Annotated in this window: 235 protein-coding genes and 5 tRNA genes (1 of these 240 only partly in view); 109 read left to right on the top strand and 131 right to left on the bottom strand. The window is 65.9% G+C overall.

Annotated features, from left to right (window positions below; genetic code table 11):
* Positions 1-705: the 3' portion of a D-xylose 1-dehydrogenase Gfo6 gene (gene gfo6 / locus V0Z78_RS03415; RefSeq protein WP_409338664.1), read on the top strand. The gene continues 372 nt to the left of window position 1, outside the view; only the last 705 of its 1,077 coding nucleotides appear in the window; its start codon lies off the left edge, out of view; the stop codon is at positions 703-705.
* A gap of 81 nt (positions 706-786) precedes the next feature.
* Positions 787-921 carry a hypothetical protein gene (locus V0Z78_RS03410; RefSeq protein WP_336343218.1) on the top strand — a complete coding sequence of 45 codons (135 nt, stop codon included), beginning with the start codon at positions 787-789 and terminating at the stop codon, positions 919-921.
* Positions 922-1,430: 509 nt separating this feature from the next.
* Here the strand turns inward: V0Z78_RS03410 and V0Z78_RS03405 are convergent.
* Positions 1,431-2,327 carry a bile acid:sodium symporter gene (locus V0Z78_RS03405; protein WP_336343217.1) on the bottom strand — a complete coding sequence of 299 codons (897 nt, stop codon included), beginning with the start codon at positions 2,325-2,327 and terminating at the stop codon, positions 1,431-1,433.
* 386 nt (positions 2,328-2,713) lie between these two features.
* On the opposite strand from V0Z78_RS03405, the gene V0Z78_RS03400 reads away from it, so the two are divergent.
* Complete coding sequence (locus V0Z78_RS03400) at positions 2,714-4,216, top strand: O-antigen ligase family protein (RefSeq protein WP_336343216.1); 1,503 nt, start codon at positions 2,714-2,716, stop codon at positions 4,214-4,216.
* Positions 4,217-4,414: 198 nt separating this feature from the next.
* A complete protein-coding gene (locus tag V0Z78_RS03395) occupies positions 4,415-4,981 on the top strand; it encodes a hypothetical protein (protein WP_336343215.1) in 567 nt (188 codons plus the stop codon).
* A 988-nt stretch (positions 4,982-5,969) separates the two neighbouring features.
* Here the strand turns inward: V0Z78_RS03395 and V0Z78_RS19205 are convergent.
* The 3 genes from V0Z78_RS19205 to V0Z78_RS03385 all read right to left on the bottom strand — a co-directional run bounded on the left by V0Z78_RS19205 (position 5,970) and on the right by V0Z78_RS03385 (position 10,127).
* Positions 5,970-6,650 carry a DUF7504 family protein gene (locus V0Z78_RS19205; RefSeq protein ID WP_457852008.1) on the bottom strand — a complete coding sequence of 227 codons (681 nt, stop codon included), beginning with the start codon at positions 6,648-6,650 and terminating at the stop codon, positions 5,970-5,972.
* Positions 6,651-7,790: 1,140 nt separating this feature from the next.
* Positions 7,791-8,138: a helix-turn-helix transcriptional regulator gene (locus tag V0Z78_RS03390; RefSeq protein ID WP_336343214.1), complete on the bottom strand. Its 348-nt coding sequence runs from the start codon at positions 8,136-8,138 to the stop codon at positions 7,791-7,793.
* A 1,770-nt stretch (positions 8,139-9,908) separates the two neighbouring features.
* Positions 9,909-10,127 carry a heavy-metal-associated domain-containing protein gene (locus V0Z78_RS03385; RefSeq protein ID WP_336343213.1) on the bottom strand — a complete coding sequence of 73 codons (219 nt, stop codon included), beginning with the start codon at positions 10,125-10,127 and terminating at the stop codon, positions 9,909-9,911.
* 772 nt (positions 10,128-10,899) lie between these two features.
* Here V0Z78_RS03385 and V0Z78_RS03380 point away from each other — a divergent pair.
* The 14 genes from V0Z78_RS03380 to V0Z78_RS03315 all read left to right on the top strand — a co-directional run bounded on the left by V0Z78_RS03380 (position 10,900) and on the right by V0Z78_RS03315 (position 26,166).
* Positions 10,900-12,009 (top strand): TIGR00341 family protein, encoded by a 1,110-nt coding sequence (locus V0Z78_RS03380; RefSeq protein WP_336343212.1) that lies wholly within the window; start codon positions 10,900-10,902, stop codon positions 12,007-12,009.
* The gene (locus V0Z78_RS03375; protein WP_336343211.1) at positions 12,006-13,190 is read left to right on the top strand and encodes a hypothetical protein; all 1,185 of its coding nucleotides are present in this window, start codon (positions 12,006-12,008) and stop codon (positions 13,188-13,190) included. The genes V0Z78_RS03380 and V0Z78_RS03375 overlap by 4 nt, the downstream gene beginning before the upstream one ends.
* A gap of 144 nt (positions 13,191-13,334) precedes the next feature.
* On the top strand, positions 13,335-14,255 hold the full coding sequence (locus V0Z78_RS03370; protein ID WP_336343210.1) for a beta propeller repeat protein: 921 nt from the start codon (positions 13,335-13,337) through the stop codon (positions 14,253-14,255).
* Between the two features lie 354 nt (positions 14,256-14,609).
* Entirely contained in the window at positions 14,610-16,094 is a 1,485-nt protein-coding gene (locus tag V0Z78_RS03365; RefSeq protein ID WP_336343209.1) for a permease, read from the top strand.
* 133 nt (positions 16,095-16,227) lie between these two features.
* Positions 16,228-17,415, top strand: a complete 1,188-nt coding sequence (locus tag V0Z78_RS03360) for an MFS transporter (RefSeq protein WP_336343208.1) — start codon at positions 16,228-16,230, stop codon at positions 17,413-17,415.
* A 62-nt stretch (positions 17,416-17,477) separates the two neighbouring features.
* Positions 17,478-19,040, top strand: coding sequence for a cbb3-type cytochrome c oxidase subunit I (locus tag V0Z78_RS03355; protein WP_336343207.1), 1,563 nt, complete (start codon positions 17,478-17,480; stop codon positions 19,038-19,040).
* Positions 19,041-19,492: 452 nt separating this feature from the next.
* Positions 19,493-19,846 (top strand): hypothetical protein, encoded by a 354-nt coding sequence (locus V0Z78_RS03350; protein WP_336343206.1) that lies wholly within the window; start codon positions 19,493-19,495, stop codon positions 19,844-19,846.
* Positions 19,847-19,937: 91 nt separating this feature from the next.
* Positions 19,938-20,891, top strand: coding sequence for a hypothetical protein (locus tag V0Z78_RS03345; RefSeq protein WP_336343205.1), 954 nt, complete (start codon positions 19,938-19,940; stop codon positions 20,889-20,891).
* A 44-nt stretch (positions 20,892-20,935) separates the two neighbouring features.
* The gene (locus V0Z78_RS03340; protein ID WP_336343204.1) at positions 20,936-22,075 is read left to right on the top strand and encodes a Gfo/Idh/MocA family protein; all 1,140 of its coding nucleotides are present in this window, start codon (positions 20,936-20,938) and stop codon (positions 22,073-22,075) included.
* A gap of 196 nt (positions 22,076-22,271) precedes the next feature.
* Complete coding sequence (locus V0Z78_RS03335; protein ID WP_336343203.1) at positions 22,272-22,637, top strand: hypothetical protein; 366 nt, start codon at positions 22,272-22,274, stop codon at positions 22,635-22,637.
* A 736-nt stretch (positions 22,638-23,373) separates the two neighbouring features.
* Positions 23,374-23,589 carry a heavy-metal-associated domain-containing protein gene (locus V0Z78_RS03330; RefSeq protein ID WP_336343202.1) on the top strand — a complete coding sequence of 72 codons (216 nt, stop codon included), beginning with the start codon at positions 23,374-23,376 and terminating at the stop codon, positions 23,587-23,589.
* Between the two features lie 116 nt (positions 23,590-23,705).
* Positions 23,706-24,494 carry a DUF2182 domain-containing protein gene (locus V0Z78_RS03325; protein WP_336343201.1) on the top strand — a complete coding sequence of 263 codons (789 nt, stop codon included), beginning with the start codon at positions 23,706-23,708 and terminating at the stop codon, positions 24,492-24,494.
* A 200-nt stretch (positions 24,495-24,694) separates the two neighbouring features.
* Positions 24,695-25,450 carry an ion transporter gene (locus V0Z78_RS03320; protein ID WP_336343200.1) on the top strand — a complete coding sequence of 252 codons (756 nt, stop codon included), beginning with the start codon at positions 24,695-24,697 and terminating at the stop codon, positions 25,448-25,450.
* Positions 25,451-25,818: 368 nt separating this feature from the next.
* Positions 25,819-26,166, top strand: a complete 348-nt coding sequence (locus V0Z78_RS03315) for a hypothetical protein (RefSeq protein ID WP_336343199.1) — start codon at positions 25,819-25,821, stop codon at positions 26,164-26,166.
* A 102-nt stretch (positions 26,167-26,268) separates the two neighbouring features.
* On the opposite strand, the gene V0Z78_RS03310 is transcribed toward V0Z78_RS03315, so the two are convergent.
* Positions 26,269-26,829: a PH domain-containing protein gene (locus tag V0Z78_RS03310; RefSeq protein ID WP_336343198.1), complete on the bottom strand. Its 561-nt coding sequence runs from the start codon at positions 26,827-26,829 to the stop codon at positions 26,269-26,271.
* A gap of 190 nt (positions 26,830-27,019) precedes the next feature.
* On the opposite strand from V0Z78_RS03310, the gene V0Z78_RS03305 reads away from it, so the two are divergent.
* Positions 27,020-27,289 carry a hypothetical protein gene (locus tag V0Z78_RS03305; protein WP_336343197.1) on the top strand — a complete coding sequence of 90 codons (270 nt, stop codon included), beginning with the start codon at positions 27,020-27,022 and terminating at the stop codon, positions 27,287-27,289.
* Positions 27,290-27,518: 229 nt separating this feature from the next.
* Here the strand turns inward: V0Z78_RS03305 and gvpA are convergent, their stop codons facing one another.
* Together gvpA and V0Z78_RS03295 are read right to left on the bottom strand one after the other, a co-directional pair.
* A complete protein-coding gene (gene gvpA / locus V0Z78_RS03300; protein WP_332099299.1) occupies positions 27,519-27,782 on the bottom strand; it encodes a gas vesicle protein GvpA in 264 nt (87 codons plus the stop codon).
* A gap of 137 nt (positions 27,783-27,919) precedes the next feature.
* Entirely contained in the window at positions 27,920-28,687 is a 768-nt protein-coding gene (locus tag V0Z78_RS03295; RefSeq protein WP_336343196.1) for a creatininase family protein, read from the bottom strand.
* Positions 28,688-28,911: 224 nt separating this feature from the next.
* Here V0Z78_RS03295 and V0Z78_RS03290 point away from each other — a divergent pair, with 224 nt between their 5' ends.
* Positions 28,912-29,106, top strand: a complete 195-nt coding sequence (locus tag V0Z78_RS03290) for a DUF1328 domain-containing protein (RefSeq protein ID WP_336343195.1) — start codon at positions 28,912-28,914, stop codon at positions 29,104-29,106.
* A 471-nt stretch (positions 29,107-29,577) separates the two neighbouring features.
* On the top strand, positions 29,578-29,829 hold the full coding sequence (locus V0Z78_RS03285; protein ID WP_336343194.1) for a hypothetical protein: 252 nt from the start codon (positions 29,578-29,580) through the stop codon (positions 29,827-29,829).
* A gap of 39 nt (positions 29,830-29,868) precedes the next feature.
* On the opposite strand, the gene V0Z78_RS03280 is transcribed toward V0Z78_RS03285, so the two are convergent.
* The 3 genes from V0Z78_RS03280 to V0Z78_RS03270 are packed head-to-tail and all read right to left on the bottom strand — an operon-like array spanning position 29,869 to position 32,524.
* A complete protein-coding gene (locus V0Z78_RS03280; protein ID WP_336343193.1) occupies positions 29,869-31,365 on the bottom strand; it encodes a Mur ligase in 1,497 nt (498 codons plus the stop codon).
* Positions 31,365-31,889 carry a poly-gamma-glutamate biosynthesis protein PgsC/CapC gene (locus tag V0Z78_RS03275; RefSeq protein ID WP_336343192.1) on the bottom strand — a complete coding sequence of 175 codons (525 nt, stop codon included), beginning with the start codon at positions 31,887-31,889 and terminating at the stop codon, positions 31,365-31,367. The genes V0Z78_RS03280 and V0Z78_RS03275 overlap by 1 nt, the downstream gene beginning before the upstream one ends.
* On the bottom strand, positions 31,865-32,524 hold the full coding sequence (locus V0Z78_RS03270) for a poly-gamma-glutamate biosynthesis protein PgsC/CapC (protein ID WP_336343191.1): 660 nt from the start codon (positions 32,522-32,524) through the stop codon (positions 31,865-31,867). The genes V0Z78_RS03275 and V0Z78_RS03270 overlap by 25 nt, the downstream gene beginning before the upstream one ends.
* Before the next feature lie 420 nt (positions 32,525-32,944).
* Between V0Z78_RS03270 and V0Z78_RS03265 the strand changes: the two genes are divergently transcribed.
* Positions 32,945-33,181 carry a hypothetical protein gene (locus V0Z78_RS03265; RefSeq protein WP_336343190.1) on the top strand — a complete coding sequence of 79 codons (237 nt, stop codon included), beginning with the start codon at positions 32,945-32,947 and terminating at the stop codon, positions 33,179-33,181.
* Positions 33,182-33,522: 341 nt separating this feature from the next.
* Here V0Z78_RS03265 and V0Z78_RS03260 read toward each other — a convergent pair whose 3' ends face one another.
* The 3 genes from V0Z78_RS03260 to V0Z78_RS03250 all read right to left on the bottom strand — a co-directional run bounded on the left by V0Z78_RS03260 (position 33,523) and on the right by V0Z78_RS03250 (position 34,969).
* Entirely contained in the window at positions 33,523-34,008 is a 486-nt protein-coding gene (locus V0Z78_RS03260) for a CBS domain-containing protein (RefSeq protein WP_336343189.1), read from the bottom strand.
* Between the two features lie 339 nt (positions 34,009-34,347).
* Positions 34,348-34,421: transfer RNA gene (locus V0Z78_RS03255), tRNA-Ile, on the bottom strand.
* A gap of 47 nt (positions 34,422-34,468) precedes the next feature.
* Positions 34,469-34,969, bottom strand: coding sequence for an FxsA family protein (locus V0Z78_RS03250; RefSeq protein ID WP_336343188.1), 501 nt, complete (start codon positions 34,967-34,969; stop codon positions 34,469-34,471).
* Between the two features lie 86 nt (positions 34,970-35,055).
* Between V0Z78_RS03250 and V0Z78_RS03245 the strand changes: the two genes are divergently transcribed.
* On the top strand, positions 35,056-36,675 hold the full coding sequence (locus tag V0Z78_RS03245) for a DUF255 domain-containing protein (protein ID WP_336343187.1): 1,620 nt from the start codon (positions 35,056-35,058) through the stop codon (positions 36,673-36,675).
* A 47-nt stretch (positions 36,676-36,722) separates the two neighbouring features.
* Entirely contained in the window at positions 36,723-37,526 is an 804-nt protein-coding gene (locus V0Z78_RS03240) for a TrmB family transcriptional regulator (RefSeq protein ID WP_336343186.1), read from the top strand.
* Positions 37,527-37,666: 140 nt separating this feature from the next.
* On the opposite strand, the gene mptA is transcribed toward V0Z78_RS03240, so the two are convergent.
* Entirely contained in the window at positions 37,667-38,596 is a 930-nt protein-coding gene (gene mptA / locus V0Z78_RS03235; protein ID WP_336343185.1) for a GTP cyclohydrolase MptA, read from the bottom strand.
* Between the two features lie 45 nt (positions 38,597-38,641).
* Positions 38,642-39,475 carry an NAD(+)/NADH kinase gene (locus V0Z78_RS03230; RefSeq protein WP_336343184.1) on the bottom strand — a complete coding sequence of 278 codons (834 nt, stop codon included), beginning with the start codon at positions 39,473-39,475 and terminating at the stop codon, positions 38,642-38,644.
* Between the two features lie 608 nt (positions 39,476-40,083).
* On the opposite strand from V0Z78_RS03230, the gene V0Z78_RS03225 reads away from it, so the two are divergent.
* Positions 40,084-41,280, top strand: coding sequence for an AGE family epimerase/isomerase (locus V0Z78_RS03225; RefSeq protein WP_336343183.1), 1,197 nt, complete (start codon positions 40,084-40,086; stop codon positions 41,278-41,280).
* Between the two features lie 145 nt (positions 41,281-41,425).
* Here V0Z78_RS03225 and V0Z78_RS03220 read toward each other — a convergent pair whose 3' ends face one another.
* Together V0Z78_RS03220 and V0Z78_RS03215 are read right to left on the bottom strand one after the other, a co-directional pair.
* Complete coding sequence (locus V0Z78_RS03220; RefSeq protein WP_336343182.1) at positions 41,426-41,815, bottom strand: PIN domain-containing protein; 390 nt, start codon at positions 41,813-41,815, stop codon at positions 41,426-41,428.
* On the bottom strand, positions 41,812-42,072 hold the full coding sequence (locus V0Z78_RS03215) for an antitoxin VapB family protein (protein ID WP_336343181.1): 261 nt from the start codon (positions 42,070-42,072) through the stop codon (positions 41,812-41,814). The genes V0Z78_RS03220 and V0Z78_RS03215 overlap by 4 nt, the downstream gene beginning before the upstream one ends.
* A gap of 511 nt (positions 42,073-42,583) precedes the next feature.
* On the opposite strand from V0Z78_RS03215, the gene V0Z78_RS03210 reads away from it, so the two are divergent.
* Complete coding sequence (locus V0Z78_RS03210; protein ID WP_336343180.1) at positions 42,584-42,880, top strand: hypothetical protein; 297 nt, start codon at positions 42,584-42,586, stop codon at positions 42,878-42,880.
* 247 nt (positions 42,881-43,127) lie between these two features.
* Here V0Z78_RS03210 and V0Z78_RS03205 read toward each other — a convergent pair whose 3' ends face one another.
* From V0Z78_RS03205 to V0Z78_RS03195, 3 genes are all read right to left on the bottom strand, one after another.
* Complete coding sequence (locus tag V0Z78_RS03205; protein WP_336343179.1) at positions 43,128-44,060, bottom strand: NAD-dependent epimerase/dehydratase family protein; 933 nt, start codon at positions 44,058-44,060, stop codon at positions 43,128-43,130.
* 169 nt (positions 44,061-44,229) lie between these two features.
* Entirely contained in the window at positions 44,230-44,718 is a 489-nt protein-coding gene (locus tag V0Z78_RS03200; RefSeq protein WP_336343178.1) for a hypothetical protein, read from the bottom strand.
* Between the two features lie 260 nt (positions 44,719-44,978).
* Positions 44,979-45,129, bottom strand: a tRNA-Met gene (locus V0Z78_RS03195).
* 94 nt (positions 45,130-45,223) lie between these two features.
* Here V0Z78_RS03195 and V0Z78_RS03190 point away from each other — a divergent pair.
* Positions 45,224-46,135 carry a DUF7115 domain-containing protein gene (locus V0Z78_RS03190; RefSeq protein WP_336343177.1) on the top strand — a complete coding sequence of 304 codons (912 nt, stop codon included), beginning with the start codon at positions 45,224-45,226 and terminating at the stop codon, positions 46,133-46,135.
* On the opposite strand, the gene V0Z78_RS03185 is transcribed toward V0Z78_RS03190, so the two are convergent.
* The 3 genes from V0Z78_RS03185 to ilvA all read right to left on the bottom strand — a co-directional run bounded on the left by V0Z78_RS03185 (position 46,113) and on the right by ilvA (position 48,192).
* Positions 46,113-46,475 (bottom strand): DUF5830 family protein, encoded by a 363-nt coding sequence (locus tag V0Z78_RS03185; protein ID WP_336343176.1) that lies wholly within the window; start codon positions 46,473-46,475, stop codon positions 46,113-46,115. The two genes, V0Z78_RS03190 and V0Z78_RS03185, sit on opposite strands and share 23 nt — an antisense overlap.
* Positions 46,476-46,710: 235 nt before the next feature.
* Positions 46,711-46,830, bottom strand: coding sequence for an HVO_2523 family zinc finger protein (locus tag V0Z78_RS03180; protein ID WP_336343175.1), 120 nt, complete (start codon positions 46,828-46,830; stop codon positions 46,711-46,713).
* 99 nt (positions 46,831-46,929) lie between these two features.
* Complete coding sequence (gene ilvA / locus V0Z78_RS03175; protein ID WP_336343174.1) at positions 46,930-48,192, bottom strand: threonine ammonia-lyase; 1,263 nt, start codon at positions 48,190-48,192, stop codon at positions 46,930-46,932.
* A gap of 272 nt (positions 48,193-48,464) precedes the next feature.
* Between ilvA and V0Z78_RS03170 the strand changes: the two genes are divergently transcribed.
* From V0Z78_RS03170 to V0Z78_RS03155, 4 genes are all read left to right on the top strand, one after another.
* Positions 48,465-49,835: an aspartate aminotransferase family protein gene (locus V0Z78_RS03170; protein ID WP_336343173.1), complete on the top strand. Its 1,371-nt coding sequence runs from the start codon at positions 48,465-48,467 to the stop codon at positions 49,833-49,835.
* Positions 49,836-49,950: 115 nt separating this feature from the next.
* Complete coding sequence (locus V0Z78_RS03165; protein ID WP_336343172.1) at positions 49,951-50,076, top strand: hypothetical protein; 126 nt, start codon at positions 49,951-49,953, stop codon at positions 50,074-50,076.
* Positions 50,077-50,078: 2 nt separating this feature from the next.
* The gene (locus V0Z78_RS03160) at positions 50,079-51,707 is read left to right on the top strand and encodes a BCCT family transporter (protein ID WP_336343171.1); all 1,629 of its coding nucleotides are present in this window, start codon (positions 50,079-50,081) and stop codon (positions 51,705-51,707) included.
* Between the two features lie 73 nt (positions 51,708-51,780).
* Positions 51,781-52,431, top strand: a complete 651-nt coding sequence (locus V0Z78_RS03155; RefSeq protein ID WP_336343170.1) for a hypothetical protein — start codon at positions 51,781-51,783, stop codon at positions 52,429-52,431.
* On the opposite strand, the gene V0Z78_RS03150 is transcribed toward V0Z78_RS03155, so the two are convergent.
* Positions 52,428-53,714, bottom strand: a complete 1,287-nt coding sequence (locus V0Z78_RS03150; protein ID WP_336343169.1) for an amidohydrolase — start codon at positions 53,712-53,714, stop codon at positions 52,428-52,430. The two genes, V0Z78_RS03155 and V0Z78_RS03150, sit on opposite strands and share 4 nt — an antisense overlap.
* A 105-nt stretch (positions 53,715-53,819) precedes the next feature.
* Here V0Z78_RS03150 and V0Z78_RS03145 point away from each other — a divergent pair, with 105 nt between their 5' ends.
* Complete coding sequence (locus V0Z78_RS03145; RefSeq protein WP_336343168.1) at positions 53,820-54,797, top strand: D-2-hydroxyacid dehydrogenase; 978 nt, start codon at positions 53,820-53,822, stop codon at positions 54,795-54,797.
* Between the two features lie 2 nt (positions 54,798-54,799).
* Here V0Z78_RS03145 and V0Z78_RS03140 read toward each other — a convergent pair whose 3' ends face one another.
* The 4 genes from V0Z78_RS03140 to V0Z78_RS03125 all read right to left on the bottom strand — a co-directional run bounded on the left by V0Z78_RS03140 (position 54,800) and on the right by V0Z78_RS03125 (position 62,072).
* Positions 54,800-56,161, bottom strand: a complete 1,362-nt coding sequence (locus V0Z78_RS03140) for an FAD-dependent oxidoreductase (protein WP_336343167.1) — start codon at positions 56,159-56,161, stop codon at positions 54,800-54,802.
* A gap of 123 nt (positions 56,162-56,284) precedes the next feature.
* Positions 56,285-57,457 (bottom strand): M24 family metallopeptidase, encoded by a 1,173-nt coding sequence (locus V0Z78_RS03135; RefSeq protein ID WP_409338720.1) that lies wholly within the window; start codon positions 57,455-57,457, stop codon positions 56,285-56,287.
* A gap of 77 nt (positions 57,458-57,534) precedes the next feature.
* Entirely contained in the window at positions 57,535-58,875 is a 1,341-nt protein-coding gene (locus V0Z78_RS03130) for a class-III pyridoxal-phosphate-dependent aminotransferase (RefSeq protein ID WP_336343165.1), read from the bottom strand.
* Between the two features lie 119 nt (positions 58,876-58,994).
* Positions 58,995-62,072 (bottom strand): adenosylcobalamin-dependent ribonucleoside-diphosphate reductase, encoded by a 3,078-nt coding sequence (locus tag V0Z78_RS03125; RefSeq protein ID WP_336343164.1) that lies wholly within the window; start codon positions 62,070-62,072, stop codon positions 58,995-58,997.
* 1,148 nt (positions 62,073-63,220) lie between these two features.
* On the opposite strand from V0Z78_RS03125, the gene V0Z78_RS03120 reads away from it, so the two are divergent.
* Positions 63,221-64,093 carry a succinylglutamate desuccinylase/aspartoacylase family protein gene (locus tag V0Z78_RS03120; protein ID WP_336343163.1) on the top strand — a complete coding sequence of 291 codons (873 nt, stop codon included), beginning with the start codon at positions 63,221-63,223 and terminating at the stop codon, positions 64,091-64,093.
* A 140-nt stretch (positions 64,094-64,233) separates the two neighbouring features.
* A complete protein-coding gene (locus V0Z78_RS03115) occupies positions 64,234-64,437 on the top strand; it encodes a hypothetical protein (RefSeq protein WP_336343162.1) in 204 nt (67 codons plus the stop codon).
* Here the strand turns inward: V0Z78_RS03115 and V0Z78_RS03110 are convergent.
* Genes V0Z78_RS03110 through trpD form a run of 4 tightly spaced genes read right to left on the bottom strand, consistent with a single transcriptional unit; the run spans position 64,423 to position 68,316 of the window.
* Positions 64,423-65,127, bottom strand: a complete 705-nt coding sequence (locus tag V0Z78_RS03110; RefSeq protein WP_336343161.1) for an aminodeoxychorismate/anthranilate synthase component II — start codon at positions 65,125-65,127, stop codon at positions 64,423-64,425. The genes V0Z78_RS03115 and V0Z78_RS03110 overlap by 15 nt on opposite strands.
* The gene (gene trpE / locus V0Z78_RS03105; RefSeq protein ID WP_336343160.1) at positions 65,124-66,671 is read right to left on the bottom strand and encodes an anthranilate synthase component I; all 1,548 of its coding nucleotides are present in this window, start codon (positions 66,669-66,671) and stop codon (positions 65,124-65,126) included. Before trpE ends, V0Z78_RS03110 begins: the two co-directional genes overlap by 4 nt.
* Positions 66,668-67,315, bottom strand: coding sequence for a phosphoribosylanthranilate isomerase (locus tag V0Z78_RS03100; RefSeq protein WP_336343159.1), 648 nt, complete (start codon positions 67,313-67,315; stop codon positions 66,668-66,670). Before V0Z78_RS03100 ends, trpE begins: the two co-directional genes overlap by 4 nt.
* On the bottom strand, positions 67,312-68,316 hold the full coding sequence (gene trpD, locus V0Z78_RS03095; protein WP_336343158.1) for an anthranilate phosphoribosyltransferase: 1,005 nt from the start codon (positions 68,314-68,316) through the stop codon (positions 67,312-67,314). Before trpD ends, V0Z78_RS03100 begins: the two co-directional genes overlap by 4 nt.
* Before the next feature lie 134 nt (positions 68,317-68,450).
* On the opposite strand from trpD, the gene V0Z78_RS03090 reads away from it, so the two are divergent.
* Positions 68,451-68,525, top strand: a tRNA-Val gene (locus V0Z78_RS03090).
* Positions 68,526-68,987: 462 nt separating this feature from the next.
* Here the strand turns inward: V0Z78_RS03090 and V0Z78_RS03085 are convergent.
* On the bottom strand, positions 68,988-69,413 hold the full coding sequence (locus tag V0Z78_RS03085) for a hypothetical protein (protein WP_336343157.1): 426 nt from the start codon (positions 69,411-69,413) through the stop codon (positions 68,988-68,990).
* 130 nt (positions 69,414-69,543) lie between these two features.
* On the opposite strand from V0Z78_RS03085, the gene V0Z78_RS03080 reads away from it, so the two are divergent.
* From V0Z78_RS03080 to V0Z78_RS03070, 3 genes are read left to right on the top strand one after another with little or no spacing between them, the layout of a single operon-like run.
* Positions 69,544-69,843 (top strand): hypothetical protein, encoded by a 300-nt coding sequence (locus tag V0Z78_RS03080; protein ID WP_336343156.1) that lies wholly within the window; start codon positions 69,544-69,546, stop codon positions 69,841-69,843.
* A 47-nt stretch (positions 69,844-69,890) separates the two neighbouring features.
* Entirely contained in the window at positions 69,891-71,234 is a 1,344-nt protein-coding gene (locus V0Z78_RS03075) for an APC family permease (RefSeq protein ID WP_336343155.1), read from the top strand.
* Between the two features lie 46 nt (positions 71,235-71,280).
* Complete coding sequence (locus V0Z78_RS03070; RefSeq protein WP_336343154.1) at positions 71,281-72,015, top strand: universal stress protein; 735 nt, start codon at positions 71,281-71,283, stop codon at positions 72,013-72,015.
* Here the strand turns inward: V0Z78_RS03070 and V0Z78_RS03065 are convergent.
* The gene (locus tag V0Z78_RS03065) at positions 71,985-72,302 is read right to left on the bottom strand and encodes a lycopene cyclase domain-containing protein (RefSeq protein WP_336343153.1); all 318 of its coding nucleotides are present in this window, start codon (positions 72,300-72,302) and stop codon (positions 71,985-71,987) included. The genes V0Z78_RS03070 and V0Z78_RS03065 overlap by 31 nt on opposite strands.
* Positions 72,303-72,398: 96 nt before the next feature.
* Here V0Z78_RS03065 and V0Z78_RS03060 point away from each other — a divergent pair, with 96 nt between their 5' ends.
* Positions 72,399-73,541: a CBS domain-containing protein gene (locus tag V0Z78_RS03060; RefSeq protein ID WP_336343152.1), complete on the top strand. Its 1,143-nt coding sequence runs from the start codon at positions 72,399-72,401 to the stop codon at positions 73,539-73,541.
* 84 nt (positions 73,542-73,625) lie between these two features.
* Here the strand turns inward: V0Z78_RS03060 and V0Z78_RS03055 are convergent, their stop codons facing one another.
* The 12 genes from V0Z78_RS03055 to V0Z78_RS03000 form a co-directional block, all read right to left on the bottom strand.
* Positions 73,626-73,940 carry an AzlD family protein gene (locus V0Z78_RS03055; RefSeq protein ID WP_336343151.1) on the bottom strand — a complete coding sequence of 105 codons (315 nt, stop codon included), beginning with the start codon at positions 73,938-73,940 and terminating at the stop codon, positions 73,626-73,628.
* A complete protein-coding gene (locus V0Z78_RS03050; RefSeq protein WP_336343150.1) occupies positions 73,933-74,682 on the bottom strand; it encodes an AzlC family ABC transporter permease in 750 nt (249 codons plus the stop codon). Before V0Z78_RS03050 ends, V0Z78_RS03055 begins: the two co-directional genes overlap by 8 nt.
* Before the next feature lie 82 nt (positions 74,683-74,764).
* Entirely contained in the window at positions 74,765-75,343 is a 579-nt protein-coding gene (locus V0Z78_RS03045; protein ID WP_336343149.1) for a GTP-dependent dephospho-CoA kinase family protein, read from the bottom strand.
* Complete coding sequence (gene spt4, locus V0Z78_RS03040) at positions 75,343-75,540, bottom strand: transcription elongation factor subunit Spt4 (protein WP_336343148.1); 198 nt, start codon at positions 75,538-75,540, stop codon at positions 75,343-75,345. The genes V0Z78_RS03045 and spt4 overlap by 1 nt, the downstream gene beginning before the upstream one ends.
* The gene (locus tag V0Z78_RS03035; protein ID WP_336343147.1) at positions 75,541-76,113 is read right to left on the bottom strand and encodes a DNA-directed RNA polymerase; all 573 of its coding nucleotides are present in this window, start codon (positions 76,111-76,113) and stop codon (positions 75,541-75,543) included. It abuts the gene before it with no gap.
* Between the two features lies 1 nt (position 76,114).
* A complete protein-coding gene (locus tag V0Z78_RS03030) occupies positions 76,115-76,498 on the bottom strand; it encodes a twitching motility protein PilT (RefSeq protein ID WP_336343146.1) in 384 nt (127 codons plus the stop codon).
* Positions 76,499-77,746 carry a translation initiation factor IF-2 subunit gamma gene (locus V0Z78_RS03025; protein WP_409338663.1) on the bottom strand — a complete coding sequence of 416 codons (1,248 nt, stop codon included), beginning with the start codon at positions 77,744-77,746 and terminating at the stop codon, positions 76,499-76,501.
* A gap of 204 nt (positions 77,747-77,950) precedes the next feature.
* Positions 77,951-78,493, bottom strand: coding sequence for a carboxypeptidase-like regulatory domain-containing protein (locus tag V0Z78_RS03020; RefSeq protein WP_336343144.1), 543 nt, complete (start codon positions 78,491-78,493; stop codon positions 77,951-77,953).
* A gap of 211 nt (positions 78,494-78,704) precedes the next feature.
* Positions 78,705-79,379: a cytochrome c biogenesis CcdA family protein gene (locus tag V0Z78_RS03015; protein WP_336343143.1), complete on the bottom strand. Its 675-nt coding sequence runs from the start codon at positions 79,377-79,379 to the stop codon at positions 78,705-78,707.
* A gap of 4 nt (positions 79,380-79,383) precedes the next feature.
* Entirely contained in the window at positions 79,384-79,902 is a 519-nt protein-coding gene (locus V0Z78_RS03010; protein ID WP_336343142.1) for a TlpA family protein disulfide reductase, read from the bottom strand.
* Entirely contained in the window at positions 79,902-80,597 is a 696-nt protein-coding gene (locus V0Z78_RS03005) for an SCO family protein (protein WP_336343141.1), read from the bottom strand. The genes V0Z78_RS03010 and V0Z78_RS03005 overlap by 1 nt, the downstream gene beginning before the upstream one ends.
* Positions 80,598-80,647: 50 nt before the next feature.
* Positions 80,648-81,286 carry a DsbA family protein gene (locus V0Z78_RS03000; protein ID WP_336343140.1) on the bottom strand — a complete coding sequence of 213 codons (639 nt, stop codon included), beginning with the start codon at positions 81,284-81,286 and terminating at the stop codon, positions 80,648-80,650.
* Positions 81,287-81,363: 77 nt separating this feature from the next.
* On the opposite strand from V0Z78_RS03000, the gene V0Z78_RS02995 reads away from it, so the two are divergent.
* Positions 81,364-82,314 (top strand): DUF5787 family protein, encoded by a 951-nt coding sequence (locus tag V0Z78_RS02995; protein ID WP_336343139.1) that lies wholly within the window; start codon positions 81,364-81,366, stop codon positions 82,312-82,314.
* Here V0Z78_RS02995 and V0Z78_RS02990 read toward each other — a convergent pair.
* From V0Z78_RS02990 to V0Z78_RS02960, 7 genes are all read right to left on the bottom strand, one after another.
* Positions 82,311-83,189 carry an ABC transporter ATP-binding protein gene (locus V0Z78_RS02990; protein ID WP_336343138.1) on the bottom strand — a complete coding sequence of 293 codons (879 nt, stop codon included), beginning with the start codon at positions 83,187-83,189 and terminating at the stop codon, positions 82,311-82,313. The two genes, V0Z78_RS02995 and V0Z78_RS02990, sit on opposite strands and share 4 nt — an antisense overlap.
* Complete coding sequence (locus V0Z78_RS02985) at positions 83,189-84,325, bottom strand: FecCD family ABC transporter permease (RefSeq protein ID WP_336343137.1); 1,137 nt, start codon at positions 84,323-84,325, stop codon at positions 83,189-83,191. Before V0Z78_RS02985 ends, V0Z78_RS02990 begins: the two co-directional genes overlap by 1 nt.
* 245 nt (positions 84,326-84,570) lie before the next feature.
* Entirely contained in the window at positions 84,571-85,305 is a 735-nt protein-coding gene (locus V0Z78_RS02980) for a DUF7260 family protein (RefSeq protein ID WP_336343136.1), read from the bottom strand.
* A complete protein-coding gene (locus V0Z78_RS02975) occupies positions 85,302-86,459 on the bottom strand; it encodes an ABC transporter substrate-binding protein (RefSeq protein WP_336343135.1) in 1,158 nt (385 codons plus the stop codon). The genes V0Z78_RS02980 and V0Z78_RS02975 overlap by 4 nt, the downstream gene beginning before the upstream one ends.
* A gap of 62 nt (positions 86,460-86,521) precedes the next feature.
* Complete coding sequence (locus tag V0Z78_RS02970) at positions 86,522-86,644, bottom strand: hypothetical protein (protein ID WP_336343134.1); 123 nt, start codon at positions 86,642-86,644, stop codon at positions 86,522-86,524.
* Positions 86,645-86,756: 112 nt separating this feature from the next.
* Entirely contained in the window at positions 86,757-87,437 is a 681-nt protein-coding gene (locus tag V0Z78_RS02965; RefSeq protein WP_336343133.1) for a twin-arginine translocation signal domain-containing protein, read from the bottom strand.
* A gap of 175 nt (positions 87,438-87,612) precedes the next feature.
* Complete coding sequence (locus V0Z78_RS02960) at positions 87,613-88,437, bottom strand: MBL fold metallo-hydrolase (RefSeq protein ID WP_336343132.1); 825 nt, start codon at positions 88,435-88,437, stop codon at positions 87,613-87,615.
* 87 nt (positions 88,438-88,524) lie between these two features.
* Between V0Z78_RS02960 and V0Z78_RS02955 the strand changes: the two genes are divergently transcribed.
* On the top strand, positions 88,525-89,331 hold the full coding sequence (locus tag V0Z78_RS02955) for a methyltransferase domain-containing protein (protein ID WP_336343131.1): 807 nt from the start codon (positions 88,525-88,527) through the stop codon (positions 89,329-89,331).
* 19 nt (positions 89,332-89,350) lie between these two features.
* Here the strand turns inward: V0Z78_RS02955 and V0Z78_RS02950 are convergent, their stop codons facing one another.
* Positions 89,351-90,694 carry an ATP-binding protein gene (locus V0Z78_RS02950; protein ID WP_336343130.1) on the bottom strand — a complete coding sequence of 448 codons (1,344 nt, stop codon included), beginning with the start codon at positions 90,692-90,694 and terminating at the stop codon, positions 89,351-89,353.
* A 253-nt stretch (positions 90,695-90,947) separates the two neighbouring features.
* Here V0Z78_RS02950 and V0Z78_RS02945 point away from each other — a divergent pair, with 253 nt between their 5' ends.
* Positions 90,948-91,727, top strand: coding sequence for a helix-turn-helix transcriptional regulator (locus tag V0Z78_RS02945; protein WP_336343129.1), 780 nt, complete (start codon positions 90,948-90,950; stop codon positions 91,725-91,727).
* Positions 91,728-91,926: 199 nt separating this feature from the next.
* Here the strand turns inward: V0Z78_RS02945 and V0Z78_RS02940 are convergent, their stop codons facing one another.
* From V0Z78_RS02940 to V0Z78_RS02900, 9 genes are all read right to left on the bottom strand, one after another.
* Entirely contained in the window at positions 91,927-92,877 is a 951-nt protein-coding gene (locus V0Z78_RS02940; protein WP_336343128.1) for a C-terminal binding protein, read from the bottom strand.
* Positions 92,878-92,928: 51 nt separating this feature from the next.
* Positions 92,929-94,356 (bottom strand): tripartite tricarboxylate transporter permease, encoded by a 1,428-nt coding sequence (locus tag V0Z78_RS02935; protein ID WP_409338719.1) that lies wholly within the window; start codon positions 94,354-94,356, stop codon positions 92,929-92,931.
* Positions 94,357-94,420: 64 nt separating this feature from the next.
* A complete protein-coding gene (locus V0Z78_RS02930; protein WP_336343126.1) occupies positions 94,421-94,918 on the bottom strand; it encodes a tripartite tricarboxylate transporter TctB family protein in 498 nt (165 codons plus the stop codon).
* A 9-nt stretch (positions 94,919-94,927) separates the two neighbouring features.
* Entirely contained in the window at positions 94,928-95,950 is a 1,023-nt protein-coding gene (locus V0Z78_RS02925) for a Bug family tripartite tricarboxylate transporter substrate binding protein (RefSeq protein WP_336343125.1), read from the bottom strand.
* Positions 95,951-96,046: 96 nt separating this feature from the next.
* Positions 96,047-97,474 carry an ethanolamine ammonia-lyase reactivating factor EutA gene (locus tag V0Z78_RS02920; protein WP_336343124.1) on the bottom strand — a complete coding sequence of 476 codons (1,428 nt, stop codon included), beginning with the start codon at positions 97,472-97,474 and terminating at the stop codon, positions 96,047-96,049.
* Entirely contained in the window at positions 97,458-98,204 is a 747-nt protein-coding gene (gene eutC / locus V0Z78_RS02915) for an ethanolamine ammonia-lyase subunit EutC (RefSeq protein WP_336343123.1), read from the bottom strand. Before eutC ends, V0Z78_RS02920 begins: the two co-directional genes overlap by 17 nt.
* Positions 98,201-99,559, bottom strand: coding sequence for an ethanolamine ammonia-lyase subunit EutB (locus tag V0Z78_RS02910; protein ID WP_336343122.1), 1,359 nt, complete (start codon positions 99,557-99,559; stop codon positions 98,201-98,203). Before V0Z78_RS02910 ends, eutC begins: the two co-directional genes overlap by 4 nt.
* A gap of 110 nt (positions 99,560-99,669) precedes the next feature.
* Complete coding sequence (locus V0Z78_RS02905) at positions 99,670-101,391, bottom strand: aldehyde ferredoxin oxidoreductase family protein (protein WP_336343121.1); 1,722 nt, start codon at positions 101,389-101,391, stop codon at positions 99,670-99,672.
* A gap of 5 nt (positions 101,392-101,396) precedes the next feature.
* Positions 101,397-101,546: a hypothetical protein gene (locus V0Z78_RS02900; RefSeq protein ID WP_336343120.1), complete on the bottom strand. Its 150-nt coding sequence runs from the start codon at positions 101,544-101,546 to the stop codon at positions 101,397-101,399.
* Between the two features lie 254 nt (positions 101,547-101,800).
* Here V0Z78_RS02900 and V0Z78_RS02895 point away from each other — a divergent pair, with 254 nt between their 5' ends.
* Entirely contained in the window at positions 101,801-102,802 is a 1,002-nt protein-coding gene (locus V0Z78_RS02895) for an agmatinase family protein (protein WP_336343119.1), read from the top strand.
* A gap of 221 nt (positions 102,803-103,023) precedes the next feature.
* Here V0Z78_RS02895 and V0Z78_RS02890 read toward each other — a convergent pair whose 3' ends face one another.
* The 5 genes from V0Z78_RS02890 to V0Z78_RS02870 all read right to left on the bottom strand — a co-directional run bounded on the left by V0Z78_RS02890 (position 103,024) and on the right by V0Z78_RS02870 (position 107,582).
* Positions 103,024-103,593, bottom strand: coding sequence for a hypothetical protein (locus tag V0Z78_RS02890; RefSeq protein ID WP_336343118.1), 570 nt, complete (start codon positions 103,591-103,593; stop codon positions 103,024-103,026).
* A gap of 63 nt (positions 103,594-103,656) precedes the next feature.
* Positions 103,657-103,869 carry a hypothetical protein gene (locus tag V0Z78_RS02885; protein WP_336343117.1) on the bottom strand — a complete coding sequence of 71 codons (213 nt, stop codon included), beginning with the start codon at positions 103,867-103,869 and terminating at the stop codon, positions 103,657-103,659.
* Between the two features lie 209 nt (positions 103,870-104,078).
* Entirely contained in the window at positions 104,079-106,100 is a 2,022-nt protein-coding gene (locus V0Z78_RS02880; protein ID WP_336343116.1) for an AMP-dependent synthetase/ligase, read from the bottom strand.
* A 91-nt stretch (positions 106,101-106,191) separates the two neighbouring features.
* Positions 106,192-107,103: an MBL fold metallo-hydrolase gene (locus V0Z78_RS02875; RefSeq protein ID WP_336343115.1), complete on the bottom strand. Its 912-nt coding sequence runs from the start codon at positions 107,101-107,103 to the stop codon at positions 106,192-106,194.
* 50 nt (positions 107,104-107,153) lie between these two features.
* Complete coding sequence (locus tag V0Z78_RS02870; protein ID WP_336343114.1) at positions 107,154-107,582, bottom strand: CBS domain-containing protein; 429 nt, start codon at positions 107,580-107,582, stop codon at positions 107,154-107,156.
* A 131-nt stretch (positions 107,583-107,713) separates the two neighbouring features.
* On the opposite strand from V0Z78_RS02870, the gene serS reads away from it, so the two are divergent.
* From serS to V0Z78_RS02855, 3 genes are all read left to right on the top strand, one after another.
* A complete protein-coding gene (gene serS, locus V0Z78_RS02865; RefSeq protein ID WP_336343113.1) occupies positions 107,714-109,072 on the top strand; it encodes a serine--tRNA ligase in 1,359 nt (452 codons plus the stop codon).
* Positions 109,073-109,163: 91 nt separating this feature from the next.
* Positions 109,164-110,303 (top strand): MFS transporter, encoded by a 1,140-nt coding sequence (locus V0Z78_RS02860; protein ID WP_336343112.1) that lies wholly within the window; start codon positions 109,164-109,166, stop codon positions 110,301-110,303.
* 190 nt (positions 110,304-110,493) lie between these two features.
* Complete coding sequence (locus V0Z78_RS02855; protein ID WP_336343111.1) at positions 110,494-110,958, top strand: hypothetical protein; 465 nt, start codon at positions 110,494-110,496, stop codon at positions 110,956-110,958.
* An 82-nt stretch (positions 110,959-111,040) separates the two neighbouring features.
* Here V0Z78_RS02855 and V0Z78_RS02850 read toward each other — a convergent pair whose 3' ends face one another.
* On the bottom strand, positions 111,041-111,373 hold the full coding sequence (locus tag V0Z78_RS02850) for a nuclear transport factor 2 family protein (protein ID WP_336343110.1): 333 nt from the start codon (positions 111,371-111,373) through the stop codon (positions 111,041-111,043).
* A 98-nt stretch (positions 111,374-111,471) separates the two neighbouring features.
* Between V0Z78_RS02850 and V0Z78_RS02845 the strand changes: the two genes are divergently transcribed.
* The 4 genes from V0Z78_RS02845 (at position 111,472) to V0Z78_RS02830 (ending at position 113,955) form a co-directional block, all read left to right on the top strand.
* Entirely contained in the window at positions 111,472-111,978 is a 507-nt protein-coding gene (locus V0Z78_RS02845; protein WP_336343109.1) for a DUF367 family protein, read from the top strand.
* Between the two features lie 96 nt (positions 111,979-112,074).
* Positions 112,075-112,290 (top strand): DUF3311 domain-containing protein, encoded by a 216-nt coding sequence (locus tag V0Z78_RS02840; protein WP_336343108.1) that lies wholly within the window; start codon positions 112,075-112,077, stop codon positions 112,288-112,290.
* Positions 112,287-113,771: a sodium:solute symporter family protein gene (locus V0Z78_RS02835; RefSeq protein WP_336343107.1), complete on the top strand. Its 1,485-nt coding sequence runs from the start codon at positions 112,287-112,289 to the stop codon at positions 113,769-113,771. Before V0Z78_RS02840 ends, V0Z78_RS02835 begins: the two co-directional genes overlap by 4 nt.
* Positions 113,772-113,805: 34 nt before the next feature.
* Positions 113,806-113,955 carry a 50S ribosomal protein L40e gene (locus tag V0Z78_RS02830; RefSeq protein ID WP_336343106.1) on the top strand — a complete coding sequence of 50 codons (150 nt, stop codon included), beginning with the start codon at positions 113,806-113,808 and terminating at the stop codon, positions 113,953-113,955.
* 81 nt (positions 113,956-114,036) lie between these two features.
* Here V0Z78_RS02830 and V0Z78_RS02825 read toward each other — a convergent pair whose 3' ends face one another.
* The gene (locus V0Z78_RS02825) at positions 114,037-114,798 is read right to left on the bottom strand and encodes a GNAT family N-acetyltransferase (protein ID WP_336343105.1); all 762 of its coding nucleotides are present in this window, start codon (positions 114,796-114,798) and stop codon (positions 114,037-114,039) included.
* A gap of 184 nt (positions 114,799-114,982) precedes the next feature.
* Between V0Z78_RS02825 and V0Z78_RS02820 the strand changes: the two genes are divergently transcribed.
* Positions 114,983-116,104 carry a DegT/DnrJ/EryC1/StrS family aminotransferase gene (locus tag V0Z78_RS02820; RefSeq protein ID WP_336343104.1) on the top strand — a complete coding sequence of 374 codons (1,122 nt, stop codon included), beginning with the start codon at positions 114,983-114,985 and terminating at the stop codon, positions 116,102-116,104.
* Between the two features lies 1 nt (position 116,105).
* Here the strand turns inward: V0Z78_RS02820 and V0Z78_RS02815 are convergent, their stop codons facing one another.
* Positions 116,106-116,714, bottom strand: coding sequence for an MBL fold metallo-hydrolase (locus V0Z78_RS02815; RefSeq protein ID WP_336343103.1), 609 nt, complete (start codon positions 116,712-116,714; stop codon positions 116,106-116,108).
* A gap of 84 nt (positions 116,715-116,798) precedes the next feature.
* Between V0Z78_RS02815 and V0Z78_RS02810 the strand changes: the two genes are divergently transcribed.
* From V0Z78_RS02810 to hisH, 5 genes are all read left to right on the top strand, one after another.
* On the top strand, positions 116,799-116,981 hold the full coding sequence (locus tag V0Z78_RS02810; protein WP_336343102.1) for a DUF5786 family protein: 183 nt from the start codon (positions 116,799-116,801) through the stop codon (positions 116,979-116,981).
* A gap of 16 nt (positions 116,982-116,997) precedes the next feature.
* Positions 116,998-117,558 carry an endonuclease dU gene (locus V0Z78_RS02805; protein ID WP_336343101.1) on the top strand — a complete coding sequence of 187 codons (561 nt, stop codon included), beginning with the start codon at positions 116,998-117,000 and terminating at the stop codon, positions 117,556-117,558.
* Positions 117,559-117,595: 37 nt separating this feature from the next.
* On the top strand, positions 117,596-118,201 hold the full coding sequence (locus V0Z78_RS02800; protein WP_336343100.1) for a uracil-DNA glycosylase: 606 nt from the start codon (positions 117,596-117,598) through the stop codon (positions 118,199-118,201).
* A 159-nt stretch (positions 118,202-118,360) separates the two neighbouring features.
* On the top strand, positions 118,361-118,744 hold the full coding sequence (locus tag V0Z78_RS02795) for a hypothetical protein (RefSeq protein WP_336343099.1): 384 nt from the start codon (positions 118,361-118,363) through the stop codon (positions 118,742-118,744).
* 234 nt (positions 118,745-118,978) lie between these two features.
* A complete protein-coding gene (gene hisH / locus V0Z78_RS02790; RefSeq protein WP_336343098.1) occupies positions 118,979-119,647 on the top strand; it encodes an imidazole glycerol phosphate synthase subunit HisH in 669 nt (222 codons plus the stop codon).
* A gap of 259 nt (positions 119,648-119,906) precedes the next feature.
* Here hisH and V0Z78_RS02785 read toward each other — a convergent pair whose 3' ends face one another.
* Complete coding sequence (locus V0Z78_RS02785; RefSeq protein ID WP_336343097.1) at positions 119,907-120,695, bottom strand: MOSC domain-containing protein; 789 nt, start codon at positions 120,693-120,695, stop codon at positions 119,907-119,909.
* Between the two features lie 67 nt (positions 120,696-120,762).
* Here V0Z78_RS02785 and V0Z78_RS02780 point away from each other — a divergent pair, with 67 nt between their 5' ends.
* Positions 120,763-121,101 (top strand): DUF4260 family protein, encoded by a 339-nt coding sequence (locus V0Z78_RS02780; protein ID WP_336343096.1) that lies wholly within the window; start codon positions 120,763-120,765, stop codon positions 121,099-121,101.
* Positions 121,102-121,344: 243 nt separating this feature from the next.
* On the opposite strand, the gene V0Z78_RS02775 is transcribed toward V0Z78_RS02780, so the two are convergent.
* A complete protein-coding gene (locus tag V0Z78_RS02775; RefSeq protein WP_336343095.1) occupies positions 121,345-121,695 on the bottom strand; it encodes a hypothetical protein in 351 nt (116 codons plus the stop codon).
* A 183-nt stretch (positions 121,696-121,878) separates the two neighbouring features.
* Between V0Z78_RS02775 and V0Z78_RS02770 the strand changes: the two genes are divergently transcribed.
* Both V0Z78_RS02770 and V0Z78_RS02765 read left to right on the top strand, forming a co-directional pair.
* Positions 121,879-122,964 carry a tRNA (guanine(26)-N(2))-dimethyltransferase gene (locus V0Z78_RS02770; protein WP_336343094.1) on the top strand — a complete coding sequence of 362 codons (1,086 nt, stop codon included), beginning with the start codon at positions 121,879-121,881 and terminating at the stop codon, positions 122,962-122,964.
* Between the two features lie 50 nt (positions 122,965-123,014).
* On the top strand, positions 123,015-124,406 hold the full coding sequence (locus tag V0Z78_RS02765; RefSeq protein WP_336343093.1) for a YihY/virulence factor BrkB family protein: 1,392 nt from the start codon (positions 123,015-123,017) through the stop codon (positions 124,404-124,406).
* 60 nt (positions 124,407-124,466) lie between these two features.
* Here V0Z78_RS02765 and V0Z78_RS02760 read toward each other — a convergent pair whose 3' ends face one another.
* A complete protein-coding gene (locus tag V0Z78_RS02760) occupies positions 124,467-124,751 on the bottom strand; it encodes a hypothetical protein (RefSeq protein ID WP_336343092.1) in 285 nt (94 codons plus the stop codon).
* Between the two features lie 281 nt (positions 124,752-125,032).
* Positions 125,033-126,385, bottom strand: a complete 1,353-nt coding sequence (glnA, locus tag V0Z78_RS02755) for a type I glutamate--ammonia ligase (protein ID WP_336343091.1) — start codon at positions 126,383-126,385, stop codon at positions 125,033-125,035.
* 125 nt (positions 126,386-126,510) lie between these two features.
* On the opposite strand from glnA, the gene lrp reads away from it, so the two are divergent.
* The gene (lrp, locus tag V0Z78_RS02750) at positions 126,511-126,969 is read left to right on the top strand and encodes an HTH-type transcriptional regulator Lrp (RefSeq protein WP_336343090.1); all 459 of its coding nucleotides are present in this window, start codon (positions 126,511-126,513) and stop codon (positions 126,967-126,969) included.
* Positions 126,970-127,011: 42 nt separating this feature from the next.
* Positions 127,012-127,299, top strand: a complete 288-nt coding sequence (locus V0Z78_RS02745) for a hypothetical protein (protein WP_336343089.1) — start codon at positions 127,012-127,014, stop codon at positions 127,297-127,299.
* A 127-nt stretch (positions 127,300-127,426) separates the two neighbouring features.
* On the opposite strand, the gene thsA is transcribed toward V0Z78_RS02745, so the two are convergent.
* The 5 genes from thsA to eif1A all read right to left on the bottom strand — a co-directional run bounded on the left by thsA (position 127,427) and on the right by eif1A (position 132,326).
* Positions 127,427-129,115 carry a thermosome subunit alpha gene (gene thsA, locus V0Z78_RS02740; RefSeq protein WP_336345158.1) on the bottom strand — a complete coding sequence of 563 codons (1,689 nt, stop codon included), beginning with the start codon at positions 129,113-129,115 and terminating at the stop codon, positions 127,427-127,429.
* A gap of 130 nt (positions 129,116-129,245) precedes the next feature.
* Entirely contained in the window at positions 129,246-129,806 is a 561-nt protein-coding gene (locus tag V0Z78_RS02735) for a KH domain-containing protein (RefSeq protein WP_336343088.1), read from the bottom strand.
* A 51-nt stretch (positions 129,807-129,857) separates the two neighbouring features.
* On the bottom strand, positions 129,858-130,916 hold the full coding sequence (locus V0Z78_RS02730; RefSeq protein ID WP_336343087.1) for a phosphotransferase family protein: 1,059 nt from the start codon (positions 130,914-130,916) through the stop codon (positions 129,858-129,860).
* Between the two features lie 120 nt (positions 130,917-131,036).
* Positions 131,037-131,900, bottom strand: coding sequence for a serine/threonine-protein kinase Rio1 (rio1, locus tag V0Z78_RS02725; RefSeq protein WP_336343086.1), 864 nt, complete (start codon positions 131,898-131,900; stop codon positions 131,037-131,039).
* Between the two features lie 135 nt (positions 131,901-132,035).
* Entirely contained in the window at positions 132,036-132,326 is a 291-nt protein-coding gene (gene eif1A, locus V0Z78_RS02720; RefSeq protein WP_336343085.1) for a translation initiation factor eIF-1A, read from the bottom strand.
* A 103-nt stretch (positions 132,327-132,429) separates the two neighbouring features.
* On the opposite strand from eif1A, the gene V0Z78_RS02715 reads away from it, so the two are divergent.
* Complete coding sequence (locus V0Z78_RS02715; RefSeq protein WP_409338718.1) at positions 132,430-132,624, top strand: DUF7470 family protein; 195 nt, start codon at positions 132,430-132,432, stop codon at positions 132,622-132,624.
* On the opposite strand, the gene V0Z78_RS02710 is transcribed toward V0Z78_RS02715, so the two are convergent.
* On the bottom strand, positions 132,621-134,591 hold the full coding sequence (locus V0Z78_RS02710; RefSeq protein ID WP_336343083.1) for a DUF460 domain-containing protein: 1,971 nt from the start codon (positions 134,589-134,591) through the stop codon (positions 132,621-132,623). The genes V0Z78_RS02715 and V0Z78_RS02710 overlap by 4 nt on opposite strands.
* 54 nt (positions 134,592-134,645) lie before the next feature.
* Positions 134,646-135,563 (bottom strand): ribonuclease Z, encoded by a 918-nt coding sequence (gene rnz, locus V0Z78_RS02705; protein ID WP_336343082.1) that lies wholly within the window; start codon positions 135,561-135,563, stop codon positions 134,646-134,648.
* Between the two features lie 99 nt (positions 135,564-135,662).
* On the opposite strand from rnz, the gene V0Z78_RS02700 reads away from it, so the two are divergent.
* Positions 135,663-135,800: a hypothetical protein gene (locus V0Z78_RS02700; RefSeq protein ID WP_336343081.1), complete on the top strand. Its 138-nt coding sequence runs from the start codon at positions 135,663-135,665 to the stop codon at positions 135,798-135,800.
* A gap of 146 nt (positions 135,801-135,946) precedes the next feature.
* Here the strand turns inward: V0Z78_RS02700 and V0Z78_RS02695 are convergent, their stop codons facing one another.
* Both V0Z78_RS02695 and V0Z78_RS02690 read right to left on the bottom strand, forming a co-directional pair.
* Positions 135,947-137,113: a zinc-dependent alcohol dehydrogenase gene (locus V0Z78_RS02695; protein ID WP_336343080.1), complete on the bottom strand. Its 1,167-nt coding sequence runs from the start codon at positions 137,111-137,113 to the stop codon at positions 135,947-135,949.
* Positions 137,110-137,259, bottom strand: coding sequence for a hypothetical protein (locus tag V0Z78_RS02690; protein ID WP_336343079.1), 150 nt, complete (start codon positions 137,257-137,259; stop codon positions 137,110-137,112). The genes V0Z78_RS02695 and V0Z78_RS02690 overlap by 4 nt, the downstream gene beginning before the upstream one ends.
* A 168-nt stretch (positions 137,260-137,427) precedes the next feature.
* Between V0Z78_RS02690 and V0Z78_RS02685 the strand changes: the two genes are divergently transcribed.
* Positions 137,428-138,432, top strand: a complete 1,005-nt coding sequence (locus V0Z78_RS02685; RefSeq protein ID WP_336343078.1) for an AAA family ATPase — start codon at positions 137,428-137,430, stop codon at positions 138,430-138,432.
* A gap of 37 nt (positions 138,433-138,469) precedes the next feature.
* Entirely contained in the window at positions 138,470-138,907 is a 438-nt protein-coding gene (locus tag V0Z78_RS02680) for an acyl-CoA thioesterase (protein ID WP_336343077.1), read from the top strand.
* Here V0Z78_RS02680 and V0Z78_RS02675 read toward each other — a convergent pair.
* The 5 genes from V0Z78_RS02675 to V0Z78_RS02655 all read right to left on the bottom strand — a co-directional run bounded on the left by V0Z78_RS02675 (position 138,904) and on the right by V0Z78_RS02655 (position 143,641).
* Entirely contained in the window at positions 138,904-139,866 is a 963-nt protein-coding gene (locus V0Z78_RS02675) for a methyltransferase domain-containing protein (protein ID WP_336343076.1), read from the bottom strand. The genes V0Z78_RS02680 and V0Z78_RS02675 overlap by 4 nt on opposite strands.
* 74 nt (positions 139,867-139,940) lie before the next feature.
* Entirely contained in the window at positions 139,941-141,242 is a 1,302-nt protein-coding gene (hisD, locus tag V0Z78_RS02670) for a histidinol dehydrogenase (protein ID WP_336343075.1), read from the bottom strand.
* Between the two features lie 110 nt (positions 141,243-141,352).
* The gene (locus V0Z78_RS02665; RefSeq protein ID WP_336343074.1) at positions 141,353-141,919 is read right to left on the bottom strand and encodes a hypothetical protein; all 567 of its coding nucleotides are present in this window, start codon (positions 141,917-141,919) and stop codon (positions 141,353-141,355) included.
* A 30-nt stretch (positions 141,920-141,949) separates the two neighbouring features.
* The gene (locus V0Z78_RS02660) at positions 141,950-143,506 is read right to left on the bottom strand and encodes a sodium:solute symporter family protein (RefSeq protein WP_336343073.1); all 1,557 of its coding nucleotides are present in this window, start codon (positions 143,504-143,506) and stop codon (positions 141,950-141,952) included.
* The gene (locus tag V0Z78_RS02655; protein WP_336343072.1) at positions 143,507-143,641 is read right to left on the bottom strand and encodes a hypothetical protein; all 135 of its coding nucleotides are present in this window, start codon (positions 143,639-143,641) and stop codon (positions 143,507-143,509) included.
* A gap of 317 nt (positions 143,642-143,958) precedes the next feature.
* Here V0Z78_RS02655 and V0Z78_RS02650 point away from each other — a divergent pair, with 317 nt between their 5' ends.
* From V0Z78_RS02650 to V0Z78_RS02635, 4 genes are all read left to right on the top strand, one after another.
* Positions 143,959-144,516 (top strand): TATA-box-binding protein, encoded by a 558-nt coding sequence (locus V0Z78_RS02650; protein WP_336343071.1) that lies wholly within the window; start codon positions 143,959-143,961, stop codon positions 144,514-144,516.
* Positions 144,517-144,540: 24 nt separating this feature from the next.
* Entirely contained in the window at positions 144,541-144,867 is a 327-nt protein-coding gene (locus V0Z78_RS02645) for a DUF7473 family protein (RefSeq protein WP_336343070.1), read from the top strand.
* Positions 144,864-145,823 carry a CPBP family intramembrane glutamic endopeptidase gene (locus tag V0Z78_RS02640; protein ID WP_336343069.1) on the top strand — a complete coding sequence of 320 codons (960 nt, stop codon included), beginning with the start codon at positions 144,864-144,866 and terminating at the stop codon, positions 145,821-145,823. The genes V0Z78_RS02645 and V0Z78_RS02640 overlap by 4 nt, the downstream gene beginning before the upstream one ends.
* A 133-nt stretch (positions 145,824-145,956) precedes the next feature.
* On the top strand, positions 145,957-147,105 hold the full coding sequence (locus tag V0Z78_RS02635; protein WP_336343068.1) for a M14 family zinc carboxypeptidase: 1,149 nt from the start codon (positions 145,957-145,959) through the stop codon (positions 147,103-147,105).
* A gap of 60 nt (positions 147,106-147,165) precedes the next feature.
* On the opposite strand, the gene hisG is transcribed toward V0Z78_RS02635, so the two are convergent.
* Complete coding sequence (gene hisG / locus V0Z78_RS02630) at positions 147,166-148,011, bottom strand: ATP phosphoribosyltransferase (RefSeq protein ID WP_336343067.1); 846 nt, start codon at positions 148,009-148,011, stop codon at positions 147,166-147,168.
* 81 nt (positions 148,012-148,092) lie between these two features.
* Here hisG and V0Z78_RS02625 point away from each other — a divergent pair, with 81 nt between their 5' ends.
* Positions 148,093-149,394 (top strand): amidohydrolase, encoded by a 1,302-nt coding sequence (locus tag V0Z78_RS02625; protein WP_336343066.1) that lies wholly within the window; start codon positions 148,093-148,095, stop codon positions 149,392-149,394.
* Position 149,395: 1 nt separating this feature from the next.
* On the opposite strand, the gene V0Z78_RS02620 is transcribed toward V0Z78_RS02625, so the two are convergent.
* Positions 149,396-149,551 carry a hypothetical protein gene (locus V0Z78_RS02620; protein WP_336343065.1) on the bottom strand — a complete coding sequence of 52 codons (156 nt, stop codon included), beginning with the start codon at positions 149,549-149,551 and terminating at the stop codon, positions 149,396-149,398.
* An 86-nt stretch (positions 149,552-149,637) separates the two neighbouring features.
* On the opposite strand from V0Z78_RS02620, the gene V0Z78_RS02615 reads away from it, so the two are divergent.
* The 4 genes from V0Z78_RS02615 to hjc all read left to right on the top strand — a co-directional run bounded on the left by V0Z78_RS02615 (position 149,638) and on the right by hjc (position 154,230).
* Positions 149,638-149,796 (top strand): hypothetical protein, encoded by a 159-nt coding sequence (locus V0Z78_RS02615; protein WP_336343064.1) that lies wholly within the window; start codon positions 149,638-149,640, stop codon positions 149,794-149,796.
* A gap of 31 nt (positions 149,797-149,827) precedes the next feature.
* Positions 149,828-151,117 (top strand): adenosylhomocysteinase, encoded by a 1,290-nt coding sequence (locus tag V0Z78_RS02610; protein ID WP_336343063.1) that lies wholly within the window; start codon positions 149,828-149,830, stop codon positions 151,115-151,117.
* Between the two features lie 133 nt (positions 151,118-151,250).
* The gene (locus tag V0Z78_RS02605; RefSeq protein ID WP_336343062.1) at positions 151,251-153,767 is read left to right on the top strand and encodes a beta-glucosidase family protein; all 2,517 of its coding nucleotides are present in this window, start codon (positions 151,251-151,253) and stop codon (positions 153,765-153,767) included.
* 49 nt (positions 153,768-153,816) lie between these two features.
* On the top strand, positions 153,817-154,230 hold the full coding sequence (hjc, locus tag V0Z78_RS02600) for a Holliday junction resolvase Hjc (protein WP_336343061.1): 414 nt from the start codon (positions 153,817-153,819) through the stop codon (positions 154,228-154,230).
* A gap of 18 nt (positions 154,231-154,248) precedes the next feature.
* Here hjc and V0Z78_RS02595 read toward each other — a convergent pair whose 3' ends face one another.
* On the bottom strand, positions 154,249-154,887 hold the full coding sequence (locus V0Z78_RS02595) for an SWIM zinc finger family protein (protein ID WP_336343060.1): 639 nt from the start codon (positions 154,885-154,887) through the stop codon (positions 154,249-154,251).
* A 143-nt stretch (positions 154,888-155,030) separates the two neighbouring features.
* Between V0Z78_RS02595 and V0Z78_RS02590 the strand changes: the two genes are divergently transcribed.
* Positions 155,031-155,240 (top strand): DUF7472 family protein, encoded by a 210-nt coding sequence (locus tag V0Z78_RS02590; protein WP_336343059.1) that lies wholly within the window; start codon positions 155,031-155,033, stop codon positions 155,238-155,240.
* On the opposite strand, the gene priL is transcribed toward V0Z78_RS02590, so the two are convergent.
* Positions 155,237-156,319 (bottom strand): DNA primase regulatory subunit PriL, encoded by a 1,083-nt coding sequence (gene priL / locus V0Z78_RS02585; protein ID WP_336343058.1) that lies wholly within the window; start codon positions 156,317-156,319, stop codon positions 155,237-155,239. The two genes, V0Z78_RS02590 and priL, sit on opposite strands and share 4 nt — an antisense overlap.
* An 85-nt stretch (positions 156,320-156,404) precedes the next feature.
* Between priL and V0Z78_RS02580 the strand changes: the two genes are divergently transcribed.
* Positions 156,405-156,890 (top strand): GNAT family N-acetyltransferase, encoded by a 486-nt coding sequence (locus tag V0Z78_RS02580; RefSeq protein ID WP_336343057.1) that lies wholly within the window; start codon positions 156,405-156,407, stop codon positions 156,888-156,890.
* Here the strand turns inward: V0Z78_RS02580 and V0Z78_RS02575 are convergent.
* Complete coding sequence (locus V0Z78_RS02575) at positions 156,887-157,630, bottom strand: DNA polymerase sliding clamp (protein WP_336343056.1); 744 nt, start codon at positions 157,628-157,630, stop codon at positions 156,887-156,889. The two genes, V0Z78_RS02580 and V0Z78_RS02575, sit on opposite strands and share 4 nt — an antisense overlap.
* 132 nt (positions 157,631-157,762) lie before the next feature.
* Here V0Z78_RS02575 and V0Z78_RS02570 point away from each other — a divergent pair, with 132 nt between their 5' ends.
* From V0Z78_RS02570 to V0Z78_RS02560, 3 genes are all read left to right on the top strand, one after another.
* The gene (locus V0Z78_RS02570) at positions 157,763-159,139 is read left to right on the top strand and encodes an MmgE/PrpD family protein (RefSeq protein WP_336343055.1); all 1,377 of its coding nucleotides are present in this window, start codon (positions 157,763-157,765) and stop codon (positions 159,137-159,139) included.
* Between the two features lie 60 nt (positions 159,140-159,199).
* A complete protein-coding gene (locus V0Z78_RS02565; protein ID WP_336343054.1) occupies positions 159,200-160,405 on the top strand; it encodes an acyl-CoA dehydrogenase family protein in 1,206 nt (401 codons plus the stop codon).
* A 77-nt stretch (positions 160,406-160,482) separates the two neighbouring features.
* Positions 160,483-161,238 carry a 23S rRNA (uridine(2552)-2'-O)-methyltransferase gene (locus tag V0Z78_RS02560; protein WP_336343053.1) on the top strand — a complete coding sequence of 252 codons (756 nt, stop codon included), beginning with the start codon at positions 160,483-160,485 and terminating at the stop codon, positions 161,236-161,238.
* Between the two features lie 7 nt (positions 161,239-161,245).
* Here the strand turns inward: V0Z78_RS02560 and V0Z78_RS02555 are convergent, their stop codons facing one another.
* Both V0Z78_RS02555 and V0Z78_RS02550 read right to left on the bottom strand, forming a co-directional pair.
* Positions 161,246-161,956 (bottom strand): queuosine precursor transporter, encoded by a 711-nt coding sequence (locus V0Z78_RS02555; protein ID WP_336343052.1) that lies wholly within the window; start codon positions 161,954-161,956, stop codon positions 161,246-161,248.
* Complete coding sequence (locus V0Z78_RS02550; RefSeq protein WP_336343051.1) at positions 161,946-162,122, bottom strand: ribbon-helix-helix domain-containing protein; 177 nt, start codon at positions 162,120-162,122, stop codon at positions 161,946-161,948. The genes V0Z78_RS02555 and V0Z78_RS02550 overlap by 11 nt, the downstream gene beginning before the upstream one ends.
* 83 nt (positions 162,123-162,205) lie before the next feature.
* On the opposite strand from V0Z78_RS02550, the gene V0Z78_RS02545 reads away from it, so the two are divergent.
* Positions 162,206-162,940 (top strand): DUF4397 domain-containing protein, encoded by a 735-nt coding sequence (locus tag V0Z78_RS02545; protein WP_336343050.1) that lies wholly within the window; start codon positions 162,206-162,208, stop codon positions 162,938-162,940.
* Positions 162,941-162,950: 10 nt separating this feature from the next.
* Here V0Z78_RS02545 and tatC (V0Z78_RS02540) read toward each other — a convergent pair whose 3' ends face one another.
* Positions 162,951-165,659, bottom strand: a complete 2,709-nt coding sequence (gene tatC, locus V0Z78_RS02540; protein WP_336343049.1) for a twin-arginine translocase subunit TatC — start codon at positions 165,657-165,659, stop codon at positions 162,951-162,953.
* A gap of 160 nt (positions 165,660-165,819) precedes the next feature.
* Between tatC (V0Z78_RS02540) and tatC (V0Z78_RS02535) the strand changes: the two genes are divergently transcribed.
* Both tatC (V0Z78_RS02535) and V0Z78_RS02530 read left to right on the top strand, forming a co-directional pair.
* On the top strand, positions 165,820-166,659 hold the full coding sequence (gene tatC, locus V0Z78_RS02535) for a twin-arginine translocase subunit TatC (protein ID WP_336343048.1): 840 nt from the start codon (positions 165,820-165,822) through the stop codon (positions 166,657-166,659).
* Entirely contained in the window at positions 166,656-167,294 is a 639-nt protein-coding gene (locus tag V0Z78_RS02530; RefSeq protein ID WP_336343047.1) for a histidine phosphatase family protein, read from the top strand. Before tatC (V0Z78_RS02535) ends, V0Z78_RS02530 begins: the two co-directional genes overlap by 4 nt.
* Here V0Z78_RS02530 and V0Z78_RS02525 read toward each other — a convergent pair.
* The 5 genes from V0Z78_RS02525 to twy1 all read right to left on the bottom strand — a co-directional run bounded on the left by V0Z78_RS02525 (position 167,276) and on the right by twy1 (position 171,365).
* Positions 167,276-167,887 carry a hypothetical protein gene (locus tag V0Z78_RS02525; RefSeq protein WP_336343046.1) on the bottom strand — a complete coding sequence of 204 codons (612 nt, stop codon included), beginning with the start codon at positions 167,885-167,887 and terminating at the stop codon, positions 167,276-167,278. The genes V0Z78_RS02530 and V0Z78_RS02525 overlap by 19 nt on opposite strands.
* Before the next feature lie 52 nt (positions 167,888-167,939).
* Complete coding sequence (locus V0Z78_RS02520) at positions 167,940-168,863, bottom strand: branched-chain amino acid transaminase (RefSeq protein WP_336343045.1); 924 nt, start codon at positions 168,861-168,863, stop codon at positions 167,940-167,942.
* 51 nt (positions 168,864-168,914) lie between these two features.
* Positions 168,915-169,595 (bottom strand): 3,4-dihydroxy-2-butanone-4-phosphate synthase, encoded by a 681-nt coding sequence (gene ribB / locus V0Z78_RS02515; RefSeq protein ID WP_336343044.1) that lies wholly within the window; start codon positions 169,593-169,595, stop codon positions 168,915-168,917.
* 2 nt (positions 169,596-169,597) lie between these two features.
* Positions 169,598-170,299, bottom strand: coding sequence for a DUF120 domain-containing protein (locus V0Z78_RS02510; protein ID WP_336343043.1), 702 nt, complete (start codon positions 170,297-170,299; stop codon positions 169,598-169,600).
* Positions 170,300-170,396: 97 nt separating this feature from the next.
* Positions 170,397-171,365 (bottom strand): 4-demethylwyosine synthase TYW1, encoded by a 969-nt coding sequence (twy1, locus tag V0Z78_RS02505; protein ID WP_336343042.1) that lies wholly within the window; start codon positions 171,363-171,365, stop codon positions 170,397-170,399.
* A 178-nt stretch (positions 171,366-171,543) separates the two neighbouring features.
* Here twy1 and V0Z78_RS02500 point away from each other — a divergent pair, with 178 nt between their 5' ends.
* The 3 genes from V0Z78_RS02500 to argS all read left to right on the top strand — a co-directional run bounded on the left by V0Z78_RS02500 (position 171,544) and on the right by argS (position 174,497).
* The gene (locus V0Z78_RS02500; protein WP_336343041.1) at positions 171,544-172,182 is read left to right on the top strand and encodes a MaoC family dehydratase; all 639 of its coding nucleotides are present in this window, start codon (positions 171,544-171,546) and stop codon (positions 172,180-172,182) included.
* An 81-nt stretch (positions 172,183-172,263) separates the two neighbouring features.
* Positions 172,264-172,716 (top strand): HTH domain-containing protein, encoded by a 453-nt coding sequence (locus V0Z78_RS02495; protein ID WP_336343040.1) that lies wholly within the window; start codon positions 172,264-172,266, stop codon positions 172,714-172,716.
* 35 nt (positions 172,717-172,751) lie between these two features.
* Positions 172,752-174,497 carry an arginine--tRNA ligase gene (argS, locus tag V0Z78_RS02490; protein ID WP_336343039.1) on the top strand — a complete coding sequence of 582 codons (1,746 nt, stop codon included), beginning with the start codon at positions 172,752-172,754 and terminating at the stop codon, positions 174,495-174,497.
* A gap of 13 nt (positions 174,498-174,510) precedes the next feature.
* Here argS and V0Z78_RS02485 read toward each other — a convergent pair whose 3' ends face one another.
* Positions 174,511-174,678 (bottom strand): hypothetical protein, encoded by a 168-nt coding sequence (locus V0Z78_RS02485; protein ID WP_336343038.1) that lies wholly within the window; start codon positions 174,676-174,678, stop codon positions 174,511-174,513.
* A gap of 82 nt (positions 174,679-174,760) precedes the next feature.
* Here V0Z78_RS02485 and prf1 point away from each other — a divergent pair, with 82 nt between their 5' ends.
* Positions 174,761-176,002: a peptide chain release factor aRF-1 gene (prf1, locus tag V0Z78_RS02480; protein WP_336343037.1), complete on the top strand. Its 1,242-nt coding sequence runs from the start codon at positions 174,761-174,763 to the stop codon at positions 176,000-176,002.
* Between the two features lie 84 nt (positions 176,003-176,086).
* Here prf1 and V0Z78_RS02475 read toward each other — a convergent pair whose 3' ends face one another.
* The 5 genes from V0Z78_RS02475 to V0Z78_RS02455 all read right to left on the bottom strand — a co-directional run bounded on the left by V0Z78_RS02475 (position 176,087) and on the right by V0Z78_RS02455 (position 179,967).
* Positions 176,087-176,650 (bottom strand): DUF302 domain-containing protein, encoded by a 564-nt coding sequence (locus V0Z78_RS02475; protein ID WP_336343036.1) that lies wholly within the window; start codon positions 176,648-176,650, stop codon positions 176,087-176,089.
* A 42-nt stretch (positions 176,651-176,692) separates the two neighbouring features.
* Entirely contained in the window at positions 176,693-177,091 is a 399-nt protein-coding gene (locus V0Z78_RS02470; protein WP_336343035.1) for a DUF6276 family protein, read from the bottom strand.
* Between the two features lie 36 nt (positions 177,092-177,127).
* Entirely contained in the window at positions 177,128-178,237 is a 1,110-nt protein-coding gene (locus V0Z78_RS02465) for an NADH:flavin oxidoreductase (protein ID WP_336343034.1), read from the bottom strand.
* Positions 178,238-178,381: 144 nt separating this feature from the next.
* Entirely contained in the window at positions 178,382-179,083 is a 702-nt protein-coding gene (locus V0Z78_RS02460; RefSeq protein WP_336343033.1) for a V-type ATP synthase subunit D, read from the bottom strand.
* Between the two features lie 95 nt (positions 179,084-179,178).
* Complete coding sequence (locus tag V0Z78_RS02455) at positions 179,179-179,967, bottom strand: helix-turn-helix transcriptional regulator (RefSeq protein ID WP_336343032.1); 789 nt, start codon at positions 179,965-179,967, stop codon at positions 179,179-179,181.
* 180 nt (positions 179,968-180,147) lie between these two features.
* Between V0Z78_RS02455 and V0Z78_RS02450 the strand changes: the two genes are divergently transcribed.
* Positions 180,148-181,143 (top strand): DMT family transporter, encoded by a 996-nt coding sequence (locus V0Z78_RS02450; protein ID WP_409338662.1) that lies wholly within the window; start codon positions 180,148-180,150, stop codon positions 181,141-181,143.
* 58 nt (positions 181,144-181,201) lie between these two features.
* Entirely contained in the window at positions 181,202-182,254 is a 1,053-nt protein-coding gene (locus tag V0Z78_RS02445; protein ID WP_336343031.1) for a hypothetical protein, read from the top strand.
* Between the two features lie 54 nt (positions 182,255-182,308).
* On the opposite strand, the gene V0Z78_RS02440 is transcribed toward V0Z78_RS02445, so the two are convergent.
* From V0Z78_RS02440 to V0Z78_RS02400, 9 genes are all read right to left on the bottom strand, one after another.
* Entirely contained in the window at positions 182,309-183,796 is a 1,488-nt protein-coding gene (locus tag V0Z78_RS02440; protein ID WP_336343030.1) for a V-type ATP synthase subunit B, read from the bottom strand.
* Positions 183,796-185,559: an ATP synthase subunit A gene (locus tag V0Z78_RS02435; protein ID WP_336343029.1), complete on the bottom strand. Its 1,764-nt coding sequence runs from the start codon at positions 185,557-185,559 to the stop codon at positions 183,796-183,798. Before V0Z78_RS02435 ends, V0Z78_RS02440 begins: the two co-directional genes overlap by 1 nt.
* A gap of 38 nt (positions 185,560-185,597) precedes the next feature.
* A complete protein-coding gene (locus V0Z78_RS02430) occupies positions 185,598-185,924 on the bottom strand; it encodes a V-type ATP synthase subunit F (RefSeq protein WP_336343028.1) in 327 nt (108 codons plus the stop codon).
* Positions 185,921-186,994 (bottom strand): V-type ATP synthase subunit C, encoded by a 1,074-nt coding sequence (locus V0Z78_RS02425; RefSeq protein ID WP_336343027.1) that lies wholly within the window; start codon positions 186,992-186,994, stop codon positions 185,921-185,923. The genes V0Z78_RS02430 and V0Z78_RS02425 overlap by 4 nt, the downstream gene beginning before the upstream one ends.
* Positions 186,991-187,572, bottom strand: a complete 582-nt coding sequence (locus V0Z78_RS02420; RefSeq protein WP_336343026.1) for a V-type ATP synthase subunit E — start codon at positions 187,570-187,572, stop codon at positions 186,991-186,993. Before V0Z78_RS02420 ends, V0Z78_RS02425 begins: the two co-directional genes overlap by 4 nt.
* Before the next feature lie 24 nt (positions 187,573-187,596).
* Complete coding sequence (locus V0Z78_RS02415; protein ID WP_336343025.1) at positions 187,597-187,812, bottom strand: F0F1 ATP synthase subunit C; 216 nt, start codon at positions 187,810-187,812, stop codon at positions 187,597-187,599.
* Between the two features lie 62 nt (positions 187,813-187,874).
* Positions 187,875-190,112: a V-type ATP synthase subunit I gene (locus V0Z78_RS02410; protein ID WP_336343024.1), complete on the bottom strand. Its 2,238-nt coding sequence runs from the start codon at positions 190,110-190,112 to the stop codon at positions 187,875-187,877.
* Positions 190,099-190,431, bottom strand: coding sequence for an ATP synthase archaeal subunit H (gene ahaH, locus V0Z78_RS02405; protein ID WP_336343023.1), 333 nt, complete (start codon positions 190,429-190,431; stop codon positions 190,099-190,101). Before ahaH ends, V0Z78_RS02410 begins: the two co-directional genes overlap by 14 nt.
* 122 nt (positions 190,432-190,553) lie before the next feature.
* Positions 190,554-191,405: an SDR family oxidoreductase gene (locus tag V0Z78_RS02400; RefSeq protein WP_336343022.1), complete on the bottom strand. Its 852-nt coding sequence runs from the start codon at positions 191,403-191,405 to the stop codon at positions 190,554-190,556.
* Between the two features lie 97 nt (positions 191,406-191,502).
* Between V0Z78_RS02400 and V0Z78_RS02395 the strand changes: the two genes are divergently transcribed.
* Positions 191,503-192,123, top strand: a complete 621-nt coding sequence (locus tag V0Z78_RS02395; RefSeq protein WP_336343021.1) for a methyltransferase domain-containing protein — start codon at positions 191,503-191,505, stop codon at positions 192,121-192,123.
* Between the two features lie 21 nt (positions 192,124-192,144).
* On the opposite strand, the gene V0Z78_RS02390 is transcribed toward V0Z78_RS02395, so the two are convergent.
* Together V0Z78_RS02390 and V0Z78_RS02385 are read right to left on the bottom strand one after the other, a co-directional pair.
* The gene (locus V0Z78_RS02390) at positions 192,145-192,603 is read right to left on the bottom strand and encodes a type IV pilin (RefSeq protein ID WP_336343020.1); all 459 of its coding nucleotides are present in this window, start codon (positions 192,601-192,603) and stop codon (positions 192,145-192,147) included.
* A 22-nt stretch (positions 192,604-192,625) separates the two neighbouring features.
* Positions 192,626-193,864 carry a DUF7096 domain-containing protein gene (locus tag V0Z78_RS02385; protein WP_336343019.1) on the bottom strand — a complete coding sequence of 413 codons (1,239 nt, stop codon included), beginning with the start codon at positions 193,862-193,864 and terminating at the stop codon, positions 192,626-192,628.
* 135 nt (positions 193,865-193,999) lie between these two features.
* On the opposite strand from V0Z78_RS02385, the gene V0Z78_RS02380 reads away from it, so the two are divergent.
* From V0Z78_RS02380 to V0Z78_RS02360, 5 genes are all read left to right on the top strand, one after another.
* Positions 194,000-195,097 (top strand): helix-turn-helix transcriptional regulator, encoded by a 1,098-nt coding sequence (locus V0Z78_RS02380; protein WP_336343018.1) that lies wholly within the window; start codon positions 194,000-194,002, stop codon positions 195,095-195,097.
* 42 nt (positions 195,098-195,139) lie between these two features.
* Complete coding sequence (locus tag V0Z78_RS02375) at positions 195,140-195,931, top strand: electron transfer flavoprotein subunit beta/FixA family protein (RefSeq protein ID WP_336343017.1); 792 nt, start codon at positions 195,140-195,142, stop codon at positions 195,929-195,931.
* Entirely contained in the window at positions 195,928-196,887 is a 960-nt protein-coding gene (locus V0Z78_RS02370; RefSeq protein ID WP_336343016.1) for an electron transfer flavoprotein subunit alpha/FixB family protein, read from the top strand. The genes V0Z78_RS02375 and V0Z78_RS02370 overlap by 4 nt, the downstream gene beginning before the upstream one ends.
* Before the next feature lie 151 nt (positions 196,888-197,038).
* On the top strand, positions 197,039-197,668 hold the full coding sequence (locus V0Z78_RS02365; RefSeq protein WP_336343015.1) for a hypothetical protein: 630 nt from the start codon (positions 197,039-197,041) through the stop codon (positions 197,666-197,668).
* Positions 197,669-197,786: 118 nt separating this feature from the next.
* On the top strand, positions 197,787-198,599 hold the full coding sequence (locus tag V0Z78_RS02360) for an alpha/beta fold hydrolase (RefSeq protein WP_336343014.1): 813 nt from the start codon (positions 197,787-197,789) through the stop codon (positions 198,597-198,599).
* A 3-nt stretch (positions 198,600-198,602) separates the two neighbouring features.
* Here the strand turns inward: V0Z78_RS02360 and V0Z78_RS02355 are convergent, their stop codons facing one another.
* Both V0Z78_RS02355 and V0Z78_RS02350 read right to left on the bottom strand, forming a co-directional pair.
* Complete coding sequence (locus V0Z78_RS02355) at positions 198,603-198,932, bottom strand: hypothetical protein (protein WP_336343013.1); 330 nt, start codon at positions 198,930-198,932, stop codon at positions 198,603-198,605.
* Positions 198,933-199,132: 200 nt separating this feature from the next.
* Entirely contained in the window at positions 199,133-199,891 is a 759-nt protein-coding gene (locus V0Z78_RS02350; protein ID WP_336343012.1) for a YqjF family protein, read from the bottom strand.
* Positions 199,892-199,987: 96 nt separating this feature from the next.
* Here V0Z78_RS02350 and V0Z78_RS02345 point away from each other — a divergent pair, with 96 nt between their 5' ends.
* Positions 199,988-200,830 (top strand): polyprenyl synthetase family protein, encoded by an 843-nt coding sequence (locus V0Z78_RS02345; protein WP_336343011.1) that lies wholly within the window; start codon positions 199,988-199,990, stop codon positions 200,828-200,830.
* 474 nt (positions 200,831-201,304) lie between these two features.
* Here V0Z78_RS02345 and V0Z78_RS02340 read toward each other — a convergent pair whose 3' ends face one another.
* The 3 genes from V0Z78_RS02340 to V0Z78_RS02330 form a co-directional block, all read right to left on the bottom strand.
* The gene (locus tag V0Z78_RS02340) at positions 201,305-201,586 is read right to left on the bottom strand and encodes a hypothetical protein (RefSeq protein WP_336343010.1); all 282 of its coding nucleotides are present in this window, start codon (positions 201,584-201,586) and stop codon (positions 201,305-201,307) included.
* Positions 201,583-201,849, bottom strand: coding sequence for a hypothetical protein (locus tag V0Z78_RS02335; RefSeq protein WP_336343009.1), 267 nt, complete (start codon positions 201,847-201,849; stop codon positions 201,583-201,585). Before V0Z78_RS02335 ends, V0Z78_RS02340 begins: the two co-directional genes overlap by 4 nt.
* A gap of 180 nt (positions 201,850-202,029) precedes the next feature.
* Positions 202,030-203,115, bottom strand: coding sequence for a DUF373 family protein (locus tag V0Z78_RS02330; protein WP_336343008.1), 1,086 nt, complete (start codon positions 203,113-203,115; stop codon positions 202,030-202,032).
* Between the two features lie 157 nt (positions 203,116-203,272).
* On the opposite strand from V0Z78_RS02330, the gene V0Z78_RS02325 reads away from it, so the two are divergent.
* From V0Z78_RS02325 to V0Z78_RS02315, 3 genes are all read left to right on the top strand, one after another.
* Entirely contained in the window at positions 203,273-204,265 is a 993-nt protein-coding gene (locus V0Z78_RS02325) for a radical SAM protein (protein WP_336343007.1), read from the top strand.
* A 247-nt stretch (positions 204,266-204,512) separates the two neighbouring features.
* Entirely contained in the window at positions 204,513-204,980 is a 468-nt protein-coding gene (locus V0Z78_RS02320) for a TRAM domain-containing protein (protein WP_336343006.1), read from the top strand.
* A 53-nt stretch (positions 204,981-205,033) separates the two neighbouring features.
* Positions 205,034-205,516, top strand: coding sequence for a Tfx family DNA-binding protein (locus V0Z78_RS02315; RefSeq protein WP_336343005.1), 483 nt, complete (start codon positions 205,034-205,036; stop codon positions 205,514-205,516).
* A 97-nt stretch (positions 205,517-205,613) separates the two neighbouring features.
* Here V0Z78_RS02315 and V0Z78_RS02310 read toward each other — a convergent pair whose 3' ends face one another.
* On the bottom strand, positions 205,614-205,898 hold the full coding sequence (locus V0Z78_RS02310; protein WP_336343004.1) for a DUF7091 family protein: 285 nt from the start codon (positions 205,896-205,898) through the stop codon (positions 205,614-205,616).
* A gap of 106 nt (positions 205,899-206,004) precedes the next feature.
* On the opposite strand from V0Z78_RS02310, the gene V0Z78_RS02305 reads away from it, so the two are divergent.
* The 6 genes from V0Z78_RS02305 to V0Z78_RS02280 all read left to right on the top strand — a co-directional run bounded on the left by V0Z78_RS02305 (position 206,005) and on the right by V0Z78_RS02280 (position 209,842).
* A complete protein-coding gene (locus V0Z78_RS02305) occupies positions 206,005-206,643 on the top strand; it encodes a superoxide dismutase (protein ID WP_336343003.1) in 639 nt (212 codons plus the stop codon).
* A gap of 1 nt (position 206,644) precedes the next feature.
* Positions 206,645-207,415, top strand: a complete 771-nt coding sequence (locus V0Z78_RS02300) for a superoxide dismutase (protein ID WP_336343002.1) — start codon at positions 206,645-206,647, stop codon at positions 207,413-207,415.
* A gap of 103 nt (positions 207,416-207,518) precedes the next feature.
* The gene (locus V0Z78_RS02295) at positions 207,519-208,448 is read left to right on the top strand and encodes a replication factor A (protein WP_336343001.1); all 930 of its coding nucleotides are present in this window, start codon (positions 207,519-207,521) and stop codon (positions 208,446-208,448) included.
* Positions 208,449-209,042, top strand: coding sequence for an RPA family protein (locus V0Z78_RS02290; protein WP_336343000.1), 594 nt, complete (start codon positions 208,449-208,451; stop codon positions 209,040-209,042).
* A 95-nt stretch (positions 209,043-209,137) separates the two neighbouring features.
* Positions 209,138-209,380 carry a hypothetical protein gene (locus tag V0Z78_RS02285; protein WP_336342999.1) on the top strand — a complete coding sequence of 81 codons (243 nt, stop codon included), beginning with the start codon at positions 209,138-209,140 and terminating at the stop codon, positions 209,378-209,380.
* 51 nt (positions 209,381-209,431) lie between these two features.
* Positions 209,432-209,842 (top strand): ribbon-helix-helix protein, CopG family, encoded by a 411-nt coding sequence (locus V0Z78_RS02280; protein WP_336342998.1) that lies wholly within the window; start codon positions 209,432-209,434, stop codon positions 209,840-209,842.
* On the opposite strand, the gene V0Z78_RS02275 is transcribed toward V0Z78_RS02280, so the two are convergent.
* Both V0Z78_RS02275 and V0Z78_RS02270 read right to left on the bottom strand, forming a co-directional pair.
* Positions 209,839-210,294 carry a DUF5814 domain-containing protein gene (locus V0Z78_RS02275; protein WP_336342997.1) on the bottom strand — a complete coding sequence of 152 codons (456 nt, stop codon included), beginning with the start codon at positions 210,292-210,294 and terminating at the stop codon, positions 209,839-209,841. The two genes, V0Z78_RS02280 and V0Z78_RS02275, sit on opposite strands and share 4 nt — an antisense overlap.
* 45 nt (positions 210,295-210,339) lie before the next feature.
* The gene (locus V0Z78_RS02270; RefSeq protein ID WP_336342996.1) at positions 210,340-210,915 is read right to left on the bottom strand and encodes a cupredoxin domain-containing protein; all 576 of its coding nucleotides are present in this window, start codon (positions 210,913-210,915) and stop codon (positions 210,340-210,342) included.
* Between the two features lie 227 nt (positions 210,916-211,142).
* On the opposite strand from V0Z78_RS02270, the gene V0Z78_RS02265 reads away from it, so the two are divergent.
* Positions 211,143-211,215 (top strand) — tRNA-His (locus V0Z78_RS02265).
* Between the two features lie 261 nt (positions 211,216-211,476).
* Here V0Z78_RS02265 and V0Z78_RS02260 read toward each other — a convergent pair.
* Complete coding sequence (locus V0Z78_RS02260; RefSeq protein WP_336342995.1) at positions 211,477-211,602, bottom strand: phosphohydrolase; 126 nt, start codon at positions 211,600-211,602, stop codon at positions 211,477-211,479.
* A gap of 135 nt (positions 211,603-211,737) precedes the next feature.
* Between V0Z78_RS02260 and V0Z78_RS02255 the strand changes: the two genes are divergently transcribed.
* Positions 211,738-212,160 (top strand): Hsp20/alpha crystallin family protein, encoded by a 423-nt coding sequence (locus tag V0Z78_RS02255; RefSeq protein WP_336342994.1) that lies wholly within the window; start codon positions 211,738-211,740, stop codon positions 212,158-212,160.
* Between the two features lie 11 nt (positions 212,161-212,171).
* Here the strand turns inward: V0Z78_RS02255 and V0Z78_RS02250 are convergent, their stop codons facing one another.
* Both V0Z78_RS02250 and V0Z78_RS02245 read right to left on the bottom strand, forming a co-directional pair.
* Complete coding sequence (locus V0Z78_RS02250) at positions 212,172-213,386, bottom strand: M50 family metallopeptidase (protein ID WP_336342993.1); 1,215 nt, start codon at positions 213,384-213,386, stop codon at positions 212,172-212,174.
* A gap of 125 nt (positions 213,387-213,511) precedes the next feature.
* Complete coding sequence (locus V0Z78_RS02245; RefSeq protein WP_336342992.1) at positions 213,512-214,414, bottom strand: universal stress protein; 903 nt, start codon at positions 214,412-214,414, stop codon at positions 213,512-213,514.
* An 84-nt stretch (positions 214,415-214,498) separates the two neighbouring features.
* Between V0Z78_RS02245 and V0Z78_RS02240 the strand changes: the two genes are divergently transcribed.
* Both V0Z78_RS02240 and V0Z78_RS02235 read left to right on the top strand, forming a co-directional pair.
* Entirely contained in the window at positions 214,499-214,984 is a 486-nt protein-coding gene (locus tag V0Z78_RS02240; RefSeq protein ID WP_336342991.1) for a cupin domain-containing protein, read from the top strand.
* A 29-nt stretch (positions 214,985-215,013) separates the two neighbouring features.
* The gene (locus tag V0Z78_RS02235) at positions 215,014-217,068 is read left to right on the top strand and encodes a DEAD/DEAH box helicase (RefSeq protein WP_336342990.1); all 2,055 of its coding nucleotides are present in this window, start codon (positions 215,014-215,016) and stop codon (positions 217,066-217,068) included.
* Between the two features lie 248 nt (positions 217,069-217,316).
* Here the strand turns inward: V0Z78_RS02235 and V0Z78_RS02230 are convergent, their stop codons facing one another.
* Complete coding sequence (locus V0Z78_RS02230) at positions 217,317-217,580, bottom strand: pro-sigmaK processing inhibitor BofA family protein (protein WP_336342989.1); 264 nt, start codon at positions 217,578-217,580, stop codon at positions 217,317-217,319.
* A gap of 82 nt (positions 217,581-217,662) precedes the next feature.
* Between V0Z78_RS02230 and V0Z78_RS02225 the strand changes: the two genes are divergently transcribed.
* Positions 217,663-217,735, top strand: a tRNA-Pro gene (locus tag V0Z78_RS02225).
* Positions 217,736-217,834: the final 99 nt, after the last annotated feature.

Genomic DNA, 217,834 nt, shown 5'->3' with positions numbered 1-217,834 from the left:
GAGCGCGCCGAACGCCTGGTCGAGAGCGCCGAGGAGGCGGACGTCCCCCTGATGACCGCCTACCGAATGCAGACCGAACCCGCGGTGCGCCGCGCGAAGGAGCTGGTCGAGGCCGGGTTCATCGGCGAGCCCGTGCAGGCCTACGGCGCCAACAGCCAGCCGCTGCTGGAGATGATTCCCGACCCCGACCAGTGGCGCCTGGACCCGGAGCTGAGCGGCTACGGCACCAGCGTGATGGACCTCGGCATCTACCCGATCAACACCGCGCGCTTCATCCTCGATCGCGATCCGGTGTCGACGACGGCGCGGATGTCCTCGCCGAGCGAGGAGTTCTCGGACGTGCCCGACGAGTACGCCTCGTTCACGCTCACCCTCGAGGGCGATCTTCCCCTGCTCTGTACGACGAGCCAGAACGCCCAGAGCGACACACAGCTCAAGCTGATCGGCACCGAGGGGCAGATAGAGCTCGACCCGGCGTTCCACGGCGAGGCGACGCTGCACCTCTCGAAGGGCGAGGTGCGCGCCGAGATCGACGCCACGGAGTTCACGGCCACCGAGGAGATGCGCGAGGAGTTCGATTACTTCGCCGATCGCGTGCTCTCGGGCGAGGGGATCGTCCCCGACGGACGCCACGCCCTCACGGACATGTACACGATCCGGGCGATCCACGAGTCCGCCGAGAACGACGAGTCCGTGGAGATCTAGCGCCGATCCGGGAGCGAAGCCGCCCTCGGTCGGCGCCGCGACGAAAAGGATTAATAGTGAAGAATACGTTGGTGGAAGCGCATGTACGACATACAGTGCGAGGACTGCGGTCAGATCGGATTCCACCCGTCGCGTATCGGTGCGGAGTCGCGGGCCGAACACCACAACCACGACACCGGGCATACGTGTACGATCGAAGCCATGGAACTCACCTGATCGTCCCGTTGCGACGCGACACGTACACCTGATTCTGCGTCCGTCGAGGTCACGAGTGACGTCTCCGGTGTACTCGCGATCACGTCCACGCTACCCGAGGAGGTGGCGACGTCGCGACCTGGGGACCCCTCGTTCGGCCGATCCGTAGACCGGAAAGTCCGGTTCCGGGTCGTTCCGGAGCCCCGGGAACGGGCGCGTGACCCAGCAGGGGTCGCCAGCCAGCGCCTCCTGCTAGTTGATGGCCGACGCGGAAATGCCGAGCGTACGCGCTGCGTCGGCCGATTGGACGCCTCTATGGACCGATGCGGCGGGTTCGTGGGTTTCGGTAGCGAACGTGGTGTCGACGGGATCGTGCGGATCGGACGAGGTCTCGATCCACGCTGTTTTCGGGGGAACGCGCGTGAAAACGCGGACATGATCCCAGGACGGGTGAAGGAACACGCAACCCGCGGTCCGCTCAGTTCGAGCCGTCCCTCGTCACGGAAATCACATCGAGCCCGGTTCGTCGTTCACGCGAGGTCCGCGACGACCGCGCCGACGACCTGTTGGAGGACGTAGTACGTGACGACCACCACGACGACCGTCGCCGACGCGTAGGCGAACGCGATCACCAGCGCGATGCCGAGGTTCTTCAGACCGCCGGTGAAAAAGAGCGGGAGATACGTCGAGCGATCGACGCCCGCGACGTGGCCGGCGAACCGGACGAGAGCAAACCCGCCGCCGAGCAGGAGGAGCACGACGGCGGAGACGGCCCCGAAGCCCGCGGCGTCGATCGCCCCGACCTCGACGCTCGCGATGCTCGAGTAGATCAACACCAGGATCGTGACGCCCGAACCCCGATCGACGGCGGTCTCGCTCACCAGGCGATCGGGGATCACGACCAGGAGCCCGACGCCGCCGACGACGATCACCAGCAAATCGAACGCCATCGACTCGACCGGGACGACGGCGCGCCGATCGAGGAGGGCCGAGAGTACCGCCGGGGTGAGCAGGGGTGCGACCCCGAGCGAGCCGATCGAGGCCAGCGCGGCCAGCTTCGAATCGCCGCCCACGAGCCGGGTCCAGACGATCGCGCTTCCGGCGGTCGTCGGCGCGGCGAGGACGATCGCCATCCCCGTCAGGGCGTCCCCGGCGAGCAGCGCGTCCGCCGCGCGGATTCCGCCGAACGGCAGAAGGACGTACGAGATACCCAGCGAGCAGAGGATTGCGAGCCCGTAGGAACGGCTCTCGACGTCGGCGACGCTGACGCCGCGAAGCGAGCCGTAGATCAGGAAGACCACCAGCGGCGTGACGAGCACGTCCGCGTACCGTCCCGGCCCCGGAACGACGACGCCGAGGGCGACCGCAGCGAGCACTATCCCGACGTTCTCGAACCGTCGCAGTCCGGCGACGAGTCGCGCCTGCATACCGTTCATCCGGCCCCCGGTGCCATCCGTGCCATCGTTGAACGGGATCGGTCCTGTATCCGTTGATCCGCCCGACTCGGCGACCTCGTCGTCACCGCCGGCCAGCTAACTTATTACTGGAGGTACTGTTCGTGCATCTGGATTCGTCGCCCATCCGGCGGCGAACCCCGTATCGCGCGCCAATCAATCAGCCTGATCGTGGATACCACCCCCGTATCCCGACTCTCAGCACTCAACTCCTGCTTTCGCGACGTTATCATCGAGTTCGCGCCTCGCACGTCGGTCCGACGTCCGCCCGTCGAGATCGAACGTCCGTTCGACGGCACGCGAGCGGATTCACCAGTTGATGCGAAGTTACTTTGTGGATGTATACGAAACGATAGATGATGGATCGGGTCGTCAATGGTCTCTTCGTGCTCGCCCTCGGCCTCGCAGCGCTGACCTGGGCGACCGAGCCGTTCAGGACCATCCACCTCGTTCTCGTCTACCTCCTCGTCGCGGTCGTCGCGTGCAACCAGTACGACCAGCGCGCGAACGAGGGGATCTCGATGCTCTTCTCGATCCAGGTCGCCATCGCCTTCGGGCTCGGGATCGTCCTCCTCGCGCTCTCGCTCGGCGGGCTGGGGGTTCGTGTCCTTGAGGGCGTCCTCGTCTTCTCGCTCGTCCTCGCGTTCGTCCTCGTGCGCGACGACCTCCTCGCGTTCGCCCGGACGAACCTTGCCTACCTGCTCGCGTTCTCGGTCGTGTTCGGGATCTTCCTCGGTCACTCCCTCGGGTTCGTGGCCGACTCGTCACTCGGACTGTTTCCCGTCTACGCGGGGTTCGTCCTCGCGTTCAACCTCTTCTGCCTCCCCCGCTACGTCGACGACGACGCGGTGCTGTGGAGCGTCGCGAGCGTCGCGGGCTTCTTCGCGCTGCTCGGCCTGCTCGTGATCGTTCGCGGGGAGTTCACGTGGTGGCTGTTCGAGGTACGGATCTGGGATGGGGACGCCTCGCCCTGGTTCGTTGACCGCGAACTCCCGGTCATCCGATCGGTGTTCGCGAACCCTAACACCCTCGGCGTGCTCCTGTTCGCCGGTGCGGTCACGGCCGTCGCCGCCACTCTCAGGACGCTCCGATCGGGGTGGCCGCTACTGGCGATCCTCCCGGCGGGACTGCTCGCGCTGAACGGCCTGGGTCTCTACTTCACGGACAGCCGGGCGAGCATACTCGCGGCCGCCGTCGCGGTCGGTGTCTACGTCGCCGCGGCGTTGGATCGGCGGCTCCTCCCGGTCGCCGGAATCTCGACGGCCGTCATAGTGCCGGTCCTGCTGCTGGGCATCTACGTCGGTGTCATCCCCATCGACCCCGCCAACCGGTTCGAGCTCTGGCGCGCCGGCATTGAGGCGGTCCGGACGGAGGGTTCGTGGCTCGGAGAGGGAATCGTGGGCACCCGCGGCGTGATCGAACCCTATCTCGCTGACGGCGTCGGCAGCTACAGCGTCCACAACTCCTACCTCTCGATCTTTATCCGCATCGGACTCCTCGGCGGAATCGCGTATCTCGTGCTCGTTCTCGGTCCGCTGGTCCACGGGCTGGTTCGCTACGATCGGGTGAACGTCGCGATGTTCACCCTCGCCGTCGGTTTCGCGATCCACCAGCTGTTCGAGGGCTACACGTTCTACCAGTTCGGCCCCGGTTCGATCGTCGGCGCGCTCGCCGTAGGCTACGTGATCTCGAGCCTCACCCCCGACGGCGGACTGCCCGTCGGAACGACGGCCGAAACCGAGACGAACGCACCGACCGAGGAGCAGTCGGATTCGAACGCTGGGTGGCCGGACGCCGAGCCGTTCGGCCATCTGCGAAACCAGTACAGAAGGGACGCGGACCGCCACGACGACCGTCCATGACGACGCGCCGTCCTCGATACTCGTCGGAACGGACGAGTACGGGCCGTTCGAACGCAGCCCTCGGCCCGCTCTCCGCGTCGGGTCCCCGGACGTAACCGACAGCGCTTACACGCCGATTAGCGCCGACTTATCTCTGGGAACTCCGAGGCGTAGCCGTGAACACCCGTGGTTGACCACCACCCAAGGTCACCAACACGGATGAGGCCCGCGATCGTCGACTCGGTGTCGATCATCGAGGTGCGTCCGATCGAGTCGAAGGGCGAGTCGCCCGCTGACCTCGCTCGGTTCGAGATCCGCGACGAAGACGCCCTGATCTGGTCGATCGCCTACGGCCCACAGGCCCGAACTCGTGACGAGGCACGGCGCATGGTGGTTCGGATCGCCGGGACGTACTCGCTCGGAAAACGATCTCCGGGAGCTAAGCACTCATTCATGGAAAACGACACCAAAGAGTTCGTACTCCGGCCTGAGATGGCTGTTCGCTCGAACGCTGTTGGCACCCGGAATACTCAGTCTAGTAGCAGGAAGCGGTTGTCTGCTTCCAGGAATCGTGAACGGGCGTACTCAGTAGCGGTTTCGAGCAGAAGGGATATGTATTGGAAAACAATACGATTGGTTGATTTTAATATTATACAATATGTAGTGTATTTATTACCATCCCTTCTCTACAAATACATGTCGGCGAAAGCCGACACGCAGAGGTGTAGCAGAGGGAGGGATGTCCGCTTTCGGAAACCAAGCGGTTGTCCCGGATCCCACCACTAAATAGTCAGCCCCGTCTCGTGTGGTGTCCGTGTCATTGGTAGTGTGGTAAACACTTCCGAAACCAAGTGGTGGACGGTCCCTTTTCTCCCCTCTGTTCTGACTCCTGGAGGGCGTACACGCAAGGCGTTACTGGTTATCCCGGTGAGACTTGGGGATCCTCTGATCCATAGAAGTGGCTCCTGAGAGTGGCTCTCAGGTGGGGTCCAGCAAACAGGCACATAACGATGCAAGCAGACAAGGAGATAGAGCCAAGTCACTACGGGTGGGCGAATCCGGGACTACTAGTTGCAGACCAAGGGCCGCCACGCTGTGAGATCAGAATCACCGTTCGACTCGACAGAGTGACTTGACCGTCTCATCGTTGGATGTTCGCGTCATGTGGGCTAGGATCCTGTGTATGGTCCCTATTCCGCTTTCCTTCTTCCTTGGTAGGATCATTACAGATCTGCTTAGATAGTCCGTAGATGTACAGAATATAATGATAGGTTCTAGGGGTTATAATAACCACAGCCCATAATTGTCTAGTGGGAGCCCAAGTAGATACCGCGGCGAAGCAACTGAAAACACATGCACTACTGTACTGAATGCGGCTGGTCTGCGACTATAGCTCATGAGGCCTCTACGCGCAGCTCCGACGAACAAGCAATCAATCACCACGTCACCACTGGGCATAAAGTGATTCATCACTCATATGCCGGTGAACTTCAGAATGAAACTACATCTTCTCAACTACCCTACCAAGTCCAGAAAACAGACTGAGGCAGTCGTTTGACAGGTATAGAGAGACAAAGGACAGCACTAATCACGGCCAAGCGATCATGAGTCGATCGGTTTTCTGGAGTGAGCACGAAACCGGTCACGACAGCGTTCGTATCGTCACTTCCAGTGAGTCCTGAGGAATCTGGAACATCACAGATGTGATTATTTATCTGCCTTATTACACTTCTCTCTTCTTCACTTGTGTGATCGATGGCTGCTACCTACTATCTCAGCAATCGAATCGGGTTGCTATTCGTGGGTCTCGGCTGAGATCATGAGACGAGTTGAGAGGAAGCCAATCCGTTTGATGACCTGAGAGCGGCAACTTCCATCGCTGCTGCACGCTAACTCCGTTACGTTTCCGGAGATCAATATTCACATCAAAATACGGTGCAAGGTAATCGGTTAAAGAAGAAGTATGTTCTGTATTGATCATAACACAGATGACGGCTTTTGTGCCAATCGCTATCTGATTGAGTAAATCAAGAAAAGTCTCTATATGTTGTGTTTCATATCGTTTCAACACTGGCCAAAATGAATCAACAAACACGTGGAGTCTGGGAAGGGTATGATCGTTGTGAGCACACCTTATTCTTGTTATGCTTTGGCAGATTGTGTCCTGAAAGGCGGGTAGCTCGTCGCGTACACGACTTGTTTGATCAAAAAGCTCTTTTGGAATAGTTGATTCCATAGCGGAGTCGGTCATAATCGCATGAATCGATCCGTATGTTTCCCTAATGGAAGTTAAACAGATATATTTCGACCAGTCACGTTGGTCTAACGATCCGACTACTAGTATCGGTTCAGGTTCCGTTGTCACTCCCTCACGCGTCCAAAGTCTCAGAGATTCTCTCCCAAATCCGGGAACCGATCCAGTAATCAGGACGGTGCAGCCACGGTTTCTAAGCATTTGGGTCGTTTCAGTGAACCCTTCACCATCGCTTTTTAACACGAGACTCTCACCAACGGTATCCATTCAAATGCTAGTCGACATGAGCCTGCTTACAACTTTTGAGTCAAGAAACCGAAAGTAATCGTTTCGCAGCGAGCAAATCGAATTTTGTCTTGACCTCGTCTGGAGAGGATATCAGCAGAACGTTACGGAGCAAACTGAAGAAACTCTGTTTCATCAATTACATCGTCGTAAGTTCGAGAATAAAGTTCGGCCAATAACTCACGAATTTCGATGAGCCGATCGCGGTTGTCATTAGTGCAGTTGGTACTACAGTGAGCGACTACGTCACCTGGGATGAGTTCCCGAAATTTAAGGAGTCCACTGCACCGTGGACATCGGAGTTTCGCATGACTGTGCATCCACTGTGTGTCGTATCCCGCGATATCAAGTCGCATCTCCAAGACATACCAAATATGAATATCCCACTGCTGATTTCCCGTTGCCGTTCGTTTGAGCCGTCTCAGTTCTAACAGTGCTTTTCGGTATAGCGACTGGTTTTGGGCGTAGTGTTGCTGATGGCAACGGCGGAAATAATTGAATAGAGCTATTTTGGAGGATCGAAGCTTACCGGTGGTTAGCTCTCCTTCGATCCCAGGTCCTGTGGAGGCCTCGTCATTTAACACGGCGCGCTTAGAGAACCCAGTATCAGTGTAGTGGCGCTCTTCAGAGAGCGGTGCACCCGTTTTTGGGCAGAAAGCATCGGAACCTTTCATCGTATTGTTTGTTATGCGCATCGGTGATCACTCACCGTTCAGGGTCGGTTGACGCTACTGATCGAATTAGTGTAGCAACGGGATTAAAAATGAAGCATCGTGATATTTTTTATAATACTGCTACCTAGATAAAATAACAGGCCTCAGTATATATAGAAGCGTTAGATCGGCGTAGTTACACTCCGTAAAAGAAGATCATCCCATAGAGCGAGAATATTTATCAAGAGGTTTATGATATCGGCGACCAATTGCCCAATCATGAGAAGTTAGTCGAGTAGTAGTGGTTCAAAAGTGCCATTTTTAGCACCAATATGACGAGAAATCGTAGATTATTCTATCGGCTATATATTATTATTAACATTTTCTGTTACTCTCGTAGCTATCAATATTCTAGACATATTCTCATCCATTTATAATGGTTCTCGAGGCATCTTTGTCCCTCACTGGATAGGTGGTAGGATTTTGTCCGACCATCGATTGGATATGTTTCGATGAAACCATTCTCAGTGAGCTCTCGGAGATTTTGATACAGTCGTCCAGTATTAATTTCACTAGAATAATAATCTTCAAGTTGATATTTTATGGTCTTACCGTGCGGTTTTTTCCCCTCCAACCTGGCGATCGTGAATAGCAAATCCCTCTGAAAACCCGTCAATTCTACAGATGGTTGTGGATTGTTCGACTCTTCTGTTCCTCTCGGTTGTTTGTCTGGGATCTGACTGTCGCTCATAGTACTCCTTGAGGCGGTGGGTACCGCCAGCTCACGGACGGGCCTTGAACCCGAATGGCGGCCTGGATACCAATCGTGATTTACTGCGGATTATTGTAACTTAGATGGTGTATCTTCAGAAGAATAGCTACTAGGATGGGCTACTGTATCGTTCTGCGCCGGTATATTCGAGTGTGTCTCTGGAATTCGGTCTTTAATGAATAGTATTCATTATGGGGGTTATTAATGGAGATTATTTGAAAGAATGCCTTAACGTAAAGCATTCCAAGTCTACTATACCACTAGTTACGAAACGGCAAACTCATTCTACCAGCCAGACTACTTGGTGTCGCCTCGTTTTGTCATACTATTTATAATCCTAGCCGTTCTCCGATATTTCTCTATGAGGATTGCCGGAACGCCACATTGAGGACAACGGATCCGGTCGAACGATTCGCGTACACGCGTTGAAATATGGTCGACTTGTCGCTTCATACAGTCGCTGATCAGAGCAGAATCCACCGGCGGATTCCTTTAGTTAGTACACCGTGTTTATCATTTCACACGAGAGTGTAACCGATCAAGGTATCATCCGTATCATATGGATTGATACGTCACCTGGATCAGGCGTACCTATGATAGGACGAGTTGAGAGTGTAAAAAGACACTAAACTATGTAGTTCAGTAGACTCTCTCGGTCCAAGATACAATATCGTTCGACGCGAATCCAAACTACCAGAACCTATGGATGATAGCTTATCGCACATTCGTAGAGCGAACCCTGAAATCCAGCGTCTAGCAGTACGGAACGATGTTTCCAATTTGTTAGTTCCCAGTCGGTTTTGTAGAGAGAGTTATAATCGCCAGAATCAACAGATGCATGAAATGAGTACTATATTTCATTATGTGGCATATTTTTTAATATAGCCAATTAATACGGGAGTGGATAGCTAAACGGATGATACGCTACATAGTTGGCGTAGATGAGTCCCTGACTCTGAATAGCTACTGTTTCACTATTCTCATGATTGGCATTGATGCGTTCTGTCCGAAAAGCGGCGCACCGTTATCAGATGAACGACATTATGGGGAGCGAGGATCCGGGAAACGAGCAGTCCTTCCCGAGGATCGGATCAAAGAGAGAGTACCGACCGGTGAACTCACTAACGGTGCGATCCGATCGTCGAAAATGGCACTGCTGAATTACTTTCAGCGGTGTCACCAACGTCACCACAGGCCGAACGATGATCTCTACCAGAAAGCATCCTTGGCGTTCACTCGTCTCAAGCGCACCGCGACAGGAAAACAAACGTGGGACGTTCACATTTGGTATGCCGCTCAGGAGCGCCTCCGCTTAGCCGGGTACGAGACGAGTTGGATGGATGCGCACAGCATTCCTCGCTGTCCCCACTGTCACGGACGCCTCAAGTATGAGCAGATCGCCCCCGGTAGTGTGATCGGTCGCTGTGGTACGAACTGCACCGATAGGCGAATCGACCATCATGAGGAGATAAGGAATATCATAGCAGACCTGTACAAGCAAGCCTTTCCCGTCAACGATAACACCATCTCCGCGGACTCGTTCCTGCAGTTCTAGTGCGTGGGGCAACTAGTTACCAAAACGGGATAGATATCGACGTCGCGATGACTTATGAGACTCACGGCCATAAGCTCCAATAGAGAGCCAGATGTCGTGAAGTGCACTCAAGCAGGACATCCTTCCTAGCGATTTACCGCATTCTAATCCTCGACCAGAAACGACGAACTGTCTGTGACAGTCTGTCAGGCTCGTTAGGCTCTATTCACCCTCTTCACCTCGTATCCTAGATTATTGATTATATGTTCAACATAGCTGCCTGTTTCCGGATCAGGAACAGCGAACTCAATAGTCCCCGTTTCATGATCAGCGTCACTCCAACGGACTCCGTCTATGACATCAATCTCGTTCTGCACGATTCGTTCACACCCTACGCAACTCATACCGTTGACGCGGAATTTGTACCGGACCACAGCTTAATTATCGTTCTGTATGGTGTTAATACCTGAATATAGATTAGAATAATTCACTTTTGGTTTATATACAAATTTGATGCAGAAGCTTATTGATTTACATGTCTGGTACCGAGGCTGGTAGTCCCGGCCCTGTTAAGATATTTCGTTGGCGGCGCTCAGAAGACACATCTTACTTGTCATACGAGGCTAGCCTCTATACGAAACAGCAAGAAATAAAGAGAATTCCAACAGCACCCAGATCCCCTAGTCCTGTAGAAGTAAGGTTAGAGGGAATTGCGGAAATTCCTTGCTGCAAAGGATATTGTTGTGGAATCAAAACGTACGTAGTCGGATGCTGGCCGTCTGAAACGTTCAAATACAGCAACGATCGAAGAAATCTCACGCTACATAGCGTTTTGCTACAGAGTCTATACTGCTTTTAACCTTGGAAGCACAACAGGATACGCGTACCTGATCAAGGCGACGTACCGACCGTCTCGGTACGAATGACTCCTTGATTTGAGCAGCGATGTCTCTATCAATCGGGACATATCGGTGTCGACTGGATACAACACATTGGTTTCTCACGCTCTAAGTCAATGAGTTAGAGAGATGTAGCTCCAAACAACCTTCATCTATTGAATAGATCCTTGTGTAGAGAGGAATGTATCGAAAGATTTGACAGAAAACACCGTCCATTCCTCGTCGACTGAACGATTTCACGAATGGATACTTCGTTCCGAAATGCTCTATCTGAGATAGATGTGAGTATAATTACCTATATTTTCTGATGAAAATAAAGGACATGCGGGTATTGAAGATTCTAGTCACGGGCGAAGAGATGCCTAGTACGATCCTTGAGGTACTAGATGGCAATGATTTGGATTATGTAATCTCCGATTCCAGTACTGACGCTAGTGCCGCTGCGATGATCTCCTGCCCAGTACCGGCCCCTAGCGTTGAAGCGGTTCGCGAAGATCTCAATGAACTCGGACTGGAGGATCGTGTCTATATAGTTCTAGTGGACCCGGAAGCCGTTGTACCCACCGGAACCGAAAGCGAAGATCCCTATAGCCAGGTCGAAGGACTCGGATATCAGGGTATTTCGCGGGGAGAACTCCACTCCAAAGCGGCCGATCTAATTCCGGACTTCACCATCTACGGTCTGATGACGGTCATCAGTGCTATCATTGCTACGGCTGGTGTTCTACTCGAATCGATGGCCGTATTGGTCGGTTCGATGGTGATTGCACCGCTCATAGGGCCTCCGATGGCCACCAGTGTGGCAACAGTTATCGATGACAACGTACTCTTCAACGAGAGTATACGATATCAGCTTACTGGGAGCGCGCTCGGGATGGTTAGCGCGACCGTCTTCGCTCTCCTCCTTCGATTTACGTCGTTCGTTTCCTCTGAAGTGTCCATCGAAGCCGTTCACCAGCTCAGTACCCACACCGCACCGGGTGCCCTGTTGATCATCGTTGCACTCAGTGCAGGAGTTGCAGGAGCTCTTAGTCTCTCGACAGGTGCCGAGGTCGGTCTCGTTGGTGTGATGATCGCCGCTGCGCTCGTACCGCCGCTTGGAGTTATGGGCGTCGGGATCGCCTGGTTTGAACCGGTCATCGCAGTTGGATCGGGCTTAGTGGTTCTAATCAACGTACTCTCGATCAACCTTGCAGCTATTATCAGTTTCTGGTATCTGGGGTATCACCCCGAAAGTTGGTTGGAACTACGCAAGGCTCGAAGCAAGATGCTCGTTCGAGTGATCAGCCTTACCGTTTCGATTCTCGTTCTCGCGACCTTGCTCACCAACCTCACCGGTGCGGCCGAAGTCATTTCAGTGATATTCCAAGGCAACGGTCCATCCCTTCGGACGATTCTCTACACAATATATACATGATAGACGAAAACAACGGTGATGGCGAAGAAAACGCTACGACACCACCAGGAGAAGGTCCAGAAATAAGCACTAATCTCATACCGGATCTCGGTTCGAAAGGATCCATTCTCCTACGTATATCCATCATCAGCACGAAGATCCTCTGGATAACCGGACGTGCGCTGGTGGTTGGACTGCTAATCGTTGGTACCCTCATCACCGATAAGGAACGGCAGAATCGATTCCGCCGGTGGGCTTTGCTGGAGGGTGATAGGTGGATCATCGTCGGTCTCTTAGTAGGAGCGGTGTTCGTTCTGTCGCTTCTACTCACCCTCACGAACGTGATCGGGGTCAGAGAGAGTCGGTTCGTTACGACGATGTTCAGCACTATAATCGCGGGGTTGTTCTCGTTCGTCCCGATCGTGATCTCAGTGAACCAACTCACCGTTTCCCGTTTGTTCGAGACTCCTGCTGGCCTTCGCGAACGCATTGATAGCGTCCATGAGTTTCGCGTCGACCTCCAGAAGATGATCGCAGATGAACCAGTTGCACCGACCGATCCGGCCCTGTTTCTCGCACAGGTCGTCGAACTGGTTTCCGACCGGGCAATTGCGCTACGACAAGTTGTCTCTGATTCCCACACCGGAGAAGGAGAGCTGCTCGAGGACATCTGCAGATATACCCGCATGACCCGTTCGCATGTCGAGGAGATGGATGATCAGTTGGCCGACGCCAATCTCTCGTTAATTGAGGTTCTCCTCCCGATGATCGGGGACACGTACTCGAAAAACGTCAACGTCGCCCGAAGACTGCAGAAGAAGTATGACGATACGTTATCGGACAGCGCCATCGATCTGCTTGACGACCTCCAAGAGCTGTCCCTTTCGCTGGACGTTCTGCGACAGTACTTCAAAGCCATATATATTCAACAGGAACTGTCGAATCTATCACGCCTGATCGCTGTGAGTGGAACGGTCGCGTTCGTAGTCTCGATGTTTCTGGTAATGCTGTTCGCTACAGGCGATCCGTCGCCTCATCACCCTCTGGTGCTCCAGATCGGTGTGAGCTTTGGACTGTCGGTGGCGTTTGCTCCCCTGGCGATTCTACTCTCCTTCATGCTTCGTGTCGCAACGATCGCGAAACAGACCGCTGCTCCGGGTGCGTTCCTTCCGAAACGGGAGACACCCGAGTACGTACGATAAGTACGTCGTTACGTCGTCAGACCACAGATACGACCGAACCGGATCAGATGCTGATCATCCGCTAACATTCACAAAAATTATATGAATAACACACCACATAGCAGCCAGACCCGGCGTCAGTTTCTGGCTCTAACAGGAACCTCTATGGTTCTAACCGGACTCGGCGGCTGTCTCGGAGACGGAGACGACGCTGAATACGGCTGGAACGAAATCGACTCGCCGATTGAAGAAACCCTATACGATGTCGTTGTGACTTTCGAAGGACCGTATGCTGTCGGCGAGGCGGGCAAAATCGTAGCCCGTCGCTCGGATGAGTGGGAGGTCGTCTCTGAGGACGGTCCAGCTAGTGCGGCGAATCGGTTGTCCGGAGCGGCCGTCACCGACGACGGTCGACATGTCTGGTTTGCCGGCAGTAGTGGGGCGGTTGGCCAACGTGACGTACTCAACGGGGAGGGGACGGATCGCTCGGCACCGAAGGAAAAAACGAGTAGTTGGGAAGACATCGCTGTCGTCGGACGAGCAGGGGAGGAACGGATTCATCTGATCAACGGATCGGGTGAACTGTTGTCTGGAACGAATCGAAACGGAGACATCGACTGGAGAGAGGTCACTAAACCCGGAAACGGAACGGAGCCGACTGCCGTCGAATTCACTGACGGCGCCGGGTTCATTACCGATGGAAACGGTGGCGTCTACGGAACCGCCGGAGGCGACGAGTGGCAGCGGATCGGCATCCGGAGCTCGGATTCGGCGCTCAATGACGTCGTAGCACTGAACGCACAGACAATCAACGTCGTGACGGGGGAGGGATCGATCTTCCTCTACAACGGATTCGACTGGCTCCGGTTGGAGGTCGGTAGGAACGGACTCAACGCCATAGATCGCTCGAGGGACCGGGGATTCGTCGTCGGTGCAAGTGGGGCCGTCTATGAGTTCACAGATTCCAAGTGGAAATCACAGAACACGCCCACCTCGAAGACCTTACGCGGGGTCACGCTCGGCACGACCGATTACGCTGATGTCGCGGTCGGTGATGGGGGCCTAATCCTCGAACGGTTCCGGTAACCTTGCCGTTTCGACGGTTACGAATCGCGGTCATTTCGGTCATTACAACGAGACTGGACGCTACACAGTGTAACGTTCTGCACGCTCGAACGCGTTTTATGGCTGCGCCTTGTATCGAGGCTCGTACGTCGGATCCGGGGGACATGCAGTAGTGTCGGCATGGGTGATCCCTGATCGGATCAGCCTAGCGTCCGTATCTTCCGCGGGAGGAGCGCCCGTTCGTAACACCAGTCAGTCGTATAGTCGGGGAATACGACCATCAGCTCAGCAGCCATCACGTTGTTAATTGAGAGCGATCGTTGGTAGCCAGATAACCGCATTCAGCGTCGATTCGAGCCACATCAGCATCCTACAATGGATCAAGTAACTGTATTCCTGTCTCTCGGAACGACCTTACTAGAGGCTCTCGAGCTCACGGTTCGGATGGCTTGGGAGACCTGGTGGGCGCTCGTTCTCGGCTTCACGCTTGCCGGAGCCATCGAAGCGTTCGTGAGCGAGAAACAAATGACGCGCACGCTAGGAGGACGAGGGTGGAAAGAGGTCGGTTTGGGGACGCTCTTCGGAGCAGCCTCGTCGAGTTGCTCATATTCCGCCGTCAGCACCAGCAAGACCCTGTTCAAGAAGGGAGCATCGGGCGTCGCCAGCCTGGGCGCCTTCATGTTCGCCAGTACCAACCTCGTCATCGAGCTCGGATTGGTGATATGGGTACTGCTCGGCTGGCAGTTCGTGGTCGGCGAGTACATCGGTGGCATCATCGTTGTCATCCTGTTGATCATATCGTTCAAACACGTCGTCCCTATGCGGTGGTTCGAGGATGCCCGCGCGCACCTCCATAAGAGGGAGGAGGCCGAATGTGCAGCCTGCGGGATGACGGTCGATACGCCGGCTGACGAGGGTATTACACAGCATTTCGACGGTGATCTTGAGCAGTTCTGCTGTACAGGGTGTCTCAGCGCGTACGAATCACAGGTGGAACGTTCGGAGGACCGCTCGTGGTTGGAGACGATATCGTCCGTTCAGGGCTGGAAGACGGCGGCAAGAACGACGATCAAAGAGTGGGATATGCTCTGGGTGGACATCGCCATCGGTTTCGTTCTTGCTGGCTTCGTTGGTGCGTTCGTTCCCGCTTCTTGGTGGGAAGCACTATTCAGCGCGGAAGGGACGTTCTCGCTGGTAGTTCTCAACACCGCAATAGCGGTTCTCATCGGAGTTCTCACGTTCATGTGTTCCATCGGGAACGTTCCCTTTGCACTCGTGCTCTGGACGAACGGGCTACCGTTTGGGAGCGTTCTTGCGTTCGTCTATGCCGACATGATCATCCCTCCCCTGACCAATTTATATCGGAAATATTACGGTTGGCGTCTGGCCACAGTGCTGTTCAGTGCATTGTTTCTCGCTGCGGTACTCGCCGGTGTCGTCGTTCACTATCTCATGGGCGGTTTGGGATTGATTCCAGTCCAGGGTGAGGTTGGCGGACACGTCTCCGGAGAGTACACTACGGCGTTGAATCTACTCTTCACACCGGTTTTTCTCGGACAGGTATACCTGGCGTATGGGCCGAACCGACTCGAACAGTGGATCTGGAACGTCCCGACACGGCTCGAACGTGTACTCAATCAGGTCAAGGAATCCGGTGAGATTGTCGATGCTGGCGTTCGGGAACTGCTGCGTTCGTTCGACGAGGCTAGCGACCAAACCGACGAAGCGTTGGCGTCGTTTCGGTCGGGATTCGATGAATTGGGAGTCGCCCTGCGGCTGCTTTGGCAGGGTATTAGAAAACTCAAGCGGCGACTATGGGAGTCATATCGGACGATCAGAGACGGATCGCGGATGGAGTGATGAGGTACGCTCGTGAAGTTATCTTCGAGTGATCTAGCCACAGTATCTGACTATGTTAGATAAAATTAGACGACTTATCGAACGTGTTGATGGATGTGAATCGAATTTCTCTTCAATATCGGCGATAGCGGTCATGTTTACCGTCCTGATCTACGTGATAAGCCGGTACATACCGGAGTATCTACGACTACTGGGGGCTCATCCCGCTATCATTGGATTGTTCGGTAGCGTGGTTATGCTGCTAGCCGTTTCGTATCCCTATCTCTGGCGGTACTTTCAAAAGACGTCAAATAGCGTCGATAGCTTGGCTCTGATGGGGACGATAGCCTCATCGGGCCTACTCCTCTGGCTTATCGCACCACAGTTAGGGCGACTCGAACCGATACCAGCGTGGGTCTACGTCCTCCTCGGAGTCGTTCTCATCGGATCATGGCGACCCATTGGGCTCGAGACCATTGGTATAACGGGCAACAGCTGGCTTCGCGAGCACATGCCCGAGTCCCGCCTCAGGACCAAGCTGGTTCAGCTGGGTGGTCTGGTAGCCGGGATACTGCTCGTGACCGCCTTACTCGCTGCCGTCCCCGGATTCGTTATCGGGTTTCAAGTGATTCTCGCCGTTACCGCTGCTGCCGGCGTAACCGCAGCGGTCATCTACTATCACGCCGATACGGAACCTAGAACCGTATCGACGCGACAATTCAGGGGGTGGACAGCGATCCTCTCGGAGGTACGGTCGCTTCCCGATGGACTTCGACCACTGTTGATCGGCGATACGCTGGTTCAGTTCGCTCTCGGAATGGTCTCTGTTTTCATCGTCGTCACCGTCACCAGTGTTCTGGAGTTCAACGCCCACCTGTTCGGATATCAACTCAGTGCCAGCGCGTTCTTCGGTGTGCTAATATTCCTAGAAGTCTCTACCGGGTTAATAGCAACCGTACCCGTAAGTTACTTCACCTCACGAAACGGCCGCTGCGGAACCGTGTTTGCGAGTTTTTTCATCTCTGCGCTGTTTCCCCTGGTGCTCATCGGTATGGCGACGACGCCACTCTCGCTCGGCATTCTGTTCGCGATTTTCGGGCTTCGTTTCGCTGGACGTCCAGCGCGGGAGGCGTTAATCGCTGCCGAAACAGGTCGCGGGGGTGGCGATAAAGGTACCGAGTCATACCGTCTGGTCCGAGACGTCCTCACGATTCCCAGCGCGCTAATCGGAGGGGCGATCTACGCGATCAGTCCGATATTCGCCTTCGTGCTCGCAACCGTCATCGGAATACTGGGCGTCCGCGAGTTCATGGAGTTCACGGTACAGCCCCTAACCGGATAGCCGCTTCTCTCGAATGGCCCTGGTATCAAGACTGAAGCTGATCCGATCCACTGAGGCGTGAGATGGAGGAAAATAGCTCGTACTCGAAGCCGAATGGTCTACAGCGGTGGATGACGACCGTCGATCACAAGGACATCGGCTACCTCTATCTCGTTTTCGGCGGTTTCGTCGGACTGTGGGGCGCTACGGACGCGATCATGGTACGGACTGAGCTCCTCACACCGACCGCGGGCATTTGGGGGGTGGAGACGTACAACGCGTTGTTTACGACCCATGGACTGTCGATGTTGTTTCTCTTTGCAACGCCGGTCGCCTTCGGACTTAGTAATCACTTGGTACCGTTGCTGGTAGGGGCCGATGACATGGCGTTTCCCCGCGTGAATGCCGTCGCGTTCTGGCTTCTTCCGATGGCGCTCCTGTTGATGCGATCGGGAATTCTGGCGAACACGCTCGGGATCGTCGCAATCAGACCCCCGATGACCGGCTGGACGTTTTATCCGCCGCTCTCCATTCGAGAGCTAAACCTCACGATCGATCTGGTTCTGCTGGGACTGCACTTGAGCGGAGTGAGCACGATCCTAAGCGCGATTAATTTCATCGTCACAATCATGATCCAGCGCGATGAGGACGTCGGCTGGGAACGTCTCGACATTTTCTCCTGGACGATACTGACCACAAGTGGGATTGTGGTCTTCGCCTTTCCCATACTGGGCGCCGTGCTCCTGATGATACTCCTGGATCGCAACGTGGGAACGACCTTCTTTACGGTTGAGGGGGGCGGATACATCCTCTATCAGCATCTGTTCTGGTTCTTCGGCCATCCGGAGGTGTACATTCTCACGCTTCCCGCCATGGGCCTTATTAGTCTGATTCTCCCCAAGTTTACGGGTCGGACACTGTTCGGCTTCAAGTTCGTCGTCTATTCGACGCTCGCAATCGGCGTCCTCTCGTTTGGTGTGTGGGGCCACCACATGTTCACGACCGGCGTCGATCCTCGGATTCGTTCCTCCTTCATGGCCGTAACTCTCGCTATCGCACTACCGAGTGCGGTGAAAGTGTTCAACTGGATTGCGACGCTGTGGGACGGACGGGTTCAGGTGACACCGCCACTGCTGTTCTGTACGGGAGCGATCTTCAACTTCAATCTCGGCGGTATTACCGGGGTGTTTCTCGCGGCATTGCCCGTCAATCTCCGCTACCACGGCACCTACTATGTCGTCGGTCACTTTCATTTCATTCTAGTGGGGATGATCGTTTTCGCTCTCTTTGGTGCATGCTATTACTGGTTCCCGCTGCTCACCGGTCAGCACTATGATCGTAACCTAGCGATGGCTCACTTCTGGTTGACGATGATCGGCGCTCTCGTTACGTTCGGCATTCTACTCCTGCTAGGAATGCAGGGGTTGCCGCGCCGATCAGCAACGTACCCCCTCCAGTTCGCGCCACTCCAACAGCTCGCAACGGTCGGTGCATACGTCATGGGGTTCGGACAGATACTCTGGCTCTTGAACATGGTCAAATCCCTCCGAACCGGCGAGAGGATTACGGACGCCGATGTCTGGAATCTCAAGCAGAACGGTATGTTCACTCGTGAATGGCAGTGGTTCGAGAGGCGTCTCAGGTAACCGACTCCTTTCAAGGTCCGGGAAACGCTCGTTCGAGATCAGCCATGTACACGCAGTTCAATACCGCGTTCGGTAATCAGGCCGACGTACGGGATCAAGCCCCGAGCGCGGCTTTGGCGGCAGCCGCCGCCAGTCGCCGTTGCGGATGTTGTGACGAATTCTCACGGAGGTGATCGTGAAGGATGGGCGTCAGCGGCCTCTCACCTCGTTGTTATTGCGTTCGGCGAGACAGTGGCCGCATCGGAAGCGTCGAGCCGATTCTAACAGTATAGGACGGGAAACGTAAGTATGTGTCAATGTATGCATCAGAATATCAACTTGGCAGCTAAACCTAAAAACGACTGGAAAGTCGCAGAGAGGACCGTAAAACAGGTGAGAGAGGACAGCCACACAAAGGCGTTTGCCGTTCATCCGTCCGGTTCGACTTCGACCGGATATGAGGGAGGACGAGGATGAGTCTCCTGCTGGCTGCGGTTCTCGGCGTCGTTGCGGTGTTGGTCGTGACGGCGCCAGGAATCTACTTCGGACTCTCCTATTTGGCCGTTGAGCAGGTAACGTCCCACGAACAGGCGGTAACACCATACCGAGCGATCGCCATAGCAGTTCTAGGAACGTTCGTATGGGCAATCATCCACGTCTTTTTCGGTTGGGTTCCTGTCATAGGATTAGTTCTACCGCCGTTGGCATGGATCGTAATCGTCAAGCGGTATACACCCACTGACTGGCCGGCTGCGGTCGTAGTCGGCCTGCTGGCATGGATTCCATCCGGTCTTGCGTATCGTGGCGTCGGAATCATCGCCTTCTAACGCTCAAGAGGGAGGTGATCCCTCGTCGGGAGAACGGTCGATCGTTCGATTAGTGACGGATGTATATCTACTAATGAGTCTAAAGGAATCAGTGTCCTCGTTCGTGCATCGAATTCGCGGAGGAAATTCGCAGCAAGAGACCGACTCGGACTCCGAGAATCAGGCGCCAGATGACGACGGAGACGGTGAATGGAGCATTGTAGAAACCCCCACCTCGAAATCGCTTCACGACGTCGTCCAAACCGTTGAGGGACCCTACGTCGTTGGTGCGGAAGGGAACGTATTTCGACGGAACGAGGGATCATGGGATCTGCGCATCGATTCCGGTCCCGCGACGAAACACAACACCCTTACCGCAATCGACGTCACGAGCGACGGCAAGCGGGTTTGGTTCGCCGGCTCGAGCGGTGCGTTGGGCATGTACGACATAGAAACCGGGCGAAAATACGATTACTCCGCACCTGAAGAGCGGACGAGCACCTGGGAGGCGATTGCCGTCACGGACGCGGATGATGATGAGCGACTCCGAGTAGCCAACGGCTCGGGAGAGGTGTTCCCTATCACGATCGATGGGGACGGATGTTCCCAGTACGGCGAGGCGGTAAAACCGGGCAGTGGATCGACCATTCCGGCGCTCGATTTCGGTGGCGGGACGCCCTATGCCATCGACACCAGCGGTAACGTCTTCGTGGAAGCAGAGGAGGACTGGGAGGACATCGGCATCCAGAACGCACAGGTCAACTTCTTCGACCTGTACGCGGACGAGGAGACCCTGTTGGTCGCAGGCGGTAATGGTCGGATCTATCGTTATGATCGTCCCTGCGAGAACTGGACCCCGGTTAGTGCGGGCTCCGTCGCTCTTCACGGCATTGATCAGTCTACTGATGAGACCATCGCGGTCGGAGCGGAGGGACGGATCTATCACCGGGTCCCCTCGGCTGGATGGGAACCGATATCGTCTCCTACCGAAGCGGATCTGCGGGCCGTTGCCCTGGGAGAGGTCGACGTTGCCATTGGTGCTGGCGGTATCGTGCTCGAGCGTTGAAGGAATCGTGAATCGACGCATCGGACTCGAACCGTCAACCAACTATGGACCGATCGGACCGGCTGAGTGGCGGAACCAACGTAATCTACGCTGCCATGAAAAACGCTATCAAGGAATCCATCGATGTCGTGCGAATCGGATTCGTAGGATTGGGAAACATGGGTTGGAGCCATGCAAGGCAGTTCTCTCGGTTAGGTCACGAGGTTGCAGCGGGCGCGGACATTGATCCGAAGGCTCGTACACGCTTTGCGAACGCCTTCGCCGCGAAGCCTTACGAGGACCCGGAGCGGTTGCTCGAGACCACCCTCGATGCCGTCGTCGTCACGACCCCGCCGAGGTTCCACGAATCCGTAGCCGTTCCTGCGCTCAGGAGCGGCCTCGACGTGTTCATAGAGAAACCGTTAGCTCACGATCTGGACAGCGCGGAGCGAATCGCGAACGCCGGACGGCGATCGAAGGGCACCTGTACAGTCGGGTTCCACAACCGGTTTCGGAACGCTGTGCGAACGGTGGCGTCGTATCGAGATAAGGGCTGGTTCGGACGTCTCACTCACGTCGAAGCGAACTACGTTCGCCAGCAGGGGACTCCCGTCGGATCCTGGATGACTGACGAGGAACTCGCGGGGGGCGGCGCACTCACCGACATCGGACCTCACACCATTGATCTCGCACTTCATCTCCTGAACTCTTTCGACGTCGTCGAAGCCACGGGAACGACTCGGCCTCAACGATCAACGGACCTGGAGAACAGTTCCGAGAATACGACACGTACCGGCTCGAATTCACCGAACGGTTCGGGCGTCGAGCTGTCGGCAAGCGCGTTTCTACGCCTTGCTGGTGGACGAACCGTTTCGACAGAGGTAGCGTGGACGGCGAATCGGGATCCGAGCATGGAGTTCATCGTTCGCGGTACCGACGGAGGTGCTCACTTCCAGCTAAACGATGAGACGGTAACGCTATACGGCGGCCGGAACGCCGAGAGCGACGTCACTAACCGGCCGTCATTAGAACCAAACGATCCATATCGAGATCAGGCGCGAGCGTTCGTCGATAGAGCGTTAGGAAGGAGATCCGCTCCGGTCGGTACCCTGGAACAGGCGCTTACGGTACAGCGAGTCATCGAAGCGGTCTACGCCTCCGGTAGGAACGGACGTGCGGTCCGACTAAACGAGGTCTCACGTTGACACCAGAGCCCGTGGATTAGGGATCGGTCGACCGGTAGTGATAGTCATCCGTATCAGTTTCCTGGCTCGTCGATTCCCTGTATTACCACCAACGCGAAGCCGTCGTCCCATTTCTCGGCGCATAACCCTGTAAGGGCGTCTCTCAAGCAGGAACCGTTTCAGCCGTTCCGGAGTCCAAAGCCATATTAGACCATCAATGTTAAAGACGTTCTTCTTCAACGGTACAGCGCTCGTTTCACCAGAGAGCATCGTTCTCAGTGGTTACATAGTCGCTATACTCGTACGAACATACGTTTCCGATCGAGACGTGTTCGATTTCGACATCGAACTGCTCGGGACGGATATCGATGTCGACATCGATTCCGAACACGGGGTCCCGATCCTAATGGAGTTTACGTTCACCGAACAATTCGTAATTCTCCTTTCACTCTACTACCAGTATGCGGTCATTAGACCGCAGACGGGATTGCAGTCCCTGTTGGCGAGTGTTAGTTCACTCATCCTCTTCGGAATCTTCGTTGACCACCTCGTAAACCAGTATCTGGTTGACCGGGAGGATTAGCATTGAAACCCACCAGCAGTAGGCATTACCGATCGAAACGGACTTCAGGTGCACGCGCTGCATGTGATCCACTCGCATCTTCGGAGTGGTACCCGGCTTTGATCGGATCCGTTTCTCAAGTACAGGCATTGGAACAACCGCTTGTGCCGATCGTAGCTCGATAAGTAGACGAGCGTATCGAGACGACCGGAGGGAGCGGATCATGTCGAGATATCGCTTCAGGAGAGAGAAGGGAGGGTGCCGCTCGTTGTTGGTGGGTGGTACTATCGAGGGGCGTAGGACATCGAATCGACTTCGGAACGACAGGAACAGTTGAGGCAGGGTCGTAGCAACAGCCGTTCCCCACAGTTCTGGCAGTGGTGTTTTGGGTGATAGCGTTTGGTCATACTGCTTCGCCATCTTCGCTTGTGGACGCACGCTATTCAATTGTTGTCACAGTGTAGATATATTGAGGATCCGTTTGGCACGCGCTCTGACAAATGGTCGCTTCCGGGGAAGTTCATATCTGATCGCGATATCGACCGATCCGCGATCCGGCTTGCTCCTCGAGGACAGAGGTACTCTCCGTTCGATGACTTGCTTCTCTACAGGTAGGAATAGTGAGATCGTAAACGGAGGTCTTCGCTCTCCGCTACCGTCACCTCGAGACGCGTTTCATTGCGCGAATTAGTTCATCTATACATAGTGTCTTTGTATTAGTTGTTTGGAATTTTTTAATTATGGAGATGACTTGAGAATGCAGATGATAGAGTACACGATCGAGGTCTACGACATGAGTTGCGAGGGATGTGAAACGCTTCTCGAGCGTGAGCTCACTCGTCTCAGCGGCGTAATGGAGGTCAATGCAGATGCGATCACGGGTGAAGTAGCGGTAATGGGTGAACCGAAGACGCGGGATCGGGTTCGAAGGACAGTCGCCGAAATCGGATATGAACCTGGCCGAGTAGAGTAAAGCCGTCGCCGAACCGTCGTCTGACGAGTATTTTACACGAGTTTGTTATGATAGCAAGTTTTTTGCGAAAGCACGATCTGAAGAATCGAGCCGTATTCAGCCTCTTCGAGGTTTCAGTGACTCGCACGAGCGGAGTCGTCATCGGCCTGATCGTCCTCGATCTGATCTGGTGGACAGCTCTGTACACCAATCACGTGCCGATGCCAGGTATGGCATGGCTCATGGATCAGGGCCTTCCCATGATCGCTCCAGGGGCGATGGAGCTCGCAACTCTGCGGCTCGATGGCTTCCAACCCATCGTTGACTACCTCGTGATGTGGGGAGTGATGATGGGGGCGATGATGTATCCAGCAATGATGCGGTTCACTCGTGACTACGCTGACGCCCATGAGGGCTCCCCAGCGGCCGTTGGGAGGGCTGTAGCGGCGTTTCTCGCCAGTTATAGCGTCATCTGGGGAATCACCGGAGTCGTTCCGCTAACCGTTCAATGGTTGCTCCCTGGTGGAATCTACGATCTCACGCGGACGTATCCCCATCTCGTCATCGGCGGTGTGCTCGTGCTCACTGGTCTCTACCAGCTGTCGTCGTTCAAACAGCGACGACTGCGAACCTGCTGTTCGCGCATCGAGCCCCATAATGACAGGATAATGAAAGCGCTTCGGAGAGGTGTGAACCACGGAGGAAACTGTGTTCTCGTCTGTTTCGGATTCTTCTTCCTTTTGATGCCGTTCTTCGGCAGTATGAACTTTCTGTGGATGATCGCGCTGGCTGCCATCGCTACCGTCGAGCGCATCCCAGCTACGTGGGGTAAGGAAGTCGCCGTTGCTGCCGGAACCGCCGCAATGCTTGCAGGTCTCGTCGTGCTACTCCTCCAGCCACCGCTGCCGATAACCTTTGGTATGTAGTACCCCCACCGCGCCGATATCCACCCGTCGATCGGAACCAACCGTCTTGAGGCGGTGGCGCTCCTCTAAGGAGGGTCGAAGCGGTCGTTTCAGGTCTATGACTCGTGGCTACGCTCAGTAGCACGAGAACGCCCCCTCTGCAGTCACACAGGGCCATCTCATCGGGATCTCTCGATCCGCGAACCCCGAGATCATCTTCAATGGAACACTACAGCACGAAAGAGTACGTCCATACGCTCCTGACCGTAGACGAAGGCGGGAAGCTCAGCCGAATGGTCGACTGGCTGATCGCAGGGCTGATAGTTCTTAACACCATTACCGTCGCCCTCGCCACGGTGGACGGGGTTTTCCAGCAGTACCACCGCGCGTTCTACGTCATCGAGGTCACGTCAGTTGCCCTCTTCACGGTCGAATACGGGCTCCGACTCTGGTCCGCGTCGGTACTCGAGGGATACTCACGACCCATTATCGACCGTCTGCGGTACGCGTGTCGTCCGTATCTGCTGGTTGATCTGTTCGCGATCCTCCCGTTCTATCTCGGCGCCGCCGTCTTCGTCTCCGATCTCCGGTTTTTGCGTGCACTTCAGCTGTTCCGGTTCCTCCGGTTATTCAAGCTCGTACGGTACTCCGAGGCGATGCAGCGCTTCATTCGCGTGATCCGGAAGAAGCGCGATGACCTGTTGCTGGCAGCGGCCGGTTCGTCGCTTCTGATAACCGTCGCCTCCCACCTGATGTACTTTCTAGAGAAGGACGCACAACCGGAGACATTTTCGAGCGTGCCGGCGACGCTCTGGTGGGCAGTAATAACGTTAACGACGGTCGGATACGGCGATGTCTACCCGATTACGCCCGCCGGTAAGTTCCTCGGTGCGATCATCGCCGTGATCGGCGTCGGTTTGGTCGCACTACCCGCGAGTATCCTCGCCTCCGGATATCTCGAGGAAGAATCGTCCTGATCTCGGCACGTGCATCGCATCCCGTGCGATCGGAGCGATCCTGTCCTGCGTCTCCTGAAACCCGATCCGGCTGACATAAGCACCCTTGATCAAGAGTTTCTCCTCCCGGCGCGGCGTATCCGTTCGTATCGCTCCGTCCCGCCACCACAAGCGGCAGGACTCACAAACCGACTACTGGCGTGCGAATCTCCGTTACAGACACGGAGTAACCATCGATGGTAACCTGAAGTGGCTACCGATTTCGGCTTCTCTCGAGAGCTATGATACCGAAACGGATTTTTCACATACTGAACAAAACGAATGATCGAGCATGGATCGCTGGTACGATCGGTGGTATCAGTGGACAGATCATATTCGAATTGGGACGGATGAGTCGACAAGCCTATCAGACCGGAGAACTCCTCCCGAGTCACCAGATCGCGGGATGGGCACCCGATCTCGCTAGCGGTCTCGCGCTGGGGCTTCTCTTCGCGGTCATCGTATCCAACTCCTCAGTGACTATTGACAGTCTGATGATGGGTACGGTGATCGGTTTCGGTTACGGGCTGCTGACGTGGTTCATCCCCCTTCCAGTGGTCGCGTCAATCGGCCTAGAACTGATCGGTGTTTCGAGCGTACCGGCCGTCCGGTTCCTCGTAGTAGACGGTTTGATCAGACACGTCGTGTATGGCATGGTACTCGGAGCCGTCTACGCTCTGTTTCAGGACAAATTCTGAAGACGTTCTTCACGACGAACAATGGGTTCGGATGACGATCGCGTTCAGTATCAATAGATCGACGGAAAGCATCACACTCTTGACGATCGCATCCATGAGGATCTAGCGAAGGCCGTCGCCGTGGTCCCATTCGCCCAACACCGTCGTGAGGATCTCCGTGACCCGTACCGGATGGGGGACGGTCTCGAAGACGATGTCCTGGGTGCCCGTCCCAGCGGTGAAGATCTCGACGTCCCCATAGGAGAGCAGGCGCTCGACGGTCGACTGCGAGTAGGCCGTGTTCTGGACGCGGCTCAGGCGTACCTGCGTGACGTCACGCGAGACGAGACCGTGTTTCACGTAGATCTCCTCGTCGGTGATGACGTAGAGGAGGCGAACCCAGTCGAGGTAGGTGCGCACGGCCCAGACGAGACCGACCGTCGTGAGGACGAGCGGGAGGTAGCCGACCCAGACGGGGGCGTCGCCCTCGTCCACGACCGAGACCAGCCAGACGGTGAGCACGATGCCGGCGATCGCGAGCAGGAGTGCGGTCCCGAGCGCCATCGCGATGGTGTATCGCGACGGCCGCCCGATCCACCGGATCGTCTCGTCATCGCCCAGATGGAGCCAGTCGGCGTCCTCGGGGTTCTCGTGGATTCCGGGGAGACGGGTGCGAATTGACATACGTCGTACCCCATCTACGTGACGACGGTACGAGAGGGTACCGCCGTCACCGCTCGCGACCGGCGGCGTCATTCGGCGAGAGCGCGACCGAGACGGGGTGGACTCGACGGAGACGCGGGATCGAATCGAGGGTTTCGATAGCTTAATGTCGTCGTAGTGACCAGACGAACGTAGCGAGCCACTCCCCTCGATGAACCCCATCGCCGACGACGGCCCCGCGGTCGACGACGCCTACCCACGCGACGCGCAGGGTCGCCCCTACGATCCGAGACGCGTCCCGGCCTCGCTGCTCGCACCGGCCGGCAACGCCGAACGGTCCCGTTTGGAACACGAACTCCACCGACCGCTCCGGGTGTACCACCGGAAGACGCCGGCGAGACACGAGTTCTACTCCGCGGGCGACACCGGGAGCGAGGTCATCGTCACGGACCTGGCCGTCGCGCTGTGCGCCTGGCGCTGAGTCCGGCCGATCGACCGGTCTCTCCCTCGGCGTCGGCTCGTGCCGGGAGCGTACGGACCAGTCGCACTGAGTACACCGACGGCGGACGACCCGAGAGCTACACGCTTCGCTTCGGACGCGCCTTCGAGAAAAACGTACGGCTGTCGTGGTCGACGGTCGGCCCGACGGCGCAGCAGCCGACGAACCGCGCACCGGTCTCCCTACCGAATCGCAGCGGTCACCCGAGGGGCTACTGGGCTTCGGCGGAGGCCTCGATCTCGATGTCCTCGAGGTCGTCGAGGTCGCCCTCCTCCTCGGCGGCCTCGATCTTCGAGATCTCCCTCGCGTAGTGGAGGAAGGTGTCGACCGACGCGATCACGACACGGGCTTCGACGGTGAGGATCTCGATCCCCACCAGCGAGACGCGTACCCAGATGTCGATGACCGCACCCTTGTCCAGGATCCGGTCGAGCACTTCCGCCAGACTTGAGGTGCTGGGTCTTGCTTGACTCATGGTGTCTTCGCGAGTAGACATCCGCGTCTCCTACACCTTATCCTTTGGCATGCGCTGGCAAGTCCTCGGAGAGGGAAGAAGAGTGCATCCCGGCCACATCACTCCTACGAGAGTTCTACGACCGTATTTGGCGGCTCTCAGACGTGTGGTTCGGCCATGAGATCGTCGAACTCCCGCTCTGCGAGCCACTCACAGAGCTCGCAGAGCTGTTCGGTGGCGGCCTCGAACAACTGCTCGCCCTTCTCGGCGGTCGCGTCGGTCTGGTCGCCGAAGACGCCGTTGGGGGAGTTGTCGATCGCGTCGTAGAAGGTGCGTGCGCCGTTCTGGTGGGAGTCGTCGGTCGGGAACGTCGCTCCGCCCTCGTGGGCCTCCGCCAGTCGGTCCCCCCGGACGAGGTCGCCGGCGAGGTGCTGGATCATCGCCGTCTCCTTCGGACCGCCGTGGGGGCCGTTCTGCTCGAAGAGCTCGGAGACGAGCGTCGGGATGCTCTCGTCCCACATCCATTCGATCGCGTAGGCGTCACCGACGTCGCGCAGGCGGCGTCCGACCTCGCGCAGGTGTTCGACGTTGCCGCCGTGGGCGTTGACGAAGACGATCCGGTCGATGCCGTGGTACGTGAGGTTTCGGGCGAGGCTCTCGACGTAATCGCGAAAGACCGGCGCATCGACCCACATCGTCCCGTGGAACTGGCGGTGGTGGACGCTCACGCCGACGTTCACCGTCGGCGTGCAGAGATAGCCCGTCCGATCGGCGGCCTCGCGGGCCAGCGCCTCAGCGATGAGGTGGTCGGTCCCTTCGGGGAGGTGGGGACCGTGCTGTTCGGTCGAGCCGAGCGGGACGAGCGCGAGCGATTCCTCGTCGAAGTACGCACCGAGATCGGGCCAGGTCTTCGCGGCGAGCTCCATGTCTCCCGTTGTGAGGACGACGCCTTAACTCCTCGAGGGATCGACCGCTCGACGGAGTCGCCGGCATCGAACCCCCGACGCCCGTGACTCGACGGACGCTCAGGCGTCCGATCGGATCCGAGAGGGGACGTTCGAGCGACGGGACGACGGGTCCGACCCCTCACGCCGTCGCATCGCCGAGCCCTCGTCGTTTTTATATTTCCCTCGTCGGCGTAGCCGGGGCCATGCTCCAGCCGTCCGACCTGCTCGTTCCGGCACAGTTCAGCGGGGAGTTTCTTCAGTACGCGATCGTCTTCTTCGTCCTCGCGATCGTCGCCGCGGCCGTCGGCGCCCGCGACGTGGCGGGGATCTCGATGGAGATCGCGCGGATCTTCGTGCTCGTCTTCCTCGTCCTGGCGGTAATCACGCTGATCCTCTAAGCGACAGGCGCGTCGTATCGCTCCGAACGTCCGGAGCCGGGAACTACGAACGCGTCCCGTCTCGAACGGATCGGGGCTACGCCTTGGGGATCGTGTTTCGGGCCGTCACCAGCGAATCGCCAGCCGAGCGAATCTCCAGCCGAGCGAATCTCCAGGTCCGCGACGGGGCTCGAGAACGGAAAAGCGTCGGTTCGGCGGATCCACGTCCGATCCCGGACAGCGCCCTCGAGTCGCGTTCGCGATCCGACGCGACTCCTCGAGCCGCTCGGTGCTGACGGGATGTTCGGGCGTCGTCGATCTCGACCGCCGGCGTTCGATCCCGAACGCCGTGTCTCCTCGACGGCCGGGTCGGTGGGCCGGTCGCCGTGACGAGCGTCGTGGCGCCGTCGTCCGTTTCGGCCGGAGGGGGTGGCTGATCGGCTCGAATCGCGAGAGACTCTTTAAGCGAGTGCGACGAATACGTACATGGGGATGAACGACGCAGTACTGCGCGAGCGGGTCGCCCAGGGGGTCGTCCTATTCACGGTGTTGGGGTTGACGATCTGGATCGTCCGTCCGATGCTGGAGCCGATCGATCGTGCGGACGCCGTGGCGCCGTGGACGTTCTACGCCGGTCTGATCTGCTTCGCGGTCGCGCTGGTCGCGCTGGTGACGGTCGTCTACCTCGACGAAACGCGGGGGTTCGGGGAGGAGGGGCGTGAGTCGGAGCGCGAGCCCGGCTGAGTCGCGTAGCTGAAGGCGGGACGCCGGCTCCGGGACACCTCACGCGATCGCGGTAGGGTCGGAGAACGGGACGTCCCGACTCCTCTCGAGGGGTGGCTTCTTCGATCCGCCTCGTCCGTTAGCTCTCAGAGACGGGTGCGGAGCACGTCGGCGACCGCATCCGCGATCTCGTCGCCGTAGGACTCCCGTACCGATCGATTCTGACCGATACAGACCCCACAACGCGTCGACAATCGGTTGACGCCGTAGTGGTGGTACCTCGTCGTCAGTCCCGCTCGAGTCGATCGGCGTCGCCTCCGCCAGTTCCTTGGCTCTCGAGTCCGCCAGCGCCTCGGTGGGGATCCGGTCGGAGTCGTGTTCCTCGTCGATCTCGTCCGGTCGGATCTCGCGCTCGTCGATCTCGTCAGCCAGTTCCCGCATGAACGACGCGACCGTGTTCCCCATCAGGACGACGGGATGCCCCGACTCGAAGAGGGAGTCCAAGACCGCCGCCGCGGACTCCTCCTCGACGTCATGCACTCGAACGGGGAACTCGGCCTTGCGCGCGAACACGTCCGCCATCGGCCCGGCGACGTGGACCTCCTCGAAGATCTCCTCGTCGCGTTCGTAGAGATCGGTCAGGTAGTGGAGGAACGAGACCGTTCGGCCCCGCCGATCGCCTCGGAGGTAGAGGAACGGCTGGATCGGGCCGTCGTACCCCTGGGTGAGCGACTCGCGCATCATCTCCGTGCTCTGAACGTCGTTGACCTCTGCGGCGTTGTAGATCAGGCCCTCGGGAAGCAGCGTCCACTCGACGCGCATCTCGTCGCGGTAGGCCTTGAGCGAGTCGTCGTCGAGCGGCTCCTCGCCGATCGTGGCCAGAACGTGGTTGAGGGCGTAGATCGACTCGATGCCGGGGATGTGTGACTCCTCCGGCGGGACGGTGACGTGCGAGACGGTCGTCTCGAGGCGGTCGATCTCCTGGTCGATGTACTTCCGGAGGGCGGGATCGCGCTCGCCGTTGACGACGTGCGTCCCATCGGGGATCGCCCGGACGAGCCCGCGGGCGACCTTGTGTCGGTCCCCGCCGAGGGTCGAGAGGTGGTCCTCGCGGACGTTGCTGAGGACGATGACGTCCGGGTCGGTGAAGACGTCGTTGACCATCCGGGTCGTGTAGGCGGAGATCGCCTGGTTCTCGACGATCATCGCGTCCTCCGGCGTGTGTTTCCGGATCTCCGTCTCGTTCTCGTAGAGGGTGACCCGGCTGTAGTCGCGCTCGATGGGGTGTTCCTCGCCCGAGTGGAGCGAGACGGGGTGGTTGCCGGTGATCTTGGCGAGCGTGTCGTGATCCCGCGAGTGGAGGATCTCGTACAGCCAGCGCGTGAGGCTGGATTTGCCCCTCGTCCCCGAGACGACGATCTTGTTGTCGATCCCGTCCAGACGGCGCTGGTGGAACCAGCCTCGAAGCCCGATCCGAACGACCGACCTCGCAGTATCCTTGATCGATTCACCGACCGCATCCAGTCGATCCGGCAGTCGAACGTGTGATTGACTCATCAGAGACTCACCCCTCGTGCGTAGCGATCTGCGGCAGTGCTACGGCGTCGTTCGAGATCGTATCCGGAGTAGACCGTGGCGGCGAGGATCGCGACGAACAGCACGCCGTGGATCGGGGTGACCGAGCCGAGCACGCCCGCGCTCGTCGGCTCGAACACCAGGCGCGTCCCGGCGAGGAGGACGGTGAACAGCCCCACCGAGACGGCGACCGATTCGAGGCGTTCGGGCGGAGAGACGCGATGGAAGTTGTACGCTCCCACGCCGGCGAGGATCGCGACGAAGTAGAGCAGGAATCCGGAGATCACCGGTATCACCACCGCGACGAGGCTCGCATAGAGCATCGAGACGACGAGCGCCAGGCTCAGCAGGACGCGGCCGTAGACCAGCGCGAGTCGGTTGGTCGCCGTCGCCGCGGCGTAGGCCGTGAGGATGCCGACGACGTAGACCGGGACGGTGGCCGAGTTCGTGAGCGCGAAGACGACCAGCAACGGGATGGCGATCAGCCCCCCATCCGGATCCCCCACCGGCCTTGTGCCGCTTCGGAGAGGGCGACGCCCAGCCCGATGAGCGCCAGTAGGACACTGCGCGAGAGGTGCGTCGTCATGACGACCTCGCCCTGGACCGCGCCACGAACGGCCGCGATGTCGGAGCCGGGCGTGAACAGGACGCTCGCGGCGCCCGGGCTCAGGCGGGTCGCGAGCGTCGGGTTGACGAGCGCGGCGCCGAGGACGATCAGTCCGGCGAGTGCGCCGAGGCTGATCGCGATGTCCGTCGTCTTCTGGTCCTCGTCGAGTTTGTGGTAGTTGTAGACCGCGATGCCGGGAAGGATCGTCCCGACGAAGGCGATCTCTACTACGGAGTCGACGGCAGTCCAGAGATCGAACGTGAGGGTCGCGAGGACGGGCACGATCGCGCCGACGCCGAGGCTCGCGATGAGCAGCTGGCGTCCGTATATGAGCGTCCGCTGTCGGATGAGCCCGACGAGGACGTACGCGATGGCAGCGCTGAGCAGGAACAGCGGCAGCGCGGTGAACGTGTACAGGGAGTAAACCGCGAGAACCGGAACCACGATGACGCCCCCCATTCGAAGTCCCGTCTTCTCCACGATCGCGATGCCGAGAACTATCCCGATGATCGAGATGAGCGCTGCGACCAGCACGATTCAGCTCTCCTCGCGTCGCGTGCGAACCCCCCTACTAACGATACCCCTGTACCCAGTGATGTTCGGATTCATCCTTGAAGTCCCCCCCATCGCTATCAAACTAAATAAGAGGGGTCAGTTTGTTAAGTCTCATTCTTGCATATCTCCCGGTAACGATATACCGAAATAATCATTCGGTACATCGAAGCGAACGGTCTCGGGCGTCGCGTTAAGATATGAGTAAGGCCACAGTAGCCGCCCTGACGGCGACTGTCCAGAATGGTGGTTGGACGGTCTGGCCGGGTGCCCATCGATCGCGAGTCAGCCGATCGGTCGGAGACGGGAAGCCGAGAACACGGTTCGGAGAACCGATCTCGATCGGGAGGGGGTCGATGGAACCGATTAAGCCGTGGCAGGTGGTAACACGAGAGTAGGCCCATGACGAACGTGGACGAGGGTCGAGACGAACGGCAACCCGAGACCGCGATGCGACAGTTCGTGGCCCTCCGTCGGCGGGAGGGAACGAACATGCTGAACCGATCGAAGGTCGGCCGACTGGCCCGCGAGGCCGGACTGGACGAACTCGCCGCCGCCGTCGAGGAGCGCCGATACTACGAGCTGGTCGAGCGGTATCGAGCGGAGAGCCGGTTCGACGACGAGAACGTCGAGGGGTAATCGAGACCGCCGTCTCGCACAGGCCCTCTACGCGGTGAAATGAGGGGACGACCGATGGGTGCCGTCGTTCTTCGGCGTCTCGCTGCTCGTGCTCGAATCGTCGAAGGCGTCGCTCCTCGTCCAAGGTGCGATCCAGGCGAACCGGCTCGGAGAACGGTTCACGCGGACTAACACGTGAGTCGTCCAGCGTTGGATGCAGAATCGGACGAACGGACTCGCAACCGTCTTCGCGAGAGGTAGCCGACTTCGGCGATGAGAGCGACGCGACCGGCGGCCGCGTTCGAGAACTCATCGAGCGACTGAGAAACCGAACTGGGGGGCTCGAAGCCACGTCGACGGTGCTACGGCCGCAACGTCGTTTCCATTCGAGTGCGTCGCTCCCCGGGAGGGATCCGGCGCTCGTCCGTCGATTCGAGGCGCGACGGCTCGCGCTGCCGGTCGATCTCGAGGCGGTGGGGAGACAGGTACGGACGCAGCGTGGTCGCCGAGACGAGCCCGCAGTAGGTCCCGTCGTCGACGACGGGGAGGTGCTTCACGCCCGTTTCACGCATCCGTTTCGCGGCCGCCGTGATCGAAGCGGTGGACGGGATGGCGACCACGGGCGTCGACATGACGACGTCCGTGGAGTAATCGCCCGAGCCTTCGGCGACGAGCGCGACGAAGTCGGACTCGGTCACGATGCCGACGACGGTCTCGTCGTCCTCGAGGACGACGAGCGCCGAAACGTTCGGGTCCCGGAGGACCCGGGCCGCCTCGGTCGCCGGCGTCTCGAGAGCCAGACTGGGAGCGGAGTCGATCGGCAGGTCTCCGACGGTCAGTTCGATCATGGTAGGTACTCTCTCTCATTCGTATTAAAAGTATTGTGGATACGAGCTAGTTATCCTATTATCACTAGGACAGTGTAGAACTCGCTCTCGCTAACTATGGACGTTCGTCGTATTTTTGTCCAATGTTGTGTAGATCAGGAACTCCGAATCGTCGAACGTCGTTACTGGCGAGCGCTACAGGGTCGTCGAGTGACCGACGTTGAACGCCGCTTACGCGGAAGTCGGGTAGAATGAGCCTTCCGGAAGGCGCCGCTGGTGGGTTCAGTGAAACCGCAGAGATTGGTTGGCTGGGGAGGTATGATCCCGAATTCCTCTCGGCCAACGGCCTAGGTATCGGGATGGGCCGACACGGATTTGAACCGCGGACCTCCCGGTTATCAGCCGAGCGCTCAACCTGACTGAGCTATCGGCCCCCGCACTCAATCGTTCTTCGGTGTGCCGTTTAAGGGTTTCTCTTCGCTCACGACCGGCCGTCGTCGACGTCGTAGCTGTCGGAGCCGAGGTCGACGGTCCCCCCGCCGTCGGAGTCGCTCTCGCTCGGGTCGGGAAAGCCGAACGTATAGACGTCGCCGCTGACGAACCCGTCGGTCCTGCGCTCGAGGTAAGGGGTGATCACCCACCGTTTGAGCACGCCCCGGAAGACGTAGCGCGACGGCGGCAACACGAACAGGAAGCCGATCGCGTCGGTGAGCAGCCCCGGCGTGAGCAACAGCGCGCCCGCCGCGATCAGGAAGCCGCCGTCGAGCAGTTCGTCGGCCGGCAGGCGGCCCTCGCCGATCGCCCCCTGGAACCGCCGAACCGTGTGGCGGCCCTCCGCCCGGACGAACAGCGTCCCCAGCAGCGCGGTCAAGACGACCAGAAGCACCGTCGCCGGCCAGGACAGCCAGTCGGCGACGACGATCAGGAAGATCGCGTCGAGCAGGGGAACGAGCAGCAGTACCGCCAGCAGCCGTTTCCACATGACCGCTTCTACTGGGTCCGCGCTCAAAACCCTTTACCTTGACCGCGACCGGTGGGGCTTAACCGGTCGCTCCCCCAAACGGGCACATGGACGATCCAGCCGCCGAGAGCCCGGTCGACTGGCGCGAGTGGGGCGAACCCGCGTTCGCGGCCGCCAGCGAGGCCGGGCGACCGGTGTTGCTCTCGCTGTCGGCGACGTGGTGTGAGGACTGCCACGAGATGGACGAGGAGACGTACGCGAACCCCCAGATCGTCGCGAACGTCAACGACGGGTTCGTCCCCGTCCGCGTCGACGTCGACCGACACCCGCGCGTGCGCGATCGGTACAACATGGGCGGGTTCCCCTCGACGGTGTTCTGTACGCCCGACGGCCGGATCCTCACCGGCGCGACCGCGCTCGGTCCGGAGGGGATGCGCCAGGTGCTCAAGCGCGTCCTCGAGGTGTGGGCCGACCGGGGAGAGGAGGCCGGCCGCGTCCCCCGGGCGCTTCGCGACGGGACGCCGCCGGCCGGCGAGCTCCGTCCCGACGTCGAGGGCCGGCTGGTCGGCCGGCTCGAGGAGTCGTTCGACGCCGAACACGGCGGCTGGGGCGACGACCCGAAGTTCCCGCTTCCCCGAACCGTCGAGTTCGCGCTCAAACGCGAGCGCGAGCAGGCCACCCGGACGCTCGACGCGATCCGCAGACATCTCTTCGACGACTACGATGGAGGGTTCTTCCGGTACGCCGCGGGCCGCGACTGGAGCGACGTCGCCCGCGAGAAGCTGCTCGACACCAACGCCGCGCTGTGTCGGACGTTCGCCAACGCCTACCTCGCGACCGGCGAGGAGTACTACCGAGAACCCGCGGCCCGGACCGTCGGCTACCTCACGACGACGCTCTGGACCGGCGACGCCTTCGCCGCGAGCCAGGCACCGGGAGCCGGGGACTCGTACGGCTCGCCCGGCACGCGCGAGGGGTCGGCCCCGCCGGTCGACGACCTCGTGCTCGCCGACCGAAACGCGATGGCGATCGACGCGCTGCTCACGTATCACGCCTACACCGACGACGAGACCGCCCGGCGGTTCGCCGAACGCGCCCTCGAGGGACTCTCGGCGCTGATCGAGGACGGGAGCGTCGCCCACTACGACGGCGGCGAACGGGACGTGCTCGCCGATCAGGCCCGGACGATCGAGGCGCTGACGACCGCACGCGAGGTGCTGGGCGACGAGGAGGCGCTCACGACCGCGCGCGCGGTCGCCGACCACACGATCGAGACGCTCCACGACGGGACGGCGTTTCACGACGGTCCGGCGTCGGGCCCCGGCCTCTGCTCGCGGCCGCTCTACCCGCTCGACACCACGATCGAACTCGCCGACGCATTGATCGACCTCGCGGTGCTCGCGGACGAACCCCGCTACCGCGAGCACGCTCGCGGTGCCGTCTCGGCGTTCGCGGCCGCGAGCGGGCGGTTCGGCGCCGAGGTAGCTAGTTATGGAACGGTCGCCTCGCGTCTCAACGACCACCTCGTCGTTCGGGTCGGCACGCCCGCCGGCTCGGACCTCCACCGGGCGGCGCTACGCATCGCGGACCACGAGGCCGTCGTCGTTCCCGAGGCCCCGGAGCTCGACGGCGTCGCGCTCGCTCGCGTCGGCGAGCGCGAGTCGGGAACGGCGAGAACGCCGGCGGCGCTCGAACGGCAGATCTCACAGCTCTTCGCCGAGGGGTGAGTGACAACGGTCGGTGCGTTTATGCGTGTCAATCCTCAGAACGTTACATGGCGAACCTCAGGGATCTCGGCCTCTCAGAGTACGAATCACGAGTCTACCGCACGCTTCTCCGAACCGGCCCGACAACCGCGAAGGAGTTGTCTCGGGCGAGCGACGTTCCGATGGGACGCATCTACGACGTGCTCGGCAGCATCGAGGGGGACGACCTCGTGCGCAGCCAGGCGGCGAGCCGACCGAAGAAGTACGCCGCCGTCGAGCCCGAGACCGCACTCGACCGGCTGCTCGAGGACAGGCGCCGCGAGGCTCGCGAGACGGTCGAGCGCTACGAGGAGATCGTCGACACGCTCTCCGAGGAGCTCGGCTCGGCCGGCCCCGTCGAGGAGGAGTTCTGGACCGCCGCGGTCGGCGAGGAGGGGACGATCGACCTCCTGCTCGAACGGCTCGCCGCGGCCGACGAGGAGATCGTGGTCGTCGCGGACAACCGCACGCCGCAGTTCGACCTCGGTCGCGTCGGCGACGCCGTCACCGAGCGCCTCGAGGCGGCCGTCGAGCGTGGCGTCGACGTCTCGGTCCTGATGACTCCGACGGTGGTCGCGGAGCTCCCCGAGAGCGTCGGCGAGCGCTATCGCTCGCGGCTCTCGGACCACTCCTCGTTCGCCGTTCGTACCACCGAGGACCTCGACGGGACGTTCAACCTGATCGATGGCGTCGAGATCGTCCTGCAGGTGTCGAACCCGCTCCGTCCCGGCGAGGCGTTCGCCGCCATCGACCTGAAGGACCACGCCTTCGTGGACGACGTTCACGAGGCGTTTCGTCCGCGCTGGGAGGACGCGGAGCCGCTGTCGTTCTGAGGGAAGCGGGACCGCGGAACTCACCGCTCCAGCGAGCCGCCGCGGTAGTCGGTGGCCGGGCTCTCGAAGGCGTTCTTCATCCCGTCGAGGTCGACCCACGGCGGGTCGGGTCTACCAGCGGCGACGCCGTGTGTCGCCGCTCACTCGCCGTTGAACTCCTCGCGGATCGTCCCGAGCTCGGCGGCCCGCTCCGCATGAGCGTTGTGCTGGTGGATCGACTCGTCGTTCGACTGCTTCATCGTCACGACCGCGTCGTCGGGCAGGTCGGGGAAGCGGTCGATGACGCCCTCGGCCATCGCGCGGACGCAGTCCTCGACGAACTTCGCGTCCGAGTGACCCTCGAAGGTCATGTGGTCCTCGTCGGGTCGCTTCGCGAGGTTGTAGATGCGCGCGCTCATCGAGTCGCGGGCGACGTCGATCAGCTCGATCAGGTCGACCTCGGGGGCGCCCTCGCTCTCGATCGTGACGGTGGCGTGACCGCGCTGGGAGTGGCCCGGCTGGGGGACGCGATCGAGGAACTCGGTGATCGTCCCCTCGTCAACGTCCAGATCCGCGAGCGTCTCGCGGGCGCGGGCGGCCGACATCCCCTGCGAGCAGGGACAGACCGTCATCCCCGTGACGCGGGTGCCGATCTTCTCGCGGGTGCCCTCCCCGGTCGCCGTCGCGCCGGCGATGATGTCGACGGTGCCCTGGGTCTCGCGGTCGCTCGCGGGCGTCCGATCGCGGGTCATGAACTCCGCTTCCATCTCCACCTCGGCGCGGGTGGTGTAGTCGTGACGCTCCAGCAGCCGCTCGGCGACGTCGCCGCAGACGTCCTCGACGCGGTAGGTCGGCTGGTCGACGGCCTCCTCGAGGATCTCGTTGATGACCTCCATGTTCCGGCTCATATCGGCGCCCTTGCGCCAACCGGGGAGGTCGACGAACACCGAGAAATCGGCCATCAGCACGATCGGTCGGTCGTCGGCGCGGGCGATCTTGACCAGCTTCTCGACGCCGGTGACGCCGACCTGATTCAGGCCCACGGTGACGTCGGGCCGATCCGCCTGTACGTCCGGAAGTTGCCTACTCATTGGCCGTGGTTGGGCTCGGAGCCGTTCAACGCTTTCCATTCCGCCTCAGTCGAGCTTGCCGAGCGCCTCGAAGAAGTCGACCGGCGGGCCGGCGAGTCGGGCCGGTTCGTCCGCGACGCCGATCTCGATCCGCGTGGGCGGCTTGACGGTCCGCGTTCCCTTGCCGTCGCTGATGACGTAGCACCGAGCCGCGTCGTCGACCCGAACCGAGAGCGTCCGGTCGCTCCCGACGACAATCGAGGGCATCGACTCGGTCGCACACATCTCGGTGACGACCAGCCCGTCGACGGCGGGGTGGACCAGCGGCCCGCCCTCGCTCAGGTTGTACGCCGTGCTGCCGGTCGGCGTCGAGACCAGGACGCCGTCGGCGTGCCCGCCCGTATAGAGCGTGCCGTCGACGCGCACCTCCACCGTACAGCCCTGGCCGTGACCCCGCTGTGGTCCCTGGACGACGATCTCGTTGACCGCGGGCGTGAGCGTCCAGCCGTCCCCACGGGCCTCGAGTCGGGGCACCGGGTGCGAGCGGACGCTGCCGGTTCGCCGGGCGTGTTCGAGCTCCTCGCGGACCGCGCTCTCGGCGTCGGCGGGCGAGACGGCGTTCAGAAAGCCGACCTCGCCCAGGTTGACCCCGAGGATCGGCGTCGAGCCGACGCCCCGCGCGGTGAAGAGAAAGGTGCCGTCGCCGCCGATGCTCACGACGAGATCGCAGTCCGCCATCGCGGTCGGATCGACCCCGCTCCCCTCGTCGAGCGGGAGTTCGCTCGCGGTCGCGCAGTCGACGAGGACGTCGACTCCCTCGTCTCGAAGCGTTCCGCGTAGCTCGTCGGCCAGGTTCGCCGCACGGGCGTTGTCCTTCTGGGCGACGATGCCGACTTGCATACCGGACGGTCGCCCCCACGCCTCAAAAACGCCTCGCCCCACGGAAGGCGGGCGAGTAGCGAAACGGGTCTCGAGGTGACCGAGGCCGTTACCGGAGGGTGTCCGAACGCTTTTACTCGCCGTCCCGGAACCCGACATCGGAGGTGAATCGATGGTTCCCGTAGGAACGGTGGCGTTGTTGTTCCCCCTCGTGGCCGGCCTGATGGTCACGGAGTGGGTCGCAGCGCAGTATCTACGGTTCCGACGAAGTCGACTCTGGTGAAGAACTCGGACCGTCGACGGAGAGCGTCGACGCTCTCGAGGTCGATCGTCCGAAGAACGTGCGCTTCGAAAGGGGTACTGTCAGAGACACCCGGACACCGGACCCGATCGGAGTTCGTCCACTCTCCCGGTCGTCGGCACCCGATCGTCGATAGACGGTGCTCGACCGAAGCGTCTCGGGTTGGATCGTCAACGGGTTTTCGTAGGCGGGTCTACAGGACGTCCGAACTCCATCAGGGGGATCACGACCGCGTCCTCGATCCCGTATCGACCTCGCCGTCGAGGAGCTCGCCGCCCGTCGGTCGTGGACCTGAACCTCTATGTCGCCCGCGATACCCACCACCACCGTGAACGTCTACCGAACCGAGACGGGGCTTCGCCACCAGTTCCGCGACGTCCTGAACTTCTACTACCCGAGATGTATCGACACGGACGTCGGCGGTTACGTCGCACAGCTCGACGAGCGCGACGGCCACGTCTACGACACCCGAACCAGACACCTCGTCGCGACGGCCCGCGGGGTGGCGAACTTCGGCCTCGGCGTGCTCGCCGACGGCCCCGACTGGTGTCGGTTCGCGGCCGAACACGGACTGAGCTTCCTCTCGAACGCCCACTGGGACGCCGAGAACGAGGGCTACGACTGGCTGCTCGACGGCCGGGAGACGGCCGACGCCACTCGTCACTGCTACGGCCACGCGTTCGTGCTGCTGGCGGGCGCGCGCGCCCACCAGGCTGGCGTCCGGGGCGGGCTCGGAACGCTCGAGCGGGCCTACGGGGTGATGGACGAGCGGTTCTTCGAGCCCGAACACGGCCTCTACGCCGACGAGGCGAACGCGGACTGGAGCGAGCACTCGTCCTACCGGGGCCAGAACGCGAATATGCACGCCTGTGAGGCGCTGATCGCCGCCCACGAGGCCACCGATCGCGAGGAGTATCTCGACCGGGCGTTCACGGTCGCCGAGACGTTCACCCGCGAGGTCACCCGGGCGACCGACGGTCTGCTCTGGGAACACTACACCGAGGAGTGGGAGCCCGATCTGGAGTACAATCGTGAGAGCCCGCGCCACCAGTTCCGACCGTGGGGCTACCAGCCGGGCCACCACGTCGAGTGGGCGAAGCTGCTATTGCTCCTCCACGAGCACCGACCGCGGGAGTGGCTGCTCGAGCGCGCCCGGGAGCTGTTCGAGAGCGCGGTGGAGCGCGGCTGGGACGAGGAGCACGACGGCTTCTACTACACCGTCACTGACGACGGCGAGCCGGTCGTCGCCGACAAGTACGGCTGGGTCCACGCGGAGGCGATCGGCGCGAGCGCGCTGCTCTCGGCACACGACGAGGCGTATATCGAGTGGTACGACCGGCTGTGGTCGTACGCCCGTGAGCACCTGATCAACCCGAAGTACGGCAACTGGTACGAACGACTCGCCCGCGACCACGACCGGGACGATCCGAACCGCGGCGTGGCGGTCGAGCCCGGCTACCACCCGCTGACGAACGTCTGGCTGGCGATGGAGGCGCTACCGGAGTCCCGGTCATGGGATCCGTGATCCGTACGTCATGCCGTAAATCGGGCCGGATGTAACCTGGATACGACGTTTACCGCACCCGAGCGACGAGTTCTCGATCCACGGTGCATCGGACGAAGAGCCGGTAATCAGACGTACCGATGGTAGCTTCGGGAGCGCGTGCCGTTCAGTACGTTTCGATAGTCAGGTCCTCGAGTCGGTCGAAGTGATCGACGTTGCGCGTCAGGATCGACTCGTCGTTCTTCGCTGCCGTCGCCCCGATCAGCACGTCCTCGGCCTCGACCCGCTCGCCGCGACCGATCGATTCCGCGCTCAGTTCACCCGCTAACAGCGCGATCTCCCCGTCGACGGGCAGAACGCGCAGACGGGAGAGAAATTCGAGGATCGCCGCCAACTCGTCGTCAGTTCGGTTCGAGAGATACGCACCTTCGACTAACTCGAAGACGGAGACCGCCGAAACCGCCGCGTCTCCCCGTTCGTCGAGCTCGATCCGCCGTCGTTCGGCACCGGGGTCGCCGTTCAGGACGTCGATGACGAACGTCGTATCGAGGATCACTGCTCGGCGTCGTCGGAAAGTTCGCTCGTGATCCGCTCGCGGCGCTCCGACCGTACGGCTCCTCGGCGATCTCTCCCTTCCGCGACCGTCTCACGTAGTTCGTCGGCAGCGTCGTCGTCGAGGACACCCCAGTACTCCTCGAGACGGACGCCGGGCGAGATCCGATTGACGACGTCGGAGAAGCTCTCACCCTCTTTTTTGGCCGCCTTGAGCCGTTCGTAGGCTTCCTCGGTGAGGGAGATCGTTTTGGTCCCCATACTATGTACATACACATACACGATATTAGGCGTACCGTTCTCGCCGTTCGGTGAAACGGTCTACGAAACACGTGTGAAGCGTCGAGCCCGGGATCGATGACGAAAGGCCGACGGAAACGCTCGAATCGATCGCCTCGTTCCGGAGGCGGCGGCCGACCTCGCCGGTTCGGAAGTCGGGCTACTAGCGGAGATCGATTCGTCGCCACGGTGGATCGAATACGCGACGGATACGCCAGCGTCGATCACGTGGAGCGCCCGCTCGAAGACGTCCCGCCGTCGCATTTCGCCCGCTAAGTCACGAACTCCACGAGCGACGAGTACGGGATCGACGCCGGAGCGTCGAGTGGTTCCTCGGGGACGCGTCGCTCCGATCCTTCGACCGCTCGGTCGCGGACGGCGACGCCATCAACGGGCTCTCGGCCAGGGCGCGTCGACGGAGCGGCTACGATCGGAGCACGACCCTCGTGACCTGGACCCACGGCTACATCAGCCGCCGGGCCCAGGCGAGGGTATGCACACCGACCCGGACGACGTTCGCGATCGGGCCTGGGTGGAGCAGAGGCGCCCGCCGATCGACGACATAGAGGAGCCGATGTGGTTCGCGGAGGACCCCGCGACGGAGTGTGCCGGGGTCGGGCGGGTCGAGGAGGAGGCGGTCGGCAACCTCGTGGCCGTCGTCGCCGAGTACGAACGTCGAGACGGGTCGGGTCCGCCGCTGTTGAAGCTCCCCGGGAGCGTCGTCACCCGACCGTCGTTCCGCTCCGGCTCCTCGAGCTCCGTGGTCGACCGGCTCCGGTCACTGTTCTGAGTCGCCCGCTCCGAGGCGGTCGACCAGTGGCGAATCGAGCGCGTCAGTTGCTCGCTGGAACCGGCGGGTCGTCGCTCTGAGAGAGCATCGGATCGTCGGTAGTTGATACGCCGGTTTCCGAACGCCTTGAGCGCTAAGGCGATGTAGAGCACGCGATCCGTATAGGGTCGAACGTACACTGGGATCGCCGTGGCCGGTGCCATCGACCGTTCAACCGAGCGATCCGGACCGTCTCAGACAGCGCCGCTCAGTCCGCCTCGGCTACGAGATCGCGTGCGGTCTCCCGTACCGCCCGATCGCTCTCGAACTCGGGGTCCCATCCCAGTCCGGAGAGCTTCTCGATCGAGAGGCGCATCCTCGGGACGTCGCCGGTCCAGCCGCGCTCGCCGCCCGTGTACTCGTACTCGGGCTCCAGCCCGAGTTCGTCGCTGACGATGTCGGCGATCCGATCGACGGACGTCGTCGTCCGCGTCCCGAGGTTGAATGTGTTCATCGGCCTGTCGGCGTGTTCGATCACGTGGAACATCGCGTCGAGGCAGTCCTCGAGATACATGTAGGACTTCTCCTGGAGCCCGTTGCCGAGGATGGTCAGCGTCTCGGGATCCGCGCGGAGCTTCTCGACGAAGTCGGGAATCACCGCGCCGCGAAGCCGCGGCCCGACGATGTTGGCGAAGCGGAAGTTCCACACCGTCATCCCGTGGGTGTGGGCGTACGTCGAGAGCAGGCTCTCGACGGCGAGTTTGCTCGCGCCGTAGACGCTGATCGGCTCGAGCGGCGCGTAGTCCTCGGGCGTGGGGCGGGGCGCCTCCCCGTAGATCGTCGACGAGGAGGTGAACGCGATCTCGGAGACGCCGGCGTCGTCCATCGCCTCCAGAACGTTGTAGGTCATCGCGGTGTTGGCCTCGAACTGCCGGCGCGGGTTCGCGTCCTTCACGGACTTGCGCGCGGCGAGGTGGAACACGCCGTCGATCTCGCCATCGATCGCGGCGTCGATCGTCTCGGGATCGGTGAGATCGCCCTCGATCAGTTCCGCGCCGTCGGGAACCCACGACTCGCGGCCGTTCGAGAGGTCGTCCACGACGACGACGTCGTTTCCGTTCGCGAGTAGTCGTTCGGTGAGATGGGTACCGATGAAGCCGGCACCCCCGGTGATGAGTAATCGACCGTCCGTCAGGTCCATAGTTCTACGTCGAGCGACTCGCCTATCCGTGTTTTCATCGTTTTATTTGGGAGAGCGATCTTCGCCGACCCGGCCGTCGTGCTGACTGTACCTCCACGTTCGATGACGATGTCCCCGTCGGAGTCATGGGATGCAGAACCGCATCGTCCCGATGGGGGAGGACGTTGGATCAGGTCCTGATCGTCGCGTCCTTGCCGCTGACTCCCCACTTGCCATACAGGTTGCAGTTGGTGTGGAACGTGATATTGCCCTCAGTGATCGTACCATAGGGTAAGAAGACGTCACCACCGCCGTGTTCACCACATCTGTCAAGCGCGGTTTGAACGGGCGATTCATTGTTCATATCAAACGAGTCAACGCCACCGTTGTAGACAGCAACGACGTTACCGTCGGCACGAAGTTGCTGAACACTATCCCCACTCCCTTCACCACTCGTGCCGCTGAATGTGCCGATCTGTTCCCAGGCAGTCCCGTTTCCGATATATACGTTGCCCGTATCCGTCGCTAGGTATTTAGCTCCGGTTTGGGGGACAATATCTGATCGATCATCGTCAGAACCGCGATGTTCGACGTCGATATCGAGGCGTTCGAAATTTTCGTTTATCGGTACGTCCCAGTCAGAGCTACCTTTCGAAGGTGTGGTGTATCGGTCTGGCATGAATGTGAGGATGAGTGTTATACGTCGGCGGCGTTTGCAGGTCGGTGTAGCTCAGTATCACGGCCGTCAGCATAACGGATAGTGATTCTGTAGCACATCATCATAGATGGATTAACTAATAATTTATGGTATTTTCTATATGGATAAATTTCTGCCAGTTCGAAGTCGCTGAACTCGTCGAAAGCGTCGAACCCTCGAAGCCGCTCGATCGGCTCGCGAGAGACCGTTTAGGGAAATGATCCGCTACCAGCCAGGAGTAGTGCCCGGGGAGGGCTCCGAACCCTCGATCTCCGCATGTCCCAGGTTCGAGGCTCGGCGGGCCCCGTGGGAACGGGAGGCTTCCAAGGCGTACCGCACCGAATCTCAGTAACCCTATGAGTGCGGCGCTATGTCCAGCTAAGCCACCCGGGCTCGGTTCGAGGTTGTCGGCTGGCTACCTTGAAGGTTCTCATCTCCACCCACTAAACACCAATTAACTTATGTTTTCTAAGAGATGTATTCGGATATGACCCTCCCCGACGTCGTTCGAACGAACCTCGATGGCGAGCCGGTGGTCGATCGCATCCCGCTGGGCGGCGAGGACCGGCTGTTCGTCACGCCAACCCGCCTCCTCCGGTATCGAGGTGAGAGCCTGCTCAGCGACGAATCGGTCGAGGAGGTCCCCCGCAGCGCCGACCGGATCTCGGTCTCGGAGAGGCGTCGGACGACCGCGATCACCCTCGAGTACGCCGGCGACGAACGAGTGCTCTCGGTGCCGCCGGACCGACTCGAGACCGTCCTCGGTCCGCTTCTCGCAGGGATCCTCTCGGCCGACGACGTCATCGGCGCCGACGAGCGGCTCATCGAGGCGTTCCGGTTCGACGAGCTCACCGCCGTGGTGACCGACCGCCGGCTGATCGAGCACGTGGGTGCGGCCGTCTGGGACGGCGAGTACGAGGAACTCCCGTTCGAGGACGTCACCGGGCTCGAGGTCGAACGAGGGCGCGTCGCAACCGGAATCGTCCTCTCCACGGGCGATCGCCGCAAGCGGATCAAGATCCACAACGATCGGGCACGCCCGTTTGAGGAGCGTCTCCGCGAGGCGATCCGCGCATACCACGGCGTCGAGTCGATCGACGATCTGGCGGACGAGGAGGAGAGGGAGAACCACGTCGGAAAAGAGAACGAGAGCGGCGTCGACGCGTCCCCGCTCGCGAGCGTCGATCCGCTCGCTGTCGTCTATTCCGAGACGGACGACCGCGGGGAACGCCCGACCGAACCCGGCGAAAACGGTCAGTTGACCCCCGAGCCGGAATCGATCGAGGGCGAACTCGAGGCGCTCTCGGAGGCCCTCGAGAGACAGGAGGCGTTGCTCGAGAAACAGCGCAGAACGATCGAGCGAATCCGGGAGACCGTCACTCGCGATCGCGACCGGTGACCTTCCGAATACACGAGGATCCGAAGGGGCCGAGCTCGCCCGCCTCGAGTCGGATGAAGTGACCCGTCGAGAGCCCTGCGCCACAGCGACGACAGGTGAACTCCCCCTCCTTGGTGACGACCTCGCTCTCGAAGCGAACGAACGCGCCGCCTCGGGGACGGACGAGCCCGTCCTCTCGTTCGATGATCCCACGCGTCTCGGCGGTATCGAGGATCTCACGGGTGAGGTGCGGATCGGCCGTGATCGTCTCGATCCGGTCGACCGCCTCGGCGACCGAGAGCTCCTGGACCTCGAGCTTCTCGAGGAGTTCACAGCCCAGCTCGATCGGATCCTCCGCCATCGTTCAGTCTTTCCGATCCGGCATCAAAGCGCTTCCCCTCGCCGGACCAGCCGTTCGACCGACGCGAGCAGGGCAGTGGCGATCAGCGCCGCGGCACCGAGCGCGATCCAGGCGGAGCCGTAGCCGGCGAGGTCCGTGAGAAGGCCGAACGCGGGCGGGCCGAGCAGCGCACCGCCGTTGAGCGTGAGCCGTCCGCCGTCGGCGAGACATCCGGACCTCCGCTCCGGGGTGGCTCTCAGTAGAAGGTGTCCGAACAGTCGTAGACCACGCCGTGGTTCGGACAGACGTACTTACAGTGGCGACTGTACATGGGCGCCTCGCAGACCGGACAGGGACGACCGGCGGTCTCGGCCATACCGGGTGGAAGTGACCCGACGTGCTAAGCGTTCGGACGGCGATGCTCGCTCGACGACCACCGGTAGGCTACCCCGCTGACGGGCCGGATCGCGTGGGTTCACGTCCGCTCAGGGCGACCGGACGGCCCGTCCGTCCGCAGATCGTGGTCGACGACCGAGACGCCGTCCAGGTCGCCGAGCGCATCGATCACGTCCCGGAGATGGTCGGGGCTGCTCCCCTCGAGGCCGAGTTCGAGCGTCCGTCGATTGGGATCGTCCCCGCCGGCGCGCCGGCCGCGCCGAACGTCATCGAGGTCCGCGCCGTGATCGGCGAGGCGGTTCGTGATCGACGGCACTCGTTTCGAGAGCCCGTCGACCGCCAGCCGGACGGTCGCGTACCGACCGAGTTCGATCAATCCGGTCCGGACGAGGTCGGCGTGGTCGGTGAGGTCGGCGTTGCCGCCCGAGATCACCACGCCGACGTGTTCGTCTCCGACGTCGAGCGTTCCCGAGAGCAACGCCGCGAGCGACGCCGCGCCCGCCGCCTCCACGACCACCTTCTCCCGCTCGGCGAGCAGCGCCATCGCGGCGGCGATCTCCCCGTCGTTCACCGATACGACGTCGTCGACGCGTTCGCGCATCACCGCGAACGTCGTCTCCAGCAGTCGGGTGTCGGCGATCCCGTCGGCGACGGTGTCGACGTCGGCGAGTTCGTGGATCTCGCCCTTCTCGAGCGAGGGGGCGGCGTGGGCGGCGCCAGTAGGTTGAACGCCGATCACCCGCACGTCCTCGTTCAGCGCGGTGGCGATCCCCGAGATCAGCCCGCCGCCGCCGATCGGGACGAGCACGGTGTCGAGTTCGGGGTACTGCTCGCGCAGTTCGAGCCCGATCGTCCCCTGACCGGCGATGACGTGCTCGTCGTCGAACGGGTGGACGAACGCCAGGTCGTCGCGCTCCGCGAGTTCGAGCGCGCGTTCGTAGGATCGCTCGTAGATCTCGCCCTCGACGACGACCTCCGCCCCGTAGCCGCGCGTGGCGGCGATCTTCGCCGCCGGCGTGATTTCGGGGACGACGATCGTCGTCGGGACGTCGAGCAGCCGTCCCGCGAGCGCGACCCCCTGTGCGTGGTTGCCCGCGCTCGCCGCGATCACGCCGCGCTTTCGCTGTTCGGGAGAGAGCCGTGCCATGCAGTTGTACGCCCCGCGGATCTTGAACGAGCCCGTCCGCTGGAACGTCTCCAGTTTCAGTCCGACCGAGGCCGCACCGCTCGCCTCGGCGAACGTCCGCGATCGATCGAGCGGCGTCCGCTTCACGACGTCCGTGATCCGTTCGTGGGCGGACTCGACGTCGGCCAGCGACACCGGCGGGACGTCCTCGCTCATCGGTCGTCGGTCGTCCCGAACGTCGGAACGTGCACTCGTGTCATCGGCACGCGTACGGCGATCCCTCCGTTCCCGTTCCGGAACAAGCGGGCGAGAAGTGACAGTGACATACGTGTCCGATCTCCGCCGACCCACTTAACTGCACACAGATACCGATGTGGCGGCTACGGGAACGGAAACCGAGTCGAATCGGGAGGAGAGGTTATCGCAATCTGTGTATGACGATTGCGATAATCGTTAACTTATTTATCGATGGTGGGCATCGTCGTCGTATGGCAGGACCACCGATCGAGGAGCTCCACTTCACGGACGCCCCGGACGTCGGCGACGTGCCGGGACCCGAATCGAGGCGACTGGTCGAGAAGCAACGGCGGATCGACAGCAGCGCCGTCGCCTACCCCAACGACGTCCCGTTGGCGTTCGAGGAGGGGAGGGGAGCGACGCTTCGCGACGCCGACGGCAACACGTTCATCGATCTCTTTGCAGGTATCGGCGTGCTCAACGTCGGCCACGCGAACCCCTACGTGATGGAGGCGGTCCACGAGCAGGCCGACAAGCTCGTCCACACCGTCGACTTCCCCACCGAGGCACGCCTCGAGCTCATCGAGACGCTCGATCGGATCGCGCCGGGCGAGCTGGCGGGTGACAACCGGGTGGTGTTCGGCGGGCCGACCGGCAGCGACGCGATCGAGGCGGCGATCAAGCTCGCGAAGTACAACACCGGCGGCGACGGCCTGATCGCCTTCCGCGGGGCGTACCACGGCCCGACCAGCGGCGCGATGAGCCTCACCTCCAACAGGAAGTTCAAGGGCCACTACACGCCGCTGCTCCCCGAGGTCGTCCACGCGCCCTACCCCTACGCGTTCCGACAGGGAAAGAGCGAGGACGAGGCGACCAAGGACGCCCTCGAGGAGGTCCGGGCGATCGTCGAGGACCCCTACGGCGGGCTCGCGAACCCCGCGGGCATCTTCGTCGAGCCGATCCAGGGCGAGGGCGGCGTCGTCGTCCCCCCTGAGGGTTTCCTTCCGGGACTTCGCGAGATCGCCGACGACAACGCCCTGCCGCTGGTGTTCGACGAGATCCAGTCGGGGCTCGGGCGCTCGGGCGAGTGGTTCGCCTGCGAGCACTTCGACGTCACGCCCGACGCGATGACGATGGCGAAGGCTCTGGGGGGAGCCGGCTTTCCCCTCTCGGCGACGATGTATCGCGAGGAGCTCGACACGTGGGGACCGGGCGACCACGCCGGTACCTACCGGGGCCACGTCGTCGCGATGCGCGCGGGTACGCGGGCGATCGAGTACGTCGAGGAGCACGACCTGCTGGCCCACGCCCGCGAGCTCGGCGAGTACCTCCGCGAGAGGCTGCGCGAGGCCGGCGAGGCGAACCCGCTTCTGGCCGAGGTCCGCGGGAGGGGGCTGTTCATCGGCGCGGAGTTCTCGCTCGACGGCGAGCCCGCCGATTGGGTCGTCGACGCGATCCAGCGCTACTGTTACGAGCACGGGGTGCTGGTCTGGACGGCCGGCAGACACGGGAGCGTCCTGCGCCTGCTGCCGCCGCTCGTGCTCACCCACGAACTAGCCGAGACCGCGATGGACGTCGTCTGCGACGCGATCGAACACGTCGCCCCGACGCGGGCGGTCTGAGGGGTCTCGACGTTCGTCGCGTTTTCCTCGTCCCGAGAGCGAATATACGTAATATGTGTGTGCCATCTACAGTAAGCGGAACTCTTATGCACGCTCCTGTCAGTGTGATCGGTAGATGACACCACGCACCACACGAAAGGAGGTACTGAGTGACAGTCGAGCGGAGACGGACGACGTCCCGGTCGGGGCGGGGGAGAAGAGCGTGCGTCGTCGGGTCGACGGCCGTCACGGGGGGAGCTAACCGTGTCCGACGGCGACGACCTCGGGGCGGTCGGACGCTTCCGAGAGGAGATCGATCCGATCGTCTTCCTCTTCGGTGCCGGCCTGACGGTAGGCGTCATCGCGCTCTACTTCATCAGTCCCACCACCGTCGAGAACGGTATCGCGTACCTCAACCAGGGGATGCTCCAGTACCTGAACTGGGCGCTTCTCGTGATCGTCTTCCTGGTCGTCCTCTTTCTGATCTTCCTGATCCTCGGTCCGTGGGGGAAGATCAAGTTCGGCGACGACCCGCCCGAGTACAGCTTCGTCTCCTTCTTCACAATGCTGTACTCAGCGGGCTTCGCGGCGGGCGTCGTGTTCTGGGGGCCGACGGAGGCGCTGTTCTACTACGCCGAGCCCTCGCCGCTGTTCGACGTCTCGGGGGGATCGGCCGAGGCGATAACCATCGCCATCCAGCAGACGCTGTTCCACTGGGCGCTCCCCCAACTCGCGGTGTTCACGATCATGGGGCTCGCGATCGGCTACTTCACGTACAACTACGACGTCCCTCTCAGGGTCTCCTCGGCGCTCACGCCGATCCTCGGGGCCGATAACCTCGACGGGCCGATCGCCAAGACGGTCGACGTCCTCGCGGTGTTCGCCACCATCGGCGGCGTGGCGACGTCGCTCGGGTTCATCGGGAGCCAGTTCATCAGCGGGCTGAGCTACCAGTGGGGGATCGACCTCGGCAACACGGGCATCCTGCTCGTGGTGACGATGATGACGCTGCTGTTCACCATCTCGATGGTGCTCGGCGTCGACAAGGGGATCCGGCGACTCTCGAACTTCAACATGATCCTCTTCGTGGCCCTGATGATCGCGACCTTCATCGTCGGTCCATCGGCCTTCCTGCTGCTGATCGGGACGCAGGCGGTCGGGGGGATGATCACCGACTTCGTCTCGATGAGCCTCTTCACCGGCGCGGGCGTCGAGGGCGGTACGGAGTGGGCGAACGCGTGGACGGTCTTCTACTGGGCGTGGGCGCTCTCGTGGTCGCCCTTCGCCGGCGTGTTCATCGCGCGGATCTCCCGTGGCCGAACCGTGCGAGAGGTCGCCTTTACCGGCATCGCCGCGACGTCGGGAGCGACCATCCCGTGGTTCACGTTCGTCGGCGGGACCGCGGTCTGGGCCCAGCACAACGGCGTCGCCGACTTCGGTGCGGTGATCGCGGGCGAGGCCGGTGCGGAGGTCTCCGGCTTCATCCTCTTCGAGGCGTTCCCGCTCGGGACGGCGTTCATGATCGCGTTCATGATCCTCGTCACGACCTTCTTCGTCACCTCGGCGGACTCCTCGACGCTCGCCGTCTCGATGATGACCACCGGCGGCAAGGCCCAGCCGTCGAACATCAACCGCATCTTCTGGGGCGTCGTGCTGGGGATGACCGCGGCGATCCTCATGATCATCGGCGGCATCGAGGCGCTGCAGTCGGCGGCGATCATCACGGGTGCTCCGTTCGCCTTCGTCTGCTTCCTGGCGATGCTCGGGCTCGCGAAGCACTTCAGCGCGACCCACGGCCGCGTGATCCTCCAGGACGACGCCTGGGTGATCGGCTCGCGGCCCGAACGACGCACGCCAGCGGACACGCCGCCCGTCGCCGACGACGACGACTGAACCCCGTGTTCGCGTCGTCGTCCCGATACAAGCAAGCATAAGGGTTATCCAAGGTCGTACACGGAATCTGTGTATGGAAGACGCCGATAGCGCCGCATCGACCGGCGAACTCGCGCTCGATCCGAACCGGGACCGGGGTGTTCTAACGCCCAGCGACCGGGAGTTCCTGCTCGGTCGCAAGACCGACTACACCGAGCACTCGAAGAAGCAGAAACGAAACCGGATTCGACGCCGGGTCAGAAACGCCATCCTCGACTTCACCATCCTCTTCGACCACCTCGACGACCGCGACCGCGAGACGGTGTTCGATCCGGACGACGCCGAGCGTGACGCCTACACCCGGGGGATCGTCGACATGCTCGCCTTCCTCCACTTGGGGACGATGGGCTACTCGACGCCCTTTAAGGACATGCTGGCCCAGGGCGTCTCGAAGGGCGAGCAGGCCCTCGCCGGTTCGGACTACCGGATGGTGAACGTGGAGTTCAACGTCGACCCGGTGGGCCGGATCGACGTCGACGAGGTGGTCGAGAAGCTCGACCAGGGCCGATTCGACGAGATCACCGACGGGGAGCTCCGCGCGTTCGCCCGGCTGCTCGCGGAGTCAGAGGACTTCTCGCCGGTTCCGCTGCGCGACGAGATCAAGGGACAGATGGACACGTTCGTCGAGCGGGCGGCCGAGGCCGCCGTCCAACGCGACCGGCACGTCGAGGAGCTGACCGACTAGGACCGCACGGGTCGGTCGGCCGCGATCCGGTCGATGGATCCCGAGAGCACGGAGACGGCGGTTTCCATGCTCTCCTCGTCGACGTCGAAGTGGGGCGTGTGGTGGCTGTCGGGGTGGTCCGTACCGACGATGACGTAGGAGGCGAGTCCCCCCGCCTCCTGAACCGCCCGCATCAGGAAGGTCGCGTCCTCGCTCGCGCCGAAGTCGGCGCTCCGGATCGGGCTGTCGACCCCCTCTACCCCTTGGGCGACCCCGTGGACGACGTCGCGGAGTTCGGGATCGCTATCGGCCCGGGGCGACTCGCTATGGACGTGGAGATCGACCTCGCAGTCGTGCATCCGGGCGGCCGCTTCGAAGGTCCGTTCGAGGCGCTCGCGCATGTACTCCATCAGCGCGGTCGTCTCGCCGCGCACCTCCGCGGCGACCGTCGCACCCTCGGCGATCACGTTGCTCGCGGTACCGGCCTCGACCCGGCCGACGTTCACGCGCGTCATGCCCTCCGCGTGGCGCGGGATCCCGTAGACGTTCCCGACCGCCGTCGCCATCGCCTGGATCGCGTTCGCCCCCTCGTTCGGCGCCTTACCGGCGTGGGCCGACCGTCCTCGGAACTCGGCGTTCAGGTGGCTCATCGCGAGCGGCTTCTCCATGCCCGCGACCACCTCGCCCGAGGGGTGATCGAGCCCGACGTGGACGCAGAGCAGGTACTCGATTCCTGCCATGTAGGGGCCCTCGGCCATCGGCCGTCCGCCGCCACCCTCCTCCTCGGCGGGCTGGAAGAACACCGTCAGCCGCCCCTCGAAGTCGCTCTCCTTCACCGCCTCGAGGGTCCCCAGACCGATCGCCATGTGGGCGTCGTGGCCGCAGGCGTGCATCAGCCCCTCGTGCTCGGATCGAAACCCCTCCCGGGCCGGCCGGTGGTCGTCGGTCTCCTCCTCGATGAACAGCGCGTCGACGTCCACGCGGAGGCCGATCGAGGGTCCCTCGCCGCGGTCGAGGACGGCCACACAGCCGGTGTAGCCACCCTCGCAGGCCTCGAGCACGTCCCCGCGGGCACCCTTCTCCCGCGCTCGCTCGAACCACCGCCGGAGCTCCTCGTCGGCGGGAACGGCCATCCGTCTCTCGGGATCCATCGCCTCGCGGCCCACCGCGAGCTCATCGACCCCGATCCGCTCGAGCTCGTCGACCAGCAGGCTCGTCGTGTAGAACTCCCGCCAGGCCGGCTCCGGATACCGATGAAGGGTGCGGCGGCGGTCGATCGTCCGCTCCCGTGCGCTCCGTGACATTCTCACGCGTCCTCGTCGCCCCATCTACTTAAAACATACACGGGAATCGTTGAAGCCGAACACGAAGACTTTAGCGGCGAGCCAGCGATCGAGCCAAGCGTTACCATGACCGACGACGCATACGACGTCCTGGTCCTCCGCGAGGGGACCGAAGGCCTGTCCACGGAGCCGTACGCCGCGGAGCTACGCGAACGCCTGCCCGACCACGAGGTTCGGCGTGCACGCACGCCGGGCGAGGAGCGCGACCTGATCACGGACGCGCGGGTCGTCACGGGCGTCCGGATCGACGAGGGGCTGCTCTCGCACGCCGACCGTCTCGAGCTGTTCGCCTGTGCGTTCGCCGGGACCGAGCATCTGCCGATGGACGCGCTCCGCGAACGGGGAATCACGGTGACGAACGCCGGCGGGATCCACGCGCCGGGGATCGCGGAGGGGGCGCTCGGCAACGTGCTCGTCTTCGCCCGCCGGCTCCACGAGGGCTGGCGGCGCAAGGGGAACCGGGAGTGGCGTCACTTCCAGTCCGGCGAGCTGACGGGAAGTACGGTGACGGTCGTCGGCCTCGGCTCGATCGGCCGGGCGCTCGTCCAGCGGCTAGAGGGCATGGAGGTCGAGACGATCGGGGTCCGATACTCCCCCGAGAAGGGCGGGCCCACCGACGAGGTGATCGGCTTCGAGGAAGAGGCGCTGCACGACGCGCTCGCACGAACCGAGTATCTCGTGATCGCCTGCCCGCTGACCGACACCACTAGGGGGCTGATCGGCGAGGCGGAGTTCGCGACCCTCCCCCCGGAGGCGGTGGTGATCAACGTCGCGCGCGGGCCCATCGTCGACACCGACGCGCTCGTGAACGCGATCCAGTTCAACGGCATCAGGGGAGCGGCGCTCGACGTCACCGATCCCGAGCCGCTTCCCCCGAACCACGTGCTGTGGGGGTTCGAGAACGTGTTGATCACGCCGCACACCGGCGGCCACACGCCGAGACACTGGGATCGGCTCGCGGAGATCGTCGCCGACAACGTCGAACGTTTCGAGGAGACCGACTCGTTCGAGGGGTTGGAGAACGTGGTGTTCGCGCCGGAGTAACCTCAGTCGTCCCCGACGGCCGCCATCTCCTCTCGGGGGAAGTTCTCGATCGTCTCCGCCCTGAAGTCCGCCTCGTCGAACTCGTACTCCCCGTCGAGGAACTCGATCAGGGTCCTGGTATCGCGCATGGCGTTCTTCAGACACGTCGATGCGCCCGGCGAGGGGGTGACGTTGAAGATGACGTCCTCGCCGACGATCTTGGCCTCCCCCATGTCGAGGGTCTTCCCCTCGGTGTCGACGATCTGCGGTCGCACGCCGCCGTAGCCCGTGGCCCGTTCGATGTCGTCGAGTTCGACGCTCGGGACGACCTTCCGGACGTGGGGGAGGAACGCCCGCTTTCCGACCACGGGGACGTCGTAGACCAGGTTCCTGAGCACGTACGGCAACAGGATCCGATCCGCGAGGACGTTGCCGTAGCTCAGGAACGAATCGGCGTTCAGCCCGAACACGTCGAGGAAGTCCTCGACGGTCGAGAGCCGCCCCCGTTCGAGCGTCGGAACGAGTTTGGCCGTCGGTCCGAAGCGGGTGACGCTATCGTCGTGGACGTCCGCGTCGCCGTGGATCGCGGCGAACGGGAGCTTCTGCATCTGGAGCGTGTAGACCTTGCCGTTCAGGAGGTCGTCGCCCAGGAAGAAGCTTCCGGCGATGGGGAGCAGGGACATGTCCTCGCCGTAGCCCATCTCCCTTGCGACCTGGAGGCTGTGAGATCCCGCGGCGACCACGGTCGTCTCCGCCTCGAACCACCCCGCGTCGGACTCGATGACGAATCCGTCGTCGGTCTCGTCGATCCGCTTCACCTCTGCGCCCGTGTAGACGTCGACCCCGGCCTCCGCGCACGCGTTCTCGATGAACGACTTCGCGGTCTCGCCGTAGTCGACGACGTAGCCGTCGGACGTCTGGAGGGCCATCATCTCCGTCTCCGGGTCCCGTCCCTCGACGACCTTCGGCTCGATCTCCGCGATCTCCTCGCGCCCGATCGGCCTGAGCTTCGGATAGAGGTCCGAAAAGCCCTCGTCGTGGTATCTCGTCTCGAGCTCCCGGACCTCCTCCTCGCCGACCGCCAGCACCATCTTGCTTCGCTTGCTGTGGATCTCCCGGTCGGGATCCTCCTCCTCGAGATAGCCGGCGAGCAGTTGGGCCCCCTCGTTCACCTCCTCCGCCTTCTCGCGGGAGTAGTTGGTCTCGATGTCGCCGAAGTGAAGCGTCTGGGAGTTGTTGGTGTGGTGGGAGTTGATCGCCGCGATCTCCTCCTCCTTCTCCAGGAGCGCCACCCGTTCGATGTCGGTGAACTTCGACACCGTATAGAGCAGCGATGCGCCGCTGATTCCTCCGCCGACGATGACGAGGTCGTATTGGTCTACCATGAGTAAATCCTCCGAGTCCGGGACCGCTCTCATGGGTCGGTTGGGAACTGGACTACTTTTTCATGTCGGTATCCGGCGATGGAAACGGTACCATGTCACACCTCGGGCGGCCCGGCCCGCCGGTCAGACCGAGAACACCCGCTGGGGGAACGAGGAGAAGCGTTCGGCGCCGGTCGCGGTCACGCGAAAGGACTCGCTGATCTCGACGCCGAGCTCGTCGGTCCAGATCCCGGGGATCATGTGGAACGTCATGTTCTCCTCGAGCACCGTCTCGTCGCCGGGGCGCAGGCTCGCGGTGTGCTCGCCCCAGTCCGGCGGGTAGCCCAGCCCCATCGAGTAGCCGATCCGATCGGCCTTCTCGATGCCGTGTCTCGCGATCGTCTCGCGCCAGGCCCGTTCGACCGCCTCGCACGTTACTCCGGGTTCCGCGGCGTCGAGCGCCGCGTTCAGCCCCTCGACGACGACCTCGCCGACCCGTCCCATCTCCTCGGGGACGTCGCCGACCACGGCGGTCCGCGCGAGCGGCGAGTGGTACCGGTGGCGACAGCCCGCGAGTTCGATGATCACGGGATCGCCCTCCTCGAACGGCTCGTCGGACCAGGTGAGATGTGGCGTCCCCGTGTGCTCGCCCGAGGGCATCAGCGGGACGATCGCGGGGTAGTCGCCGCCGAACTCGTCGGTCCCCTCGATCAGGGTGTGATAGATCTCCGCGGCGACGGTCGATTCGGGTACTCCGGCGCCGATCGCGTCGATGCCCGCCTGCATCGCCGCCTCCGAGAGCTCGGTGGCCTGTTGGATCAGCTCGAGCTCTGCGTCCGATTTCTTGATGCGGACCCAGCCCACCAGCAGCGTCGCGTCGGAGAAGGTCGCCTCGGGGAGTCTCTCCTGGAGACGCTGGTGGGACTTCGCGGTGTAGTAGGAGGCGTCCATCTCGACGCCGATCCGGGTGTCGTCCCGATCCATCTCCTCGAGAACGCGCGCGACGAAGTCCATCGGGTGTTTGTCGACCGGCGAGTGGACGTGATCGTCGCTGTACGACCGGAGGTTCTCGTGGTCGATCCAGACCGTGGCTTTCGCGCCGTTCTCGTCCATCCTTCGGCCGATCCAGACGGGCTGGTCGTGGTCCAGCGAGACCACTAACCCTTGATGAACGTAGAACGACCAGCCGTCGTAGCCCGAGAGGTAGTTCATGTTCGCCGGATCGGCGAGGAAGAGCGTCTCGAGGCCCTCCTCACGCATTCGGTCCTTCGTCCGCTCCAGTCGTCGCTCGTACTCCGATCGCTCGAACGGGTGCACGGTAATCACTAACGAGAAGGGACTCTCCACCCCGCCACTTATGGTTTTCGTGTATCGTGAGAACGAAATCCGTTAATTTACGCCGCCTCGATCGCGTCGAGAAACAGCGAGACGCCGAGATCGATCTCTCGTTCGGTGACGTCGAGCGGCGGTAACAGTCGGACGGTCTTGTAGCCACACCCGAGCGTGAGCAGGCCGCGTTCGAGTCCCCCCTTCACGACGGTGTTGCGCCGCTCCTTCGAGTCGAACTCGACGGCGAGCATCAGCCCTTTCCCCCTGACCTCCTCCACGCCGTCGGTATCGGCGTCCCGGATCAGCTCCTTCACCTGCCGTCCCCGCTCGATGGCGTTCTCGAGCAGGTCGTAGTCGTCGATCGCGTCGAGCGTGAACACCCCCTGGGCCGCCGCGACGAGGTCGCCGCCGCCCCAGGTCGAGCCCAGTCGGTTCTTCTCCTCGGGGAATATCTCGGATCGGGAGATCGTCGCCCCCGACCGCAGCGCCTTCGCGCTACAGATCACGTCGGGTTCGATGGCGTAGTGGTCCGCCGCCCACATCTCCCCGGTCCGGCCCATCCCGGACTGGATCTCGTCGACGATCAGGTGGACGTCGTGGGTCTCACAGACCCGCTGGACCTCCTCCATGAACGCATCGCTCGGGAACCGATAGCCGCCGACGCCCTGAACGGGTTCGAGGATCAGGAAGGCGACTTCCCGGGGATCGAGATAGCCCCGCTCGGGGTCGAGCATCCGTTCGAGCTGGGAGCGTCCACCCGCGAAGAAGCCACACGAACAGGTCGACCGCTCGCAGTTGCGGTCCTCACAGAACGGCACCGTCCGGGTGCCGGCGACCTCGGGGTACGCCCGCGTGTAGACGTCGCCCGAGCGCGTCATCGAGAGCGTTCCGAGGGTTCGACCGTGGAAGGCCCCGAGGAAGGTGATCCCGTACTTGCGCTCGGGCGTGTTCGCATACGATATCTTCATCGCGTTCTCGATCGCCTCGGCGCCGGAGTTCGAGAGGAAGACGGTGTCCATGTCGTACTGGGAGCTGCTCTCCACGAGGCGCTCCATGAGCTGGGCGGCCCCCGGTATGTCGGGGTTCTCGGGGCCGCCGCGGGAGCCGGCGTAGAAGTCCTGGCCGGCGATCTTCAGCGGGTCGACGAGGTCGAACTCGGCCATCCGCTCGGTGAGCTTCGGGTTGTTGTAGCCGAGCGGCGCGGCGCCGATGTGACAGGTGAAATCGAGGAAGACGTTGCCGTCGAGATCGGTACAGAAGGGGCCCTCGGCCTCCCCGGAGACGTCCCAGGCGAACTCGTGGGCGTGCTCGCTCGGGGCGGAGTAGCGATGGTGGTACTCGATCCACTCTCGAGTCCGCTCCCCGGGGAGCCCCCGAACGCTCGGCTCCGCGCTCTCGCGATCCATACACAGGAACCGTATACATCGTTATTAACTCTTGTTATGGATCGGACGCGAGAGCCGGCGCCGTCGCTGACGAATACGGAGACGGAGAACGCAGCGAGAACGAAGAAGGCGTTAGGAGCTCAGCACTCCGACCAGCCACAGGACTCGCAGGTCTTGCAGCCCTCGGAGTAGTAGAGCGACATCGACCCGCAGTCCGGACACTCGGGACTCTCGCCCGCGTCGATCAGGTCCTGATGGGCGTCGGAGTCGGCGTCCCCCATCGCGGCGGCCGCTCCGCCGTCGGTCTCGGGCTCCGCCGTCTCCTCCAGCTCGGTGAGGTTCTGCTGTTTGGGGTAGGCGCGTTCGATCTCGCCGTCGAGATATCGGCGCATCGCGGTGCCGATCGCGTCGGGGATGGAGTTGATCTGCTGGCCCTTGTCCCAGGCGACCTTCGGCGAGCGGATGCCCTGAAGTTCGTCGGCGATCTCCTCGGGATCGACGCCCGATCGAAGCGCCGTCGAGATAGTCTTCGCGAGCGCCTCGGTGAAGCTCGCGGTGAACCCGCCCGAGTTGCCGATGTTCGCGAACAGCTCGAACGGCCGGCCCTCGGCGTCCTCGTTGATGTTGACGTAGAGCTTGCCGTAGCCGGTGTCGATGCGCTGGGTCACGCCGTGGAGCACGTCGGGACGGGTACGCTTCTTCGCGTACTGGCCCGACTCGGGGGTGAAGCTGACCTCGCCCTCGATGGTGGCGCGGACCTCCTCGTGGTCGAGGAACTCGTCGATCCCACCGAAGACCTCCGAGATCTGCTCGATCAACGCCTCGGCGGCCTCCTCCTCGTCGGCGAACTCCGCGTTGTCCGCGCGGGTGGTGAGCACCTGCTTCGACCGGGTGCCGTCGCGGTAGACGGTGACGCCCTTGCCGCCGTTGTCGTAGATATATCTGTACACTTCCTCCATGTCCTCGCGCGAGGCGGAGTTGGGGAAGTTACACGTCTTCGAGATGGCGCTGTCGACGCCCGACTGGCAGGCACACTGCACCGCGGCGTGGTCCTTTCCGGCGAGGTCGCTCGTGACGACGAACAGCTCGCCGATCGCGTCGGGGACGGTCTCGAGGCCCTCGACGCCGTCGAATTCATTACTACTCATCTGGTCCTGTGCCTCGCGCTTCACGGCATCGACGTCGATCGCGTTGTCCTCCAGCACGCGCAGGAAGTAGTCGTCGAACTCGACGAGCATCTCGTCGCCCTGGACGTCGTCGCTCACGTTCTTGTAGTAGGCGACGTTGTAGATGGGCTCACAGCCGCCGGTGGTGTTGCCGACCATCGACGTGGTGCCGGTGGGGGCGATCGTCGTCGTGTTGTGGTTGCGGATCGGGAAGCCGTCGGCCCACTCCTCCGCGTCGAGCCCGGTGTGGTGTTCGAACCACTCGGCGTACTCGGTGGGGTTCGCGTACTTCGAGTCCTCCCAGTCGGTGAAGACGCCCCGCTCGGTGGCGAGTTCGTGGGAGGTCCACTTCGACTCGTGGTTGATGTGGGTCATCAGCTGGCGGGCGATCTCGTTGCCCGTCTCGGAGCCGTAGCGTACGCCGAGTTGGATGTAGAGCTGCGCGAGCCCCATGATGCCCAGGCCGATCTTTCGCATCTCTCTCACTTTCTCCTCGATCTCGGGCACCGGGAAGTCCGACATCGTAACGACGTTCTCCAGGAAGCGCGTTCCCATGGCGATGCGCGTGTCGAACTCCTCGACGTCGATCGCCTCCTCGAGGTAGGCGCTGACGGCCGCCTCGAACGAGTCGAACTCGCTCTCGTGCTCGTCGTACCAGACACGCCAGTCGGGAGCGTCCATGGCAGCGAGCGTCGAGAGGTTGATGTGACCGAGGTTGCACGCCTCGTACTCCTCGAGGGGCTGTTCGCCACAGGGGTTGGTCGCGAGGATTCGGTGGTCGGGGTGTTCCTCGACGTCGAACGAGTGTTCCTTGTTGACTCGCTCGAGGTAGATCACGCCGGGCTCGCCGTTCTCGTAGGCGCCCTCGACCATGCGATCCCAGAGGACGTCGGCGGGGATCGAGAGCTCCTCACCGACCGTGACGTGCTCGCCGAGTCCGTACCGGGAGTACATCTCCTTGGTCTCGGCGGTCGCGATGTGGGGTTCCTCCGTCCGGGGGTTCTCGAAGGTGAACTCCTCGTCGTTGTAGAGCGCCTCCATGAAGCCGTCCGTCACGCCGACGCTGATGTTGAAGTTCGAGAGGTGGCCCTCGACGGCGTTCCTGAGGTGTTTGGGCACTCGCCCGTCGTCGTCGATCAGCCCGCGGGCCTCCTCCAGAGCCTCCGAGAAGGTGGTGTAGGTGTAGTCGTCGGGGTCGTTGAGCCGCAGCGTGTGCGCCAGCGAGACGTCCTTGTTCTTCGCGTGGATGAACTCGATGACGTCGGGGTGGCTGACCCGCATGACGCCCATCTGGGCGCCACGGCGGGTGCCGCCCTGGGCGATCGTTTCGCACATCTGGTCGAACGTGCGCATGAACGTGATCGGGCCCGAGGCGATCCCGCCCGTGCTTCCCACGCTATCGCCGTACGGCCGCAGTCGCCAGAACGCATACCCCATCCCGCCGCCGGACTGGAAGACCTCCGCCGCTTCCTTCGCGGTCTGGTGGATGTCGCTGATGTCGTCGTCGGGCGAGTCGACGAAACACGCCGAGAGCTGCTGGAGCTCGTCGCCCGCGTTCATCAGCGTCGGGCTGTTGGGGATGAAAGAGAGCTGCTCCATCAGCTCCTGGAACTCCTCGGCCGTCTCCTCGACGTGCTCGCGGATCTCCTCGGGTAGCTCGGGAACGATCGTCTCGTAGGTGAACTTGCTGACGTTGTAGACGGAGAGTTCGGTCTCGGTATCGTCTTCCACCGTCGTTCCGGCTCCGAACACCTCGGCGGCGAGCTCGTCGCGCCGGGGGTGGTCGGGTTTGAGCTGGTCGGGCGTGACCGTGAGCTCGACGTCGCGCTTCTCGGCCTCGAAGACCGCCTCCGCGAGCGCGATGTTCCTCGCGACGCGCTCGAAGAGCTCCTCCTGGGTCTCGATCAGTTCGCCCTCGGCGTTCTTCCGGAGATATCGGGCGGGGAGGATGTTGTCGTAGGCGTTGGCGGTGAGTCGCTCCTGGAGGGTCTCGCCCTCGGTGCGCTTCACCGGGAGGGTCACCTCCTCGGCGGAGAGGTCGGCGCGGCTCACGCGCGGACCACCTCGGCTACGCTAGGGCCCATCGAGCGAGCGATTCGTGGTTCTAACTGGGGTTGAGAAACTCCCATTTGTGACGGAACCTCCCTCTGCCCCCGGGAGTATAAGTTTACTTCTTTCGCGCAAGCATAGTTAGAAACATTCGATATAGATCCGTCTGGTCCGTGTGTTGGGCGTTCTCCCATCCGTTCCACCGACTGATACGACGCGGCGGACCTACTATAATGTGTCCAAAGCGGAGTGGAAGTGGTCGTGGAGCTGATACCTAAATACAAACACGATGCTCAATGCCTAATCCACAACGCTCATTACGTTAGTTCACGACGGTGGTGATGTGTGATTGTGGGGGAGCGACTCGCGTCGTTCCGCCCGGCTTAAATCATAAAGAGCTGCTGCTACACCATTTGAAGGAGAACGATGAGCAACAGTAGGATTAAAATCACCTCTCCCGGTCCGATGTTCTTCCATCCCCGCGAATAGGTTGGGATATCGTCATCGGAATGAGTCGGTGGTAGAGAGTCTGAATGAGATCGATCCTGATCACGGAGTTGATCGCCGTTTGAGCCTGTCATGTTTGATTTGAATTTTGTCGTTTTGGTGTCCTCCTAGAGGACAGAGTCGCAGCTATTGGAACGTTGCCCGCCACACAGTGTGTGATTGTGGGGGAGGACAACGATGAGCTGTTCAACGTCGTCAAGTGAGATGTTTCCTTCCTGTTTCGGCGACAATTCCCTCTGCTCGCGGGAGTATAAGTTTACTTCTTTCGCGCAAACATAGTTAGAAATATTGAGTGTAGGTTCATTTAGTTCGTGTGTCGGGCTTCTCCCATCCGATCCACCGACTAATACGACGCGACGGACCTACGATAGTGCATTCAAAACGGGGTGAAAGTGGTCGTGGAGCTGATACACCTACTCCGAACGCCCCGGACACCGTCGACGACGCTCTTCGCGGCCGGTTTCGCAGGTGTGCGATCCTCGTCGGAACGAGGGTTCGGAGGCGTATCGACGACGGTGTACCGTCGCTCTCGTCAGTTTTGACGTGTATGCGGATATCGAGGGCGAGGACCGGTTTCGAGAGGGGGTCGAATCGGCGGAGCGTTCTGGATGCGGGATTATATGAGTCAGTAGACACTAGCGAGTATGATGATCGGTAGGCCTTCGCGACGAGGATTCCTTCGGACGGTCGGCGTCGCCGCCGGGGCGAGCGTCCTCGGATCGACGGTGCTGGACGAGGATCCCGCCTCGTCGCCGGACGACCGGGAGGACGGTCGGGAGGTCCGCCAGGAACGCCAGAAGGACGAGGAAACGCTGGACCGGGAGCGCCACACGCTCCTCGGGGCGACCAACTACGAGACCGAGGTATACACGATCGAGGCGCCGAACCCGTCGCCGACGGCGTTCGTCGTCGGCGGCATGCACGGCAACGAGCGGGCCGGCGTGGAGGCTGCGCATCTCGCGAACGAGTACGCGATCGATCGCGGCACGCTGGTCGTGATCCCCGAGGCGAACAAGGTGGCGGTCGAACAGGGGACCAACCACGGGCCGAGGGGCGATCTGAACCGCCAGTTCCCCATGGGCGAGGAGCCGACGACGCCCATCGCACGAGCGATCTGGAACGAGGTCCTCCGAGTCGAACCGGACTACCTGCTCGATATGCACACCGCTGAGGGTATCTACGGACGCGGCGGCATCGGCCAGGCGGTCTTCCCCACCGATGGGACCGTCGGCTACGCCACGAACGCGGTTAAACACGTCAATGAAAACTACCTGAGCCGGCGATCCGGCCTCCCGCACCACGATCTCCGGGTCGGGATCATCATCCCGGAGGACAGACCCGCCCTCACCCACAAGGCCTCGGCGGACCGGAACATGGACCTGTGGTTGACCGAGGTCACGCGTACCGGTCTCGACCTCCGGGAACAGACGTTTCTCCACGACGTGATGACCCGCAACCTGCTTCGCCAGATCGGTATCGAGGTCACCTCCGAGTTGGCGATTCAGAATCCCTTCTGACGCTCGGTCCACTCGCGACGGGTCGTTCGAACCTCGGGGCGAGCGCGTCTCCGTTAACTCCTCTAACGAAACATCCGGTCTGGCTGGCCGTCCGGTTTCGGAGCCCGAACACTTATTTATTGTTATGATAACTACGTCTCATGGAATCGCCGATGCCGTACGAGGCAGCGCTGACCACCGATCCCGGCCTGCTGTTTCTGGTGCTGGCGGTGCTCGCCGTCGTGGTCCTCCTCGGACGGTTTCTACTCAAGCTCGCCTGGCGTCTCGTCACGCTCACCGTGGTCGGGATCGTGGCCTTCTACCTCGGAACCGTCGTCCTCCCAACCCTTCTACACGGCACGTAGGAAGTTCTCGATCACGTCGTGACCCACGCCGGTGAGTACGCTCTCGGGGTGGAACTGCACGCACTCGATCGGGTGTTCGCGGTGACGGATCCCCATCACGAGTTCGCTCCCACCGTCGGACGAGTCCGACGAGCCTCCGCTCGCTTCGTCTTCGAGCGGGCGTAGCCCGCTCGAACGGTCCGCGGAGCCACGCTCCGCGCTACTCGCGGAGACCTCGTGATCGGTCGTCGCGGTCACCTCGAAGCAGTCGGGAACCTCCGTGGCGATCAGCGAGTGATACCGGCCGGCCGGAAAGTCCTGTTCGAGCCCCGAGAAGACCCCCTTCCCGTCGTGAGCGACGGGAAACGCCTTGCCGTGGATCGGCTCGGGTGCGCGTCCCACGCTCCCGCCATAGGCGTAGACGGCGGCCTCGAGCCCGAGGCAGACCCCTAGAGTGGGGACCTCGGGACTCACCTCGCGAAGCACGGGCACCGTCACGCCGACGTCCCGGTCGTTCTCGGGGTGGCCCGGTCCGGGACTGATGACGATGGCGTCCGGATCCACCGCGCGCACGTCCTCGAGCGACGCGGTGTTCATGAGTACCTCCGTCTCCGCGCCGTGTTCGGAGACGTACTCGACGAGGTTGTAGGTAAAGGAGTCGAAGTTGTCGACGAACAGCACGCGCCGGTCGCGGGCGACGGCGGCGCTCACTGGGCCACCTCCGAGAGCTCGATCCGCTCGATCGCCTCGAGCACGCCGTCCATCTTCGACTCGGTCTCCTCGTACTCCGCGGCGGGGTCGCTGTCGGCGACGATGCCCGCACCCGCGCGCACCGTCACCCGGTCGGGGTCGCCGTGCTCGATCGTCGCCGTCCGGATCACGATCGCCATATCGGCGTCGCCGGTCCACGAGCAGTAGCCGACCCCGCCGCCGTACAGCCCTCTGGGCTCGAGCTCGAGTTCGTCGATGATCTCCATCGCGCGGATCTTCGGCGCACCCGAGAGCGTCCCCGCGGGAAACGACGCCCGGATCGCGTCGAAACAGTCGGCCTCGGCGGCGAGTTCGCCCGTCACGGTGCTCTCGATGTGCTGGACGTGGCTGTACTTGAGCACGTTCATGAACTCCTCGACCCGAACCGATCCCGGCTCCGAGACCCGGCGGACGTCGTTTCGCGCCAGATCGACCAGCATCGTGTGCTCGGCGCGCTCCTTGTCGTCGGCGAGCATCTCGCCCGCCAGCCGACGGTCCTCGACGGGGCTCGTCCCGCGAGGGCAGGTGCCGGCGATCGGATTGCTCGTCACGAGGCCGTCGCGCACCGAGACCAGCGTCTCGGGGCTCGCGCCGACGACGGTCCGCTCGCCGTAGTTCAGGAGGTACATGTATGGCGAGGGGTTCACCTCCCGGAGCGACTCGTACAGTCCCAGAGGATCGATCTCGCCGCGGAGTTCGCGCGTTCTGGAGATCACGCCCTGGTAGACGTCGCCGTCGAGGACGTGCTCCTTCGTGCGGCGAACGGCGTCCTCGTACTCCTCGCGCGGACCTGCCCGCGAGTCCTCCCGAGTGAACCCGCCGTTCTCGGGGACCACGGCGTCGTCGAGGGCCGAACGCACCCGCTCGACCTCCTCTGTGAGCGTCTCGTAGACGTCGTCGGGATCGTCCTCGGGGAAGACCACGGGCGTGAGCGAGAGCGTCAGGCTTCCCTCGACCTCGTCGAAGGCGAGCGTCCGCGTGCTCAGGACGAACTGCGCGTCGGGCGTCGGCGAGTCGGGGCGTTCGACGCCCACCTCCGAGAGCCAGAGGTCGTAGACCGCGTCGTACGCGAGAAAGCCGACGAGTCCGCCGTGGAGGTGACCGCCCCGGGGAAATCCGACCCGAGGGACGTCGGGGAGCGCCCCGCGGAGCGCGTCGAGCGTGTCGCCCCCGCCGTCGGTCATCAGCCCCTCGAGCCGGTCGTCGCCGAGCAGCTCCAATCGAACGTCGTCGGGGTCGACGGTGACGACCGCCTCGGGGTCGAAGCCGACGAACGAGTAGCGGGCGTGGCGACCGGGGTTCGCGTCCGCCGGCTGGAACGCCCCGTCGGGATCCGAGGAGGCGACCTTCTCCGCGCTCTCGAGGAGGAAGCCGTACTCGCCGTCCGCGGCGAGCGCGGCGTAGGCGGCGAGCGGCGTCGTCCCGACGTCGAGTTCGGCCGCGACGTGGACGACGACCGGCTCCTCACGATCGACGAGCCCGCGGAACGCCTCGCGGGAGATCACTCCGCGATCACCCGCCGACCGGTCGCCTCACGGACGAAGCGCTCCACGAGATCGGAGTCCTTCACGCCGCCCTCGCGCTCGATCCCGCTCGCGACGTCGACGCCGAACGGTCGCGCCGTCCCGACCGCCCTGGCGACGTTCTCGGGGGTGAGCCCGCCGGCGAGAATCACCGGTGAGTCGAGGTCGGCCGCGAGCTCGCGGGTGCGTTCCCAGTCGTGGGTTCGCCCGGTGCCGCCCGCGCCCGCCGCGTCGGTCGAGTCGACGAGCAGCGCGTCCGCGACGCCGTCGAACTGGTGGGCCGAGTCGGGATCGGCGGCGTCGACGGACTTGATCACCGGGCGGGCGATCGTCTCGCGGACGGTCCGTAGGTCCTCGGGGGAGAACGGGCCGTGGATCTGGAGGACGTCGGGCCGGGTCCGCTCGACGAGGTCGACGGCCTCCTCGGGCGTCGCGGGCATCGTGACGAGGACGCCGGTCACCAGCGGCGGGACGGCGTCCAGCAGCGTCGCGGCCCGATCCGCGCCCACCGTCCGAGGGCTGTCGACGGGCACCTCGCTGATGACGCCGATCGCGTCGGCGCCGGCGCGGACCGACGCCTCGACGTCGGCCTCGCGGGCGTGTCCGCAGAGCTTCACCCGCGTCATTGCGTGATCGTCCGACGCATTCGTTCGAGCTTCGTCGCGGCCCCGCCCTCGTCGATGGCGTTCGCGGCGACCTCGGCACCCTCGGCGAGCGAGTCGGCCTCGCCCGCGAGGTAGATCGCCGCGCCGGCGTTCGCGAGGACGATCTCGCGTTTCGCCCCGTCGACGTCGCCGGTCACGATCCCCTCGAGATCGGCTGCGTTCTCCTCCGGCGTACCGCCCGCGACCGCGCTCACCGGTCGTTCCTCGAGGCCGAGATCGGCGGGTGCGATGGTATACTCCTCGATCTCCTCGCCGGAGACCTCCGCGGCGGTCGTCTCGCCGTGGATCGCGATCTCGTCCATCCCGGAGCCGTGAACGACCAGCGCCCGTTCGACCGGCATGCGCGAGAGCGCTCGAGCGAGTACGGGGACGAGGTCGGGGTCGTAAACGCCGACGATCTGGGCGTTCGCGCCCGCCGGGTTGGTCAGCGGGCCGAGCACGTTGAAGATCGTCCGCATGCCCAGTTCCTTCCGCGGGCCGATGACGGCCTTCATCGCGGGGTGAAAGACCGGAGCGAGCATGAACCCGATCCCGTCCTCCTCGATCGCCCGCTCGACCGCCGGGGGCTCGGCGTCGATCTCCACGCCCAGCCGTTCGAGCACGTCCGCGCTGCCCGACGAGGAGGAGACCGAGTAGTTGCCGTGTTTCGCGACCGCGACGCCGGCGCCCGCCGCGACGATCGCGCTCGTCGTCGAGACGTTGATCGTGTCGTAGTCGTCGCCGCCGGTCCCACAGGTGTCGACCAGCGGGCTCCGGTCGGGCGCGATCGTCCGCGCGGCGTCGCGCATCCCCTCCGCGAACCCCGCGATCTCCGCCTCGGTCTCGCCCTTCGCACGGAGCGCCGCGAGCAGCGCGCCGATCTGTGCCTCGGTCGCGTCCTCGAAGACCGCCGTCGCGGCGGCCCGTGCCTGCTCCTGGTCCAGCGATTCGCCGTCCGTCACGCGCTCGATTGTGTTCTGCATGAGTGATCCTCGATGTACGGTTTCGTCTTATAATGAACAAACTAGTACATCAACTTAAGCGTGTCGTCCTCAGTTCTCCGTTTCGAAACCTTCAACTACTCGGAAGGGATATCCGAAACTGCACGCAGTGGCGAGGGTTGGTGGTCTAGTCAGGCTATGACACCTCCTTGACATGGAGGAGGCCGGCGGTTCAAATCCGCCCCAACCCATTTCTGGCAGTACAATACGACGAGCGAAGCGAGGAGTCTGTACTGCCGAAATGGGTACGAAGGATTTGAAGCAGGGAGTGGAGCGAACGAAGTGAGCGAAACGACCGAGGTTCAAATCCGCCCCAACCCACCGAGATTTCTCCGGCACCTCCCTGCGAATACCGCGAGCGATAGCGAGCGTGTGTGAGCAACGCCGTGTCGGTGAATCGAGGCGGTGGGCGGTTTGAATCCAGAGGGCGAGCGGAGCGAGTCCTCGCGGTTCAAATCCGCCCTAAGCCACCTTCTGCTGTGCTCCTTCACTTCGCTCAGTCGTCATCAGAACGCGATGCGTTCTGATTGGCGCGCAAGACGCTTTGCGTCTTGCGAACGCTGGTAAAAGATGGAGCAAAAGCGAACGGCTCTCCCGATGGTCGAGCCGTTCTACCGCTCGCGGCATTGTCGCTCAGAGGACAGTCCGGCGTCCTATGCTCTAGATCCGTTCGAGGACTCCCCGTCGGTCGACGAGCCGCGATTCGGGTCTTGGGTTTCCTCCTCGACCTTCTCGGTGACCTCGTCGATCTTCTCCTCGAACTCCTCGCTCTTCGGTCGGCGGTCGATCCGTTCGTTGACCCTCTCGAGCTGTTTCGCGACCTCGTCGAGCTGGCCCTCGACCGTCCGCTCGACGTTCTCGGTGACCTCCTCCGTCACCTCCTCGGTGACCTCCTGGGTCATCCACTCCGGATCGAACCGCGCCATCTTCCAGACGACGTGGATCGCGTAGGAGGCGAGGACGCCGAATCCGAACGCCGCGCCCACCGTCGTCCCGACGTAGACGATGAGCACCACCGAGACGAAGATCAGTACGCCGTAGGCGAGGTCGACCAGCGCGTCGACGCGTCCCGCGTTCATTCCGCATCACCCGCTCGCCGCACGGCTACGGCTCCTCGATTCGTGTGCATACGTCGATTCGGCGCTCGGCACGGTAATATCCACCCCTTCGGGGCGACACCGCTTACTTGTTCCACGCCAACACGTCCCTATGGAGGAGGCGAGCGGCCTGACGATGGCCTTCCGGCTGGCGGTCGCGGTCTTCGTGATCGTCATGCCTACGCTCCTATTCCTCGGACTGGTCCGCCTGCTCGAGGCGATGGGCGACGAGGAGCTGATCTATCGCCTGCTGACCGAGGAGGAACTCCGCCAGGTCGAGCGCTCGCACTCGCTTGCGTCGTTCGTCGAGGAGGTCACCGGAACCGAATCGAACGTCCTCCGGTGTCCCTCCTGTGGGACGATCAACGCCGCCGGGATGGACGCCTGTCACGAGTGCGGCAGGACCCTCTGACCCTCGGCACCGACGAACTATAAGGACTGACCGACACTCACGTCGGTATGGCCCCGGAGATCACCGTCGAGACCGAGTCCGAACTCGAACGCACCCTCGGGCTCGGCGCGGCACTCGGCATCGGAATCGGAACGATGATCGGCGCGGGCATCTTCGTCTTCCCGGGGATCGCGGCCGGACGGGCGGGGCTCGCCGCGACCGTCTCGTTCGGGATCGGCGCGCTCATCGCGTTGCTGGTCGCGCTTCCGGCCTCGGAGCTCGCGACCGCGATGCCCAAGAGCGGCGGCGGCTACTACTTCATCTCGCGGGGGTTCGGCACGCTCCCGGGCTGCGTCGTCGGCATTAGCCTCTGGATCGGGCTCGTCTTCGCCTCGGCGTTCTACCTCGTCGGCTTCGGCGAGTACGCCGCCGCCCTGCTGGGGGCCGGCGGCGGCGGTACGGTCGTCACGGCCATCGCGCTCGCGGGCGCGGTCCTCCTCACGGCGGTGAACATCGGCGGAACCGAGAAGGCCGGCGAGCTACAGAACGTCATCGTCGCCCTCCTGCTGAGCATCCTCGTCGCCTTCCTCTCCTACGGCATGCTCGACTCGCTGGGCGTCATCGGGGCGCCCAGCCCTCCGGAACGGTTCATCCCCTACGGGATCGCCCCAGTCTTCACCACCGCAGCACTCGTCTTCACCTCCTATCTGGGGTTCGTCCAGGTCGCGACCGTCGCCGGCGACATCCGCGATCCGGGTCGGAACCTTCCGATCGCGATGGTGGGGAGCGTCCTCGTCGTCGGCGTCCTCTACGTGACGATGATCTACGTCTCGACCAGCGCGTTCGGCAGCGCGCGGCTCGCCGAGCTCGGCGAGACCGCACCCGTCGAGGTCGCACGCAGCTACGTCGGTATCGCGGGCGCACTCGCCATCCTCGTCGCGGGCCTACTCGCGACCGTCTCGAGCGCCAACGCCTCGATCCTCTCGGCGTCGCGGGCGATCTACGCGCTGAGCAGCGACGCCCTGCTCCCCGGGGAAGCCGGAACGCTCAACCGGCGTTACAACACGCCCCACGTCGCCGTGCTGCTCGCGAGCGGGCCGATCGCCCTGCTCGTTCTGACCGGACGAGTCGAGGTGCTCGCGGAGGTCGCCTCCTTTCTCCACCTGGTGATGTACGGGCTGATCTGCGTGACGCTCGTCCAGCTTCGCCGAACCGATCCCGACTGGTACGATCCCGACTTCCGCGCGCCCGGCTCGCCGGTGTTGCCGCTCGTGGGCGCCGCGGCCAGCTTCGGACTGATCGCCTTCATGGCGCCCCTCTCGCAGGTCGTCGGCCTCCTCGTGCTACTGGGGGCTGCCGGCTGGTACCTCGCGTACGGCCGCGACGTCCGGCTGAAGGGCGCCCACGACTGAGGCTCCCGAACGTTCATACCCGCGCCGGCTGAACTGAAGGGTATCCATGTCCCGTCCGCGAGTGCTCGTTCCGGTGGACGTCTCGAGCGACCCGGAACCCTCGCCCGAGCTCCTGACCCTTCTCGAGCCGTTCGACGTCCTGTTGCTCGGCTACTTTCCGATCCCCGAACAGACGCCCGTCGAACAGGCGCGCGAGCAGCGCGAGGAGGAGGCGACCGCACGGGTCGAGACGCTCGCGGCGCCGTTCGTCGCCGAGGGGCGGTCGATCGAGTCGATGCTGGTGTTCACGCCCGACCACGAGGAGACGATCGATCGGGTGCGGGATCAACACGAAACCGACGCGGTCCTCAGGCCGGGACCGATCGAACGTCTCGAACGGGTGCTCGTCCCGCTTCACGGCGACGCCGCCCTCGATCGGATCGTCGAGTTCGTCGTCACGCTGGTTCGCGAGGTGACGGTGGGGGTAACGCTCGTCCACGTCGCGAGCGAGGAGGAGTACCGCGACGAGAGCGAGCTCCTCCTTCGGGGGGCTCGCGAACGACTGGTCGAGCGCGGCCTCGACCCGTCGCTGTTCGAACTCGAGGTCGCGATCGGCGAACGTTCGGTGCCGCGAATCGCGGAGATCGCCTCGACTCACGACGCGGTCGTGATCGGCGAGGCCGCACCGTCGCTTCGCGATCTCTTCGTCGGGGACCGCCCCGAGCGGCTGCTCCAGGCGACGTCCGTACCGGTGTTCGTCGTCAGTCGCGATCAGTCCGACGACGAACCCGGCTCGCCGTGAACAGTCTCGTGGAACGCGATGGTGAGCGACGGGACGACCACGATGAAGCAGTGCTCCTCTAGGGGGATGCCCGCGACGTCGATTCCGGTGCGCTCGATGATGTCGAAGACGCCGACCTCGAGGGTGTACCAGTCCCAGACGTACGCGACCGGGTAGAGCAACAGGACGGTCTTCGCCGCTCGGCGGAGCGCGCCGGCCCGGCGCAGGAGGACGGCGGCGATCGAGCCCCAGAAGACGATCGTCGCGAGATACGTATACTGCCCGAGGACCGTGATGTCGGGTCGCATGCTCCGGTCGAGGGTCGGAACCGCCTAAACGGTGGCGGAGATACCGTGGGAATGACTAACGTTGATTACGGAGGACGATGAAGTGAGACCGTTACGATGGATATCGCTGATATTGCGACTACCGACTACACCGAGGCCGACGTCGGCGAACGCTTCGGGAAGATCCGGGCCGCCTTCGAGGAATCGAACCCCAAGGCGATTGTGATCACCGACGACGGCGAGTACGCGGGGATCGTGACCGAGCGCCAGATCCTCCAGTCCCACGTCGAAGACAACACGAAGGCCTCGGCGTTCATGCGCTCGGCACCGCGTATCGACCGCGCCGAGGACATCCGCGAGGTCGCGCGGATGCTCGTCGAGGGCGGCACCAAGGCCGCGCCCGTCTTCAACGGCGAGGATCTCTCGGGTCTCATCACCGCCGACGCCATCCTCGAGGCGGTGCTCGAACACCTCGACGCGATCACCGTCGAGCAGATCTACACCGAGGACGTCGTCACGGTCAACCGCGACACCACGGTCGGGCAGGCGATCAACATGCTTCGCGAACACGGCATCTCCCGGCTGCCGGTGCTCTCGGACGACGGCCGGCTCGAGGGCATCGTCACGACTCACGACCTCCGTGACGTCATCATCCGGGACATGGACAAGGCGACCGTCGGCGACCGGGCGGGCGACATCGAACGGATCCTCGACATTCCGGTCTACGACGTGATGAACAGCCCCGTCGGGACCGCCGATCCCGAGGAGGCCGTCAGCGCCGCCGTCTCGCGGATGTTCGACGACGACTACAACGGGCTGGTCGTCACGCTCGACGCGAACGACCGCCAGGTCGGCGGCGTCGTCACCAAGACGGACGTGCTTCGTGCGCTCACGTTCACCGAGGAGGAGGCGATGGACGTCCAGATCACCAACATCGACCTGCTCGACGCCATCTCCCGGGAGGACATCCGCACGGACATCGCCCGGGTCACCGACAAGTACCGCGAGATGCAGGTCCACCACGCCCACGTTCGCTTCCAGAAACACAAGGAGAAGCTCCGCGGGACGCCGCTGATCCAGTGTCAGATCCGCGTTCGGACCAACCGCGGACAGGTCGCCGGAAGCGGCGAGGGCTACGGCGCCGACGCCGCCTTCCACGTCGCGCTCGATAAGCTCGAACGGAACGTCCTCGAGATGAAGGGGATCCAGAGCGACGAGGAGTACGAGGGTCAGCTCCTGCGGAAGCTCAACGAGATCTGAGTTCGGGTCGGAGGGCGATCCGGTATCGACATCACCCGTTTCCTGGCGGGATCCTGAAACGTCGATCGGTAGCCCCGGGCCCGACTATGCGAGCGCCCTGAATGCCACGACGCCGACCACGCCGGCGATCAGCGCGAGCAGGATGTTCCCCGTTCGCCACATCACCAGCAGCGTGAGGCCCGCCGCGGCCCACTCCGCCGGACCGCCTTCGGCGAGTTCCGGTCCGAGGATCGCGATCACGATCGCGCCGGGAAGCACGGAGATACCGCTCTCGAGCCGATCGCTCACCTCGAATCGGCTGAGCAGCCACAGCCCGCCGACCTTCGTGACGAACGTCACGACGGCCATCGCGAGCACGACGCCGACGACGAGCGGGTCGAGCGATAATGCTTCACTCATCGTAGCGGATCACCTCGACGGCGCCGGCGACCGCTCCACCGGCGAGGATGTACCACTGGCCAGGGAGGAGTTCGGCCGCGAGCAGCGCGGTCACGAGCGCGACGGTCCAGGGGACGAGCGACGAACGACCCTTCCAGAGTTCGGCCGCGAGCGCGACGAAGACGGCCGCCAGGATGAAGTCGATGCCGTAGACCGCGGGATCGCCGATCACCCCGCCGGCGATCGTTCCGAGGACCGTCGAGCCGACCCAGAACGTCCAGACGGCGATGCCACTCCCGAGGAGGAACGCCCCCCGGCCGCTGCCCGACCTGAGATCGCGCATCGTCAGCGCCCAGTTCTCGTCGGCCATGAGAAAGAGGCTACCGTAGGCCTGCTTCGCCGAGAGCTGGCTGAACCACGGCTGGAGCGCCGCGCCCATCAGCGAGTAGCGGAGGTTGATCGCGAACGTCGCGAGCAGGATCGTCGCGATCGGGATCGGCTCGGCCCAGAGTTCGACGGCGACGATCTGGGAGGCGCCCGCGACGACGGTCGCGCTCATCAGCGCCGCCTCCGCGGCGCTCAGTCCGGCCCGGGCGGCGAGCACGCCGAAGGCGATCCCGTAGCCGCCGACTCCGACGGCGATCGGGAGCGTCGTGAGAAAGCCAGCACGAACCCCGTGACGGTCGAACGTGACGGTCCGGCCCGTCGGCTCCCCGTCGTCGCGTTCCTCCCCGTCCGGGCGGTGCTGATTCCCTGCAGTCACTGAGTGCGATCTCCTCACGGTCGGCGTCCGTGACGACGCCGGCATACGATCCGAATCGTCCTCGGAACCGCCTACGGGGACGTCATCCTTCCAGCAGTTCCCACGCCCGCTCTCGATCGCCGTCCATCTGATCGAGCAGCCCCCGCGCCCGCTCGCGGACGTCCTCGTCCACCCGTACGTGGACCATTCCCTCGCCGGGCTGACCGTAGACGACGCTCGCGCCCTCGGGCGCGATCGCGATCGCGGGCAGCGTCACGAGGTCCTCCTCGCCGTCGACGTCGATCACGGTCGGCTCGGGCGCCTCCATCGCAGCCCGAAGGGTCCGGAGTATCGACGCCGAGAGGGTCGCCGCTGGGTTGGTCGCCTCCCGCGGACGGGCGTCGCTCGCCTCGAGCGTCCGGGCGACGTCGTCGTCGACCGCATCGCGCTCGGTGAGCCCGTCGACCACCGCGACGTCCGGGGTGTGGCCGATCCGCTCGAAGTGGTAGGTGACGACGTCGCCGACCGTCACGAGCGGGCCGACGACGTCGCCGGCCAGGCGTTCGGCGTCGGTCTCGATCGGTCCCAGCGGGTCCTTGAACGCCCCCCGGAGGGAGTCGGGCAGCGAGAGGACGACCGCAGCCTCCGGGTCGGCGTCGGGATCGGAGCCGCCGGCGCCCATCACCGGACCTTCAGCGCGTACTCGCCGGGTTCGGTCACCTGCATCTCCTTTGCGATCTCGCTCTCCTCGGGGTGGGCGATGACGACGTAGCCGGCCCAGTCCTCGGTGAGCGAGGTCGATCCGCAGTTGGGACAGGTGTTGACGTCGGGGTCGAGCACCCGATGGCAGTCACGACAGACGAGTCGGGTCCGCGCCATCTAGTCGTCACCCGCCGCCTGCTGGCGTCTCTCGCGTTCCTCCTCGAGCCAGCCGTGCTTGCCGAGGCCGGGTTGTTTGGCCGTAAGCCCGATCTTCGAGTCCCGAGGGTTTCGCTCGTCGATGCTCTTGGTGACGATCCGGGCGCGCACGGCGTCGTCGACGCCCAGCGTTCGGTTCGATTCCGTCGAGGCGAGCTGCTGGTTCTCGGCGTCGTAGGAGAGATACTCGTCGGAGATCTGCGAGACGTGCAACAGCCCGTCGACGGGGCCGATCCCGATGAACGCGCCGAACTCGACGACTTCTACGACCGTTCCGTCGATCACCTCCTGCATCTCGGGGTCGAACGTGACGGCGTCGAACTCCGCCTCGTAGTAGACGCCGGGTCGGTTGGGGAGGACGGCACCCGTCCCGATGTCCCGAACGTCGACGACCGAGACGACCGACCCGACGCCCGCGTCCATACGACCCTCGAGCTTGTCCTGAAGCAGCTTGCGGACCATGTCGGTCGAGACGTCCGCCAGCTTCTCCGGCGGCACCTCGACCGTGTCCTTGAGTGTAACCCGTTTGTACATGTTATGGTTGAGTGACTTCGAGTTTGTTCCGGCCCCTTAAACCAATTACTGGAACGCCGGCGTCGAGCAGGCGCCCGCGCAGCGGGCCGTCGTTCGTGACGACGTACGCGAACTCGCCCGCGGCGGCGAGCGAGACGATGGCGTCGTCAGCGTGTGATTCCCGGCTCTCGACGATCCGACAGTGTTCGCGTACGAGGTCGAGTCCGACGCTCGCGGCGACCGCCTCCTCGCCGGCGCCCCCGGCCAGTCCGCGAAGTTCGCGGACCACCGCCTCGGGTGCGACCGGCTCGGCCTCGGGGACGAGGCGTTCGAGCTCCTCGAACACGCGCACGCCGGATTCGATCGGCATCATCAGCGCGTTGGTGTCCATACAGACCGCGCCCATCTACTCCTTCAGCGTCCCGATGCCGATGAGCCGCCAGCGCGTCCCGACCCGGCGGTTGATCGCGATCTTCGCGCCGTCCGGCGCACAGACGGGTCGCTTGAGGCTGACCTCACACTCGCCCTCGCGGGCGCTCGTGACCGCGCCGACGGTCGTGGCGGTGCCGATCGTCATCATCAGCGGCTCGCCCGTGCTGATCTCCTCGACGGTCTCGCCCTCCTCGGCGCCGACGATGCGCTCGAGGAGGTCGACGTCCATGGTGAACGACTCCCAGGTGGGCGGGAGCGTGCCGGGCGTGCCCGCGATCTGGCCCGCGAGCGCGTCGCCCTTCGTCAGGCTCGGATCGAGGCCGGTGCCGACGCCGAGCAGGCCGCCGGGGGTGGCCTCGTCGACCTGGGTGCCGCCGGCCTGCACCGACCGGACGTCGGTGTGGATCGACTGCCACTCCGACTGGCCGCCCTCCTCGACCTCGCGGCCGGGGCGGATCTCGAGTTCGTCCTCGACCGTCAGGCGGCCGGAGACGAGGCTGCCGCCGATCACGCCGCCGGTGAGGTCCTGCCAGGTCGTTCCCGGACGGTTGATGTCGAAGCTCCGCGCGACGTGCATCCGGGTGTCGGCGCCGGGGTTGCGCTCGGGCGTGGGGATCTCCTCCTCGAGCGCGTTGATCAGCAGGTCGATGTTGACCTCCTGCTGGGCACTGATCGGGACGATCGGGGCGTCCTCCGCGACCGTTCCCGAGACGAACTCCTGGATCTGCTGGTGGTTCTGCTCTGCGCGTTCGCGGTCGACGAGGTCGACCTTGTTCTGGGCGATGACGATGTTCTCGATTCCGATGATGTCGAGCGCCATCAGGTGTTCCTCGGTCTGGGGCTGGGGGACGTCCTCGGTGGCGCTCACCACCAGCACGGCGCCGTCCATGATCGACGCGCCCGAGAGCATCGTCGCCATCAGCGTCTCGTGGCCCGGCGCGTCGACGAACGACACCGTCCGAAGGACCTCGCTCTCGCTGCCGTCGGGGCAGGTCTCCTCGATGGTGTAACACCCGGGCTCCTCGACGCCCGGACAGCGCCGGAGCGTCGCGTCGGCGTATCCCAGCCGGATCGAGATACCGCGCTTCATCTCCTCCGAGTGCTGGTCGGTCCACGACCCGGAAAGCGCCTGCACGAGCGTCGTCTTCCCGTGGTCGACGTGGCCGACGAGTCCGATGTTCACCTCCGGTTGTTGCGTTTGTGTCGTCAAGGTTGCCTCCATGGAGTAATTTGCTCACCCTTGCCTCGAACGCTTGATAAACCTACTGTTCTCACCTGCCTCCGGCGGACGAACGTCCCGATCGTGTCATTAAATCCCTCACCGCGGGGACGACCGTCGCGTCCCTCGGCCGGCCCGTCGAGGCTCCCTCGAGAGCCGAACCGGCCGCAGGTCCCGCTCGGATCGACGGGCAGTTCGGTCGACGAGTCAGGCGTCGTCCTCGGTTTCGTTCCCCCCGTCGCTCTCGTTGTCCGCCGCTCTCGGGGTCGGAACCGTCAGGGTGACGTGCGCGTCCTCCTCCTCCTCGATCGAGACCGCCCGCTCGTCCTCGCCCGCGTCGGTCGTCGCGGCGATCACGTACTCGCCCGGCTCGACGTCCTGCAGGATCACGCCGCCGCCGGCGTCGGTCTCGAACGTCGCCCCGTCGTACGTGCCGCCGGTGACGGTGACCGTCGCGCCGGGGACCGGGACCCCCTCCTCGTCGACGACCTCGACGAAGACGTTCGCCCCCTCGATCTCCGGGACCGGCGGCTCCTCCTCTACGGCCTCCGTCTCGTTCTCGTCACCCGCCTCGATCCCCTCCTCCGTTCCGTTCTCCCCGTTGCCGTCCTCCGTCGCGGTGACCTCGGTGTCGGCGTTCTCGTCACCGCCGTCCTCGCCGTCGTCCGTACAGCCCGCGAGCGCGAGGAGACAGAGCACACCGGCGCGCGAGACGAATCGGCGACGACCGATCGATCGTTCGGGCTCCATTCGGATCGTCGTGTAGCCACCCGTCTCGGGCCCAAGACGCTTCCGGTTCGAGAGGCGAGTGCGTCGTAACCGCGGGCCGGTCGGGCCGAACGAACGGACCGAGAGGGGGATGGCCCCCGTCCGACGAGTGCGGAACGGGATGTAGACGCAACCCCTCTCGCTCGTCGGCGTGCTGGTGTTCGTCGCTTCTCGTCCTCGATCGCTGACCGGCTCAGAGCACCTCGAGGACGAACACCGAGAGATACAGCTGGCCGAGTCCGGCGAGCACCATGACCGCGCCGGCGAGCCGCGTCAGCCGGGCGCCGTAACCGACGAACCGCGCCGTGCCGAGCGCCACGCCGACGCCGGTCGCGACGGTCGTCGCCACCATCAGCAGGCTCACGCCGCCCGCGTACGCGCCCATCACGAGCGCCGTCTCCAGCGGCGGCGCGGCGATCGCCCGCAGGAACACCCCGAGCACGATCGGCACGACACAGCCGGCGGCCGCGAGCGCGTAGACCGCGCCGAACACTCCGAAGCCGAGGACGCTCGTTCGACGCTCGGGCAGGGCGACCCGGAACGAGGGGGCCCGATCGAGGGCTACGAGCAGGCCGAAGGCCACCAGCGCCGCGCCAACGAGCGGCTCGAGCAACACGAGCCGTTCGAAGCCGGCCTGGCCGACCGCGAGCGCGAGCGCCGCGAGCGTACCGAAGACCGCCAGCACGCCGGTGCCGGCGGCCAGCCCCCTCACCAGCGCGCCGCCGACGGGGTTCGCGTCGGCGTCGGCCCGGGAGACGTAGTAGCCGACGTAGCCGGGCAACAAGGGGTACGCACACGGCGAGAAGAAGGTCGCGACCCCGGCCCCGAACGCGAACGCCGTCGTTCCGAGGAGTTCGAGGGCGACCATCGCGTCAGCGGGCGTCCTCGATCGCCGAGACCAGTTCGTCGGCCTCGGCGATCCCGACGTGCGACCACGTGACGCTGTTCTCGCCGTCGAGCACCACGGCGGTCGGCAGCCGGGTCACGTCGTGGCGTTCGGTGAGCCGGTGGTCCGCGTCGTGGGCGACGGTCCAGGCGCCATCGTGTTCCGCCCACCACGCCGCGACCTCCTCCCGGGAGAGGGTCCGACCGATCGGTTCGTTCGTGATCGAGAGAAACTGGACGTCCGTCCCCTCGACCCGGCCGTGGGCCGCCGCGAGCGCGGGCATCTGTGTCTCACAGGGGCCACACCACGTGCCGAAGAAGTCGAGGAAGCTCACCCTCCCGGGTTCGGGCACCCGGACCTCGCCGGACTCGCTCCCGGGAACCTCGATCGTCTCGAGGGTCACCGGCTCGTGACCGCTACCGAGCGATCCGGCGGTGACCGCCCACGCGCCGACCCCGACCACGCCCGCGCTCGCGGCGCCCGCGAGGAGATCACGCCGACGCATCAGCCGTCGGCGACTGTCCCGACGTCCTCGACGACGCGCGAGGTCTCGGGCACCCCGGCGTAGGCGCGCTCGACGTAGCCCTCGCGGTTGACGAGGTAGGTGATCGGGTAGTGGTTGAAGCTGTACTCGCCCATCTCGTGGTCCGAGTGGTCGCCCTCGAGCTGTTCGGGGTCGACGCGCTGATACTCGACCCCGTAGGTCTCCGTGACGACCTCGCGGGCGCGCTCCTCGCTCTCGGGACGCAGGAAGTGCCAGTTCTCGGCCTCGTAGTCGACGCCCTGGGCCTCGCCGTACTCGCGGAGCACCTCGGGGGTGTCGCGTTCGACGTCGAAGGTGGTCGCGAGCAGCGCGACCTCGTCGGCGTAGTCGTTCTCGATCGCGTCGGCCTGCGCGTGGCGGAGCACCTGCGTGAGCGCCGGGCAGACGCCGTCGGGACAGCGGGTGAAGAGGAACGTCATCAGGACGACCCGCTCGCCCTCGAACTCCGCGGTCGAGACCTCCCGGTCGCGGAGCGGATCGGGCAGCGTCGACTCGGGAAACGTCTCGCCGTAGGCGGGGTAGGGCAGGTTCTCGCTGTCGGTACCCTGGTCGTCGGGCTCGTCGAGGACGGTCTCGTCGTCGGCCCGCCCCAGACAGCCGGCGACGAGCGCCGCCCCGGTCACGGCGGCCCCGCGGAGATACGTACGCCGGTCCATACGCTCGCTCGGGTGGGCGAACAGTTAGCCTCGTTGGTTGGCCGGTCGGATCAGCCCAGCTCCGCCTCGATCGCCTCGCGGAGCTCCTGCTCGTCGGGTGACTCCAACTGCTGGTCGTTGACGAACACCGTCGGGGTGGCCTCGACGCCGCGATCCAGCGCCGCCGAGCGGCTCTCGTTGAGCTGCTCGCAGAACGGTTCCGACTCGAGAGCGTCCCTGACGGCGCTCTCGTCGGCGCCGAGATCCGTGGCGACGTCGACGACCGTCTCCTCGGAGTAGTCGCCCTGGTGCTGGTAGGCGTTCGGGATGAACTCGTAGTACGCCTCCTGTCCCGCCTCCTCGAAGACGACGAGGGCGGCGTTGGGCACCTTCCAGGACCACTCCTCGTCGACCGGTATCGGGAGATCGCGATGCTCGTAGGCGATCTCCCCGGGCTCGACGTACTCGTCCTCGATCCGCGGAAGGACGTTCAGGACGTACTCCCGACAGCCGGGACACGCGAAGTCCTCGTAGGCCGCGACGGTCACGTCGCTGTCGGGGTCGCCCGCGGCCGGCACCTCGACGCTCCGCTGCTCGTCCGAGCAGTCGCGTCCCTCGCTCTCGCCGCCGCCACCGCCGAGACAGCCGGCGAGCCCCGCGACGCCGGCGGAGGCGGCCGCGAGGAACGTTCGTCGAGATGGCTGGTGCATACCCCCTACTTCGAAAGCGAGCGGTTAGACCTGTCGCTCCACGGCGGGCTTTTGTCGCTCGAACGCCTACCGAACCCGTGCGCGAGTTCGCCTTCGAGCTGTCCCTCTGTGCCCGCCTCGAGCGCGAGGGTGGGATCGTCGCCCGACAGCTTGGCGGCGCGGTCCGCTCCCCCGGAAGCCGGATCCTCGACGTCGTCCGCCTCGAGCCCGGCCCCGAGTTCGACGAGCGGGCGGCGATCACCGCCGACTCGATCCCCGGACTCGCGATCGAGTCCGACGTCGGAACCGGACGGGCGCGCTACTGGCGGGACGCCCTCGACGCCGACCCCGACTGGGCGCGCGAGGCCGTCGACCGCGCCGTCGAGATCGGCTTCTTCGAACGCGAGCGCCGCGACGGACGCGAGTTCGTCCGCCGAGCGACGAGATATCCCGACTGGTTCTCGACGATTACGGCGATCGAGAACAAGCCCGACCTCTCGAACCCGGGCGACCTCGAGCGCCAGCTTCGTTTCGACGTGAGCCTCGGGCTGGTCGACGAGGTGGTGCTCGCGACGGAGAGCTACGTCACCCGCGCCCACCTCAACCGGCTCCCCGAGGAGGTCGGCGTCTGGCGGTTCGTCGACGGCGAACGCGAGGTGGTCAAGGAACCGACCCGCCTCTCGTCCGAGGGGTGGGGCGTCGAACTCGGCGAGCGGCGTCCCCTCCGAACGGACGTCTCGTTCGTCTCGCCGGCGGCGAAGGCCCGCAAACGCCGGCGGATCGCCGAACGAGCCTACGGAAGGGGCTGGCGGGTCGGGCCGCCGACGTGTGCGAACGCCGCGATCGGCGAGGTCGCCGGCGCGAGCGTCCCCTACTGCTCGTACTACGACCGGATCGTCGACCCGGGCGGGTGTGGCCCGTCGTGTCCGGGGTACGAGAGCGGGGAGGCGCCCGAAGTGGACCCCGAGGCCGAGCGCGATCGCCGGACGCCGTGGGTGCGGAATCCGACGGGGCGGAGGCGACGGCAGGTCGGCTTAGATTGGTTCTAACCCTCGTGTAGGGGCCCGTGCGGCGTGACCCGCGGGCCTTCGGCGTCCTGCTCGACGGTCGCCTCCACCCGAAACACCTCCGCGAGCAGCTCCTCGGTGACGACCTCCTCGGGGGGGCCGCGAGCGTGGATCGTCCCGTCCCTGAGCGCGATCAGGTGATCTGCGTACCGGGCGGCCTGCTCGACGTCGTGGAGGACGAGCACGACCGTGACCTCGCGCTCCTTCCGGAGGGTTCGGACGATCTCCATCACCTCGAGCTGGTGGTGCAGGTCGAGGAAGGTCGTGGGCTCGTCGAGCAGGAGGACGTCGGTGTCCTGGGCCAGTACCATCGCGATCCAGACGAGCTGTCGCTGTCCGCCGCTCAGGCTGCTCACCTCGCGGTCGCGGAGGTGGGCGACGCCCGCGAGCGAGAGCGCGTCGCGGACCGCACACTCGTCCTCCTCGCTCACGCCCTCGAAGAACCCCCGGTGGGGATACCGGCCGTGGTGGACGAGCTCCTCGACGCCGATCGACTCCGGCGAGACGTTCTCCTGGGAGAGCAGGCCGAGCTCGCGTGCGAGCTCCTTCGTCCCGAGCGACTGGACGTCACGGCCGTCGAGCAGCACCGATCCCGAATCGGGCGAGAGCTGGTTCGCAAGCCCCTTCAAGAGCGTGCTCTTTCCCGACCCGTTCGGTCCGACGAGCGCCGTCACCTCGCCGGACGGAACGACCAGGGACTCGCCGTCGACGACCGGCTCCTCGGTACCCGAGTAGCGAAGGACCAGCTCCTCGCCGGCGAGGGTGCTCGCGTGCGTCGACTCGGTGCTCCCCGAATCGAGCGATTCGACTCGTTTCTCCCGCCGTCGTTCGCCGCGTTCGATGGCGTTTCTCGACATCAGATCTCACCCATGTGCTGCTGTCTGCGCATCAGATACAGGAAGTACGGCCCGCCGATCAGCCCGGTGACGATCCCCACGGGGATCTGCGTCTCCGTCCCGACGAGCACGCTCATGCCGAGGCGTGCGCCGGCGTCCGCGCCGACCATCAATGCCGGGCCGACGAACAGACAGCCGACCATCAGCTTCCGGTAGTCGCTCCCGACGAGGTTGCGCACCACGTGCGGGACGATCAACCCCACGAAGCCGACGATCCCCGCGACCGCGATGCTCGCCGCGGCGGCGAGGACGGCGACGCCCGAGAGCGCGAATCGCACCCGCTCGATCGACATCCCCAGTGAGCGTGCGGTCCGCTCGCCGAGCAGCAGGACGTTACACTGTCGCGAGCCGGCGACCGCGAGCGGAATCGAAACGAGCGTCCAGGGCAGCGCCAGACGGACCTGCTGCCAGTCGGTGCCCGTGAGCGAGCCGGTCGTCCACGCGATCGCCGATTGGACGACGACGACGTCCTCGGCGAAGAAGAACAGCGCCGTCTGGAGGCTCCCGAACACCGTGCCGACGATGACGCCCGCGAGAACGAGCCGTACGGGCGAGGTACCGCCCTTCCAGGCGATGGCGTAGACGAGCAGGAACGCGCCCGCGCCGCCGAGCGAGGCGATCAGCGGCAGGAACGCCGTCAGGCTCCCGAAGACCACGAGCGTCAGCAGGATCGCGAGTCCGGCGCCGGAGGAGACCCCGAGGATGAACGGGCTCGCGAGCTCGTTTCGCGTCACCGCCTGGAAGATCGCTCCCGAGACCGCGAGGTTCATGCCGACGAGGATCGCGACGAACACCCTGGGGAGGCGGATGTTCCAGATGATGAGGCTCTCGCGGCTCATCTCGGGCATCTCACCGCCGAACAGGAAGGCGCTCCAGGCCTGACGGTTCAACACCACCTCGGGGTTGAACACCGCCGCCCACGCCTGTGAGAGCGTCATGGAGTAGGACCCGAAGCTCACCTGGATCAGTCCGGCGACGACGACCACCGCGACGCTCCCGATCGCGACGCTCACGAGCTTCGGATCCAACAGCCACGCGAAGCGTCGGTCCCCGAGGAGCGAGTCCGTCCTCGAACCCAGGCTCGATTCGCCGCTCATCGTGTCCCACGCACGTGGATTCCGGCGCGTTCGCGGGTCGTCCCGTCGATCGCGTCGAGCGGCCCCCCGCGCTCGGCCGCGTCTCGTGCCATGGAAGGTGGGGGCGCCAAACCCATAAAGCGATTTCGACTTTTCGGTAGACCTAAACCGACCGTCGGACGGAGGCACGAGGGACGGAGAACGGGACGAGCGACGTCTCGGCGACGAGAGAGGAGGTCGGAGCCGCGATCGAACGCGCTTCGAGGCTACGCCCGACGGACGAGGTGGTCCCGGACGGTCCGTTGGCACTCCATACACAGTTCGTCGAGACGAACGAGCGTGACGAGCACCGGGTGGTCGATCGGAAACCCCTCGTAGAGGTGGGCGACGAGGTCGCGGTGGCGAAGCCCGGCTCGTCCGTCGGCGCTCGTGGTCCGCCCGAAGTGCTCCTGGCGATCGGAGAGCAGCGCCGCACAGTCCTCGCGGAACCCCGCGAGACGCTCGTGGTACGCACGAAGCTCCTCGAACCCACAGTGGGAAAGCGGTGTCTCGTTCGTCTCGACCAGCCACCCGCGAATCGGTTCGACGACGTCGTCCGCACGAGCCAGCGAGTCGGCCTCCGCTCCGAGCGCTCGATCCATCGCGGCGAGTTCGGCGCGTCGTCGGTCGGCCTCGGAGCGGGTCGCGCGATGGATCGCCGACGACGCGCCGTCCGTGGTGAGCGCGGTCGCGATCCCCTCGCCGAGCTCCGTCGCGAGCACCTCCACGAGCGGGCGCTCCTCGTGGACCGGCGCGATCGTCTCGGCGAACGCCTCGCGGATCGGTCCGGCCGTCGTCGTGCTCGCCGCGGAGACGAGCGTCGCGCCTCCGTCGGCAGGGACGGCCCGCGGCGAGATCGACTCGATGCGGGCTCGGAACCGATCGTAGGCGCCGCGTTTCGCCTCGACCTCGTCCCGTTCGTGTTCGACGCGCGTGCGCGCTCGCCCGACGTAGGTCGTCATCGTCCGTTGACGATCTCCGAGACGCGCTCGCGATCGAACAGCTCCTCCTCGACGCCGTAGACCTGATTCGCGGCACGTTCGGTGAGGACGAGGTTCGTGATCGGGCCCTGATAGAGCGGGCCGCCCCGATAGACCTCGCCGTTCTCCACGGCACTCAGCGAGCTCGCGACGTCGTGGTCCTCCATGAACGAGACGACGGTCTCCCGGAACTCGGAGGCGGTCTTCGCCTCCTGGCCGCGAAGGAGCAAGACGTCGGGATCGACCTCGAGCAGCGTCTCGTAGTCGATCTGGCCGCGGCTGCTGTGGAAGTCCTGTACGTCCAAGCTCGCGAGCGCGTCGCGCACGCCGAGGTCGCGCCACTGCTTGAAGCTCGTCCCCTCGTTCATCAGGTAGGGCAGGAACGACTCCGGCTGGTCGCCATCGGCCCACAGAACGGCCACCTCGGGGCGCTCCTCCTCCGGGGGGACGACCTCCTCGACTCGCCCCTGGAACTCCCCGTGCAGCTCGTCGAAGGCCTCGTAGCGCTCCTCTCGCTGGAAGACCTGTGAGAGCTTCTCGAAGGCCTCGTAGAGCGTGTAGTACCGATAGCCGTGCCACTCGTACCCTCGCGAGAAGATGCTGTTGCCGAAGAAGGGGCCGACGTTCTCGGTGATCTCGTCGACGTCAGCCTGCTCCCAACCCTCGTAACGGTTGAGGAGGAAGTTGGGGTCGATGACGTGAACGTCCGCGTCGAGTTCGTAGAACAGCTCCTTGCTCACGCCGTCCTGAAAGAGGTCCGTCATCCCGCTTGTGTCCACCGAGACGTCCGGGATCTCGTCGTAATACTGGGTGTGGTAGCGGCCAGTGAGCCAGAGGGCCTCGGGCGGCTCGTAGCCGAGGGCGACCCCCATGTCCGCCCAGCTGCCGTTGTTGGCGATCCACGTCTCGGGAACCGACTCGAACTCGACCTCGCCGACCGGCTCCATCGAGACGGTGTACGGCCCACCGTCGCCACCATTCCCTCCGTCTCCCCCGTCCCCGCCGCCGTCGGTCCCGGCGTCCTCGTTCCCCTCGGAGCCGCCGCCGGTACACCCGGCGAGCGAGAGCCCCAGTGCCGACCCGCCCGATACCAGTACGTTTCGTCGCGTCAGCCTCCCTTGCGAACCGTGTGCCATGGGATTTAGGCTCGCCTAAAGGCATAAAGGCCTTTCCGTTTTTCGGCGAGCCTAAACCATTATCAATAGCTCTCAGGGAAACACGACTGCGTCCACGGCGTCGCCTGGAGGGTGGCGAACTCGAACCGGCCGTGGAACGTCTCCTTCACCACCCCGTCGCCGCGATCGGGTCGATGACGGGTCACTCCACGCGCTCGACGAGATCGACGAGCTCCGTGCGGTACGCCTCGGGCTCGAGGTTGAGGTCGACGTTCACCGTCACGTCGATGCCGTCCCCCCGTCCGTCGCCGGTGACGCTCACCGCGGACTCGCGCGCGAAGTCGCCGTCGGGGTACGCACCGCCTGCGACGTACGCCGTCCGCCGGCCGGGCTTCCAGGCGGCAAGAAAGCCCCGGAGGACACCTCCCCGCCCTCGACCTCGAACGTCTGTCGGGCATCTCCCGGGAGCTCCGTCTCGAGCGAGAGGTTCTCGACCGAATACGTCCCGATCACCTCCCTGAACGCCTGCCCGTCGGCCACGGCCGGCCGCGGATCGCTCGGATCGGTCCCTCGCACGTCCGTGATCCCCATCGTCTCCATCTCCGCAGTCATCTCCTCGAGACCCTCGTCCGCGACCCGCTCGGCGTCGGCCAGATACGAGGCGTAGCCCTCGAACGTCACCCGTGACGCGAAGAACGCCCCGAGGTCGCCCTCGAACTGCTCGAGCGTCTTCTCCGCCACCTCCTCGGAGAGCCGCGAGAACTCGTAGACCTCCGTTCGGGTGTGCTGATCGAGCCCCACGCCTCCGAACCAGCGACGTTCGTCCTCGGCGCGCCTGTCAGAGAGCGTCCAGCCATCGAGCGCGCGCTTCGGAATCGAGGGATAGGGGTACTTGCCGTCCCCGTCGGCGTCGGTCCCGGAGTCCGAGGTCGAACAGCCCGCGGCGCCGGCGGCGACCGCCGTGGCTCCGGCGGTTCTGAGGAAGTCCCTCCGATCCATCGTCCCCGAGGTACGACATCACCGTCGAAAAGGGTTGACGCTGCAACTACGACCGCTCGCATCCCGAGAGGTGCCCGCAGCGTAGCGATCGAGGTGATCCTCGTACCGATCGAGCCGGGAATCGGTTCGATCGGCGTCAATCCGGATAAGGGAGGGCGTGTCCGTTTCCGAGGACTCAGAGCCGGTAGCGCTCCCCGTCGATCGCCAGCGGCTCCTCGAAGGCCTCCTCGACCGGATAGAAATGCGACAGGTGGACCAGCCGGGTGCGATCGGCGTTCAGCCGATCGGCCAGCGAGAGCGCCCCCTCGCGCGTCATGTGCTTGGTTCCGAAGGTACGTGGAACGCCCGCCGAATCGTGGTGGCTGCCGCCGACGGGGTGGTGCTCACAGAGCGAGGCGGGGGCGATCGCGTCCGCCAACAACAGATCGGGATCGGCGAGCGCCTCCCGCGAGCGTTCGGGGACGTCGTAGCTCGTATCGCCGGTCAGCGAGAGCTTCGCACCCGTCTCGGGGTCCTCGATCGCGAGGCCGTAACAGATCATCGGCGGGTGATCGACCGGGACGAGCGTCACGTCGAGCCCGCAGGTCCGAAACGGCTCGAACGGCGTGCGATCGTGGACGGTGATCCGATCGAGGTAGGCGTACTTATCGCGGATCGTGTCGGCGACGCTCTCTTCCGTCACGGGGTCGACCTCGTCGGCAGCGTGGACCGGCAGGTCGTCGAACAGCCGGTAGGCGTTGCCCAGCCCGTCGAGATGGTCGAAGTGGACGTGGCTGATCACCGTCGCGTCGGGCAGCGGGACCCCTTCCGTGAGAAACTGGTGGCGGAAGTCGGGGCTGGCGTCGACCAGCAGCGACTCGCCCGTCCGCTCGTTTCCGACGTGGACCGAGAACCGGCTGCGCTCGACGCCGCGCTCGCGGGCGCGCTCGCAGGTCTCGCAGTCACAGCCCGGCGTCGGCGTCCCCGTCGTGTCGCCGGTGCCCAGGAGCGTGATCCGCATTCGGTTCGAGCCTCGTACGTCGGGACAATAGATGCTCCGTTCGCGGTCGGCACAACGGCTAACCGGTCGGCCGGACAATTCCGGACGATGGGCACGGACTCGAACGGAAACCGCGAGGAACGCGCGGATCGCGGGTGGAGCGCGGACGCCTACGACGACGACCACTCGTTCGTCTACGAGTACGGCGAGGGCGTCGTCGATCTACTCGACCCCGCGGAAGGAGAGCGGATCCTCGATATCGGCTGTGGCACCGGCCACCTCACCGAGGCCATCGCCGAGCGGGGCGCGGACGCCGTCGGGCTCGACGCCTCCGCCGAGATGATCGAACGCGCTCGGGAGAGCTACCCCGACCGGCGGTTCGTTCGTGCCGACGCACGATCGTTCGCCTCCGAGTTCGACGAGCCGTTCGACGCCGCCTTCTCGAACGCGGCGCTCCACTGGATCCCCGAACCGGATCACGACGCGACCCTCTCGTCGGTTCACGACGCGCTGCGACCCGGCGGCCGGTTCGTCGCGGAACTCGGCGGCGCCGGCAACGTCGAGCCGTTCGCTGACGCCATCCGATCGGCGTGCGCCGAGCGGGGCTACGACGTCGAGTCGCCGTGGTACTTCCCGAGCGTCGGCGAGTACGCCCCGCGCCTGGAGTCCGCGGGGTTCGAGGTTCGCTACGCGACGCTGTTCGACCGGCCGACGGCGCTCGACGACGGCGAGGCCGGCCTCCGAAACTGGATCGGAATGTTCGCGACGGAGTTCCTCGAACCGGTGTCCGAGACGGAGCGCGACGAGATACTCGACGAGGTCGAAGGGATGCTGCGCGGGAGGTACTTTCGGGACGGAGAGTGGGTCGCGCCCTACCGCCGACTGCGGTTCGTCGCGGTTCGAGAACGGCGGTAGAACGCGAGAAGTGACCGCGTCAGTGGTCGTGATCGTGGTCGTGACCGTGGTCGCCGCCGGTGCCGCCTGCGACGAGCGCCTCGTGGTCGCCCTCGATCATGTCGAGGTCCTTCAACGTGTTTCGCTCCTCGAAGTCGTCGATCGCGTCGAGCAGGTCGCGCTGGGTGAGCGTGCGGCGGTTCTCGGTGAGCGCCTCGAGGACGGCCTCGCGAAGCACCATCCGGAGGTCGCTGCCGGTGAGGCCGTCGGTGCGTTCGGCGATCTCCTCGGGATCGTAGCCCGAGATCTCCATCTCGCGGGTGATCACCGAGAAGATGTCCGCACGCATCCGGTGGTCGGGCTTGGGGAAGTTGACGATCTCGTCGAAGCGGCGCCAGGCGGCGGCGTCGAGCTGGTCGGGGTGGTTGGTCGCGCCGATCAACAGCACGTCGTCCTGGATCAGGCTCACCTCGTCGATGCTCTTGAGCAGCGTGTTCACCGCGCGCTTGATCGCGGCGTGTTCGTCGCTGCGTCGGGTCTTGGCGACGAAGTCGAACTCGTCGATGAAGAGGATGCACGGCGAGAGGCGTTTCGCCACCTCGAACACCTTATCGACGTTCTTCGCGGTCTCGCCGAGGTACTGCGAGGTGATCATCGAGAGCTTCACCTCGACGAACGGCAGGTCGAGGTCGTGTGCGAGCGCCCGTGACGTCGTCGTCTTGCCGGTGCCGGGCGGACCGACGAACAGCAGTTTGCCGATCTCCCGAAGTCCGATCTGCGCGAGATACTCGCGGTGCTCGATCGCCTTGACGATCTTGTTGATTTCGCTCTCCTGGTTCGTCGTCAGCACGAGGTCATCGAGCGTGGTCTCGATCTCCTCGGGCGCGCGGATGTCGACGAGATCGAGCATCTCCGCCTCCTCCTCGTCGTCGGCGTCGAAGTAGGTCTCGAGCAGGTTGTCGATCCACATCCGATCGGCCTGGATCGGCCTGACGTTCTCGCGGGCAGCCTCGTAGTCGGCCTCGACGTCGAACTCCCCGTCCTCGAAGTACGCCGCCAGCGTCGGGTTGTGTGCCAGGCGTTCTTCGTCGGTCCGGGTCGCGAACCACTCGGTGGCCATCTCGGGCTGGTTGAGCGAGATCGAGCCCGAGAACTCCTCTCGCTGGGTGAACATCAGGTCCGAGACCGCCGCCCACGGCTCGTCGACCCCGGTCGCCTCACGGGCACCCTTCTCGGTCACCGAGAGCGGGCGATCAATCGAGCCGCCCTCCCAGAACACCTTTCGGTAGGACGACGGTAGGTCGTTCTCGTCGAAGCGCTGGTCGTCGCTGTAGACGCGAGCCGTCAGCAAGAACTCGACCACCGAAAGCGCCGAATCACTCATTCCCACTAGCGTTACGGTCCCAGAATATTAACGCCGTCGACCCGTCCCGCCCGATTCGCGATCCCGCACGGTGATGCTTGAAACAGTAGGACTAAAAACAAAACTGAGAGACATGTCATGGATGATTTAGTCATCCTGAAAGGTAAATAGTTCATCTGAGGACGTGATTCGGGGCTCCGTAGACGTCCCGGATTTCGGTTGGGAGACAAATGTCAAGGAATAGACTTTTGCGGATGGGGATTCAATCGCCTCCATGAGTAGCTCCGAACGAACCCTCCTCGAGAAGCTCCTTCGGCGCACGGAGCTGATCGAGCGCGTCGGGGAGGGAATCGTCGAGAAACGAGAGCTCACCGAGCGGCTCGACGTCTCCCGAGCCACGGTCGACCGTGCGGTTCGCGAGCTCGAATCGGCCGACGTCCTCGAGCGAACCGACGAGGGGTACGCGCTGACGCTGTTCGGCGAACTCGCCTACGCGGAGTTCCGTCGGCTCGTGGATCGGTTCGAGACGCTCGATCGCGCCCGCGAGCTCCTGGTTCTACTCCCGGCGGGGTTCGAAATCGAACCGGAGGTCCTCGACGGCGCGGAGGTCGTCCTCGCCGAACGACCCATCCCTCACGAACCGCTCGACCGGTTCGAGGAGCTGATCGAGACCCACGATCGAACGCGCTGCTACATGCCGGTCGCGTTCCCCTCGTCGATCGCCGTCCTCCACCGGCGGATCACCACGGGCGGGACCGAGGTCGAACTGTTCCTCGACGGCCCCCTCGTCGATCGGCTCCGGGCGAACTACGACGACGAGCTCGGAGACGCGCTCGCGGCGGAGAACGCCACGCTTCGGCGGATCCCGCCTGAACGGGGCCTGGGCGTCGTGCTCGCGCTGTTCGACGAACGGGTGGTCTGGATCGGCGTCCACGACGACGGCGACGTCCGCGGCTCGATCACGCTGGAGGCGGATCGCGCCACCGAGTGGGCGCGGGCGCATCTCGATCGATACCGGGAGACCGGAGGAGAGATCACGTCTCCTGAGTCCTGAACCCGACGAACGGCGGCTCCGTCGGCCACGATCGTACCGAACTTCGAGACGTCCGCGGGAGAACGGCGAGACCGAGTCACGTTCGCGGTCATCGAGGCGGTTCGAGCCGTCCCGGGGAAGCGGCGAACCCACGACCGAATCCGACGACAGCGGCGGCGCGAGGCGCGTCGGTCGAGTCCTGAGACGGGTCGCTTCGACCTCAGAGTTCGTTGACCGGGTTCGCGGGTTCCTCGCCCTCGAGGACGCGTGCGACGTCCTCGGCGACCGTCCGTCGAAGCTCGACGATCGACTCCTCGGAGTACCAGCCGACGTGGGGCGTGAGCACGACGTCGTCGCGACCGACCAGCGGCGAGTCATCAGGGGGTTCCTCGGGAAGGACGTCGAGGCCCGCCCCTCGGATCTCGCCAGCCTCGAGCGCGTCCGCGAGCGCCTCGGCGTCGATCACCGCGCCGCGGGCGGTGTTGACGATCACGCTCTCCTCGTCCATCGCCTCGAACGCCTCGCGGTCGAACAGGCCGCGGGTCTCGTCGGTCAGCGGCGTGTGGACCGAGATCGCGTCCGAGCGCTCAAGCAGCGCCTCGAAGTCGACCTTCTCGACGCCGTGGTCGGCGAGTTCCTCGCGGTCGACGTAGGGGTCGTAGGCGACGGGGTCCATCCCCAGCGCCGAGGCCTTCGCCGCGAGCCGGCGGGGGATCTTCCCGAAGCCCGCGAGTCCGAGGGTCCGGCCGCGTTGGCGGTAGATCGGCCGACCGCCCTTCCAGTCCCACTCGCCGTCCTCGATCGCGCTATCGAACCGCGCCACCCGGCGCTCGCAGGCAAGAAGCAGCGAGAGGGCGTGCGTCGAGACCTCGTCCTCACAGTAGTCCGGAACGTTGAGGACCCACACCCCGTGGTCGGTCGCGGCGTCGAGATCGACGGTGTCGACGCCGACGCCGTACCGGCCGACCGCCCGCAGGTCGGGAGCGGCGTCGAAGACGGGGGGACCGACCGGAGCGTACTGGTTCAACAGTGCGTCGGCGCCCTCGACGGCCTCGCGGACCTCCGCCTCGCTTTCGGCGTCCGCGCCGACGACCTCCGCGCCGATCGACTCGAGCACCTCGCGCTCGATCCCCAGGTCCTCGAAGTTGTAGTCGGTGACGACGACTCGCATCGCGTCGATCGACGGAGGGGACGTGGAAAAACCTTCACGTCGTCCGAGGCCTCACGCCCGGTAGCGGCCGACGAGCTCCCGGACGAACGGCGAGAACAGCGAGAGGACGGCGAGGGCGAGTATCACCATCGCGAGGGGGCTCGTGTAGATGACGTCGAGCGAGCCGTTGGAGATCTGTAGCGACCGGCGGAGGTTCGACTCGGCGATCGGCGCGAGGATGAGCCCGAGCACCATCGGCGCGAGGGGGTAGTCGTCCATTCGCATGAGATATCCTAACACGCCTGCGCCGAGCATCACCCAGACGTCGAGCAGGTTTCCTCGAAGGGCGATCGCGCCGACGACACAGAGGACGAAGATACACGGCCAGAGGTACATCGCGGGAAAGTCGATCAGCCGCGCCCAGTAGCGCGCGCCGATCAACCCGAAGACGAGGATCAGCACGTAGACGAGGAAGAAGCCGATGAAGATCGCGTACACCAGTCCGGGTTCGTCGCGGAACAGCCCCGGGCCGGGCTGGAGGCCGTGAACCAACAACGCCCCGATCAGGATCGCGGTCACCGAGTCGCCGGGGATCCCCAACGTGAGCGTCGGAATGAGCGCGCCACCGGTGCTCGCGTTGTTACCCGATTCGGCCGCAGCCACCCCGAGGACGTTCCCCTCGCCGAAGGGCGGAGTGGCGTCGCTCGCCCAGCGTTTGGCCTCGCTGTAGGTGACGAACGAGGCGATGTCGCCGCCCGCACCCGGGATCGAGCCGATGAACGTGCCCGCGAGTCCCGATCCGAGCGTGACGTTGCGGATGTTCTTCAGGTCCTCGAGCGTCGGGAGCACGCTCGTGAGGTCCTGTTCGACCTCGGTCGTCTCGATGCCCGCACGGTAGCGATTCAACCCCTCGGCGATGCCGAACAGTCCGATCATCACGGCGATGAACTGGATCCCGGCGGTGAGCGCCTCGAATCCGAGCGAGAAGCGCGGGAAACCGAGGTTCGGGTCGAGTCCGACCGTCGCGAGCAACATGCCGAGCAGCCCCGAGAGCAGCCCCTTTACGACCGAATCGCCGCTGATGCTCGCGATGATCGTCAGTCCGAAGACCGCGAGCGCGAAGTACTCCGGTGATCCGAAGGCGAGCGCGACGGTGGCGATCTGGGGCGCGAGCAGCGCGAGGAACACCACGCTCATCGCGCCGCCGACGAACGACGCTACGGTGGCGATGCCGATCGCGCGGCCTGCCTTTCCCTGCTCGGCCAGCGGGAAGCCGTCGAACACCGTCGCGGCGGCGCTCGGAGTGCCGGGCGTGCGAATGAGGATCGCGGGGATCGACCCCGCGTACAGCGCGCCGCCGTAGATGCCCAAAAGCAGCATCATCCCCTGGGCGGGCTCCATCCCGAAGGTGAACGAGACGAGCACGGCGACGGTCATCGTGGCGGTCATGCCCGGAAGCGACCCCATCGTTAGTCCGACGACGACGCCGATCACGATCATCGCGAGCGCGACCGGTTCGAACACCAGCTGCGCGCCCGCGGCGAAGAAGTCGACGACCCCCACGTCAGATCACCCCGATCCAGAGCGACGGCAACAGCCGGGCGATCGGAACGATCCCCTCCGGAAGCGGAACGCGAAAGAACTCCGCGAAGACGTAGTGCAACACCAACGTGACGCCGACGGAACCCCCCGTTATGGCCGGGATCGATCGCGCTCCGGAGTACCACATGAACGCCGCGAGGAAGCCGATCGTCGTGAGTAGGAAGCCGACGAACGGCATGACGAACACGTACACCACCGGAAACGCCGCCACGAGCGCGACCCGCCGGGTCGTGGCGGCGTCGATCTCGTGGACCGTTCGACGGTCGCTTCGGGCGTACTGGACCGCCTGAACCACCGCGAGCAGCGCGATCGAGCCGACGACGAGCCGCGGAAAGAACGCCGGGCCGGGATCGCCGCTCCGGCCGCCGGGAAAGCCGGCGCTAACGGCGAAGACGCCCGCAGAAAGCGCGAGCAACGCCCCGGCGGCGATCAGATCCGAATGTGGGAGTCGACGAACCATTCGGAGTCGCTACCCGTCACCCTCGCTGCCGGCCAACCCGAGTTCGTCGATGACCTCGCCGAAGCGGTCGTACTCCGAGTCCATGAACTCGCCGAACTCCTCGGCGTCGCGGTAGACCAGCCCGAACCCGCGCTCCTCCATGAACGACTGGAACTCCTCGGATTCGTAGACCTGGGTGAAGGCGTCCTCGAGGGTTCCGATCCGGTCCTCCGACGTTCCCGACGGGACCGTCAGCCCGCGCCACGCGCCCATCACGAAGTCGTAGCCCTGATCGGGGAGCGTCGGGACGTCGGGGAAGATGTTCACCGGCTCCTCACCGAACACCGAGAGGATCTCGAGGGGACCGTCCTGGACCTGCGGGGCGACCTCGGCGGCGCTGGCGGTCGTCGCCTGCACCTCGCCGCTGACGACCGCCTGCGTGGCGGGTTCGCCGCCGTCGTAGCCGACGTGATCGAGTTCGATGCCCGCCTCCTGGGCGAACCCCGCCGCGGAGAGGTGCCAGATCGCGCCGGTGCCGGAGTTCGAGACGCTGATCTCGCCGGGGTTCTCCTCGGCGTAGTCGACGAACTCCTCGAGGCTGCCGTACGGTGCGTCCTCGTGGACGGTGAGCGAGGCGGGATCGAAGTTGTACTGCATTACGGCGTCGAGGTCCTCGTGGTTGACCTCGGCGATCCCGAGATGGGAGATCGTACAGATCTCGACGGTGGTGACGCCGACGGTGTGGCCGTCCGGTTCGGCGTTCGCGATCTCGTTGAAGCCAACGCTACCGCTCCCGCCCGTCTGGTTGCTCACGTACAACGACGTGTCGAGGTGGTCCTCCCCGAGATCCGCCAGCTGCCGGCCTGTCTGGTCGGTCCCCCCGCCGGCGTCCCACGGGCAGATCATCTCGATGTCCTGTGCGGGAAACTCCTCTTCGTCGCCCTCCAGGTCGCCAACACAGCCGGCGAACGTCCCGATCCCCGCGGCTCCGAGTCCGGATAGATACGCGCGTCGACCGATACGTCCGTGAGATACGTTGTCGGTTCTCGACATCGATCCGGGATTCTGTATCCCGGATTATAATCGTTGCTCCTCCGTCGAACGAGCCGGCACGAAATCACTACGACCGGCGATATCCGCCTCGACGACTCACCGTGACGATGCGCCGAACGCGAGCGTCTTGACGACGACCGGGAGGGCCTCCCCGCCCGAGATCGGCTCGCCGACGTCGAGGTAGTCGCCGTCCGCCGCGCCGACCTCGTCGATCGCGATCGGTCCGGGGGCGTCGAGGCGACGGGCGACCGCGCCGCCGAGCGCCTTCGCGCAGTTCTGACGCGTCAGGAGCACCGCCGGCATCGCGTCGTCCACGACGCGCACGAGCGCGTCGGCGAGCGCGCCCAATCGGTCGTACGAGAGCGATCCCACGTCGTCGATCGCGAGCGCGTACGCCGTCCCCGGGTGGCGTTCGGCAGCCGACCGAGCGGCGGCCTCGAAACGTGCTTCGAGCGCGCCATCCTCGAGTTCCGAACAGTCGCCCGCAGAGACGACCGGCAGGTCGCGAAGGGGGAGCCGATCGGGATCGAAGCGGACGGTCCGCCCGCTGAGCGTCGTCGCGTGGCTGCCCGCACCGACGACCGTCGCCCGGATGTCCTCCGCGAGCCGTCTGACGGGGAGCCCCGAATCGGCGATCCGATCCGAGAGCGCCGACGCGAGCAGGGGGCCGACGTCACCGTACTCCCCGGAGTCGACATCGGCGTCGAACAGCCGCCCGACGCCGCCGGTGAAGACCACCGCGTCGTACTCGACGGGTTCGTCGGGCAGCATCCCGATCGCGAGCTCGCGGGTAAGCGCGTCGTACGGCGGGCCGACGAGAGAGTCGACGATCCGATCGGCCATCGCGCCGGCAAGCGTTCGAAGCTCGTCGGCCGAGGGTTCGTCGCCGGGTTCGATCGGGAGTCCGATCGCCTCACAGAGCCGGCGGGCGGGCTCCGTGAGGTCGGTCACGACCCCCGCCTCGAGCGTGAGGAGTCGCCCGCCGACGTCGAGACAGCGCGTCTCGCGGACCGCCCCGCCCTCGAAGATCGCGACGTTCGTCGTCGCGCCGCCGACGTCCGCGTTCGCGACCGTCTCACCGCGTTCCTCGGCTCGCGCGGCGGCGCCCGAGCCCCGCCCGGCGAGGATCGCTTCCAGAGCTGCGCCCGCGCTCGCGGCGACGAAGTCGCCGCTCCCGTCGGCGAGCCGGTTCGCGAGCGCCTCGGCGTTTCGCTTGCGCGCCGCCTCGCCGGTGACGATCACCGCGCCAGTGTCGATCCCTCTCGAACTCAGTCCGGCCGCCTCGAGTTCGCCCTCGACGAGGGCGGCGACGGCCTCGACGTCGACCGTCTCCGGACTCGAGAGCGGCGTCCCGTGGATCGCGCCCCGGTGGCGGACCGTCCGCTCGACGATCTCGGGGCGGGCCGCGCCGCCGGCGCCGGTCGTCCGAACCCTGAGGTCGCTCACGACGACCTGCGTCGTGGTCGTTCCGACGTCGATCCCGACGCTCGTCAGCGTCTCGGACGTCTCAGGTGGCGAACTCACGGTCGTCCTCGCGCAGTTCGAGCCCGCTCGCGCGTTTCTCGCACATCTCCGCGAGCAGGTCGGCGATCTGTGCGCCGGCCTCGACCGGCGGGAGCCCGCCGGGGTGGACGTTGGAGACGACCGACTTTCGCGAGGTGGGCGTCCCCCGCTCGGGGCCGTAGACGAAGTAGGCGCTCAGGCTCTCGGCGGTCGCCAGCCCGGGACGCTCGCCGATCAGGATCACGCAGCTCTCGGCGCCGAGCTCCTCGCCGATCGCGTCCATCACGTCGACGCGGCCGTACTCGACGAACACCGGCGTGCCGACGTCGAGCTCTCCATCCCCGAGCTCCTCAAGCAGGACGGGGAGCAGGTCGGGGAGGTTCGCCTCGACCGCGGTGGAGCTGAGCCCGTCGCTGACGACGATCTGCACCTGCGGGTCGTGCTCGCAGCACTCACGCAGGGTTTCGGCGGTCTCCGGGGAGATCTCGCGGCCGCGATCCGGCCGTGCGAGGAACTCCTCCTTGTCGCTTGCGAGACTTCGCACCCGAACGAGGCCGAGTTCCTCGAGCAGCGCGTCATCGACCCGCGTGAGCACGGCGTCGCGGGCGGTCGCGTGGTCCTCGCGGAACTCGAGCAGTGTCTCGGTCCGCGGTCGGGGACCCGCGCGGCCGACGCCGAGACGAGCGGGCGAGCGCGACGCGATCCGTTCGAGTGCGTCGTCCTCATCGTCCGGCGCCCGCTGTTCGCTCATGGTCCCGCGAGGACCGTCGGGTCGCCCGCCCGATCGGTCAGCCGGCCGTCCTCGAGGAAGCCACGCTCCTCGAGCCACGTCTCGAACGCGGGCGCCGGGCGCAGATCGAACAGCTCCCGGAGCGCCGCGGCGTCGTGGTAGCTGTTGGACTGGTAGTTGAGCATCACGTCGTCGCCCATCGGGACGGTGATGAAGAAGTTCGCCCCCGCCGCGCTCAGCAGCATCGAGAGCGCCTCGACGTCGTCCTGATCGGCCTGGATGTGGTTGGTGTAGCATGCGTCGATCCCCATCGGAATTCCGTGGAGCGTCCCCATGAACACGTCCTCGAGGCCGGCGCGGATCACCTGCTTGCCGTCGTAGAGGTACTCGGGGCCGATGAACCCGACGACCGTGTTGACGAGAAACGGGTCGTAGCGTTTCGCGAGGCCGTAACAGCGCGCCTCGAGGGTGAGCTGATCGACGCCGTGGTGGGCGTCGCCCGAGAGCTCCGAGCCCTGGCCGGTCTCGAAGTAGGTGACGTTCGGTCCCGACGAGGTACAGTGGCGCTGGGCGACCTCGTGGGCCTCGTCGAGCAGCGCGACGTCGACGCCGAACTCGTCGTTTCCGGTCTCGGTGCCCGCGAGGCTCTGAAAGAGCAGATCGGCGGGCGCACCCTCCCGGATCGCGTCGAGCTGGGTACTGACGTGTGCGAGACAGCAGTTCTGCGTCGGCACGTCGTGTGCCTCGATGAACTCGTGGGTCGCCTCCAGAATCCGGGTCGTCGTCGCGACGCCGTCCTCGACGGGGTTGATCCCGATCACCGCGTCGCCGACGCCGTAGGAGAGCCCCTCGCGGACGCCGTCGAGGATCCGGTCGACGTCGTCGGACGGGTCGTTGGGCTGGAGGCGAAACGAGAGCGTCCCTTGCTCGCCGACCATGGCGTTACACCGTGCCGTGACCGTCATGCGCGAGGTCGCGAGCACGAGGTCCATCGCCGACATCAGCTTCGTCACCGCGGCGATCATCTCGCTGGTGAGCCCCGCACGGATCGCGCGGATCTCGCGATCGGTCGCACTCAACAGGAACTCCCGGAGGTCGGAGACGGTCCACTCCTTGATGCGCTCGTAGACCGGTTCGCGGACCGCGTCCTGGATGACGCGGGTCACCTCGTCCTCCTCGTAGGGGACGACCGGGTTCTCCCGGAGCGTCTCGAGGGTGGTTCCGGCGAGCGCGCGTTTGGCGGCGACTCGTTCGGCGTCGGAGTCCGCCGCGATTCCAGCGAGTTCGTCGCCGGTCTTTCGCTCGTTCGCCTTCGCCAACACCGCTCGAAGCGAGTCGAACTCCCCCGTTCCCTTCGAAATCGGCTCTGTCGACATCTCGCCCGAGGGGTAGGCGAGGCGTGCACTTCACCGTTCGCCCCGTGCTATCAAAGCGCAGTTGCGGTCACGAAAGCCCGGTTGCGCTTCCGTGGAGCGGCGTACGGTCCTCAGTCGTCGGCGGGCGTGTCCCCCACGGTACCCCCGGGGACGGTGCCGTCGTCGTTCCAGCCGCGGACCTCGTAGTACTCGGAGATCGCCTCCTCGATGCCCTCGAGATCGTAGGGAAGCTCGTCGTCCGAACGGTCGAAACCGCGCCGGTTGTTGAAGTGGCGCTCGAGTTCGACGATCCGGGCGCCCACGTCGAGCAGTTCGTCGTAGTCGGCGCCGAACAGCGCCTCGTAGCGCTCGGGGTTCATCATTCCGCGCGAGAACCGACAGATCACGCCGCAGTCCTCGAGCGCGCGGGTGTTCTCCTGTTCGGCGACCGCGGGCGGCTTGCCCTCGAAGCCGTCCTGAGGGAACGCCTCGCTCTTGTCGACCAGCGGGTACTCCCAGGCGTAGAAGGTCGAGTACATGTGATCGCCCCCGCGGTTCGCGACGGCGTAGGCGAGCCCCTGGCCGTGGAGGGTTCGGCCCTCGTGGGCGGCGAAGTCGAGGTTCTTGGTCGTCCAGTTGGGCACGCCGAGCTCGTCGTGACAGCGCGCGATCCCCTCGGCGAGGGTGTCGCCGATCCCCTCGCGATGGGCGATCTTCTCGACGGTCTCGTGGATCAGTTCGACGTCGCCGAAGCGCTCCTCGCTCGCGAGGTACGCCGCGACGGTGTTGCCACAGGAGATCGTGTCCATCCCGAGCCGGTCGCAGAGCTCGTTCGACTGCATCACGTCGACGATGTCGTCGACCGCGCAGTTCGAGCCGAACGCCATCACCGTCTCGAACTCGGGGCCCTCGGTCTCGACGCCGCGCTCCTCGTCCTTCGTCGGGAGTTTGCAGGCGAACGCGCACGACGAGCAGGTGCCCTTCTTGAACTTCTTCGACTCGACCGCGTCGCCGTTGATCCCCTCGATCCCCTCGAACGACTGCTCCGAGAAGAAGCGGGTGGGCATCCCGTTCACCTCGTTGGCGAGGTCCGTGACGCTCGTCGTTCCCTGGCGCTTCATGATGTGGTCGCTCCGGCCGGCCTCGCCGTGGACCTCCATCTGGACGGGGTCGATCTCGATCTCGGGATGCGACTCGCCGTCGAACGTGATCGCCTTCAGGTTCTTCGCGCCCAGGACGGCGCCCAGCCCGCCGCGGCCGAACGCCCGGCTCTCGCTCGTCATGATCGAGGCGAACCTGACGAGGTTCTCGCCGGCGGGGCCGATCGCCGCGACGTGTTCGGCGCCCAGACCGTGCGAATCGCGGAGGTAGTCGGTCACCGCGGGAACCTCCGCTCCCTCGAGGTCGGGCACCGCCTCGAACTCGACACGAGGACCAGACTCCGTCTGGCTGCCCGACGAGTCGGACTCGTCGACCTCGTCGGTGACGTGGACCACGAGGAGCTCGTCGCTCTCGCCGCTGATCTCGACGGCGCTGTAGCCAGCGCCCGCGAAGTTACGCGAGATGAAGCCGCCGGCGTTCGAGGAGGCCAGCCCGCCGGTCAGCGGCGAGATGGCGGTCGCGTTCGTACGGCCGGTGAAGCTCATCCGGGAGAGCTGCATCGGGCCGGTCGCGAGATAGAGGCGGTTCTCCGGGCCGAGCGGGTCGGCGTCGAACGGCAGGCGGTCGTGTGCGAGCGCGGTCGCTACCCCGCGGCCGCCGATGAACGACTCGAGAACGTCGTCGATCTCCTCGGTCTCGACGGTGCGTTCGGTCAGGTCGATCGACAGGAGCGGGCCCTCGGCGTGGAGCATGCGTATCAATCACGACGTTCGCGGATAAAGGTGCTCGGGCTGTCCGACTCGATGCTCGAAGCCAGCGTTCGAGCTTCTCTTGCGACGGCGAACCCGCGAGGCTCGAGGCCGGTCCAGAGGAAGGAGAAATCCGAGCCGAAGTCGTAGACCGCCACGCTCCGCGACGACCACCGTGACGCTGAGGACGGTCGAGCAAGCGGCCGGGCGCACGGCCGGTCGACTGATCGGTGGGCCGTGACGATCGAACGCTCCGGAATCCGCGCACAACGTATAAACGGTCACTCCACGCCGTTCGAACCATGTCAGAGCCAGCCGATGGCGCCGCCGGTTCGTTCGGGACCGACCGAGCGGCACGTTCCCGCGACGACATCGAACGCGAACGGGGCGGAGAGCAGAGGGGTGGCGGACGATGAGCGACGGCTCGCCGGCCGCCGCGTTCCGTAATCGGGTGTCGGGATCGAACGTCGAGCTCGCGTACGCCGGCCTCAACACGTTCCTGAAGGGCGAGCCGAACGGGGTAGAGACGCTCGACGCGTTCGACGTGGGCGTGCTCGGCGCGCCCTACGACGGCGCGGTGAGCAACCGCCCCGGCGCGCGCTACGGCCCCGAGGCGATCCGCCGGGCCAGCGGCTGGTGGGCGTACCTCTCGGGCTACAAGGGCGGGCTGACGAACGTGAGCACGGGAGAGCAGGTCGATCTCTCCTCGTTCTCGATCGCCGACTGCGGGGACGTTCCGATATTTCCGATGGACCACGAGACGACCGCGGAGAGCGTCCGGGCGCACGTCGCGACGGTCGCCGAGCAGGCGTTTCCCGTGCTCCTCGGGGGCGACCACTACTGTACGTACCCCTCCTTCGAGGGGTTCGCTGAGGGAAGCGGCGCCGATTCAGTCGGATTAGTCCAGATCGACGCCCACACCGACACCGTTTCCGAAAGTGCCGTCTTCGGCGAGCATTTCCATGGCTCGAGCACCCACCACGCCGCCGAGTCCTCGTATACGGAGTACGAGTACGTCAGCCAGGTCGGGATCCGCGGCTACGAGAGTCCCGACTTCTTCGAGTTCGCCGACGAGGTGGGGTTGAACCTCTTCACGATGGACGAAGTACGAGAAACGGGGATCGAACGGGTCGTCGAGCGAGCGGTCTCGGCGGCCGCCGACGGAACGGACGCGGTGTACGTCACCTTCGACATCGACGGGGTCGACCCGTCCGTCGCCCCCGGTACCGGTACGCCGGTCCCCGGCGGCCTCTCCGCGCGCGAGGCGCTCGCCGCGATGCGCGTGCTCGGAAGCCACGACGCGGTAGGCGCGGTCGACCTGATGGAGGTCTCGCCGCCCTACGATTCCACGGAGGGCACACAACGGTTGGCGGCCTATCTGTTAGTGACGCTTCTCGAAGCGAAGTTCGCCTAACGGTTCCTTCACCGCTGTAAGACGGTCGTAGACGGGATACGAGTCGCACTCTGTCTTCTCGGAGAACGGATTCGTAGACGACGATTCGGCGGCTTTTGGAGTAGGCACCGTCTCAGGCGCCAGCTTTATCCAGAGCACTCCAGCCAGTGCGCGGCTGTTGTCCGTTACCGTGGGAGAACTTCCCGTCATATTGGGTAGATCGGGGGAACCCGCTCCGTGTCTCAGTCCTCGGAACTGGTCGACTGCATCTGCTCCTGGAAGTCCTGGACGCGTTCCTGGAGCTCTTCGGCCTGTCTGGCGGCCTGTTCCTGGCCTTCCTCCTGAATCCGTTCGACCTGTGTTTCGATCTGCTCGAGGGCCTCGACGGTCCGTTCCTCGGTCTGCTCGTGGGCGTCGATCAGAACGTCGAGCTGGTCGTCCAGCGAGTCGAGGTAGACCTCCGAGGCGTCCTCGGTTTCGTCGATGCTTTCCTCCATCGCAGCCATCGCCTCCTCTTGTTGGTCCTCTAGCCGGTCGAACTGTTCGTCGATCGTGTCCCGGATCTGGGCGACGGCGTCGTCGGAGCCGGGGAGCGTTGCGTCGACGGCGTCCAGATAGCTGTGTAGCGCCTTCCGACTCGTCTCGATACCCTGTAAGTAGAGCTCACTGGTCGCCTCCGTGCCGGAGACGACCGCGTCGGTGAACTGCAGTTGGAAGTCGATCATCTGCTCGAAGGCGTCGCGGCTCTGTTCGATGGCGGTACGCTGAAGCTCGAACACGTTCGTCAGTGGGCCGGAATTCTGGTCAGGCATGGGTTGTCTCGCTCGTGGTCGTTGACTGGTCGGCGGCCGTTCGCGTTGCTCTTCACCGACCGTCTACATCAATGTTATCATATGACACGGTATTACGTTGACAGTACCCTCCGGTGAGGGAAGTCGATCGGAGTGATGAGGAGTCAGTCGGGGGGAGGGGTGAAGCCAACTGACGGCCTCCCGGACCGCCTCGATCTGGCCGAGGAAGGTGACGTGGTCGCCGTACTGGGGCGTGTCGTCGGCGTCGGGAACCCGGTTCTCGCCGTCGCGTCCCACCAGCGCGAATCAGACACCGGTTCGGGAGGTCCTCGGCGAGAAGCGATCAGAGCACCGAGAAACGCCCGCCAGGCCGGTACGGGGCAACGGTCGTCCTCTCCGATACGACCGTCGAGGGCGCAGGACGGAAACGGGTCGTGCTCCGGAAGTCGCCCGTGGAGTTGTCGTGCCGTTCGGCAAGAACGCCGACGGTGAGTCACTGAACACACCTACTCTTTCTGATAGGTCGACTCGATCTCGTCGGCGAATCGATCGAGGATGTTGCGGCGTTTCTTCTTCATCGTCGGCGTGAGCATGCCGTTCTCCTCGGTGAACTCCTCGGAGACGAGACGGAACTGCTTGATCCGCTCGTGGGACCCGAAGCGCTCGTTGACCCGGTCGACCTCCTCCTCGATCCGCTCTCGGACCTGGTCATCCCGACGGAGGTCGCGGTCGTCCTCGGGCAGGTCGATCCCCTCGCTCGCGGCCCACTCGCGGAGACCCTCGACGTTGGGGACGATCAGCGCCGAGACGAACTTCCGACCGTCGCCCATCACCAGACACTGCTCGACGACGTCGCTCGCGGCGAACGCGTCCTCGAGCGGCCCGGGCGCGACGTTCTTGCCCGTCGAGAGGACGAGGATCTGCTTCGCACGTTCGTGGAAGGCGACGTAGTCGTCCGCCCGGAGCTCGACCACGTCACCGGTGCGAAACCACCTCTCGGACCCGTCCTCCGGCGCCCCGCTCGCATCGTTCGTGGGGACGTCCTCGGTGAACGCCGCTTCCGTGGCTTTCTCGTCGTTCCAGTAGCCCCGTGTGACGTTCGGTCCCCGAACCAGTAGCTCGCCCACCTCGCCGTCGGCCTCGCGGTGCTGGCGCTCGCCGACGACCGAGCCGTCGAGTGCGACCTCGCAGTCGACCACCGGCGGGCCGATCGTGCCGATCTCGGGCGCCTCGGGCGGGTTGACCGAGATCACCGGCGACGTTTCAGTGAGGCCGTAGCCCTCGAGGATCGGCAGCCCCATCCCGTGATACAGCGAGCAGAGTTCGGGCGAGAGGCTGCCGCCGCCGCTGATGAGAAAGTCGATCTCGCCGCCGAGCGCCTCCCTGACGTTCTCGAAGACCAGCCGGTCCGCGAGCCTCCGCCTCGCCCGGAGGCCGATTCCCGGCGAGGGCGTCTCGTGATACTCGCGTCCGACGTCGGTCGCCCACTCGAAGATTCGCCGTTTGACGTCCGACTCGGCGGCCTGCGAACGGATCGCGTCGTAGATCCTCTCGTAGACCCGCGGGACGCTCGTCCCCGTCGTCGGGCGAACGCTCTGGAAGTCGTCGCGGAGCGTGTCGGGACTCTCCGCGTAGGCGACGCTCGCCCCGCTCGCGAACATCAGGTAGTGGCCCGCGAGGCGCTCGAAGACGTGTGCCAGCGGCAGAAAGGAGACGGTACGGGTGTCGACGTCGATCGCGCCGCCCTCGCGGTCGGGTCGGGGGGCGAAGCGCCGGCGGACCTGGTTGACGTTCGAGCGGAGGTTACGGTGGGTGAGTTCGACGCCCTTCGGCCGGCCCGTCGTGCCCGAGGTGTAGATCAGCGTCGCCAGGTCGTCGGGTTCGGTCGCGTCGATCCAGCCCTCGTAGGCCTCGCGGTCGAACGCCTCGGCCCCGCGGTCGTAGAGGTCGCCGAGCGTCAGGACCTCGAGACCCTCGACCTCGGGCTCGTCGCACCCGGGCTCGCCCTCGATCCGGTCCATGACGACGACGAACTCGAGGTCGAGCACCTCCCCGTCATCGCTCCCGAGAGCCGAGAGCACCCGCTCGAGTCGCTGCTCGTCCTCGACGACGACGCCGGTCGCGCCGGGATCGGAGAGGAGGTACTCGACCTGTCGGGGTGAGGAACCGGCGTAGATCGTGGTGACGACCGCGCCCGCAGCCAACAGCGCGAAGTCGGCCTGGGCCCACTCCATGCGCGTGTTCGCGAAGATCGCGACCCGGTCGCCGCGCTCGACGCCGAGCGCGCGAAAGCCGGCCGCGAGGCTGCGAACGACGTCGGCCGTCTCGTCGTAGGTGAGCGTCGCGAACTCGTCGTCGGGCGCCTCGACGAGCGCCGCGTCGGCCAGCGACCGATCGTGGACGCCACCCTTGTAGCGCTGGGCGGTCCGATCCCCGTTTCGCGCGACGCCCTCCTCGAACATCCGCGCCAGCGTCGACTCCCCGATCACCTCGTCGGTGTACTCGCGCTCGGCCTGGCGCCAGTGCATGATCCCCACGTGTCCGCGATCGAATAAAAAGACTGCCGTCAATCCGACTCATCGACCGTGAGGGTCGCCGTACGGCCAGAGGGCGGCGTCATCACTCCTCGCGTTCGTCGAGGTAGGCGAGCACGCCGCGGACGTTCAGGCGCTCCTCTGCGCGGGCCTTACGCTCGCTCCAGACCTCCGCCATCTCGGTCTCGTCCTCGAAGTGCTCGATGACGGCCTCGTCGTCCTCGAGTTCGGCGCGCTTGGTCTCGACGGCGTCGACCCAGTCGGCGAGCACGTCCTTGTACTCGACGAGCAGGTCGTCGCTCGCGGTGACGGGACCGAAGTGGCCGAACAGGACCGTCTCGGGGTCGATCTCCCGGATCGCGTCGACGTCCTCGAGACACTGCTCCAGGTCGAAGTTCGACGGCGGCGAGGTCTGGCGAACCTCCTCGAGGTCGGGCACCCAGATGCCCGCGGCGTCGCCAGCGGTGAGGACGTCGGCGTCGGGGTCGTAGTAGACCACCTGATGGGGAGCGTGGCCGGGAGCGTGATGCACCTCGAGCGTCCGGTCGCCCAGGTCGATCGTGTCGCCGTCCTCGAGAGCGACGATCCGCTCCTCGTCGATCGGCCGAGGTTCGGCGTAGTACTCCCACTGGTCCTCGACGGCCCGTTTCGTGCCCTCGACGAGCCGGGAGGGATCGACGAGGTGGGGCGCGCCGATCCGGTGGACGTGGACGGCGGCGTTCGGACAGGCCTCGGCGAGGTAGCCCGCGCCGCCGGCGTGGTCGAGGTGGACGTGGGTGGGCGCGATGACCCCCACCTCCTCGGGATCGATGCCGATCCCCTCGAGCGCCTCGAGGACGAACTCGTAGTTCGTCCCGATCCCCGTATCGAGGATCGCGGGCCGCTCGGCGTCGAGGACGTAGACCGCGCCGTAGCGCTCGGTGTCGTACATCCCGGTGTCGAGGTAGTAGTAGTCGCCCTGGGCGGTGTCGACGGGGTACCAGTCACCGATTGCCATACGCGTAGGGCCACGCCGAGGGCTAAAAACGGTTCGTCATCCGGCGGCGGCTACTCGTAGGCCGGCGACTCGGCCTCGGCGATGTTTCCGAGCTTCTCGAGTTCGCGGCCGAACAGCGCGACGAAGTCGTCGAACGAGACGATGCCGACGACCTTCCCGTCGTCGTCGACGGCGGGGACCCGGCGAACCGCCGCCTCCTCCATCCGCGAGAGCACCTCGAAGATGCCGGCTTCGAGGTCCGCGGTGACGGGGTCCTCGGTCATGACGTCCTCGGCGGTGACCGACGTGGGGTCCTCGCCGCCGGCCAGCACCTCGACCGTCAGGTCGCGGTCGGTGACGATGCCGATCGGTTGGTCGTCCTCGGTGATGACGATGCTTCCGACGCCTTCCTCGGCCATGCGCGAGGCGAGATCAGCGGCCGTCGTATCGCGTTCGGCCGCCACGACCTCGCCGCGTGGGAACGTACGGATGTCGACCATACAGCGGACCGTCGATACGAACCCACATAACGTCGTACGCTTGCACGGTCCACGGGTGGTCCGCGAACGGCGTGTTCCGAAATCGGAGGCCGACACGGTTTTTTCCCCGCGGGGGAAACCCGCCGGCAGGAATGCTCGACCGGACGATTCTTCGCGAGGACCCCGACCGCGTTCGATGGGCGCTCGACGTCAAGGGCGTCGAGGACGTCGATCTCGACGAGGTGCTCGCCATCGACGAGGAGTGGCGCGAGCTCAAGGCGAAGGGCGACGAGCTCCGCCACGAGCGAAACCAGACCAGCCAGAAGATCGGCGAGCTCAAGCGCGAGGGCGACGACGAGGCCGCCGAGGAGGCGATCGAACGCTCGAGCGAGCTCAAGGCCGAACTCGAGCGCGTCGAGTCCCGTGCCGACGACCTCGAGTCGGAACTCGAGGAGCGACTGCTCGAACTCCCGAACGTTCCCCAGGAGGACGTCCCCGTCGGCGAGGACGAGTCCGACAACGTCGAGGTGCGCCGCGAGGGGTTCGACCGCGAGCACGACCTCCCCACAGAGCTCGTTCCCCACTACGAGCTGGGCGAGCGCCTCGAGATCATCGACGAGAAGCGTGCGACGAAGACCACCGGCAGCGGCTTCTACTTCCTGAAGGGCGACGGCGCTCGCCTCGAACACGCGCTGGTGCAGTTCATGCTCTCGGTGCATCGCGAACAGGGCTACCTCGACGTGCTCCCGCCCGTTCCGGTGAACAGCGACTCGATGACCGGCACCGGCCAGCTCCCGAAGTTCGCGGAGGACGCCTACCAGGTCGAGGGCGAGGACCTCTGGCTCTGTCCGACCGCGGAGGTCTCGGTGACGAACATGTACCGCGACGAGATCCTTCTACGGGAGGACCTCCCGCTCAAACACCAGGCGTTCTCGCCGAACTTCCGGCGCGAAGCGGGCGAGCACGGCACCCAAACGAGGGGGATCGTCCGGGTCCACCAGTTCAACAAGGTCGAACTCGTCAACTTCGTCGAGCCCGACGAGAGCGACGAGCGACTCGACGAACTCGTCGACGAGGCCGCGGAGGTGCTCGAACGGCTCGGTCTTCCCTACCGGGTGCTGGAGATGTGTACCGGCGACATGGGCTTCACACAGGCGCGGAAGTACGACCTCGAGGTGTGGGCGCCCGCCGACGACATGGACGACGGCCCCGAGGAGGGCGGCCGGTGGCTCGAGGTCTCCTCGGCGTCGAACTTCGAGGAGTTCCAGGCACGGCGGGCGGGGCTTCGCTACCGACCCGAGCACCACGAGTCCGCGGAGTACCTCCACACGCTCAACGCCTCGGGGCTCGCGCTCCCGCGGGTGATGGTGGCGATCCTCGAGTATTACCAGAACGACGACGGCACCGTCACCGTTCCGGAGCCGTTGCGTCCGTACATGGACGGCCAGGAGCGCATCGAGGGTCACGACCCCGTCGGCGAGAGCGCGATGGGCGCCGGCGAGCGCGACTGATCGACCGCCGGGGTGAGGCGCGCTTGGGGCAACGACAGAGCCGACGCGATACCCCACGTATTTGGCACCGCGAGCGAAACCGGTCGTCCCGATGGAGGCGAGAACTCGCTGGACGGTCGCGATCTTCGCCTTCGTTGCGCTCGACGCCGCCAGCCTCCAGATCCGGGGAGCGCTCCTCCCCCGATTCGAGACGGCGTTCTCGGTGTCGCCGGGGCTGCTCGGACTCGTCGCCCCAGCGGGCACGGCCGGATTCTTCCTCACGGTCCTCGTCGTCGGGCTCGCCGCCGGCCGGATCCAGGTGCATAGAACGCTTCTCGTCGGCGTCGTCGGGGCGGGGGGGCTGCTCCTGGTCATGAGCGCCGCGCCGGTCTACCCGCTGTTTCTGGGCGCGCTGGTGCTCCACGGGGTCTCACTCGGCGGGGTCCGCGCGCTCGATCGCGCGCTGTTGAGCCACCTCTACCCCGATCGCCGGGGCCGGATGTTCACCCTTCACGGGCTGGCCTGGGCGATCGGCGCGGTCTCGGGCCCGGCGTTCGCGGCGCTCGTGATCAGCGTCGCCGACTGGCGAGCGGTCTTCGTGCTGCTCGGGCTCGGGTTCCTGCCGGTGGCGCTCTCGATGCGGGGGCTCTCGCTGCCCGAACGCATGGAGGAGGAACGCCCGATCTCGTTGGAGGGGGCCGCCGGCCTGGCTCGGGACCCCGTCGTTCTCGGGATGGCCGGCGCGTTGCTGCTGATCGGCGGGATCGAGGGCGCGATCTTCACCTGGCTCCCCTACTACGCCGACACGTCGTTGCCGGCGGCGCTCGCGCCGCTCGCGCTGTCGGCGTACCTGCTCGCGTACGTCCCCGGCCGGGTGATCTACACCGTACTGGCCGAACGGGTCGGCTACGCGTCCCTCTCGCTGGCGCTCGCGGTCCCCGCGATCCCGGCGATGTACGTCGCGCTGGTCGCGACCGAGGGGTACGCGATGCTCGTGGCGGTGTTCGGCCTCGGGCTCTGCATGTCGGGGCAGTTCCCCCTGCTCTCGGCGGTCGGCGCCGAGGCCGCGAGCGAGTACAGCGGCCCGGTCAACGCGATCTCCACGAGCGCGACCTACGTGGGCATGGCGGCCGTGCCGACGGCGATGGGCGTGATCACGGGGCGATACGGGATCGGGACCGCGATGCTCGTCCCGGTCGCCCTCATCGTGGGGGCGGCCCTCACCATCGGGGCGATGTGGCGCGCGCGTTGAGCGCCCTTCCGGTGGTTCCCATCGCACGCGAACGGCGGGCGTGTCGTCCCGATCCCCTCGTGGGCCCGTGGCCGTCGGGGCTGCCGACGTCGGCCGACGTTCCGGGCACCCGGCCGTCCCGAGCCTCGTCCGGTCACGGTCGACCGTGGCGACGGGAAGACCCATTACGTCCCGTTCCGAGGGTGAAGGAATGAACCGCAGAGACCTCCTCTCGGCGGTTTGTGCGGCGACCGCGACGGGCTCGGCCGGCTGTCTCTCGTCGCTTGGACGCGGGGACTACGAGGAGATCCGGCTCGGGCTCGTCACCGTCTCGAACCGGAGCGATCGTGATCAGACCGTGGACCTACTGCTTCGCCGCGACGGGGAGACGGTGAGCTGGACCCGACACGACCTCCGTGCGCGAGACGGGGACGTGATCCCCGGCGATCGGATCGGCTGTCTGCTCGATGAGCCGGCCGGAGCGTACGCGGTGCTCGCCCGGCTCGAGCGAACCGGCGAGGCGTTCGACCTCCCGCTCGTGTCGAACGGCCACGAGACGCGGGACGCGTTCCTCGTCGTCACGGAGGCGGAGACGGTCGAGCCGTTCGGCCCGGCGGGACCGGCCGACGAGGAACGCTGTCGGAACGCGCCGGTCCTGGACGCACTCGACCCCTGAGGGGCGTCCGGCACGGTCGTCCCGGAGAGGGCTCGGGAGGCGCGTCTCCGAATAGTTGGCCTCCTCCTCCTGGACCCGTCGACTACCGCGTGTAGGTGTGGATCGAGACGATCGCCCCGTCCGCGAACCCGTGGACGTCGAGAAAGCCGAACAGCGCCTCGCCGTCGGCGTCGAGCAGCCGACCCTGAGCCGCGACCCCGTCGCCCTCGATCGCCCGGTAGAGCGAGCACAGCTCGTGGGTGGTGTCGGTCATCGGACGCTCCTCGCGCATGAACCGGACGAAACGCTCGCGGCCCTCGAGCGTCCGGTCCGGCCGGTAGTGGGTGAAGTCGGATGCGAGCAGCGCGGCGAGGTCGTCGTACGCGTGGGAGTCGAGCGCGCGGTAGTACGCGCGGGCCGCATCGACGCCGTTCATGCCGGATCCAGGGACGGTCGGGCCAAGAGGGTATCGTCACGCTCCCGCGGAACGCGCCGGCGGGGGGCTTTTGTCCGGCGGGACCCTCTCGACGAGCGGTGCAGCTTCACGTCCGTTACGAGGGCGACGACGACCCCGAGAAGTGTACGGCGAGAAAGCTCGCGCGCTTCGATCTCGCGGAACTCCATCGAAGCGATCGGGCGACGCCCTACGGAATCGTGCTCAACCCTCACGCCGAGCGGGCGCTCTCGCCGGCCGATCGCGAGGAGACCGACCGACTCGTGGCGCTCGACTGCTCGTGGGAGACGGCGGAGGAGTCGCTGTTCTCGATGGCCGGGAAGCATCGCGCGTTGCCCTTCCTCGTCGCCGCCAACCCGATCAACTACGGCCGACCGTTCGAGCTCACGACGGTCGAGGCGCTCGCCGCCGGACTGATCGTCCTCGGCGAGCGCGCGCTCGCCGAGGAGATCCTCTCGAAGTTCCGCTGGGGCCACACCTTCCTCGAACTCAACGACGAGCCGCTCCGGCGCTACGCCGCCTGCGAGGACTCGACGGAGGTCGTCGAGGTGCAGGGGGAGTACCTCGATCGCGGCGAGTCTGACTGACGTCCGGCGTCGTTCTCGGACCCGGTGACGACGCCCTTCGAAACCGGACGAGTGGATGGCGGTGTTACTTATCGGCCGTCGCGAATAGGGCTAGTAATGGTCTCGAGGGCCGAGGCATACGGCTGGGGGATCACCTTTCTGGTGCTGATCGTCCTCGCCGTACCGTGGTTTCTCTGGGGGGTCGATTCGGTCGTCGCCGGGCTCCCCGTCTGGCTGTGGTGGCACGTCGGCTGGATGGCGCTCGCCTCGCTCTGTTTCTGGCTGTTCACCCGGCAGGCGTGGGGACTGGCTATCGAGGGGATCGGCGAATGACCGCGAGCGGACTCACGCTCCAGCTGGGGATCGTCGTCGGCTACCTCGTCCTCGCGTTGCTGATCGGCGTCGCCGCCTACCGCCTGACGGATCGAACCGCCGAGGACTACTACCTCGCGAGCCGCACCTTCGGGACGGTCGTGTTGCTCTTTACCACGTTCGCGACGCTGCTCTCGGCGTTCACCTTCTTCGCCGGTCCCAACACCGCCTACCGGGAGGGCCCGGAGTGGATCCTCGTCATGGGCGTCATGGACGGGGTGCTGTTCGCCGTGCTCTGGTATCTCGTCGGCTACAAGCAGTGGCTGATCGGGCGCGAGCGCGGCTACCTCACGCTGGGCGAGATGCTCGGCGACCGCTTCGGCTCGCCCGGGTTGCGCGGGCTCGTCGCCGCGATCAGCCTCTTCTGGCTCTTTCCCTACGTGATGCTCCAGCAGATGGGCGCGGGCACCGCGCTCGCCGCTCTGACCGACGGCGCGGTCCCCTACTGGGCGGGCGCAGGCCTGATCACGCTGTTCATGATCCTCTACGTCGTCCTCGCGGGGATGCGCGGCGTCGCCTGGACGGACACGCTCCAGGGGGCGTTCATGCTCGGGATGGTCTGGCTCGCGACGGCCTGGATCCTGCTGGCCGTCGGCGGCCCTGCGGCGGCCACGCGCGAACTCGCCGCGACGCAGCCGGGGTTCCTCGCGCTGGGCGGCGACTACTACACACCCGCGTTCGTCATCACGCAGGCGGTGAGCATCGCCTTCGGCGTCGCGATGTTCCCCCAGGTGAACCAGCGCTTCTTCGTCGCGCGCTCGAAGACCGTTCTGAAGCGGACGTTCGCGCTCTGGCCGGTACTGGTGCTCGCGCTGTTCGTTCCCGCGTTCATGCTCGGCGCGTGGGCACGCGGGCTCGGAATCGAGGCCGCGGAGGGCGCGAACGTCCTTCCCCTCCTGCTCGCGGAGTACACTCCGGCGTGGTTCGCCGCGCTCGTGATCGCCGGCGCGGTGGCGGCGATGATGTCCTCCTCGGACTCGATGCTGCTCTCGGGATCCGCGTACTTCACCCGCGATCTCTACCGGCCGTTCGTCGACCCCGAGGCGAGCGAGCGCCGCGAGGACCTCCTCGGGCGGGTCGGAGTGGTGGTCTTCGCCGTCCTCGCCTTTTTCGCCAGTCTCGGGCGCCCCGGCACGCTGCTGGAGGTCGGCGCGACCGCGTTCGGCGGGTTCGCCCAGCTCGCGCTGCCGGTGATCGTCGCGCTCTACTGGACGGGGACCACCCGTGCGGGGATCACCGCGGGTATCGCCACGAGCCAGGCGTTCTACCTCGCGAGCGTCTTCCTGTCCGCGCTGCCGATGGCCTACGGCGGCTGGGGCGCGTCGCTCGTCGGAATGGCGCTCGGGCTCGTCCTCACGGTGGGCGTCTCGCGGTTCACCGCCCCCGCCGGCGGAGAGGAGACCGCCGTCTGTTTCGATCTCCCCGGCGCCGAGAGAGGGTGAGAAGCGTTAAATGCGCCGCTACGCAACCGGGAGTATGGCATCGTTCGATACCGCGGAACGGCGGACGCTCCACAAGCAGATCTGCATGAAGTGCAACGCGCGAAACCCACAGAAGGCGGACCGCTGTCGTAAGTGCGGCTACGGGAAGCTCCGTCCGAAGGCCAAGGAACGCCGCAGCGTCTGATCGAACGACCGAACGGCGGGATCGGCGGTCGTGACGGTGCTTCTCAGCTCTCGATTCTCGTCACTGGAATCCGAGCCGCGACTATAGGTAGCCGCCGTCCCACTCCTGGGGCTTGTTCAGGTTCCCGCAGGTGCCACACTCGACGCGTTCCATGCTGTCGACCGCCTCGACCAGCGACTCGCAGTTGCCACAGTAGAAGCTGTATTGCTCCTCGTAGTCCTCGTCGGTGTAGGCGACGAAGAAGGGGCCCGACTCGCCGGCGAGCTCCTCGTCGCGGTCGACGTACACCGTCTCACCGTCCTCCGTGGTGACCGTCTCCTGGGCCGGACTGTCGGTCTCGTCCTCGCCCTCGTCCTCCGCCTCCGCCTCGGTCTCCGCGTGCACTTCGACGACGTGCTCCTCGCCGCCGATCTCGATGCGGTCCTGGCGGGCCTCCTCGAAGCCGAACTTCTCGAAGAAGCCCTCGCCCTCGGCGTTATCGCTGAGATCGCGCGCCACGACGGTCTCAGCACCCCCCTCGTGGAGCCGATCGACCGCGGCCTCGAACAGTCCGGTCCCCGCGCCCATCCCTCGGAACTCGGGGGCGACGTGGAGCCACGTGATCGTCGCCGTATCGCCGTCGCGTTCGGCCTCGAGGAACCCGGCGACGTGCCCCTCGTCCTCGGCGACGAGCAACATCGCCTCCTCGGAATCGACCAGCTGCGAGATCCTGTCCTCGTTGAAACGCTCCTCGAGGATCAGCTCGATCGTGTCCGGACTGACAGCGTAGGACGCCGCCATCGAGCGGTCCGCGATGTCTCGGATCTCCTCGCCGTCGTCGGCACTGGCCTCGTTGATCTCCATACGAGAGGGTTCGAGGGCGAGCCCGATAAGTCCACCCGCAATCGATCGGCGCCGCCGGTCCGACGTCGATCGAACTCCCGTTGAACGGACGACACGACACCGCTCAAAGGAGTCAACAGAATTATGTGTGTTAACCGTGTCCGGTAATCTGACACCAGAGAGACAGTATGAGGAGAACTCGACGATGATCGCAGTCACGGAGTACATCGCACTCGAATCGAACGGAATCGTCCGCCCCGACGGCGACGCCGAACGGTTTCCCGACGCGCTCCTCCGGCAGACGGCGTTCGATCGTGCCGTCGCGCTACCGTCGGGGCGGGCGGCGCTGTGGTACGCCCTCCGGGACGCGGGGCTCGAGCAGGCCGACGAGGTCCTGATTCCGTCGTTCACGGATCTATCGGTCAAACGAGCGGTGGGAATGGTGGCCCGACCCGTCCCCGTCGACGTCGAACCCGACAGCTACAACCTGGACCTAGAGGACGCCCGCGGCCGGGTGACCGACCGGACGGCGGCGATCGTCCCCACCCACCTGTGGGGGGAACCCATCGACATGCGGGCGGTCGCGGCGTTCGCCGCCGAGCACGACCTACTGGTCGTCGAGGACGCGGCCCACGCGCTCGGGACGACCTACACGAGCGAGCAGGTCGGACGGTTCAGCGACTACTGTCTGTTCAGCTTCCGGTTCACGAAGGAGGTAACGAGTTACAAGGGCGGGCTGTTGTTGCTGCCGGCGGGCTCGACGGCCCCACGCAAACGGGTGTGTGATCGGCTCTCCCCGGCGAAGCTGGGCGGCGTCCTGGCGCTGAGCCGCGTCCTCGATTCGATCCCCGGGCAGCTGTATCACCCCCTTCGGAACCGGCTGCTCGATCCGTACTTCCGGACCAGCGCGGGCCGGGTGACCGACGTCACCCCCCAGTCGTTCTCCGAACGCGAACGGTCGCTGCTCGCGGGACAGTACGAGCGCCTCGCAGACCGGGTAGCGGCCCGTCGACGTCACGCCTCGCGCTACGACGAGGGGCTGGTCGAGGGGCTCGAGCGGCCGCCGTCGGTTCCGGGACACGGCTACTTCCGCTACAGCCTGCGCGTCCCGGCGTCGCGGCGCGATCCGCTCTACCGTGCGCTCCAGCGGCGTGGAATCGGCTGTTCGAAGTCCTACTCCTACACGGTCTCCGCGCCGGGGGAGTGTCCGGTGGCGGATCGGACCGCGGATCGCGTGCTCAACCTGCCCGTCCACGCTGGACTGGACGACGGGACGGTCGATCGGATCGTCGACGTCGTGAACGCGACGTGGGACGAGCTTCGGTGACCTACTCGGGGTACTTCGGTTCGCGCCGTTCGGCGCGGTCGAGGGCAGTCTCGATCACGTCGCGGACGTCACCGTGGAACTCGTCGCCGTGGCCGGGGTACATGTGCTCGACGCCGTCGGGGAGTCGCTCGAGAATCGTCGCGATGCTCTCGATCAGCCGCTCGCGCGACTGGCCGGGCATGTCCGTTCGGCCGAAGCTGCCGTAGTCGAACGCCCCGTCGTCGTGGACGACGACGTCGCCGCTGTAGATCGTCGTCTCGCCGACGAACGCGAGGTGATCGGCGGCGTGACCGGGCGAGTAGACCGCCTCGAACTCCTCGTCGCCGATCGCCAGCACGTCGCCGTCCGAAAGCGCGTGCGTCCGCCGGGGGTGTTCGGCGTAGGCGTAGAGATCGGCGTCGAACGCGTCGAGGACGCCGTCTAGCTCCTCGACGTGATCGCCGTGCTGGTGGGTGAGGACGACCCGATCGAGCTCCTCCGTGTGCTCCGCGACCCGCTCCTCGATACCCGGCATCGCCCCGGCGTCGACGAGCGTGGTAGTCTCGCCGGTGGCGAGAAAGACGTTACAGGTGAACGTCTCGGCGTCGGACGTGAGGCCGTGGACCGTCATGGCCCACCTCTGGGTGTCCTCCGTCATCAAGACTTCGACACCGGCCGTGGACTTTTAGTGTCTGTCCCGTCTATAATGATTCGTATGGGCTTTGGGAGCTACGACGAATCCGAACAGGAGAATCAGGACTACGACACCGACTTCGAGGACGAGGACGGCGTCGAGACTAACGAGAACACCCACGACGGTGCGATGACGTTCGAGAACGGGGCCTCGAACGACGAGTTGCTCTCCAAGCTCGAAGAGATCAAAGAAGAGGAGGAGTAGGCGGCCCGACGAACGGATGAAGCCCGGGGCCCGGGCGCTCGGGATCGCCGAGTCCTACCGGAACGACGACGGCGGATCAGCGAGCACGCTCGCGGGCGCGGTCGTCCGAGCCGATCGCGCACTCGACGGGCTGGCGTTCGGCTCCTGCACCGTCGGCGGGCGCGACGCGACCGACGCCGTCTGTGAGCTGTTCTCCGCACTCGATCGCGAGGACGTCCGCTACGTACTAGTGGCGGGTATCGCGCCCGCCTGGTACAACCTCCTCGACCTCCATCGGATCCACGAACACGTCTCACGCCCGGTCTGTTCGGTGAGCTTCGAGGCGAGCGCCGGGCTGGAGGACGCGCTCCGCCGCGAGTTCTCGGGCGAGGCGCTCGAGCGCCGACTGGCGACCTACGAGCGCCAGCCCACGCGACGCCGAACGGAGGTGAACGGCCACGACCTCTACTGGCGCGCGCTCGGGTTGGACGGCCCAGGGGCCCGCGAACTGCTCTCGGCGTTCACGCCGGAGGGGGGCCGACCCGAGCCGCTCCGGGTGGCGCGGATCGCCGCCCGGGCCGCGGATGCCCACCGATAGGCCAAGGGAATTTCTACCCCGTGATCGAAGGGGACGTATGGAGGACCAGGAGAACATGGACGGCCCCGTCGTGACGGAGTGTACGCGCTGTCCCGAGCTCGTGGAGGGGCGGACGCGGATCGTCAACGGGACCGGCCCGGAGGACGCGGAGCTACTGATCGTCGGCGAGGGCCCCGGCGAATCCGAGGACCGCGAGGGCGAGCCGTTCGTCGGCCGGAGCGGCGCCGAACTCGACGAGAAGCTGCGCGATCACGGCATCGACCGCGAGGCGGTCCGGATCACCAACTGTGTGCGCTGTCGCCCGCCCGGGAACCGCGACCCCACGAAGGAGGAACTCGAGAACTGCCGAGGCTATCTCGAGCGCGAGATCGAACTCGTCGATCCCGAACTGATAATGACCGTCGGCAAGGTGCCAAGCGAACATCTCCTCGGGCGCGACGTGGCCGTCACGAAGGAGGCCGGCACCGTCGAGGACTGTCGCCTCGGCGGGGCGAGTCGGCGGGTGTTGATCTCGGTCCACCCCGCGGCGATGCTCTATGACCGCAGCCAGGAGGAGACGTTCGACGCGACCGTCGAGCAGGTCGCCTCGCTGATCGGCGCGGGCGACGGCGAGAGCGGCCAGTCGCGGCTGGGTTCGTTCTAGCGCCCCGTCGTCCGCGACGTGGGGATCGGATCCGCCACGTGCGGGGAACGGCGGCCGCGGGATCGCGTACGGATCCGTCGTGATCGGGCCGCCGGTCCCCCAGAGGAGCTATGCCGGGAGGAGGACCACGTGCGACGGAGGCGAAATGGGAGGCGGCAGATGAACGAGGGAGGTCGAAACCTGACTATCGGAGTGCTCGTCGGTTCGGCGGTCGGCATCGCAGCAGCGTCGGCGTTCGGCCCGGACGGATGGATCCTGGGCGGCGGGACGGCGGGTGTGGTCGTCGGAAGGGCGAGTCCGGACCTCGCGGCGGCGCTGTTTCACGGCGCTGGCGCCGGGGGGATCACCGGAGTCGTCTTCGCCGTCGTGTTCGGACTCGGGACGGGCGTTCGACTCGCGCTCGCGGCGGGCGACCCCGCGCTGTTGGCGTGGGGCCTCAACCCGTTTCTGGCGGTGATCCTCGTCTACGGGGTCGGCTGCGCCGTCTTCGCGTCGGTTCTCGGAGGGTTCGTCTACGGTCTCCGAGCCGGTTCGATCCGCTGAACGGGCCGGGGATCCGCCGACGACCGCGGCGAGTGCGTGGCTCGCCGGACGCTCGCCGGACGAAGGCGAGAAGCGGCCTCGAACGGAGCGGAGGCCGCTCCGACCACCTCGACGTCGGTTCAGACGGTTCGGGAGGACGACCGGGACGAGCGTGAACGGCGAGTTCGCTCCGGACCGGCGTGAAGAGAACTCACCAGCGAAACGAACTTCCCCGCTGGCCGTCTCCGTGAACGTATGAGCATGAACACCCGGGCGGCGGACGCTCCATCGACGCTCGCCGACGTCGTCGTCGTCGACTACGGGCTGGGGAACCTCCGCAGCGCAACGCGGGGGCTCGAGCGCGCCGGCGCCGCGGTGGAGATCACGGAGGATCCGGACGACTTCCCCGAGGCCGACGGGATCGTCCTCCCCGGCGTGGGGGCGTTCCGCGAGGGCATCGAGAACGCCGGTCCGTATCGCGAGCCGCTGCTGGAGGCCGCCGAACGCGGCCAGCCCGTCTTCGGCATCTGCCTCGGCATGCAGATGCTGCTGACCGAGAGCGAGGAGGCCGAACACGCCGGCGAGGGCGACGTGACCGGACTGGACCTCATCCCCGGTCGGAACGTCCGCTTCTCCCAGGGGCAGAAGGTCCCCCACATGGGCTGGAACGAGCTCTCGGTCGAGCGCGACCACCCGCTCGTGGAGGGGATCGACGGCGAGTACGCCTACTTCGTCCACTCCTACTACGCCGAACCGGAGGACGACGAGAGCGTGGTGGCCACGGCCGACTACGAGGTGGAGTTCCCCGCGATCGTCGCGGACGAGTCGGGAACGGTCTTCGGCACGCAGTTCCACCCCGAGAAGTCGGGCGAAACGGGCCTCCAGATCCTGCGCAACTTCGTCGGGATCTGCGCCGAGCGGTAACCGGCCCGGTCGCGGGGTTGCCGTTCGTCGCGTTGGTCCTCGCTTCGGTCGCGCCGGGGCATCGTTGCTTGCTCCCTGGCTCACCGACGATCCGTCGCTCCCACGACGTTTCTTCTTCGGTCCCGACTCGAGGGAGCGATGAGCAGGACGTTCACCCGGGTCGTCGCGGTCGCGAACGCACCCGTCCTCGGCTACGGAGGGTGGTCCGTGGAAACGAGCGCCCGATCGGGCCGACATCGGGTGAATCGTCCCCGCTCGGCTACCGATCACCCTTCGTCCGCTCGCCGCGGATCTCGACCGGATCTCCCACCTCGATCCATCCGGACTCCGAAACCCGCGTGTTCACCATCAACCGGAACGGGTGATCGAACCGATCGCTCTCGGTCCACTCGGGAAGCGTCTCGCGGCGCCTCGCTATGAACCGCTCACGGAAATCGGCGAGTTCCTCGCCCGTGTCGGGATCGCGCGCGGGGACGATACAGCGCTGACAGGGACTCACCCCCGAGAGCCGGACGTCGCCGACCGAGAACTCGACGACCCGGCCGCGATCCGAGAACAGCCGGTCCTCCCAGAAGGCGGGCACGCCCCCGATCTCGAGGTTCGCACGGAAGCGCCGCCGGACGTTCTCGGGTGCGAGGTCGAACCAGGACGCCACCTCCTCGATCGTCGCGGTGCTGATCACCGTCGGCCCGGAAAGGGTAGTGCGGTCCGGCATGCCGATCTCATCGCGGACCACCTCGACGGGGTAGCCGAAGTACCCGGAGAGCCAGCCCTCGAGTCCCTCGCGGTCCTCCTCGAGCGCGAACTCGCGCGAGGCGTCGCTCCCGTGCTCGGAGAGCGCAACCCGTTCGGGTCCGTCGTACGCCGCACGCAGTCGGTGGACCGCGGCGGTGCGCTTTCCGTTCACGTACTCGCCCTCGCCGTCGACGATCGCGTAGCGCCGGTCGCCCTCGAGCGGGCCGGCGGTGGTGATCCTCGAGCGTTCGGGTTCGTGGGCGTCCAGCGACTTGACCGGGAACAGTGCGATCCGTGCGAGCCGCGGGTTCATATCGGGGGCAGGGGACGCGGACGCTTCACCCTTACCGAGTTCGGCGCTGATTTGGGTCCGGCGATCGATGCGCGGGTATGGAACCGCGTCGCTTCCTCGGTTCGAGGGCGTCGCCGTATTCGTGTCCGTGTCCGCGTGGGCGACTACGTCGCAGTCGACGGACCGCTCTGTCCTGGCCGTTCTGACGTTGGCGCCGGAGCTCTCGATGCGGAGGGATCTCACTGGCCCCCACGTCGGGAGCCCGACGTACAACGTCGTCCACACCTACGTGCTCCCGCTCGCCCTTGGTTCCGCGGGACTCCGGGCCGGGAGTCGGCTCCCCCTGCTCGTCGTCCTCATCTGGATCGGCCACATGGGGGCCGACCGGGCGTTCGGCTACGGGCTCAAATTCGGGTCTGGGTTTTAGGGACGCCCACCTGTCGACCCAGCCCACTCCGACGTCGTTTCTCGGCGAGTCCGAGTGATGTGCGCCAGTTGGCCGGACTTGGGAATCGGTGGCCGGCGCGAGGGCGGGCGGCACACGTGCCGCCCGCGCGAGCGGGGCGGGGAAGGGCTGGTCTCGGAGCAGCCGCTCGATCGAGCGGCTGCGGTGCGGTCCTGGTGGGCATGAAAAGGGCGAGGCGCGATCGCCAGGGAGCGCCGAGGGCTTTCAGAGGAAGTTACGGACCTCGGAGTACCACATGTCGTGGTCGTCGACCCGACCCGTCGCGTCGGCGATCGTCGCCGCGAGCACGTGCCAGCAGCGCTGGGTGGGGTCCTCGGAGTCGAGGTTGTACTCGCTGTCCTTGCAGGTACAACCCCGCCCCTCGACGATGTACTCGTCCTCGTGACCGACGACGACGACGAAGTCGCGATAGCGCTTCACCCGCCCCTCGGTGACCGCGTCGATCGCGCGCACCCCCCGGTCGTCGTGGACGTCGATGAGCCGCTCGGCTATCGGGCCGGTGATCGCGCCGGCCTCCTCTAAGGCGTCCTCCCACGGCTCGACCGAATCCGTCACGCTCGGAGTTGGAACGGAGGGGGCTAAACCGGTTCGGTTCGATTCGACGCGGGTGTGCCGGCCGCCGTCCGTGCCGTGGGACCCGTCTCGATCCGGAGCGAGCGCGCCTCGTTCGCGGTCGTTCCGAGGGCGGTCGGGAGAGGGGATCGCGCCGCTTTTGCTCGCCGGCAGGCGAGAGGTCGTATGCGCGTCCGTGAGGGAGGCGTCGAGATCGAGGCCCCCGACGACGAGGTGTTCTTCAACCCCGACCAGGAGCTCAACCGCGACCTCACCGTTGCGGTCCTGCGCGCCTACCGCGAGCGCGAGCCGCGCGCCGAGAGCTACCTCGACGCGATGGCCGCGACCGGGATCCGGGGGGTGCGCGCCGCAAGCGACGGCTGGGAGGCGACGCTCTGTGACTGGGACGACGACGCCGTCGCGCGCTGCCGGGAGAACCTCGCGCGAAACGAGCTCGCGGCCGACGTCGAGAACCGAAACGTCAACGCGCTGCTCCACGACCGGGGCGTCTTCGACGTCGTAGACCTCGATCCCTACGGCACGCCGATCCCCTACGCCGACGCCGCGTTCGCCAACGTGCGAAATCTCGTTTGCGTGACCGCGACCGACACCGCCCCGCTCTGTGGCGCCCACTTCGAGAGCGGCGTCAGGAAGTACAGCGCCGTCCCACAGAACACGGACTACCACCCCGAGATGGGACTTCGGATCCTGCTGTCGGCGCTCGCTCGAACCGCGACACGTTACGACGTCGGGATCGTCCCGGTGTTTAGCCACGCGACGCGCCACTACGTCCGGACGTACCTCGACCTCGAACACAGCGCGACGGACGGCAACGAGGCGATCGAGAGGCTGGGGTATCTGGATCACTGCGAGGACTGCCTCCACCGCGAGGCCACGCGGGGTTTGATCGCCGACCCCTGGAAAGCGTGTCCGAACTGCGGGAGCGAGCGCGTCCTGACGGCGGGTCCGGTCTGGCTCGGGTCGGTCCGCGATCGCGAGTTCGCCGCACGGGTCGGCGAGCACGTCGACGAGGAGATGGGGACCGCCAAGCGAGCGTGTCGACTGGCGAACGCGCTCGAGGGTGAACTCGACGAACCGACCCACTACGACCACCATCGCCTCTGTAAGGAGTGGGGCCGGCCCGCGGAGTCGATGGACGAGTTCCTCGGGACGCTCCACGAGGCCGGCTTCGAGGCCTCTCGTGCTCACTATCACGGGACGGCGTTCAAGACGCCGGCGACCGTCGAGGAGATGCGTGAGGCGATCGAATGACTTGCAGGTGACACCCGTGGGTATATGTGGCTGCCGGCCGCAGTGCGGGTGTGAGTCGAGTCGGGAGCGGTGTCGCCATCGGACGGAGGGTCGTCGAAGAGGCGCAGGAAGACGAGATCACCTTCCTGGCGGCGAGCATCGCCTACTACGCGTTCATCTCGCTGATCCCGCTGTTGCTCTTCCTGTTTCTCGTCGTCTCGATCTTCGGTGGCCAGGAGCTCGCGAACCAGGTCGTCGATCAGTCGAGCACGTACCTCGCGCCGGCCGGACAGGAGGCGATCAGGGGTGCGATCACCGGCGAGGAGGGGCGAGCCGGAGCGACGGTCGCGGGGTTCGTCGTCCTGCTCTGGAGCGCACTAAAGCTCTTTCGCGGGCTCGACATCGCGTTCTCGATCGTCTACGGCTCGGGACTCGAGAAGTCGATCCTGGGGCAGTTTGTGAACGCGCTGTTGGTGTTCGGCGCGATCCTGATCGCGGTGCTCGGGATGCTCGCGCTCGGAACGCTCACCGTCCTCATTCCGGATCTCCCCTTCATCTCGCTGACCCCGCTTCTCGTGCTCATCGCGCTCTCGGTCGTCTTCCTGCCCGTTCACTACGTCCTGCCCGACGTCGACGGGCTGACGGTCCGCCAGGCGCTCCCCGGCGCCGTTCTCACGGGAGCCGGCTGGTCGATCCTGCAGTCCCTGTTCGGCATCTACGCCTCGAACGCCGGCCAGTACGACGCCTACGGCGTCGTCGGCGCGATCCTCCTGTTGCTCACCTGGCTCTACATCGGCGGCATCGTCATCATCCTCGGCGCAGTGCTCAACTACGTACTCATGGTTCGTGACAACGACGCACCCGACGGCGAAGTAGAGGCCTCAGAACGCACGCCACTGGAGTCCGACGACGCGGCGAGTGCGGTGACGTCCGATGCGACGGACGAGACGGACCGCGGGATCGGCAAGGGCGAGGAGACGACCGACTCGCCGCGGGGGTCGAGCCCCGATATCGGCGGAGAGAGCGGGGAGGCGACCGACTCGACCCGCACGGCCCACGACGAGGCCGGGACGGGCAAGCGCGGACCCGCGCCCGACGTCGTCGGCCTCCAGGACGAACTCCGCTCGCTCCGGACGGACCTCGACGACTTCCAGTCCGACGTCGAGGACAGAACGATGAACAGGGAGGAGGTCGAGTCGGACCTCAAGAGCTACGTCAGAAAGCGCATGCGCCGTGGCCACGCGCGTGGCTGGGGACCGTATCTCGTGTTGCTGTACGGCACCGCAATGACCCTCGGCGCCTTCTACTTCCTCGCCGGCGGCTGGGCGATCGCCGCGATGCTCGTGCTCTGGCTCTCGACGCTCGGCCTCTACGTGCTGATGGTGATGGTCGGGGCCGGCTTCGGAGTCCTCGGCGTCCCCGGACGGGTCCGCGACGCCATCCTCACCTGGCGCGGCGAGTGATCGGTCGGCGACCCGACGGCCGAAGTCGTATACCTCCCGTTCTGGAGACCGGTGAGTCGCTCACGTGGGCTTCTCGTCGAGCACCTTCGCAACGCCGAGTACGGGATCCCACACCGGCCCGAACGGCGGCGCGTAGCCGAAGTCGAGCGAGCCGACCTCCCGTGCCGTCATCCCCGCGGTGATCGGGCGACGACGGCGTTGACCGATGAGCCGGCCGGTGTCGACGTCGGCGGTCGCGTGGACCACCATACGCGACCAGCCCGAGTAGTAGGGGACGCGAGCGATGGTCGTGACGAACGCTGAGACGGGATCGAAGCCCGCCTCACGGGCCACCTCGGCGTCCACGATGCCCGTTCGAGTCACCTGGAAATCTAGCACCTGTATGGTCCGTGTTCCGACGACGAACGGATCCGCCACGGGATCGGACTCCGGTCGCACGTGATACAGTCGCGCTTCCGATCCGACCGGCGGTGAGTGAACCGCCGTGGACGACGTCACCTCTCTAGAACGGTGTACGTTCGGGACGCCGAGGTCGTCCGGACGGCGGGGTGGACCAACCGACGGTCGAGGACGGGAACACGACGGAGGAGAGCACAGGGGGACGATTCGGAGGGTCGGGACTCAGCTCAGAACTTCTCGAGGTACTTCTCGGTCTCCCAGCTACTGACGTGGGTCTTGTAGTCGGCGTAGTCGGCGCGCTTGGCCTGGATGAACTTCTCGGTGACGTGATCGCCGAGCGCGTCGGTGATGACCTCGTCGGCCTCGAGGGCGTCGACGGCGGTGGTGAGGTTCGGCGGCAGCGTCGTGATGCCGTACTCCTCGCGCTTCGCGTCGTCGAACTCGTAGATGTCCTCACGAACGGGCGAACCGGGATCGGCGTCCGTCTCGATGCCGTGCAGTCCCGCACCGATGATCGCCGCGAGGGCGAGGTAGGGGTTGCACGACGGGTCGGGGTTACGGACCTCGAAGCGCGAGCTCGCGCCCGCCGCGTCGGGGACCCGAATGAGCGCCGAGCGGTTGACGTCCGACCAGGCGATGTAGACCGGCGCCTCGTAGCCCGGAACCAGCCGTTTGTAGGAGTTGACCGTCGGGTTGGTGACGGCGGCGAACGCCTCGGCGTGGTTCAGGATGCCGCCCATGAACTGGTAGGCGACCTCCGAGAGGTTGAACTCGTCGTCCTCGTCGGCGAAGGCGTTGCCGTCCTCGTCGAACAGGCTGATGTGGGTGTGCATCCCCGAGCCGTTGATCTCGGCGATCGGCTTGGGCATGAACGTCGCGTGCAGGTCGTTCTGCGCGGCGACCGCCCGAACGACCGAACGGAACGTGGCGATGTTGTCGGCCGCCGCCAGCGCGTCCTCGTACTTGAAGTTGATCTCGTGTTGGCCCTCCGCGACCTCGTGGTGGCTGGCCTCGACCTCGAAGCCCATGTCCTCGAGCGCGAAGATGATGTCCCGGCGGACGTCGCTCGCGAGGTCCTTCGGCGCGAGGTCGAAGTAGCCGCCCTTGTCGTGGGGGATCGTCGTCGCGTTGCCCTCCTCGTCGGTCTTGAACAGGAAGAACTCGGGTTCGGGGCCGATGCTGACGGTGTAGCCCATCTCGTCGGCCTTCTCGAGGACGCGCTTGAGCACCTGGCGCGGACCGCCGTCGAAGCGCGACCCGTCGGTGTTGACGACGTCACAGATCAGCCGTGCGCTCGCGTAGTCGTCGTCGCCGTTCGATCTCCAGGGGAGGATCTCGAAGGTGGTCGGGTCGGGCTCGAGGCGCATGTCCGACTCCTGGATCCGGACGAACCCCTCGATCGAGGAGCCGTCGAACCAGATCCCCTCGTCGAAGGCCTTCTCGGCCTGGCTCGCGGGGATCGCGACGTTCTTGACCGTACCCGTGATGTCGGTGAACTGAAGCCGAAGGAACTTGACGTTCTCCTCGTCGATGCGCTCCAGTACCGATTCCTCTTCAGATGTTAGATTTCCGTTTGCCATCGTTCTCGACACCTTGACTGTATATCGTTTATACTAAAACGTTATCGCTCTGCGCAAGTATTCCGATGGACGATCGTAACTGGATATTCGTAAACTTCTAATGAGTAGGGAGGTAGAGTCGATGTATGACGTACGAAAATCTCGACTCGAAATTGGTGAACGCTCTACTGGACGACGGCCGGGCGAGCCTCCGCAGCCTCGCCGAGCAGCTCGGCGTCTCCGTGACGACGGTCTCGAACCACCTCTCGGCGCTCGAGGAGGAAGGCGCGATCACGGGGTATACCCCGAAGATCGACTACGGGATGCTCGGCTACGACGTGACCGCGATCCTCCAGCTGAAGGTCGAGGGTAACGCGCTGCCGGACGTGACCGATCGTCTGCGGGAACACGAGCAGATGCTCAGCGTCTACGAGGTCACCGGCGACTACGACATCATCGCGATCGGGAAGTTCAGGGACACAGACGAGATGAACGAGGGAATCAAGTCGCTCCTGGTCGACCCGGACATCCGCGAGTCGAACACGAGCGTCGTCCTGAACGCGGCGATCGAGAACCGCCAGTTCGCGCTCGACGTCGACGAGTAGATCCCCCTAGCTACACGTCCCCGGGGACCGTTCGTACGACCCATGGGAGAGCTGACGTTCCAGACGGGAATCACCGCCCTGTTGCTCGCGACGGCAGTGCTGCTCGCCTTCGTCGCGCTGTTCCCGTCCCTTCCGCTGACGGCATGTACGGAGGTCGGCTACGCGGGACTCGCGGACGGACCCGCGCTCTACGCGTTCGAGGGCAGCGAGGTCGTTTACACGCCCGACGGCGGAATCAACGAGTGTACGACCCACGCCGCCGTGCCGGGAGTTCCGGTCGCGTTGCTGTTGCTCGGCGCGGTGCTGATCGGTGCTTCGCTGCGCCGCTGAACGTCGCATTCTGGGACCGGGGACGTACCACGAACGCACGTCTCGAGTGACGGGCGCGTCGCTGCTCGGGTGAAAACGGGAAGAAGTCGGTTCGTCGGTCGACTGGGTGGTAGGGCGTGAGCCTACTTCACATCGCGCCGCCCATTCCGCCCATACCGCCCATGCCGCCGCCCATTCCGCCCATGCCGCCGCCCATGCCACCGCCGCCCGGGGGCATGTCGTCGCCGCCGTCGTCGGCGTCGACCTGACCGCCCGAGAGGTCGCCCGCGGCGATGACGTCGTCGATGCGCAGGATCATCACGGCGGCCTCGGTGGCGCTCTCGATGGCCTGGGTCTTCACGCGCAGCGGTTCGACGACGCCCTCGCTCTCCATGTCGATGGCGTCGCCGGAGTAGGCGTCGAGGCCGGCCTGCGTGGTGCCGCCGTCGTGCTGGCTGCGCAGGTCGACCAGCGAGTCGATGGGGTCGAGGCCCGCGTTCTCCGCGAGCGTGCGCGGGATGACCTCGAGCGCGTCGGCGAACGCCTCGACGGCGAGCTGCTCGCGGCCGCCGACGCTGTCGGCGAAGTCACGGAGCTGGAGCGCGAGTTCGACCTCGGGGGCGCCGCCACCGGGCAGCACCTTGCCGTCCTCGAGGGTGACGCGCACGACGCCCAGCGAGTCCTCGATGGCGCGCTCGACCTCGTCGACGACGTGCTCGGTGCCGCCGCGGAGGACGAGGGTGACGCTCTTCGCGTCCTCGACGTCCTCGACGAAGATGCGCTGGTCGCCGCCGATGTCCTTCTGGGCGACCGAGCCGGCGAAGCCGAGGTCGTCCTCCTCGAGATCACCGACGTTCGAGACGACGCGGCCGCCGGTCGAGCGGGCCAGCCGCTGCAGGTCGCTGGACTTCGCGCGGCGCACGGCGATGATGCCCTCCTGGGCGAGGTAGTGCTGGGCCATGTCGTCGATGCCCTTGCCGGCGAAGACGACGTCCGCGCCCGTCTCCTTTACCTGCTCGACCATCTCCTTGAGCTGCTTCTCCTCCTGGTCGAGGAACTGCTGGAGCTGATCGGGGTCGGTGACGTTGACCTCGGCGTCGATCTCGGTCTCCTTCACCTCGAGGGCGGTGTCCAGTAGCGCGATGTTCGCGTCCTCGGCGAAGTAGGGCATGTTGTCGTGGACGCGCTCCTTGTCCACGATGACGCCCTCGATGAGCTCCGAGTCCTCGGTCGCGCCACCGACGACCTTCTCGATCTTGACGTTCTCGGTGTCGATCTCGTCGTCGTCCGCGACGTTGCGGACGGCGTCGACGACGAGCTCCGCGAGCACGTCGCGGGCGTTCTCCGCACCCTTGCCCGTCATCGCCGTCGCGGCGATCTGGGTGAGGATGTCGGTGTCGTCGGCGTCGACGTCGATCGCGATCTCGTCGAGGACCTCCTTCGCGCGTTCGGCGGCCTGTCGGTAGCCCTGCGCGAGGGTGGTCGCGTGGATGTCCTGATCGAGCAGGTCCTCGGCCTGTTTGAGGAGCTCACCGGCCACGACGACCGCCGACGTGGTGCCGTCGCCGACCTCGTCCTCCTGGGTCTGGGCGACCTCCACGATCATGTTCGCGGCGGGGTGCTCGATGTCCATCTCCTTGAGGATGGTCACGCCGTCGTTGGTGACGACGACCGAGCCCGCGCTGTCGACGAGCATCTTGTCCATCCCTTTCGGGCCGAGCGTCGTACGGACGGACTCGGCGACCGCCTTGCCCGCCGTGATGTTCATCGACTGTGCGTCGCGTCCGGAGGTACGCTGACTGTCGTCGGAGAGTACGATGAGGGGCTGATTACCCATCTGCTGTGCCATGACAGGAGAGGATTGTTTGGTATTCTATATAAAAGTAACGAAGGCAGGTACGAGAACGGTCACGCTACCGACGAGGTCGCGTCGTGACATAGAATGCCACATAGTTTTATATACTACACTACGCGGACTCGCCGCCGGAGAACCGGTGGTAGTCGAGCTCCTCGCGTTTGAGCTCGTTGTGCTTGCGCTCGAGGAAGGAGTAGGCCGCACCGTGGGGGGCGCCCTCGAGCAGCATCTCGGCGGCCTCCCGGATCATCGAGACCCGTTCGGGCGTGCCGATGACGCCGAGCGTCGAGCCGTAGATGACGACGCGCGCGCCCGAGAGTTCCTCCATCAGCTCGCGGGTCCGCCCGCCCTCGCCGATGAGCCGGCCCTTCTTGCGCTGGAGGTCGTTCTTGTTCCGGCTCGCGGCGTCCACGTCGATGATATCGAGCATCATCATGTCGTCCTCGAGCAGCGAGAGGGCGTCCTCGGGGGGGAACCCGCGACCGATGGCGCGGACGATCTCGGGACCCTTCAGCCCGGAGAGGGGGTCGCCGACGTTCTCGATGCGAACCGACCCGTTCTCCGAATCGACGTCGAGGCGAACCTCCGCCTTCCGTTCGATCTCGCGCAGGGTCTCCCCGCCCGCACCGATGAGTGCGCCGATGCGGTCCTGCGGAATCGTCACGTGATTCATACGGATTCCTACTGGCTGGGCCGGTTTAAACGTTCTCGCTCGTCCCCGTCCTCAGTCCTCGTCCTCGATGATCTCGAGCGCCCGTTCCGCGAGCCGCGGGACCGCCTCCTCCATCTGCGGATAGAGGTCGTCGTCGCTGTCGCCGTTCATGTAGCGCGCGAGGAACATCTCGCCCAGACCCGCCATCTTGTAGACCGCGAGCGCCCGGTAGAACCGGTCGTGCTCGAACTCGTAACCGGTTGCGTCCTCGTAGCGCGCGACGAGTTCCTCGCGCGTCGAGTAGTCCTCGTGGGCCATGAACGTAGGATAGAGCTCGGGGATCGCCGGCTCGGGGTCGTCGGCGTCGTGCCAGAACGAGAGCATCCAGCCCAGGTCGGTGAAGGGATCGCCGAGCGTGCTCAGCTCCCAGTCGAGGACGCCGCCGATCTCGGGCGGGGTCCCGGGCGCAAAGGAGACGTTGTCGAGCTTGTAGTCGCCGTGGACGAGCGTGTGGGGGTAGTCGTCAGGAACGTTCGCCTCGAGCCACTCGCCGACCCGATCCAGCTCCGGCACCTCGCGGCGCTCTGCGGTGGTCTCGGCGGCCCAGTCGATCTGTTTGCCCCAGCGTTCGACCTGGCGTTCGGTGAACCCGGCGGGCCGGCCGAACCCGTCGAGACCGACCGCCTCGTGGTCGACTCCGTGGATCGCCGCGAGGGTGTCGACCAGCTCCTCGCCGATCCGCTCGCGGTGGTCGGGATCGGCAAATCGCTCGGGCTCCTCGCCTCTGATGACGTCGCCCGGGAGCCGCTCCATGAGGTAGAAGTCGCTGCCCAGCACGTCGTGATCCTCGCAGGCCAGCACGGTCGTCGGCATCGGCACCTCGGTGTCCTGGAGGGCGTCCATCACGCGGTACTCGCGCAGGACGTCGTGTGCGGTGTCGGCGGTCTCGCCCGGCGGCGGCCGGCGGAGCACCAGCTCTCGCTCACCCCACGTCAGAAACAGCGTCTCGTTGGAGTGGCCCTCGGCGTGGCGCTGGATCGAGAACTCGTCGGTCGACCCTAACGCCTCCTCGAGGTACGACCGAAGCGCCTCCTCGTTCACCAGTCGGTCGAGGTACGTCTCGTCGCTCACGCTTCGACCCCCTCTTGGAGTCGTCCGTCGGCCCGTGACGTTCGCGTCGCGTCGAACATGTGATGGGGTATCACTGCGAGGTAGGAGTATCTATGGGTCCGGGTCGAGAGGAGCGCAACGCTACTCGCTCTCGCCGGTGACGAAGGCGTAGAGGTCGTCGGCGTCGGTCTCGAGGCCCTGTCGAGCGAAGAAGGCCGCGACGTTGCGACAGTCGCGGCGGAGGAACTCCTCGGCGTTGGGGTGGTGAACCGTCACCGCTTGCCCCATGTCGAGGAAGACGAGTTGGCCCTCGTGGAAGACGATGTTGTACTCCGAGAGATCGCCGTGGACCAGCCCGGCGTCGTCGAGCCGGCGCATGTACTCGCGGACGACGTTGTAGGCGGTGGCGGGGTTCTCGATGTGGACCTCGTTGAGCCGCCTCGCCCGATCGCCGTCGGTCGCGATGTACTCCATCACCAGCACGTTGCGTTCGACGGCGATCGGTTCGGGTACCCGCACGCCCGCCTTGCGTGCGCGCTGGAGGTTCGCGAACTCCTTTCTGGTCCAGGCGAGCACGACGCGTTTCTTATCGCCGCCGAGCTCCTCGAACCGGGGGTCGCCCACGAGGTACTCGCGCATGTCCTTGAAGTCGCTCGCGTTGATCCGATAGACCTTTACCGCGACCTCGCCGCGCTCCTCACTACCCATCGCGGTGTAGACGTTCGCCTCCTTGCCCGTCGAGATCGGCCCGCCGAACGCCTGGACGTGGCCGTGCTGGACCAGCCGGTAGAGCGCCCCCAGGGTGGCGTCGTCGAACACCGACGCCTCGACCTTGAACTGGTCGGCGTCCTTCAGGCGCTTTCTGAACGTGTCGAACTTCCGGTCGCGCTTTCGGGCGACGCGGTCCGCCTCCGTATCGCTGACGTCGATCTCCTCCCACTCGTCGCCGACGCCCTCCGCCCCCTCAGGATCGAGCAGGCCGAACTCGCCCTCGATGTCGCTCATGGTGAACGTGTGGGGACCCAGCGATAAAAGTGCGCGACACCGAGGCGCGCTCGTGGCCCGTCGGACGAGCCCCGGCCGGCCGTCCACGTGAGGCAAGCGGCATCGGACGGGTTCGACCGTCGGCCTCCCGTTGCTCTACTGGATGTGGCCTTCCCGCCTGAGCTGGTCGGCGTCGCTCTTCTCGTAGCGCCAGGTGACGTCGGCCTTCTCGTCCTGCCAGTCCCACGGCTCGACCAGCACGACGTCGTCCTCGCGGATCCAGATCCGCTTTCGCATCCGACCCGGGATCCGCGCGGTCCGCTCCTTGCCGTCGGCACACCGGACCTTGATCCTGTTGGCGCCGAGCATGTTCTCCACGGTGGCGAACACCTCGTCGTCGTCGGGCATTCGGAGGTTCTTCCGCCCCCCGCTTCCGTCGTCGCTCATGGATCGAGCTTCGGTCGGCCGACTGTTAAATCCGCCGGAGGACGCGACCGACGCGACGCGCCACGAACGGCGGGCTTATGGCCGCCGCGCGTCCAGCACCGACATGTTCGACCGACTCGGCGCGCTCGGAGTCGTCGGAATCGTCCTGGTGATCGCCGGACTGGCGCTCATCGCCGTCGAGAGCCTGCTCGTCGCGGGCGGGCTGGCGCTAGTGCTCGCCGGTCTCGGCCTCGCGGCGAAGTCGCTCGTCTCCGGGATGCTCGCGACGTTCGGGATGGGCGGCGGCGGGCCGTTCTAACCGCTCTCGGCGCGGTGCTCGCTGATGAGCTGGTCGACCATCTCGGCGTTCCGATCGCGGTGGCGCCGTTCGGCGCGTTCGTGCCAGTCCTCGACGACCTGCTCGACGTCGCTCTCCCGGGCAACGGCGAGCTCGTCCACCTCGCGGATCGCGACGTCGTCGGCCGGTCCGACGGGGATCTCGTGTTCGAAGAGCACCTCGTCGGCGACCTCGGAGAGACCGCCCTCCTTGAGCACGACCCGCGGTGAGACGTCGGCGAGGCGTTCGGCGGTCCGCCGGCCCGCGCCGCTGGCATCGCGCAGGTAGATCACGTCGCCCCTCGCCAGCCCATAGCTCTCCTCCGCGTCCTCGATCGCGCCGAGGGTGAACTTCTCTATCGGCTTCACCGCCACCAGATCGCGCTCCTCGCCGTCGACGTCCGAGAAGTTCGAGTGATCGAGCTTCCAGAGCGCCTTGAGGCGCTCGAGCTTCTCCTCGAGCGCCTCGCGGGCCTCGCGCTGTTCGTCGCGCTCGCGTTCCAGACGATCGTTCTCGCGCTCCAGCCGGGTCACCGCGCGGCGCTCGCGGACCTCCTTTCGTTCCTCGCTTCGCGCCGCCGAGAGCTCGGTCTCGAGCTCGTCGATCCGTTCGTCCCGTTGCTCGACCGTCTCGCGGACCTCCGAGAGGTGTGACTGGAGGCGCTCGAGGCGCGTCTCCAGCTCCGCGATCCGCCGCCGCTCGGGGCTCCGTTCGTGCTCCTCGGACCCGTCCTCCTCAACCTCGTCGGGCTCGTCGTCCTCGCGGTAGGAGTCGAGCACGCGCTCGATCGGCTCGTCGTTGCCGACGACGCGGGCGGTGACCTCGCCGCGGTCGATCCGCGCGGGGGTCTTGTGCGCGATGCGCTCGAACCGTTCGGCGTTGGCGTCGTGGGCGAACAGCGCCGCGGCGATCGCATCGCGCTCGTGATCGTTGTCGTAGCCCACCTCGCGGGTTCGGTGCTGTTTCTCGTCGACCGGCAGATCTGTCTCGGGCGTCCACCCGGCGGCGTCGAAGCTCCGGCGCAGCTTCTCGACGGTGTTGGGCATCGGGGTGACGTCCGCGGCGACGAGAAAGGGCCGGCCCCGCTCGACGATCCACTCGATGACCGCGGCGGTGTCGGCCGTTCTGGTACTGAGGACGTCGAGCACCTCGCCGTCGATGCCGACGATCGCCACCGCGGTGGTAGTGCCGGGATCGACGCCGACGAGCACGTAGTCGCGCCGCTTCGCGAGCGGCTCGAACTCGATGCCGTCCGTTCGCTCGCGCTCGATCTCGACGCGCGTGTCGCCCGAGCGCCGCGTCGAGACGGGGATCTCGTCGGGAGTTGCCTCGACGGAGTAGATCGCGTTCGAGTAGCCGCCGTACTTCTCGGTGACGTCGGCCTCGTACGCCAGTCCCGCCTCCTCGAGCGCGGACTCCACTTCGCGGGCCGCCCGCTTCACCGCCCCCTGGATCCGGCGAGTGTAGCGGTCCTCGCTCCAGCCGCCCTTCCCGGTTGAGCGGCCGCGGGCGACCTTCACCCGCGTGGTGTTGGTGAAAGCGCTCACCTCGTGGCCGACGTTGCCCGCTGCCAGCCGTGCGGCGGCCTCGGCCTCCTTCATCGGCTCCTTGCCGTAGGGGACGCCGTGGCGCGAGGCCACCCGTGAGAGGGGCTCGGGGCGCTCGGCGCCGGTGACCTGGACGAGCTTCGTCCCCGAGGGCAGTTCTCGGAGGAGGTGGACCAGCGCGTCCTTGTCGGCGGCGAGCTCGTAGACGTTGTCGGTCGAGACGATCGCGGGCTCCTCGCGGTCGATCAGCCGGCGGAGCTTTCGAAGCGAGACGACGTCGCGGTCGAGGTTCTCGCCGTCGAAGGCGACGACGGCGTAGGAGGGGGCGTCGCCGCGGACGTCGCCGCTCTGGACGTCGACGCCGAAAATCAGCGTGTCGAGGGCACTCGTTCGCGCGCTCACGACCGGTGGTAGGGGGGCGACCCACATTAACGATACGGCGAGTCCGACCGGCGGCTACTCGGGGTACGCCACGTCGATCCGCTGGCCGTCCTCGGCGACGAACGCTCCGTCGAACGCCTCGCGGACCTCGCTCGCGAGCCGGGAGACGTCGCCCGCGTAGCGCGAGGAGACGTGGGTCAGCGCGAGGCGTTCGACCCCCGCCTCGCTCGCGAGCTCGCCGGCCTCGCGGGCCGTCGAGTGACCCGTCTCGCGGGCGCGCTCGGCCCAGTCGTCGCCGAACGTCGCGTCGTGGATCAGCAGATCGGCTCCGGCGGCGGCCTCGAGCGTCGCGTCGGTCGGCCGGGTGTCGCCCGTGTAGACGACCCGTCGGCCCGGCCGGGGCGGCCCGACGACCTCCTCTGGCTCGACGACGCGGTCCTCGAGTTCGACGGACTCGCCCGCGTGGAGCCGGCCGAACGCCGGGCCCACGGGTACGCCGAGCTCCTCGGCGCGTTCGCGGTCGAACCGGCCCTTTCTCTCGGATTCGACCAGCGCGTAGCCCACCGAGTGGGTGCGGTGGTCCGTCGAGAAGGTGCGGACCTCGTAGGCCTCGCCCTCGTGAACGACCTCGCCGGCGCGAACCTCCTCGATCTCGAGGGGGAACCCCGGCGCGGTGTCGAGCGCCGTGATCAGTCGGCGGACGTTCCCCGCCGTCCCGCGGGGGGTGTGGATCGTCAGCGGTTCGACCCGGTCGTTGAAGTCGAGCGTCTGGAGCAGGCCCGGCAGACCGAGGACGTGATCGCCGTGGAGGTGGGTGAGGAAGATCCGCGAGATCGAGAAGCCGGTCGAGAAGCGCATCATCTGTCGCTGGGTCCCCTCGCCGCAGTCGAACAGGAACTCCTCGCCCTCCCGCTTGAGGTGGATCGCGCTGGGGTTGCGACCGGCTGTGGGGACCGCGCCGCTAGTGCCCAGAAAGGTCACGCGCAGGCTCATGGCTGACCTGTGGCCGGCGCGCCTAAACGGGTGTCGCCTCGTCCCGCGGGAGCAGCCACCGACGGAAGGTTAGTAACCCCGTCGCGCCTGAACGGATACATGGATGACATGACCGTCCACGAGATGATCACGACGGTTCGCGACGCGCGGATGGCCGTCGCGGGATACGGGGAGTTCAGGCTCGCGAACCGTCTCGAGGCGGTGGAGGAGACGCTAGAACGGGAACGACGGGGGTAGATCGCCGGCGATCCGCGAGCACGCGGTCGCCGCCGGACGCGAGGGACCGTCGTGAGCGCGGGGACCCGCGGGGCCGTAGGGAGTCCGCGGACCGATCCGGCGGCGCTCCCGCGTCGTTCGACCGAGGGCGCCCCCGTCTCGGCCCCTCAGGGGGTCATCACGACCTTGATGCAGTCGTCGTCCTTCCGATTGAAGGTCTCGTACATCTCCGGTCCGTCCTCCAGCGAGACCTGGTGGCTGATGACGAACGAGGGGTCGATCTCGCCCGACTCGATCCGCTCCAACAGCGGGTCGAGGTAGCGCTGGACGTGCGTCTGGCCCGTCTTCACCGTCAGCGCCTTGTTCATCAGCGGCCCCATCGGGACGTTCGCGCGGCCGATGTAGACGCCAGGGACCGAGAGCGTGCCGCCCTTCCGACAACATTTGATCGCCTCGCGGAGCACGTACGGCCGATCGTCCTGGAGCTTCACTCCCTCCCGAACCCGATCGGAGAAGCCGTCGAGACCCGTCCCATGGGCCTCGGTCCCGACCGCGTCGATACACCGGTCCGGCCCGCGGTTTCCGGTCATCGCCATCAGTCGGTCGTAGACGTCCTCCTCCTCGTAGTCGATGACCTCCGCGTCGCCGTGCTGTCGTGCCATCTCGAGGCGTTCGGCCACCCGGTCGATCGCGACCACCCGGCCGGCGCCGAGCATCCAGGCGCTCTGGATGGCGAACTGCCCGACCGGCCCACAGCCCCAGACCGCGACCGTGTCCCCCTCCTCGATGTCGGCGTTCTCGGCGGCCATGTAGCCCGTCGGGAAGATGTCCGAGAGGAAGAGCACCTGCTCGTCGGGCAGATCGGAGTCGACCTTTACGGGTCCGACGTCCGCGTACGGCACCCGCAGGTACTCCGCCTGGCCGCCGGCGTAGCCGCCGAGCATGTGCGAGAAGCCGAACAGGCCGGCCGGCGACTGGCCCATCATCTTGCGGGCGATCTCGGCGTTCGGGTTGGAGTTGTCACAGAGCGAGTACTGGTCTCGTCCGCAGAACCAACACGAGCCACAGCTGATCGTGAAGGGGACGACGACGCGATCGCCGACCGCCAGGGTCTCGACGTCGCGTCCGACCTCGACCACCTCGCCCATCGGCTCGTGACCCAGCACGTCGCCCTCGCGCATCGAGGGCATCTTGCCGTTGTAGAGGTGCAGATCCGAGCCGCAGATGGCGGTGGCCGTGACCTCGATGATCGCGTCGGTCGGGTTGACGATCTCGGGGTCGGGCACCTCCTCGACGCGGACGTCCTTCTCGCCGTGCCAGGTGAGCGCCCTCATGGGTTCGTCCCGTCGGAATCGATCGCGTCGCCGTCGGTGTCGGACCCGGCGTCTCCGGTAGGCTCCGTCGGTCCCGTGCCGCCGATCCCGCCGGCGCTCGGGGGCCGGGAGTCCGGCCGCGAGCGTCTCGTGGTTCTCTCGTACATATGTGCTCCTCGGTATCGATACACATCCGAACGCCGCTTAAAAGCGGTGCCTGCCCCTGCGACCGAACGCCGGGTTTCGTCGCGGTTCGCGTTCTTCGCCGGGAGCGTCGTTGTGCCGACGGGCGCGTAGCGACGGGTTTGTATTCCGGGCTCGCCAACCGTCGGGCGATGGACGCGCCGCTCTGGACGGAGACGCACGCGCCCTCGCTGTCAGAGCTCCCCCAGGAGGAGGTCCGCGAGTACCTGCTGCGGGGGGTCGAGGAGCCGATCAACCTCGTGCTCCACGGTCCGAAGGGTGCGGGAAAGACCGCGGCGGTGCGGGCGCTCGCACGCGAGACCCACGGCTCCGAGGACGACCTGGTGACGATCAACGTCGCGGACTTCTTCGGAATGACGAAGAAGGAGCTCGGCGAGGACCCCCGCTTCTCCTCGTTTATCACGCCCAAACGCCGCCGCGAGTCCTCGAAGGCGGCGCTGATCAACCACGTCCTGAAGGAGTCCGCGAGCTATCCGCCGGTGTCAGGCGAGTACCGGACGATCCTGCTCGACAACGCCGAGGCGATCCGCGAGGACTTCCAGCAAGCTCTCAGGAGAGTGATGGAGCGCCACCACGAGGCGACCCAGTTCGTGATCACGACCCGCCAGCCCTCCGCGCTGATTCCGCCGATCACCTCGCGATGTTTCCCGGTGCCGGTGCGCGCGCCCACCTCCGGGGAGGTCGTCGAGGTGCTCGAGCGGATCGCCGAGCGCGAGGACGTCGCGTACGACGAGGAGGGCCTCGAGTACGTCGCGGGCTACGCCGGCGGCGACCTCCGAAAGGCGATCCTCGGCGCCCAGACGACCGCCGAGAGCGCGGGCGAGATCACGATGCAGAGCGCCTACGAGGCGCTCGGCGAGGTCGGCGTCGACGACCGGATCGGGGAGATGCTCGACGCCGCCGAGTCGGGGGAGTTCACCGACGCCCGGAAGCTGCTCGACGAGCTGTTGATCGACGAGGGCTACACCGGCCACGACGTCCTCGAAGACCTGCTGTCGGTCGCACGTTCGCGCTACAACGGCCGCACGCTCGCCCAGTTCCATCGGCGAGCCGGCGAGGTCGACCTCGACCTGGTCGAGGGAACGAGCGACCGGATCCAGCTCGGCCACCTCCTCGCGGAGCTCGGCGCGAACTGAACTCGCCGCTCTTGGTTCTGGAACTCGAACGACGCCCATGGTGACGCTCAGCGAGACGCGAATCGAGAACAGGTATCGAGTACAGCCCAACCACGCGAACAACTACGAGTCGCTCCACGGCGGCAACCTGATGAAGTGGATGGACGAGGTCGGCGCGATGGCTGCGATGCGTCTCGCCGGCGAGTCCTGCGTCACCGCGGGCGTGACCGAACTCGACTTCCAGCGGCCGGTGCCGATTGGCGAGATCGCGCGGATCGAGGCGTACGTCTACGAGACGGGACGAACCAGCGTGAAGGCCCGGCTCCGTGCCTGGCGGGAGGACCCCCGATCCGGCGAGTCGACGCCCACGACGGAGGCGGTCTTCACGTTCGTCTCGATCGGCGAGGACGGCTCGCCGGTCGAGGTACCCGATCTGACGGTCGAGACCGGCGAGGAGCGCCGGTTACGCGAGGAGGCCCGCAGCGTCGAGGACTAGACGAGCACCAGGACGTAGCGCGTCAGCGATCCGTGGACCCGGCGCTCGAAGCGCGCCTCGACCGTCCAGCCCGCCCTCTCGGCGGCGTCCGTCCAGGAGCGATCCGCGACGACCACCGCCCGCGGCGCGACCCGTCGAGCCTCCGAAAGCGCGCCGGCGACGAGCGAGCCGAGCTCGCCCTCGATCCGGGACTGGCGGCCGTAGGGCGCGTCGAAGACGACGCCGTCCATCGCGCCATCCGGAAACGGCAGGGCGGTGGCGTCGCCGCGCACGAGGTGAAAACCGTCGTCGAGGTAGCGCTCGAGGTTCTCGTGAGCACCCCGCACCATCTTCCACTGGGCGTCGAGTCCGACGACGTCGCTCCCGGCGAGGCCGGCCTCGACGAGCACGCCGCCCGTCCCGCACATCGGATCCAGGAGGGTGGCGCCGGGCCCGGCCCCCGCGACGTTCGCGAGCGCACGCGCGAGCAGCGGATCCATGCTGCCGGGCTGGAAGAACGGTTTTCGCGAGGGTTTCCGGGCGCCGAAGTCCCGGACGCTCTCGGCTGCGAGCCAGCCGAGCGCACAGACGTCGTCGGAGAAGACCGCACGAAGCTCGTGGTCGGGGTCCTCCAGATCGACCGAGAACCCCTCCTCGACCAGGATCGAGCCCAGCTCGCGCTCGGCACGCTGGGTGTCGATCCCGGTCGTCTCGCGCACCCGTCGGGCACGAACGCGAACCGAGCCCGACCGATCGATCCGCGTCGCCTCGACGATCGCCCGGGCCGCCGCGAGGCTCGCGTCGCCGTGGCCGATCAGCCGGCTCGCCCGGTGGGTGTACGCGAGCCCACGGACGCGCTCCTCGTCGATACCCCGGGCGACGGCGAGTCCCGGCGCGAGTTCCTCGAGACCGCTCGCCGCACTGCGGGCCTCACACGCGGCGAGCGCGTCGTCCTCGCCGCCGAGTTCGAGGAGATACACGCTCGATGCCACGAGTGTCGGCGGTATCAGGATGCCGATCCTCGGGACGGCTCGCCGTTATCCGTCTCCCGATCTCAGCGCCCGGGGCCGTAGTCCGGACTGACGTCGTCGCGCAGGCGGGCCTCCGCGGAGAGCTGGTGGGCGTGGGTCCCCTCGAGCTCGCAGATCTTCGCGGCCCACGGCGCGATCCGGGCGGCGCCCGCCTCGGTCGCCTCCTGATGGGTGAGCGTCTTCGTGTAGGTGCCGACCCAGATGCCGCCGCTGTACTTCGCGACCTCGAGGGTGGGCAGCGAGTGGTTCGTCCCCACCGCCTTGTCGCCGAAGACGACCGGCGAGTGATCGCCCAGGAAGAGCGAGCCGTAGTTGGTGAGATCGTCCATGACCGAGCGGGGTTCCTCGATCATCACCTGCAGGTGCTCGATCGCGTAGTCGTTCACCACCTCGATCGCGTCGTCCATCGTCTCGGCGACGACGGCCTCGCCGTTGTTCTCCCAGCACTCCTCGGCGACGTCGGCGGTACGGATCTCCGAGAGCCCGTCGTGGAAGGCGTCGACGGACGCCTCGGCCGTGTCCCGGTCGGTCGAGACGAGGATCGGCCGGGAGTTAGGGTCGTGTTCGGCCTGCGCGAGCAGGTCCGTCGCGACGAGTTCGGGATCCGCGGTCTCGTCGGCGAGGACCAGCACCTCGCTGGGCCCGGCGAGGAAGTCGATGCCGACGTGGCCGAAGACCTGGCGTTTGGCCTCGGTGACGAAGACGTTGCCCGGACCGGTGACCTTCGCGACCTCCGGTACCGAATCCGTGCCGTAGGCCATCGCGCCGATCGCCTGAGCGCCGCCGATGCAGTAGATCTCGTCGGCGCCGGCCCGGTCCATCGCGTAAAGCTGGGCGGGCTGGATCGTGCCGTTCTCCTGGGGCGGCGCACACGTGATCACGCGCTCGACGCCCGCGACCTTCGCGGGGACGATCGACATCGCGGGCGCGGCCACGAGTGGGTGACGCCCGCCGGGGACGTATGTGCCGGCGGACTCGACGGGGACGATCCGCTGTCCCAGTGTGACGCCCTCCTCGAACTCGCGTTCGAAGCCCTCGACGTGCTCGCGCTGCTCCTCGTGGAACTCACGGACGTTCGCGATCGTGTTGTCGATCGCCTCGTGGTCCTCGTCCGAGAGCTCGTCGCTCGCGGCCTCGATCTCGTCGTCGCTCACGCGGAACTGCTCGCGCTCGACCCCGTCGAACTTCTCGGTGAACTCGCGGACCGCCCTATCGCCGCGGTCGCGGACCTCCCCGAGGATGTCCTGGACCGACTCGGTTACCTCCGGATCGATCTCGATCGACGCGCTCTCCGTCCGCTTGAGATACTCGACGTCGGCACACATACTATCGGCCGAAGAATCGGCAGAATCGAGCATAAAGATGGGGGCGACGGCTCCGTCGGGGCGATCGCCGATCGGCTCGTGAGGCGAGCACCGACGCCGGGTGTGCGGTGCTACGCGAGCGAGCGGTAGTGATCCGAGAGCGCCTCGACGTCCTCGATCAGTTCGACCTGCCGGGTGAGGGTGCTGACGGCGTAGCACTCGCCGTCTCGTCCGTAGTCGACGATCCAGAAGGGCGTGTAGACGAGTTCGAGCCGGTCGAGCGTGAACTCCGGGCGCTTGAGCGGACGATAGGTCCGGTCGAGATAGGGGAAGATCCAGTCGCGCCACTGCTCGGTCGCCTCCGCTTCCGGGACCGCCGTCTCGAGGATCTGCGCCTCGGGCACGTCTACCGTCTCCCGCCCTGGCGGGTCCACGTCGACCTCGCCGACGCGGCCGGTGACCGCGTCGATGCCCGCGAGGAACTTGACGGTCCGCTCTGCCCGCGCGAGCCGTCTGAGCTCGACCGTCGTGTACGCCAGATAGTCCGGATAGTAGAGCCGCATGACGGTCTCGGGCTCGCCGGAGCGGCCCATCAGTTCGCGGACCTTCGAGCGAAGATAGGTCCGGAGGGTCAGTCGATCGGTCCGATCGACGGCCTCGGCCTCCCCGAGTCGGGGTTCGAACGACCGGATCTCCATCGTCGGGGAACGCCCGGCGTCCCTTATGGGCTATTCGGTCCGGTCCGGATCGCCGCCGTCGGTGCTCGCCTCCCGGCCGAACACCTCGTTCACGTGTGAGGCCGGAAGCGGCTCCGTGAACCGGTTCGCAAGGAACGTTCCGAGACAGCTCGCGAGGAAGCCGATGCCGGTCGCGGCGAACGGGTTCTCGTTGTACGGATACCAGCCGGCGTAGAGCCCGGCTTGTGGCCCGAGATGGATCGTGAAGTAGACGAGGAACCCGAGGACGAACCCGGCGATCGCGGCCTTCTTCGAGGTCGCCTCCTCGAAGCTACCGACGAAGTACGGCCCGCTGTACGCCGAGATGATGCCGCCGATCCCGACCCACATGAAGATCGAGAGGTACTGTGGCGGAACGGTGACGGCCGCGACGGCGACGACCGTCACGACGACCGTCGAGGCCCGCGAGATCCACAGCGCCTTCTGGCCGACCGCCTCGCTGTTGGGATCCCCGCCCTTCCACGGGACGTACGTCTTGCGGTAGAGGTCGTTCGCGAACACCTGCGAGACGGAGATGATGAGCCCGTCCGCGGTCGAGATGATCGCGCTCAGGATCGCGACGCCGAGGAAGGCAGCGACGACCGCGGGCATCGTCTCGACGAACAGCACGGGGATGATCGCGTCGGGGTTCTCGATCCGGATCCCCTGGGCCGCCCCGAGCACTCCGCCGAGGAACATCAACGGCAGCGCCATGCCCGCGACCGAGGCGACGACCATGAACTTCTTGATGTACTGGGTGCCCTTGATCGCGAAGAACTTGTTGCCGAGGTGGGGCTGGGCGGTGAAGCCGATGTGGGCGACGAACAGCAGGACGATCACCCACCAGCTGGCGAAGATCGGGTTCTCGGGATCGGTGTGAGTGTCCCACTGCTGGCCGGAGTCGAGCGCCGCGTTGACGGCGCCGATCCCGCCGTCGAGCCCCCAGCCCGTGGCGAACATGAAGACGATCAGACCCGTGATCGCGACCATGATCGCGCCCTGTACCGCGTCGGTGATGATGTCGGCGTGGCTCCCACCAGCGACCAGGTAGAGCAACAACAGCCCGCCGGCGAACCAGATGCCGAACTCGTACTGCAACCCGAGGATGGCGTCGAACATCCAGCCGGCGGCGACGATCTGCGCCATCACGTAGAACAGCAGGAACAGCGCGATGCTCGCGGCCAGCAGCCGCAACAGCGGGCTCCGATAGCGGTCGCCGAGGAAGTCGGGGATCGACTGGGAGTTGAAGCGGTCGCCGACCTTCTTGGTGATCCGGGCGACGATCATCATCCCGAGGTAGATCCCGATGGGGTAGATCAGCGCGTAGTAGCCCGCCTTGAACCCCATGTCGTAGGCCATCCCGGGGATCCCCATGAACGTCGAGCCGCTGGCGACCGTCGCGGCGTAGGCGAACGCCAGCGCGAGGAAGCCGAACCCCCCACGGGCGGTCGCGTAGTCGTCCTGGGTGTCGGTCCGTCGCCACCCCCAGTAGCCCAGTCCGAGGATCAACAGGACGTACCCTCCGAGGAACACCCAACCGTACGTGACGACCGCGTCGGTTGCGGTCATCTACGGCTCCTCCCCGCGCCGGCGCGAACGGCGCTCGGTCCGTTCCTCGAGGAGGTCCTCGATCTTCAACACCCAGACGGCGACGCAGACGAAGTACAGGACCGTCGTTACCGTGAGTACCTCTAACACGTTCATGCTCGACGGTGCCGGAGTACAGTTACGTCATCAATAAGAATGCTGGATGGTGTCAGATGGATTGGGCTACGGGAGGTGGAGCTATCCGCGAGGTTCGGCGCGTCCGGATCGACGCCGACCGCTCGTCTCGAAACGTTCCTCGCTCGTCGCGGGCGGGAACTCCTCGACGGTGAGTCGCGTCGTTACCGGGACGCCATCGACGTCCGGGACGCGAGAACGTGTGAACGCGGATCTACGCTTCGGAGCTCCGCGTTCGCTCCCGCTTTCGTTTAAGTACCAACATTTATAAAGGTTAAATACGTCTTTAAAAGCGACACATGGACCCAAAGGAGACCATCAACATCGAGAACGTGGTTGCCTCAACGGGAATCGGTCAGGAACTCGACCTCCAGAGCGTCGCGATGGACCTCGAGGGGGCGGACTACGATCCCGAACAGTTTCCCGGCCTCGTCTACCGAACCCAGAATCCCAAGTCGGCGGCACTGATCTTCCGCTCGGGCAAGATCGTCTGCACCGGCGCGAAGAGCACCGACGACGTCCACGAGAGCCTCCAGATCGTCTTCGACAAGCTGCGTGACCTCGAGATCCAGGTCGAGGAGGACCCCGAGATCGTCGTCCAGAACATCGTCACCAGCGCCGACCTCGGGAGGAACCTCAACCTCAACGCCATCGCGATCGGGCTGGGCCTCGAGAACATCGAGTACGAGCCCGAGCAGTTCCCCGGACTGGTCTACCGGATCGACGAGCCCAAGGTAGTCGCACTGCTGTTCGGCTCGGGCAAGCTCGTCATCACGGGTGGGAAACAGCCCGTCGACGCCGAACACGCCGTCGACAAGATCGTCTCCCGACTCGAGGACCTCGGCCTGCTCGAATAGGGGATGGCTCTCGGAGCTGCGGTCATGCTCGGCACCACCTTTCTCTTGGTGGCGCTCGGCTTCTGTCTGACCCTCCACGTCGCGGCCCGGTACGCGCTGGGAGACGTGCCGATCCGAAACTCGCTCATCGGGGTCGTCCCGGCGGCGATCGTCTTCACGCTGACGCTGGCGGACCGGCCGCTGGTAGCCGCTCCCGTCGCCATCGCCGCCGACCTGATCGCGATCCGGTCGGTCTACGGGATCTCGTATCGGTGGGCCGCGCTGGTGACGGTCGTCCACTTCACCGTGAGCTTCCTCCTCGGCCTCATGCTCGGGAACCTCCTGTCGCTGCTGGAGACCGCCCCGACATGAGCCTTCGATCGAACGCCAGAGAGCTCGTCTGGCACGCCGAGGAGCAGCGGCTCCGAACCCCCGTTCGGATCGCCGGCGGCGCGACGATCCTCGGCGTGGTGACGCTGCTCGTGGCGGTCCTCCCGATGGCGCTGCTGGCCGGATCGACGGCGCTCGTCGTCTCGACGACGCTCGTCACGGTCGTCTCGATCACCGCGAGCGCGATCGCGACCGTCGCCGGCGTGTGGCTCGCCGGTCGCTACCTCGACCGTCGACGCTTCGCCGACTACGGCCTGCGGATCGACCGCGACTGGTGGCTCGACTGTGGGTTCGGGCTAGCGCTCGGCGCGTTGTTGATGACGGGGATCTTCGCGATCGCGATCGCGGCGGGCTGGACCACCGTCACCAGCGTCGGTGCCGGCGAGAACCTGCTAACGTGGATGGTCGTGGCCGTCGTCGTCTTCGTCCTCGTCGGGATCTACGAGGAGCTCCTGCTCCGGGGCTACCTGCTGACGAACCTCGCGGAGGGCGCACGAGGCACGCTCGGCGAGCGGGGTGCGGTCCTCTTCGCCATGCTCGTCTCCTCGCTCGCGTTCGGCGCCTTCCACGCCGGCAACCCGAACGCGACGCTCGTGAGCGTCCTCTCCATCTCGATCGCCGGCGTGATGCTCGCGCTTGGCTACGTGCTCACCGGCGAGCTCGCGATCCCGATCGGCCTGCACGTCACCTGGAACCTCTTCCAGGGCACCGTCTACGGCTTTCCCGTCAGCGGCCTGGAGCTCGGATCGAGCGTCGTCGCCGTCGAGACGACCGGGCCGCGACTGATCACCGGCGGCGAGTTCGGGCCCGAGGCCGGGCTCCTGGGCTTCGGGGCGATGGTCGTCGGTAGTCTGTTGACGGTAGCGTGGATTCGCTACCGCTACGGCGGGGTCGCACTCGACGACGGCGTCGCTCGTCCGGAGCTGCGCGATCGATGATCGGTCCGGCGATCGTTCGACAGCGTCGATCTCGTTGGTTCGGGAGACTATCTGTTCATTAGATCTACATTATGAATCAAGATCTGATATCGATATATTACTATTGGAGGGTCCAGAATTAGGGTAGCAACCGATGGAACGACGCGGCGTCCTCAAGCTCGTCGGCGGCGCGGCCGGTGCGGCGGTGTTCGGCGCGTCGACGATGGGAAACGAGGCGGAGGAACCCCCTCGGCCGGAGCGGACCGACGAGGAGAGCCCGCCCGAACCGAGCCGGAACGAGAAAGGGGAGGAGAGACTCCGGCGCGGGGAGGTCGGTCACGAGCTGGTAGGGGTTGGCGCACACGACCTGCTGGCGAACGATGAGCTCGGCGAGCTGCTGTCACGACTCGAGAGGGAGAGCGACGGCGCCGTCTCGGTCGAGGTGGTCGGCGAGTCGAACGAGGGTCGAGAGATCCACTCGGCGCGGGTCGGCGAGGGGGACGTCGACGTGCTCGCGATCGCCGAACAGCACGGCCACGAGCCGTTTCAGGCGGAGGGGCACGTCGCCGCGCTGGGGTACCTCGGCACCGCCGATCGGTCGGACGTACGAGAACTCAGACGACGGATCACGCTCCACGCGATTCCGCGGGTGAACCCGGACGGGTTCGCGGCCCGACAGCGGGTCAACCACGCCCCCGACGCACCCGAGAACGATCCCGAGGCGGGGCTCCACACCCGGGAGGGAGGGTGGGACCCGAACCGGTATCATCGCTACGACTGGGAGGAGAGCACGCTGTATCGCAACCGTCCGGAGGAGTACCCGGAGAACCCGGTCCCCGAGTCCCGATACGTGGTCGAACTCGCGAAGGAGATCGATCCGGAGTGGGTGCTCGACTGTCACCGACAGGGACCGCACGTCGACTCGAACGGTGACCTCATCGACGCCTCCATCGGCTGGCCACAGAATCCCGACGTTCCTGCCGACGCCCAGAAACGGTCCCAGCAGCTGGCGACCGTCCTCTACGACCGCCTGCCGGAGGTCGAGGAGTGCCATCTCACGGAGTTCACGGCGGCGGGAGAGTATCCCGGAATCGCTCGAAACGCCCACGCGCTGGCGGGCCACGGGAGCGTCCTGTTCGAGATGAGTACCGGAACGCGCGGCGGGATCGGGTATCGGATCCAGCTGACCGCCGAGGCCCTGCTCGTCGCGGCGCTGGCGACCGCCGACGGGTCGCTCCACGACGCCGATCCGAGCCGCGTCGAGGAGATCCCCGCGGAGTGGGGGACGACGGTCAACCTGTGATCTCGGGATCGACGACGGTCCCGCCGTCGCGACGGCTCCGTGATCGCGTCGGCGTTGCGTTCACTCGATCAGTCGCTCGATCTCGGTGACGAGGATGCCGCTCGCGCCGAGTTCCTTCACTCGCGTTACGGTCTCGAAGACGTCGCGCTCGTCGACGACGACGTGGACCGCGACCATGCCGTCTCCCGCGATGTCCATGACGGTCGGGCCGCCCAGCCCGGGGAGGACCTCGCGGATCTCCTCCAGGCGATCCTGGGGGACGTTGAGCATCAGGTAGCGCTTGTCGTCGGCGGTCAGCACCGACTCGAGGGCGGTGCGGATCTGTTCGACCTTCGGCTCTCCGGAGACGTCCTCGCGGGCGAACAGCCGAACGGAGCTCTCGAGCACCTCGTCGACGACCGCGAGGTTGTTCACCCGGAGCGTGGTGCCGGTCGAGGTGATGTCGACGATGGCGTCGGCCATGTCGACGTGCGGGGTGAGCTCCGTTGCACCCGTCACCTCGACGATGTCGGGGTCGACGCCCCGCTCGGCGAAGTACTCGCGGGTGATGCGGGGAAACTCCGTGGCGACCGTTCCGCCCGCGAGGTCCTCCACGGCGTCGATCGCGCCGTTCTCGGGGGCCGCGAGCACCAGCCGGCAGCGCCCGAACTCCAGATCGAGCAGGTCGTCGAGGTCGTGGCCCGACTCGCGGGTCTGGTCGAGCCCCGTGATCCCGAGGTCGGCCGCGCCGTCGGCGACGTAGCCGGGGATGTCCGCGGCACGGACGTAGAGGATGGACACCTCGGGATCGACGGTGTCGGCGTACAGCTTCCGTTCGGCGGCCTCGTCGACGTGAAGCCCCGCGCGCTCGAGCAGTTCGATCGACGGCTCGTGCAGGCGACCCTTGTTCGGGACGGCGATGCGCATACCTCCCCGTTCGGCGGCGAGGGCAACTGCCTTGCGGTGCACACCGGCAGATTGAGGCGGCCCGATCCGGAACCGAGGGTCATGAGCACGCTACGGATCGATGGCGGACGCGTCCTCCTGCCGGACATGAGCGTCGAACGGGCGGACGTGCTCGTCGAGCGCGAGGAAGGCGAGATCCTCGCGGTCGGCGACCCCGACGAACTGCCCGTGGGCGACGAACGACTCGACGCCGGGGGCGGCCTCGTGATCCCGGGGCTGGTCAACGCCCACGGCCACGCCGCGATGACGCTTCTGAGGGGGTACGCCGACGACAAACCCCTCGAGACGTGGCTCCGCGAGGACGTCTGGCCGGTCGAGGGCGCGCTGACCCCGGAGGACGTCCGCGCCGGCGTCGAACTCGGCGTCCTGGAGATGATCAGATCGGGGACGACCGCGTTCGCGGACATGTACTTCCACGTCCCCGAGGTCGCCGCAGTCGTCGAGGAGAGCGGAACCCGTGCCCGACTCGGCCACGGCGTCGTCACCGTCGGGAAGGACGAGGAGGCGGCCCGGGAGGACGCAGAGGAGAGCGTCGCGATCGCCGAGGAGTTCGACGGCGCGGCGGACGGACGGATCTCGACGGCGGTGATGCCCCACAGCCTCACGACCGTCGGCGAGGAGCATCTCGCGGATCTCGTCGACGGCGCCCGCGAGGCCGGCGTTCCGATCCACTACCACGCCAACGAGACCGCGGAGGAGGTCGAGCCGATCGTCGACGAGCGAGGCGTTCGGCCGCTGGAGTACGCTCGGGAGGTAGGAATGCTCGAGGAGGGGGACTTCCTCGCCCACGGCGTCCACCTCGACGACCGTGAGATCGCTTTGCTCTCGGAGACGGGCGCGAGCGTGATCCACTGTCCGGCCTCGAACATGAAGCTCGCGAGCGGGATGGCACCGGTGCAGAAGCTGTTGGACGCCGGCGTCACGGTGGGAATCGGCACCGACGGCGCGGCCTCGAACAACGACCTCGACGCGTTCGACGAGCTACGCGACGCCGCGATGCTCGGAAAGCTCGCGGCCGACGACGCGAGTGCCGTCCCCGCCGAGTCCGCGGTGGAGATGGCGACAGCGGGGAGCGCCGAGGCGCTGGGGATCGACTCGGGACGGATCGAGACGGGTGCGAACGCCGACCTCGCGGTGATCGACCTCGAGCACGCACACCTCACGCCCGCACACGACCTCCTCAGCCACCTCGCGTATGCCGTCCGCGGCTCGGACGTGCGCCACACGGTCTGTGACGGACGAGTGGTGATGCGCGACCGCGAGGTGCTGACGCTCGACGAGGATCGGGTGCGCGAGGAGGCCGAGCGGCGGGCCGCGGAGGCGGTCGCACGCGCGAACCGGTAGACTACCGGTAGTACATCACGGCGGCGCCGGCGACGATGAGCAACAGTCCCCACCACAGCGAGTCGTACGGGAGCACCTTCAGTAGCAACGTCACCAGGCCCGAGGAGAGCAGCGACCAGCCGATCGTCGTCCGGTGGCCGGAGTTTCGATAGCTCATGGGACCTCTCACGGAGCGAGACGGAAAGGTCTGCGGCCTGCCCAGTCGCCCTTCGCTCGGCGCATACGTCCACGGCGTACAGCGATGTGGAGCGATCCCTGATCCGACGACCGATCGGGCGTAGGGCCGTCGCACCGACCCCCCGGAACCCGCTCCGGACGATCGCCGGCGCGTTCACGCCGAAACCGTGGTTCGTCGACGAGATGGGGCGGTACTACCGCGAGCGACGACGCGGGCTTCGGTAGGGTTTTGGGTGCGCCTCTCCGACTCTCGGGCATGAGTCAGACGGCGTACCCCCCGATCAGCGAGCATCTCGACGACGTCGAGGGCGCTCGCGAGGAGGGCCGGCGCAAGATGGACTGGGCGTTCCAGCATATGCCGATCCTCACCGCGATCCGCGAGGAGTTCGAGGCGGAGAAACCCCTCGAGGGCCAGCGCATCGGGATGGCGATGCACGTCGAGGCCAAGACCGCGAACCTCGTCGAGACGCTCGCCGACGGCGGTGCCGAGGTCGCGATCACGGGCTGTAACCCCCTCTCGACGCACGACGACGTGAGCGCGGCGCTCGACGCCCACGAGAACATCACCTCCTACGCGGTACGGGGCGTCGGCGACGAGGAGTACTACGCGGCGATCGAGGCGGTGATCGACCACGAACCCACCGTTACGGTGGACGACGGGATGGACATGGTCGCGGCGATCCACGACGACTACCCCGAGCTGATCGACTCGATCCTCGGCGGCTGTGAGGAGACGACGACGGGCGTCCACCGCCTCCGCGCGATGGACGCCGACGGCGCGCTCGACTACCCCGTGTTCGCGGTGAACGACACGCCGATGAAGCGGCTGTTCGACAACGTCCACGGAACGGGGGAGAGCTCGCTCGCGAGCATCGCGATGACGACGAACCTCTCGTGGGCGGGCAAGGACGTCGTCGTCGCGGGCTACGGCTACTGCGGGAAGGGCGTCGCGAAGAAGGCGTCGGGCCAGAACGCGAACGTGATCGTCACCGAGGTCGAGCCCCGCCGAGCCCTGGAGGCCCACATGGAGGGCTACGACGTGATGCCGATGGCAGAAGCCGCGAAGGTCGGCGACGTCTTCCTCACCACCACCGGGAACCGGGACGTGATCGTCCGAGAACACTTCGAGGCCATGCAGGACGGCGTCCTGCTCGCGAACGCGGGTCACTTCGACATCGAGATCGACCTCGACGCGCTCGACGAGCTCGCGGTCAGCTCGTATGAGGCCCGCGACGGCGTCGAGGCCTACGAGATGGACGACGGCCGGCGGCTGAACGTGATCGCCGAAGGAAGGTTAGTAAACCTCGCGGCGCCGATCGCGCTGGGCCACCCGGTCGAGGTGATGGACCAGTCGTTCGGCGTGCAGGCCGCCTGCGTGCGTGAACTCGTCGAGGGAAGCGATGAGTACGACGCGGGCGTCCACGACGTGCCCGACGAACTCGACCGGGAGATCGCGGAGATCAAACTCGACGCGGAGGGCGTCGGGATCGACTCGCTCTCCGAGGAGCAGACGGAGTACATGGACAGCTGGGAGCACGGCACGTAAGTCCTCTCGACGACTCCGACCGGTTCGACGTCGGTTCCCGCCGCCGAACGGCTCGCCGCCTCGGTTTTACGTTAGTAAATTCACGTAGACAGTGGTAATCTATTAGTGTTCCACGTCCCGTGTCTCACGTCCAATGGTAAACGAAGCGGGCGAAACGAAGCAGAGCATGAACGCCTCCCGGCGGACGTTCCTGAAGGCGACCGGCGCCACGACGACGGCCACAGCGCTCGGAACGGGAACGGCGAGCGCCGCGTCGGAGGACTCGAGGGCGGACTGCGAGGTCGACGCGCTGCTCGCGGACCTCACGCTCGAGCAGAAGGTCGGCCAGATGACCCAGGTCGACGTCGGAACGTTCGACCCCGAGTCGGAGGAGATCCCCGACGAGTTCGGCGTCGAGACGCTCGGGGAGTACTTCTCGGAGCTCGGGCTCGGCTCGATCCTCTCGGGCGGGGCGTCGCCGCCGACGTTCGACGCCCAGGAGACCGTCGAGGGAATCAACGCGCTCCAGGAGTACAACCTCGAGAACTCCGAACACGGCATCCCGTTCCTCTGGGGGGTCGACGCGCTGCACGGCAACACGCTGCTCGCGGGTTCGACCTCGTTCCCACAGCGCATCAACATGGGTGCGACCCGCGACGTCGACCTGATCGAGGAGGCCGAACATCACACATCGGACGCGACGGCGGCGATGGGCGCCCACTGGACGTTCGCGCCGACGACGGACCTCCAACGCGACCCGCGCTGGGGGCGCTTCTTCGAGGGAATCAGCGAGGACCCGATGTTGCAGGGGGAGGTCTCGAAGGCACGGGTCCGGGGGCTCGAAAGCAACGACCGGCTCTGCTCGACGGTGAAACACTTCGCCGCGTACTCGATCCCCGAGAACGGCAACGACCGGGCCCACGCCCGAACCTCGATGCGCGACCTTCGGACGAGCGTCCTGCCGCCCTACCGAACCGCGCTGGAGGCCGAGCCGGCGACGGTGATGGTCAACAGCGGCGCGCTCAACGGCAAGCCCGCACACGCCTCCGAGTGGCTGCTCACCCAGATGCTGCGCGAGCGATACGGCTTCGAGGGCGTCGTGATCTCGGACTACGACGACTTCTACCGGATGCTCACCAACCACGACTACACCGACAGTTTCCGGCGAGCGGTCAAGGAAGGGCTCAACGCCGGCATCGACGTCTACATGATCGGCAACGGCGGCGAGGCGCCCGGTCCGGCGAAGTTCATTGAGACGACCGTGAGCCTCGTCGAGGACGGCGAGCTGTCGGAGGAGCGCATCGACGAGTCAGTCCGGCGCGTCCTCGAACTCAAAGAGGAGCTCGGCCTGTTCGAGGAACCGACCGTCGACGAGTCGAAGATCTCGTCGGTTCTGGGCGGAGGTCGCGAGGAGTCCGAGCGACTCGCGAGGGAGTCGATGGTGCTGCTGAAGAACGAGGACGCCCTTCCGCTCGAGGGCAGCGAGAACGTCCTACTGACCGGGCCGGGCTACGATCCGGATCTCGACATCGAGAACCGATTCCTGATGCGGTACGGCGCGTGGACGCTAGGCTGGCAGGGCATCGAGGAGGGCGCCCCGACCGAGGGTGGCCCTCGGCCGCGCGGCGAGACGGTCCACGACGCGATGGCGGACGCCCTCGACGGAGGGCTGACCCACGTCCCAACGGACTTCCGGGCCCAGCCCTACAACCCCGACACGTCCGACGACAACGGCGACTTCGCCCTCACCGACGAGCAGGAGGCGGAGGTCCGCGAGGCCGCCGGGTCCGCGGATGCCGTCGTCGTCGTTCTGGGGGAGGGGCCCCACAACGAGGACTTCGGCGACCGCGACGAGCTAGAACTCGACCCCGCACAGCGGAAGCTCGTTGCGGCGATCGAGGAGGAGACGCCGGAGACGCCCGTGATCGGTCTCGTCCTCGCGGGCAGCCCTCGCGGGGGTGCGGAGACGTTCGACGCGCTCGACGCCGTGCTGTTCGCCGGCCAGCCCGGCAGCGACGGCGGCCGTGCGATCGCCGAGACGCTGCTCGGGGAGAACAACCCCTCGGGAAAGCTCGCGTTCAACTGGCCCGAGAGCGTCGGGAAAGTCCCGAACAACTACGACGCCTACCCGCCGCTGGCCGACAGCAGCCTCGCGGAGCCCCACGAGCCCCTGTACGCATTCGGCCACGGACTCTCCTACACCGAGTTCGAGTACTCCGACGTCTCGGTCTCGCCCGGATCCGTCTCGAATCCCGCGAACACGTCCACGGTGACGGTCGGCGTCGGCGTCGAGAACGTCGGCGACGAGGCCGGCGAGCACATCGTCGAGGTCTACAACACCCAGTCCTACGGGTCGGTGCTCCAGCCCGACCGCCGGTTGGTCGGCTCCGAACGGGTCGCCCTCGATGCAGGCGAGTCGACCACCGTCGAGGTCGAGGCGGACCTCTCTAGACTGGAGGTCGTCCCCGGCGACGTTCCCGGCATTCTGCCGAAGGTCCTCGAGTCAGGGGAGTACGAACTCAGCGTCGGCGAACTGACGACGGCGCTGACGGTCGAGAACGCCGCGAGCATCACTGACGATCGACCGGCCATTGGATACGACGCGGACCGCGAGGACGGGGAGAGCTCCTATTCGGATCTCGTGAAGGTTCTCCGAGGACTCGGCCGGTAGACGGACAGGACGTCGCTTATGTGTACACGGGGAAAACCGACGGACGGAGATGGCAAACAGGAAAGGCGACCGCCGGGAACGCGAGCTCGTCAACCGGCTCGACGAGGCGGGCTTCGCGGTGATGCGCGCGCCGGCGAGCGGCGGCGCCACGACCCGGGAGCTTCCGGACGTGCTCGCGGGCAACGGCGAGGCGTTCTACGCGATCGAGGCGAAATCGAGCGCGGGCGACCCGATCTACCTCACCGGCGAGGAGGTCGAGGCGCTGGTCTACTTCGCGCGGAACTTCGGCGCGAAGGCCCGTATCGGCGTGCGGTTCGACCGCGAGGACTGGTACTTCTTCCACCCGGGTGACCTCTACACGACCGACGGCGGCAACTACCGCGTCAAGAAGGAGACGGCGCTCGCGGAGGGGGAGGGGTTCGAGTCGTTCGTCGGCGGGTCGAAACAGAGCCGGCTGGGTTGATTCGACGAGCCCGATGGATCAGGCGATCCGCTCGAGGCGCGAACGCGGGAACGAGTAGACGCGGAGCGCGTCCGGTTCGGGACCCCGATCGGTCATCTCGACCGACTGGGGGTAGACCGCGCCGACGACCGGATCGGTCGGGTCGTACGAGCGGTTGTTGGGGTAGGTCGCGACGCTGTAGGCTGACTCGCCGATGCGGACGTGGTCGGCCTGCCGGTCGGAGACGCTCACCACGAGCAGCCGGTCGCCCGTCTCGCGGTCGCGGACGATCGCGCCCGGCCTCAGGGTGTGGGCCTCGCAGTAGTGCGATCCCCCGTCGACCTCGCGCTCGTTGACGAACAGTTCCTCGCCACAGACGGCACATCCGACCGCCAGCTCCCCCGGCGGCGGGACGCGACCCTCGGTGATCTCGATGGCGACGCGCCGGAGGTGCTTACAGCGGACGTCGCGGTAGGTGTGGTCGGGACAGCTACAGCGGTTGCTCGCGAGATCGACGAGGTACGTCGTCCTGTGTTCGGTTCCGATCTCGTAGATGGCGTCGCCGAGCGCGGTGACCGTCATCGGCTCGGTCCGGGCTCTGATCGAGCGACGATCGAGTTCGGCCTCGGCGGCCGGAAGCGGCGCTGGTGACGCTGGTGTGTTTCTGGCTTGCGTCATGGAATCACCGGGAGTTCCGGTGGAACTCCCGAATCGACTACACTCGGAGTAGGTGCCCGAGCAACCTAAGTCTTCCACTCGAAGGAGGGGTCGGGAAAGCGCGCTTCGAAGTGCTTTTAGTTCGGGGCGGAAAACGCCCGGTCATGGACGTAGACCGGGATACGGTCGTCGAGATCGCCGTTTCCGTCGGTGCGGTGGCGCTGTTCATCGCGGTGATCGTCGTCATCGGGGACGTCTACAACCGAGGCGGCCTCTCGACCGACGGCGGGATGGCGCTCGTCGGCGCGATCACCGGTTTCGTCGTCCTGATGTCGGTTCTCGGGCTCGGTCTCGCGTACTACCTCAACCGTTAGGCGGCCTCCCCCTCGTTTCCGTCCCCCTCCTCCTCGCGCCAGTCGATCAGTTCGTCCTCGTCGGCCTCGTCGAGCGCCTTCTCGTAGTAGGCCATCGGATGTGAGATCGTCTCGCAGCGATCGTCCTTGTTCACGCAGTCGCCGTAGGACTGCATCGTCGCACAGCTCGGCGGCGAGTACTCCGTCGGGCTGGTCTCCCCACGGATGTGGTCGGTCTGATAGCGCGTCATCTCCTCGCCGAAGCTCGAGTTCACCATGTAGAGGTCGATGATCTCGTCGGTGCTCATCCCGATGCTCGTGAGGAAGGCGGTGATCGCGAACCGGGAGTGGTGTTCGAGGTGCTCGCCCTTCTGGATCGAGTCGAGCAGCGCCTTCATGCACGGCGGGAACCGTTCGGGAACGACGGTGTCGATCTCGCGGGTGAGGTCGAGGTCGGCGAGCGTCTCGCGCAGGCTCGCCACCTCCTCGTCGAGCTCGTCCGCGATCGGATCGGGAACCCCGAGGGGAAGGCCGCGCTCGACCCGTTTGGCGATCGCCTCCTCCAGTAGGGCGTCGAGCTCCGCACGTTCGATGTGGACGTCGCCGTCGGCGAGAGTCCGGTTGACCAGGCGCCACTCCTCGCCGCGGACGTCCGCCGTCAGCCCGAGATAGGTCCCGACGGCGACCCGATAGCCGGCGTCGGTCTCGCGGATGGCCTCCTCGAGGTCGAACTCCGCGAGCAGGTCGGCGACCGAGAGCTTCTCGGTCCGGGCGCTCTTGAGTTCGGCGCTCGCGTCGCGTTCGTCGGTGAACTGCGCGATGGCACGCTTCGCCTCGGCGCGGGCGTACTTCCGGGTACAGATCCGCTCGTCCACGAGCGAGACGAGCACCCGCGCGACCGGATAGGAGAGGAGTTCGACGCGGGTGCTCCGATGCGGATCGCCGACGCTCCCCTCCCGGAGCGAGCCCGCGACCCGCTCGGTCGCGCGCTCGACGACCGTCCGGTCCTCGCGGACGAGGCTCACGAGGTCGACGTCGGCCTCTTCGACGGTCTCACGGGCGGCGGAGAGAAACGGGTATCGGGCGTGGAGAGCGCGCATTGACTGGCGGGTCGGTTCGTCGGCCCCGCAGATAAAAACGTGGGTACCCGGCCTCGTTTATGAGTTCCTGGACCGTACAACGAGTATGAGCGACGTTCGACAGGCGACTCCGGAGGATGCGGAGTCGATCCGCGAGATCGCGCGTACCTCGTGGCACGCCGCCTACGACGGGCTGCTCGGCGAGGAGACGGTAGAGCGGACGATCGACGAGTGGTACGACCCTGACGGGCTACGAGAGGCGATCGGGCGGCCGGAGCACGTCGTCCACGTGGTCGGGAACGATCCGACCGGATTCGTCCATGTCGGTCCTGCCCCGGGTGACAAGCACGTCGCAGAGCTCTTTCGGATATACGTCCGGCCCGAGCAGTGGGGTGAGGGAATCGGCGGGCGACTGCTCGACTCAGTCGAGGCGGAGATCGAGGGATACGACCGGCTCACGCTCTCCGTGTTCGCCGAAAACGAGGTGGGAATCGACTTCTACGAGAATGAGGGATTCGAGCGAGTCGGCGAAGAAACAGCCGAGTTCGACGGTGATGAGTATAGAGCGTATCGCTACGAGAAGGGGCTTTAGTCGCTCTGGATGCGCGGGGCGAGCATGTAGGTGACCTGGCCGTTGCCCTCGGCGATCTCGAAGTGGAGCTTCACGGGGAACTCCTCGCCGAGTTCGAGCGTGACCTCGCCATCGGTGGGGATCGCCTTGTTCATGTCCTTCAGGTAATCGAGGCTGAAGAGCGAGCGGGCGGGCCCGGGCGTGAGGTCGATCAGGTCGTCGCGGTCGAGTTCGAGGTGGACGTCGTCGGTGTCGCCCTCGGCCTCGACCTGGAACAGCTCTTCCTCCTCGTCGACGCCCAGCGCGATGTGGTCGCTCACCATGTCGGCGGCCTTCACCGCGCGATTGATGTCGCGACCCTCGACGACGATCCGGGCGGGCAGATCGAGATCGGGGATGTCGGGCTCCTGGCGGATCGAGTCGGGGTCGATCAACGCGAGGGTGTACTCGAGGCCGTCGAGCTGGATCTGGAGCTTGCGCGTCTCCTCGTCGAGCTCGAGGTGGACGAGCTGGCCGGCGTCGGCCATGCCGACGATGTCCTCGAGTCGCGAGAGGTTGACGCCGATCTGGCCGCCGTCGGCCTCGTAGGACTCGAAGGCGTCCGAAGCGAGGGTGAGATCGACCATGCCGACGTTCGCGGGGTCGACGGCGCGGATCGCCAGCCCCTCCTCGTTGAGGTGGATCTTGCACTCGTCCACCAGCGCGCTCACGGAGTCGAGCGCCGTCCCGAACGTGTCGGCACTCACGATCGCGTTGAACATGTCGCGAGCTACGAAACCGCGAGGTAAAAACCCAGCCGTTTACGCGCGTGCGCGCACCGCGAAGAAGGGCGCTCGACGACGCGATCCGCGTGTCACGTGCATACTTATCTCGGGGATCCGTAGCCGTAATCGATGGCCGAGTTCACGGACCGATTGGCGGCGTACTGCGCCGGCCTCGACGGTACGGTGAGCGCAGACGAGACGCTCCGAAAGCACGTCCTCGACTGGTTCGGCGTCGCGATCGGCGGGGCGGCCCACGCCGACTCGACGCCTGCGCTCCTCGAGGGGACGGGATTCGCCGGCGGCGGCGCCGCGACGGTGATACCCAGCGGCGAACGCGTCTCGCCGGACGCTGGGGCGCTCGTAAACGGCACCCTGGCTCACAGCCTCGACTTCGACGACACGCATCTGGGTTCGTCGCTGCACCCCGGCGCACCGTCGATCGCGGCGGCGCTCGCGACCGCCGAGGCGACCGGCGCCTCCTCTGAACGGTTTCTCGCGGGCGTCGCCGCCGGCTACGACGTCGCCTGCACGGTGGGCGAGGCGGTCAACCCCGACGCCCACTACGCGCAGGGGTTCCACATCACCGCGACCTGCGGGACGTTCGGCGCGACCGCGGCCGCGGGCGTCGTCCGCGGACTCTCCGAGGAGGAGGTCGAGAACGCGTTCGGCGTCAACGGGAGCCAGGCGGCGGGCTCGTTGCAGTTCCTCGAGAACGGCGCCTGGAACAAGCGCCTCCACCCCGGACTCGCGGCCCGGCGGGCGGTGACGGCGGTGGAGCTCGCGGCAGCGGGCTTCGAGGGGGCCGCCGAGCCGATCGAGGGGGAGTTCGGCTTCTTCGAAGGGTACACCCACGACGCCCGCCCCGAGGCGATCGAGCGGCTGGCCGGCCGAAACGCGGTAGAGGAGACGGGGCTCAAACCCTATCCGTGCTGTCGGTACATGCACCCCGCGATCGACGCCCTCCGCGAACTCGCAACCTCGGTGGATCCCGACGAGGTGACGAACGTCGAGGTGGCGCTTCCCGAGGCGGGGGTACGACTGACGGGCGCTCCGATCGAGTCGAAACGACGCCCGGAGAACTTCGTCGACTGTCAGTTCAGCATGCCGTTCGCGGCGGCGCTCGCCCTCGTGGAGGGGGCGGCGGGCGCCGAACCGTTCCTTCGGACCGCCGGCCGGCTCGACGAGTCGCCGCGGTTCGAGGACCAGGGGTTCCGCCGGCTCATGGACGCGACGAGCGTCGATACGGATGCCGACGTGCAGGACGCCTTCCCCGAACGGTGGTGTGCTCGGGTGAGCGTCGAGGCCGACGAGGTATACGAGCGGTTCGTCGATGTCCCGTACGGCGAACCCGACGATCCGATGTCCTGGGATCGGGTCACGGAGAAGACCCGCGGGCTCGTAGGGACCTCCGAGGTGGACGTCGATCCCGACGCGCTCGCGACGGCGGTCGCGGAGCTTCCGGAGCGGTCGATCGAGGAGCTGATGGCCGTCGCGACCGGCGGCTGATTCGCACTCGAGTTCGCCGCGAACTACAGGCTTAACACGGCCGGGAAGCCAGGGAGTAGCATGTTAGCGTTTTCCGAACGAGCGGTCGAGCTGACCGACCGCCAGCGACGGGTCCGCGAGGAGATCGAGGCGATCTGCGCCGAGTTCGACCGGGAGTACTGGCGCGAGAAGGACGCCGCAGGCGAGTACCCCCACGCGTTCGTCGAGGCGCTCGCCGACGAGGGCTGGCTCGGCGTGCTCGTCCCCGAGGCGTACGGGGGGAAGGGACTGGGGACGACGGAGGCCGTCGTCATGATGGAGACGATCGCCGCCAGCGGCGCGGGCTTCAGCGGCGCACAGACGATCCACGCCGCGGTCTACAACTCCTCGCCGCTCGTGAAGCACGGCAGCGACGAGATGAAGGAGGAGCTCCTCCCGCGGGTGGCGAGCGGCGACGCCTGGATCCAGTGTTTCTCGTTGACGGAGCCGAAGGCAGGCTCGGAGTCGACCGCCATCGAGACCCGTGCGAGGCGGGAGGGCGAGGAGTACGTGATCGACGGCGAGAAGCTATGGACCTCGCGGATCGACGTCTCCGACTACGCGGTGCTCGCCGCACGGACCACGCCGAAGGAGGCGGTCGAGAAGAAGACCGAGGGCATCTCGCTCTTCCTCGTCGATCTCGAGGAGGCGTTCGACGCCGACGCCATCCACCTCGAGGAGATCGAGAAGACCGCGAGCAACGTCGTCCACTCCTTCCGAGTCGAGTACGACGGCCTTCGACTGCCCGCGGAGGCCCTGATCGGCGAGGAGGACCGCGGCTTCTATCACGTCCTCGACGGGCTCAACGAGGAGCGGCTGGTGATCGCCGCCGAGTGTACCGGCCTCGGCGAACTCGCGATCGAGCGTGGCGCGGCCTACGCCGGCGAACGAGAGGTGTTCGGCCGTTCCATCGGCAGGAACCAGGCGATCCAGCACCCGCTCGCGGCGGCCTATGCGCGCGTCCAGGCGGCCCGACAGCTGGTGTACACGGCCGCCGGCCGGACCGACGAGGACGACCCGAAGACGATCGGCACCTGGGCGAACGTCGCGAAGTACCTCGCGGCGGAGGCGGCGTTCGAGGCGAGCGATGCGGCGGTCCAGACCCACGGCGGCCGGGGCGTCGCCCGCGAGTACGACGTCGAGCGCTACTTCCGGGAGGCCCGTCTGACGAGGCTGGTGCCGATCACCCAGGAGCTCGCACTGAACTACGTCGGCGAGAACGTGCTCGGCCTCCCGCGGTCGTTCTAATCGATCCGAGCGGATTCGATCGGTAGACGGGGAGCGAAGGGCGTTTACGGGTCGCTCGCGTACGTTCCACCAACAGAATGTCCGGAAAGGACGAGTACTACAACAAGGCGAAACAGCAGGGGTATCGCTCCCGGGCGGCGTACAAGCTCAAACAGCTCGACGATCTCGAGGACGTCCTCTCGCACGGCGACCGGGTGGTCGACCTGGGCGCCGCGCCGGGCGGCTGGCTCCAGGTCGCGAAGGAGCGCGTCGGCACCGGCACCGTCCTGGGAGTGGACTTCCAGCGGATCGACTCCCTAGAGGACGTCGAGACGATCAAGGGCGACATGACCAACGAGCGGACCCGCGAGCGGATCGCCGAGCGGGTCGGCGAGGCCGATGTGGTCCTCTCCGATATGGCGCCGAACATGACCGGCGAGTACTCGCTCGATCACGCCCGCTCGGTCCACCTCGCTCGCCAGGCGTTCGAGACCGCACGCGACGTGCTCGCCCCCGGCGGTGACTTCGTCGTGAAGGTGTTCGAGGGACAGGACCTCGCGCCCTTCAGGGAGGACCTCGAGGAGACCTTCGAGTACGTCCGCACCACCAGTCCGAAGGCCTCTCGGAAGCAGTCCTCGGAGGTCTACCTGATCGCGAAGGGCTATCTCACCGCGCCCGTCTCGGAGGGCGATCGACTGACGGTCGAGATCGAGGACGAGGGGCGCGAGGGCGACGGGATCGCCCGGATCGAGGGCTACACCGTCTTCGTTCCCGGCGCCGGGAGGGGCGACGAGGTCGAGATCGAGATCGAGGACGTAAAGCCGCGCTTCGGGTTCGCGAAACGAGTGGAGTGATCGATCGTCAGTCGGCGTCGGCGGGCGCCGTCCGAGCGAGACCCCGAGAGCGTACCAGCCCGACGACCGCGTAGACGAGGGGCGTATCCGCCAGCGCGATAAGCAGTTTGATCAGGTACTGCCCGACGATCAGCCCGAGGATCGCCGGAAACGAAAGCGCGTCACCGATTCCGAGGAGCGAGGGCGCGAGCAGGAAGGCGACGCTCACGAAGACGACGGTGTCGATCGCCTGGCTGGTCGCCGTCGAGCCGACGTTTCGCACCCAGAGCAGCTTCCGTCCGGTGCGCTCGCGGATACGGTGGAAGGCGATCACGTCCCAGTTCTGGCTGACGAGGTAGGCGCACAGTCCTCCGAGGACGACGTTCGTGCTCGGCGCGAGCACCCGTGCGAACAGATCGGGATCGACGCCCGCGGGCGAGCCGGGCGCGAGGATCGCGAGCCACACCAGCGAGAGCATCACGAGGATCATCGCGAAGCCGACGTTGACCAGCGTCTGGGCGGGCCGGCGGCCGTACAGCTCGGCGTAACAGTCCGTCGCGAGGAAGGTGATCGCGTAGGCGAGCACCCCTGCCGGGACGATCACCTCGCGTCCGACCAGCGGCAGCTCGAAGGGGAGACCGAACGCGAGGATCTTCACCGCGAGCAGCTGGGCGGTCACCAGCGCGGTGACGAACAGCGCCGCGAGCGCGAGCCGCGGCGCGTCGGCCCTACCGCTCATCCTCGAGGCGTCCCTGGCGCTGGTCGATCTCGTCGAGCAGGTCGAGCGTCTTCCTGATCGAGGCGCGGATCGCCTCGCTCCGGTTGACGAACTTCCCCTCGTCGCCGACGTGCGAATCGAGGTCCTCGAGAAGCTCCTGGGGCACTTCGACGCTTATCTTGGGCATATCTGGAGAACATCACTCGCTCGGCGGACTTACACCGTTCGGATCGACGTGTTTTATTGCGCTTCGGCTCCCCCGTACCAGTCATGGCGCAGTACACACGTCGATCGGTGCTGGCGGGCATCGGAGCAGGGGTCGCGATCGGGGCAGGTGCGGGCGTGGACGGGGCGAGCTCCCACGGGGAACGCGAGGACGCCGTCCGGATCGTTCACCTCTCGCCCGACGTCCCGACGGTCGACGTCTACGCGAACGGTGACCCGGCCTTCGAGAACGTCGACCCGCTCACCCAGAGCGACTACGTCTCCTACGAGCCGAGGAGCTACGCCCTCTCGTTCACCCCGGCCGGCGAACGCCCGGAGGAGGCGATCTTCGAGACCGACGTCCGGCTCGATTCGGGCGAGTACACCCTGGCGGCGATCGGCGAGGTGTGTTCGCTGAGCGAGCGCCCGCTCGAACTGGTGCGTTTCGAGGACGAGAACGGACCGACCGAACCGGGCCACGCCCGCCTACGGGCGGTCCACGCCTCGCCCGACGCGCCGGCGATCGACGTTGCGACCGACGACGGGACGGTCCTGGCCGAGGGACTCGAGTTCGGGGAGGGAGTCTACGTCGACGTCCCGGTCGACGAGGAGATCCTCGAGACGCGCGAGGCGGGCGAGGAGGACGAACTGGCACGGTTCGCGTTGGATCTCGAGGCCGGTAGCGTCTACACGGCGTACGCGGTCGGCTACCTGACCCCCGAGGAGGCGCCCGCGAACGTATCCGACGACTTCTCGTTCTCGCTCGCGATCACCGAGGACGCTACGCCGGGCGAGCAGTAAGCGGTAGTCCTCAACCGTCTATCGGCTCGCGGACGTCAATTCCGGAGCCGTCGTCGTCACCGTCGTCGATGCCGCCGTCCTCGTCCGCATCGTCGGTCTCGTTCTCGGTATCGTTCGGTTCGGCCGCGTCCGTCTCGTTATCGCCGTCGGTCGCGTTATCACCGTCGGTTTCGTCGTCGTCGGTGGCGTTGGGTTCGTCCCGTTCGGTCTCGTCGTCCGACCCGGAGCCGGCCGGCTCCGCCTCGTTCGCGTCGCCGCCGCTCGCGTTCTCGTCGGCGGCCTCGTCGTCAGCGGCCGTCGAGTCGTCGTCCGCCGGTTCGCCGGGGTCGTCCTCCTCGAGCGGCGGTTCCTCCGGCGGGTCGTCGCTGCCGAACGACGTGTCGTCGACGACGCTGCTGACGCCGCCGGCGACGACGCCGATCCCGACGAGGACGAGGATCGCGAGGATCAGCGCGAGCCACTTCGCGCTGCCCTCGTCGCTTTCGCTTCCGATGCTCCGGTCGTCGGGCGGGACGTGGTCCCGGCGGCCACCGGCGGTGACGACCCACAGGCCCGCGAGTCCGAGCCCGTAGGCCAGCATGGTCGGGATCGCGACCAGGAACATCGTCAGGACGCTGATCGGTGTGAACACCCCGGAGACGGCGAAGACCGCGATCGTCATCTCGCGCCAGCGGTTCCGCATCGCCCGGTAGGAGGAGACCTTGCCGCGAAAGAGCATCCACATCGTGATCGGCACGCAGGCGAGCAGACCGACGCCGACGGTGGTGTAGATGATCAGCCAGGAGAACTTGCTGATCTGATAGGAGATGATCATCCCCCCTCGGACCGCGTCGTAGACGAGGAAGCCGATGATCCCGGGTGCGATGTAGTAGTAGCCGAGGAGCGTACCGCCGACCAGCGCCAACACGAACGCGACGGTCCACTCGTAGACGACCGAGCGCTGGCCGGTCGTCAGTCCGCGGTCCCGCATCGCCGGCCATGCGTAGTAGAGCAGCATCGGGAGGATCGCGAGCGCCGCGAGCATGGTGCTGACCTTGATGATGAAGATCAGCGTCTCGACCGGGTGGAGGTCGATGATCCGGAAGTCCTCGACGCTGACGATCGCCGCCGGCATCCGCGAGACGAAGTCCTCCGTGATGACCCGCACTCCGCCGAGGTAGAAGAACGTGAACGTCCCCATCAGCACGAGTCCGAAGACGGCGAAGATCACGAACAGTCGCGAGCGGAGGCTGTCGGCGATGTACTTGATGTCGTAGATGTAGCCGCCGATGTCGTCCTCGTCCTTCTCCTCGGAGAACGCGGCGAACATCCCCGTCGCAGTGTCCTGGACCACGCCGCCCTCCCCGGCGGCTGTCTCCGCGCCGGCGTCCGCCCCGGTCTCCGTCCCGGCGGTCGTCTCCGCGTTCGTAGCGGAGGCGTCCCCGTCGGCGTCGTCCTCGTGGGCTGCGTCGAAGCGTTCGAGGATCGCCTCGGCCTTCTCGCCCTCGCCGTCGTCGATCGCCGAGCGGGCGAGCTTGAGCGCCTCCTCCTCCGAGAGCGCCTCGAAGGCCGCATCCGGGGCCGCACGGACCCCCGCCGCGTCGAGCGGTGCGAGGTCGATCCCGGCCGGGTCGCCCATCCGACCGCCGGCGGACTCCTCGACGTTCACCGAGGTGAACAGGTAGTAGAGCCCGAGGACGGCGAACGCGAGGAGGAACGTGGCGCCCGCGGCGCCGACCGCGAGCGCGATCTCGCGGGAGACGCCGAGCACCTGCTGGAGCCAGAGCGCCTCGGGGAGGGCGATGCCCCGCGGAGCGAGGAGTTCGTCGTGGAGGTACCGGCCGGCGCCGGAGACGAGCGCGGCGTAGAGAGCGGCGGCGAGCAACAACGGCGCGCCGATGAGCTTTCCGGCGTTGCGTCGGAACGTGGGCCCGATCTCCGCTCGCCCGCCGCGTTTGAGGTTGACGATGAAGCGGGTCAGCCCGAGGCTGAACCCGTAGAGGACGATCAGCGGGAGCGCCCACATGATCTGGGAGATCGGGTCGGGCGGGGAGAACAGCGCGCCGAACATGAAGATCCCGAGGATCGCGTAGCGCCACTTGTCCCGGAACGTCTCGTAGGGGACGACCTCGATGTACGCGAGCGAACTCATCGCGAGCGGGAGCTGGGCGGCGAGCCCGAACGAGATGGTCAGCAGGACGAGGAACTCGGTCCACATGACGATCGACCACGTCGGCGTCACGCCGACGCCGAGCGAGAACGTCGCGAGGAACCCGAGGATCAGCGGGAAGAACACCGCGAAGGCGTAGACGACGCCGCCGACGAACAGCCCGAGCGAGAGCAGCGCGATCGCGACGGCTTTCCACCGCGAGATCGGCGTCTGGGGCCAGTAGCCGCGTGCTCTGAGTTCGTGGCGCGAGAGGTAGAGGAGCAGCGGAAGGGCGATGAGGATCCCCGCGACGATCCCGATCTTCGCCTGCAGGAGGATGACCTCGAAGGGGGTCTGGACGATGATCTCGTGTTCCTCGGCCACCTCCGGCGCCATCTCCGAGACGGTGACCCACTTGAGCCAGTCCCAGACGTAGGCCCTGAGCGCGTAGAACGTCCCGAGAAAGCCGACGACGAAGATGATGAAGACCTTCTGGAGATGAGTCTGCGCCGTCGACAGCACCGCCCCGATCGACTCCTTCCCGCTGTTGAGACTGCGGGCGGTGTCCTCGTCGACGATCGAACTCGACATTCACCTCGTGATAGCGCGTTCGTGCATATCAACTTTCTTTTCTCGACGGCTCGCGGACCCGAACGAACGGCCGAATCGATATCGAACGTGGCGTTCGGGGGACGAACCTCGGACGCGTTCAAGAAAGCCTATAGTGGCGCGGACGCCTACGTCCGGATGAATGGGCGAGCCCCGCGAGCCGACCACGGAGCCTGCCGTCGCGACCGATGGGGGGACGACCACCCGAGCGACGGCCACGGCTGACGCCGACGCCGACGACGAGGACGTCGGCGGCCTCTCCGCCCCCACCGAGGACGAGGAGATGCCGCTCGCCGACCACATCGAGGAGATGATAAAGCGGCTGGCGATCGTCATCGTCGTCGCCGGCTCGATCAGCATCGTCGTCTTCCCGCTCGCGGATCAGCTCATCAATTTCCTCTGGTACTCGATCCTGCCGAACAGCGAGGTCACCCAACCCCGGGTCTACGGCCCGCTCGAGTTCGTCCTCGCGCGCATCAAGGTCGCCAGTTTGGCGGGACTGATCGTCGCGCTGCCGGTGGTCGTCTACCAGGCCTACCGGTTCATGCGCCCGGGCCTCTACAAGAACGAGCGCAAGTACTACCTCGCAGCGGTGCCGACCAGCCTCGTGCTCGCCGTCGTCGGCGTGCTCTTCGCGTACTTCGTCGTCCTGCCAGCGATCTTCACCTACTTCCTCACCTACTCCCAGGAGGCCGGCGAGATCGCGTTCGCGCTCTCCTCGACGTTCGACCTGATCCTCATCCTGATGGCGTATCTCGCCATCGTCTTCCAGATCCCGCTGATGATCATGCTCGCGATCATGATGGGGCTCACCACCAGGCGGTGGCTCACCGAGCGCCGGCTCTACTTCTGGGGCGGCTTCCTCGGCGTCGCGTTCATCTCGAGTCCCGACCCGACGGGGATGGCGCCGATCATCATCGCGTTGACGATGGTCGGGCTGTTCGAGGGGACGCTGCTGATCCTGAAGTGGGTCGGCAGATGACCGAAACCGGAGCGGGGACCGTCCTGCTCGTGCGCCACGGCGAGACGACGTGGAACCGCGAGCGCCGCGTCCAGGGGTGGGCACCGACCGGGCTCACCGAACGCGGCGAGGAGCAGGCACGCACCGCCGGACGTGCGATCGCGGCGGGACACGCCGTCGACCGGATCGTCGCCTCGGACTTACGCCGAACGGCCGAGACCGCACGCCTGCTGCGGCGATCCGGCGGGATCGACGCCGGGATCGAGTTCGACCCCGGCTGGCGCGAGCGCGACTTCGGGCGGCTCCAGGGGCTGAGCTACGAGGAGCTGTTCGGGGGGTTCCCGGAGTTCGCCCTCGGCGAGATCGGAATCGAGGCCGCCCGAACCGTCCCGGAGGGCGGCGAGAGTCTCCTCGGGATGCGAGAGCGCGTCCTCGACGCGTGGGGACGCCTGCCCGACGGGGGCGGGGAGACGGTCGTCGTCGTCACCCACGGCGGCCCGCTGTACGTGCTCCTCGGGCATCTCAAGGGCGTCGACCTGATCGAGGCGGTCCTCGGAACCGACTACCGGAACGGCGCGATCACCGAGCTGTGCCGGCGGGACGACGGGATCGAGATCCGTCGCGAGAACCACGTCCCCTACTCGGCGACGGAGTAACCGTCGTCCTCGAGCGCCCCCGCCACTCGCCGCTCGAACCGATCCCGGAGCGCGTCGCTGAACTCGGTGATCGCTCGGTCCTGGCGCCAGTACTCGAGGGTAGTCCCCTCCCCGAGGTGGTACACCCGTGAGAACTTCCGCCCGTCGTTGCCGTACGCCGTCACCGTGACGTGTGGCGGGGTGTCGTCCTCCTCGTCCCATGGTCCGGTCCGGACGACCGAGACTCGTTCGAACTCGGTGAGGTTTGTGCTGAGGACGCCCGTCGCGAGGTCGTACTCGAGTGCCTCGCGGTCGCGTTCCTCGCGGCCGTCGCTCGCGAGGTCGCGAAGTACCACGGTCTCGGGACCGATATCGAGGACCTCCCAGGTCCGGAGCGTCGTCGAGGCGAGCTCGTCGCCCCCCTCCGAGAGCTCGAACGAGCCCCGCGCCCGGACGTCGCCCTCCTGAATGCGATCGCCCTCGCTCACCCGGATGTAGATCGGCCGGGTGATCGGCAGGTCGAGGAAGATCTCGTCGGGGCCGGTGCCGACGCCCACTCGCACGCCCTGGATCTCGCGGACGTCGATCGTCGTACCGTGTTCGTGGTGTGTCATCGCGGTCCGTAGAACGCCGAGCGATAGGAACCTTTTGCCGCCTCCTGCCGGCTCAGACGTACGTGAACCAGTCGTCGTACGCGTCGGTCCGGCGCTCGACGACGTCGAAGAAGCGCGACTGGATCTCCTCGGTCACTGGACCACGCTCGCCGACGACGACGTTGTCGACCTTCTTGATCGGCGTCACCTCCGCGGCGGTGCCGGTGAAGAACAGCTCGTCGGCGGTGTTGAGCTCCCCGCGGCTGATCGTCGCCTGGTCGTGGACGGTGTAGCCCAGATCGCGGGCGATCTCGATGACGCTCAGGCGGGTGATCCCGTCGAGGATCCCCTCCGCGAGGCCGGGAGTGTAGAGCTCGCCGTCGCGCACCAGAAAGAGGTTCTCGCCGGGCCCCTCCGCGACGTTGCCCTCCTTGTTCAGTACGATCGCCTCGACGTAGCCGTGGCGTCGCGCCTCCTCGCCGGCGAGCATGCTGTTGACGTACAGCCCCGTGGTCTTGGCGTTGGTCGGGATCTGGCTCGAGGCGTGCTTGCGCCACGAGGAGACCTTCACCTCGACGCCGTTCTCGAGGGCCTCCTCGCCGAGATAGGTTCCCCACGGCCAGACCGCGATCGCGACGACGGTCGGACAGTCCTTCGGGCTCACCCCGAGGCTGTCGTAGCCGAAGAAGGCGATCGGGCGGATGTAACACGCCCGGAGATCCTGGCGGCGAATGAGCTCCTTGGTCGCCTCCTCTAGCTCCTCGGGCTCGTACCCGATCTCGAGATCGTAGGGCTTCGCCGACTGATAGAGCCGATCGACGTGTTCGTCCCAGCGGAAGATCGCGGATCCCTCCTGGGTGTCGTAACACCGGATCCCCTCGAAGACGCCGCTGCCGTAGTGGAGACCGTGGCTGAGAACGTGGACCTGCGCGTCCTCCCAGTCGACGAACTCGCCGTCCTTCCAGATCGTATCGACGTCCATCTCGTCGAATCCCATACTCGACCCCTCGAACCCCGCCGTAATGAGTTTGCGGATCGGTCGGGGTGCTCAGTCCAGGCGCCGGGCGAGCTCCGCGCCCTCGACGTAGGCGAGACCGTGGCGGTCGGCGTAGTCGTGTGCGGCCGACGAGGAGAGCGCCCGCCCGGTCGCGTCGTCGAGCATCTCACAGACCACTACCGCGGGCGCGAGCCCCGCGGCGTCGGCGAGCGCGACCCCGAACTCGGTGTGGCCGCGCCGCTCATCGAGCAGCCCCTCGGCGGCCCGCAGCAGGTGGACGTGGCCCGGCGCGCGGAACGTCTCCGCGAACGCCGCCGCGTCGGGTCCCCGCTCGGAGGCGCGTACCTCGTCCGCGAGTTCGCCGAGCGCCCGGATCGTCAGCGAGCGGTCCTCGTCGGTGATCCCCGTCCGCGTCTCGCGGTGGTTGACGGTGAGCGAGAACGACGACCGGTCGTCGTACGCGAGGTCGTGGTCGGCGGCGGCAGGATGCTCGATGGTCTCCTGGACGAACGGTAGCTCGAGCGCGTCCGCGACCGCCGCCGAGAGCGCGACGCAGACCAGCCCGCCGGCGTCGTTCCTGAGTCGGGCGACGGCCTCGGGCGTCACCGCGCTGGCGGGGTAGATCAGGTCGGTCTCGCCCTCGCGGTCGTCGGCGTCGTGGATCAACACGGGCTCACCGGCGCGAAAGGCGTCGATCGCCCCCTCGGCGGCGCTCGCGTGGTGCTGGGTCATCGCTATCGCTCCTCCACGCGGACGACCATCGCGTCGCCGTCGTCGAGCCCGAGCGCGTCGCGCAGCTTCTCGGGGGCGATCAGCTCGAGCTGGTCCTCGTCGTGGTGGGTTCGCTCGGGAGCGATGACGTGGGCCGAGTCGTACTCCCCCCCGTCGGCGACGACGGTCGCCGGGTAGCAGACGCAGGGGCCGTACGTGCGGTCGTCGTCCTCCCAGCCGTCGATGTGGACCGGATCGAACGTCTCCATCGCGCCCCGGCGACGGACGCTCTCGTCCTCGAGGTCGACGTTCAGCGTGCCGGGAAACGGCTCGTAGCCCAGCCGTTCGTCGAACTGGCGCATGTAGCCCGGAAGCGAGATGTAGTGTTTCCCCTCGCCCATCCCCCCCGTCACGGTCCCCTCGAGTTCGACGCTCGAGGCACCCTCGAACAGCCGACGGTAGGCGTCGTACTCGCGGCGAAGCGCGCGCTCTCCCGCCTCGGTGAGGACGATCCACTGGCCGTCCACGACCGTCTCCCGTTCGATCAGTCCCGCGTCCTCGAGTCCCTGGAGCCGCCGCGACGCGGTCTGGCTGGAGGCGTCGAGCCGACCCGCGAACGCCGAGCAGGAGACCTTCACCTCGCCGGCGAGCGCGCCGTCGAGCGCGAGCCGCTTCAGGGCGGCGAGTTCGTCGTGGCCGACCTCCCGTACCGCGGTTCGTGACATGGTTCGAGCTTCGAACGCGTCGCGTATAAGCATACCGAACGTGAGATGCGTGACGAAAACGAGACGGCCGGGCGTCGGAGGCGCGACGGACGTGGGGTCAGTCGCCGGTGGCGGGGTCACGCGCCCAGAACTCGCTTCCCTTCCGGAGCTTCGGAACCCAGGTGTCGGCCGTCCTCGAGAGCAGCGCCACCCGGGAGACCGGCACGTCCTTGATGTGGGAGTGCTCGGGCATGTGCTCCTCGACCGCCTCGGCGAACGCGAGGACGTCCTCGTGGTCGGGCATCGCCGAGCGGTCGAGCCGGCCCTGGGAGTGGCCGACGTGCATGTACGCCTTGAGCTCGACGAAGTCGGGGTCCGCACGGTCGTAGAGCGCGGCGTACCAGTCGGGGTCGTGCATGTTCTCGCCGCCGACGAGCGTCGTCCGCAGCACCGTGCGGGTGTCGTCCTTTTCGGCGAGCACGTCGAGCGTATCGATCAGGCGCTCCCAGGCGTCGTCGTTGACCGCCCGCACCACCCGGTCGAACGTCGCGCGCTCTGCGGCGTCGACGCTGACGTAGAGCTGGGTGGGATCACACCGCGAGAGCATCTCGGGATCGGTGCCGTTGCTCACGAGGAAGGTGGTGACGTCGCGGTCGTGAAAGGCGTCGATGAGTTCGGGAAGGTAGGGATAGAGCGTGGGCTCGCCGTCAAGCGAGATGGCGACGTGGCGGGGCTCCATCGACTCCTCGAAGACCTCGCGGGGTACCTCGTCGTTGCCGCCGAAGCCCGAGAGCAGCTTCTTCTGGAGCCGGAGGCTCGCGTCGACGACGGCCTCGGGGTCGTCCCACTCGACGTCGCCGAGTTCGTAGGCGTGGCCCTGGTGGTCGCGCCAGCAGAACACACAGCGCTCGTTGCACTTCACGACGGGCGTCATCTGGATGCAACGGTGGGACTCGATGCCGTAGAAGGCGTACTTGTAGCACTTACCCTCGCCGCGGAGCGCGTTCGCGGTCCAGCCACAGGTCTGGGCGGCGGTGTGGTTCTCGCTGTGGTAGTCCGGCGAGGACACCTGCTTTGGCCCGCTCATGGCGCGTCGCTTGGACGCGGGCGGTCAAAAGCGCCCGGGTACGAGGCGGGCGACGCGGGGACGAGCGGCCGGCGTGAGCGATTACAAGCAGCATATTTAACCTTGGTGACGGTATAGATGGGGTCATGGTACACGCCATGCAGCTCGCGTACTGCCTCATCGTGGACGGAGGTCGACGATGAGCGAGAGCGAGAGCCCGAGCGACGAGACGCCGATGACGGAGTTCGTCGACTCGTGGTCCGACGCCTCGAAACACGTCATCAACAGCTACTTCGAGGCGAACAAGGCGATACTCGCGGGTATGGGGCTGGCGGGCCCCGAGGGGAACGACGAGGAGCAGGTCCAGGTCGAACCCCCGATCAAGGAGCTCTCCTACGGCTCAGTCGGCTGGTCGATGGACCGCTCCGCCGACACGCGCGAGGAGCTCGGCGTCGGCGAGTACGTCGAGTTCACCAAGCTGATGACCGACGCCGACGTTCACGCGTTCGCGCAGGCCAGCGGCGACACGAACCGTCTTCACCTCGACGACGAGTACGCCGGGCGCTCGCGTTTCGGCAGTCGGATCGTCCACGGCACGCTGGTCGGCGGACTGATCAGCGCCGCCCTCGCCCGGCTTCCAGGTCTGACGATCTACCTCTCGGAGAGCCTCGAGTTCAAGGGACCGGCGATGATCGGATCGGTGCTGACCGCTCGGTGTGAGATCGTCGAGGACCTGGGCGACGATCGGTATCGCCTGACCGCCACCGTGACCGACGACGACGGCAACCAGCTGATCGACGGCGAGGCAGTCGTCCTCATCGACGACCTCCCCGAGTAACCCGGCCGATCCGCCCTACGGAGTTTTGTAGCTGGCCGCCGACTTTCTCGGTATACCACACGCCGTGTGAGGGAGGGAACCATGACCGAAGAGGCCGAACGACCGAAACTGACCGTCTACCTCCGCGCCTCGACGCCCCGGGTGGCGCGCGAACGCCAGCGCGAGGTGGTCGAGCGGGCCGAACGGCTCGTCGAGACCGATCGGATCGAGGACGTGACCATCCGCCGGTGGGACGACCGGGTGGTCGTCTCGAACGGACCCGACGCCGTCGAGACCCACGCCGTCGAGGCGTTCGAGTCGTTCAAGCGACACGCCGAGGAGCGGAACCACTCGATCGAGCCGTTCTTTCAGGAACACGAGCGTACCGACGGACGACTGATCGTCTTCCCGATGATCTGCATCGCGGTCCACGCCGACGACGACCTCCGAGGAGTGTTCCCGTGTGCCGACGACGACCGGTCGACCGTCTACAGCGTCTGGGACTGTCTGACGGCGCTCGAGACCGACGGCGAGGTCGTCGCGCTGACCGATTGAAAACGGCTTTATCCGGCGGTCGTATTACGGCGAGTATGTTCCTATCGCTCCGCGAGGAGGCCGAACGCGCCGTCGCCGACGGGCTCTCGGCGCTGGGGCTTCCCACGGACGATCTCGGCATCGAGAAGCCTCCCGAGGACGTCGACGCCGTGTTGGCCTCGAGCGTCGCCTTCCGGCTCGCGAGCGAGGTCGGACGAGCTCCCGGCGAGATCGCCGTCGACGTCGCGGAGGCGATCGACCCCGGCGAGTACGAGTACGTAGAACGCGTCGAGCCGCAGGGTCCGTACGTGAACGTGCTCGCGAGCGAGGCGTACTACGCCGACACGCTCGATGCTGCACGCGACGAGGCGTACGGTCACCTCGAGTCGACCGGCGAGCGCGTCGTCGTCGAGCACACCAGCGCCAACCCGACGGGACCGGTCCACGTCGGTCGGGCGAGAAACCCGATCATCGGCGACGCGATCGCCCGGCTGCTCGAGTTCGCGGGCCACGACGTCGAGACCCACTACTACGTCAACGACGCGGGCAGGCAGATGGCGGTGTTCGCGTGGGCCTACGAGACGTTCGACGAGGCCGACCTCCCCGATCCCGAACGCGAGAAACGCGACTACGAGCTCGTTCGCTACTATCGGAAGGGCAACGCGTTTCTCGAGGAGGCCTCCGAGGGGGAAGTCGAGGCCGCCGAGGCCGAGATCGCCTCGATCATGCAGGGCCTCGAGAACGGCGACGAGGAGGCCTACGAGCGCGTCGAGCGGGTCGTCGACGCCGTGCTCGCGGGGATGCGCGAGTCGCTCTCGCGGCTGCCCGCGGAGTTCGACGAGTTCGTCAAGGAGACCCGGTTCATCCGCGACGGCTCGACCGACGAGCTCGTCGAGCGGCTGAAGGCGCTCGACGAGGCCGTCTACGAGGAGGACGCCTGGCAGCTCGACCTCTCCGAGCACGGCATCGAGAAGAACCTCGTCTTCCTCCGGTCGGACGGCACCTCGCTGTATCCGACCCGGGATCTGGCCCACCACGAGTGGAAACTCGAGAGCTTCGACCAAGCGGTGACGGTGCTCGGCGAGGACCACAACCTCCAGGCCCAGCAGGTCCGGACGACGCTGGAACTGCTCGGACACGACGCCGACCCGCTGGACCAGGTGCTCTACTCCTACGTCAACCTCCCCGAGGGGAAGATGAGCACGCGCGCGGGGACCGGCGTCGATCTCGACGATCTACTCGACGAGGCGGTCACGCGCGCCCGCGAGGAGGTCGAATCCCGTCTGGACACCCGCATCCGGAACGACCAGCTCGACGAGGCGGACGTCGAGCGCATCGCTCGGCAGGTGGGCATCGGCGCCGTCCGGTACGACATCGTCTCGAAACAGCCCTCGAAGGCGATCACCTTCGAGTGGGACCGCGCGCTCGACTTCGAGGCCCAGTCCGCGCCGTACGTCCAGTACGTTCACGCGCGAACCTGCGGCATTCTCGCCGAGGCCGACCTCGAACCCGACGACGTCGATCCAGCCGTCCTCGAGACCGTGGAGGAACGCGACCTACTCGAGGTGATCGCACGCTTTCCCGCGGTCATCGAGGAGGCCGCCGAGGACCGCCAGCCACACCAGGTGGCGACCTACACGCGGGAGTTCGCCGAGACGTTCAACACCTTCTACCGGGAGTGTCAGGTGCTCTCGGAGGACCGCGATCTGAGCGAGGCGCGTCTCGCGCTCGTCGCGGCGTCGAGACACACGGTCGCGAACGCGCTATCGGTCCTCGGAGTCGAGGCGCCCGACTCGATGTGACGACGGGACGACCTCAACCAGGGAGGTCGAATCCGCCGATCGCCGGCAGGATCACGTTCGCGCTGAACTGGCCGCCGCCGGCGTAGTAGATGACGCCGAGAGTCGCGCCGATCGTGATCAGGATGAACAGCAGTATCCAGCCGAGCGGAACCGAGCCGTTCGTGTCGTTGGTCGCCGACATGGATCGAGGTCTCTCAAGCAGCGGGTTAGTTGTTTCTCTCGGGTCAAAGGGTTCTTATCGGTCGGCCGGGCTAGTGGAGGTAATGAGCACTCAGGAGGGCGATGAGTCCGACCGGAAGAAGTACGAGTTCCGGAAGGTCATCGAGGAGCTGGACGAGTTCGAGGGTTCCGGCACGCAGCTCGTCACCATCTACGTTCCTCCGGACAGGCAGGTCTCCGACGTCGCGGCCCACGTCACCCAGGAGCACAGCGAGGCGTCGAACATCAAGTCGAAGCAGACCCGAACGAACGTCCAGGACGCGCTCACCAGCATCAAGGACCGCCTGAAGTACTACGACAACTACCCGCCCGAGAACGGGATGGTGCTGTTCTCGGGCGCGGTCGACTCGGGGGGCGGCCAGACCGAGATGATCACGCGGGTGCTGGAGAACCCGCCCCAGCCCGTCGAGTCGTTCCGCTACCACTGCGATTCTGACTTCCTCACCGAGCCGCTCGAGCAGATGCTCGCGGATAAGGGCCTCTACGGCCTGGTCGTCCTCGATCGTCGGGAGGCCAACGTCGGCTGGCTCCGCGGGAAGCGCGTCGAACCCGTCAAGTCGGCGTCGTCGCTGGTCCCCGGCAAGCAGCGAAAGGGTGGCCAGTCCGCCCAGCGGTTCGCCCGCCTCCGACTCGAGGCGATCGACAACTTCTACCAGGAGATCGCGGAGATGGCCAACGACCTCTTCGTCGCCCAGCGCCACGAGCTCGACGGCATCCTGGTGGGCGGGCCCTCCCCGACGAAGGACGAGTTCCTCGACGGCGACTACCTCCACCACGAGCTCCAGGACAAGGTGCTGGGGAAGTTCGACGTCTCCTACACCGACGAGTCGGGCCTCTACGACCTGGTCGACGCCGCTCAGGACGCGCTGGCCGACGCCGAGGTGATGAAGGACAAGTCCCAGATGGAGGAGTTCTTCAAGCAGCTCCATCAGGGCGACCTCGCCACCTACGGCTTCGACGCCACCCGACGCAACCTCATCATGGGCTCGGTCGAGCGACTGCTCATCAGCGAGGACCTCCGCAAGGACGTCGTCACCTACGACTGCGACGGCACCGAGGAGTTCGAGCTCATCGACCGCCGGAGCGACACACCCGATCACACCTGTGAGAGCGGCTCGAGCGCCGAGGTCGTCGAACGCGAGGACGCGATCGAGCACCTGATCTCGATCGCCGAACAGCGCGGCACCGAGACGAAGTTCATCTCGACCGACTTCGAGAAGGGCGAACAGCTCTACGACGCCTTCGGCGGGATCGCGGGCATCCTGCGCTACTCGACCGGCGTCTAACGGCTCGATCCCCCTCTTCCGGCTACCCCGCCTCGATCGTCGCTCGAGGACGCCGAGCGCTCGCACGCCCGATCGTTCACGAGTCTACTCGTCGGATCGCCCGCTCCCGGCCAGACCGGCGAGCGCCTCGCCGATCATGCCGATCCGCTCGTCCTGATCGATCCCGTGGCGGGCGGCGAGGTACTCCGGGTCGTTGTAGGTGACGTTCACGTCCCCATCGGGGCCCTCCCAGACCAGCAGCTTCTGGGGGAGGTCGATGCCGATCGACTGGTCCTCCTGCATCAGCGGCGTTCCGACCTCGGGGTTGCCGAAGATCAGCAGCGTCGTCGGCCGGAGCTCCTCGCCGATCGACGCCGCGTTCTCGGCGTGATCGATCGTCGCGACGTGCAACAGACCCGCCTCCTCGATGGCGCGCTCGATGCAGCCGACCGTTCCGGGGACGTCCTCGCCGCTCTCGACGGTGACGAGCCCGTCGTCGCGAAAGCAGAACCCCTCACCGTCCGATTCCTCGGTTTCGTCTTCGGGGCCGCCGTCGTCCGCGCCGGCAGCGGCGCTACCCGCGCCAACACCCGCGAGGGACGAGCCGCCGAGCAGTGCACCGATTCCCTGCAGCACGCGTCGCCGTCGATCGTCGTTCGTATCCGACATGCATCGGCTCTCTCGGCCGACGCCGGTTAGTCTTTGTTTCGATCAATCGAGCAGTTGAGTCAGCTGTGTCCGTCGACGCTCGACGTCGAGCGCGAGGTCGAAGGCGGGATCGGCCCCGAGCCGATCGAGCGCCGAGAGCGGGTCGACGCCCGCGTGCTCGATCCGCGAGACCAGCTTCTCGATCTCCGCACGGTGGAGCGCGAGCGACCCACAGAGCGTCACGAACACCGCCACGGAGAGGGCGGTCTCGGGAGCCGAGGGGAGTTCGGTTGAGAGGGCGGCGACGGCCGCCGCGTCGTCCGTGGCGGGACCGTCGACCGGCGTCGTCGTCAGACAGCGCTCACAGACCGCCACGGTATCGGGATCGCTCGGGAGGTAGCCGCGCAGTTCGTCGGGAACGGCGACGACGAGGACGTCGCCGTCGCACTCGGGACACTGCATACCGGCAGGAGGGCGAACAGGGTGAAAACCCCTCGCCTACTCGGAGAGCTCGAACTCGTTGATGGAGGCGTCGGGCTGGAGCGTCTCCTCCGGGTCGAACGCGTCGAGCTCCCGGCCCTCCCTGACGCGATTCGGCCAGTCGGGGTTCGCGAGCGCGCCCGTCGCGAGCGTGAGGAGGTCCGCGCCGCCGGTCTCGAGGACCTCGCGCGCGAGCTCCGGATCGGTGAGCCCGCCGTTGGCGATCACGGGGACGTCGCCGTGGCGTGCGGCCAGCTCCGAGAGCGTCGGCCCCGACTCCGAGTCGAACGCCGGCGTCGTGATGGCGGCCTCGGTGACGTGCAGGTAGTCGACGCCCGCCGCGGAGAGCGTGCCGAAGATCGTCTCGGCCTCCTCCTCGCCGGACCAGCGGTAGTCGGGATCGTTGACCTTGCTCTGGGAGAGCCGAATCCCGACGACGAACTCCTCGGGCGTCGCCTCGCGAACCGCCTCGACGACCTCCCTGGGGAATCGAACGCGGTTCTCGGGCGAGCCGCCGTACTCGTCGTCGCGGTCGTTGGTGTACTCGGTGAGGAAGGAATCGAGTAGATACCCGTTCGCGCCGTGGATCTCCACGCCCTCGAAGCCCGCGTCCTCCGCCCGGCGGGCGGCGTCGACGAATCCCTCGATGACGTCCTCGACGTCCTCGTCGGTCATCGCTCGCGGCGTCGCGAACTCCTCACTGCCGCCGTAGGCCGCCAGGGGTTCGCCCTTCGGCTCGACCGCGGAGGGGGCGATCGGCTCGTCGACGAAGCGGTTGCCCTGGACGAGCGGACCGGCGTGCATGAGCTGGGCGATCACCGGGGCGCCCTCCTCGTGGACGGCGTCGGTCACGGCCTCCCACGAGGCGGCCTGCTCGTCGGTCGCGAGGCCGGGCTGGCCGTCGTAGCCCTGGCTGTGTGCCTCGTCGGTGTAGATCCCCTCGGTGATGAGAACGGAGAACCCGCCGCGGGCGAACCGGGCGTAGTACTCCGCCATCTCGTCGGTCGCCCGTCCCGTCTCGGTCGCGCTGATCCGCGTCATCGGCGAGAGGCCGATCCGGTTGTCGAGCTCGAGTTCCGAGAGCCGGAACTCCTCGAACAGCGGGTCGGCAGTCGAGGTCTGTGACATCGCCGGCACTACGGCGTTCGGACGTAAAGGGTCGGCCCGAGTGTCCGTCACACGGTGTCTCGATCGAGTGGCTAGAAGGAACGGAAGTCGGCGTGGTTTCACCGCTGCGACTACGGGTGGTCGAAGGCAGATCAGCAGTTGAGCTCAGTCGTCGGCTTCCGCGATACCGGCGTCGACGGACTCCTCCGTCGTCTCCTCCAGTTCGTCCTCCTCCTCTTCCTCGCGTTCCTTCTTGTCCTTGATCTTCTTCATCCGGAAGATCTCCTCGCGCTCCTGCTCCTCGAGCTTCTGCTCGATGTACTCCTGGTTGTCGTAGAGCGTCGGCAGCAGCGTGAACTCGAGCGCGTTCACGCGGCGTTTGGTGGTCTCGATCTCGTCGAGCATCTTCTTCATCGCGGTCTCGACCTCCGCGACGAGGATGATCGTCTCGAGCAGCTCCTCGTAGGCGTCGGCGGCCTCGTCGATACGCGCCGAGGAGCCGAGCACGCCGTAGCCACGCTGGTCGAGGCCCTTCTTCACGCGGGTGGACTCGATCTGCGGGACGACGACGCCCATGATGTTCTTCGACTGGAGCGTGATCTCGGGGTGCTCCTTCAGCGCGGCCGCGGCGCCCCGCACCGCGACGTCGCCCTCCATCGATCGGGCCATGTTGAGCGTGCGCTGGGCGCGCTCGTAGTCGTCGTCGAGGTCGGATCGGACGTCCTGGGCCTGATCGAGGATGTCCATGAACTCCATGATCAGCCCGTCGCGCTTCTTCTCGAGAGTGTCGTGGCCACGCTCGGAGAGGTCGATGCGATCCTCGATCGCCATCAGGTTCTTCCGGGTGGGTTTGACGTCCTTGGCCATTACGCGGGGGTTGCACGCGAACGCTGTTAATCCTTTTCAGTCGAGGAACCCGGTTCGCCCCGCTCGGCCGGTAAACCGGCGGGAACGATTCGACGCTAGAGCCCCTCGGCGTCGAGGGGAGCCGCCGCCGACCAGTGGGCCTCGTGGACGGATCGTGCCCACGACAGTACCTCGGGGTCGTCGGTGTCGATCGCCGCCTGCAACACCCCGTCGTCGTCTCGCAGCATGAGGTGGACCCGGTCGTCGGCGATCGTGATCGCGATCGGGATCTCCTCCGCGTGGATGCGGATCGCCGCGCCGTCCGACGAGGCGAGCTCGCGAAGCCGCGTTCGCAGGGAGTCGTCCTCGGCGAGCGCGTCGATCGCCGTCCGGGAGAACACCCCCTCGAACGTCCCCGGCCCGTCGAGGGCCCGCTCGCGAACGGCCTCGAGGCTCTGTTCGTTAAAGGCGTGCGAACAGACCCGGACGTCCTCGGCCTCGCGGATCATCCCGTTCACCCGCCGAACCGGTGCGCTCGGGCGCGTCCGACTCGGGACGGTGATCGTCGCGTCTCGCAGCCGCCTGAGGTCGAACGCCATCACGTCCACGGGCAGCCACTCCATCACCGGACGCAGTCGCTGTTCGGTCTCGACGATCGCGAGCAGGTCGGTGAGACCCTCCGCGACGAGTCGGCCGGTCGCCGTCGCCTCGTACCCCCTCTCGGTTCGGGTGATCCAGCGGCGCTCCTCGAGGTCGCGGAGGATCCGGCCGATCGTCGGCTGGGACGCATCCGTCGCCTCGGCGAGCGCCGAGCGATCCCGAGGCTCCTCGGCGAGCGCCTCGAGGATCGCGACCCGGTTCGACGAGAGGACGAGAAACTCGATCTCCGCGAGCGCCGACTCCATACGGCCTCTCGACGGCAACCTCACAAAACGGTTTCGTAGCGTGAAAGCGTTTCATCCCTCGACCGGCTTTCTCTTCGTCCGATTCATTCACTTATCGATCGTATTTCTGGACAGGTATAAACCCGTCACGGGCGTACCCGAAGACGAGATGGGTCCCACGGAACGTCGTTCGTCGAAGGGGTGGTGGCGATAGACTCCTCCGCCCGCAACATCGTCATGTTTCTGGCGACGGCGGTCTTCTTCGGGGGGACGTTCGTCGCCGCGAAGGCGGGCCTCGAGTACATGCCGCCGCTGTTGTTCGTCGCGGTACGCTTCGACGTCGCGGCGGTGCTGTTGCTCGGCTACGTCGTCCTCACCCACCCCCGGGAGGAGTGGCTCCCGAGGACGCGCGCCGACCTCGCCGGCATCGCCGCCGCCGGCCTGCTGTCGATCGGACTCGCCAACGCGATGCTCTTCCTCGGCCAGCAGTACGTCTCGAGCGCCGTCGCGTCGATCGTCTTCAGCCTCAATCCGATCCTGACGCCGGTGTTCGCGGCCTTCCTGCTCTCGGACGAACGGCTGACCGCGGCGGAGGCCGTCGGCATGGTCGTCGCGCTCGTCGGCGTGGCGATCGTGATCGACCTGGATCCGGTGAACCTGCTCGCGAGCGCCGGCGCCGTTCACGCGCTCCTGCTCGCCGGCGCGGTCGGGGCCGCGTTAGGCGGAGTGCTCATCCGGCGAGCCGACGCCTCGATGCCGAGCACCGCCCGCACGGCCTGGGGCCTTCCGGTGGGAGCACTGCTCTGTCACCTGCTTGCCCTCTCGCAGGGCGAACGCGTCGCCGCGATCGAGTGGACGTCGACCGGGCTGGTCGCGCTGGGCTACGTCAGCGTCTTCTCGGGAGTGCTCGCGTACATCGCGTACTTCGGCCTGCTGGACGAGATCGGCGCGATCCGGACGAACCTCGCGTTCTACCTCGTTCCGGTCGTCGCGGCGCTCGGGGGCTGGGTCTTCCTCGGCGAGACGATCACCCCCACGACCGTCCTCGGCTTCCTCGTGGTGTTCGCCGGCTTCGCGATCCTCAACCGCGAGCGACTCGAGCACGAACTGGCGGGCCTGCGCGGATCGTTCGAGGACGACTCGAGCGCGGGCCGGGCGTGTGTCGTAGGCGAGAGCCGCTGGAACGAGCAGGACTGAGCGGCGGCTTCGAGATCGGATCCCACGGCTCTTTCCGTTCGGCGGGCGGTACGCCACCATGGACGAGACGGACGAGATGGGGAGCCAGGACGACCCGCCCGAATCCCAGCCGGATCCGGGCCTCGGCGAGCGACTGAACGTCGAGGAGGTGACGCGCTGGATCTACCTCGACGGTCACCGGGGGCTGCTCTCGGCCGGGCTGCTCGTCTGTGTCTTCGTCGCCTCGCTCGTGCTCATTCGGGGCGGACTCATCACTCCCTCGGAGGCCGGCGACGTCACGGAGCTCGCCGGCTCGCTGATCGGCGGGATGCTCCCGTTCATCACGGTGGTGCTCGCGATCAACCAGCTGATCCTCTCGGAGGAGTTCGGCACGACGGGAACGTTCTTCGAACGCCTCGAGGAGACCCGCGAGTACCGACGCGGCATCGAGAACCATACGGGGATCCGCCCGACCCCGGTCGAACCCTCCGAGTTCCTCCGGGTGCTGATCGCGAAGAAGCGCCAGACTGCGCTCGGCCTCAGGGAGGTGTGTACCGACGCGTCAGAGGGACTCCGTGCCGAAGTCGAGGAGTTCGTCGAGACGACCGAGACGAGGGACCAGGAGGCCGTGGAGGTCCTGGAGGATGCGACCTTCGGGACGTTCGAGGTCATCGGGGTCATCATCGACTACGACGACCCCTGGCAGCTCCAGGTCGTGCGCCGAATACAGGAGCACTACGCCGAGGAGCTCTCGGAGGCCGCCGACGGTCAGCTCGACCGTCTCGAGGAGCTGCTCCAGGACGTCCACGTCGCGCGCCAGTACTTCAAGACGGTCCACATGCAACAGGAGCTCGCGGACCTCTCGAAGGTGCTCCTCTACGTCGGCTTCCCCACGCTGCTCGGCGGCGGGTTCGTCATCCTCGGCTACGGCAACCTGCTGGAGCTCGAACTCCATCCGTACGTCTACGTGGCCGTCGTGAGCACGACGATCACGGCGCTGTTCAGCCCGTTCGCCGTACTGATCGTCTACGTGCTCAGGATCGCGACGGTCGCTCGTCGGACCGCCGCCGACTTCGGCCCGTTCGTCCTCCAGCGGGGACTACCGGACGACGAGCCGGGCGACGCCGAGTAGCACGTAGCGCACCCGAACGGGTAGAAGTGAAACGAGAGGAGCGGCGAGAAACGGCTAGTCGTCGGCCTCGACGCCGACCTCTTCGGGTTCGGCCTCGGACTCCTCGCGCGGGTAGTACTTCTCGACGAGATCCTCGTCGATCCGGTTGAGCTCCGCCTCGGGCAGCATCCCGAGCAGATCCCAGCCGATGTCGAGCGTCTCGTCGATGTCGCGGTTCGTCTCGTAGCCCTGCTGGACGAACTCCTCCTCGAACCGATCCGCGAGGTCGAGGTACTTGTTGTCCCGTTCGGAGAGGGCCTCGCGACCGACGATGTTCACCAGGTCGCGTAGGTCCTCCCCCTCGGCGTACGCCGCGTAGAGCTGATCGGAGACGTCGGCGTGGTCGTCGCGGGTGAGTCCCTCGCCGATCCCGTCGTCCATCAGCCGCGAGAGGCTCGGAAGGACGTTCACCGGCGGCTCGATACCTTGAGAATTGAGGTCCCGATCCATCATGATCTGACCCTCGGTGATGTAACCGGTGAGGTCGGGGATCGGGTGGGTGTCGTCGTCGCCGGGCATCGTCAGGATGGGGATCTGGGTCACCGAACCGTCCCTTCCTTTGATCCGGCCGGCGCGCTCGTAGAGCTGCGCGAGGTCGGTGTACATGTAACCGGGGTACCCCCGACGGCCGGGGACCTCCTCGCGGGCGGCACCGATCTCCCGTAGCGCCTCACAGTAGTTGGTCATGTCCGTGAGGATGACCAGCACGTGATAGCCCTTCTCGAAGGCGAGGTACTCCGCCGTCGTCAGGGCGAGCCGCGGTGTGACCGTCCGCTCGACAGCGGGGTCGTCCGCGAGGTTCATGAAGACGACCGACCGTTCGAGCGCGCCGGTGCGCTCGAAGTCGTCGATGAACTCGTTTGCCTCCTCGGCGGTGATCCCCATCGCGCCGAAGATCACCGCGAACTCGCTGCCCTCGTCGTCGGCGCCCTCACCGAGGTCGCCCTCTTCCTCATCGCCGGGCTCGTCGGTGGCCTCGTCCTCGGCGGCCTCCTCGGGGACGGTCGCCTGGCGGGCGATCTGCAGGGCGAGTTCGTTGTGCGGCAGCCCCGAGCCGGAGAAGATCGGCAGCTTCTGGCCGCGCACGAGCGTGTTCATCCCGTCGATCGCCGAGACGCCCGTCTGGATGAACTCCTCGGGGTACTCGCGGGCGTAGGGATTGATCGCCTCGCCGACGATGTCGTGGCGTTCGTCGGGGACGATCTCGGGGCCGCCGTCGATCGGGTTGCCCGAGCCGTCGAGCACGCGCCCGAGGAGGTCCTCGGTGACGGGCATCTTCATCGTCTCGCCGAGGAACCGGACGGAGGCGTTGCGGTCGATCCCGGAGGTACCCTCGAACACCTGGATGGCGACGACGTCGCTCTCGGATTCGAGGATCTGGCCGCGCTTTATCTCGCCGTTGGGCGTCTCGATCTCGACGATCTCGTCGTAGCCGACGGGCTCGTCGATCTCGGCGAACACGAGCGGTCCGCTGATCTCGGTGATGGTCTGGTACTCCTTCATCAGTATTTCTCCCTGAGCTGTGATTCGATGTCGTCCTGAAGCTCCTCGACGTACGCCTCGTAGTCCTCCTGGGTGCCGATCCGGTTCAGGCGCGGGGCGGCGTCGATCGCGGTGATCTCCTCGACCGGCACGCCCGCCTCGAGCGCGTTGAACGCCTCGTCGTTGTACGTCTTGATCGCCTGCCAGATCAGGTAGCTCTTCTCCGGCGGCGAGAACTGATCGACGTCGTGGAACGCGTTCTGCTGGAGGAAGCCCTCGCGGAGGTAGCGCGCTATCTCGAGGGTGAGCTGCTGGTCCTCCGGCAGGGCGTCCTTACCGACCAGCTGGACGATCTCCTGGAGCTCGCTCTCCTCGTCGAGGACGTCGACCGCCCACTGGCGAACGTCGGGCCAGTCCTCGGCGACGTTCTCGATGAACCAGGGGTCGAGCTGGTCCTTATAGAGCGAGTAGGACTCGTTCCAGTTGATCGACGGGAAGTGCCGCCGTTCGGCGAGGTCGGCGTCGAGCGCCCAGAACGTCTTCACGATGCGCAGCGTGTTCTGGGTGACCGGCTCGGAGAAGTCACCGCCCGGCGGCGAGACCGCGCCGACGACCGAGATCGAGCCCTCGGTGCCGTTGATGTTGTCGAACAGGCCCGCGCGCTCGTAGAACTGCGAGAGGCGCGCCGCCAGATACGCGGGATACCCCTCCTCGCCGGGCATCTCCTCGAGGCGCGAACTGATCTCGCGCATCGCTTCTGCCCACCGCGAGGTCGAGTCGGCCATCAGCGCGACGTCGTAGCCCATGTCGCGGTAGAACTCCGCGATCGTGATCCCGGTGTAGACGCAGGACTCGCGGGCGGCGACGGGCATGTTCGAGGTGTTCGCGATGAGGCAGGTCCGCGTCATCAGCGGGTTGCCCGTCTGGGGGTCCGGCAGGTCGGGGAAGTCGTCGATCACCTCCGTCATCTCGTTGCCCCGCTCGCCACAGCCGATGTAGACGACGATGTCGGCGTCGGAGAACTTCGCGAGCGACTGCTGGGTCACCGTTTTCCCGGAGCCGAACGGACCGGGGATCGCCGCGGTCCCGCCCTTCGCGAGCGGGAACAGGCCGTCCTGGACGCGCTGGCCGGTCACCAGCGGTCGGTCCGGTGAGTGCTTGTTCTCCGTCGGTCGGGCCTGACGGACGGGCCACTCCTGGCGCATCGCGATCTCCTCGCCGTTCTCGAGCTCGAGGACGGTGTCGGTGACGGTGAACTCGCCCGACTCGATCGCGCTCACTTCGCCGCCCTCCGAGTCGGGCGGGACCATCACCTTGTGGTCGATGCTCTCGGTCTCGGGGACGGTACCGACGATGTCACCCGGTTCGACGCTATCGCCGACGTCGACCTCGGGGGTGAACTCCCAGGTCCTCTCGAGGTCGATGCCGGGCGCGTCGACCCCGCGGTCGAGGAACGCGCCCATCTGCGATTCGAGGACGTCGAGCGGACGCTGGACGCCGTCGTAGATGCTGTCCAGCATGCCGGGCCCGAGGTCCACGCTCAGTGGCTCTCCCGTGTTCGAGACGGGCTCGCCGGGGCCGACGCCCGAGGTCTCCTCGTACACCTGAATCGTCGTCAGGTTACCCTCGATCTCGATGACCTCGCCCATCAGCCCCTCGTCGCCGACGTAGACGACGTCGTTCATCCGGGCGTCCAGATCCGTGGCGCTCACGACGGGGCCACTTACGCTCTCGATCACGCCCTCGCTTACGGCGTCGATCTCCTGTTGTGTTGCTTGGCTCATTGTGTTTGGTGTTGGAACTCGGCCTGCATAAGTCGTGGTTAGGACTCCTCCTCCATGAGGTCGATCCCGATCGCACGCTTGATCTTCTCGCGGAGTCCGCCGCTGCCCGCGCCGCCGCCCAGCATCACGAACGTGGGTTCGACGCTGGTCTCGGCACGCTGGCGGATCTTCCGCGAGAGGTGCTCGAGGTCGTCCTCGTGCATGATCGCGATGCCGACCGCCTCGTTCTCGAGGACGCGCTCGACGGCGTCGTCGAGCTCCTCGCTCTTCTCCTCCTCGGGAACGTTCTCGAAGACCCGGACGCCCGCGAGGCGGAAGCCGGTCGTGAACTCGGGACTGCCGACGACGGCGATCTCCTGGCTCATGTGACGATCAGCTCCTCGGTGATCTCCTCCTCGCTCAGTCCGACCTCGCGCCCGCGGGCGATCGCCCGAATGTTGTCGACCTCGCGCTCCTTCGCGAGGACGTACGACAGCACCGACGCGACCGACATCGGATAGCGGTTCGCGAGCTTATCGGCGTACTCGAGCAGCGCCACGTCGAGCGCGTGCTCGAACCCGATCAGACTGTCGGCCTCCGAGAGCTGCGCGAGCGCCTCGTCGAGGCGGTCGCCGTAGCGGCTCTCCTCGATTCGCGCGAGCAGCTCCTCGCGGTTGCCGACCAGCGCCGACAGCTCCGATCGGGTGAACAGCGTCCCGCCCTCGATGAAGAACTCCGCGGGGTCGATCTCCGCGCCCGTCCGCGCGAGCCGGAGCGCGTTCCGCATGTTCCGGAAGTCGATCTCCGCCTGCAGGAACTCGACGTAGCGCGTGATCGGGTCGTCGCGCTCGCCGCTGATCCGGCCGACGTCGTCGAGCAGGTGTTCGTAGTAGGTCCGATCGACCGCGTTCTCAAGGGGGACGAGCACGTCCGTCCGCTCGTACTCCTCGTAGGCCTCCGCGATCGGGTCGCCGAAGATCGTGCCGTCGAGCTGCTCGACGACCTCCTCGATCGATCGGGCCTCGAGCAGCCGATCGATCTCGCGATCGGAGAACTCGCCGGCTCGGATGAGGTCGGCCTCGATGGCCTCCGAATCGGTGTCGGTGTAGACGCCGCGGATCACCGTCTTCACGTTCCAGGCGTCGAACTTCCGGAGGTAGTTCGCGATCAGTTCGTAGAGCCGCCCCTCCGACCAGCGGAGGAGGTCGTCGAAGTGCTTCGCGAGGTTCCGGTGGAGGGCGTACTCGATCAGGTCGACGCCGCCGTAGCGTGCACCCAGCGCGTTGATCTCGGTCTCGTACTCGGTCTCCTCCATGAACCGTGCGATCTCGCTCGGTCCCATCCGGACGAGCTTCCGGTACTCGTCGTCGCCGAACAGCGCGGCGCGTCGGGCCCGGACGCGGGCGTTCACGTACTCCGGGTTCGAACTCCCGATCGTCTGCGTCCTGGGGCTCATTGCTCGAACAGTCGGGCGCTGGCCTCTTTGAGGTTGTCCTCCCAGACGTCGTCGAGCACCGAGTCGAACGTGTTGTTCACGCGGATCCGGGACTGCTTGCTCTCGGCGACGACGCCGCCGAGACAGTCGTACTCGCCGGCGTGCGCGAGGCTGTCGTACTCCGCGAGCAGCGACGTGAGCAGCTGCGCGTCGTCCGCACGGCCGTAGATCTGCACCGCCGCGTCCTCGTCGAACTCCGCTGCGGTCGCCTCGATCAGCTCGTGGGTGAGCCGCTCGCGTCGGTCGCCGTCGATGGCCGCGACCTCACGCTCAGCGGCCTCGCGGACGTCGCCGAGGACGTCCCGACGGGCCTCGAGGCGCTTCTGTTTCGCCTCGAGGTTCGCGCTCGAGAGGCGCTGTTCGCGCTCCTGTTCGATCGTCCGCTCGACCTCACGTTTGCGCTCCGATCGGATCTCCTCGGCGTCGCGTTCGGCCTCGGCGACGATCTCCTCCGCGCGCTCATCGCCCTCGGCGCGGATCTCCTTTGCACGCGCGCGGGCTTCGTCCCGAATGTCCTCGACGACCGTTTCTAAACTCATTGATGAAAGGGGAAAGGGGGGCGTTTAGACGACGAACACGACGACCAGCGCGAGGATCACGAGCGTCTCCGGCAGGACCGTCAGGATCAGGCCCAGACCGAACAGGTCGCGGTCCTCGGCGATCGCGCCCATCGCCGCGCTTCCGATGCCACGCTCTGCGTACCCTGCGCCGAGCGCTGCCAGGCCGACCGCGAGCGCCGCCAGCCCGGAGTTCTCGACCGAGGGTCCCTCTGCTTGCATTACGACTGCGTCTGCGAGTGCGTTAGCGAATTCGAGTTCTAGCATTGTAGGTTGTGACTGTCTTACTCCGTCGTGTGGGTTCGATCGTATCCGAACGGTTCGTAGTTCTCACCACCGCCGTCATAAAACTTCCCAAAGAACTCGACGTACTCGAGGCGTACGGCCTGCAGGCCGGCGCTCGTAATGCCGAGTCCTAGCACGATGACGTGGCCGACGACGAAGACGAGCGCGCCGGCGAGAACCGTGAGAGCGGCCATCGCGAGGCCGGCGTCGGTGGTGAGGATTCCGCTGAACATCAGCTCGCCTCCTTCGGGTACCTCCGAGTGGGCACCGGTCATGAAGTGGAAGTGTCCCTCCTCGTCCTCGTAGGCGCCCACGACGAGCAGGTTGACCACGAACGCCATGCCGGCCTTCGCGAGCAACACCGCGGTGATCCGCGTATAGGAGATGATGTGGGCGAGCCCGTTCGTGATGCTCTCGATGAGGCCGATGAGGATCCCGGCGGAGCCCTGGTGGAGGTACTCCCCGTAGACCGCGCCGACCAGCCCGACGGCCGCGAGGCCCAGGCCGGCGGCGCCGACGGCCGGACTGAAGCCGGCGAATCCGAGCGCCATCGGCTCCCCGTCGAAGACGGTGAAGAGGAACTCTGGCTTCGACGACGCGTAGGTCGTGCTGAAGATCCAGATCCAGGCCCCGATCGCCAGCAGTGCCCACGAGAGGTTGCTCGCGGCGGCGGGCACCAGCCCCTCCGTCTCGAGCTCGTTGACGAACCCGAAGACGTAGCCGATCGTCAGGTGGACGAGCCCGATCAGCAGGGCGACCACGAGCCAGAACAGCGCATAGGCGCTGTCGAGGCCCTTCTCGATCGGGGCGTGTTCGAGCCCGACGACGCCCTCCCAGAGCATCGTCGAGATGGTGTGGAAGCCGAGGATCTCGCCGTACAGCACGCCGAAGATCGTCGTGAAGATCCCACACCAGATCGCGATTCCGCCGAGGCTCTTCATGGCGGGACTGTCGAACGCCCGATAGAGCCCGAAGCCCATCGCCATGTAGAGGATCCCGTAGCCGACGTCGCCGATCATCAGCCCGAACATCACTGGGAATGTCAGGAACAGGACGATCGTCGGGTCGAGCTCGAAGTACCGTGGGCGGTTGATCGCCTCGACGAGCAGCTGGAACGGCCGTGCGGTGCCGGGGTTGTCCTGGACGACCGGCGGTTCGTCGCCGTGCATGCTCGTGGCGGCGTGCCCGCCGTCGGCGCGCGGTTTCCGCTCGCCGCCGTCGGCCGCGGCGGGCTGGCGGTCGGCGTCGCCCGCGTCGCCCGACTCCTCGTCGGCCGTGCCGTGGCCGTGGCCGTGCGAGACGTCGTCGAAGTCGACGCGTTCGAGCTCCTCACAGTCGACGTGGTCGCCGACCTCCGAGGCGAGAGCGGCCTCGAGCTCCTCGTAGCGCTCGGTCGGCACCCACCCCTCCGCGATGAACGACCGTTCGGTCGTCGCGAAGGAGAGGGGCACCTCCGCCTTCTGGACGTCGATCGAGAGCTCCTCCTCGACCGCGAGCAGGAACCCGCCGACGTCCAGCTTCAGCTCGGTGATCTCGCCCTCGACGCTCGTGAGCTTCGAGTCGAGCTGCTGTCTCCGGTGTTCGAGATCCTCGGCGTACGACTGCGGGCTGCCCTCGGCGTCGGGCACCGAGAGCATCGTCACCTCGACGCCGACCAGCGCGTCGGCGAGCGCGTCCTCGACGCCCTCCTCGGGACGGACGAAGATCGCGACGACGCCCTCCTCGGCGAAGGTCTCGTACTCGTCGATCCCCTCGGCGCCCTCGAGCGCCTCCCGGATTCGTTCCTCGCGGCCTTCGACGACGGCGGTCTCGAGGCTCTCGTAGCCCGAGAGCAGATCGAGGTCGATGCCGAGGCGCGCGAACGGTCGAACCGACGAGAGGCGCTCGTCGACGTCCCGGAGCTCCTCGCGGAGCTCGACGCGTCTGTCGTCGAGCTCGTTGACCCGTTCGCGGACCTCCTCGATCTCGGCCTCGATCTCCTCGTCCTCGACGATCCGGCTCGGACCGGCGTCCTCCTCGTCGACGTCGAGGATGCTCTCGATCGCCCGAACGGTGACGAGCTTCTCGGAGATCTCCTCGGCCTCGGCCTCGGGGTCGCCCGGCTCGAACCCCTCCCAGGAGTCGTCGTAGTCGACCAGGTGGACCAGGTTGAGGTCGTGGATCGTCTCGATGGCCTCGCCCATGACGGGCTTGGAGCCGGTCACCGAGACCTTGCTCATCCGTTCAGGTCTGAGCATGCACCGCCTCCTCGAACCGGCTCACGACGAACTCGACGACGTCGTCCACGTTGTCCTCGGCGCGCGTTTCGAGGGCCTCGCGCTCCTCCTCGCCGGTGGCGAGGATCTCCTGGCGTTCGGCCTCGATCTCCTCGCGCGCCTCCGCGAGGCGTTCGTCGGCGTGCTCGTTCGCCTCCTCGCGCGCCTCCTCACGGATCTTCTCGGCGCGCTCGCGGGCCTCGGCGATGCGGTCCTCGCGCTCGCGTTCGGCCTCGGCGACGATCTCATCGGCCTCCGCTTCGGCCTCCTTGATGTTCTGTAGAACCTCTGGCCTCGGCATGCTGTGATCAGGCGGAAGTTTGCTCGAGGGGCTATAAGGTACTTACGAAGCAGGGCGTTTACGGCGGGTCGTGCACTTCCACGATGGCGCACACCGCCGGAGACGAGGGACGACCGGCGTCGTCAGTAGGTCAGCGTGTAGCCGCCGTCGAACAGCAGGTCGGCGCCGTTGAGGAAGCGCGCGTGCTCCGAGAAGCCGAACACGAACGCGTTCGCCGCCTCGATGGGATCCATCAGCTCCTTGGTTCGTGCCTCCTCGAGCATCACCTTTTCGACGACCTCGCGCTCCGAGATGTCCCGCTGCTGGGCGGTATCGGCGATCTGGTTCACGACCAGCGGCGTCTTCACGTAGGACGTCGAGAGCGAGAAGGAGCGGACGTCGCCCTCGCCCTCCGCGGCGATCGACTGGGTCAGCCCGCGGAGCGCGAACTTCGCCGTGTTGTAGCCCACCTTGTCGCGGGTCACGTAGTGGCCGTGGATCGAACACATGTTGGCGACGACCCCGGCGGGCTCCTCGCCGCCGCGCATGTGGGGGAGACAGTGCTTCGCGAGCAGCATCGGCGCGCGCACCATCACCCGCTGCATCGCGTCGTACGTCTCGACGGGGAACTCCTCGAGCGGCGCGACGTGCTGGAACCCCGCGATGTTCGCGAGATAGGTCACCTCGCCGAGCCCCGCTGCGGCCTCGACGATCGCCGCGACGTCCGCGTCGTCGGTCAGATCGGCCTCGACGGTCTCGATCTCCCCCCGGAGGCCGAGCTCCTCCTTGCGTTCCTCGGTCTCCTCGAGGCCCTCCCCGTCGACGTCGGTCGCGACGACCGTGAGCCCGTTGTGGACGAGCGCGAGCGCCGTCGCCCGACCGATGCCCGAGCCGGCGCCGGTGACGATCGCGACCCGATCGGACGAGAACCGGGGGTCCTCGAGCGTCAGGATCGACTCGCGGTCGAGCTCCGCCGGTTGGATCTCGTTTGCCATGGTCGATCTCACGCCCGCCCCGATGGTGTGTATTTCGGTGACGTGGATCGCGTCGAAGGTGGAGGGATTATATGAACGGGGCCCCGAACGCGAACCGATGGGAATCCTCGAGGACAAGGCTCGCGCCCGGCTGTTCTACAAATACCTCTCGAAGGTGTACGACCGGATCAACCCGTTCGTCTGGAACGAGCGCATGCGCGGGGAGGCGCTCTCGATGCTGGAGATCGACGACGACGACCGCGTGCTCGACGTCGGCTGTGGCACCGGCTTCGCCACCGAGGGCCTGCTCGAACACACGAGCCGGGTTCACGGGCTGGATCAGAGCCGCCACCAGATGGAGAAGGCGTGGGCGAAGCTCGGCAAACACGACCCCGTCCGGTTCTACCTCGGCGACGCCGAACGCCTCCCGTTCAAGGACGACTCGTTCGACGTCGTCTGGTCGTCGGGCTCGATCGAGTACTGGCCCGACCCCGTCGCGACCCTCCGAGAGCTGCGCCGCGTCGCGAGGCCGGACGGCCAGGTGCTCGTCGTCGGTCCGAACTACCCCAAGACCGGCCTCATGCAGCGACTCGCCGACGCGATCATGCTCTTCTACGACGACCGCGAGGCCGACCGGATGTTCGCCGAGGCCGGCTTCGACGACGTCGAACACCGCCTGATGGGCCCCTCCTACGACCCCGACGTCGCGATCACCACCGTCGCACGCGTCCCAGAGTGACCGGCCGCCCGACGACGGAGATCAGTCGGCGCTCGTCTCGACGACCGCGATCGGAAGCTCGTTCTCGAACAGCCGGATCGTCAGCCTGCTGCCGGGTTCGGGGAGCGGACCGTTCGTCCCGGCGATCGGAAGGACGGCGCTCTCGCCGCGCTCCCAGTGGGGGTCCGCCGCGGCGTTGAACGGCCCCGACGGCGTCGAGAACCCGGTCGCGCCGACGAACGGTACGGGTGGCTGGTGCGCGAGCGGCTCGCCGTCGACCTCGACGAGAAGCGAGAGCTCTCGAACGTCGAGGGGGCCGCCGCGTTCGAGCGTGAGGGTGATCTCGTCGGCATCGGCGTCGACCGTCGCGCCGACGAGGACCGGCGAGGCCGACTCGAACGGCTCGTAGGCGAGCACCATCGTCCCGACGACGCCGCAGAGCACGACCACACACGCCGTCAGGAGCGCGACGCCGACGACCGGGGAGAGCGCACGATCCACGACCCGGTTGGGCCGGTCTCGGCTATAAACCTCCGCGCTCGGTACGGGGTGCTATCCGGCCCTCCGACGCACGCTCCCCGGCCGCCGTCCCGTCGACCGTCAACTCGATCGTCGTCGAGCCGACGGAGACGGTGATCGTCGTCGGCTCGTGGGGAAGGACGAGCCACAGTTCGCCCTCGTCGTCGGTGCTCCCGAGACGCTGGCCGTCGAGCGAGACGACGCCGGAGAGGGGCGCGTCGGTCTCGGCGTTCGTCAGCGAGACGACCGCGGGACCGCCGGGAGCCGTCCCCTCGACGCTCAGGCGAGCCCCGTCCTCGGTCTCGTTTCCGAGGGATGCGGTCTCGACGCCGTCGAGCCGAAGCTCCAAATACTCGCGATACACGTCCGTCGTCGCACGATCGAGGTAGACGGCGATCGTCCCCTCGGTGTACGTGCCGACGCCCCGGTAGGTGCCGTAGCCGACCTCGCTGTAGCTCCAGCGGGCCGCAGGGAAGACCTCGGGGTAGAGCTCGGCGATGCGCTCCTCCGACTCGCCGAGGCTGTGGAGGTGGGGTTCCGCCGCCGGATCGCGGGCGTCCGCCCGGTAGGCCTCCCGGTAGAAGTAGTCGTCCTCGACGGTTGCGAGGACGACGTCGCTGTCGTCCGCCTCGACGTGGACGCGGGTCGAGTCGATCTCGCCGCGGAGCGCGCCGGCGAGCCGCTCGCGGACCGGCCCCTGCATCGTCTCGGTCTCGACCGCCATCGCCTCGAACTCGCTCCCGCGCTCGATTCCGGCGACGCTCCCGACGTGATCCGAGAGCGACGAGACGGACCGCTGGAGGTCGACGGCGTTCGAGTGGACCGCAGCGAGTTCGACCGCAAGCCCCCGCTCGTCGATCTCGCCGGCGTGGTAGGCGCGATAGGCGTCGCGCTCGCGTTCGCGGAGCCGGACGACGGCCCGCTCCAGCTCCTTGGTCTCCTCGCGGACGATCGCCCGGCGTTCCGCGTCCGATCCCGCCCGTTCGAGACGCACGTCGAGGCGGTGTTCGTCGTAGCGCGACTCCAGTCCGGAGGCGTCGGCGGCGAGGGTCGCGCTCGCGTCGATGGCGACGTGCCCGCTGCCGCTCGCGACGTCGTCGCCCGCCGGTGCGAGCCAGTCGCCGTCCTCCAGCGCGGGACTCGAATCGCCCGGCTGTGGGTGGAGCGGCCCCCCCGGGAACGCCGCCGCGGGCAACGAGCAGACCAGAAGGGCTGCCAGCGCCAGCGGGAGCGCGTAGTTCATATAGATTCCATCAGATGTTCATACTATAAAAACGAACCGGCGACGAGAATCGGCCCGCGGGCGACGGGGTATCCTTGTAGGGGAGTTCACTTAGCATGGAAAGCATTTTCTCCCCCCGGACGTCACTGCTACTCGATGCGGATGCCCGTCGTCGCCGTCTGGATCCTCTGTCTGCTGGTCGCGAGCGGCGCGACGGGCGTCGTCTCGGCGCCGGTGGCGGCACAGGACGGCGTCGAGGCGGAGGGCGCCGTCGGCCAGACCATCGAGATCCGCCTCCAGGCGGACGGCGATGCGATCGTCTCGGTCTCACAGCGGTTCGCGTTCGAGTCCGAGGAGGACCGCGAGGCGTTCGATCGTCTCGCCCAGGAGTTCGAGAGCGGCGACGCCGACCGGGAGCTCTCGGCGACCGTCTTCGAGCGGATCGCGGAGGCGGCGAGCGAGAACGCCGGCCGCGAGATGGCGATCGAGGACGTCGCTCGCGAGAGCGAGAGCGGCGAGAACGCTGGCAGGCTCGAGTTACGATTCCGGTGGACCGGCTTCGCCGCCACCCCGGAGGACCGACTCGAGGTCGGTGACGTCTTCGTGATCGACGGCGAGCAGTGGCTCCCCTCGCTCTCGGACGGCCAGCGCCTCGTCATTCACGCCCCGGAGGAGTACGCCGTGGACGGCGCGAACCCCGACGCGTCGGTCGACAACGGCACGCTGATCTGGGAGGGACCGCGGCAGTTCGAGCCGGGCGAGCCGAACGCGACGTTGGTTCCGAGCAGCCGAACCGGGATCTCGGTGCTCACGGTGGGGATCGGGATCGCACTCGTGGCCGCGATCGTGCTGCTGGTCTACCTGCTCTCGCGACGCCGGACGGCCGCCGCCGGACGACAGGAGCGCGGAGAACGCGGCTGGGAGGCGCTGCTCCCCACCGCGGGGGACGGCGGCGAGGAGACGTCCGATCCGCCGGAATCGGAGCCGGAGCCCGCACCCGAACCGCCGACGGAGCCCGACGACCCGTTCGGCGGGATCGATCCGGAGCTGCTCTCCGACGAGGAGCGGGTGGTCCGCCTGCTCGAGGCCAACGGCGGGCGGATGAAGCAGGCGAGCATCGTCGCCGAGACCGACTGGTCGAACGCGAAGGTCTCACAGCTGCTGTCGTCGATGGCCGACGAGGGACGGATCGAGAAGCTACGCATCGGTCGGGAGAACCTCATCACCCTCGTCGAGGAGGAGAACGGGGACTGAGGCTTCGGAAACGTTTAGCACCCCTGGTCGAGAAGGTCGGTCATGAAGGTTCTCGTGACCGTCGCGGAGGTGGCGACCGTCGAGGAGGACTTCGAGATCGACGGATCGGCTATCGACGAGCGATACCTCGAGTACGACCTGAACGAGTGGGACGACTACGCCATCGAGGAGGGCGTCCAGCTCGCGGAGGAGGGGGTTGCAGACGAGGTCGTCGCCGTCACGATCGGTCCCGAGCGAAGCGAGGAGACGATCCGGATGGCGCTCGCGAAGGGGGCCGACAGGGCGATCCGGATCTGGGACGAGTCGTTCGAGGATACCCTGCTCGACGTCGCCGCCAAGACGCGGATCCTCGAGGCCGTCGTCGAGCGGGAGGAGCCCGACCTCGTCCTAACGGGGGTCCAGGCCAGCGACGACATGTTCAGCGCGACCGGGGTAGCGCTCGCGGACGCCATCGGCGTCGAGTGGGCCGCGGTCGTCAACGGCCTCGATCACGACTTCGAGGACGGAGTCGCGAGCGTTCGTCGCGAACTCGAGGGCGGCGTCGAGGAGCTCACCGACGTCGAACTGCCTGCCGTACTCACGATCCAGACGGGGATCAACGACCCCCGCTACGCGAGCCTGCGGGGGATCCGCCAGGCCCAGCAGAAGGAGATCGCCGCGACGTCACTCGCGGACCTCGGACTCGACGCGTCGGCGGTCGAGAGCCGGCTTCGGCTGACGGAGATGTACGAACCCGAGGTCGAGAGCGACGCGACGATCATCCAGGGCGGCCCGGAGGACGCGGCCGTCCAGCTCGCGAGCGTCCTGCGCGAGAAGGGGGTGGGCGCGGAATGACGGACGTCCTCGCGATCGCCGAACACCGCCGCGGAACGCTGCGCGACGTGAGCTACGAGCTGATCACCGCCGGGCGCGAGCTCGCGGAGGAGACGGACGGCGAGCTCCACCTCGCAGTGATCGGCGGTCACCTCGAGGAGTTCACTCGGCTGCTCTCGAAGGAGGGCGTCGACGTGATCCACGCCGTCTCCAACGGCGAGGAGTTCAACCACGACGTCTACACCCAAATCGCCGAGGGGCTCGTCGAGGAGATCGATCCCGGTGTAGTGCTCGTCCCGAACAGCGTCAACGGGCTCGACTACGGCCCCGCGCTCGCGAACCGGCTGGGACGCCCGCTGGTGAGCGACGTGACGGACGCCTCGTTCGACGGTGAGGCGCTCTCGACGACCCGCGAGATGTACGGATCGAAGGTCGAGACCACCGTCGAGGTCGACGCCGAGCGCACCGTGGTGATGATCCGCGGCGGCGAGTGGCCAAGCGCCGACGATTCGGGCGATCCGGAGATCCGCGAGCGCGACGCGTCGATCGACGAGAGCGCCGTCCGCTCGACGGTCAGGGCGTTCGAGGAGGTCGGCGGCGGCGACGTCGACATCGCGGACGCCGAGGTGCTCGTGAGCGTGGGTCGGGGCATCGACGAGGAGGAGAACCTCGAACTCGTCGAGGAGCTCGCCGACGCGCTCGACGCGACGCTCTCGGCCTCGCGACCGATCGTCGACAGCGGCTGGCTCGAGAAGAACCGACAGGTCGGCCAGTCGGGTAAGACCGTCACCCCGAAGATCTACATCGCGATCGGGATCTCCGGTGCGGTCCAGCACGTCGCCGGCATGAAGGGGAGCGAGACGATCATCGCGATCAACACCGATCCGAACGCGCCGATCTTCGACATCGCCGACTACGGCATCGTCGAGGACCTCTTCGACGTGGTGCCGGCGTTGATCGAGGAGTTCGAGAGGTGACCGAGGCGTTCGAATAGACCATCGTCCTCGTCGGGGAACCCGTGCTAGCACCGCTCCATCTATGTTTATTGCCGTGCGGAACCATTAAGAACGTGATTCTGCTGGCCAGAGTCGGATACAGCTAATGACGATTAACGTACGGTCTCTCGGAGTGAACGCTCGAACGACGACCCGGATCAACCGGGCGGGTATGGCGGCCATCGCGGGTTCGATCGCGCTCGCGATCAGCCTGATCGGACACGAAGTCGCTCGGTATCGCGGCATCGACGGGACCATCGACGTCCCCGGCACGCTCGGATTCTTCCTGAGCTATGGCAGTCTCTCGCTCGCGTGGGGCTTGCTGTTCCTCGGATCGCTTGGATTCGCGGCACTGGTGATGCGCACCGACGACCGTCTGGTGAAGGTCGGCGCGGGCGCGGTAAGTCTCGGGTTAGCCGGTACTGCTCTCGGGTTCGGCTTCGCGGCACTCGCCGGCCTCGCCGGTCTCGGAGACGTCGCCATGATCGGCGAGATGATCGCCGCCCCCAGCATGATGCTCCTCTTCACGCTCGGATCGCTCGTGTTGGGCATCGAACTCCTGCGGACCGAGATCGTCTCCCGGGCGATCGCAGGGCTGATGACCGCCGTCGGTCCCGGGATGATCCTGGGAGTCATGATCGGCGTACCCGTCCTCGATATCGTGCTGTTCGCCGGCCCGGTCTGTGCCGTCTGGGCGTTGATCGGGTACGACCTGCTCAGCACGGACACGACGATCGAGGAGCCGTCGGCGGTTCCGGCCTGAATTCGGGTTTGAAGGGTTTCGGGTTTTGAGGTTTAGAACGGACGTTTTCGTATCACGTGAGGGGTACGACGGTCGATCGACGGTAGGCTTTTGTCGACGACCCGTCTCGGTACGCGTCATGGCTCGGGGAGAGTCGGGATGGCTTCTAGACGAGTTCCCGTACGTTCGCCTGGGTGACGGCTCCCGGCCGCTCGTCGTCCTGCCCGGCGCGACCGATCCGCTGTTTGACGGGAACTACCCACGGCTCGCCGTCCACCTCCTCGGGCGGTACTACCATCGGTTCACCGACGACTACACCGTCTACGTGATCAGCCGACCCCGCGGACTCGAGGCGGGGAAGACGATCCGGGACATGGCCGACGACTACGCACGCGTTCTCGAGGAGGAAATCGGGACGGCAGCGGTCTGGGGCCTCTCGATGGGTGGTTGCATCGCCCAGCAGCTCGCGGTCGAACACCCCACCCTCGTCGACGAACTCGTCCTCGGGGTCACGGGGACCCGGATCGCGGAGGGCGCTCGCGAACGCGTCGACGAGATGCGACGGCGCGCGTACGATCACGACTGGCAGGCGATCCGCGCGGCCATCGCCGCCGGAATGTTCAGCGACTGGCGACGGATGGTCTATCCGTCGATGACGGCATCGGTCGGTCGGTTCACGTTGCCGACGCCGGCAGTCCCCTCGGACGCCTGGATCTCGATCGAGGCGCTGCTCGACTACGACGGTCGACGAAGCGTCGGCGGGATCCGCGCGCCGACGCTCGTCATCGGCGGCGAGAACGACCCGTTCTTCCCGCCCGCGATCCTCGAGGAGACGGCCGAGGCGATTCCGGACGCGGAGCTTCACGTGATTCAGGGGGCCAGACACGGCGCGTTCCACACCCACAAGCCGACGTTCGAGCGGCGGATATTGGCGTTTCTCGACGGTCGGTGACGCTCAGGAACGTGCTTCGAGCCAGTCGCACACCGCCGGCCAGCCCTCCTGGTGGACCTCGGGAGCGACCGACAGCCCGACGTGTGTCGTCGGGAACTCGATGGTCGCCGCGTCCTCGCTCGGAACGCGATCGAGGAACGGCTCGTACGCCCCGGGCGGGACGAAGCCGTCCTCCGCACCGACGACCAGCACCACCGGCACCTCGATGGCGTCAAGGTCGACGCGCTCGCCGCCGCCGAACAGCTCGTTCTCGATCAGCCGGTTCCCTCGAACGGCTTCTCGACGATCCCCCGGTAGGTCCCCCCGGGTACGTCCATCCCGCCGACCGCCCACTCGGCCCGCCGGGCGAAGTCCTCGCGAGGTTCTGGTAGGGGCGGAGCGGGGCGCAAGCGGCGTATTCGACCGGTTTGCGTATCGACAGCCTCACGTCGAGCACGGGCGCGGAGACGGTACCGAAGACGTCGGCGCGTTCTCCTCCCCTGACCGAGCCGGTGATCCGCCGAAGGCCCGTCCGGTCCGGTCTCATGGACGTCTCACCGCCGGGTGCCGATCCGATCGCGGGCCGCGGCCACCCGGCCCAGAACCCCGTCGCTTCGTCCCCGGCGCTTGCTTCGGGCCGTGACGACGTCGAGGCCGGGGCTGTAGTAACAGACGGGATCGACGTTCGGACGGTCGAACCCGCTGGCCTCGAGGAGCGTGTTCTCGGCAATCGACGTCGTCGCCGGATGGAGCGTCCACGGCTCGTGATCGATATCGGTGTGGCGGACGGTACCGTCGGTCCCCTGGGTGTAGAGGCGCCGGCGCTCGGTGAGGAACGCGGCGCGCGAGCCGGGTTCGGGCGTGAAGGGGTCGCCGGCCGGTCCGTAGGTCGCCTCGAAGCGCGCCGGACGGTCGCCGGGGTGGAACCGTCGGCTCGCGAACTCGACGCGCTCGCCCGTCCACCGCCAGTCCATCCGGGCGTAGTAGTACGGGAGTCGATGGAACAGACGCGCGCTGAGGACGGTCGCGACGCTCCGTGCGTCGAGACTGAAGAAGTAGACCCCGGGTTCGCCCTCGTGGGTGACGTACGTCCGCAGGTTGAGTTCGGGGACGTCGAACGCGGTCCACGCGGGGAGCCCGCGGGGGCGGGTGTCGACGTTGACGAAGGGGACGACGGTCAGCCAGCCGACGCCGTCGTACGTCTGGACGGACAACGCGTCGGGGAGGTGTGAATCGAGGCGGTCGGCGTCGATCGGCCAGTTCGCGAACAGGAGATGTCCCCACCCGAACGCGAGCGGGAGGGATACGGCCATGGACGGCGTACGCGTCCGGACCGGTTAACTCCCGACGTCGGTTCGATCGCCGCCGTTTCGTCACCTACTTGCCTCGAACGGCCCGAGTTTCCGGTAATGGAGTATCTCGAGCGTCGTCGGGGGCTCGTCGACGACCGGCTGGAGGCCGTCCTCGACGAGCTCGAGCCGGATCGACTGGCCGAGGAGGTGCGCCACACCGCCCTCTCGGGGGGCAAGCGGGTGCGACCGACGATCACGGTGCTGGTCTGTGAGGCGATCGGCGGCGAACCCGAGGACGCCGTCGACTTCGGCGTCGGGATCGAACTGGTCCACAACGCCTCGCTGGTGGTCGACGACGTCATCGACCGCTCGGCGATGCGCCGGGGCGTCGGGAGCGCGTGGGCGACGTTCGGCTACGGGCCGGCGATCATCGACAGCGACGCCCAGCTCGGCGAGGCGTTCGCGCTCTTCTCGGCGGATCCGCGCGCGATGCAGACGGTCACCGAGGCGATGGTCGAGCTCGGCGAGGGCGAGGCGACCGAGCTGGTCGCCCAGCCGGAGACGGAGGGCGAGTACATGGAGCTCGCCCGGCGCAAGACCGGCGCGCTGTTTCGTGCCGCGGCGGAGCTGGGCGCGATCGCCGCCGACGCCGATGGGGTGATCGTCGAGGCCGTCGGCGAGTACGCCGAGCGGGTCGGTATCGCCTTCCAGATCCGCGACGACGTGCTCGACGCGACGGCGGACTCCGAGGAGCTCGGCAAACCGACGGGCCAGGACGACGAGATGGATCGACCCTCGCTGTTGCAGGTGACCGACCTCAGCCCCGAGGAGGCGAACGAACGCGCGCACGAGGAGAGCGATGCCGCGCTGGACGCGCTCTCCCGGATCGACGTCGAGGACGAGCAGGCGTACGAGTACCTCCGAGATCTCGCCGAGTTCGTCGTCATCCGAGAACGGTAGTCCGGTTCAGAGGCGTCCAGCAGCGGTATCCGATTCGATGTCCTACGTTCGCGTGACACCTCGATCCGTTCCGGTCCCTGACAGTCCGCCCGATAGGGAGTCACTGTTGTTCTGTCCGACCGATGGCGTATTGGATCGTCCGCGAGCGCGCACCGACGCCGGAGTGTCGCTGCCCCAACCGTACTACTCGGATCACGGAACGCGGACATGGACACGGACGGGAAGGCGAAGACGACCGCGAGGGCGGACGTTCGGACGATCTCGCCGTCCGGCTGATGGTAACGGAGCTTCGCGCGGCGGCCGGTGGGTCCGTCCGTTCAGCCATCGGCGAACCCGCACCTGGGCGCTCGAGAGCTACAAACCGGAAACGCGGGCGGGTCTAGAGATCGACCGATCACACCATCCACCGTCAACCCCGCAGAGCCATTTCTCGCGATCGGTGCTGCCGTCACCGGCCGTTAGCAGTACGAGAGATCACCAGTGGTCGCCGCCGTAGTAGGGACCTGGATCCGTGGTACGTCGTGCCGAAACGGCGCGATCGATCTCCCAGCGGAGGAGCTCCCAGAGCTCCGGACGGGACGTCTCGGTGGCACTGAACAGCCGCTCGACGTCCTCCGGGGAGTGTTCGGCCGCGAGCTCCGCGGTCGCATCGGGTAGCACGTAATCGATCCTCCCCGTCTGCAATCGGAACACCCGTTTCGGCCGACGTTCGAGAAGGCCCCGATCCGCCAACCCGTCCTTGGCGCTATCGATCACGTACTTCCAGGGGTCCTCCCGACCCCCGTCGAAGAACGCGTCGACGAGGGCGGCGACGAGTACCCATCGGGGCCCTCCTGATACTGGATCTCCTCGAGGAACGCCGGGATCGCCCACTCGAAGGTAAATCGGGGCCAGGACGGAGCTTCCCCGGCGTGCTCGACGAACAGGGCCGTCCGCGATCGGAGCCCGAACCAGCGCGATAGTTCGCCCGTCTCGAACCGGATCGCGTCCCTCTCCTCGTTCGAGAGGAACGCCGCCATCAGAATCGCCGTTCCCAGCCGGTCCGCGGCGACCGTTCAATCCGCGTGGAGGAGACGGACGTTTCCGACGAGACGTTTCTCGGCGAATCGCTCGCCGTTGAGCAGGACGGTCTCGCTCGGCGTCAGTTCGTCCATGGTCCGTGGCTACGGGATCGGACGTTTAGTATTGGTAGTTCGCGTTCACGTCGGCTCCGCTCGGCGCTCGAAGCGCGACTCCGCGATGGCGAATGTGAGCGTGCTCACCAGCCCGAGCAGCGTGCCGACGGTGAGCGCGACGGCGACGTACGGCAGCGTCTGGTAGCCGAGGACGAACGCGCTCACCGCGTAGAGGACGACCGCGATCGAGACGACGTAGAACGGCGCGTTGAGATAGCGCCACTCGAAGCGATCGGCGAGGTACTCGTCGGTTATCTGGCCGAGGCTAGAGGTGATCCCGGCGGCGGCGAACCACTGGACTGCGCCGTAGACGAGCGCCGCGATGATCTCGAGCGCGCTCGGATCCATCTCCGTTCGCACCTCCTCGACGGCCTCGATCCCGCCGACACCGCCGATGAAAAGCAGGGCGGCGGCGACGACGTAGGTGATGAGCGTCACTCGGCCGGTGTAGAGCAGCTGTCGGCCGCGTTCGGCGTACTCGTCGACGGTCTCCTCGAGACCGAGCCCCCGGAAGAGGACGTAGAGACCGAGGAGCGCCGAGAGCATCCCGAAGACGCTTCCCGGAAGACCGAGTAGGTTCGCGACGGCGACGAGGGGGTAGATCAACAGCAGGATTCCCAGGGGAACGAGTATCGTCCCCCGCGTCTCGGGGTCGTTCAGTACCTGCTTGATCGTGTAGTACATCGACTCGAGGTCCTGTGCCTGGCGGACGACCACCCGCCGGACGCCGTCGACGGGCACCCGCGAGCGGATCACGGGGACGACGCTCTCGTCCTGCGCGCCGTCGGTGACGACGATCGCTGAGACCGACTCGCCGGTCGCGAGGCCGGCGAGCACGCGATCGAGCTCCGCGCCGACCTCCCGGTTGGCGCTCACGTCGGCCTTCTCGTTGCCGGTGATGGCGGCGACCTCGACGGTCTCGCCCTCGCCGGCGAGGTCGTCGTGGAGGTGGACGCCCTGAAAGAGGACGTTCACGTCCGAATCCTCGGGATCCGCGGTCGCGAGCGCGACGGCGGCCGCCTCGACGTTTCCGCGACCGACCACCGGCGTCTCGAAGTCGGTCTTGCGGCCGACGTCGTCGTCGAGGTCGACGCACAACACCAGCAACATCGATCGGGTCTACGCGGCGGTCGGATAAGGACCTTCGGGCTCTCGGCTCTTCGGCGCCGGACCGGGCGGGACGGGACGAGCGAACGGCGCCGGCGATCGCGAGCGTCGATCGATCCCGCACGTCTTTTGTCGGTCGGGACCGTTCGTCCGGTACGAAATGATCTCGAAGGGCTGTGAGCAGTGCGCCAAGGGCGGCAAGATGGTACTGTTCGTCTACGGCTACTGCGACCAGCGCGACTGCTTCTACTGTCCCCTGGGGGAGAACCGCAAGAACGTCACCCAGGTGTACGCGAACGAGCGGCCCGTCGAGACCGACGATGACGTCCTCGAGGAGGCGAGACGGATGGAGGCGCTCGGGACCTCGATCACGGGAGGCGAGCCCCAGGAGGCGATGAACCGGACCTGCCGGTATCTCCGCCTGCTGAAGGAGGAGTTCGGCGACGACCACCACACCCACCTCTACACCGGAATCACCGGCGGCCGTGAGAACATGCGCCGGCTCTCGGAGGCGGGTCTCGACGAGATCCGCTTCCACCCGCCGTTCGAGCAGTGGGGCGAACTCCACGGTACCGAGTGGGAGGAGATCCTCTACGTCGCCCGCGAGGAGGGACTGACGCCGGCGTTCGAGATCCCCGGGATCCGTTCCGAGAGCGAGTTCCTCGACTTCCTCGACGAGGGGGCTGCCGAGTTCTGTAACGTCAACCAGTTCGAGATGAGCGACGGCAACTACCGCCGGATGCAGGAGGAGGGCTACGAGCTCGAGGACGGCCACATGAGCGCTGTCGAGGGCTCGAAGGCGATCCTCGAGGAGATGGGCGATCACCCGAAGGTCTACTTCTGTACGAGCGTGTTCAAGGACGCAGCCCAGCACCGAAACCGGCTCAAGCGGATGGCCCGAACCGTCAGACGAGAGTTCGACGAGATCACCGACGACGGCACGCTCGTCTACGGGAAGACCCGCGAACCCGAGACGCGGCTTCGCGAACTCGGCGTCCCCGAGGAGTTCTACACGGCGAAGTCCGAGCACGTCGAACTGGCGTGGTGGCTCCTCGAGGAGATGGTCGAGGAGGGCGACGTCGCGAACGGCGAGATCGTCGAGCAGTATCCGACCTACGACGGTACCGTCGTCGAACGAACGCCGCTGGCATGATCAGCCGTTTTTGGTGCGGGTTTTTCCGCGAGCGAACGCCGTTAGCGTAGGCGGCTTTTCGTCGACGTTTTCCGGTGAGCGGGTCGCTCTGCGATCCCGTACCGAAAGAGGTCGGACGGCAGGGTGGTCGAACGCTCGCCGCTGGCGTGACGACTCACGGTTCCGGTTGCAGGTTCAGCGCGGGAGAACGGAGGCAACGAGAAATCGGTTCGCAAGCGTTTAGACCACTGCTCGGCAACTAGGGCACATGTCGGACTGTCCACTCGCGGACGAGTGCCCGAGCTACTCCGAGCGGATCTCGGGCATGGGGTGTCAACACTACGGGGATCGGGGGGGTGCCGAGTGGTGCAACCACTACAGCCAGCCGATCCGCGATCTCAAGGGACAGCCGGTCCAGCCGGGCGAGGAGGTCGTCGTCGACGTCACCGACATCCACGAGAGCGGCGCCGGAGTCGGACGGACCGACGACGGCTTCATCGTGCTGGTCGACGGCATCCTGCCCGACGCCCGCGCCCGCGTGAAGATCTCGCAAGTTCGATCGAACCACGCCCGTGCGGACGAACTCGAACGTCTGCCGATGGACGAGGCGGACGACGAGACGTCGGACGAGGAGGTCGAGGGAACCGAGGACGACGGGGACGACGAGTCGAACGAGCAGCCGAGCCGGCCGGCCCGCGAGCGACTGGGCAGTCGCGACAACTTCTGGGGCTCGTAGCGAGCGGACGCGACATTTATCCAGCCGACCCCCCCACGTGAGAACGGACAGTCATGGACGACCCGAGCGCCGACGACCTCGACGCCGAATCGATCCTCGAGAAGGTCGGCTTCGAGGCGGAGACGAACGTCCTGACCCGCCGACAGGCGGAGGTGCTCGCGCTGCGGGAGCGTGGCGTCGCACAGACGACCATCGCCACCCGGCTCGGCACGTCCCGGGCGAACGTCTCGAGCATCGAAGCAAGCGCACGCACGAACGTCGAGAAGGCGCGGGAGACGGTCGCGTTCGCCGAGGCGCTCGACGCACCCGTCCGCGTGGAGGTCGAGGCGGGCACCGATCTCTACGACATCCCATCAAGAGTGTACGCGGCCTGCGACGACGCGGGCGTGAAGGTGAACCAGACCGCGCCCGAACTGATGAAGTCGGTCAGCGACGCCGCCGGCGACGCGATCAGCGGGCGCGCGGTCAAGCGCGACCTGCTCGTCGGCGTCACCGTCGACGGGAGCGTCCAGGTCCGCCGCTCGAGGGTCGAGTAGCGTTTCGGTCGACCCGCACCACGACGGCGGTGTCGAACGGGACGAGGGCGCCGATGGGAACGCGTCGAAACACCCGACTCCTCGTCGGCGTAGGGGACTACCAGGTCTCGATCGTGTCGGCGTGGAGGTCCTCGACGCAACCCTCACAATCGGGGTGATCGGCATCGAAACAGGCCGGGCGGTCCTCCTCGTCGAGCATAACGGCGCGTTTCTCCGCGTAGCGCCGGCAGACGATCCTCACGCGACCGGACTCATCACGTGGAGGTCCCTCGCGGTCGGCGCCACGACCGTTCCGAGAGGAGCCACGGGCCCGCTCGTACTGCCGACCCGCCTCCCGGATCTTCGAGCGCAGAAACCGGTTCACGCGTCGCCGATCGACCATGTCGTCGGTAGCGGATCGGCGTACAAAGACCCGTCGCCCTCGAATCACCTCCCCTTTCATGTGCAGGTGTGTGCCTCCAAGTGGCGAGCCATCGAAATCGGAGGAGATGGTCTACGAACTACCCGACCTGCCGTACGCGTACGACGCGCTCGAACCGACGATCGACGCCCGCATCATGGAACTGCACCACTCGGCGCACCACCAGGGCTACGTCGACGGCGCCAACGCCGCCCTCGACGAGCTGGAAGGGATGCGTGAGTCGGGTGATTTCGAGGGGATCAAGCACGCCAAGCGCGATCTCTCGTTCAACCTCTCGGGTCACGTGAACCACTCGATCTTCTGGCAGAACATGAGTCCCGACGGCGGCGGCGAACCCGGCGGCGAGCTCGCGGACGCGATCGCTGAGGGGTTCGGCTCGTTCGACGACTTCCGAAGCGAGTTCGGCGAGGCGGCTAAGGCCGTCGAGAGCAACGGCTGGGCCTGGCTGTTCTACGAGCCCGTCGGCGACCGACTCATCGTCGGCCAGGTCGAGAGCCAGAACCGCCTCGCCCATCAGGGTGCGACGCCGCTGCTGGGGCTCGACGTCTGGGAACACGCCTACTACCTCCAGTACGAGAACGAACGCGGCGAGTACGTCGAGTCGTGGTGGGACGTCGTCGACTGGGACGACGTGAGCGCGCGCTACGACGAGGCCCGAGCCCGCGTCGAGGACGACCACGGAGACTCAGACGAACGGGACGAGTGAGATGAGCCGGGACATCCCGATCATCGAACTCGACCGACGCCGGGTCCTGCAGGGGCTCGGCCTCGCCGGCGCCGGCGCGCTCGCAGGTGCGGGCGTTCAGGGCGTCGGCGCGAGCGGGGACGAGAAGGAACCGGGGTCGGACGCCGGCCTCGATGGGTCGTACGAGGCGGGCGAGTACACGCTTCCCGACCTGCCGTACGCGTACGACGCGCTCGAACCGACGATCGACGCCCGGATCATGGAACTGCACCACTCGGCGCACCACCGGGGCTACGTCGACGGGACGAACGACGCCCTCGAACGGCTCCAGGGGCTGCGCGAATCCGACGATTTCGAGGGGATCAAACGTGCGAAGCGCGACCTCTCGTTCAATCTCTCGGGTCACGTCAACCACTCGATCTTCTGGCGGAACATGAGTCCCGACGGCGGCGGCGATCCTCAAGGAACGCTCTGCCAGCGGTTGATCGAGGAGTTCGGTTCGGTCGAGCGGTTTCGCGAGGAGTTCAGCGAGGCGGCCAAGGCCGTCGAGAGCAACGGCTGGGCCTGGCTGTTCTACGAACCGGTGGCCGATCAGCTGATCGTCGGCCAGGTCGAGAGCCAGAACCGCCTCGCTCACCAGAACGCAACGCCGCTGCTGGGGCTCGACGTCTGGGAGCACGCCTACTACCTCCAGTACGAGAACCGACGGGGGGAATACGTCGACGCCTGGTGGGACGTCGTCGACTGGGACGACGTCGCCGCGCGCTTCAAGGCCGCGAAGGCGTACTGGTAAGCCCCGTCGTTTCACTTTCACCACGCTCGCGGAACTTTTTATACCATCGGGCTCCAACCACCGTATGTCTCCCATTGGAAAACGAAGCGGAGACAGTGAGACCATGACAGACCTGCGACAAGAAGCGGAAGCGATAGCGGACCAGTTCTCGGAGCACCTCGACGTCGACGTCGACGAGGTCGAAGCTCGACTCGACACCCTCGTTAGCGAGTACAAGATCCCCGCCGAGGAGGCCCGACGAAGCGTAACGAACCACTACCTCGACGAGGCCGACATGGACCGTGACGAGCTCGGCCGCGGTGGGAACGCCGAGGTCGAGCTCGCCGAGATCGACGCTGCCGAACAGTGGGTCGACCTGACGGCGAAGGTGATCGACCTCTGGGAGCCACGCAGCGACTCGATCGCCCAGGTAGGCCTGCTCGGCGACCCCTCGGGGCGGATGAAGTTCACCAAGTGGGCGAAATCGGAGCTGCCGGAGCTCGAGGAGGGCTCGGTCTACCGGCTCGAGAACGTCGTCACGGACGAGTACCAGGGTCAGTACTCGGTGAAGCTCAACCGAACGACGACCATCACCGAACTCGACGAGGAACTCGAGGTCGGCGACGACACGACGGAGATCGAGGGCGCGCTCGTCGACATCCAGTCCGGATCCGGACTGATCAAGCGCTGTCCCGAGGAGGGCTGTACGCGCGTCCTCCAGAACGGCCGGTGCTCGGAACACGGCGAGGTCGACGGCGAGTTCGACCTGCGGATCAAGGGCGTGCTCGACGACGGCCGTGAGGTCCAGGAGGTCATCTTCAATCAGGAGGCGACCGAGGACGTCGCCGGAATCGACCTCGCGGAGGCCAAACAGATGGCAATGGACGCGCTCGATACGACGGTCGTCGCCGACGAGATCCGTGCGAAGATCCTCGGTCAGTACTACCGCGTGACCGGACCGACGTTCGGCCGCTACGTGCTCGCCGACGAGGTCGAGGAACTCGGCGGACCGGCGGATGCGGAGGAGACGCTGATCAAAGCGAGGTCGATCTAAATGAGTCAAGCACCCACCCGAGAACTGGCCCAGCGCGTCTTCGCACGCGAGTTCAACGACGCCAGTTACACGTTCAAGGAATCGGACGACGAACGAGCGCCGCTCTACCTGCTGCTCCCGACCGGCGAACGTGCGAACCGCGTGTTCGTCGTCGGCACGCTGACCGAGAAGACCGACGTCGGCGAGGAGAGCGAGTACTGGCAGGGCCGCGTGGTCGATCCGACGGGGACGTTCTTCGTCTACGCCGGCCAGTACCAGCCCGAGGCGACGAACTTCCTCCGGGAGGCCGAGCCGCCCACGTACGTCGCCGTCGTCGGGAAGCCCCGTACCTACGAGACCGACGACGGTTCGATCAACGTCTCGCTACGGCCCGAGTCGATCACCGAGGTCGATGCCGCGACGCGCGATCGGTGGGTCGTCGAGACCGCGAACCGAACGCTCGAACGCATCGACCGGTTCGACGACGAGACCAACGAGTACGCCGAGATGGCCCGCGAGGAGTACGACCTCCCGATCGAGAACTATCACCGCGAACTGCTGACCGCGCTCGAGAGTCTCGACGAGACCGAGGCCGACGCGGAAGCGACGGCGTAGCCGCGCACCGTTTTCGAAAACAGCGGCCCGACAGTCGTCGGAACCGAAGACGCCCGGGTGGTTCCAGCACCCGAACAGGGCCGTATCCGAAGCCCATGACCACCGATACAAGCCGAAGACAAGAACGTATCGACCGAACCGAAGAGCGGACGTCTCCCAGTGCCGGCTGGCGAGCGGTGTACGCCGCGATGGGCGTCCCGTCCGATGGCGGAGCCGAAACCGAGACGTCGTCGAAGGCGCGTAACGACCACACGCTCGACGAGTACGCCGACCGAGTGCCGTCCCGGACGAACGACCGGACCGAGCGAAACGGTCATAACGCCGTGACGTCGGACTGAGGACCGACGTCTGACGAACCGTTAAGTACGATCGGAAACAACTACCGACGGATGGGCAACAAGAACAAGACGATCTCCTTTCGCGTCAACGAGGACGCCTTCGAGACGCTCCGGGAGATCGCGGAAGAGCGCGACATCTCGCTTTCGGCGGTGTTTCGCGACTACGTCGACCTGTTGGTTGCCCACGACGGTCAGGTGCGTGTCGTCCCCGAACACGAACTCGACGGTGAGACGACCGACGACTTCCCGCCAAAGGTCGAGGTACCGAAGAGCTTCGTCCGCGAACACGAGCGACTCGAACTCGAGGCCGAACACCTCCGCGAACAGCTCGACGAGCACAAGCGCTACATCACGAACCTCCGCCGACGCATCGACGAGGGTGACGACATCGACGAGATCGTCCACCTCGAGGAGATCGATCGCGAGAACGGGAAGGGTGAGGAGCCCTACCGGCTGGGCTAGCCCGAGAGCTCCTGTTTTCGCCGGGCCGCCTGCCGCTCTGCCTCACCGCTGCCCTCGACCGATGCGAGCGACTCGATCGCCTCGAGCGTTCTGACCGAATCGTCGAGAAACGAGAGGACGTCGCCGGGGTAGGCGTACAGCATGTAGTCGTCGGTCATCACGTCGACGATCGCCTCGGGGCCGAGTCCGTCGGCACGGAGTTCGAGGAGATACCGCATGAACTTCCGCTCGGCACAGCCACAGTAGGGGTTGTCCTGACAGTCGCAGTCGAGGAAGTCCTGGGTGAAGTCGAGTACGCGTTGCTGGGAGGCGTCGTCGAGCTTCTCGAGGCCCTCGCCCTGGAAGAGGAGGTCCAGCGTCGCTCCTTTGAACGCACCCTTCGGGAGGTTCGTATCGAGCTGTGAGGCGAGCTGACGGTGGTTCTTGAGGTAGATCTTGTCCGTGATCGCCACAGTATCAGGTCGTACGCGTCCGGATTACAAAAGCCTCCGGGTGCGCTATTCGACGGAGAACTCGCCGCGCATCGCCTCCGGATGGTACTCGCAGTAGTAGGTTCCCGACCGACCGGCCATCTCCTGGGTGATCTCGAGCGTCATCGAGACCGTCTCACCCTCCTGTTCGGACTCGTCCGACGCCGCGATCTCGTTTCCGTCGGCGTCCTCGGCGATGAGTTCGTGCTCCTCACCGTCGAGGTTCTCCCAGGTGAGGTCGTAGGTCGTTCCGGCCTGGAGCGAGATGGTGGGGTTCGTCTCATCCTCGATGTCGTTGGGCGCCTGGCCCTGCCATCCCGCCGTCTCGGCACCGAGGCGAATGGCTTGGGTCTGCTCGTCGTCCGTCTCGTTGGACTCGTTCCCGGTTTCGTCGTCGCTCTCGTTACTCTCGTTCCCGTCGCCGCCGAGACCGTCGCTCTCGTTGGTCTCGTTGGTCTCGTTGGTACCGTTCCCGTCCTCACCGTCGCTGGCGTTCTCGCCGCCGTCGCCGCCGTTTTCGCTATCGGTACAGCCCGCGAGCGCGAAGATGCTTGCCGCGCCTGCCGCCTCGACGAATCGCCGTCTACTGAGGGTCTCCCTCATCGGTTATCCTCCTCGGCTTTCGACGGGGAAGCGGCCGTATCGCCAGGACTCGCGGTTCGTCGGGGCGTGTCTCGTCGCGTCGATCGGTGGGACATTCGAGCGGGGTTACCGGAAGCGAACCAATCATTCCACCGATGCTCATCTCGGCGCGTGACACTGACACGAACACACACCCTGCGGGGGAGTCGTAACGTATTTTAGCCGTACGGCGACTATGGAGGAACGTGTCCGGGTTGGGGTAGTGGCCCATCCTTCAGCCTTGTGGAGGCTGAGACGCGGGTTCAATTCTCGCACCTGGACCTTTTCGCGACGAACGGACGTGAGGAGCGAAAAGTCCGACCGGAAAGAATTGAAGCAGGGAGCGAAACGAACGAAGTGAGTGACGCGACCGAGGTTCAATTCTCGCACCTGGACCTTCTTACGTTCCGTCGTCTCCCGACCGTAGCGTTCGCTTCGACCATCCCTCATTCTCTCCACTCTCGTCTACCACTACCGTCTAGAGCCGTAGCTACGGCGGAAGCGTTCGGTGACGATCACGTCGAGCCGCGTGAAAACGAGCGTCTACTCGGAGGGGTCGTTGCCACGCTGGAACAGGTACGTCATCTCCCACAGCGCCGCCTCGAGATCCTCCTCGGCGGCGTTCTCGAGCTGTCGGTACAGCGAGTCGGAGACGGTGATTTCTGGCATCACGCCCAGGTACAGTCGCGAACCATAAGAAGTTACTGTGATTCGAAATCGAGTTAATTCGTCGGACGACTGCTATCATCGATCACGAAACCGAGATAAACGAACGTGTACAATATATCGGTGATCGTTATGGCAATGCGACGATACCCCTTCGATGAGATGGAGCGAATGATGGAACAGATGCGCCGTGCGGTGTACGAGGGCCGTACCGGCCTTCCGGCGTTCGACGCCGGGAACAGGGGCATCAACCTCAGTCTCGACGAGGACGACGACGGCTACGTGGTCGTCGCGGACGTGCCGGGGTTCGAGAAGGAGGAGATCGACCTCCGGTTCGAAGACGGGAGCCTCTCGGTCGAGGCGTCCCACGAGACGAGCGAGGAGGACGGCGTCTCCGCGCGCCACCACGCCCGCCACGTCCACGAACGGATCCACGTCCCCGGCGAGATCATCGAGGAGGAGATCGCCGCCTCCTACCACAACGGCGTGCTCGAGGTTCACCTCCCGACCCCCGAGTCCGTTGACGACGAGGACCCCGGAACCCGCATCGACATCGACTGAGTTCTTTCGTACTACTCCCAGCCCCGATCGGCGTCTCGGTCGCCGGCCGGCGACCGGTCCGGTTCGCGACCGTCCGCTGCTCGGTTCGCGGTCTCGATCGAGCCGCTCGAGCGGATGATGTCGAGCGCGGTCATGAGGTCGGTCCGCGAGATGAGGCCGACGAGGTCGCCGTCCTCGACGACGAGTAGGCGGCCGATGCCCTCCCGTTGCATCCGATTGAGCGCGTCCATCGCCTCGTCGTCGGGGCCGATCGTCTCGAGCTCCGTCGACATCACGTCCTCGACCCTGTAGGCGTCGCGCTCGACGGAATCGACCTCTCGGGCGTCAGTGAGGGTCACGAGGCCGACGAGCCGGCCGTCGTCCATCACGGGATAACCGGTGTGGCGCTCCGAGAACATCCGTTCGAGGAGGTCGGCGACGGAGCTGTCGGTCGAGATGACGTGGAGGTCCTCCCGGTCGGTCATGATGTCACTGACCGTTACGCCCTCGAAGGCGGCGGTCATCACCGTCTGTTGGGCTTCGCCTGAGGCGGCGATGTAGACGAAGAAGGCGATTCCGATGAGGACGACGTTGAGCTGCAGGAGGCCGAACAACCCCATCAGGAGGGCGAACAGCTTTCCCACCTCGGCGGCGATCTGGGTGGCCTGGGCGAACGGCCGACTCCGGCCGAGGAGCGCCCGCAACACCCGTCCGCCGTCCATCGGGAACGCCGGAAGCATGTTGAACCCCGCCAGCGCGACGTTCAACAGCGCGAGATACGCGAGGACGAAGGTCGCGCCGTCGAACCGCACCGGGACCAGCAGCATCAGGAGATACGAACCGATTCCGACGAGCACGCTGACGATCGGGCCGGCGATCGCGATCGCGAACTCCTGTTTCCAGTCCTCGGGCTGGTCGCTGAGCTGGGCGAGCCCGCCGAAGATCCACAGCGTGATCGAATCGATGGGATAGCCGTATCGGATCGCTACCAGCGAGTGACCGAGTTCGTGGAGAACGACCCCGACGAACAGTCCGATCGCCGCGGAGAGGCCGAGCAGCCAGGGCCGTGAGCCGGCGGTCAGCGCCTCCGTTTCGAGTCCCGCCCCGAGGACGGCGTTGAGCGGGCCGACGAGCACCTCGATCTGCGAGCCGATCAGCCACGCGAAGACCGGCAGGATCAGCAGAAACGAGACGTCGAGCTTGATCGGAATCCCGAAGAGCGAGCCGATCCGGAAACTCTTGAACATTGACGAACCCTTGGGCCGGGGGCTAAAAGAATCCGCGGACAGCTACGTGTCGGTGTCGGCCGTAGTCGGGTGATGAAGCGTTCCGGATCCGCTCGTCCCGCTCGCCGTCGAGCCATCCGACCGATCTACCACAGTCGCCCGGTCAGACGACCGATCACCGACGGCTCGGGACGACGCCGAGCCAGGATCACGGTCCGATCCGTTCGGCGTCCGACCGCCTGCGGGATCGATCCCACGAGCCGTCGCCGCACCCCGCCCTGACGGGTCGCCCCGAACACGACCAGATCGCAGTCGCTCGCCGCCTCGAGAACGGCGTCGTCGATCGCGGACGCCTCGCGGAGCGCGGTCTCGGTCGGCGCGGTGAGCTGAGCGAGCGCCTCCTCGAGGTAGCCCCGGGCGGTCTCGCGTTCGCTCTCGTCGGCGCTCGGGGCGACGACCGAGAGCACGTCGATCGTGGCGTCGTTCGCCGTCGCGATGGCGTCGGCGACGCTCGCCGCGAGCGGGACGTGGGGTCCGCCCGCGACCGGCAGCAGCACGCGCTCGACGCCGTCGGCGGTCGGGCCGATCCGTTCGACGAACACGTCACAGGGGGCGCGACGAAGGACCGTGTCGATGGTCGTTCCGAGAACGACCTCCGATCGACGGGGACGGCCGTGCCAGCCGACCAACAGCGCGTCCGCCTCGAGCTCCTCGACGGCCGAGACGAGGGTACGCGCGACGTCGGTTCCGACGACCACCTCACCCTTGACGGGAACGTCGCCGGTGGCGGTCTCGATCGCCCGGTCGAGGATCTCCCGGCGGTCGCCGGCGAACTCCGTCCTGATCGTCTCGTCGGAGAAGAGCGCGAACGGTGACTCGGGGGGCTTGTGGACGACGCTGACGACGTGGATCTCGCCGTTTCTCGCTCGTGCGATGTCGACCGCGGTCCGGGCGAGCTGCTCGGCGTACGTCGGGTTGCCGACGGCGACGACCAGCCGGTACTCCCGGTCGGCGTCGTCGTCCTCGTGATCCGTCCGCAGCTCGTTCATTGCTAGCTATTACCTGTCGGAGTACAAAAGCGTTCAGTCGAACCGGACGCCAGATCGATTAGCCAGCCGCCCGTATCGGAACGCATGTCGAACCCGAACCCGTCCGCACGCGTCCGACGCGGCGAAGCGATCGAGTACGAACCCGTCGAGGCGGCGGCAGGTCTCCGGAAGGGCGTTCTGATCGCCGAAAGCGACGGCGCGCCGAACTTCGCCATGCGTCGGTTCGTCCTCGAACCCAGTGCCGAAGTTCCGAGACACACCAACGCGGTCGAACACGAGCAGTACGTGCTCGAGGGGGAGTACGTCGTCGGGATCAGCGATACATCGGAGACGCATCGAGCAGACGGCGATAGCGCGGAACGAAGCTCCGCGGACCGTTCGAGCGGGCAGCGCCCGCGAGAGGAAGCCGTCGACGGCGAGGAGGAACACGTCGTCACGCCGGGCGACTCGCTTCTGATCCCCGCCGGTACGGTCCACTGGTATCGAAACGAGGGCGACGAGCGGGGAACGTTCCTCTGTGTGGTCCCGAACGGCGACGATACGATCGAACTGGTCGAGACGAACGGCTGAAATACTCCGGCCGAGTAACGTCGACAAGCGTGGCACAGCAGGTCCAGCAGGTGGACACCCTCTTCCTGCACGAAACCGACAAAGGGTACTCGGTCGTCGCGGACCGCGACGGCGAACGCCTCTTTCGGGCGACCCTCGGGCTGAAGGAGACGAGTGCGGGACCCCGACCCGGGCGCTTTCGCATCAAGCGCGGCTCGAACGAGGACCCGCGTAGTCCCGACGAGTTCGTCGAGATCGCCCGCCGAGCCGAGCGGATCCGCATCTCCGAGCAGACCTCCCGCGAGGGCCGCGGGGAGCTGCGCGCGATGCTCGAGGGCTACCAGCTCGAGGCGCGCGTCGTCCGGACGTGCCGGTTCTGTGCCTCGGCGGGGCGGTACTCGCCGATCACCGAGGAGACGGCGATCCGAACCGACCGCGAGCGGATCTGTCCGGACTGCGCGATGCAGGAGCTCGAACGCGAGCTCTCGTACGCCGGCGGCGTGACCGGCGCCGCGGAGGACCGGCTGAAGGACCTCCTGCTCGAGGTCCAGGACCTCGAGCGCATCGTGAACCTGCTCCAGGGCCAGCTCGACCCCGAGCTGACGAAGTTCGACGAGATCAGCGCCACCGTCGAGGACGTCGACCCCGTTCCCGTGGACTCGCTCGGCCTCCATCCCGACCTCCAGGGGCTGTTGGAGGGACGGTTCGAGGAGCTGCTTCCGGTTCAGAGCCTCTCGGTCGAGAGCGGACTGTTCGACGGCGAGGATCAACTAGTGGTGAGCGCGACCGCCACCGGAAAGACGCTCGTCGGGGAGATGGCGGGCATCGATCGGGTGCTGAAGGGGGACGGGAAGATGCTGTTTCTGGTCCCGCTGGTCGCGCTCGCGAATCAGAAACACGAGGACTTTCTCGATACCTACGGCGACCTCGTCGACGTCACCATCCGGGTGGGCGCGAGCCGGGTGCGCGACGACGGCAACCGCTTCGATCCCGGCGCGGACGTGATCGTCGGTACCTACGAGGGGATCGACCACGCGCTGCGGACGGGACGGGACCTGGGCGACGTCGGCACCGTCGTCATCGACGAGGTCCACACGCTGAAGGAGGGCGAGCGCGGCCACCGTCTCGACGGGCTGATCGCCCGTCTGAAGGACTACTGCGAGCAGCGCGCGGCGAACCGTTCGGGCTACGGGGGCGCCCAGTGGATCTATCTCTCGGCGACCGTCGGCAACCCCGGTTGGCTCGCCGAGAGCCTCGGCGCACGCCTCGTCGAGTTCGAGGAACGCCCCGTCCCGATCGAGCGCCACGTCACCTTCGCGGACGGTCGTGAGAAGACCCGCATCGAGAACAAGCTCGTCCGCCGGGAGTTCGACCGCGAGTCCTCGAAGGGCTATCGCGGCCAGACGATCATCTTCACCAACTCGCGGCGGCGGTGTCACGAGATCAGCCGCAAGCTCGAGTACGCCTCGGCACCGTACCACGCCGGTCTCGACTACAAGCGCCGGAAGAAGGTCGAGCGGATGTTCGGCGATCAGGAGCTCTCGGCCGTCGTCACCACGGCGGCGCTCGCCGCCGGGGTGGACTTCCCCGCCTCGCAGGTCGTCTTCGACTCGCTCGCGATGGGGATCGAGTGGCTCTCGGTCCAGGAGTTCCACCAGATGCTCGGGCGCGCGGGTCGGCCGGACTACCACGACCGCGGCGTGGTCTACCTGCTGGTCGAGCCCGACTGTACCTACCACAACAGCATGGAGCGCACCGAGGACGAGGTCGCGTTCACGCTGCTGAAGGACGAGATGGAGCCCGTCCACACGCTCTACGACCAGTCGGCCGCCGTCGAGGAGACGCTCGCGAACGTCACCGTCGCCGGCAAACGAACGAAGGCGCTCAACGATCGGATGATCGGCGAGGTGCCGACGAAGCACGCGATCGGAAAGCTGCTCGAGTACGGCTTCATCGACGGGCTGGAGCCGACGCCGCTCGGACGGGCGGTCACGACGCACTTTCTCTCGCCCGACGACGCGTTCCGGATCCTCGACGGGATCAGGAAGGGGAACGATTCGGTGGATATCGTCGCCGAACTCGAACTCGTCGACGACGATCGGTAACGGACGCGCTCATCCGAGTCGAGGACGGTCCGCACGCTCGCGATCGGTACGCCGACCCTCCGCGACGAACAGGCCGATCATCGGAAGTAACAACAGCAACCAGAGTGCGAGCAGGAGGAGGAACATCTCACCGAACGCCTCCTCGTGTCGGTCGACGGGAACACATACCCAGACATGTATTTTTGCCTCCATAAGCTTTCTGTATATTGTCCCGTTCAGGGAGCACCGCCGAAGAGAGGTCGATCCGATCAGAACACGACGGGTGTAAAGGCGATCCCGAGGTAGGCGAGCAGGACCACCAGAACCGCCCCCGGGAGTCCGACGATGGCGACGATCAGCAGGACGATCGGCGTGATCTCCACGCCGTACCCGAAGAACGCGGCGAGGATCAGCACCACCAGACCGACGACCGCGTTGACGACGAACGGCCGGACCGCGTCGATCACCCGATACGACCCGAGCAGCAGCGCGATGGCGAAGACGAGGACGCCCAGTTCGAGGACAGTGACCATATCGGACGGTGGGACGTTCCCGGTTTATACCCGCCGACCTCGAGCGAAACGCTTTCCCCGTCGTACAGCGAAGCCGGAGTGCGGGACCGTGGGGTAGCTTGGTATCCTTGCGGCCTTGGGTGCCGTTGACCCCGGTTCAAATCCGGGCGGTCCCATGTCTCTGCTGCGAGTACACTCACAAGCAGCAGAACTGGACGGCGAACGGGTTTGATCCAGGGTGTGAAGTGAGCGCCAGCGAACGAAACGACCGGGGT

The sequence above is a fragment of the Halalkalicoccus sp. CG83 genome (assembly GCF_037081715.1).
Taxonomy (GTDB): domain Archaea; phylum Halobacteriota; class Halobacteria; order Halobacteriales; family Halalkalicoccaceae; genus Halalkalicoccus; species Halalkalicoccus ordinarius.
This window is presented reverse-complemented; position numbering and strand designations above follow the sequence as displayed.

Excerpts from the sequence above, each read along its gene's own strand:
- V0Z78_RS03155 (WP_336343170.1), top strand. The coding sequence starts at position 51,781 with ATGGAAGACGCCGATAGCGCCGCATCGACCGGCGAACTCGCGCTCGAT.
- V0Z78_RS02325 (WP_336343007.1), top strand. The coding sequence starts at position 203,273 with ATGATCTCGAAGGGCTGTGAGCAGTGCGCCAAGGGCGGCAAGATGGTA.
- V0Z78_RS02460 (WP_336343033.1), bottom strand. The coding sequence starts at position 179,083 with ATGGCCAAGGACGTCAAACCCACCCGGAAGAACCTGATGGCGATCGAG.
- V0Z78_RS03305 (WP_336343197.1), top strand. The coding sequence starts at position 27,020 with ATGAACCCCATCGCCGACGACGGCCCCGCGGTCGACGACGCCTACCCA.
- V0Z78_RS02975 (WP_336343135.1), bottom strand. The coding sequence starts at position 86,459 with ATGGCACACGGTTCGCAAGGGAGGCTGACGCGACGAAACGTACTGGTA.
- V0Z78_RS03215 (WP_336343181.1), bottom strand. The coding sequence starts at position 42,072 with ATGGGGACCAAAACGATCTCCCTCACCGAGGAAGCCTACGAACGGCTC.
- V0Z78_RS03200 (WP_336343178.1), bottom strand. The coding sequence starts at position 44,718 with ATGCCAGACCGATACACCACACCTTCGAAAGGTAGCTCTGACTGGGAC.
- V0Z78_RS02310 (WP_336343004.1), bottom strand. The coding sequence starts at position 205,898 with ATGGTCGATCGGCGACGCGTGAACCGGTTTCTGCGCTCGAAGATCCGG.
- V0Z78_RS02350 (WP_336343012.1), bottom strand. The coding sequence starts at position 199,891 with ATGGCCGTATCCCTCCCGCTCGCGTTCGGGTGGGGACATCTCCTGTTC.
- V0Z78_RS03260 (WP_336343189.1), bottom strand. The coding sequence starts at position 34,008 with ATGATCGAACTGACCGTCGGAGACCTGCCGATCGACTCCGCTCCCAGT.
- V0Z78_RS02375 (WP_336343017.1), top strand. The coding sequence starts at position 195,140 with ATGAAGGTTCTCGTGACCGTCGCGGAGGTGGCGACCGTCGAGGAGGAC.
- V0Z78_RS02855 (WP_336343111.1), top strand. The coding sequence starts at position 110,494 with ATGAACCGCAGAGACCTCCTCTCGGCGGTTTGTGCGGCGACCGCGACG.
- V0Z78_RS02320 (WP_336343006.1), top strand. The coding sequence starts at position 204,513 with ATGTCGGACTGTCCACTCGCGGACGAGTGCCCGAGCTACTCCGAGCGG.
- V0Z78_RS02830 (WP_336343106.1), top strand. The coding sequence starts at position 113,806 with ATGGCATCGTTCGATACCGCGGAACGGCGGACGCTCCACAAGCAGATC.
- glnA (WP_336343091.1), bottom strand. The coding sequence starts at position 126,385 with ATGGCAAACGGAAATCTAACATCTGAAGAGGAATCGGTACTGGAGCGC.
- V0Z78_RS02335 (WP_336343009.1), bottom strand. The coding sequence starts at position 201,849 with ATGGCGGCGTTCCTCTCGAACGAGGAGAGGGACGCGATCCGGTTCGAG.
- V0Z78_RS02245 (WP_336342992.1), bottom strand. The coding sequence starts at position 214,414 with ATGAACGAGCTGCGGACGGATCACGAGGACGACGACGCCGACCGGGAG.
- V0Z78_RS03315 (WP_336343199.1), top strand. The coding sequence starts at position 25,819 with ATGAGTCGACAAGCCTATCAGACCGGAGAACTCCTCCCGAGTCACCAG.
- spt4 (WP_336343148.1), bottom strand. The coding sequence starts at position 75,540 with ATGGCGCGGACCCGACTCGTCTGTCGTGACTGCCATCGGGTGCTCGAC.
- V0Z78_RS02290 (WP_336343000.1), top strand. The coding sequence starts at position 208,449 with ATGAGTCAAGCACCCACCCGAGAACTGGCCCAGCGCGTCTTCGCACGC.
- V0Z78_RS02960 (WP_336343132.1), bottom strand. The coding sequence starts at position 88,437 with ATGCGGATCACGCTCCTGGGCACCGGCGACACGACGGGGACGCCGACG.
- V0Z78_RS02315 (WP_336343005.1), top strand. The coding sequence starts at position 205,034 with ATGGACGACCCGAGCGCCGACGACCTCGACGCCGAATCGATCCTCGAG.
- V0Z78_RS02685 (WP_336343078.1), top strand. The coding sequence starts at position 137,428 with ATGGACGCGCCGCTCTGGACGGAGACGCACGCGCCCTCGCTGTCAGAG.
- trpD (WP_336343158.1), bottom strand. The coding sequence starts at position 68,316 with ATGCAGAACACAATCGAGCGCGTGACGGACGGCGAATCGCTGGACCAG.
- V0Z78_RS02930 (WP_336343126.1), bottom strand. The coding sequence starts at position 94,918 with ATGGTTCGTCGACTCCCACATTCGGATCTGATCGCCGCCGGGGCGTTG.
- V0Z78_RS02410 (WP_336343024.1), bottom strand. The coding sequence starts at position 190,112 with ATGCTCAGACCTGAACGGATGAGCAAGGTCTCGGTGACCGGCTCCAAG.
- V0Z78_RS03115 (WP_336343162.1), top strand. The coding sequence starts at position 64,234 with ATGGAATCGCCGATGCCGTACGAGGCAGCGCTGACCACCGATCCCGGC.
- hisD (WP_336343075.1), bottom strand. The coding sequence starts at position 141,242 with ATGTGTGCCGACGTCGAGTATCTCAAGCGGACGGAGAGCGCGTCGATC.
- V0Z78_RS03290 (WP_336343195.1), top strand. The coding sequence starts at position 28,912 with ATGCTCCAGCCGTCCGACCTGCTCGTTCCGGCACAGTTCAGCGGGGAG.
- V0Z78_RS02810 (WP_336343102.1), top strand. The coding sequence starts at position 116,799 with ATGGGCTTTGGGAGCTACGACGAATCCGAACAGGAGAATCAGGACTAC.
- V0Z78_RS03100 (WP_336343159.1), bottom strand. The coding sequence starts at position 67,315 with ATGACGCGGGTGAAGCTCTGCGGACACGCCCGCGAGGCCGACGTCGAG.
- V0Z78_RS02715 (WP_409338718.1), top strand. The coding sequence starts at position 132,430 with ATGTTCGACCGACTCGGCGCGCTCGGAGTCGTCGGAATCGTCCTGGTG.
- V0Z78_RS03285 (WP_336343194.1), top strand. The coding sequence starts at position 29,578 with ATGAACGACGCAGTACTGCGCGAGCGGGTCGCCCAGGGGGTCGTCCTA.
- V0Z78_RS02280 (WP_336342998.1), top strand. The coding sequence starts at position 209,432 with ATGGGCAACAAGAACAAGACGATCTCCTTTCGCGTCAACGAGGACGCC.
- tatC (WP_336343048.1), top strand. The coding sequence starts at position 165,820 with ATGGGCGAGCCCCGCGAGCCGACCACGGAGCCTGCCGTCGCGACCGAT.
- V0Z78_RS02255 (WP_336342994.1), top strand. The coding sequence starts at position 211,738 with ATGCGACGATACCCCTTCGATGAGATGGAGCGAATGATGGAACAGATG.
- V0Z78_RS03400 (WP_336343216.1), top strand. The coding sequence starts at position 2,714 with ATGGATCGGGTCGTCAATGGTCTCTTCGTGCTCGCCCTCGGCCTCGCA.
- V0Z78_RS03330 (WP_336343202.1), top strand. The coding sequence starts at position 23,374 with ATGCAGATGATAGAGTACACGATCGAGGTCTACGACATGAGTTGCGAG.
- V0Z78_RS03355 (WP_336343207.1), top strand. The coding sequence starts at position 17,478 with ATGGAGGAAAATAGCTCGTACTCGAAGCCGAATGGTCTACAGCGGTGG.
- V0Z78_RS03210 (WP_336343180.1), top strand. The coding sequence starts at position 42,584 with ATGCACACCGACCCGGACGACGTTCGCGATCGGGCCTGGGTGGAGCAG.
- V0Z78_RS02645 (WP_336343070.1), top strand. The coding sequence starts at position 144,541 with ATGCTCGGCACCACCTTTCTCTTGGTGGCGCTCGGCTTCTGTCTGACC.
- V0Z78_RS02415 (WP_336343025.1), bottom strand. The coding sequence starts at position 187,812 with ATGCAAGCAGAGGGACCCTCGGTCGAGAACTCCGGGCTGGCGGCGCTC.
- V0Z78_RS03360 (WP_336343208.1), top strand. The coding sequence starts at position 16,228 with ATGTTTACCGTCCTGATCTACGTGATAAGCCGGTACATACCGGAGTAT.
- serS (WP_336343113.1), top strand. The coding sequence starts at position 107,714 with ATGCTCGACCGGACGATTCTTCGCGAGGACCCCGACCGCGTTCGATGG.
- V0Z78_RS02605 (WP_336343062.1), top strand. The coding sequence starts at position 151,251 with ATGGTAAACGAAGCGGGCGAAACGAAGCAGAGCATGAACGCCTCCCGG.
- V0Z78_RS02250 (WP_336342993.1), bottom strand. The coding sequence starts at position 213,386 with ATGTTCAAGAGTTTCCGGATCGGCTCGCTCTTCGGGATTCCGATCAAG.
- V0Z78_RS03035 (WP_336343147.1), bottom strand. The coding sequence starts at position 76,113 with ATGTACAAACGGGTTACACTCAAGGACACGGTCGAGGTGCCGCCGGAG.
- V0Z78_RS02780 (WP_336343096.1), top strand. The coding sequence starts at position 120,763 with ATGCGCGGGTATGGAACCGCGTCGCTTCCTCGGTTCGAGGGCGTCGCC.
- twy1 (WP_336343042.1), bottom strand. The coding sequence starts at position 171,365 with ATGAGCGGGCCAAAGCAGGTGTCCTCGCCGGACTACCACAGCGAGAAC.
- V0Z78_RS03240 (WP_336343186.1), top strand. The coding sequence starts at position 36,723 with ATGGCGAACCTCAGGGATCTCGGCCTCTCAGAGTACGAATCACGAGTC.
- V0Z78_RS03365 (WP_336343209.1), top strand. The coding sequence starts at position 14,610 with ATGGATCAAGTAACTGTATTCCTGTCTCTCGGAACGACCTTACTAGAG.
- V0Z78_RS02835 (WP_336343107.1), top strand. The coding sequence starts at position 112,287 with ATGACCGCGAGCGGACTCACGCTCCAGCTGGGGATCGTCGTCGGCTAC.
- V0Z78_RS02455 (WP_336343032.1), bottom strand. The coding sequence starts at position 179,967 with ATGGAGTCGGCGCTCGCGGAGATCGAGTTTCTCGTCCTCTCGTCGAAC.
- V0Z78_RS02300 (WP_336343002.1), top strand. The coding sequence starts at position 206,645 with ATGAGCCGGGACATCCCGATCATCGAACTCGACCGACGCCGGGTCCTG.
- V0Z78_RS02400 (WP_336343022.1), bottom strand. The coding sequence starts at position 191,405 with ATGGCAAACGAGATCCAACCGGCGGAGCTCGACCGCGAGTCGATCCTG.
- V0Z78_RS03120 (WP_336343163.1), top strand. The coding sequence starts at position 63,221 with ATGATGATCGGTAGGCCTTCGCGACGAGGATTCCTTCGGACGGTCGGC.
- V0Z78_RS03280 (WP_336343193.1), bottom strand. The coding sequence starts at position 31,365 with ATGAGTCAATCACACGTTCGACTGCCGGATCGACTGGATGCGGTCGGT.
- V0Z78_RS03060 (WP_336343152.1), top strand. The coding sequence starts at position 72,399 with ATGGATATCGCTGATATTGCGACTACCGACTACACCGAGGCCGACGTC.
- V0Z78_RS03390 (WP_336343214.1), bottom strand. The coding sequence starts at position 8,138 with ATGAGCGACAGTCAGATCCCAGACAAACAACCGAGAGGAACAGAAGAG.
- V0Z78_RS03085 (WP_336343157.1), bottom strand. The coding sequence starts at position 69,413 with ATGAACGCGGGACGCGTCGACGCGCTGGTCGACCTCGCCTACGGCGTA.
- V0Z78_RS02655 (WP_336343072.1), bottom strand. The coding sequence starts at position 143,641 with ATGAACGTGTTAGAGGTACTCACGGTAACGACGGTCCTGTACTTCGTC.
- V0Z78_RS02545 (WP_336343050.1), top strand. The coding sequence starts at position 162,206 with ATGGCGCAGTACACACGTCGATCGGTGCTGGCGGGCATCGGAGCAGGG.
- V0Z78_RS02950 (WP_336343130.1), bottom strand. The coding sequence starts at position 90,694 with ATGAGTGATTCGGCGCTTTCGGTGGTCGAGTTCTTGCTGACGGCTCGC.
- prf1 (WP_336343037.1), top strand. The coding sequence starts at position 174,761 with ATGAGCACTCAGGAGGGCGATGAGTCCGACCGGAAGAAGTACGAGTTC.
- argS (WP_336343039.1), top strand. The coding sequence starts at position 172,752 with ATGTTCCTATCGCTCCGCGAGGAGGCCGAACGCGCCGTCGCCGACGGG.
- V0Z78_RS03250 (WP_336343188.1), bottom strand. The coding sequence starts at position 34,969 with ATGTGGAAACGGCTGCTGGCGGTACTGCTGCTCGTTCCCCTGCTCGAC.
- V0Z78_RS02485 (WP_336343038.1), bottom strand. The coding sequence starts at position 174,678 with ATGTCGGCGACCAACGACACGAACGGCTCGGTTCCGCTCGGCTGGATA.
- V0Z78_RS02625 (WP_336343066.1), top strand. The coding sequence starts at position 148,093 with ATGAGCACGCTACGGATCGATGGCGGACGCGTCCTCCTGCCGGACATG.
- priL (WP_336343058.1), bottom strand. The coding sequence starts at position 156,319 with ATGCGCGCTCTCCACGCCCGATACCCGTTTCTCTCCGCCGCCCGTGAG.
- V0Z78_RS02510 (WP_336343043.1), bottom strand. The coding sequence starts at position 170,299 with ATGTCACGAACCGCGGTACGGGAGGTCGGCCACGACGAACTCGCCGCC.
- V0Z78_RS03350 (WP_336343206.1), top strand. The coding sequence starts at position 19,493 with ATGAGTCTCCTGCTGGCTGCGGTTCTCGGCGTCGTTGCGGTGTTGGTC.
- V0Z78_RS02470 (WP_336343035.1), bottom strand. The coding sequence starts at position 177,091 with ATGCAGTGTCCCGAGTGCGACGGCGACGTCCTCGTCGTCGCCGTTCCC.
- V0Z78_RS03145 (WP_336343168.1), top strand. The coding sequence starts at position 53,820 with ATGACCGACGACGCATACGACGTCCTGGTCCTCCGCGAGGGGACCGAA.
- V0Z78_RS03395 (WP_336343215.1), top strand. The coding sequence starts at position 4,415 with ATGAGGCCCGCGATCGTCGACTCGGTGTCGATCATCGAGGTGCGTCCG.
- V0Z78_RS02895 (WP_336343119.1), top strand. The coding sequence starts at position 101,801 with ATGAGCGACGGCTCGCCGGCCGCCGCGTTCCGTAATCGGGTGTCGGGA.
- V0Z78_RS02880 (WP_336343116.1), bottom strand. The coding sequence starts at position 106,100 with ATGCACTGGCGCCAGGCCGAGCGCGAGTACACCGACGAGGTGATCGGG.
- V0Z78_RS02500 (WP_336343041.1), top strand. The coding sequence starts at position 171,544 with ATGAGCGAGAGCGAGAGCCCGAGCGACGAGACGCCGATGACGGAGTTC.
- V0Z78_RS02990 (WP_336343138.1), bottom strand. The coding sequence starts at position 83,189 with ATGTCGAGAAACGCCATCGAACGCGGCGAACGACGGCGGGAGAAACGA.
- V0Z78_RS02550 (WP_336343051.1), bottom strand. The coding sequence starts at position 162,122 with ATGCCCAAGATAAGCGTCGAAGTGCCCCAGGAGCTTCTCGAGGACCTC.
- V0Z78_RS02305 (WP_336343003.1), top strand. The coding sequence starts at position 206,005 with ATGGTCTACGAACTACCCGACCTGCCGTACGCGTACGACGCGCTCGAA.
- V0Z78_RS02925 (WP_336343125.1), bottom strand. The coding sequence starts at position 95,950 with ATGTCGAGAACCGACAACGTATCTCACGGACGTATCGGTCGACGCGCG.
- eif1A (WP_336343085.1), bottom strand. The coding sequence starts at position 132,326 with ATGAGCGACGACGGAAGCGGGGGGCGGAAGAACCTCCGAATGCCCGAC.
- V0Z78_RS03025 (WP_409338663.1), bottom strand. The coding sequence starts at position 77,746 with ATGGAGGCAACCTTGACGACACAAACGCAACAACCGGAGGTGAACATC.
- V0Z78_RS02850 (WP_336343110.1), bottom strand. The coding sequence starts at position 111,373 with ATGAACGGCGTCGATGCGGCCCGCGCGTACTACCGCGCGCTCGACTCC.
- V0Z78_RS02690 (WP_336343079.1), bottom strand. The coding sequence starts at position 137,259 with ATGTACGAGAGAACCACGAGACGCTCGCGGCCGGACTCCCGGCCCCCG.
- V0Z78_RS03380 (WP_336343212.1), top strand. The coding sequence starts at position 10,900 with ATGAAAATAAAGGACATGCGGGTATTGAAGATTCTAGTCACGGGCGAA.
- V0Z78_RS02680 (WP_336343077.1), top strand. The coding sequence starts at position 138,470 with ATGGTGACGCTCAGCGAGACGCGAATCGAGAACAGGTATCGAGTACAG.
- V0Z78_RS02795 (WP_336343099.1), top strand. The coding sequence starts at position 118,361 with ATGAACGAGGGAGGTCGAAACCTGACTATCGGAGTGCTCGTCGGTTCG.
- V0Z78_RS02800 (WP_336343100.1), top strand. The coding sequence starts at position 117,596 with ATGGAGGACCAGGAGAACATGGACGGCCCCGTCGTGACGGAGTGTACG.
- V0Z78_RS03230 (WP_336343184.1), bottom strand. The coding sequence starts at position 39,475 with ATGCAAGTCGGCATCGTCGCCCAGAAGGACAACGCCCGTGCGGCGAAC.
- V0Z78_RS03405 (WP_336343217.1), bottom strand. The coding sequence starts at position 2,327 with ATGCAGGCGCGACTCGTCGCCGGACTGCGACGGTTCGAGAACGTCGGG.
- V0Z78_RS03080 (WP_336343156.1), top strand. The coding sequence starts at position 69,544 with ATGGAGGAGGCGAGCGGCCTGACGATGGCCTTCCGGCTGGCGGTCGCG.
- V0Z78_RS02610 (WP_336343063.1), top strand. The coding sequence starts at position 149,828 with ATGAGTCAGACGGCGTACCCCCCGATCAGCGAGCATCTCGACGACGTC.
- V0Z78_RS02660 (WP_336343073.1), bottom strand. The coding sequence starts at position 143,506 with ATGACCGCAACCGACGCGGTCGTCACGTACGGTTGGGTGTTCCTCGGA.
- V0Z78_RS02420 (WP_336343026.1), bottom strand. The coding sequence starts at position 187,572 with ATGAGTTTAGAAACGGTCGTCGAGGACATTCGGGACGAAGCCCGCGCG.
- V0Z78_RS03000 (WP_336343140.1), bottom strand. The coding sequence starts at position 81,286 with ATGCACCAGCCATCTCGACGAACGTTCCTCGCGGCCGCCTCCGCCGGC.
- V0Z78_RS03320 (WP_336343200.1), top strand. The coding sequence starts at position 24,695 with ATGGAACACTACAGCACGAAAGAGTACGTCCATACGCTCCTGACCGTA.
- V0Z78_RS02805 (WP_336343101.1), top strand. The coding sequence starts at position 116,998 with ATGAAGCCCGGGGCCCGGGCGCTCGGGATCGCCGAGTCCTACCGGAAC.
- V0Z78_RS03005 (WP_336343141.1), bottom strand. The coding sequence starts at position 80,597 with ATGGACCGGCGTACGTATCTCCGCGGGGCCGCCGTGACCGGGGCGGCG.
- V0Z78_RS02555 (WP_336343052.1), bottom strand. The coding sequence starts at position 161,956 with ATGAGCGGTAGGGCCGACGCGCCGCGGCTCGCGCTCGCGGCGCTGTTC.
- V0Z78_RS02285 (WP_336342999.1), top strand. The coding sequence starts at position 209,138 with ATGACCACCGATACAAGCCGAAGACAAGAACGTATCGACCGAACCGAA.
- V0Z78_RS02530 (WP_336343047.1), top strand. The coding sequence starts at position 166,656 with ATGACCGAAACCGGAGCGGGGACCGTCCTGCTCGTGCGCCACGGCGAG.
- V0Z78_RS02370 (WP_336343016.1), top strand. The coding sequence starts at position 195,928 with ATGACGGACGTCCTCGCGATCGCCGAACACCGCCGCGGAACGCTGCGC.
- gvpA (WP_332099299.1), bottom strand. The coding sequence starts at position 27,782 with ATGAGTCAAGCAAGACCCAGCACCTCAAGTCTGGCGGAAGTGCTCGAC.
- eutC (WP_336343123.1), bottom strand. The coding sequence starts at position 98,204 with ATGAGCGAACAGCGGGCGCCGGACGATGAGGACGACGCACTCGAACGG.
- V0Z78_RS03335 (WP_336343203.1), top strand. The coding sequence starts at position 22,272 with ATGTTAAAGACGTTCTTCTTCAACGGTACAGCGCTCGTTTCACCAGAG.
- V0Z78_RS02240 (WP_336342991.1), top strand. The coding sequence starts at position 214,499 with ATGTCGAACCCGAACCCGTCCGCACGCGTCCGACGCGGCGAAGCGATC.
- V0Z78_RS02815 (WP_336343103.1), bottom strand. The coding sequence starts at position 116,714 with ATGACGGTCCACGGCCTCACGTCCGACGCCGAGACGTTCACCTGTAAC.
- V0Z78_RS02430 (WP_336343028.1), bottom strand. The coding sequence starts at position 185,924 with ATGAGCCAGGAGATCGCCGTCGTCGGCAGTCCCGAGTTCACGACCGGC.
- V0Z78_RS03030 (WP_336343146.1), bottom strand. The coding sequence starts at position 76,498 with ATGGGCGCGGTCTGTATGGACACCAACGCGCTGATGATGCCGATCGAA.
- tatC (WP_336343049.1), bottom strand. The coding sequence starts at position 165,659 with ATGTCGAGTTCGATCGTCGACGAGGACACCGCCCGCAGTCTCAACAGC.
- V0Z78_RS02475 (WP_336343036.1), bottom strand. The coding sequence starts at position 176,650 with ATGTCGGATACGAACGACGATCGACGGCGACGCGTGCTGCAGGGAATC.
- V0Z78_RS02635 (WP_336343068.1), top strand. The coding sequence starts at position 145,957 with ATGGAACGACGCGGCGTCCTCAAGCTCGTCGGCGGCGCGGCCGGTGCG.
- V0Z78_RS02380 (WP_336343018.1), top strand. The coding sequence starts at position 194,000 with ATGCGGATGCCCGTCGTCGCCGTCTGGATCCTCTGTCTGCTGGTCGCG.
- V0Z78_RS02820 (WP_336343104.1), top strand. The coding sequence starts at position 114,983 with ATGATCGCAGTCACGGAGTACATCGCACTCGAATCGAACGGAATCGTC.
- V0Z78_RS02435 (WP_336343029.1), bottom strand. The coding sequence starts at position 185,559 with ATGAGCCAAGCAACACAACAGGAGATCGACGCCGTAAGCGAGGGCGTG.
- V0Z78_RS03265 (WP_336343190.1), top strand. The coding sequence starts at position 32,945 with ATGACGAACGTGGACGAGGGTCGAGACGAACGGCAACCCGAGACCGCG.
- V0Z78_RS02640 (WP_336343069.1), top strand. The coding sequence starts at position 144,864 with ATGAGCCTTCGATCGAACGCCAGAGAGCTCGTCTGGCACGCCGAGGAG.
- V0Z78_RS02565 (WP_336343054.1), top strand. The coding sequence starts at position 159,200 with ATGTTAGCGTTTTCCGAACGAGCGGTCGAGCTGACCGACCGCCAGCGA.
- ahaH (WP_336343023.1), bottom strand. The coding sequence starts at position 190,431 with ATGCCGAGGCCAGAGGTTCTACAGAACATCAAGGAGGCCGAAGCGGAG.
- V0Z78_RS03295 (WP_336343196.1), bottom strand. The coding sequence starts at position 28,687 with ATGGAGCTCGCCGCGAAGACCTGGCCCGATCTCGGTGCGTACTTCGAC.
- V0Z78_RS02395 (WP_336343021.1), top strand. The coding sequence starts at position 191,503 with ATGGGAATCCTCGAGGACAAGGCTCGCGCCCGGCTGTTCTACAAATAC.
- V0Z78_RS03180 (WP_336343175.1), bottom strand. The coding sequence starts at position 46,830 with ATGGCCGAGACCGCCGGTCGTCCCTGTCCGGTCTGCGAGGCGCCCATG.
- ribB (WP_336343044.1), bottom strand. The coding sequence starts at position 169,595 with ATGACCCAGCACCACGCGAGCGCCGCCGAGGGGGCGATCGACGCCTTT.
- V0Z78_RS02890 (WP_336343118.1), bottom strand. The coding sequence starts at position 103,593 with ATGCCTGACCAGAATTCCGGCCCACTGACGAACGTGTTCGAGCTTCAG.
- V0Z78_RS02495 (WP_336343040.1), top strand. The coding sequence starts at position 172,264 with ATGACCGAAGAGGCCGAACGACCGAAACTGACCGTCTACCTCCGCGCC.
- V0Z78_RS03140 (WP_336343167.1), bottom strand. The coding sequence starts at position 56,161 with ATGGTAGACCAATACGACCTCGTCATCGTCGGCGGAGGAATCAGCGGC.
- V0Z78_RS02465 (WP_336343034.1), bottom strand. The coding sequence starts at position 178,237 with ATGTCACAGACCTCGACTGCCGACCCGCTGTTCGAGGAGTTCCGGCTC.
- V0Z78_RS02570 (WP_336343055.1), top strand. The coding sequence starts at position 157,763 with ATGGCCGAGTTCACGGACCGATTGGCGGCGTACTGCGCCGGCCTCGAC.
- V0Z78_RS02905 (WP_336343121.1), bottom strand. The coding sequence starts at position 101,391 with ATGCTCCACGCCGAGGGCCCGCTCCTGTCGATCGACCTGACCGAACGC.
- V0Z78_RS02735 (WP_336343088.1), bottom strand. The coding sequence starts at position 129,806 with ATGAATCACGTGACGATTCCGCAGGACCGCATCGGCGCACTCATCGGT.
- V0Z78_RS03020 (WP_336343144.1), bottom strand. The coding sequence starts at position 78,493 with ATGGAGCCCGAACGATCGATCGGTCGTCGCCGATTCGTCTCGCGCGCC.
- V0Z78_RS02560 (WP_336343053.1), top strand. The coding sequence starts at position 160,483 with ATGTCCGGAAAGGACGAGTACTACAACAAGGCGAAACAGCAGGGGTAT.
- thsA (WP_336345158.1), bottom strand. The coding sequence starts at position 129,115 with ATGGGTAATCAGCCCCTCATCGTACTCTCCGACGACAGTCAGCGTACC.
- V0Z78_RS02260 (WP_336342995.1), bottom strand. The coding sequence starts at position 211,602 with ATGCCAGAAATCACCGTCTCCGACTCGCTGTACCGACAGCTCGAGAAC.
- V0Z78_RS03190 (WP_336343177.1), top strand. The coding sequence starts at position 45,224 with ATGACCCTCCCCGACGTCGTTCGAACGAACCTCGATGGCGAGCCGGTG.
- V0Z78_RS02425 (WP_336343027.1), bottom strand. The coding sequence starts at position 186,994 with ATGAGCCCCAGGACGCAGACGATCGGGAGTTCGAACCCGGAGTACGTG.
- V0Z78_RS02230 (WP_336342989.1), bottom strand. The coding sequence starts at position 217,580 with ATGGTCACTGTCCTCGAACTGGGCGTCCTCGTCTTCGCCATCGCGCTG.
- V0Z78_RS02385 (WP_336343019.1), bottom strand. The coding sequence starts at position 193,864 with ATGAACTACGCGCTCCCGCTGGCGCTGGCAGCCCTTCTGGTCTGCTCG.
- V0Z78_RS02910 (WP_336343122.1), bottom strand. The coding sequence starts at position 99,559 with ATGTCGACAGAGCCGATTTCGAAGGGAACGGGGGAGTTCGACTCGCTT.
- lrp (WP_336343090.1), top strand. The coding sequence starts at position 126,511 with ATGACGTACGAAAATCTCGACTCGAAATTGGTGAACGCTCTACTGGAC.
- ilvA (WP_336343174.1), bottom strand. The coding sequence starts at position 48,192 with ATGAGCGAGGACGTCCCGCCGGTGTCGCTGGCCGACGTCGAGTCCGCC.
- hjc (WP_336343061.1), top strand. The coding sequence starts at position 153,817 with ATGGCAAACAGGAAAGGCGACCGCCGGGAACGCGAGCTCGTCAACCGG.
- V0Z78_RS02445 (WP_336343031.1), top strand. The coding sequence starts at position 181,202 with ATGGACGAGACGGACGAGATGGGGAGCCAGGACGACCCGCCCGAATCC.
- mptA (WP_336343185.1), bottom strand. The coding sequence starts at position 38,596 with ATGAGTAGGCAACTTCCGGACGTACAGGCGGATCGGCCCGACGTCACC.
- V0Z78_RS03165 (WP_336343172.1), top strand. The coding sequence starts at position 49,951 with ATGACACCACGCACCACACGAAAGGAGGTACTGAGTGACAGTCGAGCG.
- V0Z78_RS02745 (WP_336343089.1), top strand. The coding sequence starts at position 127,012 with ATGGGAGAGCTGACGTTCCAGACGGGAATCACCGCCCTGTTGCTCGCG.
- V0Z78_RS02980 (WP_336343136.1), bottom strand. The coding sequence starts at position 85,305 with ATGACGACCTACGTCGGGCGAGCGCGCACGCGCGTCGAACACGAACGG.
- V0Z78_RS02330 (WP_336343008.1), bottom strand. The coding sequence starts at position 203,115 with ATGTTGCTGGTGTTGTGCGTCGACCTCGACGACGACGTCGGCCGCAAG.
- V0Z78_RS02860 (WP_336343112.1), top strand. The coding sequence starts at position 109,164 with ATGGAGGCGAGAACTCGCTGGACGGTCGCGATCTTCGCCTTCGTTGCG.
- V0Z78_RS03075 (WP_336343155.1), top strand. The coding sequence starts at position 69,891 with ATGGCCCCGGAGATCACCGTCGAGACCGAGTCCGAACTCGAACGCACC.
- V0Z78_RS03245 (WP_336343187.1), top strand. The coding sequence starts at position 35,056 with ATGGACGATCCAGCCGCCGAGAGCCCGGTCGACTGGCGCGAGTGGGGC.
- V0Z78_RS03015 (WP_336343143.1), bottom strand. The coding sequence starts at position 79,379 with ATGGTCGCCCTCGAACTCCTCGGAACGACGGCGTTCGCGTTCGGGGCC.
- V0Z78_RS02770 (WP_336343094.1), top strand. The coding sequence starts at position 121,879 with ATGCGCGTCCGTGAGGGAGGCGTCGAGATCGAGGCCCCCGACGACGAG.
- V0Z78_RS03410 (WP_336343218.1), top strand. The coding sequence starts at position 787 with ATGTACGACATACAGTGCGAGGACTGCGGTCAGATCGGATTCCACCCG.
- V0Z78_RS02840 (WP_336343108.1), top strand. The coding sequence starts at position 112,075 with ATGGTCTCGAGGGCCGAGGCATACGGCTGGGGGATCACCTTTCTGGTG.
- V0Z78_RS02295 (WP_336343001.1), top strand. The coding sequence starts at position 207,519 with ATGACAGACCTGCGACAAGAAGCGGAAGCGATAGCGGACCAGTTCTCG.
- V0Z78_RS03170 (WP_336343173.1), top strand. The coding sequence starts at position 48,465 with ATGGCAGGACCACCGATCGAGGAGCTCCACTTCACGGACGCCCCGGAC.
- V0Z78_RS02270 (WP_336342996.1), bottom strand. The coding sequence starts at position 210,915 with ATGAGGGAGACCCTCAGTAGACGGCGATTCGTCGAGGCGGCAGGCGCG.
- V0Z78_RS02575 (WP_336343056.1), bottom strand. The coding sequence starts at position 157,630 with ATGTTCAACGCGATCGTGAGTGCCGACACGTTCGGGACGGCGCTCGAC.
- V0Z78_RS03375 (WP_336343211.1), top strand. The coding sequence starts at position 12,006 with ATGATAGACGAAAACAACGGTGATGGCGAAGAAAACGCTACGACACCA.
- V0Z78_RS03130 (WP_336343165.1), bottom strand. The coding sequence starts at position 58,875 with ATGGATCGCGAGAGCGCGGAGCCGAGCGTTCGGGGGCTCCCCGGGGAG.
- V0Z78_RS02935 (WP_409338719.1), bottom strand. The coding sequence starts at position 94,356 with ATGATCGTGATCGGCGTCGTCGTCGGACTAACGATGGGGTCGCTTCCG.
- V0Z78_RS03370 (WP_336343210.1), top strand. The coding sequence starts at position 13,335 with ATGGTTCTAACCGGACTCGGCGGCTGTCTCGGAGACGGAGACGACGCT.
- V0Z78_RS02525 (WP_336343046.1), bottom strand. The coding sequence starts at position 167,887 with ATGACACACCACGAACACGGTACGACGATCGACGTCCGCGAGATCCAG.
- V0Z78_RS02360 (WP_336343014.1), top strand. The coding sequence starts at position 197,787 with ATGGCTCGGGGAGAGTCGGGATGGCTTCTAGACGAGTTCCCGTACGTT.
- V0Z78_RS02580 (WP_336343057.1), top strand. The coding sequence starts at position 156,405 with ATGAGCGACGTTCGACAGGCGACTCCGGAGGATGCGGAGTCGATCCGC.
- V0Z78_RS02985 (WP_336343137.1), bottom strand. The coding sequence starts at position 84,325 with ATGAGCGGCGAATCGAGCCTGGGTTCGAGGACGGACTCGCTCCTCGGG.
- V0Z78_RS02590 (WP_336343059.1), top strand. The coding sequence starts at position 155,031 with ATGGACGTAGACCGGGATACGGTCGTCGAGATCGCCGTTTCCGTCGGT.
- V0Z78_RS02955 (WP_336343131.1), top strand. The coding sequence starts at position 88,525 with ATGGGCACGGACTCGAACGGAAACCGCGAGGAACGCGCGGATCGCGGG.
- V0Z78_RS03340 (WP_336343204.1), top strand. The coding sequence starts at position 20,936 with ATGGACCGATCGGACCGGCTGAGTGGCGGAACCAACGTAATCTACGCT.
- V0Z78_RS19205 (WP_457852008.1), bottom strand. The coding sequence starts at position 6,650 with ATGCTTAGAAACCGTGGCTGCACCGTCCTGATTACTGGATCGGTTCCC.
- V0Z78_RS03185 (WP_336343176.1), bottom strand. The coding sequence starts at position 46,475 with ATGGCGGAGGATCCGATCGAGCTGGGCTGTGAACTCCTCGAGAAGCTC.
- V0Z78_RS03055 (WP_336343151.1), bottom strand. The coding sequence starts at position 73,940 with ATGAGTGAAGCATTATCGCTCGACCCGCTCGTCGTCGGCGTCGTGCTC.
- V0Z78_RS02695 (WP_336343080.1), bottom strand. The coding sequence starts at position 137,113 with ATGAGGGCGCTCACCTGGCACGGCGAGAAGGACGTCCGCGTCGAGGAG.
- V0Z78_RS03065 (WP_336343153.1), bottom strand. The coding sequence starts at position 72,302 with ATGCGACCCGACATCACGGTCCTCGGGCAGTATACGTATCTCGCGACG.
- V0Z78_RS02945 (WP_336343129.1), top strand. The coding sequence starts at position 90,948 with ATGAGTAGCTCCGAACGAACCCTCCTCGAGAAGCTCCTTCGGCGCACG.
- V0Z78_RS02345 (WP_336343011.1), top strand. The coding sequence starts at position 199,988 with ATGGAGTATCTCGAGCGTCGTCGGGGGCTCGTCGACGACCGGCTGGAG.
- V0Z78_RS02965 (WP_336343133.1), bottom strand. The coding sequence starts at position 87,437 with ATGGATCGGAGGGACTTCCTCAGAACCGCCGGAGCCACGGCGGTCGCC.
- V0Z78_RS02650 (WP_336343071.1), top strand. The coding sequence starts at position 143,959 with ATGGACCCAAAGGAGACCATCAACATCGAGAACGTGGTTGCCTCAACG.
- V0Z78_RS02595 (WP_336343060.1), bottom strand. The coding sequence starts at position 154,887 with ATGACGCAAGCCAGAAACACACCAGCGTCACCAGCGCCGCTTCCGGCC.
- V0Z78_RS03150 (WP_336343169.1), bottom strand. The coding sequence starts at position 53,714 with ATGTCACGGAGCGCACGGGAGCGGACGATCGACCGCCGCCGCACCCTT.
- V0Z78_RS02785 (WP_336343097.1), bottom strand. The coding sequence starts at position 120,695 with ATGAACCCGCGGCTCGCACGGATCGCACTGTTCCCGGTCAAGTCGCTG.
- rio1 (WP_336343086.1), bottom strand. The coding sequence starts at position 131,900 with ATGAGCGACATCGAGGGCGAGTTCGGCCTGCTCGATCCTGAGGGGGCG.
- V0Z78_RS02940 (WP_336343128.1), bottom strand. The coding sequence starts at position 92,877 with ATGCGAGTCGTCGTCACCGACTACAACTTCGAGGACCTGGGGATCGAG.
- hisH (WP_336343098.1), top strand. The coding sequence starts at position 118,979 with ATGAGCATGAACACCCGGGCGGCGGACGCTCCATCGACGCTCGCCGAC.
- V0Z78_RS03070 (WP_336343154.1), top strand. The coding sequence starts at position 71,281 with ATGTCCCGTCCGCGAGTGCTCGTTCCGGTGGACGTCTCGAGCGACCCG.
- V0Z78_RS03010 (WP_336343142.1), bottom strand. The coding sequence starts at position 79,902 with ATGCGTCGGCGTGATCTCCTCGCGGGCGCCGCGAGCGCGGGCGTGGTC.
- hisG (WP_336343067.1), bottom strand. The coding sequence starts at position 148,011 with ATGCGCATCGCCGTCCCGAACAAGGGTCGCCTGCACGAGCCGTCGATC.
- V0Z78_RS03310 (WP_336343198.1), bottom strand. The coding sequence starts at position 26,829 with ATGTCAATTCGCACCCGTCTCCCCGGAATCCACGAGAACCCCGAGGAC.
- V0Z78_RS02440 (WP_336343030.1), bottom strand. The coding sequence starts at position 183,796 with ATGAAGGAGTACCAGACCATCACCGAGATCAGCGGACCGCTCGTGTTC.
- V0Z78_RS02520 (WP_336343045.1), bottom strand. The coding sequence starts at position 168,863 with ATGGGATTCGACGAGATGGACGTCGATACGATCTGGAAGGACGGCGAG.
- V0Z78_RS03205 (WP_336343179.1), bottom strand. The coding sequence starts at position 44,060 with ATGGACCTGACGGACGGTCGATTACTCATCACCGGGGGTGCCGGCTTC.
- V0Z78_RS02620 (WP_336343065.1), bottom strand. The coding sequence starts at position 149,551 with ATGAGCTATCGAAACTCCGGCCACCGGACGACGATCGGCTGGTCGCTG.
- rnz (WP_336343082.1), bottom strand. The coding sequence starts at position 135,563 with ATGAGCCTGCGCGTGACCTTTCTGGGCACTAGCGGCGCGGTCCCCACA.
- V0Z78_RS02870 (WP_336343114.1), bottom strand. The coding sequence starts at position 107,582 with ATGGTCGACATCCGTACGTTCCCACGCGGCGAGGTCGTGGCGGCCGAA.
- V0Z78_RS02700 (WP_336343081.1), top strand. The coding sequence starts at position 135,663 with ATGGATGACATGACCGTCCACGAGATGATCACGACGGTTCGCGACGCG.
- V0Z78_RS02875 (WP_336343115.1), bottom strand. The coding sequence starts at position 107,103 with ATGGCAATCGGTGACTGGTACCCCGTCGACACCGCCCAGGGCGACTAC.
- V0Z78_RS02825 (WP_336343105.1), bottom strand. The coding sequence starts at position 114,798 with ATGGAGATCAACGAGGCCAGTGCCGACGACGGCGAGGAGATCCGAGAC.
- V0Z78_RS03045 (WP_336343149.1), bottom strand. The coding sequence starts at position 75,343 with ATGGGCGCCGGCGGCTCCGATCCCGACGCCGACCCGGAGGCTGCGGTC.
- V0Z78_RS02665 (WP_336343074.1), bottom strand. The coding sequence starts at position 141,919 with ATGGAGATCCGGTCGTTCGAACCCCGACTCGGGGAGGCCGAGGCCGTC.